The following is a 228465-nucleotide window of genomic DNA, read 5'->3' on the forward strand; positions in this document are numbered from 1 at the left end:
ATGACAGTAGACGAAGCCAACCACGCCAATACTGTCGGAAGTTCCTGGCGCAGGGTGCTGAGCCTTCTGGAACAGGACGACCGGGTCACACCCCGCCAGCGCGGTTTCGTCATCCTCGCCCAGGCCCAAGGCCTCATCGGCTCGACGCTTCTGGTAGCCGTTCCCAACGAGCTCACCCGCGAAGTCCTGCAGACGCAGGTCAAGGACGCCCTTGACGACGCATTGCGCAGCGTTTTTTCCGATGACATCCGTTGCGCGATCGACGTCGACACCGATCTGGTGCCCATCCACGAAGAGCCGGAACCCGCCGTCGAACTTTCCGCGATGCCGGACCTTGCCGCGGAGCCGAAGCCCCAGCCGACACCGCCGAGCACCTCGCATGAATTCGGCCGGCTGAACCCGAAGTACATCTTCGACACCTTCGTGATCGGTTCCTCGAACCGCTTTGCCCACGCGGCCGCTGTTGCCGTAGCCGAGGCCCCTGCCAAGGCATACAACCCGCTGTTCATCTACGGCGACTCCGGGCTCGGCAAGACGCACCTTCTTCACGCGATCGGCCATTATGCCCGCCGCCTCTACAGCGGAATCCGCGTACGCTACGTCAACTCCGAAGAGTTCACCAACGACTTCATCAACTCGATCCGCGATGACGAAGGCACCAGCTTCAAGACCACGTATCGAAACGTGGATGTGCTGCTGATCGACGACATCCAGTTCCTGGCGGGCAAAGACCGGACCCAGGAGGAGTTCTTCCACACGTTCAACGCCCTGCATAACGCCAACAAGCAGGTGGTCATTACCTCGGACCAGCCTCCCAAGATGCTGGCGGGCTTCGAAGACCGGATGACCTCCCGTTTCGAGTGGGGCCTGCTGACGGATATCCAGCCGCCTGAACTGGAAACCCGTATTGCCATCCTCCGCAAGAAGGGCCTCAGCGAGGGATTGTCGGCACCGGACGACGCCCTGGAGTACATCGCTTCCAAGATCTCCAGCAACATCCGGGAACTTGAAGGTGCCCTGATCCGCGTTACTGCTTTTGCCAGCCTGAACCGACAGCCGGTGGATGTGGCCCTCGCCGAGATGGTCCTCAAGGACCTCATCACCGACGACGGCGCCCAAGAGATCACGGCGAAGCAGATCCTGGACCAGACCGCTGACTACTTCAAGCTCAGCATGGAAGAGCTTTGCAGCAAGTCCCGTACGCGAACCCTCGTCACTGCGCGACAGATCGCCATGTACTTGTGCCGTGAGCTCACCGACATGTCCTTGCCGAAGATCGGACAGGAGCTTGGCGGACGCGACCACACCACGGTCATCCACGCCGACCGCAAGATCCGTGAGCTGATGGCCGAGCGCCGTGTGATTTACAACCAGGTCACGGAGCTCACAAACCGCATCAAGCAGCAGCAGCGGGACTCCTGAATCCACATCCTGCCGCGCACTACATACCTTATTAACAGGTGCATGTGGATAACCCTGTGGATACTTAAGGGGACAAGCGCGGTTAATGGGCTTAAAACCCTTAAGGCATCTGTGGATCGTCAAAAACCGGCTTGGGAGTTGTCCCCATCCACACCCTGTTTAAAACCCTGTTAACGCACAATCCGTGAACAGGGCTTAACCGCGAAACGACGCGGCGAGATCGGGTTATCCACAGTTTCCACAGCAGTTATTAACACTACGAATCCCAAAAAATTGAAATCCCTCAAATAACAATCTCGTTCTGCGCCCCATCGGCCTGCCACCGACAGACCGATCAACCAGATCATCGGCCAGCCTGCGGCTGTCCACATACGAGGGGTGAGTGCTGCCGGGGATGGGTTAATCGCGGATCTTCCGGCTAAGCTGTCAGCAGCGCTCCCATCCTTGGGTCTGTTTGTAGTTCGCTTGAGTGCGGACCATGCAGGTTCCGGTACCGGACAGCAAAGGTTTGGTGGGTTCCAAGCAGGAATCCGCAGCTACTACTTGGCAGCAGCAATGAAAGGCGGCACCCTTCCGTGAAGTTCAGAGTCGACCGCGACGTCCTGGCAGAAGCCGTTACGTGGACCGCGCGGTCGTTGTCTCCGCGGCCGCCAGTACCTGTGCTTTCCGGCCTCCTCCTCAAAGCCGAGGCCGGAACAGTAAGCCTTTCGAGCTTTGACTACGAGACGTCGGCGCGCCTTGAGATCCCGGCGGATATCGCCACAGAAGGCACCATTCTGGTGTCCGGGCGTCTCTTGGCAGACATTTGCCGCAGCCTGCCTTCGGCCCCCGTGGAAGTTGAGACTGACGGGAGCAAAGTCACCCTCACCTGCCGCCGAAGCAGTTTCCACCTGGCTACAATGCCTGAGGCCGAATACCCGGCTCTTCCGGCATTGCCAGCCATCAGTGGCACCTTGCCAGGTGACGCTTTCGCACAGGCTGTTTCCCAGGTGATCATCGCTGCCAGCAAGGACGACACCCTGCCGATCCTCACCGGCGTGCGCATGGAAATTGAGGATGACATGATCACCCTCCTCGCTACGGACCGCTACCGCCTCGCGATGCGCGAAGTCCCCTGGAAGCCCGTCACTCCGGGCATTTCCACCAGCGCCCTGGTCAAATCCAAGACGCTGAACGAGGTGGCAAAGACCCTTGGTGGCAGTGGTGACATCAACCTTGCCCTCGCTGACGACGACAGCCGCCTGATCGGCTTCGAAAGCGGAGGCCGCACCACCACGTCCTTGCTGGTGGATGGCGACTACCCCAAGATCCGCTCGCTCTTCCCTGACTCCACCCCGATCCACGCAACGGTCCAAACACAGGAACTCGTTGAAGCGGTTCGTCGTGTGTCTCTCGTGGCTGAACGCAACACACCGGTCCGCCTGGCCTTCAGCCAGGGTCTGCTGAACCTCGACGCCGGTACCGGCGAAGACGCCCAGGCGTCCGAGGAACTGGAAGCCCAGCTATCAGGCGAGGACATCACTGTCGCCTTCAATCCGCACTACCTGGTTGAAGGCCTGAGCGTCATCGAGACGAAGTACGTTCGTTTCTCCTTCACCACCGCTCCCAAGCCGGCCATGATCACGGCCCAGGCTGAAGCTGATGGCGAAGACCAGGACGATTACCGCTACCTCGTGATGCCGGTTCGCCTGCCAAACTAGCGATCAGCCACGTATCCACCAGCGCAGAAAAGAGTTCACCCCGTGCACATCGGACTGATCGGCCTCGGAAAAATGGGTTTCAACATGCGGGAACGCATGCGGAACGGCGGTATTGAAGTAACCGGGTTTGACCGGAATCCCGATGTCACGGACGTCGCTTCCGTGGACGAACTCATCGTTGCCCTGCCCTCCCCGAAGCTCGTATGGGTCATGGTTCCATCGGGCGAGATCACAGATGCGGTAATCACCGAACTTGGCGAAAAGCTCAACCCTGGTGATTTGGTGATCGACGGCGGCAACTCACGTTTCACCGAGGACCAGAAGCACGCTGCCGCATTAGCCGAGAAGGGCATCCGCTTCGCGGACTGCGGTGTATCCGGTGGTGTGTGGGGATTGCAGAACGGTTATGGCCTGATGGCTGGAGGCGCTGACGAAGACATCGAGCTGGCGTTGCCCGTCTTCGATGCCCTGCGCCCCGAAGGGGAACGAGCAGATAGCTTCGTCCACGTCGGCGGAGTCGGCGCCGGCCATTACGCCAAAATGGTGCACAACGGTATCGAGTATGGGCTCATGCAGGCCTATGCCGAGGGTTACGAATTACTCGCAGCCAAGGACATCGTGAAGGACCTTCCCGGAACCTTCCGCGCCTGGCAAAAAGGAACGGTCGTGCGCTCCTGGCTGCTTGATCTCATGGTCAAAGCACTCGACGAAGATCCGGGCCTGGCCTCGATCGACGACTACGTGGAAGACTCCGGCGAAGGCCGATGGACTGTGGAAGAGGCAATTGCCAATGCTGTCCCGGCGCCGGCAATCACCGCAGCACTCTTCGCCCGGTTCGCTTCGCGCGAAGACAACTCTCCGGCCATGAAGATGGTTTCAGCGTTGCGCCACCAGTTCGGCGGACACGCCACACGTCCGTCCAACTAGGCCGCAGGAGTCCAGCAGACGGCGTGTATCTTGAACATCTTTCGCTGACCGATTTCCGCAGCTACGCCCAGGTTGACCTGAAGCTTGGCCCCGGGGTCACTGTCCTGGTGGGTTCGAACGGGATCGGTAAGACCAACCTCATGGAAGCCATCGGATATTTGGCAACCCTGAGCTCGCACCGCGTCAGCACCGATGCTCCACTCCTTCGCTTCGGCGCGGAACGCGCAATGATCAGGGCCAAGCTGATCCGCGGCGAGCAGTCCACGGTTATTGAGGTGGAAATTAATGCAGGTCGGGCAAACCGCGGCCGGATTAATCGAGGAAACCCAGTCCGCGCAAGGGACATCCTGGGCATCTGCCAGACCGTCCTGTTTGCACCTGAGGATTTGGCGCTGGTCAAGGGCGATCCTTCCAACCGCAGGCGCTTCCTTGATGAGCTCCTGGTCAGCTTGATTCCCCGCCATGCTGCTACCCGCAGCGACTACGACAGAGTGTTGAAGCAACGCAACGCCCTGCTGAAATCCGCGCGGACCGGAAAATTTACCGCAGGCCATGAGGCAACGCTGGATGTTTGGGACCAGCATATGGCCCGCGCTGGTGCCGAACTCCTGCATGCGCGGCTGGAACTTGTGGAACGGCTCCGCCCGCACCTGAACAGTGCTTACGCGCAGCTCACTGACGGTTCAAAAGATGCCGGCGCGGTGTACCGCTCAACCATCCAGGGCGTACTGGACGACGACGGCGGTCCGGCCGATCGCCCAACGGAACCTTCGGCGTCGGGCGAGGACCTCAGGCTGTTGTCGGTGGACGAACTCACCGAGCGCTACGTCCATGCTTTCGCCGCATCCCGCAAGAAGGAACTCGAGCGGGGCATCTCCCTGGTGGGCCCGCACCGGGACGAATTGGAGCTCGTGCTCGGCCAAGCACCTGCCAAGGGCTACGCTTCGCACGGTGAAACGTGGTCAATGTGCTTGTCGCTGCGCCTCGCTTCCTACTACGTCATGCTCGATGATGCCCGCACCGGAGGCACTGCGCCGATCCTCATTCTTGACGATGTCTTTGCCGAACTCGATGTCCAGCGCAGGCGTAAACTGGCAGCAATAGTGGCCGGCGCCGAACAGGTACTGGTCACGGCCGCCGTCGACGCCGATATTCCCGAGGAGCTGGCCGGGCGGCGTATAACCGTTGTTCCGGGAGGCATCGATGGCGAAGGATAGCCCCGACGGACTTCAACCCGGCCGCGATCCGGACGAAATCGATGCTGCCCAAGCCGCGCTGAACCGTATGCGGGAAGCCGCAGCAGCCAGAGGCGAAGTCAGGCAGCGCGCTCCCCGTCCCGGATCCGCGCCTAAACGCAAGGGCCTTCGCGACACCAGGGGTTTTACCCAGTTCCATGGGACCGGACGTGACCCGTTGGGCCTGGGGAAAGTCGTCGGCCGGTTGGTGGCGGAACGTGGGTGGACATCGCCCGTGGCCGTTGGCTCGGTCATGGCCGAATGGGAAACGTTGGTGGGCGCGGACATTTCTGCACACTGCACGCCGGAGAGCTTTACTGACACCACACTTCACGTCCGTTGCGACTCCACGGCATGGGCAACTCAACTGCGATTGCTGAGTACAAGCCTGCTTGAGATGTTCCGGAATGAACTCGGGGAAGGTGTGGTGACCAGCATCCACGTACTCGGTCCGTCTGCGCCAAGTTGGCGCAAGGGTGGGCGCAGCGTCAACGGTCGGGGACCCCGGGACACGTACGGCTGAACGGCGTGCAGGGCGTTTCAACGCCCCCGAGTCGTATAGGCCCCCATCAGGACCACCATAGGGCCGTTTCAGATAGGCCCAGTGGCCTCCCATAGGCATATTCAGCTCTCGGCTGCCCCCGTATTTGCAAGGATTCGCGCATTTCCACGATAGAATTGGCGTAGATCACTGAGCGCCGGTGAAACGTCGTCGGGGTCCTGGAAGCACTTTCATGGCTTCCAGGACCCCCTTCGTCGGAGTAAACGGCGCAATCAGTCACGTGCTCGTTGAAGGCCTCGGTTTGCCGCGGCCTTCAACGGGAACGGCCGTCATCGAATACAGAGGAGTCGAAAGCGCCTGTGGCTAACGACAATGCAGAGACCTTGGCAGTAGAGCCCGACGAGGACACTGTTCCCAAGCCTGACACGCCCGCGGAAACCCCCCGGGAGTACGGTGCCAGCGACATCACTGTCCTGGAGGGCCTTGAAGCGGTACGCAAGCGTCCCGGTATGTACATCGGTTCCACCGGTCCGCGCGGTTTGCACCACTTGGTCTATGAAGTGGTGGATAACTCTGTCGATGAAGCTCTGGCCGGATTCTGCACCCATATTGAAGTCACGCTCCGTGCCGACGGCGGCGTCCAGGTTGTTGACGACGGCCGCGGCATCCCCGTTGACATCCACCCCACCGAGGGCAAGCCCACCGTCGAAGTCGTGATGACCATCCTGCACGCCGGCGGTAAGTTTGGCGGCGGCGGTTACGCGGTTTCCGGTGGTCTTCACGGCGTGGGTATCTCCGTGGTGAATGCGCTGTCCCGCCGCGTGAATACTGAAGTCCGGCGGCAGGGTCACGTATGGCGTATGTCATTCGCCGACGGCGGCAAGCCCCAGGGCGGACTCGTCAAGGGAGAAGAGACGGACCAAACAGGGACTACACAGACGTTCTATCCTGACGGCACCATCTTCGAGAGCACCGAATTCGACTTCGAGACGCTTCGCGCGCGCTTCCAGCAGATGGCCTTCCTCAACAAGGGCCTGCGAATCACCCTGACTGACGAACGTCCCGCCGCCCGGGAGGGTGAAGATGATCTTGATCTCGATGCCGTCGCTACCGAAGGCGAAGTTGCTGCCGAGCACCGCACGGTCGTCTACCAGTACCCGGACGGCCTGCTGGACTACGTCAAGCACCTGAACTCGAGCAAGAAGGTGGAGATCGTCCATGAGGACGTCATCGCTTTCGAAACTGAAGACACTGAGCGGCACATCGCCGTCGAGGTCGCCATGCAGTGGACAACCGCGTACTCCGAAAGCGTCCACACGTACGCGAACACCATCAACACCCATGAGGGTGGAACCCACGAAGAAGGCTTCCGCGCTGCGATGACCTCGCTGATCAACCGCTACGCGCGGGAGAAGAGCATCATCAAGGAAAAAGAGGACAACCTTACCGGTGATGACATCCGTGAAGGTCTGACGGCCGTCATTTCGGTCAAGCTTTCCGAGCCGCAGTTTGAAGGCCAGACCAAGACCAAGCTGGGCAACTCAGAGGTCAAGGGCTTCGTCCAGCGGGTTGTCACGGACCAGCTCGGCGACTGGTTGGAGCGTAACCCCGGTCCCGCCCGCGACGTCATCCGGAAGGCCATTTCCGCTGCCCAGGCACGCATGGCTGCCCGCAAGGCTCGTGACAATGCCCGGCGCAAGAGCCCGCTGGAATCCTTCGGCATGCCCGGCAAGTTGTCCGACTGCTCCTCCAAGGATCCTTCGCGTTGTGAGGTCTACCTGGTGGAGGGTGATTCCGCAGGTGGTTCGGCCAAGCGGGGACGCAACCCGGAAACTCAGGCGATCCTGCCGTTGCGAGGCAAGATCCTCAACGTTGAACGCGCACGCCTGGACAAGGCGCTCGGTAATACCGAAGTCCAGTCCATGATTACAGCCTTCGGCACCGGCATTGGCGAAGACTTCGACATCGCCAAGTTGCGCTATCACAAGATTGTTCTGATGGCAGACGCCGATGTTGACGGCCAGCACATCACCACGCTGTTGATGACGCTGCTGTTCCGCTACATGCGCCCGCTGATCGAGAACGGCTACGTCTACCTTGCGCAACCGCCGCTGTACCGTATCAAGTGGTCCAACGCCGCCCATGACTATGTCTACAGCGATCGCGAACGCGACGACACCATCCGTAAGGGTGCGGCCATGAACAAGCGCCTTCCCAAGGACAACGGAATCCAGCGTTACAAGGGTCTTGGTGAAATGGACTACACCGAGTTGTGGGATACCACCATGGATCCGGATCGCCGCACTCTCTTGCAGGTCACTATGGACGATGCCCTGGCTGCCGATCAGACCTTCTCGGTACTGATGGGCGAGGACGTCGAATCGCGCCGTAACTTCATCCAGCAGAACGCCAAGGACGTCAGGTTCCTGGACATCTAGTGCCTCACAAGGCTGTAGATATTCCAGAGCTGACATATACCTGAAACGGAAAACTTAGATTATGAGTGACGAAACTCCCGAAGTCCCGGCGGAACCCAGCGTCGACGACCTCATCCTTGAAGGCGATGTTCTGACTGACCGCGTGGAGCAGGTGGACCTGCAGACTGAAATGCAGCGCTCCTACCTGGACTACGCCATGGCCGTTATCGTAGGACGCGCCCTCCCGGACGTCCGCGACGGCCTCAAGCCGGTGCACCGCCGCGTTTTGTACGCGATGTTCGACGGCGGCTACCGTCCTGACCGCTCTTTCAACAAGTGCGCCCGCGTTGTGGGTGATGTCATGGGTACCTATCACCCTCATGGTGATATGGCGATCTACGACGCCCTGGTTCGCTTGATCCAGGACTGGACAATGCGCTACCCGCTGGCGCTGGGCCAAGGCAACTTCGGTTCCCCCGGCAACGACGGCGCCGCTGCTCCCCGTTATACCGAAACCAAGATGGCCCAACTGGCCATGGAAATGGTCCGCGACATCGACGAAGAAACCGTCGATTTCCAGGACAACTACGACGGCAAGAACCAGGAACCTACCATCCTGCCGGCGCGTTTCCCGAACCTCCTGGTGAATGGTTCCTCCGGTATCGCCGTGGGTATGGCCACCAACATTCCGCCGCACAACCTGCGCGAGGTTGCAGAGGGCGTGCAGTGGGCCCTGGACAACCCCACGGCTTCACGGGAGGAACTCCTCGAAGCGCTTCTGCTGCGGATCAAGGGACCGGACTTCCCCACGGGTGCCACCATTCTGGGCCACAAGGGCATCGAGGACGCCTACCGCACCGGTCGCGGCTCCATCACCATGCGCGCAGTGGTCAACGTGGAAGAACTACAGGGCCGCACCTGCCTGGTGGTCACCGAACTGCCTTATCAGGCAAACCCGGACAACCTGGCCATCAAGATCGCCGAACTGGTCAAGGATGGCAAGATCCAAGGCATCGCGGACCTCCGCGATGAAACCTCGGGCCGTACTGGCCAGCGCCTCGTGATCGTGCTGAAGCGCGATGCTGTGGCCAAGGTCGTCCTGAACAACCTGTACAAGCACACCCAGCTTCAGGACAACTTCTCAGCGAACATGCTGGCAATCGTCGACGGCGTTCCCCGCACCTTGAGCCTGGACGCCTTTATCCGGCACTGGGTGAACCACCAGATGGATGTCATCGCCCGCCGGACCCGTTACCGTTTGCGCAAGGCTGAGGAAGAAGCGCACATCCTGCGTGCACTCCTGAAGGCACTGGACATGCTGGATGAGGTTATCGCTCTTATTCGTGCATCCAACACCACGGAGGCGGCCCGCGAGGGACTCATGGAGCTCCTGGAGATCGATGAGCTCCAAGCCCGCGCCATCCTGGACATGCAGCTGCGCCGTTTGGCTGCCTTGGAACGCCAGAAGATCCAGGATCGTCACTCCGAACTCGAAGCCATGATCGAGGAGTACAACGCGATTTTGGCTTCGGAAGAGCGTCAGCGCCAGATCATCAGCGAGGAACTCGCTGAGATCGTTGCAAAGCACGGCGATGACCGCCGCACGCACATTCTCATGGGCTTCGACGGGGACATGTCCATGGAGGACCTGATCCCTGAAGAGGAAATGGTCGTCACCATTACTCGCGGTGGTTACGTCAAGCGCACACGCAGCGACAACTACCGCTCCCAGCAGCGTGGCGGAAAGGGCATCAAGGGTGCCCAGTTGCGCGGCGACGACGTCGTGGAGCACTTCTTTGTGACCACCACGCACCACTGGCTGTTGTTCTTCACCAACCTGGGCCGCGTGTACCGTGCCAAGGCTTACGAACTCGCAGAAGCCGGACGCGACGCCAAGGGACAGCACGTAGCAAACCTGTTGGCATTCCAGCCAGACGAACACATCGCACAGGTGCTGGATCTCCGCGATTACCAGCAGGCTCCCTATCTGGTGCTTGCAACCAAGAATGGTTTGGTCAAGAAGACCAGGCTTGAGGACTATGACACCAACCGCACGGCCGGTGTCATCGCCATCAACCTGCGCGACGGTGACGAGCTCGTCTCTGCACAGTTGGTCAGTGAAACTGATGACCTCCTGCTGGTGTCACGCAAGGGCCAGTCCATCCGGTTCACCGCCACGGACGATGCACTTCGTCCCATGGGCCGGGCAACATCCGGTGTGACGGGTATGAAGTTCCGTGAAGATGACGAATTGCTGGCCGCAGATGTGGTCCAGGATGGCTCGTTCGTTTTCATCGTGACCGAGGGCGGCTATGCGAAGCGGACCGCCGTGGATGAGTACCGCCTGCAGGGCCGTGGCGGCCTTGGCATCAAGGTGGCGAAGCTCGCGGAGGATCGTGGTGACCTTGTAGGCGCCTTGATTGTGCAGGAAGAAGATGAAGTCCTGGTGGTCATGGAGGGCGGCAAGGTGGTTCGCTCTGCCGTCAGTGGCGTCCCGGCAAAGGGCCGTGACACCATGGGCGTCATCTTTGCGAAGCCGGACAAGAATGACCGCATTATTGAGGTCGCCCGCAACAGCGAACGCGGTTTGGAAGGCGAAGAGTCCGAGGACGGACAGGACGATGACGTAACGTTGGCTGCAGAAGACGGAGCCACTGAGGCGACCGTCACGTCAGAAACGGAAAACGACGCGGACCCGGATACAGAAACGGGCGCGGAGCTGAACGAAGACAACACCGGAGGTAACGAGTGAGTAATTCCGACTCATATCCCAAGCCGAGCACAGGTGTCCCCGGCGGACTCCGGCAGCCCTCGGGCAGCACGCAGGCAGGAGCGCCTGCAAGGCCCCAGCAACGCCCGGGAGCCGGCGCCGCCGGTGCCGGAGCTCCTGGACAACGCCCGGCCTCGCCTGGACAGCGCCCCGCCTCAGCCGGGCAACGTCCTGCTGGAGCTCCCGGCCAACGGCCCGCACAACCCGGGCAGCGTCCGACTGGTGCGCCCGGTCAGCGCCCCGCGCAGGGTGGGCCGGGACTTGTAAAGCCTGCTCCCAAGGCCAAGGTGCGCCGTGCACGCCTCCTTGTCAGCAAGGTTGACCCGTGGTCGGTACTGAAGATGGCGTTCCTGCTGTCCGTGGCGCTGGGCATCGTCACGGTTGTCGCCGCGATCGTACTGTGGACCGTGTTGGATCTCACAGGTATCTTCAACCAGGTGGACAGCCTGCTGGGAACCTTGGCCGGTTCCGAAGGCAGTGGTTTCGAGCTGAAGAAGATTGCTTCGCTCGGTCAGGTGGCTTCCTTCGCCACGATTATTGCCGTGGTGAACGTAGTTCTGCTGACCGCCCTGTCGATGCTCTCTGCCGTGCTCTATAACATTTCGGCAACGTTGGTTGGCGGCATCGGCGTCACCCTGACGGACGACTAGCAAAAAACCGCGGATTTACGCCGAAAACGGTGAGATTCAGCGGTAAGAATGCCTCGATTTGAGATCGGGCCGGGATGTGCTGTACAGTCATATCTCGGCCCGATGAGGCATCGGGGCGTATAGCTCAGGCGGTTAGAGCGCTTCGCTGATAACGAAGAGGTCCCAGGTTCAAGTCCTGGTACGCCCACGGAACCTAACAGGTTCAGGTAACACTGAACCGGAATGAGGTGCTTGTGAAGAAGTTGCTGGTAGTAGTCGCAGCGGCGGTCGCAGGCGTCCTGGTCTATAAAAAGGCGCAGGAATCCGAAGCCCGGAAGGATCTCTGGAGCAAGTCAACCGACAAGGTCGACTAGCCACGGAGCCCGGTCTGGAACTGGCAAAAGCCAGTCCTGACATGGGGTATGATTGACGGGTTGCTTCTTATGGGGGCATGGCGCAATTGGTAGCGCACCTGCTTTGCAAGCAGGGGGTTCGGGGTTCGAGTCCCCGTGCCTCCACCATAAGAAAAGTCCCGGTCAGAAATGACCGGGACTTTTGCATTTAACCCATTCACACACCTGGGGCTCCCAACTGCGACCTAGTTGGGCGGGACTGTCTTCAGAGCCCGTTCCAGGAAAGCCTTCAGTTCACTATCCCCGAGCACAGGAGTCACCACCCCAAGCTCCAGTGTCGGCTGCGTCTTGGCATCGGCGGCCGCCAACGCGGCCTGGACATTGCGACGTGCTTCGGCCACAGCCGAGGAATCCCCGCGCTTGGCAGCTTCGAGCATGATCAGGGCCTCTTCCACTCCTCGTCCGTAATTGGCCGCCGCGGTTGCCCAATGCGTGGCGTCCGCTGCGAACCCCGGCACTGCCATCTTGGGTAACAGTTCCGGCAACCTCTGCAGCAGCTCAGCTCGGGCCTTCAAGTCGCCCGAAGGCGACCTTCCGGCGTCGTAATTCGACCAGAACTGGTCTATATCCCGCCGGAGCTCCGGAGCGGACGGGGTGAGCTCGTCGTCCTGCCAGTCTTGGTTCAGGTCCACGAAAGCCTTTACGGCCGAGCGGACCTCCGGATCCGGGCCGGAAACCTGTTTCAGGGTTGCGTCCATGGACTTGCCGGGATCGTACGCTGGTCCATTCCATGAGAGATCGGCGTAGTTAAAGATGGCGGGAAAAGACAGATAGGGCTCAATCATCGGATTGGTCACGATTCCGCGGACTGATTTGTACAGCTCTGGGTCGCGACCGATCACTGGTGCCATGAAGAGGTGGTCCTGCGAAAAGTCGTTGACAGGGTAGTTATCCCAAATGACGAGGTCCCGTGGGGAACCTGGGCTCCCGTAGGAGAGCCGGGCAGTCTTGGCTGAGTCGGCGCTGACCCTGTGGGAGACTACGTCTTCACCGGTCCACTGGACCACGATTCCAGGGTTCAATGACCTGCCAAGTTCCCTCTTGTAAGGATTGCTCCCGGAACCGTTGTAAAACGTGGGAACCGTTTGCAGGGGTTCGACGTCCGGCTTTGTCGAAATGAACCGGTCATTTACGTCATTCAGGAATGAAGCCTGCGCCTTGGCCAGATTGGCTTGACCGGCACCGAAGTCCTTGAGGTCTTGTGCGCACTGGACCTTGGTGGCAATGTCGTCAAGCGGAATCACGAACGCACGGACACCGATCGAATACAACGATTCAAGCTTGGTCACTGCAGAGTTGAGATCAGCCTCGGCGGAGTAGCAACTATCGATGCCCGGGGACAGTGCGTAGGTAAAGCGGACGTGGTTGGCGGTGGCGGTATCCACCAGTTCCTTTAGTTCCTTGAGGTCCTCGTCCGAGTACAGTGCCCGCCACTTCTCCCGCAAGAATGGATCATCTTTTGGGGAATAGATGAAGGTGTTCATTTTTTGGCGGCCTGCGAATTTGATGACATCCAAACGTGCCTGATGGGACCACGGCGTGCCGTAAAACCCTTCGATGACGCCACGGGTTTCCATCAGCGGCCAATCACTGATGCGGGCAGACGCCATTGCGCCATCCTTGAGCAATTGGCGCGCGGTCTGCACCGCATGGAAGACGCCGTCGGCATCCGCTCCGGCGAGTACCGCCGCGGGAATCCCCGAAGTTCTTCCGGTAGCTATGGCGTAGCCTTCGGCCCGGTTGACTGCGTCCTGGTTATCCGCATCGCTTTCCTTCCCCAGCTCTTTGAGTGCCGGGCTTACTACCGGATCTGTTGCGGCGCCAAGGAAGACGGCCGAACTGCCGGCCGCGGGGCTGTTCAGGGCAGGCACAGTTTCTGCAGTACCCCCGGCTACTGTCACCAGGTCTTGGAGGGCGCCAATGGATGCTTGGTCCGTGCCAGGGGAAGCCACGATGTAAACGTGGCCGTTCAGAGGGATGGGATCCCCCCTTTCGGACTGGAAATGTTGAGGAACCGGGAAGACATTTGCGACTTCGGTCTTGCCCGTCCCGTGGCCACTGGGCCGTTCCCGGGAAACCACAAGCCAGCCCGTGACGACGAGTGCGACAGCCAGGGCCGCAACTGCGATCAGCAGCAGTACTGATCGTCTCCGTCTAGCTCCACCACGGACGGGTGCTGTGTTCAATCAGGTGTCCCCTTGGGAAAGCCGTCGCCGGCTGTCTGGAATGTTGAATCAAGACAACCACACTGTCCGCGCCGCACATAGAGGGCAGGACGGGTGCCTCACCAAACTAAGGTTGATCCGTGAACCTTCTCATTTCTGCGCTGGGAGTCCTGGGCGTGGCTTCCTCAGGACCACTGATCGCAGGCACTTTGGGTGCCACGTCAGTGACGGCGTTGGCGATCGCCTTCTGGCGGAACGCCATTGGCGCAGTCGTGATGGCCGCACCGGTCGCCATCCGTGAGCCCAAACAGTTTGGGAACATCAACCGGCGCGAATTTGGCTGGTCCACGGTTGCCGCCGTCGCCCTGGCCTTTCACTTCGCTTGCTTCATCACGGCGCTGCAGCTGACCTCCGTGGCTGCAGCCACTGCCTTGGTCTGCCTCCAGTCAGCATGGATCGCGGTCTTCCAGTTGTTCAGGGGCGCGCGCCACCGGTGGCCGGTTCTGGTGGGCTTGGGTATAGCCTTTGGCGGAGTCGTGGCCATTACAGGATTCGACATGGGCTCCTCGCCGCAGGCCCTGCTGGGCGACTTCCTGGCGCTGGCTGGCGGAGCCCTGGCCGGCTTGTACACCTTGGCTGGCGGCAAGGCCCGCCAATCCATGGGAACAGGCACGTACACCACGCTCTGCTATGGAATGTGTGCCGCGATTGTTGCCGTGTTGGCTTTGCTCAGTGGCCAACCGTTGGCAGGATTCGACGCCGGAGGTTGGCTTGGGATTCTCGCCATCACCGTGTGTGCACAGTTGGTAGGGCACACCGCCTTCAACCATCTGCTGGCCACAATGAGCCCCTTGCTGGTTTCCATGATCATCCTGCTGGAAATTCCCGGGGCAGCGATCCTGGCGGCGATCTTCCTGAACGAGACACTGCCCGCGGGGACATACGTCGGCCTTGCGCTCATTCTTATTGGACTCGCGGTGGTGGTCGCGGGGCAACGGCGTGGCAAAGGCGAAGCAGACCGACGGGAGGCCGAGCTGGGAACTGACTGAGCTTCCGCCGTCGGGCTTCTGTTGCCTGGCGTGCGGCTGCGTGGCGTGCCGCTGCCCGGCCTGAAGCTCTATGGCGGGGCCTAGAGGCTGCTGCGTCGAATGCCCTGCGCCGCGTTGGCCGTGTGAATGGCCCGCAGCAGTTTGGCCGGGAAGTAGACCGAGAAGAAGACTACCATGGGCGCTTTCAGGGCCATCTTTTTAACGTTGTGCGCCTTGTACGTCCGGTCGAAGCGGGTGACGTAATAGCGATAGTCCCGCGGAGAGTCCTCAAGTCGGCGGGCCGACATGCCGGAAACCATCTGTGGGCAGTACCGGACGTGGAGATCGTGCTCAGCGAGGTGCAGTGAGAGGTCGATGTCCTCATGCATCTCATCCTTCTCATCGAGGCACGTTTCGTCGCGGATGGTCTCCCATGCGGTACGGCGGAGGGCCATGTTGGAACCGAAGAGGAAATGGTACTGGTGCTTGGCCAATCGCAGCATCAGCTGGCGCATTTTGTCATCAGCTTTGAGCCCAAAGCGGCGCATGGGCATGTCGTAGTAGACAACAGGTCCGGTAGCCGCCTGCACGGACTGGTCCATGAAGGCCTTCTGGACCTGCTCAACCCAGTCAGGTTCGAGGACAGAATCGGCGTCGATGCGCCCAACGATCTCCCCTTTGGCGCTGTTGAGGCCAAAGTTGCGGGTGGGAATCAGCCCCTGCGTGCCGTCCTGCCGTAAAAGGATGATGGGGCTCTCCGGGTATTCCTGCTGCATCTGGCGCACGATCCTGGCGGTGCGGTCAGTGGAGAGATTGTCCACCACGATGATTTCTTCAGCAGGAACAGATTGGTAGATGGCCGCGATGAGGCACTGGCGAATGACGCTTTCCTCGTTATACGCCGGGATGACGATTGAAACCCCCGGAGGCTCGGGGACTTCCTTGAGGGCACCCGCAACGGGTCTATCGGCTGACATCACCTCAAATCTAACACCCGGCAGAGCGTCCCCAGCGGACGGTTTGGTTACAAGCTGGAAAACACTGAAGGGATCCCGGGCTGGCCGGGATCCCTTCAGATGATGTTTCAATGACGGCCTCTATGAACGCAGGCCGATGAGATCTCTAGAGCTGCGGGTCCTTGGAGGGGGACGCAGTGCCGTTGTCCTTTTGGCCGCTTGCCGCAATGTTCCTGACAGCGGTCTTGGCATCCGTAGCGACGTTGGCCGTGGAATCCTTGCCCTTCTCGAACGCATCCTTGGTTGCCTGCTCCACCTCGACAGCGGCATCCTCGGGCGTAATGTCAGACGCTTTGGATTCGGCTGGTGGAGTTGCACCCGTTGTAGCTGCCGTAGCTGATGCTGCAGTGTCTGCGGGAGCCGGCGTAGGGGCAGGGGTTGGATTGACCGGAGCCGGCGTCTTCCAAGGATCCTCCACAGGCTTGGAGGCCTTCCACGCAGCGACACCGGCAGCAACCGCGGCTGCAATAACTGTGACAACCAGCCATCCGCGCTTCTTCGGCTTCTGCTGGACAGCCAGTTGCTGGGAAACAGCCTTGCTGGTTTGGTCCGCCACTGCCTTGATCTGCTTGCTGGTGGCCTGTGCCTGCTCCTGCACGCTGTGAACCACACCTGAGTCCACCAGTTTCTGCGCAACGGCATCCACTTGGGCGGGTGCGTTCTCAAGGACGTGATGAACAGCTACGGAAGCCTGGCCCAACTGCTCGGACAGCTTGGGCAGGTACTCCTCAACTACCTTGTCCCGGGCGAGTCCAAGGGCCGGAGTTGCCTTGTTGAGGGTCTCCTGGATCCTGGGCGTGGCGTCTTCCACGGCGTCATGGATTTTTGGCGCGAGATGCGCCAGCCCATCCTGAAGCCGCGGCGTAACTGTTGCCACGCCGTCGGCGAGGTTGTGCGCCGCCGACTTCAGTCCCTCTTGGATCTTGGGGGAAGCGGTATCAATGCCGTGCTGAATACGGGGAACAGCCCAACTGACAGCTGCTTCCACGCGGGGCGCCGCCCAGTCGCGGGCGTTATCCACACCAGCCGCAACGGAGTGTTCAAGGTCGCGGGCAATACGGTCTGATTTCTTCACAATTACCTCCCGATACACATGCTCGTTTGAAGCTAGCCTACGTGCCTTGAGGAACACCGGCTATTCATCTGCAGGATTCTTCCCGGATTTCACCCAGCGCGGAACCGGCTTTACAGCCATGCCGGCGTTGACCCTGCATGAAAGAATGGGGCCATGACCATCGCAACCGCAAAAGCAACGATCCACACGAGCCTCGGCGACATCAAGGTTGACCTCTTCGGCAACCACGCCCCCAAGACGGTCGCCAACTTCATTGGCCTGGCCACGGGCGAAAAGTCCTGGACGCACCCCGAAACCGGCGAAGACAAGACCGGCACGCCCCTTTACAACGGCACCATCTTCCACCGCATCATCAAGGACTTCATGATCCAGGCCGGCGATCCCCTGGGCCGCGGTGTTGGCGGACCGGGCTACAAGTTCGACGACGAAATCCACCCCGAGCTGACCTTCAACGCTCCCTACAAGCTGGCCATGGCCAACGCCGGTATCCAGATGGGCAAGGGCACCAACGGGTCACAGTTCTTCATCACCACGGTCAACACCGATTGGCTGTTCGGCAAGCACAGCATCTTTGGTGAAGTAGCTGACGAGGAATCCCGCAAGGTTGTTGACGCCATTGAGGGCGTCCGCACCGGCATGGGTGACCGCCCGGTTGAGGACGTCGTCATCAACAGCATCGATATCGAGCAGCTCTAACAACAGGCTGAGTTAGAGCCCATGAGCTACGGAATCCCGTCGGCAGAGCCGTCCGCCACAATTCCGGTGTGCCCGAGGCACCCGGACAGGCCCTCCTACGTGCGGTGCCAGCGCTGCGGGCGCCCCGCGTGCCCCGAGTGCCAGCGGGCGGCCGCCGTCGGGTTCCAATGTGTTGATTGCGTCAACGAACAAAAACGTACGACGCCGACATACCGTTCTCCCTATGGCGGTGCCTTGGCAACCGGCCGGCCTTTGGTGACGTTTACGATCATCGGGTTGTGCGTGCTGGTTTACATCCTTCAATGGATTGTTCCTGGCGACGCGGTATTCCAGAATTTCGCGTTCGCAAATTATGCGGCTGCCAGCGAGCCGTGGCGGATGCTTACGGCGGCTTTCCTTCATTCGCAAGGATTCCTGCTCCACATCGTTCTGAACATGTACACGCTGTGGATTTTCGGACAAGCCCTTGAGCCTTTGCTCGGGCGGATCCGGTTCCTGGCCGTGTACCTGCTCTCCGCCGTTGGCGGATCCGTGGGCTATCTGTTGTTGACTCCCACCTTTCCCGTGGTTGGTGTTGTGGGAGCTTCCGGCGCCATCTTCGGCCTCTTCGGTGCCATGCTCGTGGTGCAGCGTCATCGCGGTGGTGAAACCAAACAACTGTGGATCCTCATTGCCATCAACGGCGCCATTGGCTTCTTTGTCCCCAGCATCGCCTGGCAAGCCCACTTGGGTGGCCTGATCACCGGCGGTCTCGCTGCGGCCGCCATCGCCTATGCCCCGCGTGGCAAGAACCAGGCCCTGCTGCAAGCAGGCGGCCTCATCCTCGTTGCAGGCCTTTTGGCCGTGGTCACGTGGTTCCGCATCACTGCCGGCTAGCTGCCGCGCTTCCTGCAGCCGTGACCGGTTGCCGCAGTATCGTCTTGAGTTTCTCCGATGCAGTACGGCGAGGGTCGCTTAGGTAGATCTCGTGAGCGCTTCCTCGAAGTGATCTTGGGTGAGCCAATCCGGGACCATATTCAGCAGGGTCCAATCCCAGCGTGATTTATCCCTGGCGCTTGTGAAGGTATCCATGTCCTCCGCCCACCAGAGACCTTCCAGCGGCATCACAGTGTAGTCGCGACCCAACTCCTGTTTGCTGAAGAACTTCATCTTGTAAGCAACCGGATAGAGCGCTGCCAGCGCATCTCTGTAGTCCTGGGAGGTGTTCGGATCCCCATGACCGTCGACCATGAGGAACTGCAGGGCTGGAACCGTCGCCACGGAAAACCTGCCATGCGAAGCCTTGTAGGTTTCGATGTGCTTTTTGAAGTCCACTTTCATTGGCAAGTAGTCCCACTCCCCTAGTGTCGGCGTTGATGACGTTATCCACAGCCGTTGTCCACATTGTGCGTAACTTACATACGTGTAGTTAGGTCGTTAGAGTGCTGTAAACCCGGTCAGGGCGGTAGATATCCCCCGAAAGGCATGGGTTCATCCACATCTGTGGATAACTTTGTGCCCGTACCTCACTGATTTGTGGACAACCGGACCATTTGGAAGCGACCTGTGGATAAAGCTGTTAATGATGGCCTGCAGGGGCCTCTATCAACAGGCTTATCAACAATGTTAATAACTTACACGCGTGTAGTTCCCGACCGTCACGGCTCCTTTTAGACCGCTAGCGCGCGGATCCAGCACCGGAAACCCACAAGTTTTCCCCACCTGTGGATAACTTGTGGGTAGGGGGTTGTTGTTAAGTGGGTAACTCCCCAGGCCGTGAAGGTGATTACTGAGGGAGGAAGGCTTGCTTCGAGATGATTTTGCGCTTCGGTGGTCAGCTAAAACGCTGGTGAGTAAATCCAGCAATGCTCCACCGGTGAACTTTCAATGAAGATGCGGCCACTATCCACAGCGGCATGCACAATGGGCATAACTCCTGCCCGTCGATCACGGGTCCAGGATCGGTAATGCGACAGGGGTTTCTGGGGAAAGTACGTGGATGTCCACAGAACTTATCCACGCCTGTGGAAAAAGTTACGCACTTCTGTGGAAAAGAACTGTGGGCGTCCGTGGGAGGGCGAAGCCCTACTTTTGGCCTTCTTCCAGCCAAACGCCGGACGTACCCCGCCTGTGGCTGTCAACCAAGTGGGTATCGATGATCCCTACAGCTTCCATGAGCGCATACATGGTGGTGGGGCCAACGAACGCGAAGCCCTTCTTGCGGAGCGCCTTGGACAAAGCAATGGATTCGGGCGAGGTGGTGGGGATATCTGCGTAGGATCGTGGCGCGGGGGTGGTTTCCGGCTTGAAGGACCACACGAAGTCCACCAATCCGCCCTCTGTCCTCAGAGCCATGGTGGCCTTGGCGTTGGTGATGGCGGCCTGGATCTTCAGGCGGTTCCTGACGATGCCTGCGTCCAGCATGAGCCGCTCGACATCCGCGTCTGTGAAAGCAGCGACGCTTTCAGGGTGGAAATCCAGGAAAGCCTTCCGGAAGGCATCCCGTTTCCGAAGAATGGTTGCCCATGACAAGCCGGCTTGGAAGGCTTCCAAGCTGATGCGCTCATACATTCCTTGCTCGTCCCGGACCGGCATGCCCCACTCGTGATCGTAGTAAGCCTGCATCAGGGGATCCGAGGCAGCCCACAACGGCCGCGCCAAGCCGTCCTGTCCGATGATGATGCCGGTTTCCTCCGTGGTCATGAATGCTCCTCTGCGGCCGTCCCGCGGACGCCAACCCTTGCTCTTGCCTTTAGGGACATTCTGCCCGTTACCTGTGACATTTTTGCCGCTGGGATCCAGTCGCTAGGACAATCCGGTGACACGCATGGTGATATTGATTCGTCCATGCGAGAGCCCACATCCTTCCGGACAGGTTCCGGGGAGGACCTTTGGGATGCCGTGATACGCGAACCTTGATGCTCCGCCGAAAACGAAAAGGTCCCCGGATTGGAGTTTGACGTCCGTATATGGCTTGGTCCGCGTCTGGGTGTTGCCGAAGCGGAAGAGGCACGTCTCCCCGATGCTGAGGGACACTACCGGAGCATCGGAACGTTCATCTTTGTCCTGATGCATCCCCATGGCGGCACCGCGATCGTAGAAGTTCACCAGTGCGGCATCGGGTGTGTAATTGCCAGCGAGTTCGCCGAGGGCCTCGTTGCCTTCCGGCCCCGACGAGTAGGCATCCGATACGGCCTTCCTGCCCAAGCGAACCATCCACTCCGGGAACTCGAGTACGGGCTGGCCATTTACATCCGTAGCTTCCCGGGTGTAGCGGTAGGGCTGCCAATGCCAGCCAAGGCAAACGGTCCGGACAGACATCTGATGCCCTCCCGGCAGCGTGGCCGCACGCAGCGGCACCGGGCCTTTCGTCCATTCGCCAAAGCGTTGCACGATCCACCTTTGCTGCTCCAGGCTCAGCCAGCCGGGCACGTGCACGGCGCCTGGAGCTATAACCCGAGGCGGGGCGTCGTGGGTGTCAGGTTGGATAAGCGTCAACGGAAACAGGGCGTCCCCGCTCATGCGGCAGCCTCAAGCGTGAGGAGCCTTCGCTTCGCTGCCGTTCCGCCGAGGTAACCGCCGAAAGTGCCGTCGGACTTCACCACGCGGTGGCAAGGAACGATGACCGGCAGCGGGTTGGTGGCGCAAGCCGTTCCAACGGCGCGCACAGCTTTGGGGCTGCCGGCGGCCTGGGCCACCTGTGCGTAACTTTCGGTCCTTCCGTAGGCGATCTGCGGCAGATGGTGGAGGACGTTGAGGCGGAACCCGCGTGCGAGCTGGAAATCCAAGGGAAGGTTGAAATCTTTACGGGTGCCGCTGAAATACTCGTCCAATTGGCGGGCAGCGGCCTCAAGCCGAGATGGCGCATGCAGAATGCGGGGACTCACCGTGTTGGCCAGCAACTCCAATACGGCCTCGTGGTTCTCACGCTCAAACGCTACGCGCACCACACCATGCTCCGTAGCCGCCAAAAGCAGCTTGCCCACAGGAGAGTCCACCACCATGTAAGCAATGTCCAGGGAATGGCTTTCCTGTGCAGAGCGGACAAGCCTCGCATGGAGGCTGGCCAGGGCAGGCTCGATTCCGGCGTCGAGGGGTTGAAGTAGTGTGGCAACCGCGGCGCGGTCCGAAAGGGATTCAAGAGTCATCGGATTTCTCCTTTCGCCGATGCTGGGACGGATGATGTAGTCACGGCCGTGGAATGAACCAGGAGGGCTCGTACGGATTCGGGCTCGTCTCGGAGCATGGAACGGAGGGCTTTCACACCGTCGGACCCCGCACGTCGTGCGGCATCTGGTGTCCCGCCGAGAAGTGACGCAATGTCCCTATATGGGAGGCCGGCCAAATAGTGGTAGGCCACTGCCTGGCGTTGTTTAGGTGGCAACTGCCCGACGGCGTTGAGTAGCTCCGCTTGGCTGTCACCCGGAATGCCAATTTTCGAAGGCCGCTCGGGTGGCTCATCGACAGGCAAAGCGCGCCGATTACTGGAACGGATGAGGTCGATGCATTTCCGATGCGCAATAGTGACGAGCCAGGCCTCAAGGTTGGCATCCGCAGGGAGGGCGCCATAAGCCTGCAAAGCCGCAAGAAAGGTTTCGGACCACGCGTCGTCGGCATCGTGAAGGCCCACCACGGCACGGCATACCCGGAGCACAGTGCCGCCATGTTCCTGGACGACTGCTTCGAATGGCCTCTTGGTGTGGGCCGGCTGCCGGCGCTGCATCAGAAGAGCTTGCTCTCTTTCAGGGCGGCAGGCTCTTCGAACTCGAGGAGGAAGCGCTTATTGTGCAATCCACCCGCGTAGCCGGTGAGTTGCCCGTTGCGCCCCACCACTCGGTGGCACGGGATGATGATGCTGATGGGGTTTCGCCCCACTGCGGACCCGACAGCCTGGGCCAGGTGGGGATCGCCCATCTCGAGAGCCAGTTCACCGTAGCTGATGGTTTCCCCAAAGGGAATGTGTTGGAGCCGCTGCCAGACCTTCTCCTGGAAGGCATTGCCCCGGGCCTCAAAGGGAATGTCGAAGTCGGTGCGCTTTCCTTCGAGATACTCCCCGAGTTCGCCCCGCGTCTGCTCGAAGAGTGGTTCCTCGATCCCTGCCGGGACGCCAAAGTAGTCCGGCGGAGGCATGTGCCAATGGCCTTCGTAAAAGATGCCCGTCAAAAACTCCCCACGGGCAGTCAGCGTCAGCTGCCCCAGCGGGGAATCCATGGTGGTGTGCCTGGTGTTCATATCCTGTAGACGTTCGCGGGCACCGAAATGTGAGGTGTGGGATTCCTAGGCGCGCCAGCGCGTGGTCATGAGGAATCCGACGATTGCGATGCCGAACCCAGCCACGATGTTCCACGAAGCCCAGTCCTGAACTGGGAACCGGCCCTCAGTGATATAGAACGTGATGATCCAGATCAGTCCAATGATCATGAGGCCAAACATGACCGGCTTGTACCAAACGGGATTCGGCTTGTACTGCTGCGCGGCGGAAGTCTGCTGGGCCTGACGGGCAGGCCGCTTGCGGGGCTTGGACTCGGGCACGGATCCTCCTTGGCTGTTCGATTGAAACCCGATGCTGCCGGCCTTGGTATCCTGCAGGAAGGAAAAATTCCAGCGGTCAACGGCCACGCGGTGCTCCGGGTTGTTACTAGCTGTCAAGTCTAGCCGCAACCGGGGTAGGCCAGCGCCGCCCACGCCCTATACGAGGAGACCCTGTGGCGGACCAGCAGACGACGGCGGCTGCCGCCGTGCCGTCCGCCCACGGGACGCAGGGAAAGCCTCCCAAGGCCCGGCGCACAGCTTCGGACGTTATCCGGAAAATCAGCCAGGTGCTGGGCGAGTTGCTCATCACCGCAGGCATTGTCCTCCTGCTTTTTGTGGGCTGGGAGCTGTGGTGGACCAACGTGGAGGCCGACGCCAAGCAGACCGAAGCCGTAAAGAGTTTTGCACAGGAATTTGCGGGACCGGTGACACCGGCTGCCAGCCAGGCTACGGATTACGGTCCGCCCGTCGTTGGGACAGCACCTGCCCACGGGAAAACGATCGGGATCATGTACATCCCGCGGTTTGGTCCGGACTACACGCGGCCAATTATCGAGGGAACAGACCAGGATGTCCTGGACACACTGGGCCTGGGGCACTACGGAAACACCAGCATGCCCGGAGCCCTGGGCAATTTTGCCGTCGCAGGACACCGGCAAACGCACGGCGCTGTACTGGATAACATCCACACCCTGGTCCCCGGGGACAAAATCTACGTCCAGACGCCAGACGGCTATTACACCTATGTCTTCCGCAACAACCAGATTGTGTTGCCCAGCCAAACCGACGTCCTGATGCCGGTCCCCACCCAACCCGGAGTCACGCCCCGTGAAAGCATCCTGACCATGACCAGTTGCAACCCGCGCTTCGGATCCCAGGAACGCATCATCGCCTATTCAGTCCTTGAGGGTTGGCAACCGGCCTCAGCGGGACCGCCATCGGAAATCGCCGCCCAAGTAGCCCAAGCCCAAGGAAAGGGGTAACGGATGTACGCCTGGATCTTTCGGAATTTGCCCGGCCCCTTGTGGGTGCGGATACTGACATCGGTGGCGCTTGTGGCCGTAGCCCTCGTCCTGATGGTGGAGTTCCTCTTCCCGTGGTTCTCACAATTCACTTCTTTGACCGACTCAACGATTGGTTTAGTGCAGCAGCCATGAGCTCAACAAAAATCCTCGTCGTGGACAACTACGACAGCTTCGTTTACACCCTGGTGGGCTACCTGCAAGAACTCGGCGCCGAGACAACCGTGGTCCGAAATGACGACGTGACACTCGCAGAAGCAAAAGAGCTTGCCGCAGCCCGTGACGGAGTCCTCATCTCTCCCGGTCCAGGAACGCCGGCAGAAGCCGGTGTTTGCATCGACCTCATCAAGTGGTGCGGCGAGGCCGCCAAGCCTATGTTCGGCGTCTGCCTTGGCCACCAGGCCCTTGCCGAAGCTTATGGCGGCGTGGTCACCCATGCGCCTGAACTGATGCACGGAAAAACCTCCCCGGTGCAGCATGAAGGCAAGAGCGTCTTTGTCGGGCTTCCCTCGCCCGTTACGGCTACGCGCTACCACTCACTCGCTGCGGTTCGTGACTCGATCCCGGACGTCCTGGAGATCACAGCAGAGACGACCAACGGCGTGGTCATGGGCCTGCAGCACAAGACCGCTCCCCTCTGCGGTGTGCAGTTCCACCCGGAATCAGTCCTCACCGAAGGCGGCTACCAGATGCTGGGCAACTGGCTGGAGTCCCTTGGCATGACCGGCGCTGCCGAACGTGCTTCGAAGCTGAGCCCGCTGATCCAGCACTGACGTGTAGCGGCGGCTGAGGGGGACGCGAGCCGTTAGTCCTTCTTGGTGGGCGTCGGCTTGGGGCTTGAGGTATCTGTTGGCGTAGGTGTGGGAGTTGGAGCCGGGGCTTTGGCTACCGTTACCGTGACTGTCTTGCCCTGATCCACTTCGGTATTGAAGGTTTCGCTTTGCGCCGTGACCTTGCCGGGGGTCACCTGGGAATTTTCCTGCTCCACCACGGCCATGACGAGGCCGTTTTCCTTCAACAGCGCTTCGGCTTCCGACTGGGCAAGACCGATCAGTTGGGGCATCAGCACTTTGCCGGAGGAGACCTGCAGCTCAACGTTGGAACCCGCGGCTATGGGCGCCCCGGGGGCTGGACCCGTGGTGATGACGAGTCCGATGGGAACCGTGGGGCTGTGCGTCCTCACGCTGGAGATGTTGCCCGTGATTCCCAGGCGCCGGAGGGTGTCGCGGGCGTCTGACTCGGTGCGGCCCACAATGTCTGCAGGGATAGTTACCGAGCTGGGACCGCTGGAGATGTTGAGGATGACTTCGGCGTTCTGTTCAAGCATGGAGCCCGCACTGGGTGCCGTGCCGATCGCCATGTCCTTGGCAACCTTGTCACTGGCCACACGTGCCGTTTTGGGGACCAGCTTTGCGGAGTAGAGCTCTTGCAGCGCCTGGGACTCCGACATGTTGGTCACCGAGGGAACCGCCACCTTGGCGGGTGTCGCGGGGGGCGCGTTGACGAGGCTGTAGATCCAGAATCCGGCCCCTGCGAGAACAAGGATAGTGAAGATTGCCAGCGTCGCCGCCCAAGTACGACGGCGGGACTTCTGGTGGGCGGACCGCTCCCGTTCGGGTGGGAGGTCCAGGGGAAGGGCTTCCTCCACCGGTTCCGCTATGGGGTCCTGGGTCGCGTCTTTGTAGTGCTCGACATCCAGGAATCCCACGGCTGTGGCGCTCAAGAGCTGGGTGTCCGGGTCTTCGGATGAAATGAGGTCGTTGGGGTCGGTAGGCGCCTCGCTGGTGGGGAGAGCGGGCACGGGGATGCCATTACTCGCGGCCCTGAGTGCCCGCCGGAAGGCAGCCGCATCCTGGAATCGGTCAGTCCGGCTCTTCTGCAGGGCCTTGGCAAGGACGGAATCCAAAGCCTCTGAAACTTCAGGGTTATGGACGCTGGGAAGGTCCGGTGTCTCCCGGACGTGCTGGTAGGCCACTGAAACCGGGCTGTCGCCTACGAATGGTGGCCGGCTGGTAAGCAGTTCATACAGGAGGCAGCCAGCAGAGTAGAGGTCGCTGCGGGCATCAACGGTCTCCCCCCGTGCTTGTTCGGGGGAAAGGTATTGGGCCGTTCCCACCACAGCCTGCGTCTGCGTCATGGTGGCAGCGGAGTCAGCCATGGCGCGGGCGATGCCGAAGTCCATGACCTTGACGTCCCCGGTATCGGCACAGACCATGACGTTGGCCGGCTTGATATCGCGGTGCACAATGCCCGCCCGATGGCTGTACTCCAGCGCCGCGAGGACGCCAAGGGTGTAGCCGATGGAGTCTTCAACACCGAGTTCGTGCGCTTTGATCATGTCCCGCAGGGTCCGTCCTGCGACGAACTCCATCACGATGTATGGGACACGCACGTCCTCACCCGGCCCACCCGGGACTGAGTACTCACCGGTATCGAAGATGGCCACGATGGAAGGGTGGTTCAGTGCCGCGACAGCCTGGGCCTCGCGTTTGAAACGGGCCTGGAACTGGGGATCGCGGGCCAGGTCAGCGCGCAGGACTTTGACTGCAATGGTGCGCCCCAGCAGCGTATCTGACCCACGGTAGACGTCTGCCATGCCACCACGGCCGATCAGGTCACCGAGTTCGTAGCGACCATTGAGGATGCGCTGCGAAGAGACAGGTGTGCTCTCCTCTCGGTGCGCTGGACCGGGCCGTGGCGTAGACATGGCGGCTACTTATTTGCTCGGGCTGCCGGAGCCGCTGGGGCTGGCGCTCGGGGACGTCGGATTGCTCGGTACAAGCGACTTGGACAGGTGGTATGTGACTACGGAACCAGCGGCAACCTTTGTTCCAGGCGCCGGCTCGGACCGTACGAAGGTGCCTGGTTTCTGGCCGACGGCACCATTGACGGGATCGCCCGGGACCCACCGCAGGTTCGCGGCTTCGATCAGTCCCCGGACCTCGTCTTCGCTGAGGCCGACACCGATGCTGGGCACGGACACCATTTCCGGACCCTTGGAGTACTGGACAGTGATAACTTCCCCTGGATCAACAGGACCGGTGGGGTTAAGGTCGGTTACCGTACCCACCGCGGCAGTGTTGAATACTTCCTGCCCGTTTACCTGCAGACCCAATCCAACAAGCTGGCTGCGGACCGTTTCAAAGGGTTGTCCAAGATACTCCTCGGGGATCAGGTTGATCTTCTGGGGAGTGGACTGCGTTGGTGTCGGGGAGGGGGCCTGGGACGTCTGCGTTGGGGTGGCCGATTGCGACGTAGGGCTTGCGCTCCGGCTCGGGCTTGCAGATGTGGACTCGCTCGGACCGGGATTTGGCGAGAAGAAGCCCGACTGTGAAATCAGGAAACCAACCAGTGCGAAGAGCACCAGCAGGATCAGGGCAACGAGTGGCCAAGTCCATGGGCTGCGCTTCTTGCGCTCCGGCTCGACGTCGTCGTAATTGTCGTCATCGCTGTAGATAACTTCTTCTTCGTCGTTCAATTGCCGCTCTGCCTCAAGTGCATTCGCCCGTGACAACGGGTTGTCGGCGGAAGCGCCGGCAGCTCCAAGGGCAGCCCCGGCTGCGCCTCCAACAGCGGCGGTGGCGCCGATCACCGGAAGTGCGGAAGTCGACGTCGTGGAATGCTCCTTGCCAAACGGCGAGGTAACGACGCCGGTGGGGGCCGTAGCGGTATTGACCGGTGCCGTGATGGGTCCAGTAGCGGCTTCGAAGAGAAGCATTCCCGGCACCGCGGCGTGGGCAGTGGTGATATCGCCGTTGCGGATAGCCTCCGCGGCCTCGGCCAGCTTGATGGCGTTGGCCGGACGGTTCTTGGGATCCTTGGCGAGCATCGACATCAGGAGGGCGCGCACCGGAGTTGGCAGCGTCTCCGGAAGCGGAGGCGGAGCGTCGTTGACCTGTGCAAGGGCAATGGCGATCTGCGATTCACCGGAGAACGGACGGTGGCCGGTGAGGCATTCGTAACCGATGACGCCAAGCGAGTAGATGTCAGACGAGCCAGTGGCAGTTTGTCCTGTTGCCTGTTCGGGAGCAAGGTACTGGGCGGTGCCCATGACCTGGCCGGTCTGGGTCAGCGGGACCTGGTCAGCCAGGCGGGCGATACCGAAGTCGGTGACCTTGACGCGGTTATCAGGCGTGATCAACAGGTTGCCCGGCTTGATGTCGCGGTGGACCAGGCCCTGGGCATGTGCCACGGCCAGGGCGCGCGCCGTCTGGGAGATGATCGAAAGCGTCATGTCAGGCGAAAGGACCTGCTCGCGCTCGAGGATGCCGCTCAACGGATGGCCGGGCACCAGTTCCATGACCAGGTAGGCAGAGCCGGCTTCTTCACCGTAATCGAAGACGTTGGCGATACCCACGTGGTTAAGGAGTGCCGTGTGGCGGGCTTCAGCGCGGAAACGCTGGAGGAAGCCTGGGTCCCCGGTGTATTCCTCCTTGAGCACCTTGATGGCAACGATCCTGCCCAGGATCTGGTCCTTGGCCTTCCAGACCTCGCCCATGCCGCCAATCGCAATGCGACTGGTCAGCTGGAACCTGCCGCCGAGTGTGATTCCCGAAGTAGGTCTCACTTATTCAACACCGCCTCAAAAATCTTCTTTGCGTTCGGACTGGTTAGCTTGGCGCCTGTGAGCACATCCACACCTTCCATGACGATGGTGACGGCCACTTGCGGATCGTTCGCCGGGGCGAACCCGGTGAACCAAGAGTTGTTCAAACCGGAATCGCCGAGCTCGGCGGTACCGGTCTTACCGGCTACCTGGACCCCCGGGACGGCAGCGCCGCTGGCGATGCCGTTGGAGACCGCGCTGCTCATCCATTGGGTGATCTGGTTCGCGATGGGTTGGGTGGTGCTTGTACGGAGGGCCTCGGGCTTGAACTCGCTGATTACCCGGAGGTCCGGCGCCCGGACGGTCTTGATCAGATTGGGCTTCATCTGCACACCACCATTGGCAATTGCCGCCGTCATCAGGTTGATCTGCAGCGGAGTTGCCTTGACGTCGCGCTGGCCTACCGAGGATTGGGCAAGCTGTGCCTGGTCCAGATCCTTCGGGAAGACGCTGACGGCCTGCTGGAGCTTGAGCTGCTCGCCGAAGGTGTCTCCGAAGCCGAACTTCTCTGCCTGATCGCGGATCGCGTCCTGGCCGAGGTCCAGCGCGATGCTCGCAAAGGGAGTGTTGCAGGACTGTTCCAAGGCGAACGAGAACGTGGCCGTTTCACGGACGTTGCAGTTACCGCCAGCGTAGTTGGGCAGGCTCGCACTGGATCCAGGCAAAGGCAGGCTGCTGGGGTTCGGCAGTTCGCTGTCCTTGTTGTACTTGCCGGAATTCAAGGCTGCCGCAGTATCCACGAGCTTGAACACTGAGCCCGGAGACAGCAGATTACCCGTGGGCCCGCTGACATTCTGGTTCAAATTGATGCCAGGAATCTGGTTCAGCTGTGCGTAGTTCGCCGCTGCGGCGTTTCTGTCGTGGGTAGCGATCAGGTTGGGATCGTAGGAAGGCTTGGAAACCATGGCCAGGACGGCGCCTGTTTTCGGGTTGGTCACCACGATTGAGCCGCGTTGGCCTTCCGGAATAAGGTCATACGCAAGTTTCTGGATGGCGGGATCCAGCGTCAGCTCCACCGAAGCGCCCTTGGGCTCATTGCCCAGGAACATTTGGCTGACGCGGTCCAGGAACAGTTGGTCGGAATTGCCGGCCAACTGATCGCTGAGGGACTGTTCGAGCCCGGTGGAACCAAAGCCCCTGGAGAAGTATCCAGTGATGCCGGCATATAGTTCGGGCTGCGTGTACTTGCGTTGGAACGCGCAGGATTCGTTTCCCGCGACAGATTCCGCAATTGGCTTGCCGCCTACGATGATCGCCCCACGGTCATTGCAGAACGATGCCAGGATGGCCCGCTGGTTCCAAGGATTGGCGTTGAGATCGTCAGCGCCGATGACCTGGACGTAGCTGATGGCGCCGAAGATCAAGGCGAACATGGCGACGGCAGCCATCCACGAACTTCTAATTGCCTGGTTCATGGGTGCTTCACCGCTTCCGTGGGTGCGCCCGGTGTGGGTACGGCGGCCGACTTGCGGGCGGCCGGGTTGGTGCTGCTTGCAGGAGGTTTGTTGACCATCGGAGTGGTATCTATCGGCCCACGGGCCGTGTTGGAGATCATGAGCAGGAGGCCGACGATTATCCAGTTTGCCAAAAGCGAGGAACCACCAGCGGCCAGGAACGGCGTTGTGAGGCCCGTCAATGGGATGAGCCGGGTGACGCCGCCGATAACCACAAAGCACTGGAGCGCGATTGCGAAGGAGAGCCCGCAGGCCAACAACTTGCCGAACGCATCCCGGGTGCCCAAGGCGGCACGAAAACCGCGGGTAAAGAGCAACAGGTACAGCATCACGACGGCGAACAGGCCAATAAGGCCCAGTTCTTCGCCAATGAGTGCCACGATCATGTCGCTGTTGGCGAAGGGCACCAGGTCCGGCCGGCCTTGGCCGAGGCCCGTGCCCACCAGGCCACCGTCAGCCATGCCGAACAAACCTTGGACGATCTGTCCACTGCCACCGGGGGACCTGCCAAAGACTTCGGGCGTGAAGGCATTGATCCAGCTGTCGATCCGGAAAGCAACGTGCGAGAAGATCTTCGAAGCGATGAAGCCGCCGCCAAGGATCAAGGCCAGCCCGATCACTACCCACGAGATGCGGCTTGTGGCGACGTAGATCATCACAATGAAGAGGCCGAAGAAAAGGACTGACGATCCGAGGTCGCGCTGGAATACGAGGACGCCAATGCTCACCAACCAGGCAGTGATCATGGGACCCAGGTCCTTGAACCGCGGGAACTGCATGGGGCCAATTTTCCGTCCTGCCAGCAGGATGAGGTCCCGGTTGGAGGAAAGATACCCGGCGAAGAATATTGCCAGTGTGATCTTGGCAATTTCACCGGGCTGGAACGTCATAGGGCCGATCCGGATCCACACGCTTGCGCCCAGAACTTCACCGGCAGAGATGCCCGGAACCAGCGGCAAAATCAGAAGGAATGCACTCGCTGCCAAGGAAATGTAGGTAAACCGGCGCAGGATGCGGTGGTCCTTGAGGAACCAAATCACGGCGATGGATACGGCCATGGCAATAAGCGTCCAACGGAGCTGATTATTACCGGTATCGTCCCCAGGCCCATCCATGCGGTGGATCAAAGCGAGGCCGAGCCCGTTCAAGGCAACAACGATCGGAAGTATTACTGGGTCGGCATACTTGGCGCGCAGCCTCAACACGACGTGGAAGGCAAAGGCAGCGACAGCCAAGAGGCTCGACTGGAACCAGAAGTCGCTATCCAGTCCGCTTTCGGAATTGATGCTCACCAAAGCGCTGGCGCCGATGCCAACGGCAAGCGCAAGCACGATGAGCACGAGCTCAACATTGCGGCGCGGCTTGGGTGCGGTCTCAGTCTGGATCATTTTGCCGCCTCACAGGGAGTCGGTACGGGCGAAGGCGTGGGGCTGGCAATGGCCGCTGTACTTGGAATGGGAACACTTGTTGTCGCTGATGGAGTGGGGGAAGCGCTGGTGCTGGGACAGGTTCCTGACGTGCTGCCGTAGTTCTTCAGGTTCTCGACAATACGCTGCGCATCATCAAGGTCTCCGGCAGGAACGGTCTGCCGAACACTCTGTTGACCGTACTCGGGAAGGGACTCAACACGGAGGTCAGTGACAGCCTCAAGCCGGGACAGCTGGATGGGGCCGAGCCGCTGCGAAATGCCGTTGAAGATTGCTACACGGGAATCGTACTCGCCAACGTAATAGCGGGTCTGCGTCCAAGCGTAGCCAAGCCATAGGCCCACAACGACGCCGAGCACAACAACAGCAGCAACGGCGGGCATGAGCCAGCGAATGCGGCGTCTTGCCGGTTCTTCGACTTCCAGTCGGTCCTGCTCGGCTTTGTGGGTCAGGACCGTAGCCGCGCGTCGAGCAACGGTGCGGCCTGCCACCGTCGGGATTGATCCCGTTTCGGCAGCTGTAGCTGCAGCACCCACGAGCTCATGGGGACGGCTGGCGAGCTCTTCGCGAAGGACCTCAGCGGAAAGATGCTCACCCAGGTGGGGGTCAGTAGTGGTGGGCGGCTCTTTGGAGGTTCCGTCGTCGTCAGCAGACTCAGCCTTCTCCGCGGTTGGGTCGCCATTGCTGAAGGATGAACCGGCATCGGCAACCTTGCCGTCATCGGGCGCTGTTGCCTTAAGCTCGCCCGGACTGGCGTTTGCGGGCTTGGTGGCGGAGGGACCTTCAGTCGGCTTATCTGCAGCAGATGATTCCGGCTCGTCCAGCGCGGCAAGCGCCGCGGGAGGAACGACGTCGACGGCGGCCGTGTTGACGTCGTCGTCGGTCTCCTCAACAATCTCCAGCACGACCACGGTGACGTTGTCCGGGGCGCCGGCTTCCAACGTGAGATTAACGAGCGTTTCCGCACATTCCCGAAGATCCTTGGTTTCCCGGAATACCCGCTCCACCACGTGCCCTGCCACATAGTTGAGGCCATCTGAGCAGAGCAACCAGCGTTCGCCCGGCTCGACGTCGAGGGCATCCAAGTCCAGTTCAGGGCTGGCGTCGACGTCACCCAGGACGCGCATCAGAACGTTTTTGTGGGGATGTGTTTCGGCTTCTTCGGGACGGAGCCGGCCTTCATCAATGAGGCGCTGAACAAAGGTGTGATCAATGCTGACTTGCTCGAACTTCTTGTTCCGCAGGCGGTAGGCCCGGGAATCGCCAATGTGGGCGAAATGCAGTTTGCGACCCTCAAGGAGCAGGGCGGTGACGGTGGTGCCCATGCCGGAGAGCTTGGGATTCTGATGCACCAGTTCAGACAGCAGCGAATTGGCGGTCTGGATCTCATCGGCGAGGATCGTGTCGGCGCCGTCCGAGTAATCATCATGATCGAGGTGGATCATGTCCAGCACCGTGGAAGCCGAGGCGACGTCTCCGCCGGCGTGACCGCCCATGCCATCGGCAACGACTGCCAGATGGCGGCCCACATATGCGGAGTCGTCATTCTTGGAGCGGATCCGTCCGACGTCGGATCGCGCGGCGTAGCGCATGATAAGTGGGCGCTCCGCCGGCGTTTCCTTGCCTTCCGGGGTCTCGGGAGAGGCCATGGACTACGGCCTCAATTCAATAACCGTCTTGCCGATTCTCACGGGAACGCCAAGCTCCACCGGCAGGGCACGGGTCAGCTGTTGATCGGCCAGGTAGGTGCCGTTGGTGGACCCGAGGTCCTCAATAAACCAGCGGCTGCCCTGCGGGAACAAGCGTGCATGCCGGCCGGAAGCGTAGTCGTCTTCCAGGACCAGGGTGGCTTCCTGCGCGCGGCCCAACAGGATGGGGCTCGCCGCCAAGGGAAGGGTGGTGCCTTTGAGGGGGCCTTCAGTGACCACCAAGTTGCGCGCATGTTGGATGGCAGGCGCCGGCGAAGAGGCCAGTTCGGGGTGCTTGCGGACCTCGCGTGCAGTGGGGGCTCCGGTCACTGCCTTGCGGCCGATCTGGAAGTCGCGGCGCATGGTGGACACGATGCTGAAGATCAAGACCCACAGCAACAGCAGGAAACCGAAGCGAAGTGCCGTGATGGTCAGTTCGCTGACGTCGTTCACGCGTGGCCACCCAGGGTCTGGGGGAGGAGGCGGAAAATGATCTTTGTACGTCCCATCGTGATGGTTGAGCCGTCAGTGAGCTCCACGCTGCCGTCCACCTTGTGCCCGTTGACGTAACTGCCATTGGTGGATCCAAGGTCAACGGCCCACGTGGTGCCGTTCTGGGTGCGGACCTCAAGGTGCTTCCTGGAAACCCCGGTGTCATCCACCAGGATGTCCGCTTCCGAAGAGCGGCCCAGCACGACCGACTGGGCATTGAGGGAATACCTTTGGCCGCCAATGTCCAGGACAGGCTGGAGTCGGGTGGGCTGCCGGGCGGGTGCAGCTGGAACATTTGGCCGTGGAGCCTGTGGTGCGGGAGCGGCGTCGTCGGAGGATTTCTCGGTCCGGGAAGTTATTTCGAAGTGTCCGGCGCGTTCCTCTTCATTTCGACGGAACGAAATCCTGACCGCGCCCTGGAGCGTGTAGCCCTGGCTGCGAACGTGCTGGATGACAACATCGCACAGTTCCTCTGCCAGCGGAGTCCCCCACTCCTGGGCCCGTCCGAAATCTTCGTCGCTGAGGAGGACATCGAAAACATTGGGGGCGAGAGTACGCCCGGCTGCGATCGTGATGGACTTATTGTCCAGCTCGCGCCGTAGCTTGCTCGCGATTTCCACCGGCTCAACACGTGCCCGCGACCCCGTGGAGAAGACGTTGCGGACGGCCTTTTCAATGCCGCGCTCGACTTTGTCCAGCAAACCCATGGTCCTTCTCCTTTCCTCGCCGCGGCACCCACTGTGCCTGGTTCAATACTCGGTGCTTCGACCCGTCCACGCACACAGCAAAGTGAGCGCCGAACGGCCCTTCCACTTCCCGATACTACTGGGAGTGTCTGGGAATGGCCTTAATCCACAACGCCTTACGACGCGGAAAAGTTCGATTCCGGCCCGTCCTGACGGGGGAGCAAGGGCGTGAAATTTTCGTGCCGTAAAGCAGAAGTTGTGTGGGCTGGGACCTGCCAGCGGCGTTGTCCCCAGCCCCGTGGGGACTCGATTGGTGTTTTCTCTGGGATGTCCGTTATGCTTGATCTCGCTGCTTTTGAAGGAAACGAAGCTGGGAGACCGGTAGAACGTCCTGAAAAAGAAGTTGCGCGCGAGTGGCGGAACGGCAGACGCGCTGGCTTCAGGTGCCAGTATCCGAAAGGGTGTGGGGGTTCAAATCCCCCCTCGCGCACGCAATCGAAAGAGCCCCGGTCTTAGGATCGGGGCTCTTTTGTTTTGCCGGGTGCCTGACTCTCAGCCGCGCGGCGAACCCTTGAACCGGCGTCGCGAATTGCTCAGGTGCAGGCGCATAGCGGCCGAGGCAGCCGCTGGGTCGGCATCGGCGATGGCCGCGTATATAGAGGAGTGCTCGTGGACCACTTGCTCGAAGCGTTCCCGGGATTCCTCCTCGTCACTGGCCAGAAGGCGTGTGCGCGGCATGGTGATCATCGTTTGGCCGAGCGCACTGATGCAGTCCGTATAAAAGGGATTGCCTGAGGCAGCAGCCACGGCCCGGTGGAACTCGAAGTCAGCCTTCATGGAATGCGCCGGGTGGCCGGAACTTGCCGTGAACTGCTCTAAGGCGCCGTGCACAGCCTTTAATTGATGCTCCGTGTGATTCAGGGCGGCCAACGCCGCGGCTTCAGTCTCCACACCGATCCTGAAGTCGAGCATCTGCAGTCGGTCTTCCATGCTCACAACCGGCCTGGTGCCCGGTGCCTGAAGAAGGCCGTCCGATGGCGGGGTCAGTGCGAAGCTGCCCCGCCCACGCTCGGTTTCGACAAGTCCCTCCGCCTGCAAACGGGTCAGGGCGGAGCGGACCACTGTCCGGCTGACGCCGTATTCGCTGATGAGGGTGTTTTCGCTGGGGAGTTTCTCACCTGGCTGGATGACGCCGTCGACGATGCGGTTGCGAAGGTCGGCGGCGAGATCCGCAGTCAGGTTTCGGCTCATGGGTTCAAGATTACGCGCCGAATTCCACGGATTCGGTGGTCCACGCACGAGCCTGCCCGCTCAGCGTCACGCCGAGTCCGGGGCGGTCCGGGACGATCATGCGGCCGTTCTTGGTCTCGAGGCGTTCCTCGAACAATGGATCCAGCCAATCGAAGTGCTCAACCCACGGCTCGCGCGGATAGGCAGCAGCCAGATGGAGGTGGATCTCCATGGCGAAGTGCGGAGCCAGGCCAAGGCCACGTTCGTCGGCAAGGGCTGCAAGGCGCAGGAACTGGGTGATGCCGCCAACGCGCGGTGCATCGGGCTGGATGATGTCGCAACTGTTGGCGTTGATAAGGCCCTTGTGTTCTGCAACGGAGGCCAGCATCTCGCCTGTGGCGATGGGCGTGTCCAAAACATGGGCAAGGTGCGCGTGACCCTCAAAATCGTAGGCGTCCAGTGGTTCTTCGATCCAGATGAGGTTGAATTCCTCAAGTTGGCGACCCATACGCAGGGCAGTAGCCCGGTCCCACTGTTGGTTGGCGTCCACCATGAGCGGTACGTCCCAGCCGATGTGTTCGCGGACGCCGGCCACGCGGCGAAGGTCTTCCTTGGAATCCGGGAGGCCAACTTTGATCTTGATACCGCCGATGCCTTCTTCGATGGACTGCGTTGCGCGTGCCTTAACCTCTTCCAAGGTGGCGTTGAGGAAGCCCCCGGAGGTGTTGTAGGTCTGCACGGAGTCGCGGTAGGAGCCCAGCAGCTTGGCCAGGGGGAGTCCAGCGCGCTTGGCTTTGAGATCGTAAAGTGCGATGTCTATTGCTGCCAGGGCCTGGGTTGCAACGCCTGAGCGGCCCACTGAAGCTCCCGCCCAGAGAAGCTTGGTGTAGATCCTGCCGATGTCGTTGGGGTCCTCGCCAATAATGCCCTCCGCGACCTCCTTCGCGTGGGCGTACTGGGCCGGACCACCAGCGCGCTTTGAATAGCTGAATCCGATGCCGCTGTGGCCCTGCTCCGTAGTGATCTCGGCGAAGAGGAACACGACCTCGGTCATCGGCTTCTGACGGCCCGTGAAGACCTTGGCGTCGCTGATGGGCACGGTGAGGGGCAAACGGGCCGTTGACAGCTTGATGTGTCGAATGAGATCTACGGGGCTCATGGGTTCTCCTAAGGGGCGGGCATCATTGCCTGAAACTTAGGATACAAGTTATTAACTTGTACTACAAGGAATTGCTGGCCGGTATCTACCGCCGCAGCGCCCCGAACCCGCTGATCAGAGCCTCGAGCCCCAGGTTAAAAGCAACGTCCGTTGGCCGCGGGTGCTGCTCCAAGGCAAGCCTGTCCACGGCGGCGGTGAAGTTGGGCACCTGGTCCGCGAGCGAGCCGGCGTCGAAAATGTCTTCCGGCGCAGTGACGTCGTAAGCGGCCCCAAAGACGAAGGCCTCCAAGGCAACAATCGCTGAAATGATCTTCTCTTCCGGGAAGCCGGCGTCGCGGAATCCCGCGGTCACGGCCTCGTACATGGCCAGGGTCTTCGGGGCATTCGCGACAGGCAGCACCGCAATGACGGGGATCAGCGGTGTGTGCTCCGAGAACACGTCCCGGTAGGACCACGCCCAGCGGCGCACAGCCACATCCCACGGTTCCACACCAAAAGCGGACACGTCAACCATCGCGGCCAAGTGGTCCTCTACAAGCAAGAGCACGTCGTCCTTGGATGCTACGTGGTTGTAGAGGGCGGATGGCGCAACGCCGAGTGAGCGTGCCAGGGCTGCCATGGTGAGTCCGTCGTAACCCTTGCTGCTGATTAACTCCAGGGCCGCCGTCGTGATGCCGTTTTGGTCCAGGATGCGTGCCATGGGGCGTCCGGCGCGCCGCCGGGCCTTGCTGGCAGAAGCGGGGGCAACGCCCGGCTCGGGTTCGGGAGCGGCTGTGGGTGCGGGCATCGGAAGCCTTTCTGCTGCCTGTATCTCCAGCATTATTCCATCGGGTCTTCCCAGTCTCTGACTTGGCCGCTATTATCAAATGTAAATGAACGCCATTCATTTATTGGTCAGCCATCACGGACGGCCACGGAGAGGACATCATGCAGAATCTTGATCGCGACGTTGTGATCGTCGGTGCCGGACCGTCAGGGTTGACGGCGGCACGTGAATTGAAGAAGGCCGGACTCAGCGTTGCAGTGCTTGAAGCACGCGACCGCGTGGGTGGCCGAACCTGGACCGACACGATCGACGGCGCCATGCTGGAAATCGGCGGCCAGTGGGTTTCCCCGGACCAGACGGCCCTCGTGGAGCTGCTGGACGAGCTCGGGCTCAAAATGTATTCGCGCTACCGCGACGGCGAGTCCGTTTACATTGGCGCCGACGGCAAACGCGTCCAGTACACGGGCGACACCTTCCCCGTAAATGAGCACACCAAGGCCGAAATGGACAAGCTCGTTGCCATCCTGGACGGGCTCGCCGCGGAGATCGGACCCACCGAGCCCTGGGCGCACCCCAAGGCCCGCGAACTGGACACCATCTCCTTCCACCACTGGCTCCGCCAGAACTCCAACGACGAGGAAGCCTGCAATAACATCGGGCTCTTCATCGCCGGCGGGATGCTCACCAAGCCCGCCCACGCCTTCTCTGCGCTGCAGGCCGTCCTCATGGCCGCTTCCGCAGGCTCCTTCACCCACCTGACGGACGAAGACTTCATCCTGGACAAGCGCGTTATTGGTGGCATGCAGCAGGTTTCGCTGCTCCAGGCAGCCGAGCTGGGTTCCGACGTCGTCCTTAACAGCCCGGTTCGCACCATCAACTGGGACCTCGACCGCGTGACGGTCGAGTCTGAGCAAGCGACGGTGAACGCGCGCTATGTGATCATGGCCGTGCCGCCCAACCTGTACTCGCGCGTTTCCTTCAACCCGCCCCTGCCGCGCCGCCAGCACCAGATGCACCAGCACCAGTCACTGGGCTTGGTCATCAAGGTTCACGCTGTGTACAGCACGCCGTTCTGGCGCGAAGCAGGCCTCTCCGGCACCGGTTTCAGCGCCGGCGCCTTGGTGCAGGAGGTCTACGACAACACCAACCACGGCGATTCCCGCGGTACCTTGGTGGGCTTCATTTCCGATGAAAAGGCCGACGCCGTGTTCGAGCTCAGCGCCGAAGACCGCAAGAAGGCCGTCCTTGAGTCGATTGCCGGCTTCCTCGGCGACAAGGCCCTGACCCCTGAGGTCTACTACGAATCGGACTGGGGCTCTGAGGAATGGACCCGAGGCGCCTACGCATCCAGCTATGATCTGGGCGGCCTGCACCGCTACGGCAAGGACCAGCACGCGAACGTGGGGCCGATCTACTGGTCCTCGTCCGATCTCGCGGCAGAGGGCTACCAGCACGTGGACGGCGCAGTCCGGATGGGGCAGGCAACCGCAGCCCGCATCGTCGAGGCAAACAAGTTGAGCGCGCTGCCGGTCGGCTAGTACCCACGCCGAGATGGCACTTAACACCCATGTTTCCGCGTGGGATTGGTGTTAAGTGTCACCTCGGCGCGCTTAGTCCGGACTTCGGCGCGGGTTGTCTGGACGTCGGCACGCCTGCCGCTCGCTCCGCTTCAATGAGTGCGTGGGCAAGACGCTCGACGGCGGCCTGGTAGTCAGTCCCGGGTGTCACCCGGCAGCGCTCAGCCTCCCGCATAGCTCGGGCAAGTGCAGCCGTCTCGGCCGTTCTGACGTCCGTCATGGCTGGGAAGTCTATGGCCTGCCCGGGATCGAGTTCGTAGCGCTGCCACTGCTGGAGAACGCTCGCGTGGCGGGCGGCAGCTTCCGCAAAACCAGGACGACGCCGGGGCTCAGCTGAGTGGAGACGCTCCACCCTGCGGCTGGTCGCCAGCGTTGCTGCTGCAGTGGCCATCGCGACGAAGACCATGATCAGTCCGGCCGGCGCCCATTCCACTGCGGGAACCACGATGGCCGGAAGAATCACCACCAGGCCCGCGAAGAGATCCCAGAAGATCGTGTCCGGTTCCGGGCCGCGCCCATGCGTGAGTTTTCTGTGGAGGACGAACGTGGTTGCCGCTGTTGCGAGCACCAAGGCTACGCCCCACAGGAGCATCATGGCGGGCATTTGACCACCTCCAGGCGAGTACGCGCTGCTGTGATTTCAGTATGCGCCAGAGTGTTTCCGGGCGACACCTCCCTCCGGACAATTCACCGCTCCGCGGGCGTAGCCTAGGCACCATGAGACTGAAAATGTGCAGCATCCACGTCAAGGACCCCGCTACGGCCCATGCTTTCTATACGGAAACGCTTGGCTTCGAAACCTTGATGGCCATGCCCGAGTACAACCTCTTCATCATCAAGGATCCCGGCGCAGATAACACTTCCGTGGGGCTCCTGCTGGAGCCCAGCGATAATCCGATCGGCGCCGACTACATGAATGCGTTGCATGAGGCTGGGCTGGCGACGATCACCTTTGGTGTGCCCGACGTCCAGGCTGAATATGAGCGTCTGCTGGCCGCCGGTGTGACGTTCCAGGGCGAACCCAGTGAGGATTTCTCCGGGATCAGCGCGGTCTTCGACGACGGGTGCGGGAACTTCGTCCAACTCCACCAGGACTAGTTAAACAGCGGTGGCCCTTAACACCTGTGGCCGGGACCAAAGGGTCCCGGCCACAGTCAAGCTCAAAACTACGCGTGATCACGCTTTGACGTCTTCGGGGCATCGCGCTTGGCCGCTGCGTTGTCCTTGGCTTCCTTGGTGGCTGCCTTCTTCGCAGCTTCGTCCTTGACCCGCTGGGCCTCGGCGCGGACTGCAGCGTGGGTGGCGCGCTCCACAACCAACCACTGGGGCGGAGCTTGCAGCAGCTCGGTGATTTCCGCCGTCGTGAGTGCTTCTTCGACGCCGCCGCGGGCGAGGCCGCTGATGGAGACGTTCAGCTTCTGCGCCACCACAGGGCGCGGGTGCGGGCCGTTGCGGCGGAGCTCGGCGAGCCACTCCGGCGGGTTGGCCTGGAGTTCGGCGAATTCTTCGCGGGAGATGGACGAATCCTGGAACTCCTGGGGTGTCGCTGGCAGGTAGATGCCGAGTTTCTTGGCAACGGTTGCCGGTTTCATGGACTGGGAGTTCGAGGACGTCATGCTTCAAGGGTATCTGGCCGGTACTGTGAGTGTGTGCCAGCCGCTGAAGAATCCACCCAAACAACCGAGCCCCCCACCGAGCTTCGCTTCGCTTATGTTGCGGGTGTGACCCCTGGGAAATGGATCCGGCGATGGGAAGAGCGGATGCCGGACGTCCCGTTGCACGCGTTCATGTCCGACGACGGCGAGCAGCTTTCGGTTTTGCGCGACGGTTCCGCTGACCTTAGCTTTGTTCGGTTGCCCGTGGACAAGGAAGGCCTGAACGTCATTCCCCTCTATGAAGAGCAGCCAGTGGTGGTCGCTCCAAAGGGGCACGAGATCTCAGTGTTCGAAGAAGTAGCGCTGGAGGACCTGTCCGAGGAGAACTTCCTGGATGTGGAAGAAATGGGCGGGCCCGATATGGCCTTGCAGGTGGTGGCTTCGGGAGCGGGATTGGCAATCCTGCCGATGTCAGTCGCCCGGCACCTGAATAACAAACAGACCGTGATGCGTCTTTTAACAGGCGCTCCCGGAACGCAGATTGGACTCGCTTGGCTTGCTGGAACAGATAGCCCGGTGATCGAGGAGTTCATCGGTATTGTGCGCGGCCGGACTGCGCAGAGTTCACGCCAACCGTCCGCCCAGCAGGAGAAGCCGAAGAAGGCGCCCAAGCCGGATCGTCGCGGGGGCGGGGCCAAGAAGCCTGCCGTCGCGCAGCGATATGCGCCGAATCCTGATAAAGGCCGCGGCAAGGGTTCGCGCAAGAAGGGCAAGCGCTAGTTATTCGCCGTGGATCGCGGCCTGCTGTTGCTCTGACCTGTTGAGGTAGGCGAGTAGAAGGTCCCCGGCGCGCTCCAGGTCGCCGGATTCGAGTGCCGAGCAAATCTGCTCGTTTTCCTTGAGCCAGTCGCTGTAGAAGTGCGCGTTCATGGTGGCCTTGTGAAAGTAGAGACGCATCTCAGCGAGTACTTGGGTCATGATCGTGTTCAGCCTCCCGCTTTCGGCAAGGGCAACGATCGCCCCGTGGAAATGCTGGTTGGCACTCCCCAGGCCCTCGTTGTCATTGGCGGCTGCTGCGCGCTTTCCCTCCTCGACGGCGGCCCTGACGGCGGCAATGCGTGCGGGGGAACCGCCGGCACGGATGGAACTGACCTCAATCGCGCGGCGGACAGTATAGACATCGTGGATGTCCCCTACTTCAAGCGTGGCGACGTACACGCCCCGGTTGGGATGACGGACCAGGAGTCGTTCGCTGGCTAGTTCCGCGAAGGCTTCACGGACGGTGTTGCGCGAAACGCCCAGATCCTCGGCGATGGTGGCTTCCGTGAGCTTGGCACCTGGCACGAGGAAGCCCTCGGCCAGCTGGTAGCGCAGTTCCTCGGCGACCCTCTCGGCAACCGAAGGCACCCGAAGGCGCATACGGGCGCCGGCGCTGTCGATGCCAGTTCTTTCGCTGAATTCCTGATCTGCACTGGCCATGACACCAAAATTACACGATTGCCAAAAATTAGGATCGCTGGATTGTTGAACAATCCGGTAATCTGTTGCATCCTTGATGTAACGCACATCACGAGGCAGGAATCACATCATGGCAATCATCGACCTGAACAGCGACGTCGGAGAGTCCTTCGGACGTTGGACGCTGGGCGACGACGCAGCCATGTTCGAATCCGTTTCCAGTGCCAACGTTGCGTGCGGATTCCACGCTGGCGACCCCAGCGTGATCCGCAGCACCTGCAAGAAGGCGGTTGAGGCCGGCGTCGTGATCGGCGCCCATGTCGGGTACCGGGATCTTGCAGGATTCGGCCGCCGCTTCCTGGACATTGATCCCATGGAACTGGCAGACGATGTGGTTTACCAGATCGGCGCCCTGCAAGCGCTGGCGGCCGCGACGGGTGCGAGCGTCCAATACGTGAAGCCCCACGGCGGTCTCTACAACGCGATCGTCACGCACACCGAGCAGGCAAAGGCCGTGGTTGAGGCTGTGAAATCAGTCGATCCCAACCTTCCGATCCTCGGTCTCCCCGGTTCCGAAGTCCTCCGTCTTGCAGATGCAGCTGGACTTCGTGGAGTTTCCGAAGCTTTCGCGGACCGCGCCTACAACCCGGACGGAACCCTCGTCCCACGCACCCAGCCAGGCGCCGTCCTTCACGATCCCGCCGAAGTGGCGGAGCACGTTGTGCGGATGGCCACCGAACAGTCTGTCAGGACCATCGATGGTTCCATCCTGAAGATCCGCGCGGAGAGCATCTGCGTGCATGGTGACTCACCAGGAGCCGTCGCGATGGCTACCGCGGTGAAGTCCGCTCTCGACGACGCCGGCGTCAGCATCGGCTCGTTCCTCTAAATCACCAAGCTTGAGCACAACCCCCTCATCCCCCCGGAGGAAACCATGACCAGCACCAACGCAGCCAAGGCCGTGACAAGGAAGCCACCGGCTGGCGCCCTCAAGGCTTACGTAGCCAGCCTCACCGGCACATCGCTTGAGTATTACGACTTTGCGATCTACTCTGTGGCTTCGGCCCTGGTGTTCCCGAAGATCTTCTTCCCCGGCAACGATGAGTTCGTTGCACTACTGCTCTCCTTCTCAGCCTTTGCCGTGGGCTACTTGGCCCGTCCAATCGGTGGCGTCATTTTTGGCCGCTTGGGCGACAAGATTGGCCGCAAGTACGTCCTGGTATTCACGCTCGTACTTATCGGACTCGCGACCGTCCTCATCGGTGCGCTGCCCGATTACTCAGTGATCGGCGTGGCCGCACCCACCATCCTGGTTCTTCTTCGCCTCGCCCAGGGCATCGGCGTCGGCGGCGAATGGGGCGGAGCGGTTCTGCTGTCCAGCGAATTCGGCGACCCCAACAAGCGTGGCTTCTGGTCCTCCGCTGCACAGATCGGCCCGCCCGCAGGCAACCTGATGGCCAACGGCGTGCTCGCCATCCTTGCTGCTTCGTTGAGTAACGAGGCCTTCCTCTCTTGGGGCTGGCGCGTCGCCTTCCTGGCCTCCGCACTCCTGGTGGGCTTTGGTCTGATCATCCGCCTCAAGCTCGAAGAAACCCCCGTCTTCAAGGCGATCCAGGCCCACGGCGAACGACCCAAGGCACCCATCAAGGAGGTCTTCACCACCGAACCCAAGGCCTTGGTTTCGGCAGCGCTGTCCCGGGTCTGCCCAGACGTTCTCTACGCGCTGTTCACGGTGTTTGTTGCGGTGTACGCCACCAAGCAGCTTGGCATGACCACGGGCAATGTCCTGGCAGCCATCCTCATCGGTTCCGCGTTCCAGCTGTTCCTCATTCCGTTGGCCGGCGCCCTTACCGATCGCTTCAACCGCCGCCTTGTCTACGGCGTCACGGCCGCCGCTACGGCCGTCTATATTCCCCTGTTCTTCCTCATGATCCAGGGCAAGTCCGTGGTCATGCTGACCATCGGCACGGTGATCGGCTTGGCGCTCCACGCCTTCATGTATGGCCCGCAGGCCGCCTTCATCACTGAGCAGTTCCCCGCGCGCCTGCGCTACGCCGGCAGCTCGTTGGCTTACACACTCGCGGGCGTGATTGGTGGAGCCGTTGCGCCCATCATCTTCACGGCTCTCTATGGTGCGGCCTCCGGTGGCTGGTATTTGATCGCGGGGTACCTCGTCCTGACAGCAGTTGTCACGATCGTGGGCATGGTCCTGGGCCGGGATCCGAAGCCCGAAGAAGACGTTCGCCTGCTTCAGGGGTCGGCCGCCTAATTGGCGGCGAAGCGGATGATGGAGACCGTGATGCAAACGACCACCGCGAAGCAATCGGCTACAGCGAAGCAATTGGCTACAGCGAAAAGGGTCCGCTCCGTGCGACCCGTCGGCACCCGTGCCGTCCTTGCGGAGCTGGATGGGCTGCAGGACGTACTGGCCCTGCAGGATATGCTCTACAAGTCTCCACTCCCGGGCCAGGTAGACGTCCTGGCAGCAGCCGAAACAGTGATGGTCGTTGGCGAATCCGCTGCGGCAACGCGCGCCATCGGCGCCCGTTTGCTCGAACTGGAACTCACCGCGACCGAGGTTACTGACTCCGGGCTGGTGGTCATCGATACCGTGTACGACGGCGATGACCTCGCCGATGTCGCGGAGCTCACCGGGCTGAGCGTGGAGGGCGTCATTGCAGCCCACACAGGCCAGATCTGGACTGTTGCATTCGCAGGCTTCGCTCCCGGATTCGGCTACATGGTGGGCGAGAACGAAGTCCTCACGGTTCCCCGCCGCTCCTCGCCGCGCACCGCAGTTCCCGCTGGATCCGTGGCCCTCGGCGGTCAGTACTCGGCTGTCTATCCCCGGCGTTCTCCCGGCGGTTGGCAGCTGATTGGCCGAACGGGAGCCCGAATGTGGGACCTTGACCGTCCCCAACCGGCCCTGGTTCGGCCCGGTGACAGAGTGCAGTACCGCGCTGTTCGGGAGGTTGTCACAGCCGGTGCCGAGCATCAAGCTGAACCCGACGCTGATCACCACACGGACTCCGGCCTACGGATACTCAACCCCGGCGCTCAGAGCATCATCGAGGATCTGGGCCGCAGAGGCTACGGGGCCTTGGGGGTTTCGGCGGCCGGTGCCTTGGACCGGGCATCGCTCCGCCGGGCCAACCGTCTTGTCGGCAACACTTCCTCGGCCGCAGCCATCGAGACCGTCAATGGCGGGCTGACCGTGGAAGCGGTTGGGGATCAGGTGATTGCCGTGACAGGTGCACCTACCACCCTGACCGTCCAGTCGCCGTCGTCGACTGATTCCGAGGAGTCTGACGACGCCCAGGACGCAGTGCGCAGCGTCGCGATGGCTGCTCCATTCGCCTTGCTCCATGGTGAAGTACTTACCCTCGGACCGCCCGAGGCCGGGTTCCGGAACTACGTCGCAATCCGCGGCGGCATCGCGGTTCCCGAAGTCCTGGGGAGTCGTTCGGCCGATACGATGTCCGGGATCGGACCCGCCCCACTGGTGATTGGGCAGGAGCTCCCGACGGGCGATGCCACGGATTCAACGGCCGTTGGAAGCCCGGAGTTGCAACCGGAATTTCCGGGTACCGGTGTGACTGTGCTCGAGGTGGTTCCGGGACCCCGTGCTGATTGGTTCGATCAATCGGCCATCGAGTCCCTAACAAGCCAGGAATGGCTGGTCACACCACAATCCAACCGCGTCGGCATGCGATTGGACGGTACTCCTCTCCAGCGCGCCCGCGAGGGTGAACTTCCCAGTGAGGGGACTATGGCTGGTGCCCTCCAGATCCCGCCCGCCGGCCTCCCCGTTTTGTTCTTGGCCGACCATCCCATTACCGGTGGTTACCCCGTAATCGGCGTGGTTCGCGACGAACACCTTGACCTTGCCGGGCAAGTGCCTATTGGCGGACGGATCCGGTTCCGGATGGTCCCCGATTCCCCCGACTTCACAAAGACCCCAGAGAAGTGAGTATTTGATGCGAAAGGTCCTGATTGCGAACCGCGGAGAGATCGCCGTTCGCGTCGCCCGAGCCTGCGATGACGCCGGCATTTCGTCCGTGGCCGTCTACGCGGACATCGACGCCGACGCCATGCACGTAGGTGCTGCGGATGAAGCCTATAGCCTGGGCGGAAACAGCCCTGCTGAGACCTACCTGAACGTTGGGAAGCTGCTCGCCGTTGCGGAACAGTCGGGGGCTGACGCCGTCCATCCCGGCTATGGCTTCCTCTCGGAAAACGCCGACTTTGCGCAAGCAGTCCTCGACGCCGGACTCGAGTGGATCGGTCCCTCGCCTGAGTCGATCCGACAGTTGGGCAACAAGATCACGGCCCGCGAGATCGCCATCCGTGCTGGTGCGCCTCTTGTGGCCGGCAGTGATGGGCCGGTTGCCACTGCCGCCGAAGCCCGGGCCTTTGCCGAGGAACACGGACTTCCGGTCGCTATCAAGGCTGCCTTCGGCGGGGGTGGTCGGGGGCTCAAGGTGGTCCGCGAACTCGCCGAAGTGGAGGAGGCTTTCGATTCCGCAGTGCGTGAAGCCATCACAGCATTCGGGCGCGGTGAATGCTTCGTGGAACAGTACCTGGACAGGCCGCGGCACGTGGAGGCGCAGGTCATCGCCGATACCCATGGCAACGTCGTTGTGGTGGGTACGCGCGACTGCTCCCTCCAACGCCGTCACCAGAAGCTCGTGGAAGAGGCACCTGCACCTTTCCTCAGCGATTCCCAGCAGCAACAAATCTATGACGCCGCCAAAGCGATCGTCCGCGAGGCCGGCTACTACGGCGCCGGGACTGTTGAATTCCTGGTCTCCGCAGATGGGGCCGTGGCCTTCCTTGAGGTAAACACGCGCCTGCAGGTGGAGCACCCGATAACCGAGGAAACGGCTGGGATTGACCTCGTTCAGGAGCAGTTCCGTATTGCGGCCGGTCTGCCCTTGAGCATTACAGAGGATCCTCTAGCCCGCGGCCATTCGTTTGAGTTCCGCATCAACGCTGAGGACGTTGGCCGCGGATTCCTGCCCTCCCCGGGCGCAGTGGCATCGTTCCAAGCGCCCACGGGTCCCGGCATTCGTTTGGACACCGGCGTGCGGGCGGGCTCGTTTATTGCACCGCAGTTTGATTCGCTCTTGGCCAAATTGATTGTTACTGGTGCCGACCGCCAGCAAGCGCTGCGGCGTGCACGCCGTGCACTTGCCGAAATGGAGATCACCGGACTGCCCACCGTGTTGCCGTTCCACCGCGCTGTAGTGGAGTCCGATGACTTTACATCCGTAGCCGGGCTGCGCGTTCACACCCGATGGATCGAGACAGACTTCGCAGACCAGATCCCCGTTGATTCCGAATACAACGTGGTTGCCCCGAGTGGGGTGCGGCGCACCATCACCGTTGATGTCGACGGCAAGCGGCTGGCCGTGGGACTTCCGGCTGATCTTCTGGATGGTTGGGCGCGGTCAGGGCAGGGGCTCCCCTCAGGTTCGGTTGTCACTGGGCTACCGAGTGATTACCTGGAAGGACCTGATTCAGGGGGAGAATCGCCAGCGGAGTCAGCTCTGGTCTCCACCATGGCCGGCACAGTGGTGAAGTGGCTCGTGGAGCCCGGGACCGAAGTCTTGGCAGGTGACCCCTTGCTGGTGGTGGAGGCCATGAAGATGGAAACGCAGGTGGCAGCACACCGTGCAGGTACGCTCTCTGAGGTGCTCTCGGCACCCGGCGGTGTGGTGACCGCGGGAGCCGTGCTGGCCCACATTCAGTAGTAGCTACTAGTCTGTGGCCAACCCGCTATTCCGTGGCTGGGCAGCAACGGAATAGCGGCTTGGCAACGTGATGGGCGCGAATGGTTCTAGGCGTGCGTCGCCGCAGAGATGCCCAGCACACTTTCCAGCAGGTCATTCCGGAACTTGCCCGAAGGGTCCTTGGTGACGGCGAGGCTGCAGAAGTCCTCGAAGCGCGGATAGAGAGCGGCGAAGTCGTACAGGCTTGGCGTGAAGAGCTTGCCCCAGTGCGGCCTCGCGCCGAAGGGACGCAGTGCTTCCTCCAGTTCCGGCAGTACCGCTTCCACCTGGGCTTGCAGTGGCTTCCACGTGAAGTGAAGGGCGACGCTTTGCTGCCGATAGAACGGGCTGAGCCAGAACTCATCAGCGGCTACTGTCCGGATTTCGGAGATGAACAGCAGGGGTGCCAGCTTGTCCGCCAGCTCTCGGACAGCTTCAAGCGCTGCGGGTGCGTGCTCCAATGGCAGCAGGAATTCGCTCTGCAGCTCCTCACCGTTGCTTGGTGTGAATTCGTGGCGGAAATGCGGCAGGCGGTCCAGCCATTTGCCGGGCTCGTCCAGCTGCCCCGTGCAGTTCTCCGCAGACATGTCCGGCAAAGGATGCATCGCCGTCGTGGCTGCGGTTGCTCCGAACAGGTCCGGCAACGGAGCTTCGGTGTCCAGCGCCTTGAGCCAGACCTGCGGGATGGACTCGCCGGTGTAATTGGTGAAGAAGCTGACGCTGTACGCGGCAGATGCGATGTTTGCGAAGTCAGACAGGGCCCGCTCCCATGGAAGTCCCGTGAGCACACGCTGCCGCATCTGATAGCTCGGCCGGACGGCCAATTCCAGTCCTGTGACGATCCCAAGGGCGCCGAGTCCCACAACGCTGGCGAGGAACTCGTCGTCGTCCGGCGTAAGCGTCACTAGCTCGCCGTTTGCACGCACCAGATTAATGCTTTCGACGGCGCCAGCCAGGGAGGGATTGCCGACACCACTGCCGTGCGTCCCGGTTTGGATGGCTCCCGCTACCGAGATGTGGGGGAGCGAGGCGAGGTTGTGGATGGCATAACCCTGTTCCTCAACTGCCCGGCATAGTGCGCCATAGCTGATGCCGCCGCTGACCTTGACGGTGCCCTTTGAGGGATCAAGTGAGATTTCCTGGGGCAAGGCATCCAGGAGAAGGTGGATGCCATCGGTGTCTGCGACGTTGTTGAACGAGTGGCGGGAACCGAGGGCCTTGATCCGCGACGCGTTGGCAACAAGCTCCCGCAGCTGGTCCACGGACGTGGGCCTCTGGACTTCGGCGGACGAGTACTCGAGGTTTCCTGCCCAGTTCTTCATTGCATGATCTTCCCACTTGGTAACTTATCGGCTCCCGCAATTGTTAACGTTCACAACTAATTGCGTCAAGAGGCGTCCAACTGGTTGAAGCAGTCTTAGCTGGAGCCTTGGGACGCTAGTCCTTCAGTGGTCGGCGAGCCAGCCAGGCCGCGACAATCGCGCCGGAGATGTTGTGCCACAGGGAGAAGACGGCAGAGGGCAGCGCAGCCAGCGGACTGAAGTGCGCCGTGGCAAGGGTCGCGGCCAGACCGGAGTTCTGCATGCCCACTTCGAAGGCCAGGGCGCGGCGGGCCTTGTCATCCAGACGACCGAGCTTCCCAGCCAGGTAGCCCAGGCCCAGCCCAAAGCCATTGTGGAGGACGACGGCCAGGAACACGATGGCGCCGGCTGCGACGATCTTGCTGGCGCTGCCAGCCACGACGATCGCCACGATCAGTGAAATCACGACGGCGGACGCCCACGGAAGTGCCGGAAGCACCTTGGCGACGAGCTTGGACAGGAAGAGTCGAGCGAGCAGGCCTGCGATGACCGGAAGCAACACGGTCTTCACGATATCCAGCACCATGGCGCCAGCATCAATGTGCAGGAACGAACCGGCCAGCAGGAGCGTAAGTGCAGGCGTGACGATGGGAGCGATCAACGTGGAAACCGAGGCAACAGCGACCGACAAGGCCACGTCACCCTTGGCCAGGAAGGCCATCACGTTGGACGCCGTACCGGACGGTGCGCAGCCCACAAGAATCAGGCCGACAGCGAGCTCGGGCGGTAGTTGAAGCAAGACAGCGATCAACCAGCCTGCCCCAGGCATGATCACGTAGTGCGCCACGATGCCGAGTGCCACAGCCCACGGCCGTCGCGCCACAGAAGCGAAGTCAGGCGGCGTAAGCGTGAGGCCCATGCAGAACATGATGACGCCCAGCAGATAGGGAACAGCGACGCCCATGGGCTTGAACGCTTCCGGAAGGAGGAACCCGAGGACGCCAGCCACCACAACCAGGAGCGGGAAAACCGTCACGGCTATCCGCGCGATCTTGGCCTCTGCGGCGAGGGCCGCGTTGACGGGCGCAGGGGACGAAGTTTCGGTCTGGGAATTCGTTGCCTCAAGCATTTATCCATGCTCACATTGGTCCGCGGGCATGACCGAGTTCGTTACTTCGAGTACGGCATATATGTCAGATGACCGTTGTTTCGCACCCAACTAAGTAGCAGTTAAGCCCGTTTTGAGGGCTCATAACGGGCTTACCTGCTACTTAGCTGGGATTAGCCGTTCAGCTTCCCCGCGAGCCGCTCACGCATGTGGATACTGGCTTCGTTGAGCCCGATGAACTCCACCTCACGCCCGTGGTTGCGGTACTTCTCAGTGACGGAGTCCAGCACAGCAATAGTGGATGCATCCCAAAGGTGCGAGTTATGGAGATCGATGACCACGCGATCTATTCCTTCCGAGGAATCCTTTGCATAGTCGAACTGTGTGTACAGATCATTTGACGACGCGAAGAAGAGCTCGCCATCCACCGTGTACGTTGCCACCGTCTCACCGTTGAGCTCCAGTTCGGTCCGCTCTACGGTGGCGAAGTGGGCTACACGCCGCGCAAACAGCACCATCGCGGTCAAAACGCCGACGCCGACACCCACCGCCAGGTTATGTGTTGCCACAACAGCGGCCACAGTGATCAGCATGACGGCGGTCTCTGACTTGGGTAGCCGCTTCAAGGTGGACGGCCGAACAGAGTGCCAGTTGAAGGTGATCAGGGAAACGAAGATCATCACGGCAACAAGCGCCGCCATGGGAATCATGCCCACAACGTCCCCAAGGACTACCACCAGGATCAGCAGGAACACGCCCGCCAAGAACGTTGAGAGCCGGCTCCGTGCGCCCGATCCCTTGACGTTGATCATGGTCTGTCCGATCACGGCACAGCCACCCAAGCCCCCGAGGAATCCTGTGACAATGTTGGCCACCCCCTGACCCCAGGAGACCCGTGTCTTGTTGGACCGCGTGTCCGTGATGTCGTCCACGAGCTTGGCTGTCAGGAGTGATTCCAGCAGGCCAACGAGGGCCATGGACAATGCGAAGGGCGCAATGATCTGGAACGTCTCCAGGTTCAGCGGGACATTCGGCAGGAAGAACCCCGGCAGGCTGTGGGGGAGCTCGCCTTTGTCACTGACCGTGGGAACATCGATATGCCCCAGAACGGTAACCAGGGTAATGACCACGATCGCCACGAGCGGCGCAGGAATGGCCGTGGTCAGGCGGGGTAGCCCAAAGACCATGGCGAGTCCCACGGCAACAATTGGATAGACCATCCATGGGACATTGAAGAGCTCGGGCATCTGGGAGATGAACACCAAAATTGCCAGTGCGTTCACGAAGCCGATCATCACCGACCGCGGAATGAAGCGCATGAGTCGCGTGACACCGAGGACAGCCAGGATGATCTGGAAGACACCTGCCAGGATGATCGTGGCGATCAGGTAGTCGAGTCCGTGCTCCTTCATCACGGGAGCGATGACCAATGCCACAGCCCCTGTCGCTGCAGAGATCATGGCTGGACGACCACCCACGAGAGCAGTCACCACGCCCATGGTGAAGGAAGCGAACAGACCAATCCGGGGATCCACCCCCGCGATCACCGAAAAAGCAATGGCCTCCGGAATGAGCGCCAGTGCAACTACCAGTCCAGCCAGGGATTCCGTCAGCAGGCGGCGGGGCGAGCGGAAAGTCACCCGCAGTGACATGAGTTGCTCGGGAGTCATGGCGTCCTTACAGTGCAGTCTGGCGGTAACGCTCAATCTGCTTTAGACGCCGCTGGAGGCTGTCGCGCCGCGGGTGCGGGACGACGTCGGACGCCTCAGCGGTGAGGTCAATATGTTCGGTTCCGTACTGCCACAGCAGGAGGTCATCCAGGAGGCGGTCGGGGCCCGGGGAGTAGCGGTGATCCAGGGCTTTGCGGACCTCTGTGATCCGGTTGGCACTCAAGAGCCCCGCGAGTTCCACGGTTTTGGTGAGTCCGTGGGCCGCAAGGAGTTCGGCAGCCCACCCCCAGTCGTCATCAACTTTACGGTCAACGTGGGGAAGGAGCGTACGCCAGACGTCCCGAACCCGGTTGGGAGTCAGCGGGGAAGCACCCTCGCCGTGCAGGTCCCAATAGCTTCTGACCTCTTCGTAGCGCTCGTGGAGGTCAGCGAAGGCGCTCTCCACGGTTTCCAGCATGGCCGCAGTGGCGGTGAACTGGCGATCGAAATGCGGAGTCCAGGCGCGCGGATCCTCCGCCTTGAAGCGGATATCATGCTCGATCTCGCTCCAGGCGTGCGCAAAAACCGTGCGGATCTGGCACTCGAAGAAGTAGCTGCCGTTGGCCGGCATGTCCGGGTTGAAGACGTGCTGATACTCCTTGACGGCCTCGTTCTGGATGGTGCGCAGGATGAGGTGCCGGCTGGAGTATCCGTAAGTACCCGATTCGATGGAACCGATGTCCTTCTCGCGGTCTCCGCGGCAATCGAAGAGCTGGCGCTGGCGCTTGATGATGTTGGCTACGGCTGCGTTCTCGGCGGGCAGTTTGGTGATGACGCGGATGCCGACCATGTCATTCAAGGTGCGGAAAGGGTCCGGGAATTTGAGGACCCGCGGGCCGCCCGGCTCCAAAGGATCATCAGTCCGTGAGATTTTTTCGCGGAACGACTCCACTGTCTTGGTTCGTCCGGTGACAAACAGGGGAGTGACCTCGGCGTCGTTGAGCATGTCCCTGAGGGTGAGCAGCACATCCCGTGTGACCCGCTTCAGGGCAGGGCGAACGCGCTCATAGAGCGCCACGTTCGCATCCACTGCATCGCGCTGGTCCTGGTCCAGGCTGTCCCAATTGCTTGCCATGCCCCCAGCTTACGGGGCGGGTCCGACACTGGCGCGGGCCACCCGCCGTCGGGGTGCCCTAGCCAAAGTTGCGGGACGTCACGATAGGCTCGGTACAAAGGAGGGCGCAATGTTGCGGCACAAGTACAGCTACGGCGAACACCCCAGTCAATGGGGCGAACTCTTCATACCTGAACCGAACAACGGAAACCATCGCGGCGCGTCAGCCGTCGCGGGTGGCGTCGCGGTTGTGATCCACGGCGGCTACTGGCGCTCGCAGTACGGCGCCGAGCTCGGCGAGCCCTTGGCCCGGGACCTCGCGGCGCATGGAATAACGGCCTGGAACCTTGAATACCGGCGGGCCGGCAACGGCGGTGGTTGGCCCCATACGTTCGAAGACATTCTGGCCGGCATTGACCATCTCGCCGAAATCGCCGGACAGCACGAGCTCCACCTTGGCAAGGTAGTCGCTTTGGGGCACTCGGCCGGAGGTCACTTGGCTGTGTGGGCGGCCGGACGGCAGCGCCTCTCGGCCATCGGAACGCCCGACGCCGACCGCCAACTCGTGCGTGGATCTGAAGATAACGCCGTGCACCTGACCGGCGTTGTCAGCCAGTCCGGCCTACTGAACCTGGCCGCGGCCGAAAAGCTGAACCTCAGTAACGGTGCCGTCTGCAACCTAATGGGTGGCGATTCAGCTAGATACCCCAAAAGGCATAAATACGCAGATCCCATGAGTTCACTGCCCATTGATGTTCCAGTTTTCGCCGTCCATGCCACCGACGACGAAGACGTTCCAGCCAGCCAGTCCGAGGCCTATGTCGCAGCGGCAACCGCAGCCGGCAGCGCAGCGCAATTGCTGCGTGTCCCCGGGGATCACTTCGATCTCATCGATCCAAAGGCCGTGGCCTACAAGAAATGCCGCGAATTGGTACAACGCCTGCTCTCCTGAACCACTGGTAGCGCCCGCCCTTCCTCTGGCAGAGTGGTCCCATGCTGACTGTGATTGGCGAGGCCTTGGTTGACGTTGTGCAGCGCCCCAGCGGAATCGAGGCGCACGTTGGCGGAAGCCCACTCAACGTCGCCGTTGGCTTGGCGCGCTTGGATCATCCCGTGCAGTTCATTGGGCGGTTTGGCCAGGACGCGTACGGTGATTCCGTCGCGGCGCATCTCCGGTCCAGTTCCGTGATGGTCCCTCTTCCGCCCGACGGCAAACCCACCAGCGTAGCCACGGCAGTGATCGACGATGACGGCGCCGCCACCTACACCTTCGATCTCACCTGGGATTTGCCGGGCCTCGGGGGGCGGTTGCCGCTCATGCTGCAAGGGGCCACTTTGCTGCATACGGGTTCGATAGCCACCGCTTTGGAGCCTGGTGCCGCGGACGTGCTTGCCGCCGTCGAGCATGCCCACCCGAGCAGCACTATCAGCTTCGATCCCAACTGCCGTCCCAGCATCATTACTGACCGCGAGTACGCACGGAGGCAGGCCGAACGCTTCGTAGTGCTCTCCGACGTGGTGAAGGCTTCTGACGAAGATCTCGAATGGCTGTATCCGGGAGCTGATCCGCTGGAGTCGGCACGCCGCTGGTTGTCTCTGGGCGGCACGGAAGGACCTGCATTGGTGGTGGTCACGCGGGGTGCGCGGGGCCCGTGGGGAATCACAGCCATCGGCGAGACCCAGGTCCCCGCACCTTCCGTGACGGTGGTGGATACCGTTGGTGCCGGCGATTCGTTCATGGCGGGGCTGCTGTCAGCGATAGTTGATCGCGGGCTTGACGGTGCGCAAAACCGCGGAGCACTCCGAGCCATGCCGGCTGAGACCCTTGCCGCCATCATGGACCACGCGACGCGTGCTGCCGCAGTCACGGTGTCACGGGCTGGCGCCAATCCGCCGACGCGGGCCGAGCTGAACCATAGGGCTGTTGCAAGCTAAAACTGTTGCCGGCGAAGTCCGGCCAAGAGGAGGTGCGCCATGAAAGACCACGATCCTTATACTGGGACGCCCGCGCCGGAATTACAGGTTGCGAGCGAGTCATTCAGCGGCGGCGATACTCTCGGTCCCGATCAACGGAGCGGGATTCTGGGTGCGGGCGGCCAAGACATTTCTCCTCAGCTGAGCTGGAGCGGAGCTCCGGAAGGAACAAGGAGTTTCGCGGTCACTATGTGGGACCCGGATGCTCCCGGTCCCGGGGGCTACTGGCATTGGGCGGTACTTAATATTCCTCCTGAAGTATCAAGCCTTCCGGCCGGCGCGGGTGGCCCAAACGGTCACGCGTTGCCCGCCGGCGCGTTCCAGTTAAAGAACGACGGCGGCCGCACCGGCTACCTTGGGGCGGCCCCGCCCAGAGGGCATGGACCGCATCGGTACATAGTGGCCGTACATGCGCTGGACGTGGAGGACCTGGGCATCGAAAAGGATTCCGAAGCACGCATACTTGCTTCAGCCCTTCCTTCGCACACCTTGGCGCGCGGAACCATCACGGGTATGTTCGAGCGTTAGTGGCGGCCTTTGGGTTCTCAACAGCCACGTAGACTGACATGATGCGGCTCGTAGCAAGTGATATTGACGGCACCATTCTCGGTCATGACGGCAAGATCAGTGATCGGACCGTCAAGGCCTTCAAAGCATGCCGGGATGCCGGGGTGGAGCTTGTGTTCGTCACGGGCCGCCCGCCGCGGTGGTTGTACCCGCTCCAGGAGCAGCTCGGCCACAGCGGAATCGTGATCTGTTCCAACGGCGCAGTGGTGTGGGATCTCGAAACGGAGAAGCCCATTTCTTCTTGCACCTTGGATATCAAATCCATTTTCGAAGCGCGCCGAATCATCAAGTCCCTGCGGCCGGATGCGTTGTTCGCAGTGGAAACTCTGACTGGTTTCCAACTGGAGCCGGGCTTTCTCGAGAATGAAACCAGTGAGCTCCTCGCGGAGTTCACTCCCGCACCGCTGGATCAGACGCTAACGGCGGATGACGCCGTCGTGAAGTTCCTGGCGATAACCCGTAAGGGCACCCCGGACGAATTCCTTGCCGAAGTTCAGCCCGCTGTTGCCCATCTGGTCAGCACCACGCACTCGGCGCCGCGCACGGCGATGCTTGAGATGTCCGTGCCCGGCATCAACAAGGCCGTCACCCTCGCCAAGTACGCCGAGTCGCTGGGTATCGAGGCCGCCGACGTTGTGGCATTCGGGGATATGCCCAACGACATCGAGATGCTCCGCTGGGCCGGCCACGGCTACGCCATGGCAAGCGGCCACCCGGAAGCCATCCTCGCTGCGGGGCAGCAGGCACCGCACTTCGACGACGACGGCGTGGCCCAGATCCTCGAGGCGAAATTGACGGAGCAAACGGTCTAACCCCGTCCCACACGGGGGATCCAGCAGCTCACCGACTCTCGGTAGCTGATGAATTCTGCACCAAAACGCTCTTCGAGATCGGCTTCCTCCAGCGGCCGCACGGCATAGTTCCACAGCAGTGAGCCGAGAACCGCGTAGGCAACAACAAGCCAAGACCCGAGAATGAGGCCGACCGCGGCACCTTGGGTAATGCCCGCAACAGCCATGGGGTTACGAATCCAGCGGTACGGTCCCGGCGATGACCAAGCGGTTCGGCATGGCTGAGGGCAAGGGCGTGCCAGCTCCGAGCCAGGACATCGTCACGGCGGAGGCGACGCCCAGCGCGCTTGCGAGCATCAGAAGCAGCGCTCCGGCCGGGGCTGCCATTGGCGGAAATGGCAGGGACACTTCCCATCGCTGTTCGAGGAACGTCAGGGCCGAGGGGATCACATCCAGGAAGAATCCCCAGAAGAGGATCATTTGGCCGATCGTTGCTCCCACGTTTGTTGTCGTACGACGGCCAGCGGCTGAACGGAAAGCGAAGGGCCCTTGGATGATCCAAGCCGTGGGAATCCCGCCCAGGACGACGATGCTGAGGGCGGCCAGGGAACAAACGGCGGCGGCAATCATCATCAAAACGCCCAAACCTGCTTCAGTTGTCACCGTGGCGTAGACCCCGAGGGCGGCCGCTACAATTCCTGTCCAAGCAGTGGCGACAATGGCGGCGGCCCTCACGCCCATTGCTCCAAGGGCGGAGGCAATGACGAAAAGGGGAATGTCAAAGGCAGCAACGGCGACGGGCTCAAGGCTACCTAGTGTGGCTTCCCGCACCAAGGGCGACAGGAAGACGGCGATCCACCACGAAAGACCGGCGGCTGCCTGCACCGCAAAATAGGCTCGGCACAGCGACTGCAAGCTCGATCTTGTACCTTGAAGTTTCACGGATGACGGACGCCGCTACCTGCCAGCACTGCTCGGTAGCCCTCCACGTATGAGGAGAAGGCGAACTCGAAGCCAGTCCCGCGCAGCCTTTGGTTGGAGCAGCGTTTGTCGCCAGGGCCGGCGGGGGCGTCTTCCAACGCCGTCGGTGGTTCAGGGCTACCCATTTCCAAGGCAAGAAACCGCATGACGTCACCCATCTCGGCCGCATGGTCGTCTACACCTACGTAGACCGGATCCGGGTCCTGATCCATGGTGGTGAGGTGGACGATCATGGCCGCGGCGTCGTCCCTGTGCACACGGTTGGTGTGCCGGGGGCGTGCTGGAATCACGGCTTGCCCTGACCGGACTTGGTCGATCAGTCGGGTTCGCCCCGGACCGTAAATGCCGCCGAGCCGCAGGATGATGGGTTGGGTTCTGGTACCCCGGGTGCGGGCAAGGAACAGATGTTCAGCCTCCACCAGCACTTTGCCGCTGAAACGCGTGGGCTCGGTGGGTGTGGTTTCGTCCACCGCCCCTCCGTCGGAGTCCATATATACGGCTGTGGAGGAGACGAATAGCATGCGGGCCGGTTCGACAGAATCGCGTTCCAAGGCGTCCAGAACATTTTGCAAGCCTTTTATATACGCTGTCCGGTATGCCTCCTCGGTGGAGGAATCGGCGGCTACAGCGACCACAACAATGTTCACATCTCCTGGGACGACTGGGACTTCACGTGAGAGGTCCGCGCGCATGCCCCGAATCCCCGCGGGGAGCTTTTCCGGAGAACGGCGGAGACCGATCACCTCATGGCCCAGCGCTGCGAAACGCAGTCCGGCTTCGGTTCCAAGGTCGCCGCACCCGGCAATCAACACAGTCATGCAACTAGTTTGGCAGCCGTGACGTGCGCAAAGCTGTCACCAACTTCCCAGTCTCCATACAACCCGCGTTCAACTTGCGCCCGTAGGCTTTCAGCCACAGACCCGTTTAGCTTGTTGGATGTAGGGGAATCATGGCCAAGCGCAGGATCAACGACTTCAACACCGCTCCGTTGCGGCGGATCGAACCGGATCACCACTGGAGGTCGCTTCGCGAGGGGGACCGCGTGAGTGTGGCACTAACTCCGGGGTACGAATCGGCTGGCATAGTGGACGCCGTTACCGGTGATGCAACGGCAGTTTGGGTGGAGCTCGACGGCGGTCGCGGACGCACGCTCGTGCACATCAGCGATGACGTGGCGGTGGTCCCCCTGGAGAAGGCGATGGTCACAGAGGAGTCGTAGGCGCCTATGCGCCATGGGCTACGCTTCGGATGTGACGCTGCCATATTTCCTCCGCAAGGACGGCACTGTGGGCCCACTGGCGTTGGCTCATCGCGGATTCTCCATGAATGGCTTGGAGAACTCCATGGTTGCTTTCCGTGCCGCCATTGAGCTGGGCACCCTGCACCTTGAAACGGACGTTCACACCACCTCAGATGGCGTCCTGCTCGTTTTCCACGACTCTTCCTTGGAGCGGGTCACGGATTCCTCCGGGAGGATCGCTGAACTAGAGGCAGCCGAGGTAGCTAAGGCCCGCATCGGCGGAGTGGAACCAGTGCCGACTTTCGACGAACTTGTGGCAGCTTTCCCCGATGCCAGGCTGAACCTGGACGTGAAGGACTGGAATTCCGTAAAACCGATGGCCGAGGCTATCGAGAAGCACGGCATCCATCGCCGGGTGTTGGTTACGAGTTTCTCTGACCGGCGTCGTCGTGCTGTCTTGAAACTCCTCAGCCAGCGTACGGCTTCTTCGGCTGGCAGCACCCTGACAGCGCTTTTCGTACTTCTTGGACCCGTGCTGCCGGCGGGCTTGGCCCGCAAGGTGCTGAGCGGCGTCGATGCTTTCCAAGTGCCGGCCCGCTACGGTCGATTCCCCGTGGTGACTCCGCGTTTTGTTCGTCGTGCCCATCGCTTGGGCATCCAAGTTCACGTCTGGACTATCAACGAGCCCGCTGAAATGGTGCGTCTATTGGACCTGGGCGTGGACGGCATTGTGTCCGACCGGCTGGACCTGCTGAAGGACGTCCTGGTGCGCCGCGGGCAGTGGGTCTAGCCCCATTTTGTTCCCACCGAGATGGCATTTAATACCGATTCCGCTTCGGAACATGGGGTTCAAATGCCATCTCGGTGGGAACTTACTCAGTACCCTTTCTATTTTGGGTAGGCTCGGATTAGGGTCGAAGTATCCGTACTCTTCGTTGGCACATGGCTCGCCAACCACGTGCCGGCATCGGAAGGAAGGAAAATCTGACATGGCTTCGGAATCTCACACCACCACGGATCACGACGAGATTCGCAAGTGGGTTGAAAGCAACGACGGTAAACCGGCCAGCGTCAAAAAGACCGGCGACAAGAACGACGTGGGTATCCTGCGTATCGATTTCCCCGGCGGAGCTGGCGAAGATTCGCTGGAACACATCAGTTGGGACGAATGGTTCGACAAGTTCGAGGAGAGCAAGCTGGCTTTCCTCTACCAAGCAAAAAAGGCCAGCGGCGAGGACAGCACCTTCTTTAAGTTGGTGAGCCGTTAGTCGCGACCAGAACGTAAGTCGAGTACATCGGAAGGATGATTACCGTGGCTGAGCGAGGAAACTCAAAGCACGGATCGCATCTGGATGACCAGATGCAGCACGAAACCGAGGGAATGATCAGGGGGAACAAGCCAACCCATGTGGAAGAGGGTCGGGAGACCGAGCCCTTCCCTGATGAAACAGATGCGCGAGAAGTCCGGGAGGCCTTAAACCCAAATACCGCTTCCGGCACCGCTGCCGACGCCGCGGCGGAGGAGGGGGGAGGGTCCAGTGAGTGAAGCACTGAAAAAGTACGCGGATCTTTACCGGCAGCCTGGACCATGGTGCTTGGCCTACCTCGAGGCGAGTACCGGAACAGTGGACAGCCTGGAAGCCGCGGACGTCCAACCCGACAATGTGCGGGATGCGTTGGCGGGTCAGGGAGCGTCCAAGGAAGATCTGGCCGCCATGGAATCCGCCATCCAACCCGCCGAGGGACTGCCCGCCCCGGTTAGCCGCTTTGTGTTGGTGCGGGATGGGCAGGTGATGGTTAACGAGCTGTTGCCCGGGCCACTCTCGGGGCCCGAAAGAATTTCCATGGACTCCATTCCCGACCTGCTGCCTTTGATGAAGCACCAGCCGGACGAGTTCCCATATGTCGTGGCGGAAGTCAGCCGCGATGAGGGCGAAATCCGACTGCATCGGGCCGGCAGGCCGACTGTTGAGGAGAGCCAGCACGTCCAGGGCTCGGACGAGAATCTCAAAAAAGTTCCCAGCGGCGGTTGGTCACAGGGCCGGTATCAACATCACACTGAGGAGATTTGGCGGCGCAATGCCGATCAGGTGGTGAATGAAATCGACAAGGTTGTGAGGGAAAAACGAGCCCGCCTGCTGGTCCTTGCCGGTGACATCAGGGCGCGGCAACTCGTTGCCGATCAACTGTCCGAGGCGAGCAAGGCCATCCTGCGCATGGTGGATGCCCATACCCTGGCCCCTGGTTCCGACCGTCAAAAGTTCGACGACGAGGTTAATTCCTTGGTTGCCCAGCAGTGGGCAGAGGAACAACAGCAGCTGATGGAGCGCTTGGCCGAGCAGGAAGGGCAGGCCAACCCCGAGTCGGCTACTGGAAACGGGGCTGTGGTTCACGCCCTCCAGCAAGCCCAGGTGGATGTGCTGATCCTCGATGATCAAGCGCTCTCCGAACACACCCTGCTTGCGCTGGGTGCTGAACCGTGGATCGCCAGCTCTGAGGACGAAGCGTTGGGAGCTGAAGTTCTAGGAAAGGTCCCTGCACCCGCGGCTATGGTGCGTGCTGCGGCTCTAACGGATGCCCGCGTTCAGCTGGTCCCCTCCGCTGCCTTGCCTGACGGCGTCCATGTGGCAGCCCTGCTCCGGTGGCCCACTGGACCGGAACGGCCGGGAGCGGCGTAATCCATTCCACAAGAAAGGCCAGGGCGCTGCGCCTTGGCCTTTCCTTTGGGCGATTCTTTTCTATTCGTTGTGGGCTTCGATGGCTGCCTTACGGACCTGGCAAGCGCGGATCCGGTCGAGATCGAACTTGTCCCTGCGATCGAAAGTGAAGATGCCGTTCTTTTCCTGGAAGACGTCCGTCAGCTGCGTATAGCAGTAACCGAACATGTCCGGGTTATCCAGGAGCACGCCACATAGTGCGTCGAAGCGAGCATAGAACTCCTCCTCGGTGCTGACGCGCTGCCCGTAACCCCACGACGTCGATACATCAGTTCCGAGGCCCGCTTCTGCTGACGCTTGGCGCGCCTCCGTTTCGTTCCACCAAATGCCGCCGAATTCGGACACGAAATACGGCTGGCCGGCGTAAGGAACGGAGTATTCCTCACCCTGCGGGTTCAGGTTTACAAAGGGCTTCCCGTCCGAAAGGCCCTGCTGCTCGATCCGGAACTTCTCCGGATTCTGCTCGTAGGAATGGGAATCGTAAATGTCTGTTTCGCGGATGCGGTGGGAGTACCCCGATGCATCGATGACAGGTCGGGTGGGGTCGGCCAGTTTGGTGGCAAGGAACATGGCCTGCGTGACGTCATCCAATACCGTCAGTCGATCGTGCAGGACCTGGTGTGTTTCGTTCAGCGGGCACCATCCGATGATCGAGGGATGGTTGAAGTCGCGCTGCAACACCTCAAGCCATTGGGCTATGAAACTCGCTGTCGGCTTCTGGTTGTGGCCAACGGTTCCTCCTCCGGACACGCCCCAGTCGCCGAACTCGCCCCAGACCAAGTAGCCGAGTCTGTCTGCGTGATAGAGAAAACGCTCTTCGAAGACTTTTTGGTGGAGTCGTGCACCGTTGAATCCTGCCGCCATGGCCAGCTCGATGTCCTTGACCAACGCAGCGTCATCCGGCGAGGTCATCAGCGACTCCGGCCAATAGCCCTGATCAAGAACGAGCCTCTGGAACACTGCTTTGCCATTGAGGCGGACCACCTTGCCGTCCAAGGCAACGGAGCGAACGGCTGCGTAGCTGCTCACGTGGTCAACCACAGTCCCCGCAGCGTCCCGCAAGGTCAGCTCAAGGTCATAAAGGAAGGGATCCTCAATGCACCAAGGGCGCAGGGATTCAGCGGGAATGGTCAGCCGCAATGTTGGCGTGAGGTCCAAGTCGGCTTTGGCCGTGGCTTCCACCCTCACATCGCCCTTATCGCTGAGGACAGCGGTCACCGTGTGCCCCGTGCGGTTCTGGCTGATCGGAACTTCAATCGTGATGCTTGAGTCGGCCAGGTTGGGAGTCATTCGGAGGCGTTTGATGTGGACCTCGGGGACTGCCTCCATCCAAACCGTCTGCCAAATTCCAGTGGTGCGGGTGTACTGGCAATGAGTGTTGTTGTACCAGGTTGCCTGCTTGCCCCGGGCCTGCATTTCGTGCCGTGAATCGCGGGCCCGGACAACGATGACCGCTTCCGTGCCGGGCTCGGCCACTCCGCCAAGATCGGCGGTGAAGGGGGAGAAACCACCCCTGTGGCGGGCCACTTCAATGCCGTTGACCCAGACAGTCGCGTCGTGATCCACGGCGCCGAAGTGCAGGATGACGTTCTGGTCGGCCCACTCGTGGGGAATGGTCACCGTACGTCGGTACCAAACAGCTTCCATGAAATCCACGTGCTCAATTCCGGAAAGGGACGATTCCGGGGCGAACGGCACCAGAATCTCACCGGTGAGCTCGCGCTTGGCGAGTCCGCGCTCCAAACCTGAGTCGCCGGCGTCGATCTCAAAACCCCAGATTCCGTTGAGGTTCATCCAGTTGTCGCGGACAAGTTGTGGACGGGGATGCTCGGGCTTGGGAAGTGCCGGCATCATGTTGGGCTCTGTCAAAGCATCTCCTTCGGAAGGGGAAGGGTTCAATTTCCAGTCAAGCGCATCGCCGGAAAATGTGCATCTACCGGCCCGCCTGCTCGGCGCACGGCACTAAATTGTCTGTGTCCGCATTGTCTGTGGTCGCCGCATCGGAATCGTGACGTGAGATGGTGTTTGTACACCAGCCGCTGCGCGAGGAGATTGACGTGACGAGTTTCCGCTTGGCCATCATTGATGATTACCAGCAGGTCGCCAGCGACTACGCCCCTTGGGATTCACTGCTCGACGACGGCGTGAAGGTCAGCGTTTTCAGCGCACCCTTTGTTTCGGAAGAGCAAGCTGTGGCAGCCTTGGCGCCGTTCGACATCATTGTGGCGATGCGCGAGCGGACGCGCTTCCCTCGTCGCATGCTTGAGTCATTGACCAACCTGAAACTGCTCGTGACCACGGGCATGGCCAATGCTGCGATTGACCTTGAGGCAGCGTCGGAGCGTGGCATCCTGGTGTGCGGAACGGGCGGTTCACCGGCAGCGGCACCGGAGATGACCTGGGCGTTGCTGCTCGCTTTTGCCCGCAACCTGGTTGTGGAGGAAAACTCGCTGCGGGCAGGCGACTGGCAGACCGCCGTCGGGTTTGAACTCGAAGGCAAGACGCTCGGAATCGTCGGCCTCGGCAAGATAGGGAAGCGGATCGCGGGCTACGCGAAAGCCTTCGGCATGGATGTGCTCGCTTGGAGCCAGAACCTTACGGCAGAGGCGGCCGAGGAGGCTGGTGCTCGAAAGGTCACCAAGGAGGAGCTGTTCCGGGAATCCGACGTGGTGACGTTGCACCTACGCCTGTCCGATCGGACCGAGGGCATAGTCGGTTCGGAAGAATTGAGGCTTCTGGGGCCCGAAGGCGTGCTCGTAAACACCGCACGGGGGCCACTGGTAGATGAGGCAGCGTTGATTCGTGCATTGCAAGAGGGCTGGATTCGTGGCGCTGCCATGGACGTCTTTGATGAGGAGCCCCTGCCGGCTGGGCATGCTTTGCTTCATTCATCGCGAACCGTGCTCTCCCCACATATCGGCTACGTGACACACGAAAGCTACCGCCAGTTCTATGGCGGTGCCTTCGAGGACGTTAAGGCCTGGCTTGAGGGCGCGCCCATTCGGGCGCTGAACGACTGACGCCATCTTCGTAATGGGCAACCGCTTTCCCGGCAAAAGCTGGCAAGATGGACCCATGCGTATCCTCATCGCCCCGGACAAATTCAAGGGATCCCTGACCGCCGCGGAAGCCGCATCAGCCATGGCCGAGGGCGCCTTACGCGTCTATCCAGACGCCATAACTACCCAATTTCCGGTAGCTGACGGTGGCGAAGGCACACTCGACGCCGCCATCGCCGCTGGTTACGAAGAGCGGAACCACGCCGTTGTGGGTCCAATTCTCAAGCCGGTGGGAGCTTCCTGGGCCATCCGCAAAGATTCCTTCGGCGGTGCCACGGCCGTCATCGAAACCGCCCAGGCTTCCGGTTTGGCCTTCATGGAACCCACCCCCGAGAATTCGTTGCGCGCCCACAGCTACGGCTGCGGACAGCTCATAGCCGCTGCGCTTGACGCCGGCGCCACCGAGATTGTGTTGGGACTTGGCGGTTCCGCAATGTCCGACGCCGGTAGCGGCGCCTTGCGTGCGCTGGGGCTCAAGCCCGTGGACGCTGCCGGAAATGTGGTGCCGCTTGGCGGAGGTTTCCTTGCCGACGTCGTAGCCCTGGACATCTCCGAGTTGGATCCGCGGCTTTCGCGCGCCAAGTTCCGGATCGCCGTCGACGTCCAAAACCCGCTGTTCGGCCCGGATGGCGCCGCGTATGTTTTCGGCCCCCAGAAGGGGGCAGACGAAGACGCTGTTGAAAAGCTCGACGCCGGCCTCCGTAACTGGGCCTCGCTCCTTCGGGAAGCCACGGGCCGGGACGTCAACGTTCCGGGAGCCGGAGCGGCAGGCGGGTTCCCGGCGTCGTTCCTTGCCTTTACCGACTCCGCGCTTGAAGGCGGCTTCGCGCTGGTCGCCGGGCTGACCGGCTTGGCTTCGCACCTTAGCGAGGCGGACCTCGTGATTACGGGCGAGGGTTCCATGGATGAGCAGTCGCTCACCGGTAAAGCGCCCATCGCCTTGGCCGATGCCGCAAGTGTGCACGGAATACCCGTGGTCGCTGTGGCAGGCCGAATTACGGTGACACCTGAGGATCTGGCCAAACACGGGATCGTAGCTGCGGCCCAGTTGTTGGACGTCGCCCAGCGAAAGGACGGTGTTCCCGACGTCGCCGACGCCGTTGCCAATGCAGCCAAGTACGTTGCGTGGGCTACAAGTCAGGTGCTGGAGGGGGCGTAGCTTCTTCTGGGCTACTGCCTGTAGTCTTCGACCTCGCTGATGGGGCGCGGTTCGGCGTCGTCGGGATTTTCACCAGCGTGCTTCTTGGCCCGCCGCTGGCGGAGCAAGTCCCAGCACTGGTCGAGTTGAGCCTCAAGCTGGGCCAAGCGGGCGCGGCTGCCGTCGCCGTCGACGTCGTCCTCAATTCCGCCCCCGACCGCTGCATCCCGCAAGCGGTGCTCCTCTTCCACGAGTGACTGAATCCGTTCCAGAAGATCCTGCTCGTCCATGGTTCGCTCTCCTTGGTTCACTGGATAGTTGCTTATACGAACGTAGTCTGGCTGGCCGGATGCGTCTACGGGTGGCCGACGGCATACTGGGGACATGAAATTCACTACGACCATCGTCGGCGATGGCAACAAGGCTGGCATTGAGGTTCCCGAGGATATTGTTAGTGCGCTCGATGCCGGCAAGCGGCCCCCAGTAGTTGTAACCATCAACGGCCAGAGCTATCGCAGCAGCATCGCGGTGATGGGTGGGAAGTACATGGTGGGTGTCAGCTCCGCGAACAGGGACCTGACTGGGGCGTCCGCAGGCGACACCGTGGACGTGAATCTGGAAGTGGACACCCAACCGCGTGTAATCGAGGTTCCGGACGACCTCGCTGCGGCCCTTGAGGCGGAGCCCGAGGCGAAAGCCTTCTACGGGACGTTGAATTACAGTGCCCAGCGCCGATACGCGGAACCGATTGGGGACGCCAAAACGGAAGAGACCCGGGCTCGGCGGATCGCGAAGGCTGTCGCTGATTTGAAGGCGGGGAAGAAGTAGGGATCTGGCTGCCGCTCCCGCGCGAGGTGCGTGCCGCCGTCGTGCGCCCGGCAGCTAGGCTGGACTTTTTGATCATTGGGGGACAACACCGTGGTTTATTACCGAGAGCGTGACCGGCGGGATGACGCCGTGTACGCCGAGCACAAGGATGCTGTTGCGCGAGGCGAGAAGCGGGTACTGCGCAGGACCAGTACTGGCGAGCTTCACAGCTACCCTTCGGACGAGATCGGCTTTACACCCGGGCGGGGTCAGACGCAGGTCAGCACCTGGTGGGGGATGGCGATTCTGGCCGCCTTTGGGTTCGCGGGATTTCTTGGTGCGTTCGCGATGTTCCTGGCACCCGTGTGGCATGGAGAAGGGCCTGGATGGGGTGCGCTATGGCTTATGGCCTTTGCGGCATTTATCGCTTGGTACGGCTTCAGCCTAAGCAGGGATGAGTACCGGGCAACCCGGCGCCGCAAGGAACGGGGCTCACCCAAGCCAGGTACAGGGAGCGTGGATGTGGATCTGTTGGAACTGGGTAGCCAAAAGTGAAAATCTTCCGAGTTCTGCCCTCGTCCCGGGCGCTTCAGTCCTGGCGTCGGCTGTAAGTGCTCACCACGTTGCCTTTGCTCGTGGCGTACTGATCCTCCAGAACGAGGCGGCTCAATGGGTCGCCGTCCTCGAAGAGCCGCCGCCCGCTGCCGGCCACCACGGGGTGGGTCATGAGGGTCAGTTCATCGAGGACGCCCGCGAACAGCAGTTGGCGCACCACGGAGATGCTGCCGCAGACTGCGATCTCTCCACCGTCACGCCCTTTCAGGTCAGTGACGAACTGCTCCAGGGGCCTGTCGATGAGGTGCGAGTTTTCCCATTCGAGGGTCTCGGACAGGCTGCGGGATGCGACGAACTTCTCCACGGGGTTGATGAACGCCGCAAAATCTTCGTCTTGCGAAGCATTCGGCCAATATCCGGCCCACTCCTGGTAGCTGACGCGGCCTAGAACTACCGTGTCCACAGTGTTGATCATCTTGGTCAGTCCCTTGCCCAGCTCGTCGTCGAAGCTGTCGAACTGGAACTTGAACGGGTCCTGAACTACGCCATCCACGGAGTGGAACAAGCCGGCGGTAACTTTGCGCATACGTGCCTCCATAGGGTTCTCAGGCATCACGCTATGTTGTGGTGGCGTGCTTGTGAAGCTTATTGGGCGGTGTGGCTCACTGCCAACAGCCCCAAACGCAAGTGCCGCCGTCGTGAGTATATAGACCCACGTCTGAAACCAAACGCGAACGCCACATGTCGGCTTTACTAAGACGTTAGTCCTCAGGTCGGCAATCGATGATGAACTCCATCAGCGGGGTCGCGTTGGCGTCCAGGAAGAGAGTGATCAGGTGCTGGTTAAACTCGAGCCGACGACTGAAGGGAATCGAGATTGCGTCGTGGCCTGAACTCAACAAAATCCCATTCATCATGAGCCGGGACGTTCGTTTGTTCCCGTCGAAGTAAAACTGGTGGCGGGTGCCGAAGCAGAAGTACGCAACGGCTCGTTCAGCAGCGTCCTCGATGGTTTCAAGGTGAGCAAGGCCCAATTCGTACTCGACACGGAGCGCTTCCCCGCTGTCCTCACAGCCAGTCGACTTGAACGTGCCGTATTCGCCCAGGTTGACTGTGCCGCCACCGCGGACTGATCCTTCGCCTCGGAAATGCCCTGCCTCGATGGCTTCGTGCGGAGCCACCAGACCGTGGATTCGGTCGGACACACTCTTGTGGGGCTTGAACGTTCCATCCTGCACCAGGTCATGGAGCATTCTGGTCGAATCAGCCAGTGCGAGCACCTGCTTCTCGTCGTCCAATCTATGTCCGCCCACGGTGACCCCTTCGAGCAGCGTCTGAACTTCGGGAAGCGTATATGGATTTCCTTCTAAAGCCGCTGCGTCCCAGACATGTCCGGCCAGATGGTTCTGGAAACGCGCAAGGGCTCTCGACACTTCCATGGTGGGCATCGCTCGCCAAGGCACCGCGCTGGAATCCCATGTGAATCCAAGGTCCGCGAGTCGGCCAGCGGATGTCGCATTCGGCGGGCTTGGGGGCGGCTCGGCAAGCCGCTGCGATGGGCGCTTCTTGTACCGGCTTGATCCGATTCCCCAACTGCCCTCAGTCATTTGCTTCCTCCCAGTCCCGTGTCAGTTCCTCGGCCTGCTCCCGTGTCTCGGGCATGCCGTAGCAGTCCAAAATGACTTGGATAGGGTCCACCCACACAATGCCTTCATCGTTCCAGGCGCCAGCTTGGCTGCTTTCATCCAAAGGTAAGAGAATCACATCTTGTGCAGTAGCTCCGGGCTGACGGATGACGTTTCCGATCCGTCTGGGTTCCTCGACATAGAGAATGGTTGGCCCGTGCGTTTGGTGCGCTCCGATACGGGCAGCTGCCGGCGCGCCGCTGACCGCCCAGCCTTTTCGGGTGGCGGCTGCCGCAGAGCAGATTCGCAGGAGGCCCCAGTCGGAACTTGCTGTCACGGCTCCTGGCCGGCACCGTGGTGGTGCGGCGATGCCAGCCTCCCTCGCAAGCGACCGGGGCCGCGCTGATCCGTCCCGGCTCGCCCAGCGTTTCAGGGTGGAGCTTGTTTCAGCGTCGGCGGGAGGGGTAAATGCGTCGTCGAGAATTGCCCTGGCGGATTTCAGCGCGTGAGGCACGCAAAGTGGTTCCAGGCGGGGAATGAACTGAAGGCCCACGGCTGCCAGTATCCTGGTCGCCATTCCGATGGTCGGATCGACGTCGCCCTTCTCGATCCGGGTGATGGTGGAGGGGGAAACTCCGGCTCTCCGGGCTAATTCGGTACGGGTCAGCGACGAATCGTGGATGGCTTCTCGGACAAGGTGTTGCATATATGGAATTATGACCTTCGTCTTGCATAAATGCAATGGATTCTGCAGATCCTGCATATATGCAAGGTCGTGGAGGCCAGCGAACGATGGTTCCCGCCCAACGCAAGTGCCGCCGTCGTACTTTTGTGAAGTACGACGGCGGCACCCGCCTTTTGTCCGTCTGTCCGCCGACCCGCTAAGCGGTCTGGCCGGCGTGCTGGCCTTCGGAGATTTCCTCTACTACCTTGCTGTTGAACGCCGGGAGGTCGTCCGGATTCCGGCTGGTGACAAGGCCTTGGTCTACGACGACTTCTTCATCGGTCCAGTTGGCGCCCGCGTTCTTCAGGTCGGTTTGGAGCGTGTGATACGAGGTGACGTTGCGGCCCTTGATGACGCCCGCGTCGATCAGGATCCACGGTCCGTGGCAGATCGAAGCCACCGGCTTGTGCTGCTCGAAGAAGGCGCGCGTAAAGTTCTGCGCATCCTTGTCCACGCGGAGATGATCGGCGTTTACCACGCCGCCGGGCAGTACCAGGGCGTCAAAATCCGATGCGTTGGCGTCGGCTACTGCGAGATCGACGTCGAAGGTGTCACCCTTCTCCACGCCGTTGAATCCCTGCAGCTTTCCCTTTGAAAGTGCCACCAGCGTTGGCTGGCCGCCGGCGTCCTTGACGGCTTGCCACGGGCTGGTGAGTTCGACCTGCTCCACGCCGTCCGTCAACAGAAATGCGACCTTCTTGCCTGTGATGGTGTGTTCTGACATTGTTCCTCCTCCATTGCGCGGCGGCTTCGTTTGCCTTGCCTGCGGGCGTAAGCCACCACTGTGAGAGTTGTTTGTCTGACCTGTTCAAGCCTAGGGAAGGTCATTTTAGTAAGCAAGCTGAGTATTAATTTGCGGTTCGATGTGTTGAGGCTGGCGCCCCCTTTGAAGCACTCTGCGAAGTGCTTGAATGCCAGCCGGGGGACTTGTTGCGGTGGGAGGCTGAAGCCGCTTAGCTTCATCTGCCCAGCAGGTAGCCTCTGTACCAGCAGCTGGCTTCTTCCGTGAAGAGGAATGGTCCGGGTTCGGCTCCGGAGGCCGTCCATGCGGCGGACGTGTTGTAGTGATGGTGCTTGCCAAGCATGTGGACCTGGTGGGGTCGGTACCCTTCCTGCCTGAGCTGGCCGACGGCGTCGGTAACTGATGATGAGCCCTCGATGGCGAGGGGAACAATGTGCTGGTCGATGCTGGAGATGAGCCTGGAGAGTGTTACCGGTTCCGGGTGGGCGGCATGGAAGGCGCCGGATACAGGTGACGTAGTTGTGGCGAGACCTGCCACGATCGAGCCGAGGTGGTTCACGTCGATAATTGACAATTGCTGATCGCCGTCTTCGATCATGGTGCCCAAGGATTTGAGCATGCGGATAGTACCCGGGATGAACCAGCGGTCACCCACGCCGTACACAAGATTGGGGCGGACTGTTACTCCGCCAGCGGCAAGGACGGCTTGGTCGGCGGCCGCCCTGCTCTCGCTCACTGCTGACTCAGGGTGGTAAGGCAATTCCCACGGGTAGGCTTCCTGATGGGGGCCGGTACCGTAGACGGCAGTGGTGCTGACTTGAACGAGTCGGCCGATGCCCATGGCTTTGCAGGCGCGGATCACGGCCAGCGTGCCGTCGAAATTTGTCTGCCAGGCAAGAGCGGGATCCGAGCCTACGTAAGAGGCCGCATTGATGACAACATCCGCATTCCGGACTGCAGCCAGCAGCGATGCGGGCTCCTTCAGGTCTCCGCTTAGAATGATCATCCCGGAGGCGGACGGGATCGTGGCGGGGCCCCTTGCTAGTATCGAGACAAGAGTATCGGTACGTGCCTTGAGGGCCCGCAGGATGCGGCTCCCAATAAAGCCAGTTGCGCCGATCACCAGGACCCTTAAGGGGTTTGTGGGTTCAGCGCTGGCCGCAGGCAGGTTCTGTGGGGCCTCTTCCACCGCAATTTGACTAGAGCTGAGGTTCACAGTTGGTCCTTCAAAATCGTGCAAAAGCCACTCGTGAGGCGATAATTGCCGGTGCGGCGAAGGTCTTCGAGGAACATGGTTACGGGACCGCCAGTATTTCCCTTGTGGCTGAGGCAGCCCAGGTGACAAAGGGTGCCCTTTATTTCCATTTCAAGTCCAAGGACGATTTGGCGCGCGCAGTGCTGGAGGCGCAGCACGGCGTCGTGGTTAAAGCGGGGGAGGACATCCTTGCCGGGGGAGGTTCGTCGCTTTCCATGATGATCCGCTTGTGCGCGTCTTTCGGGTCGCAGCTGGCAACGGAGCCGGTTGTCAGGGCCGGCATCCGCCTGACGCTCGAAGCATCCGCTTTCGGCCAGCAGGTCCGCGACCCGTATGAGGATTGGACGGTCACTATGACCACCCTCGCGGAACAGGGAGTCCGGACAGGTGAACTTCGTGCTTCCTTGGATCCGGCCGCGTTGGGACACTACATCGTCGCTTCTTTCACAGGGGTCCAGTTGGTATCCAACGTCTTGACGGGCCGCGCGGACGTCATGCCCAGGATCCGGCAGATGTGGGAGATCCTGCTTCCGGGCATTATGCATGAAGATTCCACGGAAGATCCGGAAGCGCTTGCTGCACTTGTTTCAAAACCGCTGCGCCGACGTCGACAGGCCGCTTCCGTCTGAAGCAAGCAGTGGTTCGCATGAGGATTTTGCCTTCCGATTGGGCGCTGACCAGTGCGTGGATATCACCAGCGTCGTCAGTGAGTGACTCAATAACGATCTCCGTTTCCGCGTCCAGTTCGGCCACTGAAATAAAAGTGGACTGGAACCAGTCGAAATCCAGTGCCGGCTCCCCTGTTGCGAGGCGAAGAGCCTGCCGGACCGCTTCTATCAGCAGCACCCCGGGGACATGGTCCAGGGGATGGTCAAACAGAATGGGGTTGGAGAGATCTACGCGTAGCGGCCACCTAACGCCTCCTCCGTCGGAGCCCAGCACGACATTCCAGGAGGAGGCGTGCCCAACCAGGTCTGCAGCGACGGGTTCATGTGGCGAGGGCACTGCGCCAGGAACGCGGCCCTTCCTGTACCGGCCATAGACTGCCGGGTCCACGATCCTGGCGGACGCCTCGCCCGTGGCAATGAATAAGTCTCCTGCGTGGAAATCGGCCGTGATGTCGAAAGCCCCGGGACCCTGTTGGCTGGGCTTCACACCTGAAATTCGGGCATTGATCGTCACATCTGCTGGAACTGAGGGATCCAGCCGTGCGTCAGAGGAGAGCGCCAGTGCCATCCTGGGCATCAAGAACTGATGGCCGAGTGGTACGCCCAGCCCGGCATGTGCAATCAGGACTGTGAGCTGCCGCAGCGTTTCCACGATCATCGCTGAATCGGTGCTGCCATCACGTGCTCCATAGAAGACGTGCCACCGCGGCCACTGTGCGAACACCGTGAACTCTGTGTCCGAGCATCGTTCCAGGCCCAAGAGGAAAACCTCCGAGACGGCGCGTCGATGGACGAGCTCCCGCCCCACGCGGGCACTGATGACTGCTTCTGTCTCCGGATACGCAGCTGTGATCGTGTCTGTCATATTCCCCCCAATATGGCCGAACGCTTAGAAGCATACCGGTCGTACGTTTTATTTTGTCAACTCCATGGATTTGCGTCACTGACCGCTGAAGCGGTTCTTATTTCGCGCCTACCTGTACCGGCAGCTATAAAACCGGACGTCCGTCTTGTTTTAATCTGATTGAGTCTCTAGGCTCCTCGGTGGGGGCGGATCTGACCGGACCCGATAGGAACATGTCTAAGGAGAAAATCATGGAAACGACAACACGTGTGTCACGCCGGTCGATCGCCATCGCCGGTGCAGTGGGTGCTGCCGGCCTCGCACTGGCCAGCATTAGCGTGATGTACATCGCCGGTATGTTTGGTCTCTCCACGGCCTTCGCATCGCAGATCGTCACCGCCGTCGAGGTTGGTGGTATTGCCTTGGCCATCGTCATGGGTCTGCTCTCCGGCGGTATTGCCACCGCGGTAATCGCTACGGCACGTTGGGCAATTTCCGCTCTGGGCAAGAGGGCAGCCGTCGCTTAAGCGACAGCTCACGGAAATGAGTATGAGCGTCAGGAACAGTGAAAGACCCCTGCTTTATACCGTCATGGCACTGTCCCTGGCGCTCATGCTGGGCGGATTCTTCATCGGTTTCCAAACCAATCTGCCCGCTGGCCTCCTCCAGGGGCCCGCGTCCGGAACAGCAGGCGCACCATGGTGGTCGGTGTTTGGGCGGATCCTCCTGGTGAATCTGCCTGCCCTCTGCCTGGCCTTTTCCGGAGTGGTCACCGGCGGCATTTCCACATTGATTGCCTGGCCACTGACCTCAATCTATATCGGTGCCACCATGCGCACGGCAACGGCACAGCTTGGCCCGGGCGAGGTGATCGGGACCATTTGGGTGTACGCCCCGGCCGAATTCGCAGCATTGCTCATAGCGGCTGGGGCCGGGCTCATGCCCGCTGCAGCTGCTGCCCGCGCGGCCCTGTCTGATCACGGAAACCTCAGACCGATGCATCAGTACTTACATGCTGTTCCGGTGGCTTTGAAGACTTTTTGCGTGGCTGCCGTGATTCTGGTGGCCGCTGCTGCCATCGAATCAGCCCTCATTACCAGCAAAGGACTTGCCACGTGAGCACCGTCGACCAAGCCGGACGAGAAACCGGACAAGGAAGAGCCCGGGACCAGCCCCGGGGAGATCAGGCCTGGGACCATGGGGCCTCGGAGTATGAAGCCAACGACGATAAGGCTCCGCTGGCTCCCCGGCCCCGCCGCAGTACTTCGCCGCTGCTCTGGACGGGTGCTGTTGGCGCCCTGCTGGTGTTGCTGCTGCTCAGGAGCCAGCAGCTTCACAGCACCGTCGCGGCCAAGGTCGCGGAGACCGGTGCGGCAAAGGAACTGACCGATCCAGCGATGGCGGAGTTGTCGGTGAATATCGGCTTCTATCTCGGCGTGGTCATTTCAGGCGTCCTTGCTGCGGTGTACTTCTCGCTGGCTTCGGTAGCAGAGAGCACCTTCTTTCCGGGTTTCAGTAAGGGACGGGGCAGGTTCCGGGTGGGTGTTCTGGGGACCGTGGCCATTGTGTCCTTGCTCAGTGTCCAGCTAATGAGTTTGCTGTTGACCGTGGCGTCGCCGAAGGATCATTGGCTGACGTTCGCATACGTCGGGCTCGTGGGTTTGGGCGTCCCCTGGATGTTCCGGCAGCAGTGGAACACAACCCGGCGTCCTGCTGTGCTGTTCGCTGCTTCCTTGGCCATCGCGGCCGTTTCACTTGCACTCTAAAGACAGAAAAGGCTCAAGTCTCATGTACTCACCCTTTGTCCGCAAGATCGTCACCGGGCTCGCCCTGGCTGGTGTCCTGCTCTCCGGGGTCTTCGCACTCCTCGGTGTGCCTCCGAGCCCGGGCTTCGTATGGGTTTCCGCTGCCATCGGCGTGGCCAGCCTACTGGCGGCATTGGTGCTGCCCTTGAGCCCAAAGCGTGATACGGGACTGTTCGTCATGGCTGGAATCGCAGGAGGCGTGTTTTTCGGTGCCTCCGGGTTCGGGTTCCCCCAGAACATCCCGCTGTGGATCTGGGTAATCTGCTGCATCGGCGCCGCCACACTCGCCATCGTGACAGACGCGGACTCCGCCCAGAGCAAATCCGTGAACCGTCTCTAAGGGATGGGAAGCCAAACAGCAGCACTGAAGTTCGCCGGCGTCAGGATGCTCTCTGTCCTGGGCTGGCGTGTATCCATCAGGTCTTTGGCGACTCTGGGCATTGTGGCGTGGACTAGCCTGAGTTTGACCGTCCTTGCCTGCTCTTTGCTGGTGATGCGGCTGATCCACGACGCGCTCACCGCGGCGCCAACAATGAGCAGCGGGCACTCCGGACTCACAGCAGTAGTAATCCTGGCCCTTGCAGTATGCCTGTATTTGGCGCTCGGCTCTTGGGCGAGGGAAGGGCTCAGCTCGCGTCGCTTCGCTGTCCGTTTCAGCGCTAATCGTGGCCTCTACCGTGCTGCAGACGTGAGGATGGACCATGTTTTCCTCGCAGAAGCGGGACCGCGTGCCGCACTGCTCTTCGGCCCATCAGCTGCCGTATGCGGTGCAGCAATCATGGTCACGCATGAAGTTGGCGGCGACGTGCCATCGTGGTTCGGGGTTCTATGGGTTGCGCCCTTCCTTGTCGTCGGATCCTGGCTGGCAATCAGTGGCAGGCTTGCAGCCGTGGATCCTCCTCGAGCTACCCTTGCCAGGAGGATTGTCCTGGCTGGATTTGCTTGCCTTGCTGCCGGAATTCCAGGTGTTGCGATCGGAAGATTTGGAAGCAACTTGCTCGAATCGGGGCGGTTGCCTACCTTGGGCCTGCCTCCCGGTCCTGAGGCCGGGACGTCCGGCTTGGAGCTGGGGTTATGGGCCGTCCCCGTCACTTTGGGACTCGCAGCCCTGTGTTTTGGGTCCGCAACACACAGCCTGCGCTCCATGAGGAGGAACCCGTTCCCGGTCACGGCGGAAGTGTCCGGAACCACCGCGCAGCCTTCGGCAAGTATCTCGAACCCGGTCCGGCTTTTCGGCAGGTTTCTGGCAGTGAACATCATGAAGGACAAATCCTTTTCCGTGCTGTTCGGAATTGCGCTGTGCCTGCTGCTGCTTGCCTCCACAGTGCTTGGTCTGCGCATTGGCGGGCTCGGGCCCGAATACTTTGAGGCTGTGCCCGGCATAGCTGCGGTGGCTTCACTGATCGTCTTTATGGTCACACTGTTCGGTTCCGAACTCATTTCAAAGGCCAACAACCCCGCCGGGCTGCTCCCGCAGTTGCGCTACGCCTGGGAATCAGGCGTCTCGGCTGGCTCACTTGCCTCCGCCGTCATCCTCACCCAATCCTTGCCGCTGTTGATTCTCGCAGCGCCTTCAGTCGGGCTGATCGCCTGGGCATTGACCGGCGAATTTCCCGCTGCCGTGGTCTCGATTCCTTGGGCCATCGCGATGGCTGGGATCATCGGCAACACTGCCAGCCGTGTCCGGGTAACCCAGGCTGACGGTTCCATGGAGACCTCGTTGGCTGCCGCGTTCATCGCCGTGGTTCTGGCCATTCCCGTCGTTGCCCTGTGCCTGCCCGGCGCTCTCTTTCCTTCCATCGCCGCAGGCGTTTATGCGGCACTACTTACAGGAGGTGCCCACCAGTGCCTGAAGCACAGAATCCTTTCCCGACGATAGCCCTGGATCAGGTCTTCGCCGGTTACACACCGGAACGGCCGGTCTTTGAGGATGCCTCGTTCACACTCACCGGTCCCGCCCTGGTCCACGTGAAGGGAAGCAACGGTTCCGGAAAATCGACGCTCGTGGAACTCGTCAGCGGTTACCTCAGGCCGTGGCAAGGGAAGGTAATCGTGTCGGGGCTCAGTGCCTCTGATCCCAACAGCCGGGACAAACGGAGGATATGCCGCTCGGAACCGTCATTGTTCGCGCCCATGACAGCCAAAGACCACATTCGCTTTGCCTGCATTGCCCGGGATAGCGATCCAGGGCCGGAACTGGACCGCGCCATCCGCCTGGGCATGGGCGAATGGCTGGACGAGAACGCGGGAAACCTCTCCACCGGCAACACCCGCAAGCTCTGGTATTTGATGAACACGGTGGGAAATTTCGATACGGTCATGCTGGATGAACCTTTCAACGGCGTGGACGCTCATGGCGCCCATGCAATGGCTGCCGAAATACGTTCCTGGGTCAAAACCAAACTCGTTGTGATCATCACCCACTCCCTGCAGGATCTACTTCCCGAGGCCAAGTCTGTCTCGCTCGAGGAGCTTGTCAGCGGCCATCGCGGTGCAGGAGCCCGCAAGTGAAAACGATCGTTGATGGCGTCGGTGCCCGCTACGGTGACAAGCAGGTCCTGGACAGCATCTCCTTTACGCTGAATTCCGGTGAAATCGTAGGACTCGTCGGCCCTAACGGACACGGGAAGACCACCCTGATGAAGCGGATGCTAGACCTGATGCCAGGCACAGGCAAAGCAACTTTCGACGGCACGCCCTACGGGCGTTTACCCGCGCCGCAACGGAGCGTCGGAGCGCTCCTTGGCGCGGAGGCGTTTCATCCGCACCGCACTGCCCTGAACCATCTGCGGATGATTGGCGCTCCCGCGGGGATAACACACCGCCAGGCGCAAAAGGCTTTGACCAGAGTCGGGCTCGGAGACCATGCCAAAGCGTGCCCGTCGTCGTATTCGATGGGTATGAAGCAGCGCCTCGCGCTCGCTGCTGCCCTGATGTGCGGATCCGAACTGCTGATACTGGACGAACCCACAAATGGTTTGGACATGGATGGGGTCATCTGGTTCAGAGCTACCCTGCGCTCGCTTGCAGCCGAAGGACGGAGCATTCTGTTGTCCACGCACATTCTGGACGAACTCGAAAAAGTCGCGGACAGAGTCTTGATCCTCCATACGGGAAAGCTGCGGGCCGACTGCCGCATGGACGAAGTCCGCACGCTGACCCTAAAACCCGCAGTCGTGACCACGGTTGAACGTGCCCCTGCCCTTGCCATGATCCTCAGGGAGGCACATGGAGCGACCGTTACTGAAGCGGGAGACACCTTGACGATCGTTGGCCTAAGTGCGTCCGACGTCGGCGCCTTGGCCCACAGCCTCGGCCACGCCATATTCGAGCTGGGGACTACCAAACCCACTCTGGAGGACAGTTACGCTTCCATCGTGGGCGTGGGTACCCATCCTCTTCCGGAGCGGGCAGCATGAAGGCCGCCATGCGTTACGAATGGGTCCGGTTGACCACCACCAAGGGATTCCTGGTCCTCAGCGCAATGGCGTTCGCGGGCGCCGTCGTCGTCAGCTGGGCCATGACCATGATGATGGTTGCAGCCGCCCCGGAGATGACTGATGCGGCGGCTATCGAGGCAGCAGCAGTCGCTGCGACCCGTACCCCATTTCTTCTCCTGGCCGCGGGGCTTCTCGGGGCCTTCTCCTTCGCGCAGGAAAAGCGCCACGGCACGCTCATTCACGCACTCCTGGCCGTTCCAAACAGGAGAACCCTCTACACGGCCAAGATCTGCATCACAATGCTGATTACCACCCTATGGGCTGTGGTGACGGTACCTATCGCAGTGGCAGTATCCAATCTCGTTCTGAACACAGGCCACCCTTTCCAGAGTGACCCTCGGGTCCTGCTCGGGTTCGTTGCCCTGGCCAACCTGTGGGCGTTGACCGGAATCGCGGCCGGCATACTGCTGTCCAGAACAGGAGCCATCATCTTCCTTATCGCTGGCTCAACAATGATCGAACCGCTCCTTGGACAGTTGCTGGCCCGGATCGACATCCTCGGAACATCAGGGGCGGCATACCTTCCGTTTACCGCCGGTGCCGCGCTGATCAGCTTCGAGGAGCCAGGGTTCGCGGCCGTCCTCGCCGAAACTGCCCCACGGCTTCCGGCCTTGGCAGGCGCAGTGGTGTTCCTCGCCTACATCATGGCGGCCCAGGCATTCGCGTTCAGGCGTGTCCTCAGGGCTCCGCACTAGGAGAGTGCTGAATAAGCCGGCTGGAGGCGCTGGGAGAGTGCTGAATAAGCCGGCTGGAGGCGCTGGCGGAACGCCACGAATCGGTCCCAACTACGCGCGGGCCGCCGTCATTGAGCGGCAGTCGCGGCAATAAATGGCAATCAAACACCAAATCCGTGCTGTTCTGCCAAAAGTATAGCCAAAAGGCTATACTTTTGGCATGACCAAGGTCAGTGAGCTACGCGAGATCGCAATGGACAAGGGTGGTTTCATCGTTGCCCGTGACGCGGCCGATGTTGGAATGGACCCGAGGGAACTTCCTCAGATGGCCTACAAGGGGAGGCTGGTCCACGAGCTCCACGGCATCTATCGCTTTCCCGATCTTCCTACGGACGACACTACCGAGCTTAGATTGGCTCTCATCTGGGCGGGTCCGGAGGCCGCTCTGGACAGCGAGACAGTATTGGCATTTCTTGAGCTCTGTGATGTTAATCCACGGGCCGTTCACGTAGTGGTCCCTCCGGGCGTTCGAGTCCGTAAGCAGGGCAAACCAATATTCCAGCTTCGTAAAGGCCGCGTCACTATCGATTACTACCAAGGTTTACCGATAACAAGCGTCTCGCAGGCCATAAAGCGTGCCGCGGAGAGCGGGATGCGTCTCGACCTTGCGCGGCAAGCCGTCGACACAGCGGCGCGGCGTGAGCTTCTGACAACGAGCGCAGCGGGACAGTTGATGGCCGATCTGAACGAGAAGGGGCGACGATGAAATACGAAGACCTGGCCGCGAAGAAGAAGCCATCCACGACTGCAACTTCGCTGAAGGCGGGAATCCGTAACGACAATACGGAAGAGCCCGAACAGACGACTATGTGGACCGTCTGTGGCAGTGTCTTAGTAGCCGCCCTTCAACGCTCGAAGGGTGAAGACGGACACCCGAAGATCCGGCTAAAGGGTGGAGCCTACCTAGAGTGGTCGACGCATCCGAACTCCAGGTCGACGAAGGACACTGATACCTTCTACATGGAGAGTGAGGCAGTTGGAGACAGGCAACTCCTTCGGGCTACTTCCCCTTCTTCCCGCCCCGCTTAGCCGCCGCGTTCATCGCCGACTTCACCGCTGGCGGGAGTCCCGCCGTCTCGGTTTCCGGCTCAGCGACGGTCCCGCGCCAGCGAGCCAGTCCCTTCATACCGTGGTAAATCACCAGCGCGGCGGCAGACCCCAAAGCAATGCCGGTGAACTTCAGCTCGCCAATGGTCCATGTGTAATCAGCGATACCGATGATCAGGGCAACAGCAGCCGTGGTCAGGTTGATCGGGTTGGAGAAGTTGACCTTGTTCTGCACCCAGATCTTCACGCCCAGCACACCGATCATGCCGTACAGCATGGTCGCCGCGCCGCCGAGGACGCCGGGCGGTACAGTTGCGATCAGTTCGCCGAATTTCGGCGAGAAGCTCAGCAGGATGGCGAAGATACCGGCCACCCAGTAGGCCGCCGTCGAGTAGACCTTGGTAGCGGCCATGACGCCAATGTTTTCCGCGTACGTCGTGGTACCGGAACCGCCGCCGAAGCCGGCAAGTACGGTCGCGACACCATCGGCCATCAGCGCGCGTCCGGAGACGCCGTCGAGGTTTTGACCGGTCATCGCGGCCACCGACTTCACGTGCCCCACATTTTCAGCGACCAGCACCAGCACCACCGGCACGAACAGCCCCACAACTCCGATGTGGAACTCGGGCGTTTGGAACAGCGGCAGGCCCACCCAGGAGGCGGCGTCCATCTTTTCGTAGTTGACCTCGCCGCGCATCATCGCCACGAGATAGCCCACCACAACGCCCACCAGAATGCTCAGCCGCCCCAGGATTCCGCGGAACAGGACGCTGACCAGGATGATCGTGACCAGGGTGACCAGGGCGGTGACCGGAGCGAGGTCGAAGTTGTTCTTCGCGGCCGGGGCCAGGTTGAGGCCGATCAGCGCGACAATCGCGCCCGTGACGATCGGCGGCATGAGCCGGTTGATCCATTCAGCGCCAAACTTCTGGACCACGGCACCAACAAGGGCCAGCACGACGCCGGCAAGCACCACGCCGCCCAAAGCGCCGCTAACGCCGTACTGCTGCTGGGACGCCAGAATCGGAGCGATGAACGCGAAGCTCGAACCCAGGTAGCTGGGCACGCGGCCCTTGGTGATGACGAGGAAAAGCAGCGTGCCGATGCCCGAGAAGAGCAAGGTGGTGGCGGGCGGCATGCCGGTGATGATGGGGACCAGGAACGTCGCGCCGAACATGGCGACGACGTGCTGCATGCCGATGCCGATAGTGAGGGGCCAAGCCAGCCGCTCGTCGGGCGAGACCACGTGGCCCGGGCGGATCGACTTCCCGTTGCCGTGGAGCTTCCATTTGGTGCCGAGCATGCTCATGGCGGGCCTTCCTCAGAAGAATGTTGGGATTCGCTGCAACATTACCGCCATTCTGGGGCCCGTTCTACGCGCCTCGCGCGTCGTTTGGCGCACAAAACGGGCCTCGCAACGGAGATCCCGCAGGAGGACTGTGCCGAACGTCACGGTCCGTCATGGGAAGAGGACATGTGAAGTTGAAGTTGCAACCATGGAAAGCAGAAGCGCCTGGCCATCCCGAAGGCCCGGGCACAGCGAAAGGTTCACGAATGACGATCGCCCACGAAGAAGCAGTCATTGACGCCGCAGCAGTCGACGCCATTTTTGCCGAAGCCCGTACAGCCAACAGCTTCGCCGGTGAGGTCACCGACGAGCAAGCCCGCGCCATCTACGAGCTCACCAAGTTCGGCCCCACCGCCTTCAACTCCCAGCCGCTTCGCGTGACCTACGTCCGCTCGGAGGAGGCCCGCGCCAAGCTGGTTGACGCGCTCTCCAAGGGCAACCAGGCCAAGACTGCCTCTGCTCCGCTGGTCGCCATCCTGTCTTACGACACCGACTGGCACGGCCAGTGGGACAAGTTCCTCCCCGCCTACGGCGCACCCAAGGCAATGTACGACGCCGACCCCGCCTTCGCCGCAACCACGGGCAACAACAACGCCCACCTGCAGGCCGGCTACTTCATTCTGGCTGTACGCTCGCTCGGCTTCGCTGCCGGCCCGATGACCGGCGCTGACTTCGCCGCAATCGACGCCGAATTCTTCCCGGCGGCGGACCAGAAGAGCTTCCTCATCGTCAACATCGGCCAGCCCGGCCCGGACGCCTGGGGCGAAGCCAAGCCGAAGTTCGCTTACGAAGAGGTTGTCCGCACCGTCTAGTCTTTCCTGCTGTTCCGCCGATGCTCTCGTACGTGATGTGCGAGAGCATCGGCGTTTAAGGGCCAGGATGTGAGAGAAGATCCGGGGGTTTGGATGTTCTCTCACATCCTGCGGCTATTTCGGCATCCCTCTCGCGGATCCCGTCAGTTCTGACTCGCTGAGTGGCAAACTATGCCTATGCGGAACCTCATCTGGGTGGCATTTACAGAGCCCGTTCGGCCAGGGCTGGTATTTCCGCGCAGCGACTGGCCCCTTCACATCACGTTGTTAAGGTTCGACGTCGGAACTGACCTCAGTGCCGACGTCGCCGATGTCCTCGCGGACCTGGCCGAAGCGCCGGTCCAGGGAGCCCTCGGCACGCAACTGACCATTGGCGATGAAGCGGGCTTCGGCCACATGGGGTCGATTCCCGTGAGCCTGGTGGAACAAAACCCGTTGCTCCAAGGCCTGCACGAGGAACTCTTCGACGCCGTGGTCAGCGTGGGCGGGCGCATTGCGACACCCAACTACGTCCTCGAACGCTATCGACCCCACATCTCCCACCACGACGGCAAGCGCCCAAAGCCGGGAGACGTCGTCGTGCTTGATCAGGTGGCGCTGGTGGACATGGCGCCGGAAGGCAACCACACCATCCGGCGCATCCTCAGGCTCTGGACGCAGGATGCGGCAGAGGCTGCGGATACGCAAACCGCCTGAACCTAAGCGATAACCCCATCCACCAAAGCCTTGGCTTCCTCCTGCACCTTGGCCAGGTGCTCGGCACCCTTGAAGGACTCGGCGTAGATCTTGTAAACGTCCTCGGTGCCGGAAGGGCGGGCCGCGAACCAGGCGTTCTCGGTGACAACCTTCAGGCCGCCGATCGAAGCACCGTTGCCGGGGGCTTCCGTGAGCTTGGCCGTGATGTCTTCGCCCGCCAATGAAGTAGCCGTGACGTCCGCGGCGGAGAGCTTGCCCAGCTTGGCCTTCTGCTCGCGGGAAGCCGCGGCATCGATTCGGGCGTAGACGGGCGCGCCGAACTGGTCCGTGAGTCCCTTGTACAACTGCGACGGGGATTTACCCGTGACAGCCGTGATTTCCGAGGCCAACAGGGCCAAGAGGATGCCGTCCTTGTCCGTGGTCCAGACGCTGCCGTCGCGCTTGTTAAAGGAGGCGCCTGCCGATTCCTCGCCACCGAAAGCACCCTCGCCGGACAGCAGGCCAGGCACGAACCACTTGAAGCCAACCGGAACCTCGACCAGCTTGCGGCCGAGGCCTGCAGCGACGCGGTCGATGATCGAGGACGAAACCAGCGTCTTGCCCACCACAGACGCGGGATTCCAGCCACTGCGGTTGCGGTACAAGTAGTCGATCGCGACGGCGAGGTAATGGTTCGGGTTCATGAGTCCACCATCCGGCGTGACGATGCCGTGGCGGTCGGCGTCGGCGTCGTTACCCGTGGCGACGTCGTAGGCGGCGGTACGGTCCGCGCCCAGAGACATGCGCTTGATGAGCGAGGCCATAGCCGACGGCGAGGAGCAGTCCATGCGGATCTTCTCGTCCCAGTCCAGCGTCATGAAAGCCCACTGCGGGTCGACGGTGGGGTTCACGACGGTCAGGTTGAGCTGGTGGCGCTCACCGATCTCGCCCCAGTAGTCAACGGAAGCGCCGCCCATGGGATCGGCGCCGATGCGGACACCGGCGTTGCGGATCGCGTCCAGATCCAGGACGGAAGGGAGATCGTCAACGTAGCTGCTGAGGAAGTCGAACTTTCCAGTGGTGTCAGCATTCAAAGCATCGTTCAACGGAATGCGCTTGACGCCCCGGAGGCCGTTCTCAAGAAGCTGGTTGGCGCGTTCGGCGATCCAACCCGTGGCGTCGGTGTCGGCCGGTCCGCCGTGCGGGGGGTTGTACTTGAAGCCACCGTCGCCAGGCGGGTTGTGGCTGGGCGTGACAACAATGCCGTCAGCCTGGGGTGTCCCCGGCGCAGCTTCGCGGTTGTACTTGAGGATGGCGTGGCTCAGTGCAGGTGTAGGGGTGTAGCCGTGGCGCGCATCCACGAGTACTGTGACGCCGTTGGCCGCGAGGACCTCCAGCGCGGAGTTCTGCGCGGGCTCGCTCAGGGCGTGGGTGTCGCGTCCGATGAACAGCGGCCCGGTGATGCCCTGACGGCCGCGGTATTCAACGATTGCCTGCGTGATCGCGAGGATGTGCGGCTCGTTAAACGACGACTTCAGGCTGGATCCGCGGTGGCCCGACGTTCCAAACGCCACGCGTTGCGCGGGATCGCCCAAATCCGGGGTGACGTCGAAGTACGCGTCCAGCAGGGCTGTGATGTCAACAAGGTCTTGGGGAAGGGCAACTGTGCCCGCTCGGCTAGCCATGTCGTCCAGCATGCCAGACCACCACGCCCCCTGACAGGAAATGTCCCGGGATCCGGCCCCTGTGACGCAGAATGGCGGCGATGTGGCGGCGGATGAGTCAAAGATTTACCTCGCGTTTACGAGCGGCGGCTTTAGTGGGAGGATTCCGCCCTGTCGCCAGCCCTGACACCGTGTGACGCCTGCCCTGGCACTGCGCGGAACCGGAAAAGCGCGTTGCCTTATGCGGCGCACCCGGCGGCGGTAGGGTGGGAAACAAAGACTTAGCGAGGGGGATTCCCATGTCAGATCAACCATCCAAGGGCAACGAGGACAAACCGGCGGGCTACGAACCGCCGCAGTACATCCCGCCCGCCGAATTCAGCCCGCCGGAGCAGAGCTCAGAGACGCAGCCGCTTCCGCCGTACGACCAAGGCGCATACACGCAGAACGCCCAAGGCAAGGACGATTTCTACACTCAGCCGCTCCCGCCCACGAGCCAGAGCCAGAGCAGTGCTGGCCAGAGCAGTGCCAGCCAGGGCCCGTACACACCCGGTGATTACAGCCAGCCGAGTCCCTCTCCCTACGGGCAGCCGCCGAGCCCTTATAGCCAGAGCCAGTACAACCAGGGCCAGTTCAACCAGGCCCCGTACCAGCAGCAGCCCTACGGCCAGCAGAACCCGTACGGCCAGCCCGCGTATTACGCCATGCCCACGCAGCCCAAGGGCCTAAGCATTGCGAGCATGTGCTGCGGCATTGCCACTTTCATTGGCTTCGGGTTCTTCATCCTGCCGCAGATAGCAGCCGTGATCCTGGGCCACCTTGCCCTCAACCGCGAGCCCGCCAGCAAGGGCATGGCGATTGCCGGCCTGATCATGGGATACGTGGGCGTGGCGATCACGGTGGTCGTCTTGATCTTCTTCTTCGCGGCGATCGGGGCCTCGAGCGGCAGGTACAACTACTAACGCGTACGACGGCGACCCTTACGCCAGGTGGGAATCCCACAGAACGTAAGGGTCGCCGTCGTTATTTAGCAGGGCGGGTCGGTCACCTGGCGTGAGCGACGCCCGAATTCCTAAGCGACACCCGAATGTGTGAGCGACGCAGCAACGGACCAGCGCTGCCTGGATGTAGGCGGCGCTGGTCCGTTTGCGTGTCGTCAGGCGGCGTTGGTCCGGCGGAGGCCGAAAACAAGCTACCGAACCCCGCCCATCAGCTTCTTGATGGCCGGTGATCCAGTAGCGAGGGCCACAGCCAACACCACAGCCACGCCGCCAATGCCCAGGAAGTACGGGAGTTCGTCGTCGGGGTTGTAAAGGCCGGCAAGGATGCCTGCCAAAGTGGTGCCCAGGGAGACGGACAGGAAGAACAGCGCCACCATCTGGGTATGGAAAGCCTGCGGGGCGAGCTTGGTGCTCACGGACAGGCCAATGGGGGAGAGGAAGAGCTCCGCCAGCGTGAACAGGAACAGGATTCCCACCAGTGCCAGCAGCGGGGTCTTGCCCTCGCCGGCCAGAGGGATGAAGCAGAGGAAAGCGACGCCCATGATGAGCAGACCCGCCGAGAATTTCAGCGGGGAGCTCGGCTGCTTGGAACCCAGCTTGGTCCACAGGGCAGCCATGACGCCGGCGAAGATGATGATGAACACCGGGTTGATGGACTGGACCCATGCTGCGGGCATTTCCCAGCCGAACAGGTTGCGGTCCAGTTTCTCCTCGGAGTACACGGCAATGAACGTGAACTGCTGCTGGAAGAGTGCCCAGAATGCGGCCGATGCGATGTACAGCGGGATGAAGGCAACTACGCGTTTACGCTCCACACCGCTAACGAGCGGGCTGCGGAAGATCAGGAAAAGGTAGATCACCGAGGCGCCGATGGCGGCATAAGCCATGCTGCGTGCCAGGTTGTCGGCGTTAACGGTGCCCGTGCCGAGCAGTACGCCGATCACGATCAGGATGCCGAGGAAGATCAGCCCGTACCGGGTGCGGTCAGCAGCCGGCAGCGGGTTGGGAACGCGGTGCGCTTCGGCGGGGAGCTTGTTGCGGGCCAGTGAGTAGATGAGAAGGCCGATCGCCATGCCCACTGCCGCTGCGCCGAAGCCCCAGTGGAAGCCGTTGCTCTCCTGCAGCCAGCCGGTGACCAGCGGGCCGATGAGTCCGCCGATGTTGATACCCATGTAGAAGATGGAGAAACCGGCGTCGCGGCGTTCGTCCTTCTCCCCGTACAGGCTGCCGACCAGCGCCGTCGCGTTGGCTTTCAGGCCGCCGGATCCGATACCCACCAGCACCAGGCCTGCGATCAGTCCGGGAATGCCGGGCAGGAGGGCCAATGCGATGTGGCCGGCCATGATCATGAGGGCTGAGCCGAAGAGGACCTTTTCGGAACCGAAGATACGGTCAGCAAGCCAGGCGCCGAGGATGGTGGACAGGTAAACGCCGCCACCATATGCGCCCACCAAGCCGGCGGCGAGGCCCTTGTCTATGGACAGCCCGCCTTGGTCGGCGGTGAAGTACATGTAGTAAAGCAGGATGCCCTGCATGCCGTAGAAGGAGAATCGCTCCCACATCTCCACGGAGAAGAGGCTGGCCAGCATCTTTGGGTGGCCGAAAAATGACGTATCGCCCGATGGTTTTTGGGGCGTAGCCGTGGTTAGAGGTGTGCTCATTTCCTCCATGCTGGCATTGACTGCGGGCATTGTCACATCGAAAGGTGCCCATGGCAACCACTTTCCATATGGTAGACAACCGCACAATCCCGCTTACTGAAAGGCCTCCAGAACGGCCGCGAGCTGGAGAAGCTGCAGCTCAGAGCCCTGTTTCCCGATCACCTGAATGCCCATCGGCAGGCCACTTGCTGTCACATGGACGGGGATGCTGATCGCCGGCAATCCGCACACGTTGACCATGGAAGACCATGGCGCGTACTCGCACTGTCTTCTGTAGTCCTCGTCCGCATCACCGGCCCATTCGCTGGGCCACGGCTCGCTGCTGTGGCCGCCGCCCGTGAACCAGCCGATCGGGCGCGGTGTCTGCGCCAGCGTGGGCATAAGGATGACGTCCCACTCCGCGTATTGCGCGATCGTGTCGTGCTCGAACTGCCGGAGGAAACTCAGGGCTTCATTGACCTTCAACGCGCTGCGCTGCTGCGCACGACGACGGAACGTCCGGGTGAGCGGGGTCAGGAGCGCCTCGCGCTGGGGTGCGATTCGCGCACTGCCGACGCCGGCAGTCCAAGCTGCGGTGAACGCCTCGGGGTAGCGGTTGTCGTAGCGGATCTCCGCTTCCGCAACACGGTGCCCTGCCTCCTCAAGCAGCTTGATCCCCCGCGCCAGGGCGTCCAATGCTTCCTGTTCCACCTCGAAAGGGAAAACGCCGGCCCACGGGCTATCCAGGCTCACGCCTACATTGAGCGGCGTTGGGGCGTGGTCAACGTTGGCGAGATAACCGCCGTCGGGCGCTTGTTCGCGGGGGACCAGCGCATCCATCAGCAGGGCAGCGTCCGCGGCCGTACGCGCCAGCGGTCCGGCGACCACCAATTTAGCTGCATCGCCCGCGCTCGCTCCGGACGGCACCAGGCCGCGCCCGGGCTTGAGTCCCACCAGTCCACAGGCACCGGCCGGAATCCGGATGGAACCGCCGCCGTCGGTCCCGGGAGCGAACGGAACCATGCCCGCTGCCACGGCCGCAGCGCTTCCGCCCGACGACCCGCCTGAACTTCGGCTTAAGGAATGGGGATTGCGCGACGGCGGTGCGATGCGGTTTTCGCTGTACGCGGTGAGTCCGAACTCCGGAACTTGCGTCTTGCCCAGCGAGATGCCGCCCTGGCCTTTCAAAGTGGCAGCGAGGGCGCCATCCTCGGGCGCAGGTTTGTGCTCCAACGCGGCACTGCCGTGCGTAGTGGGAATGCCGGCCACGTCAGTGAGGTCTTTAAAGGCCAGGGGCACGCCATGCAGCAGCGGCAACTCGGAAAGGCGGCCCTCGCGGCGCAGTTTCGCATGGAGATTATCTGCCCTGCTGGCGTCGGCCATCGCTTGCTCTGCGGTAACAGTAATGAAGGCACCCAAGTGCCTGTTGCGTGCCTCGATGACGGACAGGAAATGGGTGGTCGCCTCCCTCGCCGACAGCTCGCCGGATGCGAGGAAATCGCGAAGCTCCACAGCGGTGAGGGCTTCCGGGGAAAGATCAACCAAGGAAACGAGACTCCAACCGTTCCTCCACAGCGATGGCGTCCACACTCTCGCCAGCACCTGCAGTAACCCGGAATGCAGCCTTGTTCTTGACTTCGGACACCACTTCCACAAGTTCGGTGCCCCGGTAAACCAGCCCCACGCCGTCGTCGGTGCAATGCGCCTCGCCCAGCGTGCCGTTGGCCACGAGCTTGTGGATGGCAGGAGCGCGGCGGGGCTCGGAATCGTAGTGGACGCCGTTGGCGTAAGGAAGGAAGCCAAGCGCGTTGGTCACCGGCTGCAATTCAGGCCCGAAGGAGTCCGTCACGCCGCTCTTGAACCAACAAATGGAACCCGCGGAAACTCCGGCCAGGACCACCCCGCTTTCCCAAGCCTTCCGCAAAATTCCATCCAGGCCGTGTGCCCGCCACACGGCAAGCAGGTTGACCACCGAACCACCGTGGACCCACACCACGTCCTGCTGCAGAAGATGCGCTTCGGGGTCCTCGATATTGGGCATGGTGAAGAGGTTCAGATGAGCGAAATCAAACCCGGCGATGCGGGCCGCCTGATCCATCTCAGCCGCCCACCAGCGTTGGTCACCTGATGCCGTACCAATGTGGGTCACGCGCGGTGCGCGGCCGTTTACCCCCGACAACTCGACGGCGTAGTGCATGAGGTGGTCGAACTCGATGCGGGTCCGGCTGCCTGGCTTGTAACCGCCGGATGTTGCGAGGATGGTGGGTTGGCCAGCCGCCATGGTCCTGCTCCTAACAGCCGATTCAAGGGAGTCCTTGCGTCCCAGTCTTAGTGCCGTAACCGCGGCGCGCAAGCGACGTCCCGCTTCGCGGCCGCTGCGACTAGGCTGGATGATGACCTGAATCGATGGGAAGGAACCGCCATGAGCGACTTCGAAACCGTACCTGTGGGCGATATTCCGGCTGATGCCAGCATCCTGGACGTTCGTGAGGACTATGAATGGGTTGCCGGACACGTTGAAGGTGCACGGCATATCCCCATGGACCAACTGCCAAACCGCCTGGATGAACTGGATCCGGACGACGACCTTTTCGTCATCTGCCGTACCGGTGGCCGTTCGTTCCGCGTCGTCCAGTGGCTCGTGGGACAAGGCTACTCAGCAGTGAACGTAGCCGGGGGGATGGATATGTGGTTCGAAGCCGGCAGGCCGATGGTGTCGGACAACGGCCTCAAGCCAGTGGTTCTCTAACCTCCGGCTCAGCCTTTCCCACGCATATAACCAGCAAGGAATACTCCATGTCAGCACCGACCTACACGTTCCTGGGCCCTGAGGGAACGTTCACTGAGACCGCCCTCATGCAGGTCCCCGGCGCCGCTGATGCCTTCCGCATTCCTTGCACCAACGTGAACACGGCGCTCGAACGGGTGCGCAATGGCGAGGCCGACGCCGCCATGGTTCCCATCGAAAACTCGGTGGAGGGTGGCGTGACCGCGACGTTGGACGCCATTGCCACGGGGCCCGAACTCCGGATCATCCGTGAGGCGCTCGTTCCTATTACCTTCGTGCTCGTGGCGAGGCCCGGCGTCGTGCTTTCGAGTATTAAGCGCATTTCCACCCATGGCCACGCGTGGGCTCAATGCCGCCTGTGGGTGGATGAAAACATTCCGAACGCGGACTATGTCCCCGGTTCTTCTACCGCCGCATCAGCCATGGGCCTCCTTGAGGGAGATGCGCACTACGACGCCGCTATTTGCGCGCCGCTGATCGCGTCTGAGCAACCCGGACTCAACGTTCTGGCCGAAAACATTGGCGACAACCCGGACGCAGTCACCCGCTTTATCCTGGTGAGCCGGCCGGGTACCTTGCCTGAACGCACGGGTGCCGACAAGACCACCGTTGTTGTCCCGCTGCCGGAGGACCACCCAGGTGCGCTCATGGAGATCCTTGACCAGTTCGCTTCGCGAGGGGTCAACCTGAGCCGTATCGAATCACGTCCCACCGGCCAGTACCTGGGTCACTACTTCTTCAGCATCGATGCCGACGGTCATGCGTCTGATTCCCGCGTTGCTGATGCCCTGGCGGGTCTGCACAGGATCAGCCCGGCAACCCGTTTCCTGGGCTCATATGCTCGTGCCGATAAGCAAGCTGCGGTGGTTGCCCCACATACTTCGGACGCCGCCTTTGCCTCCGCTCATGCGTGGGTCCAATCGATTCTGAAGGGCTAGGTTGCGCTGGGTCTGGCGCTAAATAATTGAACCTTCAACCCCTTTCGCGGTGATGCAAGTGTGCGTATGCTTGCCTGATCCATAAACGATGGATGAATGCCCAAAAGAAGGGAGCGGTCATGTCTGTCCACCGAGATGACAAAGACGGCCAGGGCATGATCGTCAATCCCAAGCCCTCCGGCGAGAACAAGGACGACTGGGACGGCGACGAAGCTGACCGCGCGGATCGACTCCGTTTTGAAGAAGAACAAGCGATGATCCGTGAGCAGGCCGAGGCCCGGGCTGCCGCGAAGGCGGCGGCCGAAGCAGCCGCAGCAAATGCGGCCCAACCCGAGAAGGGCGCAGTCTAGAGGGTTTGAGCCTTCGGTACCCGCACCAACAGCGAACCCGGCTGGACCTGAACGGTGACCTCCGTGGCCTCGCCCGCGGGGTCGCCGTCGAGTTGGGTCGCCATAGGTTCCTGGCTGCGAATGGTGACCTTGCCGGAGCGATAGAAATTCATCACCGGCAGATTCCGCTTGTGCTTGAACAGGATCTTTGCGTACATGGCAATCCATCCGAAGGCACTGCGGGGGCTGATGACGACGATGTCCAGCATGCCGTCGTCGATCATGGCTTCCGGAATGAAATCAATACCTCCCGGAATGAGGCCACAGTTGGCGAAAAGCACGCTGCGGATTTTCCGGGCCTGTTCCGGCTGGTCATCCATGGTGATGGTGACTCGCTTGCGGCGGCCGGGCAGATGCCGGACCCCAGCCTCGGTGTAGGCCAGCCAACCCACGGTTTTCTTCAGGTCTTCCTTGGTATCGCCAACAACCTCGGCATCCAGGCCCATGCCGGCGATCACCAGGAACGTGTGGGTGGATGATTCTCCCGTGATGTCGTTGTCTATGGCCATGCTGGCGGTGTCGATAAAACGCTGATGGCCAAAGAGGGCGATCTGGATGCAGTCGGCGATGTCGTTGACGTCCAGTTCGACATTTCGAGCCAGAAGGTTGCCGGTACCCAGCGGAATGAGGCCCATCGCCACGCCCTTATGCGCCAGCGACTCAGCCACGACACGCACTGTGCCGTCGCCGCCGCACGCAAGAACGACGTCGGCCCCGTACTCCAGCGCTTGGCGCGACTGCCCGTAACCGGGGTCCTCCAGGGTGGTCTCGAAGAACTGGGGGCTGTCCCAACCGGCGAGCTCGCAGGCGTCGATGATTGCTTGGCGGGCCTCGATCGACTTGTTTTTCACCGGGTTGAGGATCACCGCAACCTTCTGATGCCCAGGCTCCGGCTTGTGCGTGTCCTCCCGAACCGCGCTCCTGATGTGACGGGCTCTCAACCGGCGCACACCCCACCAACTGGAGACGGCAAACGCCACGCCCCCAGCGAGAATCACGTACAGGATCCAGTCGCTCATGGTGCTCCAACACTATCGCCCTGCGTAGTCCTGATTTCACTGCGTTATTTCACTGCGTTCTTTTCGGCGCTTGCACGGCTCTGGGTCCGCACGGGAAATCAGCGGCCCATTCGATACTCTTGTCTGGTGATCGACGTAAAAGACCTCAGCGAAAATCCGGACAAGTTCCGTGCCAGCCAGCGCGCCCGTGGCGCCGACGAGTCCGTTGTGGACGCGATCATCTCCGCAGACTCCGATCGCCGCGCAGCGCTGATCCGCCACGAAACCCTCCGTGCCGAGCAGAACGCCTTCGGCAAGAGGGTTGCCCAGGCAAAGGGTGAGGAAAAGCAGGCTCTGCTGGCCGAGGTCAAGGAACTGGCCAACTCGGTGAAGGCTGCTTCCGCTGAAGCCGCTGCTGCCCAGGCCAAACAGGAAGAGTTGCTCCGCGGCATCCCCAACCTGATCGTGGATGGTGTTCCTGAGGGCGGCGAGGACGATTACGTTGTGGTCAAGACCGTGGGTACCCCGCGCGAATTCACGGATTTCGAGCCGAAGGACCATTTGGAAATCGGCGAACTGATCGGCGCGATCGACATGGAACGCGGCGCCAAGGTTTCCGGTGCGCGCTTCTACTTCCTTCGCGGTGTTGGCGCCCGGTTGGAAATGGCCCTTCTGCAGATGGCCATGGACCAGGCGATCGAGGCCGGCTTCGTCCCCATGATTACCCCTACTTTGGTGCGTCCCGAGACCATGCAGGGCACCGGTTTTGATGTAAAGCACGACGCCGAGATCTACCGTCTCGCTGAAGACGACCTTTACCTTGTGGGAACCTCCGAGGTGGCCCTCGCGGGCTACCACGCAGACGAGATCCTGGACCTCTCGGCCGGCCCCATTCGCTACGCCGGCCAGAGCTCCTGCTACCGCCGCGAGGCCGGTTCGCACGGCAAGGACACCCGGGGCATCATTCGCGTGCACCAGTTCAACAAGGTGGAGATGTTCATCTACACCACGGTTGAAGAAGCAGCCGCGGAGCACGAACGTCTGCTCGCCTGGGAAGAGGAAATGCTGGCCAAGTGCGAGCTTCCCTACCGCGTGATCGACACGGCTGCAGGTGACCTCGGCATGTCCGCGGCCCGCAAGTTCGACTGCGAAGCCTGGGTTCCTACGCAGAACGCCTACCGCGAGCTCACGTCCACCTCCAACTGCACCACGTTCCAGGCCCGCCGCCTCAACATCCGCGAACGCGTGATCAACGAGGAAGGCGTTGCCAAGGGCACTCGCGCCGTCGCAACCCTGAACGGCACCCTGGCCACCACCCGCTGGATCGTTGCCCTGCTGGAGCACCACCAGAACCCGGACGGCTCGGTCAACGTTCCCAAGGCGCTGCAGAAGTACATTGGCGGGCTTGAGGTTCTGCCGGTCCTGTAGTTCTCTCCGCGGAAGACCCCGCCCAACGGACCATTCACCCTCGCGCGCGCCGGTGAATGGTCCGTAGGGCGGGGTTTCTTGTCCTGGAAAGTCCGGCTGCTTCGAGCTTTGCAAGCAGCTTCTCCGGCCTGATGGCCGTGGCCCAGTCCCAGCGCACTACGTGGAAGCCCATGGCACGGAGTCGGTCCTCGCGTTTCTTCTCCTTGGGCACGGTTTCACGTGCAGTCCCCCCATTGAGGTATTCGTCATTGAGGTACTTTGCATCTCCGTCGAACTCGCCAATAATCTTGAGTTCCCGCCAGTAGAAGTCCGTCCGGGCAACGAATCCCAAGGCGTCATGGAATTCGGCCTGAAGCTCGGGGGCTGGAAAACCAAGTAGATGCATCTGCGCACGGCTCAGGGACTCGCCAGCTGATCCCGAGCGAGCGTCGGCGAAGTCAAGGACTGAGCTGACCCAGAGTCTCTTGGCGGCGGATGCCAGGCTCTCTCCTGCAAGATGCAGGTTTTCAACGCTGGCGGCCGAAGCTCCGAACCTTTTTTGGCTGATGGCGTGATCCGCTAGAACCACCGCCCGTGCGAAGGGAAGCCGGGCCATTACGTCAGCCGCTGTTGAATTAAGGTCCGTAACGGTCAGCCCGTTCAGGTGTACTGGACTCTCTTGATAGGCATGGCGATAGATGCCGTAACTCCGGGTGCGCTCCAGTCCTGTGCTGCCAGACTTCGTGCCTCCGGAGGCCTGAGTAGTCGGTCGCTTGGAACCCGCGTGGCTGGATGACGAATTGGCCAAATGGATGTGCGCCGGGATTCCGACAACCTGCATCCCCCAGAGTACGGCCGCCGTCTCGTAGCAAAAGTGTGCAGAAGGTAGTTCCAGAGCGACTGCCCTGATGGTCGCGGAGTAGCGTTCCCAAGGCTGTAGGGACATCCACCGGCTCTTGTCCATATAGACTCCCTTGCGCACTCTGACCAGCTCACCCTTCGTAAATCGCCTGCTGAGCGAACGAATATCTTCCGTGTTGGCTCTCTGTTGCGTGAACACCAGGAACTCGGGTGTTTCTTTCATGGAAACAACTTTCGATGGCGGAGGGAGCCGGCGGGTACGACAGGTGGGGCTATGTGGAAAAGCTCATCGCGTTTCACCCACCAGCGGACAATTCACCTCCGCGCGCGAAGGTGAATTGTCCGGTGGAGGGTGTCTGGTGCGGGCGGGGGGTGAGGGGCGGAGTGTTCACGCGGCGTTAATCCGGTGCTGTGTCCTCGGTCCTAGTGCGGTGTCAGAGGTGTCTGCTCTACTGGAACCATGACTATTTTGACTGACACTCCAGTTGCTGGCATCGATGACCAGCCAAATGACAACAACAAACTCATGATCGCATTGGACGTTGACGGTACGCTCGTGGACCACGACGGCCACATGTCTCCCGGGGTTAGGGCGGCTGCACAAGAGGTGGTGGCAAGCGGGCACGACGTCATGATCGCCACCGGCCGGTCGCTGAATGCCACCCTGCCCATCATCGAGCAAATCGGCTTGGAACGTGGCTATGCGGTGTGCTGCAACGGCGGCGTGACGCTCCGGCTGGATCCCACCCTTGAATCCGGCTACGAGATCATCCACAAGGCAACCTTCGATCCCGCTCCGGCGCTGAAGGCCCTGCGCGAACGCCTGCCCAACGCGAAGTACGCGCTGGAGGATGAAGACGGGAACTTCCTCTCCACGGAGCGTTTCCAGGACGCCAGCTTCGGCGTCGAGGCAATCGGCGTGGACTTCCAGACCATGCTGGAGGCCACGGCGGTACGCGTGGTGGTCTTCAGCAGCGACAACACCTCGGACGACTTCAACCACGCCATCCGTCACATCGGCCTTTCCGGCGTGACGTACTCGGTGGGCTGGACGGCATGGCTGGACATTGCCGCGGAGGGCGTCACCAAGGCCAGCGCGCTTGAGGCCTTGCGGCAGAGGATCGGCACGGAGCAGGCCAACACGGTGGCGGTGGGCGATGGCCGCAACGACATCGAGATGCTCACATGGGCAGGCAGGGGAGTGGCGATGGGCCAGGCTCCCGAGGAAGTAATCGCCGTTGCGGATGAGGTCACCGCGTCAGTATTCGACGACGGCGCCGCCCTGGTTCTGCGCAGCCTGCTGTAGCAGCCGGACCCCTTAGTCCACCCGCCCGCGCCAGGCACCGGTTTCGCGGCCGCGGTCCTCGATGAAGTCCTTGAATTTGTCCAGGTCCGCGGCCACCTGCATCTCGTCGGCGGAGAGCGCGGCGCCGGCCTTCTCCACGAATCCTTCAGGCTCCCATTCCAGGGTCACGTTGACGCCGCAGTGCTCGGGTCCGAGGTTGTCGAAGCGGACTGTGCCGGCGTTGCGGGGTGCGTCGATGCTTTCCCACGCAATGACGGTATCCGGAACTTGTTGGGTAATGCGGGCATCATATTCGCGCCGGACTCCGCCGACCTTGGTTGAGAAGTGGAGTGTTGAATCGTTGATCTGGCGGACGTTTTCCACGCCGCTCATGAACTCGGGAAACTTTTCGAACTGGGTCCACTGGTTGTAGGCGACCGAAACCGGTACCTCTACCTCGATGGCTTTCGTGACGGTTTGCATGAGAGACACCTCGATTTGGATTGTTGTGGTTTAGGTGAGGGCTTTAAGTGAAATGGGTCTGGACGGGGCCACCGCCGGCTGAGTCGACGATTGCCTGTGCAACGTCCCGGAGCTTGACGTTGCGGTTACTTGAGGCCTTTTTGATGAGCTCAACGGCTTCAGCCTGGCTGCACCTGTTTTGGGCGATGATGATGCCTGTGGCAACGTCGATGACCGTCCGGGATGCCATGGCCGCACGAAGGTTGGCGGCGGTCTGGCTGTGCTGTGCAATCAGCACTGCCAGTTGAAGGCCCTTGGATGCCTGCTGCACATAATCAGTGGCGCGTTGAACGGCGGCCTGGTCAAAGCCGTTGGGGCGTTCGGAGTAGAGGTTCAAGCCTGCCCGTGCGGTGTCATCCGTGAGCGGGAAAGGCACAGCGAGGACAGAATGAACACCATTCGCCAGAGCCAGATCGTTGTACTCAGGCCACGTGTTGTCTTTGTCAAAGTCCGGAATATGAACTTGGGTGCCTACCCGGCAGCAATGGATGCAGGGACCGTCGGCGAACTGGTACTGGAGTTCGTCCAGCATCTGCGCTCGTTCGCTGCTGCTGGCCACTGTGGCCGTGGCCCGATGCCGAAGCATGGTGATTCCGCAAAAGACTTCATTGTCAGGTTTGGTGAACATCGCCGCTGAGTGGCGTGCGAGTTCGGTCAGGAAGGCCTCCACGTCGGGTGTATCCAGAAGCAGGTCCTGGATTTCCGCAGCTACGAGATGCGGTTCGGTGAGTTGTTGGTTTTCCACGTGGATCTCCGATCCTGGACGAGGCTACTCTTCGAGCGTAGTCCTGAATACCCGTTGAAAGCTAATAGTAAGTGTGCTTCTCTTTTTAAGGAGTCTTGCCGTGGGCTCACTCACTCCGAGCAGGTCTAAGGATTGAAGCCAGATGCGACAAACCCGACCACACGACGTCCAAACCCGGCCTCCTGCGCCGGAGAGCACCATCCGTCAAAGCTTCCAAGACGGTTTGGTTTTGGACCATCTCAATCTCGCAAAGTCCATTGCCGCCAGGTATTCCGCCCACACGCACGACATCGACGACGTCAGGCAGGTTGCGTACATGGGCCTAATAAAGGCGGCCCGGGGATTCGATGAAACCAAGGGTGTCAGCTTCCCCGCCTACGCCGCCCCGACCATTGCGGGCGAGGTCAAAAGGTATCTCCGCGATCACTGCTGGGTAGTGCGGCCACCGAGGCCCATCCAGGATGTGCGGCGCCAAGTCCTCGCCAGGACAGAGGAACTGACCCAAGCCCTCCAAAGAACCCCGACGCCGGAAGAAGTGGCGGCGGACCTTCGACTGGAGCCCTGCCAAGTCAGGGAAGCGTTGATGGCCGGCACCAGCAAGCGTCCGGATTCCCTCGACGCACCTGCTGCAGAGGGCCGCGACGGACTGCAAGGATGCCTTTCCGCTTTCGGATGCCCTACGGATCGGCTGGAGGACGTGCTCGCCCTGCGCAATGCCATCCGGGACCTGAGCGCTGAGGACAGGCACCTTCTTTATCGCCGCTACTACCGGGAGGAAACGCAGTCCACCATCGCGGAGGCTCTGGGCATGTCCCAAATGCAGGTCTCGCGGCGGCTTTCCAAGATCCTGGTGTCCCTGCAGACACAGTTACTGGATGAGGAAGCGCATCTCGAAGATGGAACTGCGCCGTAGGAACAGCGACCTAATAAACACAATAAGCAAACAACAACCAGCAGGGCTCAGCAGCCCAACCCGTCCACGGCATCCAACACGTCATGGACGGTCACGGCAAGGAGCGCGGGATCAGGATCGGCGGCGAAAACGTCGCCACGGCGGAGTTCGACGGCGGTAAGCACCACGTGCGGTCCCGGCGGCGGACCCCATTCTTCGGCAGGAGCGGGGCCGAACAGGACCACGGAGGGCCGGGCATAGGCGGACGCCAGGTGGGCGGCGCCGGTGTCCGCGGAAACGACGAGCCGAGCATCCGCAATGGTTGCTGCGAACTCTGCGAGGCCCTGCCGCCCAGCCAGGACGCCGCCGTCGAGGTTTGCTCCTTTAAGTTTTGCCAAGGCGGCAGTCTCCACCGCCCGCTCGCGCTCCGACGTGCCCCCGGTCAGGACGACGTCGTGCCCGGCGCGGGAGAGTTCGACGGCAACTTCGGCGAATCGCTCGATCGGCCAGAGCCTGCTGCCGTAGGCGGCACCCACATGGATAACGGTTGCGCCGGGTCGGGGTGACGGAATGTTTGGTTTGTTGAGTCGGTAGTCCAGCGGATCGGCGTCGATGCCGTACCAGTTGAGGAGCCTGGCCCAGCGCTCGCGCTCAGGGATTCCGGTTGTCCAAACCGGTCCGTCGAGGCCGGGAGCTTGGTAGGCGAGCACCCGCTTCGCGCGAAGTTCGTTGATTCGTTGGCGGCTTTCGGGTCCGTTCCCGTGCAGGTTGACGGCGACGTCCACGACGCCTGGGGGGATGCTCAGTGGATCGTCGAGGCCCGGCGTGGGCAGGTGGTCGATGCCGCCCACCAGTTCCAGGGCCTCCGAAATCCAGGCCGGCGCCGCATACAGAATGCGGTGCTCGGGGAACGCCCGGCGGAGGCCGCGGAGCGCTGGAACGGCAACCAGGAGGTCCCCGAGTTTCAGGGCGCGCAGGGCGAGCAGCAGGGGTTGTCCGTTCTTTTCGGCTATGTCCATGGTGACCTCCCGCTAGGAGTCTAACGGCCAAGGCCAGCGCCGGCGCCGCAGGGAAACTTCTCGCCGCCATGCTGTTTAGTGTCAGGAGAACTGGGGAACGTTGCGGGTATGGGAGGAACTGGAACGTTGAAAGCGGTCCTGTTTGACCGCGATGGAACGCTCGTCGTTGACGTGCCATATAACGGTGACCCGCAAATGGTGCGGCCCATGGAAAGTGCCCATTTGGCGCTGGCGCGCGTACGCCGGGCGGGACTGGCAACAGGCGTGCTGAGCAACCAGTCGGGCATTGGCCGTGGCTTGCTGACCTTGAATCAGGTCCAAGCCGTGAACCAGCGGGTGGATGAGCTCCTGGGCCCCTTCGACGTGTGGGAAATCTGTCCGCACGGGCCAGCTGATGGTTGTACCTGCCGTAAGCCTGCGCCGGGAATGATTCTCGCCGCCTGCAGCACACTGGGGCTGCACCCGTCCCAGGTTGCCTTTGTTGGGGACATCGGTGCCGACGTGGAAGCAGCGACGGCGGCCGGCTCGCAGTCGGTACTGGTGCCCACTCACGTGACCCGGTCCGAGGAAATTGAGGCGGCAGGGGTGGTCGCGGAGAACTTGTTGACCGCCGTCGAGCTGTTGCTCGATGCCGCGACAACCGGGACAACCGGGACGACCGCGACAACCGCAACCACCGCGACAGGAGGGGCATCGCCGAAACCCGACGCCAGGCAGGACGCACCTGTATGAGCCGCGTCCTGGTAGCCCGACTGGACAGCATGGGCGATGTGCTCCTTGCTGGACCCGCCCTCCGTGCCGTGGCGAACGGAAGCAGGCCGGACGGCAGCCGACGCAACGACGTCGTCCTCCTCTGCGGGCCCGAGGGCGCCGGCGCTGCGGAGATGCTCCCCGGAGTCACCCAGGTCCACACGTGGCCGTGCCCATGGATCGTCAACCCGGGGCCAGCCGTGACGGCTGAGCTGACCAATGGCCTGATTGAGTTCGTGCGCAGCTCCAGGATTGAGGAAGCTGTGATCCTCACGTCCTTCCACCAGTCCCCGCTTCCGTTGGCACTGTTGCTGCGGCTGGCAGGCGTCAAGCGCATCACGGGCGCCTCCACTGACTACGCCGGCTCCCTCCTGGACGTCCGGTTGAAACCGGGCGAAGACTTTCCCGAGGACCAGCCTGAAGTGGTGCGTGCTTTGGGGATCGCACAGGCAGCGGGTTTCCAACTTCCGCGAGGCGATGACGGCAAGCTGCACATCAACCCGCTGGACGAACCCGAGGAGCTGGTGGACGAACTCACCCAAAAGGGCCCGTACATCGTGGTCCACCCCGGTGCAGCCGCTCCGGCGAGGGCGTGGCCCGCACTCCACCACGCAGCCACCGTGGAACTCCTTGAAGCGTATGGGCACCGCGTGGTGGTCACGGGAGGGCCTGGCGAAACGTCGCTGACGGCAACCGTTGCAGGACCCTCGGCACACAATCTCGGCGGCCGGACAGACTTGCGCACGCTGGCAAAGGTACTCGCGGGGGCCGCCGTCGTCGTCACCGGCAACACGGGTCCCGCCCATCTGGCCGCAGCGGTTGGCACACCGGTGGTATGCCTGTTTTCCCCCGTGGTTCCAGCTATTCGTTGGGCGCCCTACGGCGTTCCGATGGAACTGCTTGGCGATCAGGAAGCAGCCTGCAGGAACACGCGGGCACGCGTCTGCCCAGTGCCGGGCCACCCGTGCCTGAGCTCAGTTACCCCTGAACAAGTCCTGGAGGCGGTGGAACGGCTGTTGGGGGGAGTCTCCTCCCTCAGCACCCGAAGAAAGGTGTGGAAACCATGAGGATTCTGGTCTGGCACATCCACGGAGGATGGATGGAGGCCTTCGTCAGGGGCCCGCACGAATACCTCCTTCCTGTCGAGCCCGACGGCGGCGCCTGGGGTTTGGGGCGAGGCGGCCGTGAGTGGCCGGTCGCCGCGCAGGAAATTGACCTCGATACCGTTGATCCGGACAGCGTGGACGTTGTGGTCCTGCAACGTCCGGAGGAGATTGCCGCCGTGGCCCGAAAGCTTGGCCGCAGGCCAGGCGTGGACCTGCCCGCCGTCTACCTTGAGCACAACACTCCCAAAGGCGACGTTCCATTCACGCTCCATCCCTTGGCAGATCAGCACACTATCCCCGTGGCCCATGTGACGCACTTCAACCAACTCTTCTGGGACACCGGATCCACGCCAACAGTTGTGATCGAGCACGGCATCCCCGATCCCGGCCGGCTTTATACCGGTGAACGCGAAGAGATGGGAGTGGTGGTCAACGAACCCGTCCGTCGCGGCCGGGTGACGGGCACAGACCTCCTTCCTGGCTTCGCCGGAGTGGGGCCGTTGAGGGTGTTCGGAATGGGGACGGAGGCCTTGCCGGAAGCGCTGAACCTGAAGGGGTTCGGCCTGAGTGAGGAGCGCCTGCGGATCTCAGGTGATGTACCCGCGCCACGGCTGCATCAGGAACTCGCCCGCTGCCGGCTCTACCTGCATCCCCTTCGCTGGACATCGCTCGGGTTGGCCTTGCTCGAAGCCATGCACCTGGGTATGCCCGTCCTGGCGCTGGCAACCACGGAGGCGACGCGCGCCATCCCTCCGGGAGCCGGCCTTGTTTCGAACAGCCTGGACGAACTGCAACGGTTCGCGCGGCGCCTGTTGGATGAGCCCGATGACGCCTACGCGATGGGGATGGTGGCCCGGGCTGCGGCCTTGGAAAGCTATGGGCTCGGGAAATTTCATCAAGCCTGGGATGAACTCCTGGCCGATCTCCCCACGGCCCGCCCCTCACCTACCGATACCCGTCTTCCTGAAAAGCAGATTCCCGAAAAGCAGATTCCCGAAAAGCAGGTCCCCAATAACCAGCTCCCCGACACGGAACGCCGCCCGCAACCCGGCCCGGAGTCCATCAGCCATGACACAGAGAGGACGCACCCATGAAAATCTCCATGGTTTCCGAACATGCCAGTCCATTGGCCGCACTGGGAGGCGTGGACGCCGGGGGGCAAAACGTCCACGTGGCGGCCCTTTCATCAAGCCTGGCCAGCCGTGGCCACCAGGTCACCGTGTACACGCGGCGGGATGATCCGGATCTGCCTGCAAAGGTGCAGGTTGCGCCGGGACTCACCGTGGTACACGTCGACGCCGGTCCGGCCCGCCACATCCCCAAGGACGAGCTGCTTCCGTTCATGGGCGAACTGGCTGATGGGATCTGCCGGGACTGGGCGGGCTTGGTCCCGGACGTAGTCCACGCGCATTTCTGGATGTCCGGACTGGCCGCGATCCAGGCTTCCAGGCGTGCCGGTGCAGCTGAGCCGATCGCAGTAGTTCAGACCTTCCACGCACTGGGTTCGGTCAAGCGCAGGCACCAAGGTTCAGCAGACACCAGCCCACCCGCGCGTGCCTGGCTTGAGCCGTGGGTAGGGCGCACCGCGGACTGGGTAATCGCCACCTGCCCCGACGAGGTTTTTGAGCTCAAAGCGCTGGGCATAGGCCGGTCAAGGATTTCCATCGCGCCCTGCGGCGTGGACCTGAACCTCTTCCCAGGCACAGGAGAACCAGAAAACAGGTCCCGCACACACCGCATCCTCAGTGTTGGCCGCCTGGTTCCCAGGAAGGGCGTGGACCTGGTGATCCAAGCCCTGCCTCTCCTGGCCGACGCTGGCTTCGACGACGTCGAGCTCCTGATCGTCGGGGGCTCCGGCGACGCCCTGAACCTCGAAGAGGACCCGGAAGCCCAGCGACTACGCGCGCTGACCAAAGAACTTGGCGTGGAGGACAAAGTGACCATGCGGGGCCAGGTCCCCCGCGACGCAATGCCCGGAATTTTCCGCAGCGCCGACGCCGTGGTCTGCACGCCATGGTACGAACCGTTCGGCATTGTTCCCCTCGAGGCCATGGCCTGCGGCGTGCCCGTTGTGGCCGCTGCTGTTGGCGGACTCCGGGAGACCGTCGTCGACCAGAAAACCGGACTGCACGTACCGCCGCGGGACCCCGAAGCAATTGCCGACGCCGTGGGGCGGCTCCTCGCGGACCCCGCCTTGCGTGCCGAAATGGGTCGGGCCGGAAACCGGCGTGCCCGCTCCCGCTACTCCTGGGACCGGATCGCCGCTGACACCGAGAAAGCGTACCGGTCCGTCTTGGCCGCAGGGCTGTCCCGGCAGGCTGGGGAAGGCCTGGAACCACTGGAAGGAACAGCACTGTGACTACAGAATCGACAGTTCCCAAGAGGATCACGCCCAACACGCAGCCTGTCCCGGATACCGTGCCCGTGGGCTGGAGCGGGTCTGCCCACACAGTCGCACGTGGACCACAGATCGCAGCAGAGGTTGCCGCGCATCTGGACAACGTACTTCCAGCGCTTGAGTCCCTGCGCTCGCAAGCCGCCCGCCTCTCCGAATGGGGAACAGAACTCGCCCACCGGCTCCTGTCCGGACAACGGCTGCTGGCCGCCGGTAATGGGGGATCGGCGGCCGAAGCCCAGCATCTCACCGCCGAACTCGTGGGCAGGTTCGATGCCGAACGCGCGCCCTTCTCGGCGATTTCCCTGCACGCCGAAACCTCTGCCCTCACGGCACTGTCCAACGACTACGGCTACGAGGAAGTCTTCGCCCGCCAGGTCAGAGCACACGGCCGCGCAGGGGACGTCCTCATCCTGCTCTCCACCAGCGGACGCAGCCCCAACCTCCTTAACGCCGTGCGCGCGGCAAGCGAACGTGGCATCACCACCTGGGCGCTGACGGGCGCGGGCCCCAACCCGCTGGCCGACGCCTGCGATCAAGCCATCACAGTGGACGCCATCGCAGCCAACGCCCAGGAAGGCCACCTCATTGCCGTCCACGCGGTGTGCCGTGCCTTCGATGCCGAAGTCGCGAGGCGGACTGCGCCCGGCACGATCGGAGACGGAGCGCAGCCATGAAAGTGACAGTGGTAGGTGACCTCCTCCTGGACGTTGACATTAACGGCACCGCCACGCGGCTCAGCCCCGACGCGCCCGTACCCGTGGTGGAGGTCGCCCATGTCCGGCGTCGGGCAGGCGGCGCGGGTCTCGTGGCTACCCTCCTTGCACGCGACGGTCACGACGTCGCCCTGGTCACCGCGCTATCGGACGACGACGGCGCCAGCCACCTCAGGCGGACCCTGACCGGCGTCGCCGTACTCGCCGGAGCCCCGCTCGCCCCAACGCCCACCAAGACCCGCGTGCGTATTGGCACCCACCCCATGGTCCGGTTCGATGAAGGGTGCGCACCTGCTCCTTCCCCATCATGCACCGGGGAGATGCTTGCCGCGATTGCCTCAGCGGAAGCGGTTATCGTCGCCGACTACGGCCGCGGAATCACCGCCAACACAGACATCCGCACTGCGCTCGCCTATGCTGCGCAGCGCGTCCCCGTGGTGTGGGATCCGCACCCTGCCGGTTCCGAGCCTGTGCCGGGTGTCGCCGTCGTGACGCCCAACCTCGCAGAGGCCCGGGCCGCTGCCAAATCCGCAGGGCGGGATCCATCCACGACTGATGCGCGGGACGCGGGGAAACATTTGCTGGATCGCTGGCGCAGCAATGCCGTCCTGGTCACGACCGGCGAAGACGGTGCGGTTTTGGTGGAAGCTGCGGGGCCGGGCAAGATCATCCCCGCTCCGAAAACAGTCGTGGACGATCCTTGTGGTGCCGGGGATCGCTTGGCCGGGAGCCTTGCCGTGTATTTGGGTCTGGGACTCGCGCTGCCTGCTGCTGCGGCCAGGGCTGTTGAGGATGCCTCTGCATTCCTCGCCAAGGGTGGCGCCTCCTCCCTGGCCATGGATACGAGCAACGCTGCAACCGGAGGCGACGGGCCAGCCAGCCAGCCTGTAAGCGCAAAGGCGAGTCCCGTCGTCGAGCTTTTTGGCCGCTTTCCGGGCCTGGAACCCGGAATTCAACTCGCGCGGACAGTCCGCGCGAAGGGCGGGACCGTCGTGGCGACCGGCGGCTGCTTCGACCTCCTCCATGCCGGTCACGCCAGGACGTTGGCCGCAGCCCGCAGTATGGGCGATTGCCTCATCGTTTGCCTGAATTCCGATGATTCTGTGCGGCGTCTCAAGGGCATGCACCGGCCGATCGTCAGCATGGAGGACCGGGCAGAGCTCTTGCTCGCGTTGTCCTGCGTTGATGCCGTGGTGGTTTTCGATGAGGACACCCCCGAAGCCTGCCTGGACCAGCTAAGGCCGGATATTTGGGTCAAAGGCGGAGATTACGAACCCGATGAATTGCCGGAAGCCAGCCTCGTGGCTGCGTGGGGAGGGCGTTGCGTTACGGTGCCCTTCCATCCGGCCCGCTCCACCAGCGGCCTGGCTGAAGCACTGGCCAAAGTCAGCTGACCGTACCTGCCAACAAAGAATCGACCACCGAAAGGAACCGTATGAACACGCAAATTTCCGGCCGCGTCATCGTCACCGGAGGCGGCTCCGGCCTCGGCGCTGCAATCGTCGATGCCATCCGCGACGCCGGAGGCACTCCCTTCGTCTTCGACCGTAATATCAGCAACGTCTCCGGCGCGAAAGCCCTTGAAGTGGACGTTTCCAACCGTGAATCAGTGGAAGCGGCTGTAAAGGAGGCAGCCGAAAGCCTCGGCGGCCTGGACGGAGTCGTGACCGCCGCGGGCATCGACCGCTGCGGCAAACTGGCCGACGTTCCCGCAGCCGAGTGGGAAAAGGTGATTGGAGTGAATCTTCTGGGCACGGTTTCCGTTGTCCGTGCGGCATTGCCCTACTTGAAGGAATCCCGGGGCCGGGCCATCACCATCGCCTCCACCCTCGGCTTACGGGCTCTGCCGGACGCGACGGCGTACTGCGCCTCCAAGTTCGGCGTCATAGGATTCAGCCGGGCATTGGCCGCTGAAACCGGGGGAGTCATTGGTGTCACCACCATCATCCCGGGAGGCATGAAGACACACTTCTTTGATGACCGCGACGAACAATACAAGCCGCAGGACGACTCCAAGCTCAACGATCCCGCGAATGTAGCGCAAGCCGTTGTGTTCGCGTTGTCGCAGCCGTTCGGCAGCGAGGTCCGCGAGCTTCTTATTTGCCCCGCAGAAGAAGGCTCGTGGCCATAAGGTCATGCACGTCCTGAACAACGTCGGCCACGGCGATGCCCCTGATCAGGGTGTCGTCGTGGCCGCAGTGCTGCGCGGACCAGCCCACCTGGGTCACGTCCGCCCCACACACCGGGCACTCGGTCACCCACGACATATGGATACGGTGCAGGCTCCGGCCTCGGGGCCCTGCGTTGAAGACGTTGCCTACCCAGAAGATCCCGACGGTCGGTGTTCCAAGGGCTTGCGCCAAATGCCGGGGACCACTGTCGCTGGCAAGCATTACGGTGGCGGCGTCCAAGAGCGCCGCGAGTTCGCCGATTTCCAGTTCGCCGGCAACTGAGCGCACTGCGTCTTTGTCCACGGCTGTCAGTCGGCTGGCCGCGAGTTCTGCCACTTCCTGGGCAAGCGCCTTTTCGGAGCGGTCGCCCACTACCAACACCTGCGCACCTTCCTGGGCGATGGTCGCCGCAGCTTCAGCAAAGAACGACGCCGGCCATCGCCGCCGCGGATCGGTGGCACCTGGGTGGACCACCAGGAGGGGACCCCGTTGGGGATTAAGCAGACTTTGGACGCTTTGTTGGTATTCGGGCAGGGGCCGTAAGGGTGGAGAAATGATGGTTGGGACGCCCGCCAGGCCTGCTACCTCAAGCCATCGGTCAGGCTCGTTTTGGTAGTAGATGTATTCGAGATTCCGCTCCAGGGGCTCTGCGTCCTTGGTTCGGGTGCCCACGGTGTGTCGCGCCCCCAGACGGAGCAGGAAAGGGTTGGAGTACCGGCCGCCGCCATGCATTTGCAGCGCGAGGTCGAACTTGCGGGCGCGCATGGCCGAGAAGAATTCCTCCTGGGCAAGTCTGTCTTCGGTGTCGTCGTTTTGATCGCCGTCATTTGGGCCGCCGTCTTTGCGGTCGCGGTCGCGGACGCCTTTGGCGAACGGGAGGATTTCGACGTCGTCAATGGGCCCATCTGTCCCGGCCGCCAACGCTGCGTGGATCGGCGTGCCCAGGAGCGTGATCGCGGCTTCAGGATAGGCCGCTTTCAGGGCATAGAGCGCAGGGTATGCGTAGATCACATCGCCCAGGCCGCCACCCCTGAGGACAGCGATCCGTTCCACGCCCGGGAACTTCTCCAGCACCGGGCCAACGCCTGAATTCGGTTGAACGACCATCTGGACTTCCCTTCGTCAAAGGTGGTGGAAAACTACCGAACCCGGCGTGTGAACCGCGGGCTGTTGGGTACCTGAGGGGAGCAGGACATGCCGCCTCTACCGGAAGGTACCCAATGGCACGCCTATCCAATCAAGAAGGTTTGGCCGAATGGCTGCCCCGCCGCTTGGCCGAGGAACGCCCGGTTGTGACAGTCGTCGGCGACGCCATCCTGGACGGTTGGTGGGATGGGCTGATTGAGCGCTTTTGCCGCGAAGCTCCCGCCCCAGTGGTCCAGGTCAAGCGCCGCGACTTCGCCCCCGGGGGAGCCGCCAATACTGCCATGAACCTGGCGGCCCTTGGCGCGGGCGTCAGGTTTGTCTCCCTGGTCGGCCAGGATACTGCGGGTCAGGAGCTCCTTGGGAGACTCGCGGCTGCCGGCATCGACATATCAGGCGTGGTGCAGCATCCCGGCATGATCACCACCACCAAGTTCCGAATAAGCAGCGCCGGCCAGGTGATGCTTCGCCTGGATGACGCCGCCACTGACGTTCCCCCGGAGGGCCTCCAGGAGTTGGCGGCCGCCATTCCGGGAGCACTGGCGGGTTCCAACGCCGTGGTGCTCTGTGACTATGGGGCCGGTGCCTTGGTGGGGCCGGTGCGTAAAGCTTTGCTGGATGCGCTCGGACCCGTACGTAATCCCCAGACTGCTTCTCACCCTGGCTCCAGGCACATGCAGGGCACCCTGCTAGTGGTCGATGCCCACCATCCTGCCCGGTGGGCCGATCTCAAGCCGGATCTCGCCACCCCGAACGCGCAGGAAGCTGCCGGGCTGCTCGGAACAGAACTTCCCGGTGGCGCTGCACGCTGCCCCTTCGTGGAGGCCCACGCGGACCAGCTCCTTCGCGCCTCAGGTGCGGGCGCCGTCGTCGTGACTTTGGACCGTGACGGGACACTGACGCTGCGTTCCAGCGATCCGGACGCAGGCGGTGACGAAAAGAACGGATCCCTCGCCAACCACCGGACCTGGGCCAGGCCGGAAGCCGAGAAGCAGGCTTCCGGTGCCGGGGATACATTTGTAGCCGCGTTGACCTTGGCGCGCGCGGCCGGGCTGCCCCTGACTACGAGTGTTGACCTTGCCCAGGCCGCGGCTGATGTGGTGGTCCACCGGCCCGGCACGTCCATCTGCACCACCGAGGAACTTGCCCGACACCTCGGCGGGTTCGCCGATACTGCGTTGACTGCTGATGAATTGGCCAGGCAGGTGGACGCGCACCGCAGGGAGGGCCGGAGGATCGTGCTGACCAATGGGTGCTTCGACGTCCTGCATCGCGGCCACACCCGCTACCTGAACCAGGCCAAGCAACTGGGCGATGTCCTGGTGGTGGCACTTAACAGCGATTCCTCGGTGCGGCAGCTCAAGGGGCAGGACCGGCCCGTGAATCCCGAGGCGGACCGTGCCGCCGTGATCGCCGCGCTCAGTTGCGTGGACCACGTCACGGTGTTCGATACCCCAACACCCATCCCGCTCATCGAGATGCTGCAGCCCGATGTGTACGCCAAAGGTGGCGACTACACGCCGGAAATGCTGGCCGAGACCGCGGCTGTGGAGCGCTATGGCGGCACGGTGACGATTTTGGATTATGTCCCGGAACACTCCACGACGGCGGTACTGGAGCGTATTCGCTCCACAGGAGAGAACCCGCATGCCTGAATGGCCTTGCAGGAACGCGAAGGGAGAGTTTCATGCGCATAGTCATCACGGGAGCCAGCGGTAACGCAGGTACGGCGTTGCTGAAGCGGTTGCAGGCTGCGCGCTCGGAAGAGGGCGCGGCCCTTGACCTCGTGGGGATAGCCCGGCGCGAACCCGACAAAAACGCGGCCCCTTACAACGCGGTGGAATGGCACAAGCTGGACGTTGGCGACTATAGGGACCGGGAAGCACTGGAGAAAGCTTTCGCAGGTGCCGACGCCGTGGTGCATTTGGCCTGGCAGATCCAGCCAAATCACGATCGCGAACTTCTGCGCCGGACCAACGTGGCAGGAACAGCCCACGTATTGGGCGCGGCCAGGAAGGCCGGCCTGAAGCACGTCGTCTGTGCCTCATCGGTTGGTGCCTATTCGCCCGCCCCCAAGGATCAACGGACCAAGGAAGGGTGGCCGGCCGGCGGTATCAGGCGATCCCATTACAGCGTGGACAAGGCTGCGCAAGAGCGGCTTCTGGATGGTTTTGCCAAAGAAAATCCGGATATCGTGGTGGCTCGACTACGCCCGGCACTGATCTTCAGCGCCGAAGCAGGCAGTGAAGTGGGTCGCTACTTCCTGGGGAGCGTTCTCCCGCGACTCATTCCCCGTAAGCCATGGCTGCCCATTCTCCCCATTCCCAACGAGCTGATTTTTCAGGCCGTTCACGCCGACGACGTCGGCGATGCGTACTGGCGCGTGCTGGAACGTCGCGCAGAAGGAGTGTTCAACATCGCCGCAGAGCCCGTGCTGGACCCCAACGCCCTCGCCTGGATCCTCAACGCCCGGCGGCAGTTGCCGTTACCGCTCCCGGTGCTGCGCGCCGTCGTCGAGGTCAGTTGGCGCTTGCGCTTGCAGGTAACCGACGGCGGCTGGGTGGACATGGCGGCCGGCGCACCCATTATGGACACAAGCCGCGCCCACAGCCTCCTGGGCTGGATGCCGCATCGCTCATCGCTGGAGGCGCTGACCGAAGTGCTGGATGGCCTCACTGCCGGCAAGGGGCGGAAAGCCTCGCCACCGTTGACGCCACGCTAGTTTTTGGTGTGTATGGACCTAAGCCGCAGGGGATACCACCGTGATGATGCGGCGCAAACTCATGGCCACTGACGCCGCAGCGTTCACTGACGCCTGGCCAGCTGCAGCTTCTGTGACCGCATCCCCGAGTTCCGAGATGCTGTCCTTCGCCTCCGCTAAATGGCTTTTCAATTCCTCGTCATCCTCGCCCCGCCACTGATCAATCACCCGGGACACGGCCTCCAGCGCCTCGGACAGGTTGGCCAGGACGCTGTCCGGGATGACTGTCCCCGCATCCTCTTCCCAGATCACGCTGGCCAGGACATCCGTGATGTCCTGGACGTGGAAGGTCAGCCGTTCCACTATCCGCAATCCAGCCAGATCGCTCGGTAGGCGGCCAGCACGACGCCGGCTCCTGGGGTTCGCTTTTGCGCTCAGTTCCGCTTCATGAACGGCAGTCCGCACGGCAGCGGCGGTTGCTGACAGCTCGCCGCTGCGGCTGGCCCAGGCTTCATGGTTGGGCGGCCAGGACTCCTCCATCGCGCGTGCCATGTCCTTCAACTGTTGGGACAAAGCGCGTTGGTGACCGGCCAGGGCGGGGTCGATTCCTTCGAGGTGCAACGGCGGAAACACCAGCCAGTTCACAGCGAAGCCAACGGCAACGCCCATGGCCATCTGCAGGACGTAGGCAAACGAGAAGCCCTCCGCGTTGGAATCCCCAAGGACAAGGACGAACAAGGCCGCCATGGGGACCCATTCGGAGGCGGTGCCCAGCCGGGGGAGGCCGCCGATGATCACGCCCAACCCCACCACCAGGGCGACGGCCAACGCCGTCGGCGCTGCCACGGTGGTCACGGCGAAAGCCATGCCAATCCCCAACGCAAGGCCCATGAGGCTCTGCAAGCCGTGCCTTGCGGAGTCCGCCACCGTGGGATGCATGCTGACGAGCGCGCCGAGTGGTGCGTAGTAAGGGTAGGACGCGGCAGGGCCCGGCATGAAGGGCGCGAGATACCAGGCCAATCCCGCTGCCGCGGCAGTTTTGGCTGCAAACAGGAGTCGGTGACGGGTGACAGTTTTTCGAAGCGCGGAAATCAGCCGCCGCCTGGAGGGCTTGTGGCTCATTGGTCCAACGTAGACGGGTCTTGCTGCGCGTGTCGAGCTGGGATTTCGTTTCAGAATCTGGCGATTGAATCCCCGGCAAGCGGGTACACACCCATTGATAGTAACGATACTTACTATCCCGGCTGCTGTCCGCAGCCTGCCAACTGTGGAAAGAGAGCGACAATGACTGAGAGCCAATCGCCGCAGGACGGAAGCTTCGCGGCGCCACGGACTGGGGTCCCCGCCGGGACCGAGCCTTACTCGGGAAGTTACCTGGACTCACCGGTCGAAACCGATACCACCGGCATGGAAACAGATGCCGGCGCGGGAACCACCGGATACGGAAGTACCACTGGAGGATCCGGAACCACGTCCGGCACAGGAACCGTCGAATCGGCCAAGCAGGAAGCCGCCGAAGTCGCCGGCACAGCGCGCGATGCTGCTGGCGGTGTGGTCGAAACAGCCAAGTCCGAAGCCGGAAACGTGGCCCAAGAGGTCAAGATGAACGCCCGGCAATTGCTGACGCAAACCAAGGGCGAGCTGACCGAACAGGCCGCCACCCAACAACAGAGGATTGCGGAGGGTTTGCGGTCCATTTCCGACGAACTACACACCATGGCCAATTCGACCCAGGACGGCGGAGTCGCCACGGACCTGGTGCAGCAAGCGGCCCAGCGCTCCTCCTCGGTTGCCCACTGGTTGGAGAACCGGGATCCCGGTTCACTTCTGGACGAGGTAAAGAGCTTTGCCCGGCGTAAGCCCGGCACGTTCTTGCTGTTGGCTGCCGGTGCTGGCGTCCTCGCCGGACGTTTGGGCCGGGGAATGGCGGACAATTCGCCCATGACGGGAACGGCCACCTCGGATACCACCCCGCGTGCCCAGTACTACCCGACCCAAGGTGGCGCTGTGTCGCCTCCGGTCGTTGATCTGCCCGGGCCCCAGACGACCACCGCTGGATACGGAACGACGGGTGCTGGAACTGGTGCTGGATACGGAACCGGTGCCGGAACAGACGTCGGATATGGCGCGGGTGCTGGAACTGACGCCGGATACGGCGCGGGTGCTGGAACTGACGCCGGATACGGCGCGGGCACCACGGGTGGCCTTGAAGGATCAACCATGCCCTACCCGGAAACCGACGCCGGTGGAGTTAAGGCGCAAGGAGATCCACTTGTGGGTCCCGACGATCCCAGCGATCCCGATGATCCCGTATATGGAGGTCCCCGATGAGTAGTCCTGCCGACCTTCCTCCCACCGAAGCCCATATGAAAGCCGAATCCGTACCTCTCGGCGAACTGCTGAGTGACCTGACGCGCGACGTCTCCACCTTGATGCGGCAGGAAGTTGAGCTGGCCAAGGTAGAGCTCAAGGAATCGGCCACCAAGGCCGGAAAGGGCGCCGGGATGATGGCCGGAGCCGCTTGGGCCGGGCATCTGACCATGCTGTTCCTTTCCCTGGCGCTTTGGTGGGCCTTGGGTCAGCTCATCGGCCTGGGATGGTCCGCAGTTGTTGTGGCGGTCATTTGGGGCATAGTCGCAGCAGTGCTGGCCTCGATGGGTCGCAAGGAGTTGAACACCATCAAGGGCATGCCGCGCACCACCGAGACAGTCAAGGAAATACCTCCAACCTTCAAACCGAATACTGAGGAGACACGATGACGCAGAACCCCGACGCCCTGCGCGCCGACATCGAACAAACTCGCAGGCGGCTCAGTACCAACGTTGACGCCGTTGCCGACAAGGTCACGCCCTCGCACATCGTCAACCGGAGGGTAGACAGGATCAAGACGGCCGTGTTTGGCGCCCGCGACGATGTTCAGGACAGGGCGGGCCATGTTGCCCACCAGGCCCAGGACACTGTTTCCGGTGTGGTCTCTGACATTGGTGATGCACCACAGGTGATCACACGAAAGGCCCAAGGTAACCCCATTGCTGCCGGCTTGATCGCCTTCGGCGCCGGTTTGCTGGTTTCGGCTCTCATTCCGCCGTCCGACAAGGAGCGCGAGGCTGCGCAGGCAGTGAAGGAAGCAGCCCAGCCCCTGACCGAGGAACTGGGCCACGCAGCCCAGGAGATGGCCGAGCACCTCAAGGAGCCGGCACAGGACGCAGTCCAGAACGTCAAAGACAGCGCCACTGAAGCAGCTGCCAACGTTAAGGACGAAGGCCAGGCCGCTGCTGCAGATGTTCAGGACCGCGCCGCCATGGCCAAGGAGAACCTCGGCAACCAGTAATCGCGTTACTCACCCAACTGAGTCGCAGTTGAGGCCGTTTTGAGTGGTCAGAACGGCCTTAACTGCGACTCACTTGGGTTCGCGGCCGCGGTTGGGTGCGAGCGGCGGGGGTTGGGGGCTCGTTAACGCACTTCGAGGATCATTTGCAGCAGGCGGGCTGCGGCGGGTCGGGCAGCATGTTCTTCCACCCACTGCGCGCGGGCAAGTGCTTTGCTGACGGCCTGCGTCGTGATGCCGAGTTCCTGGGCAACAGCCTTTTGTTGGCCGCGGACTCCAGGAGTGAGAAGGTCCAGGACCCGCCACTCGGCCGCGCTTCGGTGCTGCACGATGTGTCCGAGGAGCCGTAGCACTGCTTCGGCTTCTGCTGCCAAAGCCGTGAAGGGACCATCCACGGCAACGGGGACCCGTTCCTTCCCGTTGCGGAGGCGGTCGACAGCCCGCCGGGCATAGACAAGGCCGTGCCCGGAAGCGTCTTTGACAAGGTTGGGAAGGGGCTCGTTGATGGGCCCAACGCCGATTCCCACGTACCACTGACCGGTGCGGAGGGCGATCAGTGCTGTGTCAACAGCTTGGTGGCCGGACTCGACGATGCCCTGCACCTCATCCTCAACCGAACGGTCGAAGTCGAGCCGTGCCGGAATATGCCGCAGGTCCTTGAGGAGCTCGGGCACGAGGTCGCCATCCCGGCGGCTGTCGCGTTGGTTGATGGTCAGAGTGAACATAGTGGATCACATGCTACCGGCTGGTAGCCGCTCTGCAAGGGCTTATTTTTCTTATTTCTTTAGCTGCTGCGCGGCGACCACTTTGGGGTCCGGGACCGGCTGCCGGCCCTGTGCCACGCCGGATCGTCGGTCAAGAGCGGCGAACTTGGGATCCCACGTATCGTCCGAGCTCCCGCTGAACGCCGCAAGAATCAGCATCACCACGAAGAATGGGAAGAAGGACCAGCAGATGGCACGCCAACCGCCCAACCAGGCACCCGCCGTCGTGCCGTCCTTGATCCGTACCGAGCGCATGCCCGCGGCAGCATCTCCCACACTGCCCGCTGTACCCCAGATCATGCCGTAAACGAACAAGCCAACGAACCAGAGAACAATGTAGAGCGTCAGCCAGAAGCCGTCATTGAAGGCCAGGAGCGAGCCACTGTTCATCATGGCATTGCGTGCAACGGCCACGATCGTGGCCAGGACGCCGTACCCGGCAAGAAACACGATTGCGTCAAGAACGCGGCCCCAGAAGTGGGCTCCTCCGGACGCTTTTACGAAGTAGGCTCCAGTCTCGGGATGGCGGCGTACAGGGCGGCCGTTGACGGCATCAACCAAGCCAGTAGCGGTTTGGGACTTCGAATTGCTCATGGGTCAGGCCAGCCCAGCCAACCCGCCGAGGACGCGGGCAAGGGTGGATGCGGACGTCTCCTTCAACTCAAGGGAGACAGATTCGCCTTCTACGCTGGGAGTTACGCGGGGAGTAAGGACGTGCACGCTGGTGGGACCGGTGTACACGGTGATAGTCGGAAACTCGTTCGTGTCAGTGTTGAAGACCACCACGTTGCTGGCCGCCTGGGTATCGGCAAGGGCCGTTGCAGCATATTCTTCGAACGCAGCCTCCGTATAAACAGTGGGATCGGTGTCGCGGTGGGCGGCCGTGTTCGGGTCAACAAATTCAGTAAGGCGCGGAGCCAACTGATCACGGGTGACAACAGTGAAGCCGTGCAGCCCGCCTTCGTCCACTTCCTCCAGCAGCACGCCGTCGTCGTGGATGTAGCCGTAGAGCCAGCGCTTGCCGGTGGAAACGGTCCGTTCAACGGAGACCACGCTGCTGCCACTGCGGCGCAGCGTCAGGGCACCGGTGATTTCCTCAATTGCATGCAGGCGGGTGGGCTCGGTCTCGCCTTCAAAGACCACGGGGTAGACGAGTTCCTTGGCGAGCAGTCCGCGCAAGGCCACCGCGCACATCAGCTCCTTGCTGGCATCCTGTGCCGTGAGCCACGGAAGGGCCACGATTTGCTCGTGCTGGACGCCGTCCAAGGCAACAACCTCTTCATCGGTCAAGGTCGTCAGGGCCTTGCCTGTGGCGCTGGCCGACGCCAGAACCTTCGCTGCAGCCTGTACATCCCGCTCGGTCCAATTCATGGTGCTCGTGGTCATCCGAATATCCCTCCGACAAAGTTTCCGACTGACTTGGCGGCATTACCGACCCCGTCTGCCACCTTACTGCCTACATCCTTGGCGAAATTTCCTACTTCCCGGGCGCCGTCGGCGATGTAACTGCCGGGGTTCCGGGCGAAGTTGCTGATGGAATCCCAGTTGTCCGCCACCAGGTTGCCCAAGGCCCAGGCGCCGGCGACGATGCCCGCACCGATCACGATCGGGGCGCCAATGGGCCCCAGCAAGGCTGCACCACCAGCGGTCATCAGCATGATGCTGCCCACCCCGCCTACTACGGACAGGCCGCCGGCTACCCGGTCTCCAGTACCGCGCCAGCCGTCGTGCTCGGGACTGATCATGTCGCTGATGCCGCCAACGATGTTTAGCGGCGCTGCCAAGGCTCCGGCGATTCGGAGGCCCTTGGAGAACTTGGTGGCGTCCTGGAAAGCCTGGCTGTAAGGAATGTTCGCTTTGAGGTCGGTGATGACGTCAGTGACCTTCTCGCCGCTGCGCAGGGCGCTCAGGGCATCCCGCAGGACTGTACCGCCAGCCCGCCAATTGGTGAGTACCTCGCGGGTCTTGACCCATTCGGCATGGCCGAGCTTGCCGTATTTGTAAGCAGTCCAGAGCTGCGCGCCGAGTTCCTTGACACCCGTTGCCGTGTCGTAGACATCTGCAAGGACGCCCACAGATGTACCCGAGCCGTCATTGTAGCTGGCAAATTCCTGCTGGTTGGCGTTCTTCTTGAGTTGGCTCGCGTTGTCCCTGAGCATGTTGGCGGCCTTCACCAGGCTTTGCCTGTGCTGGCTGTTCCAATCGCTCTTGAAGACTGTGGCGTCGCGCCCCTGCCACGCCGTTGCGGAGTTGATGGCGTTGGACAGCTGCGCGCTCTGCAGATTGATGGCATCGGCAGCTTTGCCCATGACGCCGGCCAGACTGCGAAGCTGCGCAATGTCCGCGCCGTAGAACCCAGCCATGTGGAACCCCCTGTTACATGCGTCGTAAAGTCTTGTCCCAGCCTAGGGGGACTCCGAAGCTGCCGCGATGGGGAGAGATACCCATGTGGACAACGCGGGGTCAGTTATGGCCCATGTGGGGGTCCACAAAGGGCCAGAAGTGACCCCGCGTTGCTTAAAGCACGACGGCGGGTGGTGCTGTTCACAGGGAACAGCGCCACCCGCCGTCGTAAGTGTTGCTAGTGGCCTTCGGCCGAGAAGCGCTTGATGGAAGCTTCCAGCTCGGCTTCGGCAGCGGCGCGATCGCCCCAGCCCTCAGCCTTGACCCACTTGCCGGGCTCCAGGTCCTTGTAACGGGTAAAGAAGTGCTCGATTTCCTTGATGAGGAATTCGCTGACGTCGCTGACTTCCTGGATGTGGTCGAAGCGTGCATCCACCGGAACGCAGAGGACCTTGGCGTCTCCGCCGCCGTCGTCGGTCATGTTGAAAACGCCGATGGGGCGGGACTCAACAATGACGCCCGGGTGGAGGTCGAAGTCCTGCAGGAGCACCAGTGCGTCCAGCGGGTCGCCGTCTTCGCCCAGGGTGTTCTCGAAGAAACCGTAGTGCGTGGGGTACTGCATGGAGGTGAAGAGGACGCGGTCCAGGCGGACGCGGCCGGTTTCGTGGTCAACTTCGTACTTGACGCGCGATCCCTTGGGGATCTCGATGGTCACGTCGTGCTTCATGGCGTGCTCCTTGACGGGTGGGGGTGGGGCGCGGCATGCAAAAGTGCAGCCAGCGCCGCCGACTACTATTGAGGATATAGCGAGAGGCCCGGGTTTCTTGAACCGGCGGGGACATTTTCAGGACTGACAGGACCAAGCAACTGCATGAAGGGCGTTAAAAACGGGGGTGCCCGGAAGTGGGTGTCCACGGCGTGGGGGCGCTTGAAATGGCCGATGCTGTTGACGTTGGTTCTGCTGTGCCTCGGGGCGATCGTGGTGGTCGGCATGCTGCCAGGACTCCTCAGCGCACCCAAGCCCTCCCCTTCCGCGCCGCCATGGCAGCAGGAACCTGACCGCCTGTCCGAGGCCAACGGCGTGCTTCCCCTGGACGCAGATGCGCCCGTGCCAGTACCGGCTGAGCTCTCGCGACTTGTGAATGACGCCCTGAAACCTTCCGGTGCCGGTAGCATTACGGGCATTGTCATGGACGCCTCCACAGGCACGGTCCTGTTCGACCGCGATGCCAACGCCAACCGTATCCCGGCGTCGAACATGAAGCTGTTGACCGCCGTCGCCGCTTTGAAGGCGCTCCGTCCCGAATCCCGCTTTACCACCCGCGTGCTGTCCGGTTCTGATGCGTCAACAGTGGTGCTGACCGGGGGAGGGGACGTGCTGCTCGGCGGAGGTGCCTCGGATCCAGCTGCCGTGATGGGCCGGGCCGGGCTTGCAACCCTGGCCGCCGATACCGCCGCTTCTCTGGCTACGGCGGGGGTCAAGGGGCCGGTGACCGTGCAGGTGGATGATTCGCTGTTCAGCGGAGCGCCCCTCAATCCTGCGTGGAGCTTGGACGACGTCGCGGCTGGCGAGACCGCCCCTTTGTTTTCCCTTGCCCTGAATTCCGGGCGCTACTCATCCGCGGTTACCACTGGGCTGCGTCCACAGGATTCGGCCGTCACCACCGCCCAGGCTTTCGCCGAACAGTTGGTGGCTGCCGGCGTCCAGGTGAGTCCCGGCGTCGAGCGTGGCAGGGGCGTCCCCGCCAAGGTGCTGGCCGCCGCCGAGTCCGCCACTGTGAGCGAGCAAGTGGACCTCATGCTGGAGACCTCGGACAACTTCCTGGCGGAGGCGCTCGGACGGATGACCGCCATTGCATCAGGTCAGGAAGCGACGTACGACGGCGCCACTTCAGCCGTGCGGCAGCGGCTGGGGGAGTTGGGAATCGCCACAGGTTCAATGCAGTTGGCGGACGTTTCGGGACTGGCCCTGGAGAACCAGGTCACTGCGCGCCAGTTTGCCGAGGTAGTGCGCGCCATCACCAGCGGACCGGACCTGAGCCTGAGGACGGCCTTGGACGGATTCCCGGTGGCGGGCCTTACGGGCACCTTGGACGACAGGTATGTGGACCCGAGTACAGCCCAGGGCGCAGGCCTTGTCCGCGCCAAAACCGGCACGCTCAACACCGTCATTGCGCTGAGCGGGTACGTAGTGGACGCTGATGGACGCCTGCTGGTGTTCTCGTTCATCGGCAATGGCTTGGAACCGGGTGCGGCTGGAAACAAGGAGGCGATGGACCGCTCTGCGTCGGTGCTTGCCTCATGTGGGTGCCGCCAGCCCGGTTAGGGAACAGCAAACCCCGTCGCTCCGCGCGGAGCGAACTTAAGGGTCGGTTGTCAGAGTCATGTGGTGTGATGGACCGTATGGTGTCATCTGCCCGAGATTCGTCAGCAGGGGCCCCGTCCCTGATCAATTGGGACCTGGCCGCCTCCACGGCTGCCCGGCTTACCCCTCCCGGTCCCGCGCTGAGCGCCGGGGAGATCGGCAAGGCGGTGGATAACCTGCGCTTCAACGCCGATATCTCCGTCCCGCATGTCCATGACATCACCGGCCTTGAAGCGGCGCGGGACCTGCGGGATTCGCACGTCCTCGTCGTGGACCGAGCCTCCTGGTCCAAGGCCAACACCCAGAGCTTCTCCGTCATGCTCCAGCCTGTTCTGGAGAAAATGCTGGAGTCCCGCAGCAGCCTGTCCCTGTCACCTGCTGCCGCTGCCGCCAGTGGGGCCATCACGGGCAGCCAGCTCGGCGCCATCCTTGCTTTCCTGTCCAGTAAAGTCCTGGGCCAATACGATCCCTTCGCGGCCTTGGCCCCGGACGCCAACGTTCCTGCGGGCGGCCGGCTGCTCCTTGTTGCACCCAACATCATCTCTGTTGAACGCGAACTCAACGTTCACCCGGACGACTTCAGGCTCTGGGTATGCCTCCACGAGCAAACCCACCGCGTTCAGTTCGCCGCAGCGCCGTGGCTGCGGGACCACATGCTCGCCGAAATCGAAAAGCTCAGCGGTCATCTCCTGGGCAACATGGATTCCCTGGTTGAACGGGCAGCCGCCGTAGCCAAGTCCCTGAAGGACCGCGCTGCATCAGGGAACGTGCCAAGCCGGGGCGCCATTCTGGACCTGCTGCAGGATCCTGAGGAGAAGGCTTCCCTATCCCACATCACTGCCGTCATGAGCCTCCTCGAAGGTCACGCCAATGTGGTGATGGATGCGGTCGATTCCAGCATCGTCCCGTCCGTGAAGACGATTCGCCAGCGGTTCAATGATCGCGGCAAGGACCGCGGCATGATCGAGAAGTTCATCCGCAATCTCCTCGGTCTCGACGCCAAAATGCGCCAATACACAGACGGCGCAAAGTTCGTGCGCGAGGTTGTCGAGGTGGGTGGCATGGAAGGCTTCAACCGGGTATGGAACTCGGCCGAAAACCTCCCCACCGAGGAAGAGATCCACAATTCCAGGATGTGGCTCGAGCGGATGGGGCTTTGAGCGCACCCGTATTTGATGGCCCCTCAAACAGTGACTCGGACAACACGTCCAAAAGCAGAGTGACAGGCAAGGGCCGACGCCGGCCCGGCCGTTTAGCGCCCGTCGTCGGCAAGGCACGCAAGCAGTTGCAGAACGCCTTGGCCGCTGCGGGTTACCCGGAACGTGTTCTCGTAGCCTGCAGCGGAGGACCGGATTCGCTTGCGCTCGCAGCAGTAGCTGGATACTTCGCCCGGCGCGGACACGTGGATGGACATCCCCTGTCCGTGGCCGGCGTGGTTGTTGACCACCAACTTCAGGCTGGCTCGGCAGAGGTAGCTTCCCGGACCGCAGCTGTCTTGCGGGAACTGGGCCTCTCACCTGTGGAAGTGCATACGGTGGAGGTTGCCGCGACTGGATTCGGGCCCGAAGCTGCCGCCCGCGATGCCCGGCACGCAGCACTCGATGCCGCTGCAGCTGACCTTGGTTGCGATCGAATCCTGCTCGGGCACACCTTGGACGATCAAGCCGAACAGGTGCTCCTGGGCCTGGCCCGTGGCTCGGGTACGCGCTCTTTGGCCGGCATGAGGCCGGCCCGGGGACGCCTGCTAAGGCCCTTCCTGGGCCTAAGGCGGGAAGAGACCCTGGAAATCTGCGAGGTCGAGGAACTGCAGCCGTGGCATGATCCGAGCAACAGTGACTCTGCTTTCGCGCGCTCGCGAACCCGCGTCGAGGTAATGCCCGTCCTCGAAGAAAAGCTGGGTCCAGGCGTTGCCGAATCTTTGGCACGGACAGCCGCAATCCTGCAGCAGGACGCCGATTTCCTGGAGGATCTCGCAAACGAGACGTATCTCTCGCTGGTGCAGCGAACCGACGACGGCGCGTGGTTGCCGGAGGACGCCGTCCGCGGACTTCCCGCGGCGCTGAGGTTCCGCGTCATCGCGAAGGCGGCTGCCGACGTCGGGGGCCAACAACCCGGGTACGGACGGCTCCAAGCCGCGGAAGCACTGCTTCGCCGCCAGGGTTCGGCCGGCCCTGTGGAACTTCCGGGCCACGTCAGTGTCTACCGCTTGTCCCTCAGCGATTTGGAGCAGGAACGGGCTGTCTCCGGCGGTCCCGGGTCCGCTGCTCCGGCCACCGGCGGTCCCCGCGAGGCCGCACGCTGTGGGAAGCTAGTATTCCGGCATCAGAAATCGCCCCAACAGTAGCCGCACCCGAGCATCAAAACAGGAGCCATTGGTGGATTCAAACGACGTCCAGGCAGATCTCAAGCACGTTCTTTACACCAAAGAGCAAATCCAAACGCGCATCGCTGAACTGGCGGCGCAGATCGACAAGGACTACGAAGGCCGCGAACTGCTGATCGTCGGTGTCCTCAAGGGTGCCGTGATGGTCATGGCGGACCTGGCGCGTGCCCTGCACAGCCACGTCAGCATGGACTGGATGGCAGTTTCTTCCTACGGTTCCGGCACCCAATCCTCCGGTGTTGTACGGATCCTCAAGGACCTCGATACCGACCTCATGGGCAAGGACGTGCTGATCGTCGAGGACATCATCGACTCCGGCCTGACACTGTCATGGCTCAAGTCCAACCTCGAATCCCGAGGTACGGCCAGCGTTGAGATCTGCACCGCTTTCCGTAAGCCGACCGCCGCCAAGGTGGAGATCGACGTCAAATACGTCGGCTACGACATCCCCAACGAGTTCGTTGTGGGCTATGGCCTGGATTACGCCGAGAAGTACCGCAACCTGGACTTCGTGGGCACGCTGGCTCCGCACGTTTACGAGTAACACACGCCCTTTCACGGGATCACAGGGACGTGGGGACCGGTTGACGAACAAAAGCATTGGCATCAAGGACGTAGCTGTTGCCGCCGGCGTGTCTGTCACCACTGTTTCCCACGTCCTGAATGACGTCGCCTACGCCCGCATCAGCCTGGAAACACGGGAGAAGGTCAAAGCCACGGCGGAACGCCTGGGCTATGGCCCAAACCGGCTGGCCCAGGCCCTGCGAACGCAACGGACCGGGATGCTGGGACTCGTCAGCGAGGAAATCGCCACCACACCACACGCAGGGCGAATCATCCTGGGTGCGGATGAGGCCGCCAGGGCGCGGGGCTACAACCTGATGATCATCAACACCTCAGGTGCGGCAAGTGACGAGTCCCGGCAGGCCGACGTCGAGGCCCTCCTGGAGAGGCGCGTGGATGGCATTCTGTACGCCACCATGTACCACCGCGAGGTCACCTTGCCGGAAAACCTGAGTTCAGTTCCCGCAGTGCTTGTGGACTCCGAGAGCGTGGCAGGGAGCGTCGCTTCGGTAGTGCCCGACGAAGAGGGCGGGGCGAGAGTAGCCGTTCAGAGCCTCCTGGATGCCGGCCACCGCCGGATCGGTTTCCTGAACAACACCGACGACGTCCCGGCTACACGGGACCGCTTGCGTGGTTTCCGGAACGCCTTGAACGAAGCAGGGCTCGACGGCGCCGCCGCACCTGTGGAGTCAGAACTCTCGGAGGTGATGGGCGGCTATGTTGCCGCCTTGCGGATGTTCAAGCGAAAGGACCGGCCCACGGGCCTGTTCTGCTACAACGACCGTATGGCCATGGGCGCCTACCGGGCAGCGGCCGAGGTAGGAATCAGCATTCCCAACGAACTGTCCGTGGTGGGTTTCGATGACCAGGAGCTCATCGCCGCCAACCTCTATCCTGGCCTGACAACAGTGGCGCTGCCCCACTACGAGATGGGCGCCTGGGCTACTGAACGCCTGATCGATGCCATCGAGGGCAAAGCGGACCTCGCCGTCCTGTCAGCTAAACCGACGATTCTGGAGTGTCCCCTGGTGGCCCGCGAATCCATCACGAATCCCCATCCAGGGCTGTCCTAGAGCGACGCAGGCGAGTATCCTGTGTACGCCCAGAGGGAACTTTTGAGCATTCCAGTGCGTGAATAACTGGGAACGGTGTATAGCTAGAAACTGAAGCAGCACCATTCGCGCGCAGAAGTTGCGCCTCGCAGCACTACCAGGAGGGACGGGGCAAAACCCCGATCAGATGAAAGCTAAGAGTTTCTTCAAGGGCCCGGGCATCTGGATTGTTGTCGTCGTCGGCTTGCTCCTGGTGGCATTCGCAACGCTGGCTCCGGGCGGTTCCACACGTATTGACACCAAGGACGGCCTCGAGCTCCTCGCGCAAAGCGGCAAGGTGGAGCAGGCCAAGATTTTCGACGCCGAGAACCGCGTTGACTTGGTACTGAAAGACAACCTGAATATTGATGGCCAGGACAAGGGCAAGAACGTCCAGTTCTTCTACGTCACGGACCGTGGCCCGGACGTCGTCAAGGCTGTCACCAGCGCCAACCCGGACAAGGGCTTCACCGACCAGCCGGTCGAGAACAACTGGTTCTCCGGTCTGTTCTCCCTGCTCATCCCCGTGCTGTTGCTCGGTGTGCTGTTCTGGTTCCTGCTTTCCCGCATGCAGGGCGGCGGCTCCAAGGTGATGCAGTTCGGCAAGTCCAAGGCCAAGCTGGTCAACAAGGACATGCCGCAGGTGACCTTCTCTGACGTTGCCGGTGCTGACGAAGCCGTCGAAGAGCTCCAGGAAATCAAGGAATTCCTCCAGGAGCCGGCAAAGTTCCAGGCCGTTGGCGCCAAGATCCCCAAGGGTGTGCTGCTGTACGGCCCTCCAGGCACTGGTAAGACGCTGCTGGCCCGCGCAGTTGCGGGGGAGGCAGGCGTTCCCTTCTTCTCCATCTCCGGCTCGGACTTCGTTGAAATGTTCGTCGGCGTTGGTGCTTCCCGTGTTCGCGACCTTTTCGAACAGGCCAAAGCAAGCTCCCCTGCCATCATCTTCGTTGATGAAATCGACGCCGTTGGTCGTCACCGTGGTGCCGGTATCGGCGGCGGCAACGACGAGCGCGAGCAGACCTTGAACCAACTCCTCGTTGAGATGGACGGCTTCGACGTCAAGACCAACGTCATCCTCATCGCGGCTACCAACCGTCCGGACGTGCTGGACCCCGCGCTGCTGCGCCCGGGCCGTTTTGACCGCCAGATCACCGTGGAAGCCCCGGATATGATCGGCCGCGAACAGATCCTCAACGTCCACGCCAAAGGCAAGCCGATGGCCCCGGGCATCGACCTCAGGGGTGTTGCCAAGAAGACTCCCGGCTACACGGGTGCGGACCTGGCCAACGTCCTGAACGAAGCTGCGCTGCTGACTGCGCGTTCAAACGCCAACCTGATTGATGACCGTGCCCTGGACGAGGCAATCGACCGCGTCATGGCAGGCCCGCAGAAGCGCAGCCGCGTCATGAAGGAACTCGAGCGCAAGATCACCGCGTACCACGAAGGTGGTCACGCACTGGTTGCTGCCGCGCTGCGCAACTCCGCTCCGGTCACCAAGATCACCATCCTTCCCCGTGGCCGTGCCCTTGGGTACACCATGGTGATTCCTGAGGACGACAAGTACTCGGTTACCCGTAACGAGTTGCTGGACCAGATGGCGTACGCCATGGGTGGTCGCGTTGCCGAGGAAATCGTGTTCCATGACCCGTCCACCGGCGCGTCCAACGACATCGAAAAGGCCACGTCAACGGCCCGGAAGATGGTCACCCAATACGGGATGAGCGAACGCGTTGGTGCTGTGAAGCTGGGCCAGGGTGGCGGCGAGCCGTTCCTTGGCCGGGACGCCGCGCAGGAGCGCAACTTCTCGGACCAGATCGCCTACGTTGTGGACGAGGAAGTGCGTCGCCTGATCGACCAGGCGCACGACGAGGCATACGCCATCCTCACAGAAAACCGCGAAGTCCTCGATCGGCTGGCACTGGAACTCCTTGAGCGCGAAACCCTCAACCAGGCCGAGATCGCCGAGATCTTCCACGACATCCGCAAGCGCGATTTCCGTGAGATCTGGCTGTCCAAAGAGTCCCGCCCTGTTCAGTCGATTCCGCCCGTAGAGTCGCGCGCAGAGAAGGCTGAGCGCGAGGCCCAGGAAGAGGCCAAGAAGGCTCGCCTGGATGAACCGCTTGATGCCGTAGCCCCGCATGCCCAGGGCGTCAGCAGCCAGGAGTCATTCCAGTCACCGGGACCCGACGGCGGCAACGACTCCCCGCTTCACGGCTAAGCTTTCTGCTGTGACTCATTTCGACGACGACGACCTCGCCGCCGACCACGGCTCAGCCGCGGACGGCAAGCGGGGCCACAAAGTAGACCGCCCGCGCATTGAAGCGGCAGTACGTGAAATCCTGCTGGCGATTGGTGAAGACCCTGATCGCGGGGGCCTGCATGACACGCCCAAGCGTGTTGCCAAGGCCTATGCGGAGGTCTTCGCGGGCCTCCACCAGCACCCGGCAGATGTCCTCTCCACCACGTTTGACCTTGACCATGAAGAGCTTGTCCTTGTGAAGGACATTCCCTTCTACTCCACGTGTGAACACCACCTGGTGCCGTTCCACGGGGTGGCTCATGTCGGTTATATTCCGTCACATGAGGGCAAGGTGACGGGCCTGAGCAAGCTGGCCCGTTTGGTGGACATTTATGCGCGCCGGCCCCAGGTGCAGGAGCGGCTCACCACCCAGATCGTTGAGGCACTGGTCAAGCACCTCAACCCGCGTGGGGCGATAGTCGTCATCGAATGCGAACACATGTGCATGTCCATGCGCGGCATCCGCAAGCCCGGCGCCAAGACTGTCACCAGTGCGGTGCGCGGTCAGCTCCATGACCCGGCCACCCGCGCCGAGGCCATGAGCCTCATACTCGGAAGGTAAGCAATATATGGATTCCCTCGCTGCAGCACCCGGAACCGGCCCGGCCACAAGCCCACTGCCGATTCTCCGCAAGCCGCGGCCCGCGGCCAGGTTTGAGGACCTGCCAACGGACCGCACGCTCGTTATGGGAATTCTCAACGTCACACCGGATTCCTTTAGCGACGGCGGCACCCACCGCACGCCGGACACCGCCATCGCGCTCGGGCTGCGTATGTTCTACGCCGGCGCGGACATCATCGACGTCGGTGGCGAGTCCACGCGCTCCGGCGCCGAACCCGTTTCTCCTGAAGAAGAACAACGCCGGGTCCTCCCGGTGATCCAGGCGCTGGTGAAGGCTGGCGCACTCGTCAGTATCGACACGATGCACACGTCAACTGCGGCCGCTGCCGTGGAAGCCGGCGCGGCGATCATCAACGACGTCTCCGGCCTGACCATCGAGCCGGACATGCCCGAGCTCGTCGCACGCACCAAGGTCCCGTACATCCTCACGCATCGTCGTGGCGATGCCCGCACTATGGACAGCCTCACGGAGTACAACAACGTGACGGAAGACGTTGTGGCTGAGCTCAGCGGTGTCCGCGACAAACTTTACGCGGCAGGCGTCGCTCCGGAGCAGATCATCGTTGACCCCGGGATTGGCTTCTCCAAGAACGAGAACCAGAACTGGGAAATCCTTAAGAACCTGGACAAGCTGTTCTCACTCGGCCACAAGGTCATGGTGGCTGCATCACGCAAGCGGTTCCTCGGCTCGCTCCTCACTGTTGCCGGCAAGTCTGCCGCACCGCTGGAACGCGACGCCGCCACCGCAGCTATCACTGCTTTGAGCGCTGCGAAGGGTGCTTGGGCTGTTCGCGTCCACGACGTCGGTCCGAGCCTTGACGCCGTCAAGGTTGCTGCTCGAATCGCCCGCTGACCGGAGGACCTTGTGGACAGGATCACGCTGACCGGTGTCACCGCCGTCGGCCATCACGGAGTGTTCGATTTCGAGCGCCGGGACGGCCAGCCGTTCGTCGTGGACGCCGTCCTTCATACTGACTTCAGCAAGGCTGCGGAGACGGATGACCTCCAGTACACCGCGCACTACGGCGAGGTGGCTGAGCTCATCACCTCGCATATTGAGGGCGAGCCGCTGAACCTGATTGAGGGGTTGGCAGTGAGGATCGCCGATGGCATCCTCGCCAATTACAACGTGGCCGCAGTGGATGTCACCGTCCATAAGCCGAAAGCGCCCATTGAGGTTCCGTTTGGCGATGTCACTGTGAGTGTCCACAGGGAGCGATCATGAACTCCGGATACACCAAAGCGATCCTGGCCCTCGGCAGCAACCTCGGCGAGCGGAACGACACCCTCTCCACCGCCGTCGCCGATCTCGTGGACCCGCCGGACATAAGGCTCCTTGGAGTGTCTCCGGTGGTCCAGACAAAAGCAGTCGGCGGCCCGGAAGGGCAACCCGATTTCCTGAACATGGTCATGGCAGTTGAGACAACGCTCAGTCCACTTGAGTTGTTGCGGCACTGCCACGACGTCGAGCAGAAGCACCACCGCACCCGTGAAGTGCGTTGGGGTCCGCGAACACTGGACGTAGACATCATCGTTTTCGGTGACGTGGTCAGTGACGACCCCGTCCTGACCCTGCCTCATCCGAGGGCGGCCGAACGCGCCTTTGTCCTGTACCCATGGTCGCTGCTGGAGCCGAACGCCCAACTGAACGGGCAAAGCGTTGCAGAGTTGGCGGCCGCAGCTGAGGACATGCCCGACATCCGTCGGTTCGACGGCTACGGCGATATCGCAGGTGTTCCGGCGACGGGAGCGGTGGAGTAGAAGTGAAGCCCATGCGCCCCGCGGTCCTGGTCATCATCGCCATCATCGCTGCCGCCATCGGTTGGCTGGCCACGGCGGCAACAAACCGCTTCAGCATGCCCACTCCCGTGCTTCCGGTTTCCGCACTGGTCACCATGGGCGTCATCGCAGTACTCACCCTGATCATGGGAATCCGGGTGCTGCGGTGGCGTAACGGCAAGAAGAAGAACCTGCTCAACCCGATCCTTGCCGCCCGGACGCTGATCCTTGCCCAAGCCTGCGCATATGCCGGGACGCTCCTCCTGGGCTGGCACGCCGGCATCTCCTTTGACCTTCTCCGAATCGGGACCTTGCGCAGTGGTGAAGGCATCCTCTGGAACGCCGTCCTGATGGGCGGTGGTGGCGTGGTGATGGTGGTCGTCGGCCTGGTGGTCGAGAGATTCTGCCGGATCCCACCGGAAGACCTCGAAGGTGGCACCCCTGGACCGGAAACCCGCCGCGGGGAAGCAAAAGGCGAAGGCGAGTATGCGTACCGAGGCGATTGACCCTCCCGGCGTCCAGTGGCTGCGGGTCTCCCCGAAGTACGTCACGGTCCGCTTGGTGGAGTGGGCCATTGGAAACCTGGTGATGGTGGCGATCCTTAGCCTCCCTCTCGTGTTTGTGCAGCTGGGTTGGTGGCGCTGGCCTCCGCTGTGGCTCGCCATCACAGTACCCGCGGTGATGCTTGTCCTGGCGTTGTGGCGGCTCGTGCTGATTCCGCGCCAGGTCCGTGCAATCGGTTACGCGGAGCGCGATGACGATCTCCTCATTCGCCGTGGCATCTTTTTCCAACGCACCATGGTGGTCCCGTACGGCCGGATGCAGTACGTGGATGTGACTGTTGGTCCGGTGGAACGCGGCCTTGGTCTTTGCACCTTGAAACTTCACACGGCTTCAGCTGGAACCAGCGCTTACCTGCCTGGACTTCCTGCCGAGGAAGGCGCACGGCTGCGTGAACAGCTCTCGGCACGTGGAGAAGCCAGGCTGGCCGGGCTGTGAGCACGGGGGGTAGCGCCACCGTGGGCCTCCCGGCTAAAGCGGACGACGGCGATTGGCGGCGCGTGCATCCAGCGTCACCGTTCGTACGCGGCTGGGTGGCGCTGGCCGCCGTCGGATACTTTTTCGGTCGCGACGCCTTTGAACGCGTACTTCAGGGCCGCGACATCCTGGATCCCAACCTCAACGGACGGGTTCCCTGGCTGTTGGCCGGTGGCGGCATTGTGCTTCTCCTGACGGTGGGCGGATTCATCCTGAGCTGGTACTTCACGCGCTACCAGGTGGCCGAGGGCTATGTCCGGGTCAACACAGGATTCGTGTTCAGGCAGCAGCGGCAGGCTCGGTTGGACCGGGTCCAGGCGATCGACATCGTGCAGCCCCTTTTGGCGAGGATCTTTGGCCTCGCTGAGCTCAAGTTTGAAGTCGCCGACGCCGGCGAGTCGGCCGTGCGGCTCGCTTACCTTCCGCTGGCCCAGGCCAAACAGTTACGCGCCACTATCCTTGCCCGTGCCGCCGGAGTGGTGAGCGGCCCGGAAACTGCGCAAGAAATCCCCGAAGCGCCGGAGCACGTTGTCTTGTCCGTGCCGCCTTCCCGGCTTATTGGCTCGCTCCTGCTGAGCGAGCAGACCGTCGGGATCCTGCTCGGCGCCGCCGCATCCATAGCCATCTCCGTGTACACCGAAAACAGCGCCATCTTCCTGGCGCTGATCCCGGCCGTGCTGGGCATTGGTGCTGCTTATTGGAACTCATTCAACAAGGGCTACAACTTCACCGCGGCGATTTCCCCTGATGGGATCCGGCTACGCTACGGGCTCCTGGACACGCAAGCCCAGACCCTGCCCCCGGGCCGAATCCAGGCACTGAAGGTCAGGCAGCCGCCCATCTGGAGGATCTTCGGCTGGTACCGCATGCAAGTTAACGTGGCCGGCTACGGTGGCGCGGCAGGCAATGAGAACGCTGCGCGGACCACTTTGCTGCCAGTGGGCTTGAAGCCGGATGTCATGCGGATGCTGTCCCTCGTGCTGCCGGACCCGGGTGTTGAGGATCCGGAACGGGTGTTCACTTCCGCGCTGGAAGGGTTGGCTGGGCCTACCTCCACGGATGGTTTCGTCACTACTCCGCGCCGGGCCTGGCTCCTGGCACCACTGGGCTGGCGGCGCAATGGTTTCCTGGCCACGCGAACGGCATTGTTGATTCGATCCGGCCGATGGTGGCGCACCCTGGTTCTGGTTCCCCATCAGCGCACACAGTCCATGGCCTTGCAGCAAGGTCCGCTGGCGCGGCGTTTCGGGGTGGCTGATCTTGTCCTCCACACCACGGCGGGACCTGTTGTGCCGCGCCTCTATCAGGCTGACGTGGAGCAGGCTGTGCAGCTGTTCGACCAGCAGGCCGCCCGTGCCCGCGAGGCGAGAAGGCGGCAGACCAGCGAGCAATGGCTCGCCGAGGTAAGCGGCCAGACTCTACCACAATCAGAACCTGAATCACTACCGCAAGCACCAACCCAGGAGGACCCTCAGCATGGTTAGGCCAGGAAGACTCGGAGTCGGCATCATCGGCGCCGGAAAGGTGGGTGCCGTCCTGGGTGCCGCTTTGCGCGCGGCCGAGCACGCCGTCGTCGGGGTTTCCGCCGTTTCCGAAGCGAGCCGCGAGCGGGCAGAGACGCTGCTGCCGGGAGTCCCGATCCTTGGGATCCAGGACATTGTGGAGCGGTCGGAACTGGTGCTGCTGGCCGTTCCCGACGATGCCCTCGGCGAACTTGTTGAGGGACTCGCGAAGCTTGGTGCCTGGCAACCGGGCCAGTTGGTGGCGCATACATCCGGCCGTTTCGGCGTCGGGATCCTGCAACCGATCCGCAGCGCGGGTGCCATTCCGCTTGCCATGCATCCTGCCATGACTTTCACCGGCATGAGCCTGGACCTGACCCGCCTCATGGATTGCACCTTCGGAGTCACAGCCGACGCCGCCATGTTGCCGATTGCCCAGGCCCTGGTAGTGGAGATGGGTGCCGAGCCGGTAGCGATCGCCGAGGCAGACCGCACCCTGTACCACGCGGCCCTCGCGCACAGCTCCAACCACATGGTGACGCTTGTTGCGCAGGCATCCCAGTTGCTGCGGGAAATCGGCGTCGAATCCCCGGAGACCATGCTGGGTCCATTGCTGCGGGCCACACTCGAGAACGCTCTCGCGTCCGGGGAGTCTGCATTGACCGGTCCAGTCGCGCGCGGCGATGTAGGCACCGTTGCTGCGCACGCCCAGGCGCTGAAAGAATACGACGGCGGTGCGGGCGGGGACGTGCTTGCGGCCTACCAGGCCATGGCCCGGGCAACGGCCCGGCGTGCCGGAAACCGCGGACTGCTGCGCCCTGAACAACTGACTGACATTGGCGAGGCCTTGGGAACAGAGCCCACGGCGCCGGAAGGAATCTGAACAGCATGGCCATCAAACTCGTAACCACCGCGGCCGAACTGCGTGCTGAAAGCGCCCGGCTCCTGGCTTCCAAGGGAGGAAGTTCCCAAGGCCTGGTGCCGACCATGGGCGCGCTGCACTCCGGCCATGCAGCGCTGGCGTGGACCGCAGTGGCTGAGAACGACGTCGTGGTAGCCACCATTTTCGTGAATCCGCTCCAGTTCGGCGACGCCGTGGATCTCGACCGCTATCCCCGTACCCTTGAGGCCGATATGGCCCTCCTCGATGCCGAAGGAGTGGACCTTGTCTTCGCACCCTCCGTGGACGAGGTGTACCCGGGTGGCCAGCCGCTGGTTCGCGTCACGGCCGGCCCGCTCGGCGGGAAATGGGAAGGCGCTTCACGACCCGGGCACTTCGACGGTGCCCTGACCGTGGTGGCCAAGTTGCTGCACTACGGACTTCCCGGCGGTGCAGCTGCGGACGGTTCGACGCCGACCTACCGTGCCTACTTTGGCCAGAAGGACGCCCAGCAGCTTGCCCTCGTGAAGAGGATGGTCGTGGACCTGAACTTCCCCGTGGAGATCGTGCCGGTGCCAATCGTCCGCAGTGACGACGGGTTGGCTCTTTCAAGCCGTAACCGCTTCCTCTCGGACGAAGAACGCGACGCAGCGCTGGTGCTCTCACGGGCTCTGCGCCTCATCGAGTCCCGCGCGAACGCACATGAACCACTGGACCTGGATTCCGCCGTCGCCCTTGTTGAATCCCAGCCACTGGTGGAACTGGACTATTTCGACGTCGTGGATCCCACCACTCTTGAGCCGCTGGCCGAGAACTGCAAGGAGACTCCGTTCCGCGGCGAAGGGCTGGCAATCGTTGCCGCAAAGGTGGGTCCTGTGCGGTTGATAGACAACGTTCCGCTTAATTCCTGAGGTTGAATACCTAACGTTTGGATTTTCTGCTGACGGGAATCTCTTGGGCGTCTAGACTGTTCCTGTCTTCACCGGCATTGATCGCCGGAATCCAAGCCCAAACCTGAGGAATCCTCATGTCTACCGACGTCACGTCCGACGCCAACAGCGAGCCCGGTTCCGGCGCGTCCGCAAGTGCTGCCTCCACAGAGGAAGCGCTCACGCAGGCTCCTGTCTCAGCGAAGATGTCCCGTGAATCCGTCACGGTCATTGTCACCTTGTTGGTCGCCACGTTTGTGGTGATCCTCAACGAGACCATCATGAACGTGGCGCTCCAGCGGCTGATGACCGATCTGAAGGTGGATGCGCCCACGGTCCAGTGGCTCGCCACCGGGTTCATGCTGACCATGGCGGTCGTCATTCCGACCACCGGATTCATCCTGCAGCGATTGACCACGCGGGGCTCGTTCATGCTCGCCATGGGACTCTTCAGCGGCGGAACTCTGCTGGCCGCCCTGGCGCCCGGGTTTCCCGTGCTGCTCCTGGCACGCATCGTCCAGGCCGGCGGCACGGCCATCATGCTGCCATTGCTGATGACCACCATTCTCACGCTTGTACCGATGTCCCGGCGCGGAGCCGTTATGGGCAACGTCAGCATCGCCATCTCAGTCGCTCCCGCCATGGGTCCCACCGTTTCAGGCATCATCCTGGACCACTTCTCGTGGCGCTTCATGTTCGTGTTCGTGCTCCCCGTAGCGCTGGCTGCCTTGGCGATTGGCGCCAAGTTCCTCACCAATGTGGGGGAGCGCGGGAAGACTGGCTTGGACTTCACTTCAGTGGTCCTCACCGTTCCTGCTTTCGGTGGCTTGGTCTACGGCCTCAGCCAGATCGGTGGCGCCAACGCCGGGGTGGTCCCGATCATCGCACTCGTGGTTGGAGTCGTGTGCCTGGCGCTGTTCGTCTTCCGCCAACTCAAATTGCAGAAGACCGATTCGCCGCTGCTGGATCTCCGGGCCTTCAACTTCCGAATGTTCACAGTGTCCACACTGCTGATGGTCGTAGCGATGATGGCCCTGTTCGGTGGCGTCATCCTGCTCCCGCTGTACCTGCAGAACACCCTGCACCTCCAGCCGATGGAAACCGGCCTGGCGCTCTTGCCCGGCGGTCTGGCCATGGGTCTGCTGGGTCCTGTAATCGGGCGGATCTTCGACAAAGTGGGTCCCCTGCCCCTGACCGTATCCGGTTCGGTCCTCATGGTCCTGACGCTCTGGCAGTTCTCGCGCCTGGACCAGGCCAGTGCTCTGGGATGGGTGATTGCGCTGCACGTGACGCTGAGCCTCGGCCTGGCATTGCTCTTCACCCCTGCCTTCACCACCGGCTTGAACCCGCTGCCTCCGCACCTGTACTCCCACGGATCGGCCATCATGAGCACAGCCCAGCAAGTTGCCGGCGCCGCTGGCACTGCGCTGCTCGTGTCCATCTTCGCCGTAGTGTCCGCATCCTCCGGCCTGGTAGCCGGGATGCAGGCAGCCTTCCTGGCGGCAACCATCATTGCCGGCGCCGCAGTGGTGCTCGGTGCGATGATGCGCAAAACCGAGGGCGCAGGCCACGGCGGTCACTGAGTCTTCGTGCCGTTTGGCTGGGCCCGGCTGTTCGGCTGGGTCCGGCTGTTCGGCTGGGTCCGGCTGTTCGGCTGGGCCCGGCCGATAGGCGGGCATCCTCTGCGCGCTCGCTCGTGCCTCGCTTGGACGCGCGCTGCCGGATGCCCGCCAAACAGCCTCTTGCCCTTATCAACGTTCTCTCACATCCTGACCCGTTTTGCCCGACGTTCTCTCAGGTCCTGACGCGTTTTGCCCGATGTTCTCTCAGGTCCTGATGCGCTTGGACCGACGTTCTTTCAGGTCCTGACCCGTTTTGCCCGATGTTCTCTCAGGTCCTGACGTGTTTGGACCGACGTTCTCTCAGGTCCTGACGTGTTTCGCCCGATGTGCTCTCAGGTGCTGATGCGCTTGGGCCGGTTGCTGCTGAGCTCAGTGCCTATTTGGCTTGCCAAGTACGAGCTGCTGACTAGGCTCGACGGCGGATCCTGGGTGCCGCTTCAAAGCGCGGCTATTGCCACCATTTCTTTGTGTGACGGGGTTCACGGATACTGGTTCTTCGGATATTGAGACGTTTCTGGGCTGTTTCCCCAGTGTTTACGGCGTTTTAAGCGGTGTCTGGGTGGATTTGTTCGGACGGTATGGCGCGTGTAAAGTTATCTGAGTCGCCGCCGCTGATGCGGAAATAAAGGTGACGAAATCCCCTTCAAATTGCCGGATTCCGGTGGTGCTTTTTGCGCCTCTGATCTGGTTGGGGAAGCTGAGGACGGTTTGCTTCATGCGACCGAATCGGGTAACTTTGCAAAGTTGCTCCGGAGCGATCCTGTGGCCCTGTTAGGGGTGCGGGTGGTGCCGGTTAGTGTCTGTTGTTTGAGAACTCAATAGTGTGCCAAGTTTGTTGATGCCGATTGTTTTATTGATTGGTTGAAATTATGGCCAGGCCGTTGCGCACCCCCGTGTGTGGTGGTCTGGTTTTCAGCTGGTTTCGAATTTTGTGCAGCCGCGCTGGCCGTTATTTCCGGTGGGTGTGGTTGTGTCTGTTATTTTTCAACGGAGAGTTTGATCCTGGCTCAGGATGAACGCTGGCGGCGTGCTTAACACATGCAAGTCGAACGATGATCCCAGCTTGCTGGGGGATTAGTGGCGAACGGGTGAGTAACACGTGAGTAACCTGCCCTTGACTCTGGGATAAGCCTGGGAAACTGGGTCTAATACCGGATACGACTCCTCATCGCATGGTGGGGGGTGGAAAGCTTTTGTGGTTTTGGATGGACTCGCGGCCTATCAGCTTGTTGGTGGGGTAATGGCCTACCAAGGCGACGACGGGTAGCCGGCCTGAGAGGGTGACCGGCCACACTGGGACTGAGACACGGCCCAGACTCCTACGGGAGGCAGCAGTGGGGAATATTGCACAATGGGCGAAAGCCTGATGCAGCGACGCCGCGTGAGGGATGACGGCCTTCGGGTTGTAAACCTCTTTCAGTAGGGAAGAAGCGAAAGTGACGGTACCTGCAGAAGAAGCGCCGGCTAACTACGTGCCAGCAGCCGCGGTAATACGTAGGGCGCAAGCGTTATCCGGAATTATTGGGCGTAAAGAGCTCGTAGGCGGTTTGTCGCGTCTGCTGTGAAAGACCGGGGCTCAACTCCGGTTCTGCAGTGGGTACGGGCAGACTAGAGTGCAGTAGGGGAGACTGGAATTCCTGGTGTAGCGGTGAAATGCGCAGATATCAGGAGGAACACCGATGGCGAAGGCAGGTCTCTGGGCTGTAACTGACGCTGAGGAGCGAAAGCATGGGGAGCGAACAGGATTAGATACCCTGGTAGTCCATGCCGTAAACGTTGGGCACTAGGTGTGGGGGACATTCCACGTTTTCCGCGCCGTAGCTAACGCATTAAGTGCCCCGCCTGGGGAGTACGGCCGCAAGGCTAAAACTCAAAGGAATTGACGGGGGCCCGCACAAGCGGCGGAGCATGCGGATTAATTCGATGCAACGCGAAGAACCTTACCAAGGCTTGACATGAACCGGAAAGACCTGGAAACAGGTGCCCCGCTTGCGGTCGGTTTACAGGTGGTGCATGGTTGTCGTCAGCTCGTGTCGTGAGATGTTGGGTTAAGTCCCGCAACGAGCGCAACCCTCGTTCTATGTTGCCAGCGCGTGATGGCGGGGACTCATAGGAGACTGCCGGGGTCAACTCGGAGGAAGGTGGGGACGACGTCAAATCATCATGCCCCTTATGTCTTGGGCTTCACGCATGCTACAATGGCCGGTACAAAGGGTTGCGATACTGTGAGGTGGAGCTAATCCCAAAAAGCCGGTCTCAGTTCGGATTGGGGTCTGCAACTCGACCCCATGAAGTCGGAGTCGCTAGTAATCGCAGATCAGCAACGCTGCGGTGAATACGTTCCCGGGCCTTGTACACACCGCCCGTCAAGTCACGAAAGTTGGTAACACCCGAAGCCGGTGGCCTAACCCTTGTGGGGGGAGCCGTCGAAGGTGGGACCGGCGATTGGGACTAAGTCGTAACAAGGTAGCCGTACCGGAAGGTGCGGCTGGATCACCTCCTTTCTAAGGAGCTGCTAACAACTTCTTGCCGTGCCTGCATGGGTGCGGAATGTGGTTGTCAGTGTTGCCCATTGCGCAGGCGTCTGTTCTGCGGTGGGTGCTCATGGGTGGAAACATCAACGAATCAAACTTCTTTGGCATGGCCTTTACCGGTTGTGTCCTGGTGCCAGTACGGCAACCCGTGCCCCTTTTGGGGGTGTGGTGTTGTGTGGAACGCTGCCGGGGCGTGGGTGGTATGGGGTTGTGTTTGGCGCACTGTTGGGTCCTGAGGCAACAGGACCTTTTTGCAGCAATGCAGGGGGGCATCTTCTGGTGTTTCTTTTGTTCCTGCTTCCGGCGTCCCGGTCACTGTTATCAGCCCCTGCCCCCGCGTTTTGTGGGTGTGTGGGTTGTGGTGGGTGGGGTGTGGTTGACGGGGTTGTTGTTTGAGAACTACATAGTGGACGCGAGCATCTAGAACATGCGCTGTGCCGGCTCTTTTGGGGGTTGGTGGGTGTGTGTTCTTACAGCAATTTCTTATGAATGAACCTGGCCCTTGTGGTCGTGGTTCTCTCGAGTAAGTTTTTGATCTTTGTGTGGTCAAGTTTTTAAGGGCACACGGTGGATGCCTTGGCATTAGGAGCCGAAGAAGGACGTAGGAATCTGCGATAAGCCTGGGGGAGTTGATAACCGAGCGTTGATCCCAGGATGTCCGAATGGGGAAACCCCGCACAACGCTGTCAAAAGTGATTGTGTGACCCGCATCTGAACACATAGGGTGCGTGGGGGGAACGCGGGGAAGTGAAACATCTCAGTACCCGCAGGAAGAGAAAACAAGAGTGATTCCGTTAGTAGTGGCGAGCGAACGCGGATCAGGCTAAACCGTTTCCATGTGTGATAGCCGGCGGGCGTTGCATGGGCGGGGTTGTGGGACTTTCCGTACTGGTTCTGCCGGACTGGTGGGGTGTGTAGTGCAGGCATAGGTGAACGGTCTTGAAAGGCCGGCCAGAGAGGGTGTGAGCCCCGTAACCGTAATGTTGTGTACCGCCTGGAGAGGATCCCAAGTAGCACGGGGCCCGAGAAATCCCGTGCGAATCTGTCAGGACCACCTGATAAGCCTAAATACTTCCTAATGACCGATAGCGGACCAGTACCGTGAGGGAAAGGTGAAAAGTACCCCGGGAGGGGAGTGAAACAGTACCTGAAACCGTGTGCTTACAATCCGTCGGAGCCAGTCTGATTCTGGTGACGGCGTGCCTTTTGAAGAATGAGCCTGCGAGTTAGTGTTACGTCGCGAGGTTAACCCGTGTGGGGTAGCCGTAGCGAAAGCGAGTCTGAACAGGGCGAGTGTAGTGGCGTGATCTAGACCCGAAGCGGAGTGATCTACCCATGGCCAGGTTGAAGCGACGGTAAGACGTCGTGGAGGACCGAACCCACTTCAGTTGAAAATGGAGGGGATGAGCTGTGGGTAGGGGTGAAAGGCCAATCAAACTCCGTGATAGCTGGTTCTCCCCGAAATGCATTTAGGTGCAGCGTTGCGTGTTTCTTGCCGGAGGTAGAGCTACTGGATGGCCGATGGGCCCTACAAGGTTACTGACGTCAGCCAAACTCCGAATGCCGGTAAGTGAGAGCGCAGCAGTGAGACTGTGGGGGATAAGCTTCATAGTCGAGAGGGAAACAGCCCAGACCACCAACTAAGGCCCCTAAGCGTGTGCTAAGTGGGAAAGGATGTGGAGTTGCGAAGACAACCAGGAGGTTGGCTTAGAAGCAGCCATCCTTGAAAGAGTGCGTAATAGCTCACTGGTCAAGTGATTCCGCGCCGACAATGTAGCGGGGCTCAAGTACACCGCCGAAGTTGTGGATTTCACACAGTGCCCTAGCCTTCGTGGTTCAGGGGTGTGGAGTGGTAGGGGAGCGTCGTGTGGGCAGTGAAGTCGCGGTGGAAACCAGCGGTGGAGCCTACACGAGTGAGAATGCAGGCATGAGTAGCGAAAGACGGGTGAGAAACCCGTCCGCCGAATGATCAAGGGTTCCAGGGTCAAGCTAATCTGCCCTGGGTAAGTCGGGACCTAAGGCGAGGCCGACAGGCGTAGTCGATGGACAACGGGTTGATATTCCCGTACCGGCGAAAAACCGCCCATGCCAAGCGGGGGATACTAACCGCCCGGAGCCTGCCCTATCACCCTTGTGGTGTGTGGGTTTTGGCCGAGCGCGGGATCTGATCCCGGGAGGTAAGCGTATTAACAGGTGTGACGCAGGAAGGTAGCCGGGCCGGGCGATGGTTGCCCCGGTCCAAGGATGTAGGGTCAGGGATAGGCAAATCCGTTCCTGTGTGTTTCGAGCACGATCCTGAGATCTGATGGGACCCCCGCATGGGGGGATCCGGTGATCCTATGCTGCCTAGAAAAGCATCGACGCGAGGTTTTAGCCGCCCGTACCCCAAACCGACACAGGTGATCAGGTAGAGAATACCAAGGCGATCGAGAGAATTATGGTTAAGGAACTCGGCAAAATGCCCCCGTAACTTCGGGAGAAGGGGGGCCTGCCCCGTGATACAGACTTGCTCTGTGGAGCGGGTGTGGGCCGCAGAGACCAGGGGGAAGCGACTGTTTACTAAAAACACAGGTCCGTGCGAAGTCGCAAGACGATGTATACGGACTGACTCCTGCCCGGTGCTGGAAGGTTAAGAGGACCGGTTAGCCCGTAAGGGCGAAGCTGAGAATTTAAGCCCCAGTAAACGGCGGTGGTAACTATAACCATCCTAAGGTAGCGAAATTCCTTGTCGGGTAAGTTCCGACCTGCACGAATGGAGTAACGACTTCCCCGCTGTCTCAACCATAAACTCGGCGAAATTGCAGTACGAGTAAAGATGCTCGTTACGCGCAGCAGGACGGAAAGACCCCGAGACCTTTACTATAGTTTGGTATTGGTGTTCGGAGTGGCTTGTGTAGGATAGGTGGGAGACGTTGAAGCCCGGACGCCAGTTCGGGTGGAGTCATCGTTGAAATACCACTCTGGTCACTTTGGACATCTAACTTCGGCCCGTGATCCGGGTCAGGGACAGTGCCTGATGGGTAGTTTAACTGGGGCGGTTGCCTCCTAAAAAGTAACGGAGGCGCCCAAAGGTTCCCTCAGCCTGGTTGGCAATCAGGTGTCGAGTGTAAGTGCACAAGGGAGCTTGACTGTGAGAGAGACATCTCAAGCAGGGACGAAAGTCGGGACTAGTGATCCGGCGGTACATTGTGGAATGGCCGTCGCTCAACGGATAAAAGGTACCTCGGGGATAACAGGCTGATCTTGCCCAAGAGTCCATATCGACGGCATGGTTTGGCACCTCGATGTCGGCTCGTCGCATCCTGGGGCTGGAGTAGGTCCCAAGGGTTGGGCTGTTCGCCCATTAAAGCGGTACGCGAGCTGGGTTTAGAACGTCGTGAGACAGTTCGGTCCCTATCCGCTGCGCGCGCAGGAAATTTGAGAAGGGCTGTCCTTAGTACGAGAGGACCGGGACGGACGAACCTCTGGTGTGTCAGTTGTACTGCCAAGTGCATCGCTGATTAGCTACGTTCGGATGGGATAACCGCTGAAAGCATCTAAGCGGGAAGCTCGCTTCAAGATGAGATTTCCATACACAATTTGTGTGAGAGGCCCCCAGCCAGACCACTGGGTTGATAGGCCGGATGTGGAAGCGAGGACTAAAGACTCGTGAAGCTGACCGGTACTAATAGGCCAACAACTTACACCACACACAAAAGCACACTGCACGCGTCCACTATGTGGTTCCCGAACAACAAAACCCGTTGTCAGGAACAAAAACCACAACTAAATACACAACACCACAGGACCCTCACACCGAGGGAACACACATGTTGTAACCACAAAGCTTCCCACCCCAAAACACCCTCACCGGTGCACACGGGGTTCGGGTAACAAGGTTACGGCGGTCATAGCGTGGGGGAAACGCCCGGTCCCATTCCGAACCCGGAAGCTAAGACCCACAGCGCCGATGGTACTGCACCCGGGAGGGTGTGGGAGAGTAGGACACCGCCGGACAATCATTAACAGGGAAAGCCCCGACCACGACGGTCGGGGCTTCCCCATTTAACCAACAAATGGTGCAAGGCCCAGTTTGACCAGACGCGCGCCCAGGCTCAAGCCAAGACAAAGGCCTCCACTATGGAGGCCTTTCGTCGTTAAACCTGTTCAGGAACCCCAACGGGCTTATGGCTGGCGCCGATGATCAACCACTCGAAGCCTGCCACCAACCTCAGGACCACGCCCTCCCCAGCCGCCGAGCTCAGCGGTAGACGGGATCACGCCGAGACGTCGGCCGTGGAGCCGCGCGATCTGTTGATCCCGAGGTCTTGAACGTCCCACCGCTCGTGCTCCCATGAATGCCGGCCCCGAATGACCGAGGAGCACGACGCCGCGCAACGCTGCCGCCTCACGCAGGAGAGCGCCCCGAGGTGTTCAGGACCGGACGACGAGCAGGGGCCTGCGGGTGCTGCAGCTGACGTTCGACTGTCCCGGCCGTTGATTCAGGAGCACTCGCATTCCCCGGCAATGGTGGGGCTGTGGTTTTGTATCTGTGTCCCGTGGGTGTGCTCACTTCCAGTTCATGTCTGCCGCCGGGGAGTGTTTTTGTGTTCCAGCCGGGGTTTTCTTTGGTGTGGTTGCAGGCTTCGCAGAGTCCCGCGCCGTTGACGAGGCTCGTTTTGCCGCCTCGGTGCCAGGCAAGCACGTGGTCGATGTGGCGGATGGGCGCGTCGCAGTAGGGGGTGCGGCAGGTGTCGTCCCTGGTTTCGATGAAGCGCCGCATTCCGAGTGGGAAGAGTCGGGCTTTGGAGTCGATGGCCAGCAGTTCACCGGAGGAAGGTGCGGTGTAGAGGCGGCGGAGCAAGACTCTAAAGTCCTTGCCCTCGTTGGACTTCGGGCTCACCTTGGACTCTGCGCTCACCTCAGCCTGCCCCGCGGCTCCGGCTCCGGCTCCGGCTCCGTCTTTCGCCTCTGCCCCAGCTGGCTCTCCGGCGATGAGGGTTCTGGCCCATTCGGCGGGGACGATTCCGTAGCCCTGAAGCCGTGCTGGTTCGCTGTCGCCTTGGAAGAGGGTCCGGTCGGTCATGACGAGCTGCACATCAACACCGCTGATGCCGCCGGGGGTGCCGGTGAGGTGTTCGGTCAGGGTGTCGGCCATGACCTGGCCCCGGGTCCGGGTGTCCCCGACCGAACGGGCCGAGTCAGCGTGCCGGGTGAGCGCGGCATACGCGGCGACGCCTTGGGCGACGGGGAGCAGTGCGGTGAGGATGGTCATGGTGTCCGGGGCGGGCCGGAGGCTGACGTGGCGCTCGGACGCGGCGTGGGCGGCGCGTTGGGTCACGGAGCGGGGGTCCCGCCGGTAGGCTGCGGCTCGTGCGGCGGCGATGATGGTTTTGTCTCCGGCGCCGTCGAAGGTTCCGGTGTCGGGGGCGAGTTCCTCATCGACGGCTGCCCGGTCTTCGACAGAGAGGCAGGCTGTTTCCTTCACCAACAAAGTGGCTCGCCATTCGTTCAGGTGTCCGGTTTCCAGGGCGGCCATGGTGCGCGGCATTTCTGAGACGAGGGCTTTGGCGAGTCCGAGGAGCCGGGACCCTTTGTTGGGTGATTCGTGCCGGGCCAGGGCGATCTGCGCACCCACACCCTGACCACGCTCAGCGGAGGGCACGCCTCCCGCGGCCTGTTCCCGGCGCTGCGCCAGGTCAAACGCCACCGACGCCCGCGCCTGCAAAGCCGCGATCGCTGACTTCACGTCCTCCAAACCACGAATCTGATCAATCAACTCATTGCTGGCCGCGGCGACGCGGAAAGCGCCCACCCGGACAAGCAGCTCCTCAGCGTCAGAGCGACGGAAGCCGGGGCCGGTGAAATCGCCGCTCCCAGGTACAGGCACAGTGGAAGCCACCCTGGCTGCTTGCAGCTCGCGAAACCTGTCCATGGAAAACACTCTTCCAGCACGGTCGATCCGGCAGCAGGCACCAATTCACCTATGTGGAAAAGCTGAAGGGGGAGGAACCTCGCGCGATCGCTAGTCTGCCGACGTCAGAGTATTCAGGCGCTCGTTGGCTTAGAGGCCTTCGCAGCTGCTTTGGCCGCTTGTTTGCTTGCCCGAACTTTGACCAGTGAGTCTGGATCCACGATGTCCGCGACAGAGAGGTATGAACCTTCCTCGCCGTAGTGCCCAGCCGCTTCCCGCCATCCGTTGGCCTGAAGGCCACATTGCTTTCCGAGGAGAGCAAGGAAGATCTTAGCCTTCTGCTCTCCGAACCCAGGCAAGGCCTTGAGCCGGCGCAATACTTCGGCGCCATCCGGATTGCCACTTGTCCAGATGGCTGCAGCGTCTCCGTTCCAATCCCGGTGCACGGTTTCGGCGAGGGCTTGGACCCTGCCGGCCATGGAGCCTGGGAAGCGATGCACAGCAGGGCGTTCTTTGAATACCTCTACGAAGCCTGCGGCGTCGTAGTCTGCGATCGTGCCTGGATCCAGTGATCCGAGGCGCGCACGGATCTTTTCCGGACCGGCAAACGCCGACTCCATGGTTACCTGTTGATCGAGCAACATTCCGGTCAGCAATGCGAACGCATCGTCACTTAACAGCTGATCGGCGGCGGCATCTCCTGTGATGTGCAGTTCCATGCGTCCCATCCTCCCACCAGTGCGCACGGTCGTCATCGGGAGTGGTCACGTTGGCCAGGTTGATGAACGAGCGGAGTTATGCCCGACGGCGGGGCTGTCGCCAGTTTTTGGGGTGGTGTTCGGGGGGTGTTGGGGTTGTGTTGGGTGGTTGTTGGGGTGGATTTGCGTTGGGGGTGTGGGGCGTGTATTGTTTTCTGAGTCGCCGGGTGCGAAACGGAAAGCCGGAAGGTGTGTACGGTTCGGTAGGCGGCCAAAAATAACTCTTCTTTTCCAATGGCCTTGTTGGGTGCGCTGTTTTTGTGGTGCGCTGTGCGGGGTGATGTTTTGGGGGGTCTGTTGTTTGAGAACTCAATAGTGTGCCAAGTTTGTTGATGCCGATTGTTTTATTGATTGGTTGAAATTATGGCCGGGCCGTTGCGCACCCCCGTGTGTGGTGGTTTGGTTTTCAGCTGGTTTCGAATTTTGTGCAGCCGCGCTGGCCGTTATTTCCGGTGGGTGTGGTTGTGTCTGTTTGATTTGTTTTTCTTCAACGGAGAGTTTGATCCTGGCTCAGGATGAACGCTGGCGGCGTGCTTAACACATGCAAGTCGAACGATGATCCCAGCTTGCTGGGGGATTAGTGGCGAACGGGTGAGTAACACGTGAGTAACCTGCCCTTGACTCTGGGATAAGCCTGGGAAACTGGGTCTAATACCGGATATGACTCCTCATCGCATGGTGGGGGGTGGAAAGCTTTTGTGGTTTTGGATGGACTCGCGGCCTATCAGCTTGTTGGTGGGGTAATGGCCTACCAAGGCGACGACGGGTAGCCGGCCTGAGAGGGTGACCGGCCACACTGGGACTGAGACACGGCCCAGACTCCTACGGGAGGCAGCAGTGGGGAATATTGCACAATGGGCGAAAGCCTGATGCAGCGACGCCGCGTGAGGGATGACGGCCTTCGGGTTGTAAACCTCTTTCAGTAGGGAAGAAGCGAAAGTGACGGTACCTGCAGAAGAAGCGCCGGCTAACTACGTGCCAGCAGCCGCGGTAATACGTAGGGCGCAAGCGTTATCCGGAATTATTGGGCGTAAAGAGCTCGTAGGCGGTTTGTCGCGTCTGCTGTGAAAGACCGGGGCTCAACTCCGGTTCTGCAGTGGGTACGGGCAGACTAGAGTGCAGTAGGGGAGACTGGAATTCCTGGTGTAGCGGTGAAATGCGCAGATATCAGGAGGAACACCGATGGCGAAGGCAGGTCTCTGGGCTGTAACTGACGCTGAGGAGCGAAAGCATGGGGAGCGAACAGGATTAGATACCCTGGTAGTCCATGCCGTAAACGTTGGGCACTAGGTGTGGGGGACATTCCACGTTTTCCGCGCCGTAGCTAACGCATTAAGTGCCCCGCCTGGGGAGTACGGCCGCAAGGCTAAAACTCAAAGGAATTGACGGGGGCCCGCACAAGCGGCGGAGCATGCGGATTAATTCGATGCAACGCGAAGAACCTTACCAAGGCTTGACATGAACCGGAAAGACCTGGAAACAGGTGCCCCGCTTGCGGTCGGTTTACAGGTGGTGCATGGTTGTCGTCAGCTCGTGTCGTGAGATGTTGGGTTAAGTCCCGCAACGAGCGCAACCCTCGTTCTATGTTGCCAGCGCGTGATGGCGGGGACTCATAGGAGACTGCCGGGGTCAACTCGGAGGAAGGTGGGGACGACGTCAAATCATCATGCCCCTTATGTCTTGGGCTTCACGCATGCTACAATGGCCGGTACAAAGGGTTGCGATACTGTGAGGTGGAGCTAATCCCAAAAAGCCGGTCTCAGTTCGGATTGGGGTCTGCAACTCGACCCCATGAAGTCGGAGTCGCTAGTAATCGCAGATCAGCAACGCTGCGGTGAATACGTTCCCGGGCCTTGTACACACCGCCCGTCAAGTCACGAAAGTTGGTAACACCCGAAGCCGGTGGCCTAACCCTTGTGGGGGGAGCCGTCGAAGGTGGGACCGGCGATTGGGACTAAGTCGTAACAAGGTAGCCGTACCGGAAGGTGCGGCTGGATCACCTCCTTTCTAAGGAGCTGCTAACAACTTCTTGCCGTGCCTGCATGGGTGCGGAATGTGGTTGTCAGTGTTGCCCATTGCGCAGGCGTCTGTTCTGCGGTGGGTGCTCATGGGTGGAAACATCAACGAATCAAACTTCTTTGGCATGGCCTTTACCGGTTGTGTCCTGGTGCCAGTACGGCAACCCGTGCCCCTTTTGGGGGTGTGGTGTTGTGTGGAACGCTGCCGGGGCGTGGGTGGTATGGGGTTGTGTTTGGCGCACTGTTGGGTCCTGAGGCAACAGGACCTTTTTGCAGCAATGCAGGGGGGCATCTTCTGGTGTTTCTTTTGTTCCTGCTTCCGGCGTCCCGGTCACTGTTATCAGCCCCTGCCCCCGCGTTTTGTGGGTGTGTGGGTTGTGGTGGGTGGGGTGTGGTTGACGGGGTTGTTGTTTGAGAACTACATAGTGGACGCGAGCATCTAGAACATGCGCTGTGCCGGCTCTTTTGGGGGTTGGTGGGTGTGTGTTCTTACAGCAATTTCTTATGAATGAACCTGGCCCTTGTGGTCGTGGTTCTCTCGAGTAAGTTTTTGATCTTTGTGTGGTCAAGTTTTTAAGGGCACACGGTGGATGCCTTGGCATTAGGAGCCGAAGAAGGACGTAGGAATCTGCGATAAGCCTGGGGGAGTTGATAACCGAGCGTTGATCCCAGGATGTCCGAATGGGGAAACCCCGCACAACGCTGTCAAAAGTGATTGTGTGACCCGCATCTGAACACATAGGGTGCGTGGGGGGAACGCGGGGAAGTGAAACATCTCAGTACCCGCAGGAAGAGAAAACAAGAGTGATTCCGTTAGTAGTGGCGAGCGAACGCGGATCAGGCTAAACCGTTTCCATGTGTGATAGCCGGCGGGCGTTGCATGGGCGGGGTTGTGGGACTTTCCGTACTGGTTCTGCCGGACTGGTGGGGTGTGTAGTGCAGGCATAGGTGAACGGTCTTGAAAGGCCGGCCAGAGAGGGTGTGAGCCCCGTAACCGTAATGTTGTGTACCGCCTGGAGAGGATCCCAAGTAGCACGGGGCCCGAGAAATCCCGTGCGAATCTGTCAGGACCACCTGATAAGCCTAAATACTTCCTAATGACCGATAGCGGACCAGTACCGTGAGGGAAAGGTGAAAAGTACCCCGGGAGGGGAGTGAAACAGTACCTGAAACCGTGTGCTTACAATCCGTCGGAGCCAGTCTGATTCTGGTGACGGCGTGCCTTTTGAAGAATGAGCCTGCGAGTTAGTGTTACGTCGCGAGGTTAACCCGTGTGGGGTAGCCGTAGCGAAAGCGAGTCTGAACAGGGCGAGTGTAGTGGCGTGATCTAGACCCGAAGCGGAGTGATCTACCCATGGCCAGGTTGAAGCGACGGTAAGACGTCGTGGAGGACCGAACCCACTTCAGTTGAAAATGGAGGGGATGAGCTGTGGATAGGGGTGAAAGGCCAATCAAACTCCGTGATAGCTGGTTCTCCCCGAAATGCATTTAGGTGCAGCGTTGCGTGTTTCTTGCCGGAGGTAGAGCTACTGGATGGCCGATGGGCCCTACAAGGTTACTGACGTCAGCCAAACTCCGAATGCCGGTAAGTGAGAGCGCAGCAGTGAGACTGTGGGGGATAAGCTTCATAGTCGAGAGGGAAACAGCCCAGACCACCAACTAAGGCCCCTAAGCGTGTGCTAAGTGGGAAAGGATGTGGAGTTGCGAAGACAACCAGGAGGTTGGCTTAGAAGCAGCCATCCTTGAAAGAGTGCGTAATAGCTCACTGGTCAAGTGATTCCGCGCCGACAATGTAGCGGGGCTCAAGTACACCGCCGAAGTTGTGGATTTCACACAGTGCCCTAGCCTTCGTGGTTCAGGGGTGTGGAGTGGTAGGGGAGCGTCGTGTGGGCAGTGAAGTCGCGGTGGAAACCAGCGGTGGAGCCTACACGAGTGAGAATGCAGGCATGAGTAGCGAAAGACGGGTGAGAAACCCGTCCGCCGAATGATCAAGGGTTCCAGGGTCAAGCTAATCTGCCCTGGGTAAGTCGGGACCTAAGGCGAGGCCGACAGGCGTAGTCGATGGACAACGGGTTGATATTCCCGTACCGGCGAAAAACCGCCCATGCCAAGCGGGGGATACTAACCGCCCGGAGCCTGCCCTATCACCCTTGTGGTGTGTGGGTTTTGGCCGAGCGCGGGATCTGATCCCGGGAGGTAAGCGTATTAACAGGTGTGACGCAGGAAGGTAGCCGGGCCGGGCGATGGTTGCCCCGGTCCAAGGATGTAGGGTCAGGGATAGGCAAATCCGTTCCTGTGTGTTTCGAGCACGATCCTGAGATCTGATGGGACCCCCGCATGGGGGGATCCGGTGATCCTATGCTGCCTAGAAAAGCATCGACGCGAGGTTTTAGCCGCCCGTACCCCAAACCGACACAGGTGATCAGGTAGAGAATACCAAGGCGATCGAGAGAATTATGGTTAAGGAACTCGGCAAAATGCCCCCGTAACTTCGGGAGAAGGGGGGCCTGCCCCGTGATACAGACTTGCTCTGTGGAGCGGGTGTGGGCCGCAGAGACCAGGGGGAAGCGACTGTTTACTAAAAACACAGGTCCGTGCGAAGTCGCAAGACGATGTATACGGACTGACTCCTGCCCGGTGCTGGAAGGTTAAGAGGACCGGTTAGCCCGTAAGGGCGAAGCTGAGAATTTAAGCCCCAGTAAACGGCGGTGGTAACTATAACCATCCTAAGGTAGCGAAATTCCTTGTCGGGTAAGTTCCGACCTGCACGAATGGAGTAACGACTTCCCCGCTGTCTCAACCATAAACTCGGCGAAATTGCAGTACGAGTAAAGATGCTCGTTACGCGCAGCAGGACGGAAAGACCCCGAGACCTTTACTATAGTTTGGTATTGGTGTTCGGAGTGGCTTGTGTAGGATAGGTGGGAGACGTTGAAGCCCGGACGCCAGTTCGGGTGGAGTCATCGTTGAAATACCACTCTGGTCACTTTGGACATCTAACTTCGGCCCGTGATCCGGGTCAGGGACAGTGCCTGATGGGTAGTTTAACTGGGGCGGTTGCCTCCTAAAAAGTAACGGAGGCGCCCAAAGGTTCCCTCAGCCTGGTTGGCAATCAGGTGTCGAGTGTAAGTGCACAAGGGAGCTTGACTGTGAGAGAGACATCTCAAGCAGGGACGAAAGTCGGGACTAGTGATCCGGCGGTACATTGTGGAATGGCCGTCGCTCAACGGATAAAAGGTACCTCGGGGATAACAGGCTGATCTTGCCCAAGAGTCCATATCGACGGCATGGTTTGGCACCTCGATGTCGGCTCGTCGCATCCTGGGGCTGGAGTAGGTCCCAAGGGTTGGGCTGTTCGCCCATTAAAGCGGTACGCGAGCTGGGTTTAGAACGTCGTGAGACAGTTCGGTCCCTATCCGCTGCGCGCGCAGGAAATTTGAGAAGGGCTGTCCTTAGTACGAGAGGACCGGGACGGACGAACCTCTGGTGTGTCAGTTGTACTGCCAAGTGCATCGCTGATTAGCTACGTTCGGATGGGATAACCGCTGAAAGCATCTAAGCGGGAAGCTCGCTTCAAGATGAGATTTCCATACACAATTTGTGTGAGAGGCCCCCAGCCAGACCACTGGGTTGATAGGCCGGATGTGGAAGCGAGGACTAAAGACTCGTGAAGCTGACCGGTACTAATAGGCCAACAACTTACACCACACACAACACTGCACGCGTCCACTATGTGGTTCCCGAACAACAAAACCCGTTGCTTCCAGGAACAAAAACCACAACTAAATACACAACACCACAGGACCCTCAACATCGAGGGAACACACATGTTGTAACCACAAAAGCTTCCCACCCCAAAACACCCTCACCGGTGCACACGGGGTTCGGGTAACAAGGTTACGGCGGTCATAGCGTGGGGGAAACGCCCGGTCCCATTCCGAACCCGGAAGCTAAGACCCACAGCGCCGATGGTACTGCACCCGGGAGGGTGTGGGAGAGTAGGACACCGCCGGACAATCATTAACAGGGAAAGCCCCGACCACGACGGTCGGGGCTTCCCCCATTTAACCAACCAACCAGACACGGCAAGGTGGGAAAGCCCACCCCTGAGGCGAACTCCCCTAGCCCGAGAAGAACTCAGACAACTCTGCGATGAGCTTGTCGGGCGCCTTGTTGGGGCCGTCGTGCCCGAACCCAGGGAGGATGGTGTAGCTGGAGCCGGACAGGACATCGTGGATCTGGCCGCACGCTACACCGAAGTATGCGGGGCTTTTCTCGCCCACCACGATCAGTGTTTCCAAGGGCAGTTCAAGGAACGGCTCGGCGGGCATGTCGGCAGCGATGACTGCCTTGATTTCCCGGACTCCGCACGTCATCAGTTCCCGCATCTGCTTACCCATGGGTGTTCCGGCCGTCAGCTTCGTGGCGAGCGTCAACATGGACAGGGGCATGCGCGCGAAGGCGCCTCCTGTCTCTACTCCCTTGATGAGAACGGCGAGTCCGCGATCGTAGTCTCCTGCCGCCGTCGCGCGTTCATATTCCGGCGTCCAGTCGGCTTTGACGCTGTGGTTGACGGACACGGCGGGATCGTAAACGGCGAGTCGCTCCACGGGTAAGGTTCGCGCCGCATGCAGCGCAACCGCGCCGCCGAAGCTGTGCCCGAAAACGTCTGTGCTGGATGTGTGCTTCATGACCGCGTCGAGATCCCGGATGTCGGCTTCGAGGGTGTAGTCCTCGGGCTGGGGGGATGATTCACCACGACCGCGGCGGTTAAACGTATGTACGGGCCGCCCGAGGGACTCGCTCAGCTTCTGCGCGAAACGTGTGTAGTCAGAGGCCGTCACCATTGAGGCGGGCACGACCACAATACCCGAGCCTGCCGCCGCCAGGTCACCGCCTGTGGTGAGTACTTCGAGGTGTCCGCCGTCCGTTGTGGTGATGATCTCGCGCGTCATGTCTTGAGCCTAACCGAGCCACCTGAACGCAGGCAGCATGCAGGACGTTATGTGGATAACAATCAGCTTTTGAAGTAGTCCGAAATGTCCACGACTAGTTCCTTCACGGCGGCTGGAACGGAACCGTGGAAGCCCTTTGGCGATACTTCAAGGGTGCTTCCTGGAACGGCCGCGTGCAAACGCGCGGCCGTCACTTTGTAGTATTGGGGACTCTTCTTGCCCACCATGAAATGGGTGCCGGGAGGTAGGACGGAGAAGTCGCGCGGAGTTTCCGTGGCTTCGAACGCAGCCTTGAGTTCTCCGACGCCGGAGGGCATGAGTTCACGGAACATTGTGTTGACCTTGGTTCGCGAGACTACAGCCATGAGACCCACCAGTATGGGTTCAGGGACGCGGGCCAGGGCAGTTCCGGGATGCATTCCACGCTTCATACGGGCAAGCGCAAGGTTGATGTTGCCCTTGTTCACCGAGTCCTCGAAGCCGGCCATCCAATCCGTGTCCATGCTCCCGTCGATATTAACTGCGGCGTCGTAAACGGCGAGCCTGTCCGGTTGGTGTCTTGTGCCGGCAAATGCCTGCGCAGCGTTGAGGGCCACCGACCCACCCAGGCTGTGGCCGAGGATGTTCCTGGCAGCGGTGGCATCCATGATGGTGCGAACATCCGCAATTTCCGTGACCATGGAGTAGTTGTGTGGTTGATCGCTGGAGCCGCCGCGGCCCCTGCGATCGTAGACGTCCACGGCCCACCCATCTCCGAGGCCCTTCGCGAGGGCGATGGAGAAGGGACGATAGATCAGGGCCGTGAGGAATGCGCCGCCGATCAGAACCACGCGGCGCTCCCCGGGTGCGTCTTCCGCGCCGTAGCTGTATAACGCGAGTTTGCCGCCGTCGTGCGTTTTGATGGTGCGTTCCCTCACCGGTTTATCCTACGGCGCGCTGGCATTGGGGCTGTGCCTCCTGAAAGGAAGCGGGCGATTCGGGCTGCAAGCCGCCTGCCTGGCCGCAGGGGACCTTCGTGGAACTGCAACGGCACAATAGCGAAGTCGATGACTGGAACCGCTCCAGCAAGGGTGCGTCCGGTTTCGGCGAAGTAGGACGGACTCCAGCCGCCGCTAAGCATGAGTGTCGGAGTCACGAGCGAGGTGAAATCGTGAAGATGCGCGTCGGCATCGAGGACCGCGCGCATTTCCGCGACGGCGGTGGGCAACAGGGAGCGCATCTCCGAACCCAGCCGCGTCTGTGCAGAGAGGATGCTCAGCATCCGCAAGGCGCCCATCGGCAGGTAGGAGATGGGACCGGCAGTTCTCAGACCCTGCACCAGATGGGCCCATGCGTGGTCCAGTTGGCCTGCGGTAATTGCGGCTTCCAATTCCGGACGCCACCGACCATGGAGATTTCCTGATAGCGAGACAGCGGCGTCGTAGGTGACCAAGCGGTTGATCCTGGTGCTGCGCGCCGCCTGGAGCGCCACGAAACCGCCATAACTGTGCGCCACGACGTCCCGTGAATCGGTCTTCCGCATCACCGCCTGAAGGTCGGCGATCTCGGTGTCAGCGGAGTATCCGGGCGGTTGCGGCGCTGAGTGGCCCCGGCCGCGCCGGTTGTAGCAATGAACCGGCCGCCCGAGCATGAGACTCAAGGTCCGCGCGAAGGGCCAGTAAAGGGAGTCGGTCACCAAAGTGCCATGGACAACGACGACGCCGGACGGTTCCGTAGGCGCGTGCGAACCAGGAATCGAGGCTTTCGACGCCGGTCGGAACGTGTGCACCTCAAGCTGCCCGCCGCCGTCGTCCGTTTCAACTGTCCACGTCTCCACAGCCCGAGTCTATGTCCGGACGTAGAGGCCCGTAATCACCGGTAAACTTAAGGACTGTGACTTCCGCAAACACCCCAGCCCTGAACACCTCCGCAGAGCCCATCGACGCCAGCGAGCAGATGCGTATCCGCATGGACAAGCGCGCCAAGCTGATCGAACGTGGCACCGAGGCCTATCCCGTGGGCGTTGAGCGGACGCATTCCTTGAGCGAGATCCGCGAAAAGTATGCGCACCTGGAAGCCGACGAGACCACCGGTGACATCGTAGGCGTCACCGGCCGCGTCGTGTTCGTGCGCAACACCGGCAAACTCTGCTTCGCTACCCTCCAGGAAGGTGGCGTTGACGGCAAGGGCGTTCGTCTCCAGGCAATGCTGAGCCTGGCCAACGTGGGCGAGGAAGCACTGGCCGATTGGAAAGCCCTGGTTGACCTGGGGGACCACGTTTTCATCAAGGGCGAGGTGATTTCCTCCCGCCGCGGCGAGCTCTCCGTCATGGCCGATTCCTGGTCCATGGCCTCCAAGGCCCTGCGCCCGCTCCCGGTCCTGCACGCGGAACTTAACGAAGAAACCCGTGTTCGCCAGCGCTATGTGGACCTCATGGTCCGCGATGAAGCCCGCGAGATGGTCTATAAGCGTGCTGCCATCACTAGGTCTGTCCGCGACACCCTTGACCGCCACGGCTACGTCGAGGTGGAGACCCCCATCCTGCAGCTGGTCCATGGTGGTGCCACGGCCCGTCCGTTCGAGACGCACATGAACGCGTTCGATCAGAAGATGACCCTGCGCATCGCCACGGAACTTTTCCTGAAGCGTGCGGTAGTGGGTGGCATCGACCGCGTCTACGACATGGGCCGCGTGTTCCGGAACGAAGGCGTCGACTCCACGCACAGCCCCGAATTCACCACCCTTGAGTGCTATGAAGCCTGGGCTGACCAGTTCGTCATGGCCGAGCGCATGAAAGAAATCATCCTCAACGTGGCGGACGTGGTTGGCACCCGTACCATCCAGACCGACGCCGGCGAGATTAACCTCGACGGCGAATGGGCTTGGGTTGCGGTGTACCCGGGGCTTTCTGAAGCGGTTGGCGTTGAAGTCACTCCCGACACCACAGTGGAGGAACTGCTGGCCATTGCTGCCAAGCACGAGGTCAAGGTGGACCCGCAGTGGGACGCCGAGAAGATCGTGGTTGAGCTCTTTGGCGAGATTGTGGAGCCCACACTGCTGAATCCGACTTTCGTTTACAACTACCCGCCGTCGGCTCAGCCGCTTGCCCGACCGCATCGCGAAGACGGCCGGCTGATCGAGGCATGGGACCTGATTATCGGTGGCATGGAGCGCGGCACGGCCTTCTCTGAACTCATTGACCCCGTTATCCAGCGAGAACGGCTCACGGAGCAGTCACGCCGTTCTGCGGCTGGCGACGTTGAGGCCATGCAACTCGACGAAGACTTCCTTCGCGCCCTTGAATACGGTGCCCCGCCCATGGGTGGTATCGGGCTGGGCATTGATCGCCTTGTCATGCTGTTCACCGGTGCAGGTATCCGCGAAACCATTCTGTTCCCCTTACTGAAGCCCGAAGGACACTGATCATGGAATACATCGCAGTCCTGGCGCCATCGATCGTTGTTGGTTTGATCTTCTGGTTTGCCATGAAGTCCATCTTCAATGCCGACAAATCCGAGCGGCAAGCAGAAGCCCGCGCCCAAGCAGAGGCCAATTTGCGCAATTCCGGCCCTGAGAGTGAAGGTCCGGCAGCTAAATAGGCTGCAAATTGGGTGTCCTTAGCAGGAAACCCAAATGTGCCTTTGACGTGTGTGCTTGGCGTGAACGATAATCAGGAATAGGAACCCTCAAATTTCTGATTATCCAACCCTCCAAAAGAGAGGCTACTCATGGCACAGAAAGTTAAAATCATCCTCGTCGATGACCTGGATGAAGGGTCAGCGGACGAAACTGTCCGTTTCGGGCTGGACGGCGTTAGCTACGAGATGGACTTGTCCACCGCTAACGCAGAATCTTTGCGCAAAGCACTGGAGCCCTACGTAGCCAAGGCCAGGAAGACCTCTTCGGGCCGTGCAACACGTGGCCGTGCGACTGCCACTCGAAACCAGGATTCGGCACAGATCCGTCAATGGGCTCGTGACAACGGTTACACCGTAAACAGCCGCGGACGTATTCAGGCTGAAATTCAGGAAGCGTACCAGAAGGCCAATTCCTGATTCACCCGCCTTCAATGCCCCGGCAGCTTCTGCCGGGGCATTAGGTTTTTAAGCCCGTAGTTTGTTGCCAAGCCTTCCCAGAGGTGCCTGGAACAGGTCTTGGAATATTCCGTGAATCCTTCCGGCGCCTGGAGTGGGGATTATCCGGCCCTTTTGGGACTGGACAAAGCGTGTGGTCAAAACGACTGGCCAAGCCGAGGGGCTCGAGTCCTGCCGCTGCCCTGGACGGCTGACCACGTCCTTCAGGAGGCGTGACCACGTCCTTCACGAGGCCGGCACGGGTATGCGACAGGCGTTCCGCGGGCGGGCATCCCGGCTGCGAGGGGGGTGCCAGGTTTATTCCGCCGGGCGTCATGTTTCCCCTGTGGCGAACACGCTCCAAAAGTCGGGCTCCGGCACGTAGCATCAAAGTACGTCGTAGCTAGGAGTGTGGCGAAATGTTTGAGAGATTTACGGACCGTGCCCGTCGCGTGGTTGTCCTTGCCCAAGAAGAGGCACGGATGCTCAATCACAATTACATTGGTACCGAGCACATCCTCTTGGGTCTGATCCACGAGGGTGAAGGCGTTGCCGCCAAGGCGCTTGAATCCCTGAGCATTTCGCTCGATGGCGTCCGCGAACAGGTGCAGGAGATCATCGGCCAGGGTCAGCAGGCTCCATCCGGGCACATCCCCTTCACCCCGCGCGCCAAGAAGGTGCTTGAGCTTTCGCTCCGCGAAGCACTGCAGCTCGGCCACAATTACATTGGTACCGAGCACATCCTGCTCGGTCTCATCCGCGAGGGCGAAGGCGTTGCTGCCCAGGTACTGGTCAAGCTTGGTGCGGACCTCAACAGGGTCCGTCAGCAGGTCATCCAGCTGCTTTCCGGCTACCAGGGCAAGGAAACCGCGGGTTCGGGTTCCAGCCAGGGCCAGCCGGAGGGAACTCCCGCAGGTTCGGTGGTACTGGACCAGTTCGGACGCAACCTCACCCAGGCTGCCCGCGAGAACAAGCTCGATCCCGTGATCGGCCGCGAGCAGGAGATGGAACGCGTCATGCAGGTCCTCTCCCGCCGTACCAAGAACAACCCAGTGCTCATCGGTGAGCCCGGCGTCGGTAAGACTGCCGTCGTCGAAGGCCTCGCCCAGGCGATTGTCCGCGGCGACGTCCCGGAAACCATCAAGGACAAGCAGCTGTACACGCTTGACCTTGGTTCACTGGTTGCCGGCTCACGCTACCGTGGCGACTTCGAAGAGCGCCTGAAGAAGGTCCTCAAGGAGATCCGCACACGCGGCGACATCATCCTCTTCATTGACGAGATCCACACCCTCGTTGGTGCAGGTGCTGCTGAGGGCGCGATCGATGCTGCATCCATCCTGAAGCCGATGCTTGCCCGTGGTGAACTCCAGACCATTGGTGCCACCACGTTGGATGAGTACCGCAAGCACATTGAGAAGGACGCTGCCCTTGAGCGCCGCTTCCAGCCGATCCAGGTCAAGGAGCCTTCCGTCGCTCACGCGATCGAGATCCTGAAGGGCCTGCGGGACCGCTACGAGGCACACCACCGCGTAACGATTACCGACGGCGCCCTCGCCTCAGCAGCGCAGCTGGCCGAACGCTACATTTCGGACCGCTTCCTGCCGGACAAGGCGATCGACCTCATCGATGAAGCCGGTGCACGCCTGCGTATCCGCCGCATGACCGCTCCGCCGGAGCTCAAGGCCATGGACGAGCGCATTGCCGACGTCAAGATGGAGAAGGAATCCGCCATCGACGCCCAGGACTTTGAGGGTGCCGCTTCGCTGCGCGACAAAGAGCAGAAGCTCATTGCCGAACGCGCTGAGAAGGAACGCAACTGGAAGTCCGGCGGCATGGATGACATCTCAGAGGTTGATGAAGACCTGATCGCCGAGGTTCTTGCGAACTCCACCGGCATCCCCGTCTTCAAGCTCACCGAGGAAGAGTCCTCGCGGCTCCTCAAGATGGAAGACGAACTGCACAAGCGCGTCGTTGGCCAGGACGAGGCCATCAGGGCCCTGTCCCAGGCTATCCGCCGTACACGTGCAGGCCTGAAGGACCCCAAGCGTCCCGGTGGCTCTTTCATCTTCGCCGGGCCTACGGGTGTCGGCAAGACCGAGCTCGCAAAGGCCCTTGCCGAGTTCCTGTTCGGTGAAGAGGATGCCCTCATCACGCTGGACATGTCCGAGTACTCCGAGAAGCACACGGTTTCGCGGCTCTTCGGTGCACCTCCGGGCTATGTTGGCTACGAAGAAGGCGGCCAGCTCACCGAGAAGGTTCGTCGCCGTCCGTTCTCCGTGGTCCTGTTCGACGAAGTTGAGAAGGCCCACGCGGACCTCTTCAACTCGCTCCTGCAGATCCTGGAAGATGGCCGACTGACCGACTCCCAGGGCCGCGTGGTGGACTTCAAGAACACTGTGATCATCATGACCACCAACCTGGGTACCCGCGATATCTCCAAGAGCGTCGCTACGGGCTTCCAGTCCGGCACGGATACCCAGACCGGTTACAACCGGATGCGTGCCCGGGTCACGGAGGAGCTCAAGCAGCACTTCCGCCCCGAGTTCCTCAACCGTGTTGACGACGTTGTGGTGTTCCCGCAGCTCACCCAGGACGAGATCATCGAGATCGTGGACATGTTCGTTACCCGCCTGGAGCGTCGCCTCAAGGACAAGGACATGGGCATCGAGCTCACCACGGCAGCAAAGGTTCTTCTTGCCACCCGTGGCTACGATCCCGCAATGGGTGCCCGGCCGCTGCGCCGTACCATCCAGCGCGAGATCGAGGACCAGCTCTCCGAGAAGATCCTCTTCGGCGAATTGCACTCCGGTGACATCGTGGTGGTGGATGTGGACGGCGAAGGCGACGACGCCAAGTTCACGTTTGCAGGCAACGCCAAGCCGCGGATCCCGGAGATCGCTCCGACCGCGTAAGGCAGGCCCCACAAAGCACAAGCACCACAAAGCAAAGCCCCATCCGCTCCGAAACGAACGGGTGGGGCTTTCGCGTCAGGTGAGGTCTTGTTGGCGGTGCCGGAGGCATTTGCGTAGCTTGCGTCAAAGCGACGAAGGAGCAGCAAGCGGCAAATGGCGCCGGTACCGCCAGTATCACGCCATATCTGAAAGTACTGTTTCACTCTGAGTGAACCACCCTGTGATCGGCGACACAATACGTGTTGAATCGGAGCATGGATTCGACTCACAGCCCAAGCCCAGGCACGCCACCTGAAACTCCTTTTCACCACATCGACCACTACCTCTCCATTCCCAGAGTCAGTGGTCTCACCCTCAGCCCGGACGGCAAGCGCCTGGTCACTACCGTTTCAACCCTGAATGGCAAGGGCACCGAGTATGTCACCGCACTCTGGGAGATCGACCCCACCGGCCAAAGCCATGCCCGGCGGATCACCCGGAGTTCCAAAGGCGAGGCCGGTGCCGCCTTTGCCGCCAACGGTGATCTCTACTTCACGTCTTCCCGCCCCGACCCCGAGAGCGCAGATCCCGAGGCCGATCCGGTGAACGCACTGTGGCTGCTCCCTGCCAGTGGGGGAGAAGCTCGGGTTGTGCACACTCGGGCCGGCGGGATCAGTTCCGTCATGGCGGCAAAGAGTGCGGATGCCGTCTTCGTCAACGCCGAGGTTCTGGCAGGTTCCAGCAATGAGGAGAACGACGAAGAACGCCGCAAGACCCGCAAAGACAACAAAGTGTCCGCCATTCTGCACAGTGGCTACCCGATCCGCTATTGGGACGCGGACCTGGGTCCTGCCGAGCCGCGCTTGTTTGCAGTGGAACCGGGCGAGGAGAAGGAAGCCGGCAAACCAACCACCGTTGACATTCCGGCTCCGCTTAAGTTGCGCAACCTGACGCCCGGCGTCGGAGGTTCGCTGCGGGAAGCCAAAACTGTGGTGAGTCCGGACGGCAAGACCATTTACACGAGCCTCACCAAAGCCCTTGCCAAGGCCGACAGCCGTGAGGTGCTTGCCGCCGTCGACGTCGCCACTGGGGCTGTGAAGGTACTTCTGGACCGCGAGGGAATGAGCTACTTCCCTGGGCCCGTCAGCCCGGACAACCGCACGTTGGTTGTGGAGAGCGAAAGTGACACCACGCCCACCCAGGCTCCGCAGATCAAGCTGCACCTGCTGGACGTATCGGGCAGCGAAACGACTGACCTGGAGCCGCTCGCACACCAATGGGACCGCTGGCCTACTGCCTTGGAGTGGCTCCCGCAAGGCAATGCCATCCTGGTGAAAGCGGACGACGACGGCGCGTCGCCGCTTTTCCGGATCGACGTCGCCGATGGAGCGGTAACACGGGTGACGAAAGACGCTGCGGCGTATTCCGACGTCGTGGTTTCGCCGGACGGGACCACAGCGTACGCACTGCGGAGCTCCTACGAGTTCCCCGCTGAAGCTGTGCGGATCGACCTCGCTTCCGGAGATGTGGTGAGGTTGCAGGCACCCGCGGAACGGCCAAGGTACAAGGGGCACCTCGAACGCGTGGAAACGACGGCGGAGGACGGCTCGCGCGTGCCGGCTTACCTGGCGCTCCCGGAAGGTGCATCCGCAGACCGCCCGGCTCCCCTCCTGCTGTGGATCCACGGTGGACCGCTGGGCTCATGGAACGCCTGGACCTGGCGTTGGAACCCCTGGCTGCTGGTCGCCAAGGGCTATGCCGTACTGCTGCCCGACCCCGCCCTCTCCACCGGTTACGGCCAGGAGTTCATTCAGCGCGGCTGGGGTGAATGGGGCAAGAAGCCCTTCTCGGACCTTATGGCTATCACAGATGCCGTAGTCGAGCGGGCGGACATCGACGAGTCACGGACAGCGGCTATGGGCGGGTCCTTCGGAGGCTACATGGCCAACTGGGTGGCAGGCCAGACGGACCGCTTCAAGGCGATCGTGACCCACGCCAGTTTGTGGGCCCTGGACCAGTTCGGCCCCACCACCGACGCCGCGCAGTACTGGCTGAAGGAAATGACGGTTGAGATGGCGATGGAGAACTCGCCCCACCTCAACGTACGCAACATCAAGACGCCCATGCTGGTGATCCACGGAGACAAGGATTATCGCGTACCGATCGGCGAGGGCCTGCGGCTTTGGTACGAACTGTTGTCCTCATCGCAGCTGCCCGCAGACGACAACGGCCAGAGCCCGCACCGCTTCCTCTACTTCCCCGACGAAAACCACTGGATCCTCCAGCCGCAGCACGCGAAGGTTTGGTACGGAGTCGTGGAGCACTTCCTGGCACAGCAGGTGCTGGGCGAGGACGTGGCGCTGCCGGAGGAGTTGGGGATCTAGTCCGTTGCTGGGTCTGGCGTGAGTCCGGCGCTGGACCTGCGCCATTTGCCGCGTGCTCGCTCGTGCCTCGCTTAGACGCACGCTACGCAAATAGCCCAGGACCAGCGCCTCGCGGCGGCCCTCCGGTACTAAATGGTGACCATGGCGTCCGTCAGCGCCGCCCGGCTCAGCCCCGGCGTAGGTCATGCGCGGTCGGGCTCCTCTTTGTCTCGTTAGGATGGGGGAGTGAATTCGACCTTTAGCCTTCGTCCTGCCCGTACTAGTGATGTGGCGGCGATCAAGAGGCTGGTTGCCCCTCTCGCGGAGCAGCGGATTTTGATGGCCAAGGAAACTGTGGCGTACTACGAGAGCCTCCAGGAATTCCGGATTGCCGAATCCCATGACGGCGACGTGATCGGCTGCGGGGCCCTGCACGTTATGTGGGAGGACCTGGCCGAGATCCGCACCCTTGCCGCTGCGGACACGTGGCGGGGGCGGGGCGTGGGGCACGTGCTGGTGGAGGATCTCGTCGAAAAAGCCAAGGAGCTCGGCGTCAGCCGTGTGTTCTGCTTGACGTTTGAGGTGGACTTCTTCAAACGTCACGGCTTTGAGGTCATGGAGGACCAATCGGCCGTGGACCCGCAGGTGTACTCGGAGCTGCTGCGCTCGCATGACGAGGGCGTTGCCGAATTCCTTGATCTGGCGCGGGTAAAACCGAATACGCTGGGCAATACCCGGATGATCAAGCACCTCTAAGAGGACCCTCAACAAGGGCTGTCGGGTCGCAGTTCAACCCTGCCCGGATTATGCGTGATTTAAAACCCCTTCTCTTATCTAAAGTTGATGGATAAACTGATCGAGGCTTGCTGGGGAGCTTCCGCCATTCGTTCAATCGAGAGAAGATCATGCAGTCCCACGCGTCGTTTTCAGGTAATTCAAGCGTTTCAGAACTCCAACTCAGCGTGCGCGGTCCCGTGTTCACGCCTGCCGATCCCGGCTTCGCAGCCGAGGTAGCGGCCTTCAACCTCTCCACTCAACACCAGCCGGATGTTGCCTTCGGCGCCCTCGACGCAGAGGACGTTTCGGCGGCTATCAAATGGGCGGCGGAACGGGGAATGCCCGTAGCCGTTCAGTCCACGGGGCATGGCGCAACAAACGCGATAGAAGGCGGGCTGCTCATCAGTACCCGCCGCATGCTTGAGCTCAGCATCGACCCCCTTGAGAAGACTGCCCGGGTCGGGGCCGGTGTTCGTTGGAAGGCCGTGGTTGACCTTGCTGCGACCTTCGGTTTGATGGGCCTTTGTGGTTCAACCAGTGACGTGGGCGTGGTGGGATACACGCTGGGCGGGGGCCTGCCAATCCTGGGCCGTAAGTACGGCTTTGCCTCGGATCATGTCATCGCCTTCGAGCTGGTCACAGCCGACGGCACCCAACAAAGGGTGACCAAGGACGAGAACGCTGAGCTGTTCTTCCTCCTGCGAGGCGGCAAGGGCAATCTGGGCATTGTGACGGCCATGGAATTCCACCTCTTCCCAGCCGCCGATCTCTATGCAGGCGGTGTTTACTTCGACGGCGGGCACGCCCCGGAAGTCCTGGGGGCGTTTAGGGAATGGGTGCCATCGCTACCTGCGGAGGCATCGGCGTCGTTGGCGTTTTTGCGCCTTCCGGAGATGGAGATGATTCCGGAGCCGTTACGGGGAAAGTTTGTGATCCACCTGCGCTACGCCTACCAAGGCGACCTGGCTGCAGCGGCGGAGCTGCTGGAGCCCATGCGCCGAAGCGCCCCGTTCATGATGGACGCCACCGGCCCTTTGGAAGCAAGCCAATTCGACACGATCCACCAGGATCCGGACCAGCCAGTCCCCGTTCGCGAGCGTGGCTTCCTGCTTGATCGTTTGGACGAAGAGGCGGCCGAGGCAATCCTGCGGCACTTCGGTCCAGGCGTCGATAGCCCAGTGTTGTTGGCAGAACTCCGGCTGCTGGGCGGCGCCCTCGCCAAGAGCGCGGAGGGCGAGGATATTGTGGGCGGTCGTGATGCGGCGTTCAGCTTCTACATGGTTGCCATTGCTATGCCTCCTGTTGTCGAGATGCTGCCGGCAGTTTTCGAGGCCGTGCATACAGACCTTCGACCTGCTGCCAACGCCGGCACATTTGTGAACCTCCATGGCCACTTTGTGGATGCCGAGGACAGGGAGCGGCCTTGGGGCCCCAGCGCACGGGAGCGGCTTAAGAAGGCGAAGGCGGAGCTGGATCCGAAGAACATGTTCAGCTTTGGGCATGTAGTGGGTCTTCCTGCCACGGAACAGCCGGTTGTTATGGATCAGACCGCGCTGCTCGAAGACGTGGTCACGGCCGGCGGCGACGCCGTGCTGAACAGTTAAGGAGCGGACCGTGCAAGATCGTGTCACGTTTCCGGACTTTTCAGCTTTCCAGATAGACATCCCCCACGGGTCCTGGCCGAACGAATCTTTCTGGCCGGGGACGGCCCACTCAAACCCGGACCTGTATTCCGCATTTTGGCTCGACTTCCATGCCCGGAGTGAGGCGGACTTCAGTCCTCCAGGCACCACCGCGCAGCCCGGGCACCACGAAGATTAAGCGTGTCATTCCGGCAGGGACAGGTCTTTGGGCCCTCCCTGCCGGCCTTTAACGGGCGTTGGCGGCTTCTGCACGCGACGAGGCCTACCCTGTGCCCGGGCCCGGTAGTAGGGTCAGAGCACCAGCCACAGCACGCCCAGGAGCATCCCATGAAAAAGCTCATCAATGATCCACGCGCCGTGGTGGACGAGTCCGTCGAAGGTTTCGGCATGGCCCATGCCGACATCGTGGACGTCCATCCCGAGCCCAAGTACGTCATCCGGAAAGGCGCACCTGTAGCGGGCAAGGTTGCCCTGGTATCCGGCGGGGGCAGCGGCCATGAGCCACTGCACGCCGGGTTCGTCGGCCTCGGCATGCTCGACGCCGCGGTGCCCGGCGCCGTCTTCACCTCGCCCACGCCCGACCAGATCATACCGGCGACAGTCGCTGTCGACTCAGGTGCCGGCGTCGTGCATATCGTCAAGAACTACACAGGCGACGTCCTGAACTTTGAGACTGCGGCGGAGATGGCACAAGCCGAGGGCGTGCACGTACGTTCGGTGCTGGTAAACGACGACGTTGCTGTGGAGGACTCGCTGTACACGGCGGGCCGCCGTGGAGTGGGCGGGACTGTGCTCGTGGAGAAGATTGCGGGTGCTGCCGCTGAGCGTGGGGACGGTCTTGAAGCTGTTGCCGCCATCGCGGAGCGGGTCGCCGCCAATGTGCGGACCATGGGAGTCGCTCTCTCTGGCTGCACGGTTCCGCACGCAGGTACGCCGAGCTTCGAGCTGGCGGAGGACGAGATCGAGATCGGCATCGGAATCCATGGCGAGCCCGGACGCCACAGGATCGCCATGGAAAGCGCTGACGCGATCACCGACCGTCTGCTGGAGCCCGTGCTTGAGGATCTCTCCCTCTCCTCCGGCGACAGGGTGCTGCTGTTCGTGAACGGCATGGGCGGCACGCCGCAGAGTGAGCTCTACATCGTCTATCGCCGGGCCGCCCAGGTACTCGCAGAGCGCGGCGCAACAGTGGAGCGCTCGCTGGTAGGGAACTACGTGACGTCCCTCGAAATGCAAGGTTGCTCGGTGTCCGTGCTACGCCTCGACGACGAATTGACGAGTTTGTGGGATGCCCCGGTTCATACGGCTGCCCTGCGTTGGGGAGCGTGAGCATGGGGCTGGGCGTTGAATGGGCACTGGACTGGCTGAAGCTGTCCGCGAAGGCCATGGCAGAACATCGAAGGGAACTGATAGAGCTGGACCGGCCAATTGGCGATTCGGACCACGGCGAGAACATGGACAGAGGATTCCAGGCGGTTCTGCAGAAGCTGGACGAGACGCCGCCGGAAACTGCGGGAGCTGCCCTTAAGGCGGCTGCGATGGCGCTGATGTCCAAGGTGGGCGGAGCTGCCGGGCCCCTTTACGGCACCGCATATCTTCGGGCGGCCACATCCCTCGGTGATTCCACCGACATTGATGCAGAGGCGCTGGCTTCCGCGCTCGCCGCTGCCCGCGACGGCGTGGTGGCGCGCGGCAAAGCCGAGACCGGTGACAAGACCATGATTGACGCATGGACGCCGGCAGTGGAGGCAGCGCAGAACGCCGCGTCCAACGGCGGTGATGTACTCGCCGTCCTGGAAGCTGCTGCCGAGGCAGCCGAAGTGGGGGCTGTGGCTACCGATCCGCTGGTGGCTCGCAAGGGCCGGGCAAGCTACCTTGGGGAGCGAAGCGCGGGGCATCGCGATCCAGGAGCGGCCTCCACGGCACTGCTCTTGCGCGCCGCGGCAGCAGCAGCGGCCGGCTCCGCAGGAAACACGGGAACCGACGCCGTATGACAGTTGGGATCGTGGTTGTCTCGCACAGCAGCAAGATCGCTGAAGGTGCAGTGGAACTCGCCGCACAGATGGCGCCCGACGTCGAACTCGTCGCCGCCGGGGGCACTGACGACGCACGGATTGGCACCAGCCTCGAGAAGGTGTTGGCCGCCGTCGAGCAGTCGCTGATTGATGCGGGAGGCGATGGCGTGGTGGTGCTGACGGATCTGGGCTCAGCAGTAATGACAGCTGAGTCTGCGATCGAATTCGCCAGTGATCCTGACGCCATACTGCTTGCCGATGCGCCTTTGGTTGAAGGGCTCGTGGCCGCGGCTGTAGCGGCGCAGGGCGGGGCCGGCGTCGAGGAGGTGCGTAAGGCTGCCGAGGCCGTTGGATTCAGGGCTTCCACCGATACTGAAGCCTCGGCCGGTACTGACACGCCCGCAAGTACTGACGCGCCGGATGCTGCCGGCGACTTCGAGCTAATTAATCCCATGGGCATCCACGCGCGGCCTGCCGCGAAGATAGCCGGTGGCCTGTCCGGCCTTGACGCTGAGGTGACTATCAACGACGTCGACGGGACGTCCATGATGGCGCTCATGACACTCGCGGCCGGGCAGGGTGCAACCCTGCGCGTGGAGGCCCGTGGAAAGGACGCTGCGAAGGCTGTTCAGTATGTCGGGCGGTTGGTGCGCGAGGGATTTGGGGAGATGTGATCACGACGTCTTCATGGGCAAATATTGCTAAGTACCCTGATTAGTGATGTTGTAGAGGTACAGGTTCACAACAAGGAAGAGGTGCGGGCATGGGTGCTGACGACAAGATGGAGAACGCTGGCGAGAAGATTTCAGGCAAGGCTAAAGAAGCTGCCGGAAAGCTTACCGACAACGAGCGCCTGGAAGCCGAAGGCAAGGGCGAGCAGGTCAAGAGTGACCTCAAGGGTGCTGGCGAAAAGGTAAAGGACGCCTTCAAGAAGGACTAGGAATTCGGGCGGGGCCGTTGCAGTTGCAGCGGCCCCGCCTTCCTATTGTGTTTTGACAGGCATAACACCGCACGATCAGATGGAGGATTCTTTCGTGAATTTGCTGGTGAAATTGTTCGGCCTGGCAGTCAGCCTTGGAGCTGGCGTGCTGGCAAACAAGACGCTTGAAGGACTCTGGGAGAAAAAGACAGGAAAACCTGCCCCCAAGGACGGAACTGATCTGAACGATTCCTTGCCGGGAGTGCTGGTGTTCGCTGTGGTCTCGGCGGGCGTCGGGGCGGTGGTTCACGTTCTCACCCAAAGGGGCACCAAGAGCGCGCTGGCCCGTATGAAGAAAACGGCAGACGAGGTTTAGGAAAATGGCAATAGCCCGATACCCGAGTGTAGTTATCGATTGTCCGGATGCGCCCGCCCTCGCCGCCTTTTATGGGGAACTGCTGGGCTGGGACGTGAAGGGCGAAACCGATTGGTTCGAGATCCGTCCCAGCGATGGGAACAATTGCATCGCTTTCCAGCAGGTCGAGTCATATCACGCGCCGGAATGGCCGGGGCAGAAAGTTCCTCAACAAATGCATCTTGATCTAATGGTGGAGGACTTGGACAAGGGCGAGGAAGTGGCTCTTTCGCTCGGTGCAAGCAAGGCGGAGCACCAGCCGGGGACCACCTTCAGGGTGTTCCTTGATCCGGCCGGCCATCCGTTCTGCCTGTGCCTTTCTTAACCCTGCTGGGCCGCCCACTCCTCGACGCGACGGTTGCTTTCCTCTTCGGAGAGATCTTCCACGCGGGTCATGATGGACCAGCGCACGCCGAAAGGATCCCGGATACTGGCATATCGATCCCCTGACACGAAGGTGGTCAGGGGTTCGCGGATGGTGGCGCCGGCTTGTTCCGCTCGCTGCACAAGTGCGTCTGCGTCCGGGCAGTAGAAGCCCAGGGAGTAGCAGTCATCATCGCCATCGGGTGCCGGGACCAAGTGGTATTCCGGGTTGGGCTCGCCCAGCTGAAGGTGGCCATTCCCGAGGTCGAGTTCGGCATGGACCACAACTCCGCCCATCTCGGTGGCGCCAACAACCCGTGCCCCGAAAACGTCTCGGTAGAACGCGATCGCATTCTTGGCATCGGGTACGGCGAGGAAGGGCGTCAGGCTGGTCAGCCCGTTGGGTATTCCGTGGGTAGTGTACTTGCCGTGGGCGGCCGTGGTTGGCTCAGTGCTTGTAGTATCTGTCATGTCCACGACGCTACCGGCCGGGCTGCTGGCGGCGCTTGGAAATTCGCGACAGACTTTGTTGGGGAGGGCTCTTATGGATAGTTCGTTCAAGGGCATTCTGTACCCGGCGCGGCTTCCCACCTTCAACCGTTTAGCGGCGCCGGAGTCTGTTGCGGAGCTGGTCCAGTGGTTCTGGATTCCCGAATGGGACATTGAGCCAGGCCGCACCTCCCGTCAGCATCTGATCGCCTACCCCGCATCCAATCTCGTTGTGCAGTTGGACGATGTGGTCTTTTCCGGTCCAACAACCCGTGCCGCCTATCGCGACTTGACTGGCCAGGGTTGGGCAGTGGGAGCGCTGCTGCGCCCGGCCGCGGTTCCGGTGTTCGCCGATGATCCGGGCAGCTTGCGTGATGCCGAAGTGGCGCTGCCGTTGGAGGATCTCCACCGTTCTGTCGCACGGGCCATGAACGCCCCCGACGGCGGCACTCGCCGCGACCAGGCAGTGGATGCCTTTGTGTCGTGGCTCGGTTCCCTGGACTACGTTCCTTCCCAAGAAGCCTTGTTGGCGAACCGGATGATGGACACTGTTGCCTCGGACCCGGAGGTGGCCCGGATTGAGGATGTGGCGGCCCGGCTGGCTGTCTCTGGGCGGACGCTCCAGCGAATTGCGAGGAAATACATCGGCCTCAGCCCCTCAGTGCTGATCCGTCGCCGTCGCCTGCAGGACGCCGCCGAGAGGGCTCGTTTGGACCCATCCGCTGATCTTGCGGACATCGCTGCCGGGCTTGGCTACGCCGACCACGCACACCTGACGAACGACTTCCAGAAGTACCTGGGGTTCACGCCGAGCACGTACCGGCGTGCTGTTGGCAGTTAGTCGTCGCCCGATCCTGGCTCGCTCAAATGCCGGTTGAACTGGGCTCCCGCGGCATCCGGCATGACGTTGCTGCCGAGCCCCATGATGCGTGATTTCAGGGAGCCGCCCAGCACGTTACCTTCACCTTTCATCATCGCTTTGAAGCCTTGCCCGGCAACCTGCGCCGGATCGTCCTTCTCCTCGGTCCCTACCTTCGTGTCCATCAGCTCTGCCCGTTCAAAGAACGGAGTCTCCGTGGGGCCCGGCAGCAGGGTGGTTACAGTGACCCCTGTGTGCCGCAGTTCATTCCTCAGCGCTTGTCCAAAGGACTGAACGAAGGCCTTTGATGCGCCATAGACGGCCTGGAAGGGTGCTGGCCCCCGGGCAATGATTGAGGAGGTGAACAGTATCCTTCCTTGACCGCGTTCCACCATGTCCGCCGCGATCCACTTGGCGAGGGCGACTGTTGAGGTCACGTTCAGATCGATAATCCTGATTTCCTGTTCAAGGTCCGTCTCCACAAAGGGACCTCCCACACCGATCCCGGCGTTGAGGGCCACGGCGTCAAGTGGTCTTCCGAGAGCTGCAACCGCGGAGCGCAACTGCTCCACACCCTGCCTGCTGGCGAGGTCGATCTGTTCCGCCGTTACGGCACCGCCGAGATTGGCCAGGCGTTGTGCCGCTCCGTGGATCCCGTCATTTTCAGCGACGATAATCGTGTCGAATCCGTTGCTGAGGAACTGCCGCGCAAGCTCGTACCCGATGCCGGTGGATGCTCCCGTGACAAGGGCCAGTTGCCTCTCATTGGTGTTCATCGGTCATCCCTTTCGGTTCGCTATGGCGGGAGATTCCAGCGCGAAGCGCGTCCGGAGAAAGTCTGTAACTGACAGGTTACTTAGTATTTTCGCATCCGGCACCAAGAGGGACAAAGCTGCTGACTACACAGAAACGGGCACCGGTGGTTCCGTAGCCTCTTTGCTGGCTTCCGGCGTCGTGGTTTCCCCGCGGAAGGCGGCGAGCATCGCCTCGCGATCGAATTGCCCCTCCCACTTGGACACCACGAACGTGGCAACGCAGTTGCCAAGCAGGTTGACCACGACGCGCATGGAATCCATCAACCTGTCGGCTCCGAGGAGTAGTGCCACGCCCGCTACGGGGAAGATTCCCAGGGCCCCGGCCGTGGCGGAGAGGGCCAGGAAGGCCGAGCCGGGAACGCCTGCCATGCCCTTGGAGGTCAGCATGAGGATTCCGAGGGCAGCCAGCTGTTGGCCCAAGTCGAGGTTGTGGCCGAAGGCTTGGGCAAGGAACAGCAACGAGATGGAAAGGTAGAGAGCAGCGCCGTCGAGGTTGAAAGAGTATCCCGTGGGAACCACCAGCCCAGTGGTTGCGCGGGAACAGCCAGCGTTGCTCAGCTTGGTCATGATTCGCGGCAGTACTGATTCCGTGGATGCCGTGCCCAGTGCCAGGAGGAACTCTTCGCGGGAGTACTTGATGAACTGCCACAGCGGGACGCGTGGGTAAACCCAGGCCACAATGAACAGCAAGCCGATAAAGACCAGTGCCGAGCCGTAGCATGCCGCCACCAGCAGGGCGTAGGTGCTCAACGAACTCAGCCCGTACTGGCCGATGATGAATGCCATTGCCCCGAAGGCGCCTACCGGGGCAACCCTCATCACCCAGGACATGATCTTGAAGAAGAGTTCCAGGGTGGTCTCCATGAGGTCGATGACGGGCTTGCACTTCTCCCGTCCCACCACCACGATGGCCGCCCCGAAGAAGACGGCGAAACAGAGGACCTGCAACAGCGTGTTGGATGCGAACGCTCCAACCACGCTGGTCGGAATGATGCCCAGCAGGAACTGCCCTGCGTCCTTGGGCGGGGCCGTGGTGGTCTTGGCGTTGACTGCTTCCGCTGACAGGGAAGCCGGATCAATGTTCAACCCTGCCCCCGGCTGGACGATGTTGGCCACGAGCAGCCCGAACGCCAGCGCGAAAAGTGTGGCGGCGGTGAAGTAGACGAGGGCTTTGACTCCCACGCGGCCAACAGACTTCACGTCGCCTACCGCCGAGATTCCAGTGACGATCACCAGGAATATCAGTGGCGCAATGATCATCTTGATGAGTTGGATAAAGCCGTCGCCAAGAGGGCGAAGCGCAGATCCGATGCCCGGCCAGAAGTAGCCGATGGCGACCCCCAGCACCACGGCCACCAGGATCTGGAAGAACAGGGATTTATAGAGTGGCTTCTTTGCCGCTGGCCTCACAGCAACAGCGAGTGCGGGAGTCTTCAAGGTGGCGCCTATCTGTGCGGGGCCATGAAGGGTCACGGCCGGGGTCACAGATGACGCTATGAGGGGCGTGTTTCGGAACTGCTAATTCCAATGCCCCCTTGTGTTTAATATCGGAAGCAAGATTCCATGATGCGAAAACTCTAAAGAAGTTGAAGTGGTTGGCAGCCTTCGGCGAGCACCTCCGCAGGCTTTGGCGTCGGCTTATGGAATGCATCAAGAAACAACCGGTAGGAGACGATGCCCGCATTTGCGGACCCGGTGGAGCAGCAGCATCGGTAGGCGTGCGTCATCCACGGGCCGGGCAGGAGCGCTCGAAGCCACGAGTCGCATTCGGTCAACGAGAGGGAGGCTTGGACTCCACTATCCCTGCGATGAGCAGCAACGGACACCGTGACGCAGGTCCCAGCCGGGGCTGGGCCGGGGGCGAACCATCCCCACTCCACAGTCTCCACGACGATCGTCACGTTGATGTTCTCGTTCTCGATCGATGGCGTGGGACCCAGTCGGTGATGCCGACGGCCGCTATGGATTGGCTCGCCCTGTGAAGATCGGCTTACTTCCTGGCGTAGTTCGTTCAGTTCGGCGGCATGTTTACTGCGGATCCTCGCACTGAGATCCATGATCAGGGTTTCCTCTGCTGCGGCAGGCGCTTCGGTGTCGACGGAAGGTCGGGGTGGCGCAACAGAAAACGTGTCACGAAGGGGCTGCTCAGACCGGTGCACAACACCTCCAGGACTCGACCATCAGCGCACGGGTGAGACGAGAATACCGGTCTAAAAATCAAATCGCCAGAGGAAGCCGCGTGAGGCATTGGCTACTATTTTGCATGGCTTCGGCCACGGCAGGCGCCTCTACCGCGACCTCAGTACACTCCTCATGGCGCTGGAGCTCATGCAGCAAAGACGCTCCTGCAGCGAAACTGCATCTCAGGTCCGTGCCCGGGGCCCCGGGCCGGAAGCCGCAGCCCGCCGTCGTGCATGTCCGCACGGGCACTGCGCGACTCAATGCGCTACCTTAGGCGACGCCGTTGGACTGCACCTTGTTAGGTTGGGGCCGAATGGCCACCCGGGAGCTTGCGATACGGTCGGTGAGGGCCGCAGCGGAGTCTTTGACGAGGCGCACGAGCTCGGATTCGGTGCCCAAATTGAAGCGACTCTCGGGGATCGTGATGCCGATATCACCGACGACGATGGTGCCCGAGAGCCCGAACACCGGGGCCGCGACGGAGATCGCACCCTCGATCCGCTCTCCGTGCGAGATGGCATAGCCATCCCGGCGGATTTCATCGAGTCGATCGCTGAGCTTGCCTGGGTCGACGCGGGTGCGTGCAGTCAATGCAGGGAGTGGGCCGTGGACGATCTCGTGCCGGGTCTCATCAGGTAGGAAGGCGAGTATCGCGAGCCCACTGGCGCCTGCGTGCAGAGGCAGCCAAGTATGCATCGGCAAAACGTAGCGCAGGGGGTGCGGGGATTCCACTGTGTGGGTGAACATCATCTGCTGGCGCTGTTCGTTGTAGACGCCGAAGAACGAAGACTCGCCTGTGCGCTCGGTGAGCTGACCGAGGATGTCCGTAGCCGCCTCCTCGAGCGGGAGACGGGCAGTCGTGGCCCAGGCAAGCCGCAGGAACTCGAGTCCGAGCCGATATGCGCCGTCGCGGGTGCGGCCAACCATCCCAAGCTTCTCCAGGTCGCCGAGCAGCCGATGGGCCGTACTCGCGCTGACACCCATGAGGGAGGCCAGCTCGCGAACGCCATAGGAGTCCTCGCCGGTGTCGACCATGAGGGTCAGCAGTTCGATCCCTCGCGCCAGCGGATGCCGTTGCCTGTCCGGCGACTGCTCCGAACCAGCAGTCGTTTCGTTTGTACTCATTGACCCTCCCGACTCACCGACGACGAAGTGCGAAGTCGTTCTGGATGAGTCTATTCAACAGGACACGCCTTCGGATGAAGAATTGCAGCATTGGGCGCGTGTGTGTCAGGGATGGGCAGACGCTTCCGCCTCTTGGGCTGGTTGTTCGGTTTCGGCGACCACCTCGATGACTGCGCCGCGCTGGTTCATGGGTATCGATTTCTTGATGGCCATGATGGCAGCCAATGCGGCTGCACCCGTGATGACGATGAAAATGATGCCGGCGTTCCATGAAGAAATAGTCGGTGCCGTGGTGCCGGGTACCGTGCTCGACGCCAACACGACACCGATGATCGCTGTGCCGATCGCACTGAAGAGGGTCCGACCCACAGTAAAGATCAGGCCGACGGCTTCGCTGGTGTCGCGGGCGGAAACGTTCTCCACGATGACGATGGGAATGCTGATCGTGAGGAACACTGTTCCGACCGAGCCAATCACGACTGCGACGATCGCAAGCGGGAGATTATGGGTCGAGAAGAAGAAACCGGAGTAGCCCAGGATTCCCAGGCCCGCACCCGAAGCGAGTATCACCTTTCCCCCGAGCCTTCCGGCGACCCGACCTGCGACGGGTGACAGGATGAATGCGATCGCCCCGGAGATCAGCCCATACAGGCCGGCTTGGGTCGGAGTCAGGCCGAGCCCGACAGGCAAATTCGCCGGGCTTTGCTGCAGGATGGGCGTGAGGAGACCGGGCGCCGTAAGGATGCCGAGCGATACAAAAGCGGTCACGATGAGAACAAGAACCAATGAACGCTCGCGGAACAGCCGCAGGTTGAACATCGGCTTCTTGATTCGCAGTTCCCAGATGATCCAGAACGTGAACAGCAGCGCGCCGACAACAATGAGGCCGACGACCAACGGGGTGGCGCCCTGAGTGCGCGACGTTGTGAATCCGTACAGGATTGCGGCAATTGCCGGGGCCATCAAGACACCGCCCAGCACATCCACTCGGCCGCGTTCGGCCACAGCGCCCACGGACCTGGGAAGTGCAAGTGCGACAAGGATCGCCACGACCGCCAGGATGGCCGAGGCGATGAACATGCTGCGCCAACCGCCCGCGGCGAGAAGGATGCCGGCAGCGACGCCTCCTATTGATCCGCCAATCAGGCCCATGCCCGATGTCAGGCTGATGAGCACCGACACTCGGGAAGGCGGCGCAACCTCGCGGGCGACGCCGATGAGCAGCGGAAAGAGACCCGCGCTGGTTCCCTGCAGCGCACGACCGATCAGCACTCCCTCGAGGTTGCCCATGATCACGCTGATGATGGGACCTGCAGCGGATATGAGCATCAGAATGATGAGGACCTTCTTCCGGCCATAAATATCGCCGAGCCGCCCCGCGATAGCCGCAGTGCCCGCGCCGACGAGCAGGAAAATGGTGACCACCCAGGAGATCGCTGATGCATCGGCATCGAAGGTAGCCATCAGGGTGGGGATGGCCACGTACATCATGGTCACTTCGAATATCGGGGTGAGTTCGATGACCATGAAGATCGCAACGATCAAGGCGAAGGGCCTGACCGCAATTGACCGTGTGGGATCGGTCGACAACATTTCATTCCTAACTACGTTGTTAGAGAGGGTGTTCGTTTTAGCGAAACGACAGTTTCGTTGTGTGGTCTTTCTCATGGTTTCACCGCCAAAGTGCTCTGTCAAGAGCCTGCGATTCGCTCGCCGAGGAGCTGCGGCGCGACTGTCACCGCGCCACTAGGCGAAGAGGCTGGTTGGATACTTCCTTGAGCAGGCGATCCACCGAGGGCCGGATCCGTACTAAAGGTTCGATGGCTGGAACTGCGTATAGAAAGTTGGCCTCCATGGCCGCTAGTGCGGCTTCTGCTACATCCAATGGGTCGATGGCCGTAACGGATGGAATGGAACTTTTTGCTGAGGACCCCCCGGCATTCTTAATTCCAGCGGTTGCAAGTGCCGCGCTCATGGGGGTGCGGACAATACCTGGGCAGAGGACGGTTGCGCTGACACCCGGCGCTGATGCCTCCAATTCCGCACGCAGCGTTTCCGTGAGTGCGACAACCGCATGTTTGGTGACGACGTAATCGGCAATGCCTGGAACGATGGACAGTCCCGACATGGAGGCAGTGTTCAGCACATGGCCATGCTTCTTTTCGACCAAGTGGGGCACGAATGCCCGGATCCCATGGATGACACTCCATAGGTTCAGGGAAAGGAGCCTTTGCCAAGCCTCCGCGCCGATCTCCCATGACGGGCGCTGATCATTGGCTGCCCCGACGTTGTTGCATACGAGGTCAAATGTTCCGAAGTGCTCAAGTGTTGCCCGTGCCAGGCTCTCGACCGATTCGGCATCGGTTACGTCGGTGGGGACGGCGAGGATTTCAGTACCCAGTGCTTTCAGGTCATTGCGGGTTGCCTCCAATCCGTCGGAGTCGATGTCGGCAATCGCGAGCTTGAGCCCGCGTGAAGCCAACGACAGCGCGAGCGATCTCCCAATTCCGCTTCCCGCCGCAGTTACTACGGCCACATCGCCTGGCTTGAAACTGGTCATATCGTCGACCTTTCTGTGCTGTTGTCTGTTCGGGAACGCGAGTTCTGTTACGGCCCGAACTGTTATTTGGGCCAGCGACAGGTGCTGCTCCAACGGCGGGCCGGATGTGGTTCATTACCCGGTGAATGCGCCACCGTTGACACCCATCGTTTGCCCCGTGATGAATGAGGCCTCGTCCGAGCAGAGAAAGGCGCAGGAAGCTGCGATGTCCGTGCCCGTGCCGATGCGCCCGACGGGAAGGCTTTGCCCCAGGACATCGCTGGGGGGAAGTTTCCCTGCCGCCTGCTTCTTGCGAACGCTCGGCGTGTCGATGGCAGAGGGCGCGATGGTGTTGACGGTGAGGCCTGAGGACGCGTATTCGAGAGCCAAGGTCTTCGTCAATGCGATCACGCCGCCCTTCGACGCGGAATAGGACGCCATGGTGGGGGCTCCGACCTGGGCGGCCATGGAAGAGATCAGGACCACCCTGCCCCATTTGGCATCCACCATGTCTTTGATGACGGACTGGATGCAGTTGAACGTTCCGGTCAGGTTTATGGCTAGAATGCGGTTCCAGGATTCTGCGGTGATATCGGCAAAAGGCTCCTGGACGGCGACGGCCGCACTGCAGATCAACACTCCTATGGCGCCGAGTTCATCCCGGATGTTCTCGATGGCATTGTCGACTTGGGCTCGATCGCTAACGTCAACCTGGTAGCCCAGGGCCCGGGCTCCAGCCGCGGATAGCTCCTTGGCCACGAGCTTGGCGCCCTCGCCGTCCACATCCAGGACTGCGACGGCGTAACCCTCATCAGCCAGTCGCGTGGAAACTTCGCGGCCGATGCCGGATGCTCCTCCGCTGACGACCGCGACTCGCCTTACCGCCCCGCCCTGGCCAGCCCGCTCGGCCGGTCGGGCTAACTGCTGCTTTGAAGTAACCATGGTTCTCTCCTGTGATTCAGATCTGTGATGCGGTTCGTCCATGAACGCGAGTGGCTGTCTGCTTTCTCAGTGAAGTCTTCGAGACGCAGACCATGCCGCAGGTCCTAGGGGAGGATGGGGTTTCCTTCAGCTACGAAGGGCACGAAAACCATGCTGCTGAGATCGAGGTCCGGGCTCATGCCGAGACCAGCCCCGAAGAGCAGGTCCCGGGCGGAGGAGGCCGACCCCTCAACTTCGTAGATCGTTGCGTACTGGTGGGAAACCGAAGCGGGCTCTTCGGAGGCTGTGCGGTAGCGCTGTGCGGCGATAAAACCGGGAAGTTCAAGCACCTGAGGTATGTGTGTGTCCCAGTACCATGTGCGGAACACGTCGTCCCGTTCTTCCACGGGATTAACGAGCGCCAGTAACATCTCGCGCGGGGGCAGCAGTTCTTCAGTCATTTCAGTCTCCATTTCGGGCGGAACGGTCGTCAGCTAGCGCTGATGCTTTCGCGTATGGTCGACAGCGCACCGTTGTAGTCCCCGGTTGCGGTCATCTCACCCAGGATTTCGTGCAGCTTGGCGCGACCTCCCGGGTTGAGCAGGAACTTTCGCACTTTGCCCTCGACGTTCGCGCCGTAGTAGTGGCTGTGCTCTGCCGAGAAGATGGATTTGGGCGCCAGTGTCTCGATCATGGTCATCCACGTTTCCTGCTGTTCGGCGGTCGGTTCGAAGCGTTCATAGCCGTGTCCGCGTGCGTGGATAAGCGTGCCGATGATCCAGTCGATCTGATCCTGCGAGTACCGCGGGTAGTTGCCTCCGCCGGCGCCGTGCGGCCCGCCGGGGAAGAAGAAGTTTGGCAGCTGGTGGGCGCTGAACCCGCCGAAGTCCGTGGGCCCCTCTTCCCAGTCCGTGCTGAGGTCCAGGCCGTCGAGGCCCTTGATGCCCATGCGTGTGAGCGCACCGGTGCCGAAGTCGAAGCCTGTTGCGAAGACGATGATGTCATACTCGCGGTGTCCCTCGGTCGTTTCGATACCCGTCGTGTCGATCCGCGCGATCGGCGTCTCCCTGAGCGCGATCAGCGAGGCCGCCGGATTGTTGAATGACTCGTAGTAGTTGGTGACGAACGGAGGGCGCTTCGCGCCAAACAGATGGTCCTTCGGGATCAGCCTTTCGGCCGTAACTGGATCCTTGACGATGCTGCGGACCTTGTTGGCGAGGAAGTCGCAGAATTCGAGGTTGACGTCGCGGTTGGTAGTCATGTCGTAGTAGTTGGAAGTTAGCTTGGCGAAGCCCGGGCTGTTCCAGATCTTCTCGTAGAAGGCCTGCCGTTCTTCGAATGAGTCGGCGGTGGAGAACTTGCCGGCGGGCTCGTGCAGGAAGCCGGTTGGGTTTGCCGCGGACCCGAGTTTCGCGGCGATCCCGTCGAAGTTCTTGCGGAGCCACGTGGTGCGCTCGTCGCTGATGACCCCGTTGTTCAGTGGGGTGGTCCAGGTTGGCGTGCGCTGATAGAGGTCCACGGTCTCAACCAAGTCGACGATCGCGGGAAGAATCTGGGCTCCGCTCGGTCCGTTGCCGATGATGGCGACGCGCTTGCCCGTGAAATCGACCGGCGTATGCGGCCACGCGCCGGTGTGGTAGGCCTGGCCCCTGAAGTCCTCAAGGCCCTTCAAGTCTGGGTAGTTCGGCACGGAGAGGCCGCCGGTCGCCGAGATGACCCAGCGTGCCCGGACAGTTTCGCCCTTCTCAGTGGTCACCGTCCATGTGGTCTCTGCCTCGCTCCACAGTGCCGATACGACCCTCTGGCCGGTCCGGATGTGCCCGCGGAGGTCGAAATGGTCCACCACGAAGTTGAGGTAGCGCTCGATTTCGGGCTGGGTGGCGAACTCTTCCTCCCAGCGCCACTTCTCGAAGAGCTCTTTGGAATGGATGTATCCGTACGTGTAGCTCTCGGAATCGAAGCGCGCGGACGGGTAGCGGTTCCAGTACCAGACGCCGCCGACGCCGTCACCCGCTTCCAGCGTCTGGGCCGAGAACCCGGCCTCAAGCGCACGCTGCAGCGCGTAGATGCCCACGACGCCAGCCCCGATTACAAGTACTTCGACGTCGATGTCGCTGCTGGTCTGTTCTGCCATTGACTTCACTCCTACTCGGGCGGCGCCACCATGGCCTCCGCAGGATGTAATTCAAGCACTGGTGCTCAATTAATGCAATGGAGGCTCTAAATTCGCGTAAGTTTAGACAAAGTTGCCATTGCCATATTTGAGCGGGCGTGATGAAATTTGTTGACTCATACTTCAAAGGAGAACCATGAACGCCACCCCTGACCTACGATTCGACGGACGTGTTGCCATAGTTACAGGAGCTGGCCGCGGCCTTGGCCGCGCCCACGCCCTGCTGCTCGCCGAGCGCGGTGCCAGGGTCGTCGTGAATGACCTCGGAGGGTCGAAGGAGGGCGAAGGCAACGACGCCGGGCCCGCGAACGAGACCGCAGCGGAAATCGTCGCGGCGGGTGGCATCGCCGTAGCCGACACGAACGACGTAGGCAGTGAAGCAGGTTGCCATGCGCTCGTCGAGACCGCGATCCGTGAGTTCGGCCGCATCGACATCGTCGTGAACAACGCGGGTATCTCGCGCTGGGCGACCTTCCCGGAAGCTGACGCCACAAACCTTGAGCTCACGCTCGACGTGCATCTGCGCGGCACCTGGCACACGACCCGGGCAGCCTGGCCCTACATGGAGGAGCAAGGCTATGGGCGGGTCATCACCACAACATCAACCGGAATGCTGGGTCTGCCGGACAACCTTGCCTATGCCACCGCGAAGGGGGCCCTCATAGGTTTCACCCGCAGCCTGGCTTTGGCAGCAGCCCCGAAGGGTATCCTCGTCAACTGCGTCGCACCGAACTCGGTGACCAGACCGAGCCTTTCGGCCGACAAACCGAATATCGTCACCGCCAATGAAGCGGATTCAGCCCGCCTCCAGGCGATGCAGACCGACCTCGTCTCGCCAATGGTGGCCTACCTCGCCCACGAGTCGTGCGAGGTGAACGGCGAGATCCTCGTTGCCGGCGCCAAGCGTTTCGCCCGCTGGTTCATGGGGTTCACGCCGGGCTGGCTCGACGAAAGCGACGGAGTTCCCACCATCGAAGACGTCGTGTCCCACTGGGACGAGATCAACGACCGGGATGGCTACTACATACCTACGGGCACCTACGATTGGGGCTCAAAGTTTATGGCGCACCTGGCCTGAGTTTAAACACCAAAATCGGGGCCGGCATTTCCATGCTGGCCCCGATTTCTATGTATCGGAGTCACGCTCCGCGAGCGGCGCTGAAAGCCCTGCACTCAGGAAGGTAATGAGGTCGGAGATGAGTGCTTCGATCCCTGCCGGAAGGTGTTCCCGTTTGCGCTGGGCGGTATGGTATCGAGCCAGCGCATGTACAGCGCTGGTCAACGTAACCCACCATCGCTCGTCCAGGACCGATTCCGGAATCCCGGGGACGAGCTTGCCGAGCAGAGTGCGCAACGTGACAACCGCGGCGCCGACACGCACCCCAACGAGCCCTTCATAGCCCCCTTCTTCGGTGATGTAGAGGGAGAGGAAGGGGAGGTAGTGGTTGTCCGGCTGGAAGTGAATTGCGAGCGGGCGCACGAAGGCGCTGACCACGTCGGATACGGTGGGAGTTGTTTCGCTCAACATGAGGCCGGCGACCATTTCGGTACGGCTTACTTCACTCTCCCCGCCGCGGTATTCCATAATCGCCTTCACGATTTCGTCGCGCTCGCCGAAGTGGTATTGCACGGCTGCGTGGTTGCGCTGGCCGGCGGCTTTGCCGATGTCACGCAGTGGCACCGCCGAGATGCCGTGTTGTGCGAAAAGCCGCTCTGCCTCTGTGATGATCCGTTGGCGTGTTGCCTGTCCCCGTACATTTTTCCGCTCGCCGGATGACCTGGAGGCAACTGAAGTTTGAGACATGCCTATGAGTCTAGTGAGACGCGAACCTTGAGCGGAGCCATGTCGGTCCCCGCGGGGTAAACGCCGCCGAACAGTTCGACACCGCTTTCCAAGAGATGGACATCGTTCATCGTCCAGGTCAGGTCCACGTCGTTGTGCTCAGGCTCTTCCGTGCCGGTCGCAGCAATGAGGGTGGTGGTGCCGTCAACATCGGTGCGGGCGGACAGAACTCCGCCCTCGGGTCCGGCGACAAGTTCGGGATCGGCGATGAGGACGTCGAGGAAACCGTGATGCGCCTCAAATCGCACGGAACCTGCGAAAGACAGGCGCCATTGCCCTTCCTTTTGCGCCGCGCGGCGCAGCGGGAACGTGATGGCGCCGTCCGTGGTGACGGCGGCGCCACCCTCCACCGTGTACGAGCCGCGGGCAATGACGGTGACATAGCGCAGCAATGAATCGCGGACCGCCCATGTGAGCAATCCGCGATTCACGGCGTCGTGCAATTCCGTCATTTGCCCAGCTCGGGGGAGTGGCTGTCAGGGAAGCCCTCCATGCCGGCCTCGAGTTCGAGGCCCATGGTCCGGAACACCATGCAGTGGAAATCGTAGGTACCCACTGTGAACAACAGATCGATCAGTTGCTGGCGGTTGAACCGCTCTTCGAGCGCCCGCCAGGTCTCGTCGCTCACGTTCTTGTCGCGGCACATCTCGTCGATCGCACGTACGAGCACGGAGTCATCCTCGGACCACAGGGCCGCATCGGGTCCCTCGGCCAACGCGGCGATTTCATCGTCCGTGAGGCAGCCCGCGGCCCTGCTCATGCGCACGTGCTGCGCCCACTCGTACTCGCCGTAGCCAAGCCAAGTAGTGCGAATGATGGTGATCTCTCGAATACGGTCGCCAAGGCTCGAGTTCCGAAGGTGGTTCGAGTACGGCATCCACCCGCGCATCAGCTCAGGATGCCACGCATAGATACCGAGGATGTTCGATTTCGGCCTGGTGTCGGGGGTGAGCTGCGGGGCGGCTTGGCCACCGGCGCCGTGCGTGGCGAGCACGCTCAATGCGTTATCAACCTCGGCATCCCAGTCTTCGGTTGGGCGGGGGGAAATTCGGGGTTGGGTTAGCTGTGTCATCTCTGTCCTCCTGTTTTCATGCGATGAAAGATCCGCCATTGACGCTGATGGTCTGGCCAGTCACGTACGAGGCGTCATCGGAGGCCAAGTAAGAGACAGCGGCGGCGATGTCCGCGCCGGTACCCATGCGGCCCACAGGGATGTATTTCGCCATGTCAGCGACTGATGGCATGGTGCCGGCTGCCCGCTTCCTCTCCACGCTCGGGGTGTCGATCGACGACGGAACCACCGTATTAACCGTCACTCCGGACTTGGCAAATTCCACTGCCAACGCTTTGGTCAACGCCAGCTGACCGCCCTTGGATGCGGCGTAGTGCGCCATTCGCGGTGCACCGCGCTGGGCGCTCGACGACGAAATCAGCACGACACGGCCTTTGCCTGCCTCGAGCAGGTCCGGCATGCCGGATTGCACGAGGTTGAAGGTACCCGTGAGGTTGATATGCAGGGTCTGGTTCCACTGCTCAAGCGTCATGTCAAGGAATGGCTGCTGCGGCGCAACGGCTGCGTTGGCCACGATCACCGACAGTGGGCCGAGATCGGCCCGGATAGCGGCAAGTGCAGCGTCTACTTGTTCACGGTCGCTCACGTCGGCCTGGTATCCGCGGGCGATGCCCCCCGTCTCTTCGATCCCGGCAGCGGCCTTCTCGGCCGCACCCTCGGTGCGCGTGAGGATAGCGACCGCGAAGCCGTCCTTCGCAAGCCTCTCTGCGATCGACAGACCAATGCCTGCCGCTCCTCCTGAGATGACTGCGACGCGCCCTGCCCCGCTCATTGGATCTCCTTGCGGATGAAGCGCGTGCTTTTCTTTGTGGTCATGGTTTGTCCCTATTCCTTGCCTGGCGGACTGCTGAGGCGAGGCGGGCGTGCCGCCACGCCTTCCTGTGATGCTCCGCATGCGCTACTGTTTTCTACAACTGAACAGACGTTCCGTTCTCGGGAGATTTTAGAATCGCATGTCCCGAAGATGGATGTCAAGCCACTGCAAGTGGCCATAAAACGGGATGGTGAGCGATGGGTAGTGCGGCAGGAAACAGCGATCGAGAGGCCGTCGACGGGCTACGCCGCAGGCACCCTTTGGCCCGCGGCATTGAATTGCTCACGCTCATGACTGACAGTGACCACGATGTCCACGGAGTGCGGGAATTGGCGGGCCGTCTTGAGGTAAGTCCAAGCACCGCGCATCGCCTCATCGCAGATCTTGAAAAGCTGGGGCTTGTCAGCCGCACGGCCAATGGTTCGTATCGGCTGGGTCTTGAATACCTGCGTCTTGCGTGGACGACGACGGAACGGTATCCGATCCAGGAGGTGTCGAGGGATACTCTGCAGGAGCTCACGGAGCAGAGTGGCGAGTCATCATTCTTCGCCGTCTTTGGCGAGCAGCGGCTGAAGATGATGTTTGCGCTCGTGGTGGAGTCGTCGCACCCCCTGCGCTACACACTGCCCCTGCGCCAGCAACTCCCGCTCCACGCCGGTGCGAGCGGTTTGGCGATCCTCGCGTTTCTGCCGGCGCAGATCCAAGCCAGCGTTGCGCATGGCAGGCTGCACCCGGCCACCGATCGCACACTGGTTCGGTCGGAGAGCCTCCTCGACAGGCTGGCCATTATCAGGAGTGACGGGTACGCGATTACCCACGGTGAGCGTATTGAGGGGGCCATCGCAATCGCTTCGCCGGTCTTCGGGCCATCGGGCACTGTGGTCGGTTCGGCGGGGATCTCCCTTCCCGAGGCGCGCTTCAACGCCGCGCATACGTCGTCGCTCGCGGGCCTGGTCAAGCAGTCCGCGCGCCAGATCACCGACTACCTCACTGGCGCTCGGGATCCACGCACCGGCATCGCGCGGAAGTAGTCAAGGCGTCCTTGACATGGGTTCGGAGCTAAGCTCATACTGATCCTGTTGCGTTGAAAGAATCAACTGTTCGATTCAACGAAAAGCTAACGTACGAGAAGTATCGCGAGGCCAATCCAAACCCCCTCGCGATCCCTGACTACACCGAGGATCAACGATGACCCAAGCAAGCGCCGACCGCCACGTAGTCATTGTGGGCGCGTCCTTGGCCGGAACACGCGCGGCCGAGGGCCTGCGCAATCTTGGCCACACCGGCCGCATCACGCTGATCGGGGCCGAGTCCGAGTTGCCGTACGACCGCCCGCCCCTGTCGAAAGACCTGCTCACGTCCGATTGGTCCGATGAGTCTGTCGAGTCGTTTCGCCTGGCCACCAAAGCCAGCCTCGAAGGTGCCGGCATCGAGCTCGAGCTGGGTGTCGCCGCAGCCGGGCTGGACGTCGCCAAACGCAGCGTAATTCTGGCCGATGGCACAATCATCAGCTACGACCTCGTTGTCATCGCGACAGGTGCAGCCGCCAGGCCTTCGCCTTGGCGCCCCGGGACCGGTGTTTATCAACTCAGAACGCTTGAAGACTCGCGAGCCATTGCCGCCCGCTTGAAGCTCGGCGAGCCCGTCGTCGTGGTCGGCGGCGGTTTCATCGGCACAGAGATCGCTGCGGCCGCGGTCGGCTTTGGCTGCGACGTCACAGTGGTGGACCCCGTTTCCGAGCCGATGGCGCGTATCGTCGGTCCTGAGATCGCCCGCAGCCTCGTCGAACTGCATCACCGGCACGGGGCCCAAACCCGGTTCGGCGTCGGCGTCGCCGACATCCAGGGCAAGGACGGTGAACTTACAGTCATCCTCGACGACGGCACTCGCCTTGAGACCTCGACGGCGGTAGTAGGCATCGGCTCGATCGCATCGACCGAATGGCTCGCGAGTTCCGGTCTCACGCTCGACAACGGCGTAGTAACGGACGGCTTCCTCCGCGCCGTAGGAGTCGATGACGTCTATGCGATCGGCGACGTGGCGCGCTGGCCCCACCCCGGCCGCGGCGTGCAGGTTCGTGCCGAGCACTGGACCAATGCCAGCGACCAGGCGCGTTATGTTGCCACCGCCATCACCCAAGGGGTCGATGAGCCCTATGACTCCACGGATTACGTGTGGTCGCACCAGTACGACTGGAAGGTCCACACCATCGGCTGGCGTCACCCCGGGGGCAGCTCCACTATCGTCGGCGACCTCGCCAAAGGAGGGAAAACCGCGGTGATTCACAGCGACGCGAATGGAGACGTCTGTGGTGCGGTCACCGTGAACTGGCCACGCGGGCTCAACCTGGCCCGCAGGCTCTTCGCCAGCGGGGAGTCCGCAGAGACAATCGTCGAAAAACTTGGGCAGCTGGCCTGACGGCCGCGCTGTCAGTGTGTAGAGAGGAAACGAACCATGGTCTATGTGATTGCTGACGCCTGCGTCGACATTCAGGACAAGAGCTGCATGCAGGAGTGCCCTGCCGACTGCATCTTCGAGGGGGGACGGATGACCTACATCAACCCCGACCTCTGCATTGACTGCGGGGCCTGCATGACGGCCTGTCCCGTGGATGCCGTGTTCTACGAGGCCGAACTTCCGGCCGACAAGGAGGACTACCTAGGAATCAACGAGCGCTTCTTCGAAGAGGTAGAGACGCCGAAGAGCGGCCGGAAGGCCGGCAAGATCGACTATGACGTCGACGTTATTGCCGCTCTTCCGCCGCGAACAGGAGCCTGAACATGACTGCCCTGCGCGTCGCCGTCGTCGGTTCCGGCCCGTCGGGGGCCTATTGCGCCCAACTGCTGACCGAAGAGTCCGGGTCGCCGGTTGAGGTGGACGTCTTCGAGCGCCTGCCGGCACCGTTCGGCCTGGTTCGCTACGGTGTCGCACCCGACCACCCCCGCGTCAAGTCGATAACCACCTCGTTCGCCGAAGTGTTCGACGAGACCCCGGGTATACGCTTCCTCGGCAACGTGCAGGTGGGCACAGATATTACGCTCGATGAGCTCCGCGCGAATTACGACGCCGTAGTGTTCGCGAGCGGGGCGCAGGTTGACCGGAACCTCGGCATCCAGGGCGAGGACCTGGCTGGTGTGCACGGGGTCCGCGAATTCGTGTCGTGGTACCAAGGCCACCCCGACACCAAGACCGATGCCTTCGCCCTCAACGGAAAGCGTGCGGTCATCATTGGCATGGGCAATGTCGCACTCGACGCAGCACGCATGCTTGCCCACACCCCAGAAGCACTCCGGGCTACAGACGTGCCCGAGCACATCGTTGACGCCTTCGCAGCGAGCACATACCGCGAGATCGTGGTGATCGGCCGCCGTGGCCCCGCGTTCGCGAAGTTCACGAACAAGGAGTTCATCGAGCTGCTGGAGGTCGATAGCTGCGACGTCGTCATCGATCCCGCCGACCTCGAGCTCGACGCCCAGCAACAGGCACACGCCGACGCCGACCCGGCAGCAAGGCGGTTGCTCGCCACGTTCGCGAAGGCAGCCGAACGCGGCGTTCTCGGGCGTAACACAGCCATCCGCTTCCTTTTCGACTGCACACCCGTCGAACTGATCGGCGAGGAATCCGCGTTGGCCATCCGCCTGGCAAAGACCAGCGACCCCAACATCACGGAAATCCTGGAAACCGACCTCGTCCTCCGCTCGGTCGGATATCGGGGCGCAGCGATCGACGGCCTGCCCTTTGACGAGAAGTCCGGCACCATTGCGCACCTCGACTCGCGCGTCGCCGACGGCCGGAATGTATTGCCAGGCGTGTATGTAGCCGGCTGGATCAAGCGAGGCCCCTCGGGTGTCGTTGGCACGAACCGCCGCTGCGCGTCCGAGACTGTGACCTCGATCCTCGCAGACGTCGCCGCACCGGGCTGGACATCCACGGCGACCCCAGCTGCCGTCGTCGACGAGCTGTTGCGCTCGCGCGGCGTGGACGTTGTCGATTGGACCGCATGGCAGTCTCTCGAGCAGGCCGAGTTCGCGGCGGGTGAGGCGGTGGGTCGCGAACGCGTCAAGCTGCACGACCGCGCCGAGATGCTCCGCGCCGCAGGCGTCGGGGTTGGGGTCGACTGAGGGAGCAACGCAAGATATGGATAGCTTCTCTTCAGGCCTCGCCGCTGCGGTGCGCGAGGCCGTGGGGCGGGTGAGCGATCCCGAATTGCGTCGCCCCTTGGCCGAACTCGGCATGATTAAGGGCGTCGAGGTCACGGGCGGTGTCGCCGTCATCGGCATCGTGCTGACCATCTCGACGTGCCCCGCCGCTGCCCGCATTGAGCGGGACGTGCGGGCGGCGGCCACCGCCGTCGGCGGCGTCAAAGAGGTGGTCATCAACGTCGGTGTCATGACCGCGGAGGAGCGCAATGCTCTCACGGCCAAGCTGCGGGAGGGACGGGGCCAATCAAGTATGCCTTTCACCGCAGAATCGCTCACGCGCGTTATCGCGGTATCCAGCGGCAAGGGCGGCGTGGGTAAGTCCACCGTCACCACGAATCTCGCCGCGGCCATGGCTGCGCGGGGGCTGAGCGTCGGGATCATCGACGCCGACGTACACGGATTCTCAGTCCCGGGACTCCTTGGACTCTTCGACAATCAAGGCAAGATCATCAGGCCCACCCGCATAGACAATCTTGTACTGCCGCCTGTTGCGCACGGTATCAAGGCCGTATCGATCGGCATGTTCCTCCCGGAGGGTGCCGAGGACACTGCTGTGTCATGGCGGGGTCCCATGCTGCACCGCACGCTCGAGCAGTTCCTCACCGATGTCTACTTTGGGGACCTCGACGTGCTGCTGATCGACTTGCCGCCCGGAACCGGCGACATCGCAATCTCCCTGGGGCAGATCCTGCCACACGCGGAAGTGCTCGTCGTTACGACGCCGCAGCCAGCGGCCTCTGGTGTTGCGGTCCGGAGCGGCATGCTGGCACGCGAGTTCGACCAGCGCGTCATCGGGGTGGTCGAAACAATGTCGCCCATGCGGTTCGCCGACGGCAGCGCCTTTGAGCCGTTCGGTGTTGGCGGCGGGGCGGCAGTCGCGGCGAGGCTCTCCGCCCTTGGCGGTAACGTGCCTCTGCTCGCCTCAATCCCCTTCAGCAATGGGCTGCGCGCCGGCGGTGATACCGGAGTGCCTGTAGCCGCAGCCGACCCCGAAGATCCCGCGGCCCGGGCGTTCACTGATCTCGCCGAAAGGCTGGTTGTGAGCCCGCGCGGACTGTCCGGACGCAGGCTCCCGCTCTCTCCGGTCACTGCTTAGTTGAGATCGAAAGGGGTTTAACTGTTCCGCAGCCTATTCATGGGACCTCCTGGCTGAAAGGGCTTTATGGCGGGTGGAGAAGACACGGCGTAGTGTCATGTTCAACGACGAACCTTGGGACCGGCACTCATATCCGGCAACCGCTTGTCGGGTTAATTCGCTGCAGGGGCAGGAATGGCTGGATGGAATGCTGATACGGCGGCCGGACCGCTGGGAGCCGGGACTGTCACCTTGGTTGAGGGATCCTCCTTCTGCATCTCCCTGCCAAACGGAAACATGCATCCCGAATTACCCCACGGTGTCTTCTTTCAGGACACGCGCATTCTGTCTGGCTGGAGTCTCACCGTCAACGGCCAGCCGCTTGAGCCGCTGGCGGCGGAGACCAAGGAACCCTACCGTGCGCAATTTGTGAGCCGCGTTCCCCGAACAGATGGATATGCGGACAGCACGCTGATTGTGGAGCGCCTACGCGAAGTGGGTGCCGGCATCCAGGAACAAGTCACTGTTCGGAACTACTCAGCGCAAGCTGCTGAATGCCTTATCTCCGTGAGGACTGAAGCGGATTTCGCCGACCTCTTCGAGGTTAAGGAGGCCCGGATCCAGCGCCGCTGGGACGAAACACGGCAAGCTGACGGTGATTCCTTGATCATCCAGGCTATTTGGCAAGACGTCCGGAAGGCCATTCTTGTCCGGGCCCCGGGGGCCAATGTAGGGCACGACGGCCTTGAGTATCGCATATCCATCGCCCCGCATGGCCTTTGGAGCGCGATCCTGACCGTAGTCCCCGTTATCGAGGGCGCTGGCCCCGCGACGCCATTCGTGCATCATGACGGGAACGGACTGTCCCCGCGGGACCGGCGCCACCAAGAATGGGTGGCCAAAATTCCTGTGGTAAAGATGGGAAACCGATCCATCGAACGGACTTTGCAGCGAAGTTACGACGACTTGGGCGCCCTTCGCATCGAAGACCCGAACTATCCGGAGCGCGTCGTAGTGGCTGCGGGGGCGCCGTGGTTTATGACGCTGTTCGGCCGTGACTCGTTGTGGGCTTCGGAAATGTCGTTGCCCGTGGACCCGTCCTTGGCGCTGGGCACCTTGCAGACACTGGCTGACCGCCAGGGCACCGAAGTGGATCCGATAAGCGAGGAGGAACCGGGCAAGATCCTGCACGAAGTCAGGCTCGATGTCTCCAGCGGGCTATCTTTGGGTGGCAAATCCATCTACTACGGCAGTGTGGACGCCACTCCGCTGTTCGTGATTGTGCTTGCCTCTGTTAGCCGCTGGGGATTCGCAGCGGAAACCATTTCGGCACTGCTGCCCCACGCCGACCGAGCGCTGGAGTGGATCCAGGATTACGGTGACAAGGACGGCGACGGGTTCGTCGAGTATGAACGTCTCAACGATCACGGGCTGATCAATCAGGGCTGGAAAGACTCCTGGGACGGGATCAACTTCGCGGACGGCACGATGGCGGAGGGCCCGATCGCACTGTGCGAGGTCCAGGCTTACGTCTATGCCGCGTATATAGCGCGCGCATGGATGGCGAGTGAAGCAGGCGACGCGACTCTGGCGGCCCGGCTCATTGATCGCGCCGCGCGATTGAAGAAGCAGTTCAACGAGCAGTTCTGGATGCCTGAGCGCGGTTACTACGCCATCGCCCTGGATGGTAAGAAACGCCAAGTGGATGCCTGTGCGTCCAACATGGGCCACTGCCTATGGCCCGGCATAGTCGATGACGACAAGGCACCGCTCGTGGCTGAGCGCCTGATGTCCCCGGAAATGTTCAGCGGCTGGGGGGTGCGAACGCTGGCCACCGATATGGGCGCATACAACCCCGCCAGTTACCACAACGGCTCGGTGTGGCCGCATGATAATGCGATCATCGCGGCTGGCTTGGTGCGTTACGGCTTCGTCGCCGAGGCGCAGCGGATCGCCACGGCACTGCTCGAGGCGGCCGAGTTTTCGGACGGCCGGCTACCGGAGTTGTTCTGCGGCTTTACCCGGGACGAGGTGGTGGCCAAGCCGGTTCCGTACCCCACCGCCTGCTCACCGCAGGCCTGGGCGGCCACCACCCCAATCCGGCTGGTCACGAGTCTGATGCGGTATGACGCCCATGTTTCCCGCGGTAGCTTGTGGATGGATCCCGTATTCCCGGAGTCCTTCGGCGACCTGCACATCACCAATGCCCCCTTGGCTGGGGGCCGGATCACCATCGACGTTGCCGGTTCAACGGCATCTGTCCGTGGTCTGCCCGAAGGGATGACTTTCCATCAAGGGCGCCGTCCGTGGCTGGCCGAACTCATGGAAGAAGCCAAGCCGCCCCTGGACACTTAGCACCGGGACCCTTGGGATTCACGAGTTGTCTCTCTCCGCCGCACGAATCACGCCGTCGGCCAGCAACTCGGCAACTTCTGCACTCGACATCCCAAGCTCACCAGTGAGGATGCCCAGCGTGTCCGCCCCGAGAGCCGGCGGGTAGACCGGTTCGACGTCGACCGTGTCCACAAAGCGGATCGGTGTTGCGACATTCTCGAACGACGTGGCGCCTTTCCTTAGGGTAAGCAGTGAACCATCCTGGGCCTCGCGCGCGTCCTCCAGGGCCTCGAGCACGTTCTTCACCGGCGCGACGGGCACCGATGCGTCTGCCAAAAGCTTCACCCATTCCGCCGCTGGCCTCTCGGCGAAGCGCCCTTCAAGGATCTCCCACAGGGCTTCTTTGTTCTGCAGCCGGCTTGCGGCGTCGATGAAGCGACCATCGCTGACCAGTTCGTTGACCCCGAGCACCTGGCACAGGCCTTCCCACATGCGAGGGGTATTGGCCGTGACCACGAACTCACGGCCATCGCCTCCGCGGAATGAGCGGTACGTGGCGATGGAGTCGTGGCCCGCACCCTGCGGCTGCGGTGCGGTGTTGTTAATGGAGGTATACAGGGCTTGGTAGGACAGCATCGCCAGCTGGCCTCGCAGCATGGAGACATCGATAATGCGACCTCGACCCGTCTCATCCCGCGCTCGAAGGGCAGCCAGGATGCCGATCACGGAGTACAGTCCGGCCACAACGTCACCGGCGGGGATTCCGAGTCGCGCGGCCGGAGCGTTCGCGTGGCCGGTGAGGCTCATAACCCCGCTAAGTGCCTGCACCACCATGTCGTATGCCGGTCGGTCGCGTAGCGGACCCTCTTGGCCGAAGCCGCTGATGGACGCCCAGATGAGCGAGGGCTGGGCTTCGACAATGGCCGAGGGTTCCAAACCCAGCCGGGCGGTCACTCCGGGGCGGAAGTTCTCGATGACCACGTCAGCGCCCGCGATCAGGCGCCTCATGATCTCGATACCTCGAGGAGCCTTAAGATCGATCGCGACGCTGCGCTTGTTGCGGTTGTTCGCCAGGTAGTAGGCGCTCACGTCGTCGATCTCGGGACCCGCGATGGCGCGGCTTGAATCGCCACTGAGCGATTCAACCTTGATGACGTCTGCGCCGAGGTCCCCAAGCAGTTGCGTTGCCGAAGGGCCTGAGAGGAAGGTCGTGAGATCGAGGACACGAATCCCTTCCAATGGTGGGCGCTGGATCCCGGTCATGCCGCCTCGAAGATGTGTATGGTGCAGGCGCCGTGGTCGAGACCGGCGGTGCCGCCACCTGTGACGTGGGTCATCGCCCAGCGGGCGTCATCGATCTGCCGTGCACCCGCCTGATCGGTGAGCTGCCAGAATGCCTCGGCGATTTGCGCTACACCGCTGGCGCCAACGGGATGGCCCTTTGCCAGCAGGCCACCACTGGGGTTCACCACGACGTCGCCGCCGAAGGTGGTCTTGCCATCGCGAAGAAGGTCGACCGCGTGTCCAGGCTCGGCGAGGCCGAGGGCCTCATAGTAGATAAGTTCAGCAATCGAGAAGGCATCGTGCAGTTCGATCATGTCGAGGTCCTTGGGCCCGATGCCGGCCAACGCATACGCATCGCGGGCGGAGTCGTACGTAATTTCGGGCTTGGTCATGTCTCGGAAGCCTTCGGCCACGTGGCCGGAATGCAGCACTGAGGCGGCCACGCGGATGGCGGGTTTGGACTCGAACCGCTTGCGTGCGCGTTCGGAGGCAAGAATGACGACGGCGGCACCGTCACCTGTGGGGCAGCACATGGGCAGTGTTAGCGGGTCCGCAATGGGGCGCGCGTTGAGTACCTCTTCGACCGTGATCTCCTTGCGGAACTGCGCGAAGGGGTTCAGTGCGCCGTGTTTGCGGGCTTTTACGCTCACCAGCGCGAGGTCCTCAGGTGTCGCCTCAGTGTCGTGCAGGTAGCGGGTGGCGCGCATGGCGTAGACCGCAGGCATGATGATGCCCTGTTTAACTTCGCGATCCTCTGGAGAAAGAGGAAGCGTACCGCCGCCGAACTGTGTCAGTTTCTCGACGCCGATGACGACGGCGACATCGATGAGGCCCTGCGAGATGGCTTGCCAGGCTTCATGCACGGCAGTGGCGCCGCTGGAGCAGGCATTGTCGACGTTGACTGTCGGGACAGTGCCGAGCCCGATCTCTTTGCAGATGCGCTGCCCGGTCATCATGCCACCGTAGGAGTGGCCGACATAAACGGCGTCGACGTCCGACTTTTCAATTCCGGCGTTCCGGATCGCATCGATGAGTGGGGAGACCGCGAGGCCGACGTACGACGACGTGCGGTACTTCCCGAACGGGATCATCGCCGCCGAAATCACAAATACGTTGTCACCCATGTTAAACCTCTCGCTTATCGCTGGCCGCAGGCGCGAAGAACCAGTCGTCTTTGACATCAAGCTCAACTCGCATGTCGGGGCGCAGCGGAATGTCGCCCTCATGGATGTCGGCCAGGGTGCGTACGCCATTGTCCAGGTCGACGTAGCCAAGGGGACGAATGCCTTCGGCGCCGACGTGTATGCGGGTGAAGGAATAGAGCACGCCGGTGCTCGGCAGGGCCACGCGGCTAACGTCGCGGCTGATGCAGGAACTGCAGACCACGCGGCTGCCGATCATCGTGCAGCCACATGCGTTGCACTGGCTGCCGACCAGGCGCTGCCCTTCGGGAAAATTACCGATCAGGCTATCGGTCTCCATGTCCGCAATGGGCTGTGAGGCTGGAGCCTCGATAGTCGCTGTCATTGCGCGCCTTCCTTGTTGGCTTCGGCCGCCAAGGCGATGGCCCGCGTGGGGCAAACATTGATGGCCATCTGGATCTTGTCTTCGGGGTCACCGAGTTCATCGGTGACGATTGCGATGCTGAGATCGTCGAGGTCGAAGGTATTCGGGGCGTAGAACGTACACTGCCCCGAACCCATGCAACGGTCGCGGTCCACGGTGAGGTTTTCAGACATCATGCTCCCTTCGACGTGTACTCAAGGTAGAGCTGGTTGTGGCCGCGGAACTTGTAGCTGCGGATCAGATCCCACTCGCGGGCGCTTTTTGAACCGTGGTGCTCCTCGCTGATCCATATGCGCTCGGTGCGTTCGAGGAAGCGCTGGATCGAGAAGACCGCTTCGGCACGTGCCAGCGGGGCGCCCGGGCATGTGTGGATGCCACGACCGAAGGCGAGGTGCTGCCTGGCGTTCGCTCGTTGGATGTCGAACTCGGCCGGATTATCGAAGAGGCGGGGATCGCGGCCCGAAGCGCCGTGCAGCAACATGACGACGGTGCCGGGGGCAAGGTCGAGGCCGCCGATGCTGGTGGCCACTTTGGTGAGCCGGAAAGAGCCCTTGATGGGCGCTTCGATCCGAAGTGTTTCCTCGATGAACTTCGGAATGAGCGAGGGTTCACGGCGCAGCAGGTCCTGCAGGTCCCCGTCTTCGGCAATACGCTGCAGGGCGATGCCCATCAGCTGCACGGTGGTCTCCTGGCCGGCGGCAAACATGTTGGACGCGATCCGGGCGACCTCAAGGGGCTCGGGCAGGGAACCGTCGGGGAAGGTGGCCAGCGCCATGCCGGTGATCACGTCGTCCTTCGGATCATTGCGGCGCTCCTCGATCTTCGCGACGAAGTAGTCGTAGAGCCGCTCAATGCTGCTGTGATGGTTGGCTTGGAGCTCAAGGTTGCCAAGCACGGGACCCGGAGCAGAGGCGAGCAGCTCAAGGAGCATCGGGTGGTCCTCCTCGGGCACACCGAGCAGGTCCGCGACGGCCAGGATGGTGTAGCCCTTGGCGTAGTCCCAGATGAAGTCGCAGTGGCCTCGCTGGATGATCCGGTCCAGGAAGTGGTCTGCGGTGCGCTTGAGGAAGTCCTCGTTTTCCTTGAGTCGCTTCGGCGTTATGAGGCCCATCAGGAGCGTGCGATGGTCTGTGTGAACCGGCGGATCGAAAGTGACGATCTGGTCATTGTTCGGGAAGTACTCCCGGTGCTTCTCCAGAAGATCACTCAGGTCATCACCAACGAGTTCGACGGGGATGTCGAGAACCGGGCCGCCCGTGCGGTTGATCGAAGAGTAAACCTCGGGCTGGTGGTACACCTGCAGTGCTTCTTCATATCCCGTGACGATCACTACGCCGTACTTTGTCTCCCGCCACACCGGATGGTTGGCAAGCATGTGGTCGAAGTACGGCTCTGCCGTCTTCGCTGTTTCCGGATCGGTGAAGAAGTCAATCCTGGTGGGATCGATATCGACGGTGGTCATATGAGTCCCTTTCCCTTTCGGCTCATGCGATTGTTTTATTCAACAGAACAGATGTCCTGTTAGGCGCTTTTCAAAGCATGGATCTCGTGTGGTGCAATGTCAAGCCCACTTCTCGCGGAAGCGGCAAAACCCAAAGGAAGGCGCGGTCCTTGACACCGAATGGTGAGTCATGCCACATTTAGTCGAGATTCGTTGAAAGGTTCATCTGTTCCGTTGAAGGAACAAGACGTTGAAGCCAGTCTTTACGAATAAATCCACGACGAAGGAGTCGGCGAGTGCAGCCAGGTCTCTTGATGCATCATCAATCCACTAATTTGAGGCGGAAGCAGGAGTCATGCCGTTAAATATCTTGCAGCGTTTGGGATACGGCCTCCTTGTGATTGTCCTGGTCACGGTGGGCACCACTCTGCTGCTCAGCTTTGCTCCAGGCTCCGTCGCTGAGGTCATCCTTGGCGAAGGCGCCACCCCGGAGAACATCGTCAGGCTGAAGGCGCAGCTCGGGCTTGACCTGCCGATGTGGCAGCAGTACCTCAATTGGTTGGTGCATGCTTTCCAAGGTGACCTGGGCGCATCCCCCATCACACACGTCCCGGTGATGACGGCAATCGTTCAACGGCTGCCGGTCACCTTGGAAATCGCCTTTCTGGGCCTGGCAATCGCGCTGATCATCGCTATCATTTTGGGCGTTATCTCGGCGGCCATGCCGGGCAGCGCGGTGGACCGGGGCATCAATGTCCTGACGTCGGTGTTTATCTCTGTTCCGCCCTTCGTCTCAGGACCGCTGCTCATCTTCATCTTCGCGGTGGGCATGCATGCCTTCCCATCGGTTGGGTGGTCACCCTTGGAAGCCGGGCTCGGGGCGAACCTTAGAAACGCATTCCTTCCCGCACTCTCGGTGGCTTTCATGGAGATTGCCTCGTTCCAGCGGGTGCTGCGTACTGACCTCGTCAGCACGCTCCGGGAGGACTACGTGGCGGCGGCACGCGCAAAGGGTATGGGCAAGGCCTATGTGATGTTCCGTCACGCGTTTCGCCCGTCCTCGTTCTCGCTGCTAACCGTTGCCGGCATCAATCTCGCCCGGCTCATCGGTGGAACGATCGTTGTCGAGACGCTGTTCGGCCTCCCCGGGCTTGGGCAGCTTGTCTCCAACGCGATCATGCAGCGCGATGTGATCACTGTTCAGGGCGTGGTGACGTTCGTCGCCGTCGTGTTCGTCATCGTGAACATGCTCGTCGACATCAGCTACGGCCTCATCGACCCGCGGGTCCGGAAGGCTGAGCGGGCCACGAAGAAGAAGACCACGGCTGCATCGAGGATCCCAAGGAAGGCCCTGCAGGCATGAGTATTACGACCACGACCAAGTCCACGGTGAAGGCACCAAACACCACACGCCCGAGCTCCGGCGGCAGGGGAGTCCCTTACCTCCCACCGGTAAAGACGCAGAGGTCGGTGACCGTTTGGTTGGCCTACTTCTGGCTCGCGCTCATCATCCTGCTGGCAACCTTCGCCTGGGCCCTCCCTCTCGCGCCCTACGATGCCCCCGTAGGGAGCCCGCGTACGCCGCCGAAGTTAGGCGATCTCAATCTTCTCTTCGGCACGGACAAGGCGGGCCGTTCTATCCTTGCCCGCACCATCTGGGGCGCCCAGATCTCGCTTGTGGTCGGCACCGTCGCAGGTCTTTCGGGGGCATTCCTCGGGACAGTCCTGGGCTTGATCGCCGGATATTACCGCAAGAAGGTGGACTGGGTCATTACCTTGGTCGCCGACGTTCTGCTTGCGTTCCCTGTGCTGATCCTTCTCCTCGCCATCACAGCGATCTTCTCGCCGAGCATCCCGACCCTTGTCATAGGGCTGACAGTGGCAAGCATTCCAACCTTCATGCGCCTCGCCAGGGCGAGCACGATGTCCTGGGCGAGCCGCGAGTTCGTTCGTGCCGCCAAGAACATGGGGGCGGGAGACTTCCGCATCATCATTCGGGAAATTCTTCCAAACCTGTTGCCGACGCTTTCTTCCTTCCTGCCCATCGTGGTCGCCGGACTCATCGTGGCGGAGGGATCACTCAGTTTCCTTGGCCTCGGTGTGCCCCCACCCACGCCCAGCTGGGGAGGAATGATCAACGGAGCCAGCGAAGTGCTGCAACGAGCCCCGCACATTGTCTTCGTCCCCGCGATCGCGCTTTTCCTGACGGTGTTTTCACTGAACCAAGTGGGCGACCACCTGCGGGGCAAGTTCGATCGCAGCATGCAGGGCTAAGCCACCGACCAGACGATCCGCTCCACCCGAATTCCGAATCCCCAGAAAAATCAGAAAGGCCATCGTGATTTCAATGAAGAAGTCCACAACGGCAGCCGCCCTCGTGGTGGCCGCTGCAATTGCCCTCAGCGGCTGCGCAAGCGGAGGGGCGTCGTCAGACCCGGCCCCCGCCGCTAACCCAATTTCGGGCGGCATCGCCCGCGTCGTGGAGGCCGGAACGCCCACTAGCCTCGACCCGGCGTTGCTCCAGAACACCGGCCCCCGCATGCCCGTCACAGGCAATTCCCTCTACGGCCAGCTTGTCACGGACGACCCCGTGACTGGCGAGATCAAGATGGGACTCCTCAAAGAGTTCGCCACCAGCGACGGCGGAAAGACGTTCACGGTTCGTGTTCGCGAAGGCGTCAAGTTCTCCGACGGGACACCATTCACCGCGGAAGCAGTCAAGTTCGGCTGGGACCGCATCAAGGTCCCCACGACCGGCTCTTCGGTCATTGCTACAGGGGCGTTGGTCGACAATATCAAGATAGTGGACGAGCTGACGGCCACGGTCACCATGGCGAAGCCGACGCCCCACTTCCCCAGCGCGGTACTTTTCACCCAGATGAATTGGATCGGCTCACCAACTGCCCTCCAGGCAGGTGCCGAGGCGTTCAACGCGAAGCCTGTTGGCGCCGGGCCCTTCGTGCTCGAAAAGTGGACGCAGGGCGATGTGCTGAAGCTCAAAAAGAACCAAAACTACTACGTTCCTGATCTTCCCCACCTCGACGGCCTTGAAGTTCGCGGCATCGCCGATCCCTCCCTTGCCTACAACGCTCTGGCGAGCGGTCAGGCGGACGTCGTCATGACCATCTCGCAGGAGAAGGCGGCCAATGCGGTCGACGCCGGAAACGTCGCAACTCCTTACGTCCTCGGCGGCGGCAATGCTCTCATCATGAACACTTCGAAGGCACCTTTCGATGACGTTCGTGCTCGCCAGGCGGTCTCATACGCACTGGACCTCGACAAGCTGAGCGAGGCGGTTTACGGCGGATTCGGCGAACTGCCCAAGACACTGTTCAAGGCGGATTCACCCCTCTTTGCCGACGTGCCGGTCCACACATATGACCGCGAGAAGGCCCAGAAGTTGTTCAATGAGCTCGCTGCTGAAGGGAAGCCGCTGACGTTCAGCATGGCATTGTTCCCCGGAGGCTCGGCCATGTTTGAGGCGATTCAATCCCAGCTGAGTCAATACCAGAACGTCAAGGTCACAGCCAACCAGCGCGATCAGTCCGAACAGGGTTCGCTTCCCGTGAAGGGCGACTTCCAGATGCTCTCCTCGGCGATTGTTTTCAATGATCCGGATCCGCGTATCTGGCTCGCCCTGCACGGGGAAGCCGGCAGCTCGAATTACAGCCGGCTCAACGACGCCCAGATGAACACCGCCTTGAACGCCGGGCGGGACGGAAAGACCATCGAGGAGCGCGCGGACGCCTACAAGAAGGTCGCTGAGAGGTTCCAGGAGCTCGTTCCCATGATCCTTACGAATGTCTCGTACTTCGGCTCCATCGAGAGCAGCAAGGTCAACGGAATCACCATGTACGGGATGGGCTCGCTCGCCCCGGACACGCTCTGGCTTCAGCCCTGAGAAAGGTGGTGCTGCGCGAGGAAATCGCGCAGCACCACGCACTCTCGTTCCAAATCAATGAAGGAAGGCGCAACACATGAGCGGCGAAGAAATGCTGCTGGAGATCCGGGATCTTCATGCATACATCGGCTCTCCCCGGGGCATTGTCAAGGCTGTTGATGGTGTCAGCTTCAACCTGCGGCGTGGTGAGGCCTTGGGCATCGTTGGCGAATCAGGCTCGGGAAAGTCCATCACGGCACGCGCGGTCATGGGCCTGATGCCCGCACGATCTGCCCGCACTGGAGAAGTGTTGTTCGAAGGGCGCGACCTGCTTTCACTCGGACGCAAGGAGTTGCAGGAGATCTGGGGCAACAAGATCGCGATGGTTTTCCAAGACCCCGGACGCTCCCTGAATCCGGTGGTACGTATTGAGCGGCAGCTCACCGAGGGCATGCGGAGGCATCTGGGAATCTCGAAGTCCGCGGCACACAGCCGGGCGCTCGACCTCCTCAAGGAAGTCGGCGTGCCCGACCCCGAACGCCGCCTGAGGGCCTACCCCCACGAGCTGTCCGGCGGCATGCGCCAAAGGGTGATGCTCGCCGTCGCCCTTGCCTGTGAACCGGACCTGCTCATCGCCGATGAGCCGACCACCGCGCTCGACGTGACAATCCAGCGCCAGGTGCTCGACCTCCTTCGCCGTATCCAGATTGAACGCAAGATGTCGCTGATGCTGATTTCCCATGACCTGCACGTCGTGGCGGGCAATACCGACCGCGTCGCCGTAATGTACGCCGGACGCCTCGCCGAGGTCGGAGCGAGCCGGGAAGTGTTCGACGACCCCCAGCACCAGTACACGAACGCTCTGCTTGCAGCGACACCCACCATCGATCATGAGCGGCACACTCCACTGAATGTCATTCCCGGTTCGCTTCCGTCCCCGACGGACCCGCCCAGCGGCTGCCGGTTCGCGCCACGTTGCTCCGCAGCCACGGCCGAGTGCGGCGAGGCGCAGCCGCCAATTACGAATATAGGACGGGATCATGCAGTTGCGTGCTTCCACCCTGTGACCACGAATGCAAAGGAAGGTGAGCTCGTTGGCCGGTAGCGGTAGCGCGCATTTACGCGGAGACGAGGCGGTCCTCTCCGTCCAGGATCTCGACGTCGAATACCACACGTCGCGAGGAAGCTTCAAAGCAGTGGCAGGAGTGAGCTTCGACCTGCTGAAGGGCGAGTCCCTCGGCATCGTCGGAGAGTCCGGCTGCGGCAAGTCCACCACTGGGCGCGCCGTGCTGCGGCTCGACCCTATCGCGGGTGGAAACATCCGGTACAGGGAGGAATCGATCGAGTCGGCTTCACCGCAGCGGCTGCGCGAGCTCCGACGGGACATGCAGATGATCTTCCAGGACCCGATCAGTTCCTTGAACCCGAGGCGCCAAGTCAAGGATCTGGTGATGGAGGGGCTTGCGATTCAAGGCGTTCCCCAGAAGGAACGCGACGAGCAAGCCCCCGGAATGCTGGCCCAAGTAGGGCTTCCTAGTGAGCGCTTCGCCGAAATGATGCCGCGGCAGCTGTCGGGGGGACAAGCCCAGCGAGTGGCGATCGGCCGTGCCCTGGCCGTCCGCCCGGGGCTGCTCATCTGCGACGAACCGGTCTCGGCCCTCGATGTATCGGTTCAAGCCCAGATCCTGAACCTTCTCGAAGACCTGAAAACGAAATACGATCTCACGATCGTGTTCATCGCCCACGACCTCGGCGTCGTACGGAGCTTCAGCGACAAAGTGCTGGTGATGTACCTCGGCAAGACCTGCGAGTTCGGAGATTCCGTGGAGGTGTACGACAGGCCGGCACACCCCTACACCCGCGCGCTTCTGGACTCCGTTCCCTCCCCTGATGCAGAGGGTGGCTTCGCCGGTCCCTCCCTGAAGGGCGACATCCCGTCGCCACTCAACCCGCCATCGGGTTGCCGCTTCCGTGCCCGATGCCCGGCTGCCCAGGAACGCTGCGCAGTGGAAGAACCGGAGATGCGCGAAGTGCGGCCGGGCCAGTATGCCGCCTGCCACTTCCCGCTCGATTAGCAGGCGGTGCGAACGCACGAGCAAATCCTATCTAGGTAAACCCGGGCACGTCCCCGGGAGAAATGGAGTCATACATGTCTGAAGAACTTGCACCAGACCCTCTCGCACCGTGGGTTCGGGAAATCGCGGTCAAGCACGACGCAGCCCGCCACTTAGAGGGCGTGCAATGCCGGGGCTCGGTGGCACTCATTGACCAGGCGGCCCGGCTACGCGGCGCTGGAGAGGTGATGCTCGGAAAGGCGATTTCCCTTGAAAAGGAGATCGAGACCCGACCCGAGCGTCTCACGGCCAGTCGGGAAGCGGCAGAAACTGAGAAAGCGCAATGGCAGAAACTGGGCTTGTCCGAAATGCCCCACGGGCATGGCGGCGTCGAACTTGAGGTGCAGATCGGCATCCACGGCCGCTCCGCCCACGGAGGCGACGTCATCAAATACGATGCGCACGGTGTCCACAACACCCACCTCGACGGGCTTGCCCACATCGGCGCCGATGCCACCTGGCATGGCCCGATACCCGCACGGTCCTCTGAGACCGATGAAGACACGATGGTTAACTGGGCACAGCACGGCATTGCCACGCGAGGGGTATTGCTCGACATCCCCACCATACGCGGCGCGGAGTGGGTCACGGCTGAGGAGCCCGTCACTGCGGCCGAGCTCGACGCGGCACTTGAAGCTACCGGGGTCGACTTGGAACCTGGCGACGCGCTGATCATCTATCAGGGCCGGGACAAATACGAGGCCGCCGGCAACGTCTACCCGAGCGGGGCCGCGGCCGTAAAGCGGCCCGGTATTGGTGAGGACGGCGCGAAGTGGATCGCCGCGAAGGACCCGGGCCTCGTCCTGTGGGACTTCCATGACGCCCGGAACACCCCGACGGGAGCGCTGGAAGTACACAGTCTCATCTGGGCCATCGGTCTCTGCCTCGTGGACAACTGCCTGCTTGGCCCCGCCGTGGCCGCGCTCAAGGAAGCAGGCACTTTCACGGGACTGATCGTCGCCGCACCGCCCGCTATCCACCGGTCTACAGGTGTTCTCATCAACCCGCTTCTCCTGTACTAGGAGCCCAAGCCAGACAGAATTTTGCCGACACCAGTGATGAAAGCGGCTTCCGGTTGCTCCATGCGCGGAGCGACCGGAAGCCGCGGATCACGTATTCAGCGGGCTTTCGGAACGGAGAGCGCCATGCTCAAAAACCTGATGTGCAAACTGAACCTGGGCCACGCGTGGCACGTTGAACACAACGAGGACGGCAGCCGCTACAGGCCCTGCACCCGCTGCGGAAAATACGACGACGGCGGCGATCCAGGTGGCGGTCGATGGGCCGTTCCTGACATCGGCTGTGGGGCCCGCTTACCCCTGCCTCAGCCCAGTCGCATTGAGCACCAGATTGGCGGTGATGAACCGACCACACTGCTCACCAAACGGGTAGTCTGCCTTCGGCGTGAACGTCAGCGTCCGCACAGGCAATGCGGTTCCGGATGGAGAGGTGCCGGATACGGTCGCTTCAAGCGGACTTTCTGAGAGGGTGGGCAGTCCCAGGAAGCCCGTCATCGTGCCATCTGGCGAGGACGTCGCGGAGCACACGCCTTCCGGGGAGCAGCCTTGGTCCACGGCGATTGAGCCGGGATGCAAAACCACGTCCGCCTCAGTGCATGTCCCGTCCTGACACGCCTTCATCCGCAATGAAGCAACTGTGTCAACGTAGTCGGCAGCGACCGTGATCGATACGCCAGACGCCTGCGCGATCGCCGGGCAAGGTACCGGCTCAGCGAAGCAGCTGGGAAGAAGTGCCGAGGTACCCATTAGCGTGAATGCCAAACCAATCTTGCCCATGCTTCAGGGTAGGACTGGACCCGGCAGGAGGCGCCGCAACAAAGGAAATCGGCACCCCATCGTTACGGCCCACCCTGGCCTGTTGCCGAACCGACACCGCGCGTGACCGCGGCTTAGGCCGGAAGCCGCAAACCGCCGTCGTGGATTTCCGCCAACCCGTCGGTAACCAGCCCGTCGAGTGCCCGTTCCAGCTGCTCGGGGGCTGAGTTGAGCCGGTGCAGTGCTGCCAGCGGAATCCCGACGCCGGACGGCGCAAACCCGAGGTCCGCCGGGGCCTGTTCGAACATCTCGCGCGGAACCGGGACAGCAGCTTCGCGGAGGACGGCCATCACGGCTCCCCGGACTTGCCGGTCCGTGCCATGCCAGGATTGGCCCTTTGGCGTGTACGACGGCGGTGGCTCACCTGCAGCGAGCCAGGCGCAACTCGAGCGCACGGGACACTCGGCGCACTTGGGAGTGCGGGCTGTGCACACCACGGCACCCAGTTCCATGACGGAGGCGTTCCAGCGCACGGACAGTGGCCGTTCTTCGGGCAGCAGAGTGTCGGCCAAGCGCATCTCGGCCGCGGTGAGCGCCGGAGCGGGCAGGGCGTGCCCGGAGATGAGGCGCGCATGGACGCGACGGATGTTGGTGTCCACCACTGTTTCGCGGCGACCAAAAGCAAAGGCGGCGACGGCGGCGGCCGTGTAATTGCCGACGCCCGGCAGGGTCAGGAGCTCGGGATAGGTGTCCGGAACGTCTCCATTGTGCTCGTCGCGGATGGCGACGGCGGCTGCGTGTAGTCGCAGGGCCCTGCGGGGATAGCCGAGCCGGCCCCAGTGGCGAACAGCCTCACCGGAAGGCTCATCGGCCAGGAGGGCGGGGGTTGGCCAGCGTTCCATCCAGTCCCGCCAAACGGGGAGAACCCGGACCACAGGAGTTTGTTGGAGCATGACTTCGCTGACCAGAATGCCCCAAGGGCTGCAATCAGGCTCGCGCCACGGAAGGTCCCTGGCGGTCTCGGCGAACCACTGGTCCAAGGACTGGTGGAGTCCGGCGAGTTGGTCGGAACCGGGAAGTGCCATGCGTCAGATCTCCCGGACTGTTGAAGTTTAGGCTGGCGTCGGAGCGCCGGAATTCTGCCCTCTACTGTAGTTGAAACCAGGACGACGACGCTTCTGCGGTGCACGTCACACTGAGCGGGTTTGCCGTCCGGCGGCGTGGTGGTGGCCTGCTGCGGAGTGGGCCCGCCTAGCCTAGAAACATGGCCAATCAGGGTAGGAACCAGTCTTCCGCGCGCACATCAGCGCAGGCGAAGGGTTCTGCCCGTAATTCAGGCGGTCCCGGCCGCCCTGGCTCCCCAGCCCAGAAGCGGCGTCCGAGCGCCGCCGTGTACCGCCGTCGTCGGCAGTTTGTCTTTGGTGCGCTGCTGCTGGTCATCGCCCTCCTGGTGGCTGGAGCCATGGCAATCAACGGTGCGCTTGCAAGTAAGTCCGGGCCGCAGGCGGTCAACACGGCGGAGCCCTCCCAGATGCCTACTCAAGGGAATGCGCCCACAGCAGGCACTGCCTCCCCGTCCGCAACGCCCACACCTGTATGCGACCTGAGCTTGGTAACAGTGGCTGCTGCTACGGACAAGCCAGCCTACGGGACTGAGGAAATGCCACTGCTCACCATGACCATTACCAACGGCGGGACGACGCCGTGTGACGTCAACGTGGGCACATCGCAAATGGAGTACGTGGTGATGAGCGGCTCGGACCGGATCTTTTCCTCCAAGGATTGTCAGGCCGGAAGTGAAGACCTGGTCAAGACCATCCAGCCGGGCAAGAGCGAAATCGCCAATTTCCCCTGGCAACGCAACCGGACTCTTGAAGGCTGCGCCGCGATCAACGCAAAACCCGGCGCTGGGGGCGCCTACTACACGTTCGAGGCGCGGTTGGGGAACAAGTCCAGCACCAAGGCCGTCTTCCAGCTGAACTAACCTTCGGCAGACGGTGATTTGATAAGTGCCCGACGGCGGCACACGGCTTTAGAGGAACCTGTCCAGCAAGCTTGCCTCGGCCATGCGGCTCAAACCTTCACGGACCGTGCGTGCGCGCTGGTCGCCGATGCCATCCACAGTCATGAGGTCGTCAATGGTGGCTGCCATGAGATTCTGCAAGCCGCCAAAATAGTCCACCAGGCGATCGGCGACGGCCTTCGGGACGGACTTGAGCCCGGACAGGAGGCGGTAGCCGCGCGGCTGGACCACTGCGTCCAACTGTTCCACACCACCAGCGAAGCCGATGATGTGGGCGATGCGGCTGAGGTCGATCAATTCGGTGGGGCCGAGGTTGAGGAGCGCCTGGACGGCTTCATCGATGTCCTCCGGGGTGGCGTCCGGGTCCGAGTAGTCGCGGATGATGACGTCGCTGCCGGGGCCGCGGCCCATGGTCAGTTCCTCCACCTGCAGTGATAGCAAGCGGCCATCCTCGCCGAGCTCCAGGACGTATTGCGCAATCTCCTCGGAAATCCGCCTGACCATCTCCTGGCGCTGCAAGGTGACGGCCACATCCCTGACTGTGACCAACGCTTCGATCTCAAGGGCTGAAAGCGAGCTGGTGACCTGGTCCAGCCTGGCGCTGTAACGCTCCAGCGTTGCGAGCGCCTGATTGGCCCGGGCGAGGACCTTCTCCGAACCCTCCAGGACGTGGCGCAGGCCGTTCACGTACAGCGCGATGATCTGCATCGACTGGCTGACAGAGATGACGGGAACGCCCGTCTGGATGGCGACCCGCTCCGCGGTGCGGTGCCGGGTTCCCGACTCCTGCGTTTCAATGCTGGAATCCGGAACGAGCTGCACTGCGGCACGGACTATGTTGCTGGCGTCCTTGTCGCAGATGATGGCGCCGTCCATCTTGGCCAGTTCACGCAGGCGCGTGGGCGAGAAGTCGATTCCGATATCGAATCCGCCCGAACAGATGGAGTCGATGGTGCGGTCATAGCCCAGCACAATCAAGGCGCCGGTGCGTCCACGGAGGATGCGCTCCAAGCCGTCCCGCAAGGGAGTTCCGGGTGCGACTCTGGCCAGAGTCGCCTTGAGCGACTCTTCCGGGCTCCGGGCCATAGGGTTTCCCTTCGAAGGTGCAAGCCATGGCTCACAGACAAGCTGAATCCGGCATCCGCGGGCACTTCGAAAAATGCCCTGATGACGACTAGCACCATGATATGGCTTCCGGACACCGTTAACCGCACCAGCAAGCCCCAAAGTGGGTCATTTCGTTATGTACGAAGACGGCCGGAAGGTGCCTTTTCGGGCGTTCTTGGCAACGCCTGTTTGGGGCTTTTGCGTGGTTGACGTGGGCCGATATAACAAATTGGTGTAGATATTCTAGTAATCCACCTGCCGCTTCAACTTATTACCCAGCCACAGCATCGCCAGGCTCACCAAAAGGAAGCCAACGGAAATCGCAAGGGCAAAGACAACAACGCCACCCCAGCCGCCTGCCCGGGTGGGGTCGATGAACCAGTAGGGGTACCAGTTCACCAAGGCACCCCGGATCAGGCTGTAGACGAGGTAACCGATGGGATAAAGCAGCCAGTACCAAATGTGGCGGGTGGTTAGGGTTGCCCGTGGCGGCTGGAAGAGCCAATCCACCACCATGACCACAGGGATCAGGTAGTGGACCACGAAGTTGACCCACGGAAGAAGTGAGCCCAGGTCCTCGCCGGCAAGCAAAGCTCCGAATACCAGTCCAACCACGGCCATGGCGATGGTCGCCGTGCCGCGGGTGGCGTCGTCGATCTCGCTGGGTTGTTTGCGGATGAGGACCCTGTAGCCGCTGATGAGCAGCACCAGTGCCGCGAAGATGTTGGAGAGGTTGGTGAAGTAGCTGAAGAAGTTCCAGACGTCATAGCCCATGCCCAAATGAACCGTCAGCTGCATTCCCACCGCCACCACGGTCAAAAGGCCAAAGAAAAAGCGTCCCCCAATAAGCACAGTTCTTTTGGTCATGGCCCAATCCTTGCCGAAACGCAGCCCGGCGATGCCCCGACACCCCGCGAGGACGGCCTTTGTGCGCTACGTGATCAGCAGCTCCAACGCCTCGGCCAGATGCCCCACTTCCCGCACAGAGAAGCCCTCCGGGATAACGCCGGCACCCGCCGGGCTGGCAGGAACAATGGCGTGCGTGAAACCGAGGCGGTGTGCCTCCTGGATGCGTTGGTTGATTCCGGGCACAGGCCGGACCTCGCCTGCCAGCCCAACTTCACCGAAGGCAATGAGCCGTTGGGGGAGTGCCTTGCGGGATTTGGCTGACGCGACGGCCAACGCCACGGCGAGATCGGTGGCCGGTTCCGTCAGCTTTACACCGCCAACAGTGGCCACGTAGGAATCGTCCTTGTGCAGCATGCATCCGGCGCGCTGCTGAAGCACTGCGAGCAACATGGCAACCCTGGAGCTCTCCAGCCCGCTCGTAGCCCGCCGGGGTTGGGCATTGGCGCTCTCGGCGAGCAGCGACTGGACCTCCGCGAGCAACGGGCGGCGGCCCTCCATGGTGACCGTGATGCAGGTGCCTGAGACAGGTTCACGGGTCCGCGAAACGAACAGCCCGCTGGGATCGGCCAACCCCTCGATGCCGGCCTCATTGAGATCAAAGCATCCGACGTCGTCGGTAGCCCCGTAGCGGTTTTTCACAGCCCGGAGCAGCCTTAGCCGAGAATGGCGCTCGCCTTCGAACTGGCACACGACGTCAACGAGGTGTTCCAGCAAGCGCGGCCCTGCGATGGTACCTTCTTTGGTTACGTGGCCCACCAGCAACGTGGTCATGTTCCGCCGTTTGGCCGCGGAGATGATCGATGCAGCTACTTCCCGCACCTGGGAGACGCCACCGGCGCTGCCCTCGACGTCGGCACTGCTGAGCGTCTGCACAGAGTCCACGATCAGCAGCTTCGGCTCAAGCTTCTCCGCCTGGCCCAGTGCTTGCCCAAGATCGGTCTCGGCGGACAGATACAACGTATGCGCGACAGCATCGATCCGCTCCGCGCGCAGCTTCACCTGGGCTGCGGATTCCTCGCCCGTGATGTACAGGACGTCCTGCCCGGTGCGGGCAAATTTCGCGGCAACGTCCAGCAGCAGCGTGGACTTCCCGACGCCGGGTTCCCCAGCCAGCAGTATGACGGCACCGGGGACGAGCCCCCCTCCAAGGACACGGTCCAGCTCGTCCACACCCGTGGGCAGGAATGCCGCTGTGGTCCCATCCACCTCAGCGATACGGCGGGCGGGCTCCAAAACGGTAGTGGCCGCCGTCGTACGCGCAACCGTGGCGCCGTACTCTTCAACGGTTCCCCACGCCTGGCACTCACCGCAGCGGCCCACCCACTTGATGGCCGTCCACCCGCATTCGGCGCATTTGTAAGCGGGTGTCTTGGATGCGCGCGAGGTCTTGGAAGCCATGGGTTCAAGGTTAGTCGGGGGGACTGACAGTATTAGCCGCCGAGGTGGCATTTAATGACAGTGTCAGGCCGTGGGATTGGCATTAAAGGCCATCTCGGCGAGAGTCACAGAGCCGGCAGCACGTCCCGGGCCTCGTCCGATTCCAACCCGCTCGCCTCCAAAAGGTCCACCATGAGCGGCCGGAACAGCATCACCACGGTTTCGCCCTCAAGCTTCTGGACGTCGAGCATTTTGGGGTGCAGGCGCGAGGCGATGTCGGTCAGCTCATTGCGGGCGTGACGCAGATGGACACGACGGGTTCCCTCGCTCTGCTCCGCCAGGCCAATGGTCAGTTCATCGATCGCGGCCGCAGTTTCCTGCAGGACCTCGGAGATGCTTTCAATTGCTTCGTCGGATAACGCGGCATGGTTGATGGCGCTGGTGAGCCTGCGGGCAAAAACGCGGCTGTTACGGAGTGCAAGGTCGATGTACTCCAGCGAATGCTCCAAACTGGCAAGCTCGTCGCGGTGCCTGCGATGGGCCGGAGCCAGAGTCGCGACCTCGCCCGAGGCCCGCAGCGTCTGCCGCATCCTGTCCACCAGTGGTTGGCAGTTACGGCCGCGAATCAGTGCGTGCCAAGCGATGGTGGAGTCGCTTTCGACCATGGCCTTGGCACACTCGCGCAGCACCTCGGCGAGTTCGTGAAGGATCTTCTGGACATCCTTCCGCGGCTCCCGGCGCGGATCCTTCGGCACCAAAATAGTCACCAGCAGGGCGAACACGCCACCCACAACTGCATCCAGGCTCCGCGTGAACGGCCCGCCGGCCGGCGCTGGCAGCAGCACCACCAGCAGCGACTGGAGCCCCAGTTGGGTGGTGAAAATGGTCCCGCTGTCCAGGAACCTTGCCAGCAGGATAGAGAAAAGAAGCACGACGGCGGCCTGCAGGATCCCAGCGCCCAGCCAGTGGAGCAGGAGGTCACCCACCACGATGCCGAGCGTGCAGCCCAGTCCAACCTCAATAACACGACGCAGGCGCGGATCACGGGAGAAGCCGAGCGCTATCAACGAAGACGTGGCCGCAAACAATGGCCCTTGGTGGCCCAGGACGTATTCCGCGAAAGCGTAGGCACCCACGGCACACACGGTCATTTGAACGGCCGGAGTCAGGGAGTTCCGGCTACGGACCAAGCCCGTCCGGACTCTGGCACGCAGGAACCTCTTGCTTGCAGAAAATCCCTTCGCGGCAGCCATGTCCTCCAGTCTATTTGCCGAACCCCGGCATCCATGACGAGTAGGACGCCGGGCAGGGCCCCACTCAAGGTGGCGCGCGCCACATAACCCAATGGTCCGCCGTCGTTCACTTTGCGTTCACCTTCCACGTCAGATCCCGTTACCTGCGCTCCATACCTTCAGTAAAGGAACAAAAGGTCCTCAGCTCGCGCACGCCGAAATCTCCGTCGGCCCGCATCGAAGAATCCCTGGAAGGGGCACATCCAAGTGAAGGCAACTCACTTCGGCCGCAACGCGGCAATCGCGGTCATCGCAGCCGGCGCACTCGCGCTCACTGCTTGCGGTTCAGACAACGCAACGAACACCCCGGCCAGCACTCAGTCGGCAGCCGGCATGAAGGTGACCGGCACCCTCACCGGCGTTGGCTCATCTGCGCAGGGCGCAGCAATGGACGCCTGGAAGTCTGGCTTCGCCGCCGCAAACCAGGGCGCAACCGTGCAGTACTCCCCGGACGGTTCCGGAGCAGGCCGCAAGGCCATCATCGATGGCTCGGCACAGTTCGCCGGCTCGGACGCCTACCTGAAGGACGAGGAGCTCGCGAGCTCCAAGGCCAAGTGCGGCCCCGAAGGCGCCATCAACATCCCGGTGTACACCTCCCCGATCGCCGTGGCCTTCAACGTTCCCGGCGTCATGGACCTGAAGCTCGACGCCGCTACGGTCGCCAAAATCTTCCGCGGCGAAATCGCCAACTGGAATGACCCCGCAATCGCGGCCCTGAACGCTGGCGTTACCCTGCCGGACCTCAAGGTCACCCCCGTGAACCGCTCTGACGATTCCGGAACCACCACCAACTTCACCGACTACCTCGCAGCTGCTGCTCCCGAGGTCTGGACGGACAAGGCTGCAGGCATCTGGCCGGCAACCCTGAAGGGCGAGAACGCCAAGGGCACCTCCGGCGTCGTCAAGACCGTTACGGACACCCCGGGCGCCGTGACCTACGCCGATGACTCCGCTGTCTCCGGCAAGCTGGGCACCGCCTCCATCAAGGTCGGCGAGGACTTCGTCAAGATCTCCGCTGACGCCGCTTCCAAGGCTGTCGAAGCAGGCAAGCCCGTTGAAGGCCGCGCCACCAATGACGTCGCCATCAAGCTGGACCGCAAGACCACTGTCTCCGGCGCCTACCCGGTGGTGCTCGTTTCGTACCACGTCGTGTGCACCACGTACGAGACCAAGGCAGTTGCTGACCTGGTCAAGGCCTTCGAAAGCTACGTAGTTTCCGACGAAGGCCAGAAGACCGCTGCTGACGCTGCCAAGTCCGCACCGCTTTCCAAGTCGCTGCAGGACAAGGCCAAGGCCGCCATCGAAACCATCAAGGCCAAGGCCTAAGGTTTCCGGCGGGTTTGACTGAACCCGGCTAAACACTGAAGTTCCCTGTCCCGCGCGGAGTGGCTGTAAAGCCGTTTGCGCGGGGTAGGGAACTTAGCCATGTAAGACCAGTTCACTCCAGACTGAAGGATCGTGAAGTGACCACCAACTCCCTGACAACCTCCCAAGGCGCAGGACGCGCCGGGGACAAGGTTTTCTCCGGGGCCGCCATGGCCGCAGGGTGCCTGATTCTCGCGGTTCTCTTCGGAGTCGCCCTGTTCCTTGTGGTGCAGGCAATTCCTGCGCTCGTCGCACCGCCCGCTGACATCCAGGGCGGCAACGGCTTCTTCGCCTACATCGGCCCGATCGTGGTGGGCACGCTCATCGCCGCCGTGATCGCGCTCGTCATCGCAACCCCCGTGGCAATCGGGGTAGCCCTGTTCATCTCGCACTACGCCCCGCGCCGGTTGGCTTCGGGGCTTGGCTACGTTGTGGACCTGCTGGCCGCCATCCCCTCCGTTGTCTACGGTGCCTGGGGCGCGGCGTTCCTGGCCAAGGAAATCTCCCCGGCCTACGACTGGCTCGCCAACAACCTGGGCTGGATCCCGATCTTCCAAGGCCCGGCATCCGCCACGGGCAAGACCATTCTGACCGCAGGCATTGTCCTGTCCGTCATGGTCCTGCCCATCATCACCTCCCTGTCCCGCGAAATCTTCCTGCAGACCCCCAAGCTGCACGAGGAAGCAGCGCTCGCATTGGGAGCTACCCGCTGGGAAATGATCCGCATGGCCGTACTTCCCTTTGGTCGTCCGGGCATCGTGAGCGCAATCATGCTTGGCCTGGGCCGTGCCCTCGGCGAGACCATGGCGGTTGCACTGGTGCTGTCCTCTGGAGTCTTGACTGCGAGCCTTATCCAGTCCGGCAACCAGACCATCGCGGCCGAAATCGCGCTGAACTTCCCCGAAGCCAGCGGGCTCAAGGTCAATACGTTGATCGCCGCAGGCCTGGTGCTGTTCGTCATAACCCTTGGCGTGAACATGATTGCCCGCTGGATCATCACCAAGCACAAAGAATTCTCGGGAGCCAACTAAATGACCGCCACCGTAGTCCGCAAGCGCTCGGCGCTCACCAAGGGCCAACTGCCCAAGTTCGCTCCCTACATCGTCCTGGCCGTCGCCCTGATCGTGGGCGCAGCCATTCTGGCCCTTATCGGTTTCAATGCTTTCGGTTGGGGCCTGGTCTCCGCGATCCTGTTCACCATCGGCTTGGTCACCTGGAGCGGCGCCGTTGAAGGTGCCCGAAAGGCCAAGGACAAGCTGGCCACGTGCTTGATCGTCGGGGCCTTCCTGATTGCCCTCCTGCCGCTGATCTCCGTCATCTGGACCGTGCTGATCAACGGCATTCCCGGCCTGGTAACCCCCGGATTCCTTGGTACGTCCATGAACGGCGTCACCGGTGCCTTCGACAACAAGGCAGCGGAGGAAGGCGGCAAGGTTCTCGGCGGCATTTACCACGCGCTGTTGGGCACTCTCCAGATCACGCTCCTGGCCACAGTCATCTCTGTGCCAGTGGGTCTGCTCAGCGCAATCTACTTGGTGGAATACGGCAACGACCGTCCCTTGGCCCGTGCCATCACGTTCTTCGTGGATGTCATGACCGGCATCCCCTCCATCGTGGCCGGCCTCTTCGCGGCAGCGTTCTTCTTCGCGGTTGTTGGCCCGGGCACCAAGACTGGTGCGGTAGCCGCCGTCGCGCTTTCCGTTCTGATGATTCCTGTAGTGGTCCGCTCCAGCGAGGAAATGCTGAAGATCGTCCCGAACGAGCTTCGCGAGGCGTCGTATGCGCTAGGAGTGCGTAAATGGCGCACCATCACCAAAGTGGTCATCCCGACGGCGATCTCCGGCATCGCGTCCGGCGTCACCTTGGCGATCGCCCGGGTTATCGGCGAGACCGCTCCGATCCTAGTCACCGCAGGCTTCGCGACCACCATCAACAACAACGTGTTTGGCGGTTGGATGGCCTCGCTGCCCACGTTCATCTACACCCAGATCCTGAACCCGACGTCGCCGTCCAACCCCGGTCCCTCAGACCAGCGGGCATGGGGCGCCGCGTTGGTGCTGATCATCCTGGTGATGCTCCTGAACCTCGGAGCCCGCCTCATTGCCCGTCTGTTCGCACCGAAGACGGGTCGGTAGCCTCTTCTTAGGCGCCGCTTCAAACTTCCAGAAACCCCCAAGGAATAAGGAACACCATGTCCAAGCGCATCGACGTCAAAGACTTGAATGTCTACTACGGCAGCTTCCTGGCTGTCGAGGACGTCAACATCAACATTGAAGCCAAGTCCGTCACGGCCTTCATTGGCCCGTCGGGCTGTGGCAAGTCCACCTTCCTCCGGACGCTGAACCGCATGCACGAGGTCCTTCCCGGCGCACGCGTCGAGGGCGAGGTCCTGCTGGACGGCGACAACTTGTACGACCCCGGCGTTGACCCCGTTACCGTTCGAACTCAGGTTGGCATGGTCTTCCAGCGCCCCAACCCGTTCCCCACGATGTCAATCCGGGACAACGTACTGGCTGGCGTGAAGCTGAACAACAAGAAGATCTCCAAGGGTGAAGCCGATGCCCTCGTGGAGAAGTCCTTGGTTGGTGCCAACCTCTGGAACGAGGTCAAGGACCGCCTGGACAAGCCCGGTTCCGGCCTTTCCGGCGGCCAGCAGCAGCGCCTCTGCATCGCACGCGCAATTGCGGTTGAACCCCAGGTGATCCTCATGGATGAGCCCTGCTCCGCCTTGGACCCCATCTCCACGCTGGCCGTCGAGGACCTCATCAATGAGCTCAAGGACCAGTACACCGTGGTGATCGTGACCCACAACATGCAGCAGGCCGCCCGTGTGTCGGACAAGACCGCGTTCTTCAACATCGCCGGCACCGGCAAGCCCGGCAAGCTCATCGAGTTCGCAGACACCACCAGCATCTTCAACAACCCCGCCCAGAAGGCCACGGAAGACTACGTCTCCGGCCGCTTCGGATAAGGGGTCTTGCAGGCTCCGGCTTTCTTGGGGGAGCCGGTCATGAACGACGGCGGCCGTCGCCTTGGGGGTACGGCCGCCGTCCCTTTTTTGTACCCAAGTAGGTCGCAGCAGAGCCCGCCCCGGAAAGATGAGCCCCGGCGTCGGGCGTTAAGTTTTGGCCAGGGGCGAGAACGCCAACTCAAGGACGAAAGCCATGGCGGCCGTTGCGAGCGGGGTGGCCACCCAGAACAGGAGAATCCTGCGCACAAGCCGCCTGTTCGTGGTGGCGAAGCGTTGGTGGGTGCCCGCACCCAGCACGGACGCGGTCAGCGTGTGCGTTGTGGACAGCGGTAGCTGCAGGCCGATGGCGCCAATGAAGAGCATCACGGACGTCACCGTTTGCGCCACGAACCCTCGAAGAGGGTCCACGCGGATCAACTTGTGGCCAAGAGTGTGTGAGATCCTCCAGCCTCCAAACATGGTGCCCGCTGTCAGCATGATCGCCGTCAGAAGGAGGATCCAGAGCGGCAACTCGCCCCCACTGGACAATCCCGCCGCCACCAGCGCCAGCAGGAGAACGGCCCCGGTGCGCTGCCCATCCTGGAGTCCATGGCCAAACGCCACAGCAGCAGCAGAGACAGCTTGCGCCCGGCGGAAACGCCTGTTGATGACATTCGGCTGCGCATAGCGTGCTGCCCAAGTCACTGGCCACACGAGCAAGTACGCGGCCACGAAAGCGATCAAAGGGGACAGAACCAAAGGCAAAGCGACTTGGGTCAGGAGGACGTTGTCCACGCCGTTGATGGAGTTCCCGCCCACCAGCCCGCTCGCAGCCCCCGCGCCTATCAGCCCGCCCACAAGTGAGTGGGTGGAGGACAAAGGGATGCCCCGCCACCACGCGTACACGCCCCAGATGATGGAGGCGGCGAGGGCAGACGTCAGCATCGAGAGCCCGCCAATCCCGTTGGGCAGGGAGATCCAGGACTGCGTAAATGCGAGCACAAAGCTGCCGCTGAGCATAGCGCCGATGAAGTTGAAAACAGCTGCCAGAAGTACTGCCACGGACGGCGTGAGGGCGCGTGTCCTCGTGGATAGCGCCACGGCATTCGAGACGTCACGGAAGCCGTTGAGGAACGCGAACCCTGAAGCCAAACCCACCACGAGGATCAGGAATGCAACGATCACGTCATGATTCCTTGACGATGATGCTGCCTACCTGCGTGGCGATCTTCCGCATATCCTTGGTGACTTCCACCAACTGGTTGGCGATGTCCCGGTGCCGCGCATACTGCGTGGATTTCATGTCTTTCAGCATCTCGGCCACCCACGTGCGATGGGTTCGCTCGGCACGTTTCGCCAGCCTGAGGATCTCAATCCAGTAGTCCTCAAGTTCGTCAAGGTCCTCGAGTTTCCGCATGGCATCAACTGTCAGCTCGGCTTGGCGGCTGATGATCTCCAGTTGGTCGGCCGCGCGCTTGGGCAGCCGCTCCAGTTTGTAGAGGGCAACTAACTCGCCTGCGGCGTCGAGTTTCTCCATGGCCTCGTTGAGGTGGCGGGACAGGGCGTACATGTCCTCGCGGGGGAGCGGGTTCACGAAGCTGGTGCGCATGTGCGTCAGGAGCGCAAAGTGCAGGTCCAGGGATTTCGACTCGTGTTCGTGAAGTTCCTCAGTCAGGCGTTCGTGCTGACTGGCCTGCGCACCAAGGATCTCGGACAGCGTTCCGGTGGCGGCCACAATGACGCCGGCCATCTGCGCGAGCAGTACGAGCCCGGCAGGTTCCTGGGGGAAAAGGCGCAGCTTCATTTCGCTTCCGGGGTGGGGACGGATGGGCTGCGGGTAGCTTGACTTGACGCTTCCCGCTTCGGCCCCAACTTTACCGGTACGACGACGGCCACCGCTAAGTCTGAGGGTTGTGGTCGCGGCTGGATTCGGGGTTGCTGGCCCGGATCCGGGCTTGGGCATAAAAATGGTGCCGAACCGGATACGCCTCTCGGCGGTAGGCCGCTCGAAGCGGCTATAAGTTGAAGCCCGGGGGTTTCGCGGTTCGGCACCAGTTTCAGTGTTCTACGTCGGTGGGGCTAAGTCAACATTGACAGGCTGGGTCCGACGTGGGTAAATTCGGGGGTTTTTGGCCCTTAATCCAGCTCTCCCAATCGCCACGCATTGGCGGCGTGTTCGAGGTCCTCGGCCGTCTTTACCAGCTGGTGCGAGTTGCGTGTGAGCTTGCTTGCATGGCTTTCATTGCTGTGCTCCGCCCCGTCCGCCAGGGTCGCCTGACCGAGCGCCACAACGCGGCAGAATGCGGCAGAACGTTCCAGGGCGACGTCGAAATCGCCATCGAACGCGCCGGACAATATGGCGTCCGCCATGGTCTTCATTTCATCTGCTCCGGGCGGTTCCGCCGCCCCTGCAACCACGTTGGATACCTGGGCGGTGTCGCGGCCCGCCCTGAAGTAGACGGAGATGCGCTCGGGGTTCTGGATGGTTGCCGCGCGGAGGGCGTAGAGCCGCCACAACGCGCCGGGAAGGGAACGGGCGGGGCTTTCGGCCCACATCTCAGCGATGGCTTCGAGGCCCTGCTCGTCGGCCAGCTTCACCAGGCGACGGGTGACCTTGGGGTCGTCGCTGTCACGGCCACGTTTTACGAGCGCCTGGGCGGCCAGGTGGGCAGCCTCAGACACGCGGGCGGGATCTGCCCCACCAGCGAACGGTTCGAAATCGATGGGCGCGAAGGGCTTGGGCTTGTGGTGCCTGTTCGCTCCGCCGTACGCACGTGATCCTGGCTGTTCGCTCATGAGTTCACCGTACTCCTGTGCCCTGATGGGGTCGAGTAACGGTTTCTTGGGGTGTTCGCGTGCTGGGCGCGTGCCTTCCCCACCTACTTTGCCGCCGTAGGTGGGCCGACACGCCGCTGCCGCCGCGCGCCGTCGTCGGCTGTTCGCTCAAAAGAGGTGACGACGCCGCGTGGCCGGGCGGGTTCCTCGACAGGCTTGACGTTGAGGTACAGTATTCATGGCTGTTTGAACAGCTGGAGGGGCCTTTAGCTCAGTTGGTAGAGCATCGGACTTTTAATCCGTGGGTCGTGGGTTCGATCCCCACAGGGCCCACCCTTTCTGCAGGCCGGAGACGTTGAGTCTCCGGCCTGTTTTTGTTTCCCGTGGTGGATCGCGCTGTCCGGACCCCTGCCAACGGACAAATCACCGCCGCGCGCAGGGGTGAATTGTCCTTTGAGCGGTGTTCCCCGGAAAAACTTCTTGACTCGCACACCCCGCTCCCACCAACATAGTTTCTATAACGTTGTAAATTGACTCATCCACAGCAAGCAGACAAGGACGCCCCTTGGGAAATCAAGAGACCCCCACCGCCAAAATCACCATCGATCCCGCATTCGTCGTCGGTCCAGTCAGGCGGAAGACGTTCGGCGCCTTCGTCGAGCACCTGGGCCGATGCGTCTACACGGGCATCTTCGAACCCGAACACCCCAACGCCGACGAGGACGGGTTCCGCACCGACGTCCTGGAACTCACCAAGGAGTTGGGCGTCTCCACGGTCCGCTATCCCGGCGGTAACTTCGTCTCCGGCTACCGCTGGGAGGACGGAGTTGGCCCACTGGATCAGCGTCCAACGAGGCTTGACCTTGCCTGGCACTCGAGCGACCCCAACCTGGTGGGCGTGGACGAGTTTGCGAAGTGGTCCGCGAAGGCAGGTGTTGAGCCCATGATGGCGGTCAACCTGGGCACTCGCGGGACGCAGGAAGCGCTGGACATCCTGGAATACTGCAACATCAACGGCGGCACCGCGCTATCCGAACAGCGCAAGGCGAATGGCGCCGTCGAGCCCCACAACATCACTATGTGGTGCCTGGGGAACGAGATGGACGGCCCCTGGCAGATCGGCCACAAAACGGCTGGCGAGTATGCAAGGGTCGCCGCGGAAACTGCCAGGGCAATGCGCATGGTCAACCCGGACCTGGAGTTGGTGGCCTGCGGAAGCTCGAGCCCCAATATGTCCACATTCGGGGAGTGGGAGCGCGTTGTCCTCAACGAGACCTACGAGCTGGTGGACCTGATCTCCGCGCACCAGTACTTCGAGGACTTCGGGGACCTTCAGGAGCACCTGTCTGCCGGGCATCGGATGGAGGCCTTCATACGTGACCTCGTTTCACACATCGATCATGTGAAGTCTGCAACCAAATCGGAAAAGCAGATCAACATTTCCTTCGATGAATGGAATGTGTGGCACGGTTCCCGCGTCGAGTCCAAGGCTCCCACGGGCGACGACTGGCCTGTTGCGCCGGTTCTGCTTGAGGATCGCTACACGGTGGCGGACGCCGTGGTGGTGGGTGACCTGCTCATTACGCTGCTTCGCAACACGGACCGTGTCCACTCCGCGAGCCTTGCGCAGCTGGTCAACGTCATTGCACCGATCATGACCGAGCCCGGTGGCCGCTCCTGGAAGCAGACCACGTTCCACCCGTTCGCGCTCACGTCCCAGCATGCCTCGGGTACTGTGCTGAACCTCGCCGTCGAGTCGCCGAAGCTGGACAGCGAAAAGACGGCGGGCTTCAGTTCACTGTCAGCCGTGGCTACCTACGACGCCGAAGCCAAGGAGGTTGTGGTTTTCGCCGTGAACCGTTCGGCGACGGACGCACTCACGCTCGACGCCGCCGTCGGGGGTCTTGGCGCTGCACGGGTCATCGAAGCAGTGACCTACACGAACAAGGACCCGTACTGGCAGGCAACCGCGGATGATTCGACATCCGTCCTGCCTGCAGAGAACGTCAGTGTAACGCTCGACGGCGGCCGGCTCACCGCCGCGCTTCCGGCCGTGAGCTGGAGCATGATCCGGTTGTCGCTGGAATCCTAGGCGATTGCCTGCGAGCCGTCCTGGAAGATCGGATACAACGAAATCGGTGTGACCGTCGCTTCTGACGGAGCGCCCTGGGCCGGCTCCGGCGCCTGCGTTACGGGCGTCGGAGCCGGTTGCTCGGCAGCGACGATTTCCATGGATTCCATGTCCAGAAGTCGTCGGCTCCCGGTTTCTGCATCCTGGAGCCAGAACAGATCGGTACCTGCGACTGTCTTGAGCACCGTGCCCCGGTGGTAAAGGCGGCCGTTGTGCCACGCCTCTATGTATTCGCCCGGGCTGAGAGCGTGTGGCTCCTCCTTACTGCTCGGCAAGGTGCCAAAGGCCTGAGCCAAGCTTGCCTGCGTCTTCAACGCCTGGAAAAGATCCCTGTTTGCAGTGCTCATGTTTGCTCCCCCTCAGCCAGTTTGCTGTCGTTTTGGGCCGATCGGCCTCGTAACTACAGCCTTCCGCATTCATGTTGCCGGGGCGTTGCAGATGGATGAGCGCTGTGTGACGGCTAGGAGGGATCGGCTTCGTCGCCGGGAATGTTAGGCCCGGAACCGGACTCGGAGTCGGCGGAACCCCGCTCGGCGTCACCAGAACCAGGTTCGGAACCGTTCGAATCCGAGGAAGGAAGCTCGTCAGCATATGGTGCGTGGGGACCGGCTTGGCTGTTCAGGAGCTCGTTCGCTGCCATGGCCAGGAGGTCCCTTTCCAGTTCCGGAACGGACAGCATTCCCTGCAAGTACGCCTCCACTTCATATTCACCCACGGACCCGCCGATGCTGAAGTACTGCAGCCACAGAGTGCCCGTGTTGATCCGCGCCGCGGAGAGGGCTTCCAGGAGCCTTCGGCGTTGCTCGGGTTCTTTACGTTCGAAGCCCATATCCCGCGGCCTTAGTTGTGGTCTGCCGGGATCCCGGCTACAAGCTCGGCGCTGACTTCCTGCAAGGTCCTGCTCTTGTCGCGGGCGTCCCCTATCAATTGCTGCAGGGCCCGTTCATGAGTGATTTTGTGCCGTTCCATCAAAATCCCGCAGGCCCGGTTGACCACATCGCGGCTGTGCAGGGCGGCCTGCAGGCCCTCACTGATGCGCTTGGGTGTCTCGGTGCTTTGAATGTGGGAGAGAAGGGTCGCAGCAGGAGAGGAAAACAGGCCCATAAGGGAGGCCGTGTTGTTGTCATAGACAAAGGCCTGGGAAGCGTAGACCTTCATAGCGCCAATGCTGTGCCCGTTTGCGATAAGAGGCGCGCTGACTACCGATTTGATGGGAAGAGAGCTGACAGCAGTGCGCCATTCCGGCCACCGCGGGTCCGTGCCCAAATCCTCGATCAGCACAGGTTCTTCCGAAGCCCACGCCGTCAGGCAAGGACCTTGGCCCAACTCATATTGCAGGAAGTCTGCCTGCTCCACGATGCTGTCCGTGAATCCGGTGCTGGTCCTCCGTGCCTGCGAATCGAGGATGGAGACCCCTGCACCGAGCGTGCCGGGTACGGATTCCTTGATGGCCTGGGAGAGGCTCTGAACGGCTTGGTCAACCTTTTCCTCGGTCAACAAGAGGCCCAGAATCCGGCCGATGGCGCCCGAAAGCTCATCCAGAGGAAGCTGCTTCTTGGTCATGATCTTCTTCCCGGCCGTTCAGGTCGGCTGGCCGACTGAAACAATCTTTGAAATCGCTGGACTCCCGTGTTCTAAATCCCAGCCTAATGGGTTTCGGACCAGAAAAACCGCATGTAGACAGGTTGCTTGCTATTCCTCGAAAGCTGCGGAGATCTTTCGGTCGCCGGCAATATGGGCGATGATCCCTTGGGCCACTACGCGAAGTTTGATGTTGCGGTGGCTGGACGCGCTGACGAGGATTTGGAAAGCCGCGTCCCGGCTGCAGCGGTTCTGCGCCATGATGATTCCGACGGCGGTGTCGATGATCGTGCGGGATTCCAGAGCGGCGGTGAGGTTCTCGCGGGCGTCCCGAAGCTGGGCGATCTTCAAGGCCAGATGGAGGGCTTTGGCGCCGGTGGCCGTGACACGCTCTGCCGACAAAATATCCTCGTGGGAAAAACCGTGAGTGCGAGTGGAATAGAGATTCACCACGGCCTCCGCGGTGCTGTTCAATTCCATGGGAAAGGCCAGGATAGAACCCACATTGGTGGCCGCAGCAGCCCGCATGTACTCGGGCCAGCGATCTTCGTCGTGGACGTCCGGGACGTGGGTGATAGTGCGTGTGCGAAGGGCAGAAAGGCAAGGGCCATCGCGGAAGCTGTTCTGGATCTCGTCCAACTTCCTGGCAAGGGTATCGCTATCGGCCACGGCCACCGGTTTCTTCTGCCGGATGACGGTGACTCCGCAGGCAATCGTGTTGCCGTTCCGGGTGAGCTTCTTTGCGATCAATGCGGCGAGGTCCTGGAGGAATTCACGGATATCGGCATTCTCCACCAAGAGATCCTGCAGATGTTCCACGAAGTCCGTCAGATCCACGTGATCTTCAACGGGACCGGGGAAAGGGAGAGGGCTGTTAACGTACCGTGATGGCTGGGTTTCAGTCATTGTCTTTCCTTACTATTCCTCGGCCCTGCTGGCCGGCCGGTTCTGTCCGGCCGTCTGCGGTGAGTTCCCTGAAGGCAGTATCTACGAGTTCCATCTGGCCTGGGGCAAGGACCAGAAGTCCGTTGAGGTAGGCGTCCAGCACCAGCTCATCGGCGTCCCCTCCAATGCCGAAATAGTAGGTCCATAGACTGTTCAGGCTTACGTTTCCGGTTCGGAATCTGTCGGTGGCTTGCTGGCGCTGGTCAAGTTTTCCATGGCGTTCCGGTGTCCCCCAAGGTTCGGCATTCATAGAGCCTACCTACCCTCCTTATCTTCGTGGACTGCCCGCTTCAGAATGTCTTCTGCAATTTCATGGAGCCGCTTATCACTGTTGCGGGACGCCAATTGTATGAGCCTGATGGCGGAATCCCGGCTGCAACGGTTCTGCACCATGATCAGGGAAATAGCCGCATCCACTATGGCCCGCGACTCCAAGGCGGAACGCAAGTGCACAGGGTATGGATCCGGGGTGTGCAGGCGCAGTGCCAGTCGCAGAATCCTCGACAAGGATTCCGCGTGCTTCTGTATGGATGCCACGGTCTCTGGATCGAACGTGCCTGCTTCGGTGGAATAGCAGTTCAGCGCGGCACGTGAGTCATCGTCCGTCGTAATCGGCACCGCCAGCATGGTGGTGATGCCTTCCTGCGAAACAGCGTCGGCGTAATGGTGCCAGCGGACGTCGGCCTGAAGGTCCTCAACCAAAACGGTGTGCTGCTCCCGGAGCGCGGTAAGGCATGGGCCGTCGTCGAACTCGTACTGCTTTTCATCCAGGCGCTGAGCAGCCTCCGTGCTGCTCGCCACGGTGGCAGGGCCTCCATCCCGCTCTACGGTGATAGCACAGAGCATGGGGACGTCCCCGCCCAACAACGAAGCCGAAATGGTGGTCAAACCCAGAAGGAATTCGGTGAAGCCGGGGCTCTCCAACAGCAGATCCTGCAACTGTTCCGCTGTGGGCACTACATCGTTCTGGGCCATTCGGCCTCATTCCAGGCAATGCCAGAGCGATTGACTCCGGCTGGCGGCAGTGCGCTCGAGTTCGCGCACAGCCCGGATAGTTAACTCCGGACCTTTTTGCCACACCCGAAATCTTCTACTACCGACACTACGCCTGCGCCATGCAGCGCAACAGTGGCACCTGATCTGCAACGATGTACCCAGCGCCCCGGCGAACGGATCCGGGGCAGAGGGATTGAAGGAGCACATTGATGGCCGTCACCATGAACGACGTCGCACGGGCCGCCGGGGTCTCCTTGAAGACGGTTTCCAACGTCATCAACAACTACGAGTTCATCCGGCCAGCTACGAAGCAGCGCGTCTTGGATGCGATCGAAGAACTCGGATACGAAACCAACCTGACCGCGCGCAGCCTCCGTTCCGGCAAGACCAGCATGCTCGGTCTGGTGCTGAGCGACCTCTCGGTTCCGTACTACGCCGAACTCGCGTCGGACATCATGAAGGCGGCGTGGGCCCGCGGCTACCGGGTCCTTGTTGAGCAGTCCGGCAACGAAGCCGACCACGAAAAATCTGCGCTTCAAGGCCAGTTCCGCAGCCTCACGGACGGACTCCTCTTCATCCCGCTGGCAATGGATGCCGAGCAAATCATCCAGGCCGCCGGCAAGAAACCGCTGGTCCTCCTGGGCGAATTCGTGCAGGACCCGCGGCTGGACATGGTCCTCATCCAAAATCACGAGGCAGCGGCAGCCGTCACCGCGCACCTGCTTGCGGGAGGCCGCCGTCGCATAGCCGTTTTGGGCGCGCACGACGGCGACACAACAGGCAGTAACGGCCTGCGCCTTAACGGCTACAGAGCTGCGCTCGCTGCCGCCGGCGTGGAGTATGACCCAGCCCTCGTGATCGACTGCGAGTGGCGGCGCGACGGCGGTGCGGACGCGATCGCGCGGCTGCTGGACAGCGGTGTTGGTTTCGATGCCGTGTTCGGTTTGAACGACGTCGTTGCCTTGGGGGCGCTGCACGAGCTTCTGGTCCGAGGCAAACGGGTCCCGGACGAAATAGCGGTGGCGGGGTTCGACGACATCGACGAAGCGCGGTTCGCGTCGCCGTCGTTGACCACGGTGGAGCCTGGCCGTGCGGAAATTGCGGAGCGCGCCGTCGAGCTCCTCATCAACAGGATTGAAAGCAAGGGTTCCCCGGACAAGGTGGAGCAGCCGGAAGCGGCGTTCTCGCTGCGCGTCAGGCAGTCCGCGCCGTAGGGCGTTACTGTTCTAAGAATGAACCACGCAGTCCCGGACGGAATTCTCACGCCAGCCATCATGATCGACGTCGATGTCCTCGACCGAAATATCCAACGCATGGCTTCAAGCATGCTCAGCCGGGGACTGAGGCTCCGCCCGCACGTGAAGACACACAAGACCCTGGAGATCGCCGCCAAGCAGCTCGCGGCTGGGGCAGTTGGGCTCACGGTTGCGACGATCGGGGAGGCCGAGGTCTTTGCGGCCGGGGGTGCCACGGATATTTTCATCGCCTATCCGCTGTGGATAGAGGCGCATCATGCGGAGCGGCTGCGGAAGCTTGCCAGGACGTGCAGCATCGCGGTCGGCACGGATTCGGCGGAAAGCGCGACGGCGATGGGCCGCCAGTTGGGCGCCGATGCCAGAAGTATTGATGTCCTGATCGAAGTGGACAGCGGGCATCACCGCAGCGGGGTTCTCCCCGGAGAAGTGGTGGAGATTGCGCGCGCGGCCGCAGCAAGCGGGCTGAACATTGCGGGCGTCTTCACATTCCCCGGACACAGTTACAAGCCCGGAATGCCAAGGGACGCAGCGGGTAACGAGAATGAGGCCCTTGGCCGTGCTTCCGCCGCACTGGAGCACGCCGGCTTTGAGGTCCGCACCATCAGCGGCGGTTCCACCCCCACCGCGCTGCTCGACGCCGAAACGCTGGCCACCGAGTTGCGCCCCGGCGTCTATGTTTTCGGTGATGCCCAACAGCTTGAACTCGAACGCTGCACGTGGAACGACATCGCGCTGACTGTCGCTGCGACTGTAGTCAGCCGCCACGAGTCCGACGGCGGGAATGTCCGGCGGGTGGTTGTGGACGCGGGCAGCAAGATCCTGGGCAGTGACCGTCCGGACTGGGCCACCGGATACGGGCGCCTGCCCGAATACCGGGAGGCCCGGATTACAGCGCTCTCTGAACACCACGCCACCGTTGTTTGGCCGGACTCTGAGGAACTGCCGGCACTGGGCACGCGGCTCAGGCTGATCCCGAACCACGTTTGCCTGGCCATGAACCTCGTGGACGAGGTCACTGTGGTTCGTGAGGGCGCCGTGGTGGACACGTGGAAGGTCGCCGCCCGCGGCCGGAACAACTAGTGCTTCATCGGGCTTAAGTACTGTGACGGCGGGTAGAAACTCACCCGCCGCCACAGCAACTGCCGTTCCCTTAGCTGATGGGAGTAGGCGGTTGTTCGCCCTTGAGCACGGCGAGCGTGTTGTCCGCGGCGAGTACTGCCATGGCCGTGCGTGTTTCCACCGTGGCGGAGCCGAGGTGCGGCACGAGCGTCACGTTTTCCAGGTCCAGCAACCACGGATGCACCTTGGGCTCCTGTTCGAAGACATCCAGGCCTGCGCCCGCAATCTGTCCTTCGCGAAGGGCCAAGGCGAGTGCGGCTTCGTCGATGATGGGTCCGCGTGCGGTGTTGACGAGGTAGGCGGACTTCTTCATCGTTGCGAGTTGCTCGGCGCCAATCAGGTGATGCGTGGCCGGTCCGTACGGACAGTGCAGCGACACGACGTCGGAAATGGTCAGTAATTCATCAAGTTCCACTCGCCGTGCACCGAGTTCCGCAGCGATGGCGGGGTCGATTTCGCTGCGGGACTGGTAGACGATCTCCATTCCGAAGGCCTTGGCCCGGCGTGCGGTGGCTTGGCCGATTCCACCCATGCCGACGATGCCCAGGGTCTTGCCCTGGAGGCTGCTGCCGAGCAGGAAGAACATTCCCCATTTCCAGGCCTGGCCGGAACGGATGAGCCGTTCCCCCTCGCCGAGCCGGCGCGTGGCCATAAGGATCAGGCCGAACGCGATGTCGGCTGTGGCCTCAGTGAGCACCCCAGGGGTGTTGGTGGCGATGATCCCGCGTTCGGTGCAGGCGGGGACGTCGATGTTGTCATAGCCAACGGCGACGTTCGCGACCACCTTGAGCTGCGGGCCCGCGGCGTCGAGCAGTTCGACGTCAATGCGTTCGGTCAGCAGGCTCACTATGGCATCGGCTCCTGCCACCCGCCGCAGAAGTTCCTGGCGGCTGATGGAGTCCGAGCCCTCCCAAGCATCCACCTCATGTTGGGCGCGGAGCTTCTGGAGCGCGGGTTCCGGCACGCGTCCGGTGACGACGATGCGGCTCATGCTGTCTCGATCCATTCACGCAGGCGGGCCAGGCCATCGCGGATGTCCGGCACTTCGATGCCCGAGTACGCGAGCCGGATGTACTGCCGCTCCTCGCCGGGCAGGCGCCGGCCGAAGTGCTCACGCGTGCAGAAGGAAACCCCGGTCTTGTAGAGGGCGTCGGAAGCGAAGTCGCCCACTGCTGTGTAACCCAGGCGCTGCATGGCCTCTGTGACGTCGGGGAACAGGTAGAACGTGGACTGCGGAACTGCCACGCTCATTCCCGGGATGGCATTGACGATCCCGCAGGCGGTATCCCGGCGTTCCTTCAGGATGTCCAGCATCTGCTGTACCGGTTCCTGGGGGCCGCGAAGGGCTTCGATGCCGGCCCACTGCACATAGTGAGTGGTGCACGATTCATCGTTGGTGTTCAGAGTGCTGAGCACTTTTGCGATTTCAAGCGGGGCAACGGCACACCCGAGCCGCGAGCCCGTCATGGCGAACTTCTTGCTGAACGTGTAGAGGATGACAGTGCGCTCTGCCATGCCGGGAAGTGACGCGATCGAGCTCGAGGCTCCTTCGTAGCGCGTCTCGAAATAGGCCTCGTCTGAGAGTACCCAGAGGTCGTGCTCCTGTGCGATCTGTGCGATTGCCTCGCGTTCGGACGCCGTCGATTCGGCAGAGATGGGGTTCTGCAGATCGTTGTAGATGATCGCGGCCGTGTTCGGGGTGATTGATGCCCGGACCTGGTCCAGATCGATCGCGAACCCGTCACTTGTAGGCACATAGCGGTAAGGCACAGCGGTGCCGCCCAGGTATTCGATCTGGGATTCGTAGATCGGGAATCCGGGATTGGGGTAGAGCACCTCCTGGCCAGGGTTCATGACGGCCTGCAGGAACTTGGTGATAACGGGCTTACCGCCGGTCATTACCACCACGTTGTCGGGGGAGAATTCCATTCCGCGCCGTGCGCCGAGGTCTTCGGCGAGGGCTTCCCGAAGCTGGGGGATACCGGCGCCGGGGCAGTAGCCCGTGTAGCCATCGGCGATTGCCTTGTTCATCGCCTCAACGATGTGAGGGGCAGTTGGGATATTGATGTCGCCAAGGTGGAAGGGGTACACCAGGTTCCCTTTGGCTTTCCAAGCGGCAGCGGCCTGCGCCACGCTGAACGCAGTTTCGGTGCCCAGGCGTTCGAGCCGGTGTGCGAGTTTCTGCATGTGCTGTTTAACTCCTCATCGAGCTGATCACGGGTTTTCACGTGAAGTACTCAACTAGTATATTAGTGATGTATTAGACTGTCTATGGATAGGCGGTCATTAAAACAGCGCCCGCAGAGTCTCCCCACAGACCCACTGATCTGCCACACTCAACCCCATGCAGTCGTTGTTCGACGGACTCCTTCACGCCAGCCCACTGGTGGTGATGTGCATCGTGTTCGCGTTGGTCTTCGCCGAGGATGCATTGTTTATCGGCTTCGTGATCCCAGGCGAAACCGCCGCGGTAGTCGGAGGAGTCTTCGCCAGCCGGGGTTCTCTTCCCCTGTGGGGCATGATCCTGGTGGTCATCTCCGCAGCCATCCTGGGTGACACTGTGGGTTACGAGATCGGCAAGCACTTGGGTCCGTGGGTCATGGGGTTGAAAATCCTGGACAAGAGACGGGCTCAGCTGCAAAAAGCCGAGGATTTCCTTGCCCGCCGTGGCGGTCTCGCCGTGTTCCTGGGCCGCTTCACAGCCTTTTTTCGTGCAGTCATGCCCGCGCTCGCAGGGCTCAGCCGAATGCCATACCGCCGCTTCGCCATCTGGAACTTCACAGGCGGCATCTTTTGGGGCGGCCTGTTCGTGACCTTGGGATTCATCGCCGGGAACTCGTACGAAGAACTAGCCCGCACAGTGGGGCGCGGTGCCGCTTTGGTGGTGGCCGCCGTCGTGGTCGTCATCCTGGTCGTCTGGCAGATCCGAAAGCATCGAGCGGCGGCCAAGCCCACAGCCGACTGAGACCCTCTGGAAACGTGGCTGAAACTTCCAGTCCTTACGCTGATCACAAACTGTCCGTACGTGTGCACCCTAGTAGCTGCTTTGAGGAGAATCGATGCATCTTTTGCCCCGTGAGCAGGAAAAACTCATGATCGTGGTGGCTGCCGACCTGGCCAGACGAAGGCAGGCGCGAGGATTGAAGCTGAACTATCCCGAAGCCATCGCGATCATCAGCTACGAGCTCATCGAGGGCGCCCGGGACGGCAAATCCGTTGCAGAGCTCATGAGCTACGGGACCACATTGCTGCGCCGCGAAGACGTGATGGAAGGCGTGCCGGAGATGATCCACGACGTCCAGATCGAGGCCACGTTCCCCGACGGCACCAAGCTTGTCACTGTCCACGACCCCATTCGATAGGAGCCCCCATGATCCCCGGTGAATACAGGCTCCGCCCCGAGCCCATCGCCTGCAACAGCGGCCGTGAGGCGATCGCCGTCGAGGTTGTCAATCGAGGTGACCGGCCAGTCCAGATTGGCTCGCACTACCACTTCGCGGAGGCCAACCGCGCCCTGGAATTTGACCGTGAAGCCGCTTATGGCCGGCGTCTGGACATCCCCGCCGGCACCGCAGCCCGTTTCGAACCGGGCGACAAGAAGACCGTCCAGCTGGTGGAGTTGACAGGTTCCCGCGAAGTTTTCGGCTTGAGCAACGCTGTCAATGGAAAGCTCGACGGCGGTGCCCGCGTTGGCGGGACCGCTCGTCCGGGCGTGGCTATGGAAGGAGACGCCAAATGAGCTTCGAGCTTCCCCGCCGGCAATATGCCGAGCTGTACGGCCCAACGACAGGTGACGCCATCCGGCTGGCAGACACCGAACTCTTCCTCGAAATCGAGAACGATTACACCGTCTACGGTGAGGAAGTGGTGTTCGGGGGCGGCAAAGTAATCCGCGACGGCATGGGCCAAAACGGCCAGGCGACGCGCTCCGAGGACATCCCTGACACGGTCATCACCAACGTCATCGTCCTGGACTACACAGGCATCTACAAAGCCGATGTCGCCCTCAAGGACGGCCACATTTTCAAGATCGGCAAAGCCGGCAACCCTCAGGTCATGGATGGCGTGGACATCGTGATCGGTGCCAGCACGGAGATCATCGCCGGCGAACGGAAAATCCTCACGGCTGGCGGCATCGACACCCACATCCACTTCATTTCCCCCGAACAGGTTCCCACTGCACTCTGCAGCGGCGTCACCACGATGGCCGGCGGCGGCACTGGACCGGCGGAAGGAACCAAGGCCACCACCATCACGCCCGGATCCTGGCATATCTCGCGGATGCTCCAGGCCGCGGAAGGGCTCCCCATCAACATCGGCTTGTTCGGCAAGGGCCACGCGTCCGCCGTCGAGCCCCTCGCAGAGCAGATCCGCGCGGGTGCCGTCGGGCTCAAAGTCCACGAGGACTGGGGTTCCACCACATCCTCCATCGATATGTCCCTGCGCGTGGCTGACGAATACGACGTCCAGGTAGCCATCCACACCGACACCCTCAACGAGTGCGGTTTCGTGGAAGACACCATCAAGGCGATCGACGGGCGGGTCATTCACACCTTCCACACCGAGGGCGCTGGCGGTGGCCACGCGCCGGACATCATCAAGATTGCCGGGCTGCCCAATGTACTTCCGGCCTCCACGAACCCCACGTTGCCGTACACAAAGAACACCATCGAAGAGCACCTGGACATGCTCATGGTCTGCCACCACCTCAACCCGGACATCCCGGAAGACGTGGCCTTCGCGGACTCCCGCATCCGTGCCGAAACCATCGCAGCCGAGGATGTCCTTCACGATCTCGGCGTCTTCGCCATCACGTCCTCGGACTCGCAGGCAATGGGCCGCGTAGGCGAGGTGATCATCCGGACCTGGCAGGTGGCCGATGCCATGAAGCGGCAACGCGGGGTTCTTCAGGATCCGTCTGGCGCTGTGCATGGTTCTGCCGGATCCGACAACTTCCGGCTCAAACGCTACATAGCCAAATACACCATCAACCCCGCCATCGCTCAGGGCATGGCGGACGTCATCGGCTCCGTGGAAGAAGGGAAATTCGCGGACCTGGTGCTGTGGGACCCCGCGTTCTTCGGAGTTAAGCCCGAGCTCGTCATCAAAGGCGGACAAATCGCCTACGCACTCATGGGCGACTCCAACGCCTCCATTCCCACACCGCAGCCTCGCACCATGAGGCCCATGTTCGCCACCTACGGGCGAGCCCTCCAACAGACGTCCATCACGTTCCTCTCCAAAGCCGCGATCGACGCCGGAGTGCCGGCCGAACTGGGACTCGAACGCATCATCCGGCCCGTCACCGGCATCAGGAACCTGCGCAAAGCCGACCTGAAATTCAACGGCGAAACCCCGGACATCGTCGTCGACCCCGAAACCTACAAAGTGACAGTGGACGGCGTCGAAGCCACCTGCGAACCCTCCGACGTGCTGCCCATGGCGCAGCGCTACCACCTCTTCTAAACACCATCCCGGAGACCAAATGATTATCGAAAAAATCCTCGGCAACCTCCACGAACAGCCCGACGCCTATGCCGCCCACCACAAAGAAAAAGTCGTCCTCCCCAGCGCCCTGCTCGTCAAACGCATCCAACGCGTCACCACCGACCACGGCAAAGAACTCGGCATCCGACTCCCCACCGGATCCGGCGACCTGCGCGACGGCGACATCCTCGCCGCCGACGACACCAACCTCATCATCATCTCCGTGCTGCCCACCGACGTCCTCGTGATTGCTCCGCGCAGCATCCACGAAATGGGTGTCGTGGCACACTCGCTCGGCAACCGGCATCTGCAGGCGCAGTTCTTTGACTCTTCATCCGAGTACGGCGCTGGGGTCATGGTTTGTCAGTATGACCACACTGTGGAGGACTATCTGAAGAGCGTCGGCGTCCCCTACGACAGGCAAGAGCGGGTCATGCCGGTGCCTTTTCGCCATGCTGAGCATTCGCACTAAACCAGTGCGCCGACTGAGGTTGGGTGCGCGCGCTTGCGCTTCGCTGGGAAGGGGGCCGTGCCCGCTTCGCGATGCCCGCCACGCCGCGGCCCCCTTCCCAGCTCCGCTCCAGCGCGCGGTCCGCACCTCTGGCGGTGCGCTTTGAGTGCGGGATATCAGCTGGCTCTTCAGCAATTGACGGACTCTGCGTTGCCTACAGGGGCGTTTGCTCATTCTTTGGGGTTTGAGAGCTACATACATCGTGAGTTGGTTCGTGATGAGGGGTCGTTTGGGCGGTGGCTGGGGGTTTTTGTGGGGCAGCAGTTGACTTATTCGGATGGGTTGGCTTTGCGGTTCTTGTATGAGGGGGTGGATGTTGGTTTGTTGGATTCTGTTCTTTCTGGGCAGTTGTTGGCTCGGGAGGTTCGGGAGGCTTCCTTGAAGATGGGTGGGCGGCTTTTGGAGATTGGCGGGGAGGTGTTTCCTTCGGCGGAGTTGGAGGCGTATCGGGCGTTGGTTCGGCGGGGGGAGTGTGGGGGGCACCAGCCGTTGGCTTTTGGGGTGATTGCGCAGTCTTTGGGGGTTCCTTTTAAGGAGGCGCTTTCTGCGTATTTGTTTGCCACGGTTACTTCCCTGACGCAGAACGCCGTGCGCGCCATTCCGCTCGGGCAGAACGCCGGGCAACGGATACTTCGGCACGCGCACGACGCCGTTGCTACCGCCGTCGAGGTTGTAGCACAACTGTG

Annotated in this window: 216 protein-coding genes, 4 tRNA genes, 6 rRNA genes and 2 pseudogenes (1 of these 228 only partly in view); 133 read left to right on the plus strand and 95 right to left on the minus strand. The window is 61.8% G+C overall.

Going from position 1 to position 228465, the window contains the following annotated elements:
- From dnaA to VUN82_00055, 11 genes are all read left to right on the plus strand, one after another.
- Complete coding sequence (dnaA, locus tag VUN82_00005) at window positions 1-1422, plus strand: chromosomal replication initiator protein DnaA (protein XAS72285.1); 1422 nt, start codon at window positions 1-3, stop codon at window positions 1420-1422.
- Window positions 1423-1997: 575 nt separating this feature from the next.
- On the plus strand, window positions 1998-3122 hold the full coding sequence (gene dnaN, locus VUN82_00010) for a DNA polymerase III subunit beta (protein ID XAS72286.1): 1125 nt from the start codon (window positions 1998-2000) through the stop codon (window positions 3120-3122).
- A 42-nt stretch (window positions 3123-3164) separates the two neighbouring features.
- A complete protein-coding gene (gene gnd, locus VUN82_00015; protein XAS72287.1) occupies window positions 3165-4049 on the plus strand; it encodes a decarboxylating 6-phosphogluconate dehydrogenase in 885 nt (294 codons plus the stop codon).
- Between the two features lie 23 nt (window positions 4050-4072).
- A complete protein-coding gene (gene recF / locus VUN82_00020) occupies window positions 4073-5266 on the plus strand; it encodes a DNA replication/repair protein RecF (protein ID XAS72288.1) in 1194 nt (397 codons plus the stop codon).
- Entirely contained in the window at window positions 5253-5807 is a 555-nt protein-coding gene (locus tag VUN82_00025; GenBank protein ID XAS72289.1) for a DciA family protein, read from the plus strand. The genes recF and VUN82_00025 overlap by 14 nt, the downstream gene beginning before the upstream one ends.
- Window positions 5808-6145: 338 nt before the next feature.
- Window positions 6146-8224 carry a DNA topoisomerase (ATP-hydrolyzing) subunit B gene (gene gyrB, locus VUN82_00030; protein ID XAS72290.1) on the plus strand — a complete coding sequence of 693 codons (2079 nt, stop codon included), beginning with the start codon at window positions 6146-6148 and terminating at the stop codon, window positions 8222-8224.
- Window positions 8225-8285: 61 nt separating this feature from the next.
- The gene (gene gyrA / locus VUN82_00035; protein ID XAS72291.1) at window positions 8286-10955 is read left to right on the plus strand and encodes a DNA gyrase subunit A; all 2670 of its coding nucleotides are present in this window, start codon (window positions 8286-8288) and stop codon (window positions 10953-10955) included.
- Window positions 10952-11623: a DUF3566 domain-containing protein gene (locus tag VUN82_00040; protein XAS72292.1), complete on the plus strand. Its 672-nt coding sequence runs from the start codon at window positions 10952-10954 to the stop codon at window positions 11621-11623. Before gyrA ends, VUN82_00040 begins: the two co-directional genes overlap by 4 nt.
- 113 nt (window positions 11624-11736) lie before the next feature.
- Window positions 11737-11810 (plus strand) — tRNA-Ile (locus VUN82_00045).
- A gap of 46 nt (window positions 11811-11856) precedes the next feature.
- Complete coding sequence (locus tag VUN82_00050) at window positions 11857-11976, plus strand: DLW-39 family protein (protein ID XAS72293.1); 120 nt, start codon at window positions 11857-11859, stop codon at window positions 11974-11976.
- A 71-nt stretch (window positions 11977-12047) separates the two neighbouring features.
- Window positions 12048-12123 (plus strand) — tRNA-Ala (locus VUN82_00055).
- 77 nt (window positions 12124-12200) lie between these two features.
- Here VUN82_00055 and VUN82_00060 read toward each other — a convergent pair.
- The gene (locus VUN82_00060; protein XAS72294.1) at window positions 12201-14201 is read right to left on the minus strand and encodes a beta-N-acetylglucosaminidase domain-containing protein; all 2001 of its coding nucleotides are present in this window, start codon (window positions 14199-14201) and stop codon (window positions 12201-12203) included.
- Between the two features lie 119 nt (window positions 14202-14320).
- Here VUN82_00060 and VUN82_00065 point away from each other — a divergent pair, with 119 nt between their 5' ends.
- On the plus strand, window positions 14321-15229 hold the full coding sequence (locus VUN82_00065) for a DMT family transporter (GenBank protein ID XAS72295.1): 909 nt from the start codon (window positions 14321-14323) through the stop codon (window positions 15227-15229).
- A gap of 80 nt (window positions 15230-15309) precedes the next feature.
- Here VUN82_00065 and VUN82_00070 read toward each other — a convergent pair whose 3' ends face one another.
- Window positions 15310-16185: a glycosyltransferase family 2 protein gene (locus tag VUN82_00070; protein XAS72296.1), complete on the minus strand. Its 876-nt coding sequence runs from the start codon at window positions 16183-16185 to the stop codon at window positions 15310-15312.
- Window positions 16186-16330: 145 nt separating this feature from the next.
- On the minus strand, window positions 16331-17299 hold the full coding sequence (locus tag VUN82_00075; GenBank protein XAS72297.1) for a hypothetical protein: 969 nt from the start codon (window positions 17297-17299) through the stop codon (window positions 16331-16333).
- Between the two features lie 153 nt (window positions 17300-17452).
- On the opposite strand from VUN82_00075, the gene VUN82_00080 reads away from it, so the two are divergent.
- A complete protein-coding gene (locus VUN82_00080; GenBank protein XAS72298.1) occupies window positions 17453-17995 on the plus strand; it encodes a peptidylprolyl isomerase in 543 nt (180 codons plus the stop codon).
- A gap of 21 nt (window positions 17996-18016) precedes the next feature.
- Window positions 18017-18871 carry a rhomboid family intramembrane serine protease gene (locus tag VUN82_00085; GenBank protein XAS72299.1) on the plus strand — a complete coding sequence of 285 codons (855 nt, stop codon included), beginning with the start codon at window positions 18017-18019 and terminating at the stop codon, window positions 18869-18871.
- Here the strand turns inward: VUN82_00085 and VUN82_00090 are convergent.
- From VUN82_00090 to VUN82_00120, 7 genes and pseudogenes are all read right to left on the minus strand, one after another.
- Window positions 18858-19315 (minus strand): annotated as a pseudogene (locus VUN82_00090) (hypothetical protein). The gene VUN82_00085 and the pseudogene VUN82_00090 sit on opposite strands and share 14 nt — an antisense overlap.
- Before the next feature lie 744 nt (window positions 19316-20059).
- On the minus strand, window positions 20060-20677 hold the full coding sequence (locus VUN82_00095; protein ID XAS72300.1) for a DNA-3-methyladenine glycosylase I: 618 nt from the start codon (window positions 20675-20677) through the stop codon (window positions 20060-20062).
- A 102-nt stretch (window positions 20678-20779) separates the two neighbouring features.
- Window positions 20780-21496, minus strand: coding sequence for an alpha-ketoglutarate-dependent dioxygenase AlkB (locus VUN82_00100; GenBank protein XAS72301.1), 717 nt, complete (start codon window positions 21494-21496; stop codon window positions 20780-20782).
- On the minus strand, window positions 21493-22122 hold the full coding sequence (locus tag VUN82_00105) for a methylated-DNA--[protein]-cysteine S-methyltransferase (GenBank protein ID XAS72302.1): 630 nt from the start codon (window positions 22120-22122) through the stop codon (window positions 21493-21495). The genes VUN82_00100 and VUN82_00105 overlap by 4 nt, the downstream gene beginning before the upstream one ends.
- Window positions 22119-22697: an RNA polymerase sigma factor gene (locus VUN82_00110; GenBank protein XAS72303.1), complete on the minus strand. Its 579-nt coding sequence runs from the start codon at window positions 22695-22697 to the stop codon at window positions 22119-22121. Before VUN82_00110 ends, VUN82_00105 begins: the two co-directional genes overlap by 4 nt.
- On the minus strand, window positions 22697-23206 hold the full coding sequence (locus VUN82_00115) for a methylated-DNA--[protein]-cysteine S-methyltransferase (protein ID XAS72304.1): 510 nt from the start codon (window positions 23204-23206) through the stop codon (window positions 22697-22699). The genes VUN82_00110 and VUN82_00115 overlap by 1 nt, the downstream gene beginning before the upstream one ends.
- A 45-nt stretch (window positions 23207-23251) precedes the next feature.
- Window positions 23252-23506: a cell division protein CrgA gene (locus tag VUN82_00120; GenBank protein XAS72305.1), complete on the minus strand. Its 255-nt coding sequence runs from the start codon at window positions 23504-23506 to the stop codon at window positions 23252-23254.
- 158 nt (window positions 23507-23664) lie between these two features.
- Between VUN82_00120 and VUN82_00125 the strand changes: the two genes are divergently transcribed.
- On the plus strand, window positions 23665-24489 hold the full coding sequence (locus VUN82_00125; GenBank protein ID XAS74790.1) for a class E sortase: 825 nt from the start codon (window positions 23665-23667) through the stop codon (window positions 24487-24489).
- Window positions 24490-24659: 170 nt separating this feature from the next.
- A complete protein-coding gene (locus VUN82_00130) occupies window positions 24660-25301 on the plus strand; it encodes an aminodeoxychorismate/anthranilate synthase component II (protein XAS72306.1) in 642 nt (213 codons plus the stop codon).
- 32 nt (window positions 25302-25333) lie between these two features.
- Here the strand turns inward: VUN82_00130 and pknB are convergent, their stop codons facing one another.
- The 7 genes from pknB to VUN82_00165 are packed head-to-tail and all read right to left on the minus strand — an operon-like array spanning window position 25334 to window position 34902.
- Complete coding sequence (gene pknB, locus VUN82_00135) at window positions 25334-27235, minus strand: Stk1 family PASTA domain-containing Ser/Thr kinase (protein XAS72307.1); 1902 nt, start codon at window positions 27233-27235, stop codon at window positions 25334-25336.
- 9 nt (window positions 27236-27244) lie between these two features.
- Window positions 27245-29095: a protein kinase gene (locus VUN82_00140; GenBank protein XAS72308.1), complete on the minus strand. Its 1851-nt coding sequence runs from the start codon at window positions 29093-29095 to the stop codon at window positions 27245-27247.
- Window positions 29092-30549 carry a penicillin-binding protein 2 gene (locus VUN82_00145; GenBank protein ID XAS72309.1) on the minus strand — a complete coding sequence of 486 codons (1458 nt, stop codon included), beginning with the start codon at window positions 30547-30549 and terminating at the stop codon, window positions 29092-29094. Before VUN82_00145 ends, VUN82_00140 begins: the two co-directional genes overlap by 4 nt.
- A complete protein-coding gene (locus VUN82_00150; protein XAS72310.1) occupies window positions 30546-31976 on the minus strand; it encodes an FtsW/RodA/SpoVE family cell cycle protein in 1431 nt (476 codons plus the stop codon). The genes VUN82_00145 and VUN82_00150 overlap by 4 nt, the downstream gene beginning before the upstream one ends.
- The gene (locus VUN82_00155; GenBank protein ID XAS72311.1) at window positions 31973-33664 is read right to left on the minus strand and encodes a protein phosphatase 2C domain-containing protein; all 1692 of its coding nucleotides are present in this window, start codon (window positions 33662-33664) and stop codon (window positions 31973-31975) included. Before VUN82_00155 ends, VUN82_00150 begins: the two co-directional genes overlap by 4 nt.
- 3 nt (window positions 33665-33667) lie before the next feature.
- Window positions 33668-34156, minus strand: a complete 489-nt coding sequence (locus VUN82_00160) for an FHA domain-containing protein (protein XAS72312.1) — start codon at window positions 34154-34156, stop codon at window positions 33668-33670.
- On the minus strand, window positions 34153-34902 hold the full coding sequence (locus VUN82_00165) for a DUF3662 and FHA domain-containing protein (protein XAS72313.1): 750 nt from the start codon (window positions 34900-34902) through the stop codon (window positions 34153-34155). The genes VUN82_00160 and VUN82_00165 overlap by 4 nt, the downstream gene beginning before the upstream one ends.
- A 386-nt stretch (window positions 34903-35288) precedes the next feature.
- On the opposite strand from VUN82_00165, the gene VUN82_00170 reads away from it, so the two are divergent.
- Window positions 35289-35371 (plus strand) — tRNA-Leu (locus VUN82_00170).
- 62 nt (window positions 35372-35433) lie between these two features.
- On the opposite strand, the gene VUN82_00175 is transcribed toward VUN82_00170, so the two are convergent.
- From VUN82_00175 to VUN82_00185, 3 genes are all read right to left on the minus strand, one after another.
- Window positions 35434-36132, minus strand: coding sequence for an FCD domain-containing protein (locus VUN82_00175; protein XAS72314.1), 699 nt, complete (start codon window positions 36130-36132; stop codon window positions 35434-35436).
- Between the two features lie 10 nt (window positions 36133-36142).
- Complete coding sequence (locus tag VUN82_00180) at window positions 36143-37270, minus strand: mandelate racemase/muconate lactonizing enzyme family protein (protein XAS72315.1); 1128 nt, start codon at window positions 37268-37270, stop codon at window positions 36143-36145.
- Between the two features lie 85 nt (window positions 37271-37355).
- Window positions 37356-38090, minus strand: a complete 735-nt coding sequence (locus tag VUN82_00185; protein XAS72316.1) for a TetR/AcrR family transcriptional regulator — start codon at window positions 38088-38090, stop codon at window positions 37356-37358.
- A 107-nt stretch (window positions 38091-38197) separates the two neighbouring features.
- On the opposite strand from VUN82_00185, the gene VUN82_00190 reads away from it, so the two are divergent.
- Entirely contained in the window at window positions 38198-39574 is a 1377-nt protein-coding gene (locus VUN82_00190; protein XAS72317.1) for an NAD(P)/FAD-dependent oxidoreductase, read from the plus strand.
- A gap of 58 nt (window positions 39575-39632) precedes the next feature.
- Here VUN82_00190 and VUN82_00195 read toward each other — a convergent pair whose 3' ends face one another.
- The gene (locus VUN82_00195) at window positions 39633-40217 is read right to left on the minus strand and encodes a hypothetical protein (GenBank protein ID XAS72318.1); all 585 of its coding nucleotides are present in this window, start codon (window positions 40215-40217) and stop codon (window positions 39633-39635) included.
- Between the two features lie 113 nt (window positions 40218-40330).
- On the opposite strand from VUN82_00195, the gene VUN82_00200 reads away from it, so the two are divergent.
- The gene (locus tag VUN82_00200; GenBank protein XAS72319.1) at window positions 40331-40711 is read left to right on the plus strand and encodes a VOC family protein; all 381 of its coding nucleotides are present in this window, start codon (window positions 40331-40333) and stop codon (window positions 40709-40711) included.
- 68 nt (window positions 40712-40779) lie between these two features.
- Here the strand turns inward: VUN82_00200 and VUN82_00205 are convergent, their stop codons facing one another.
- Entirely contained in the window at window positions 40780-41229 is a 450-nt protein-coding gene (locus tag VUN82_00205; protein XAS72320.1) for a DUF5997 family protein, read from the minus strand.
- Between the two features lie 33 nt (window positions 41230-41262).
- Between VUN82_00205 and VUN82_00210 the strand changes: the two genes are divergently transcribed.
- Entirely contained in the window at window positions 41263-41988 is a 726-nt protein-coding gene (locus VUN82_00210) for a LysR family transcriptional regulator substrate-binding protein (GenBank protein ID XAS72321.1), read from the plus strand.
- Here VUN82_00210 and VUN82_00215 read toward each other — a convergent pair whose 3' ends face one another.
- Entirely contained in the window at window positions 41989-42687 is a 699-nt protein-coding gene (locus VUN82_00215; protein ID XAS72322.1) for a GntR family transcriptional regulator, read from the minus strand. It lies immediately after the preceding gene.
- A 109-nt stretch (window positions 42688-42796) separates the two neighbouring features.
- Here VUN82_00215 and VUN82_00220 point away from each other — a divergent pair, with 109 nt between their 5' ends.
- The 4 genes from VUN82_00220 to VUN82_00235 are packed head-to-tail and all read left to right on the plus strand — an operon-like array spanning window position 42797 to window position 48419.
- A complete protein-coding gene (locus VUN82_00220; protein ID XAS72323.1) occupies window positions 42797-43555 on the plus strand; it encodes a 5-oxoprolinase subunit PxpA in 759 nt (252 codons plus the stop codon).
- Between the two features lie 45 nt (window positions 43556-43600).
- A complete protein-coding gene (locus VUN82_00225) occupies window positions 43601-44935 on the plus strand; it encodes an MFS transporter (protein XAS72324.1) in 1335 nt (444 codons plus the stop codon).
- A gap of 30 nt (window positions 44936-44965) precedes the next feature.
- Window positions 44966-46636 (plus strand): 5-oxoprolinase/urea amidolyase family protein, encoded by a 1671-nt coding sequence (locus VUN82_00230; GenBank protein XAS72325.1) that lies wholly within the window; start codon window positions 44966-44968, stop codon window positions 46634-46636.
- Between the two features lie 7 nt (window positions 46637-46643).
- Complete coding sequence (locus tag VUN82_00235) at window positions 46644-48419, plus strand: biotin carboxylase N-terminal domain-containing protein (protein XAS72326.1); 1776 nt, start codon at window positions 46644-46646, stop codon at window positions 48417-48419.
- A gap of 86 nt (window positions 48420-48505) precedes the next feature.
- On the opposite strand, the gene VUN82_00240 is transcribed toward VUN82_00235, so the two are convergent.
- The 4 genes from VUN82_00240 to VUN82_00255 form a co-directional block, all read right to left on the minus strand.
- Window positions 48506-49759 (minus strand): D-arabinono-1,4-lactone oxidase, encoded by a 1254-nt coding sequence (locus tag VUN82_00240; protein ID XAS72327.1) that lies wholly within the window; start codon window positions 49757-49759, stop codon window positions 48506-48508.
- Between the two features lie 115 nt (window positions 49760-49874).
- Complete coding sequence (locus tag VUN82_00245; protein XAS72328.1) at window positions 49875-50867, minus strand: bile acid:sodium symporter family protein; 993 nt, start codon at window positions 50865-50867, stop codon at window positions 49875-49877.
- 152 nt (window positions 50868-51019) lie between these two features.
- Window positions 51020-52516: a SulP family inorganic anion transporter gene (locus tag VUN82_00250; GenBank protein XAS72329.1), complete on the minus strand. Its 1497-nt coding sequence runs from the start codon at window positions 52514-52516 to the stop codon at window positions 51020-51022.
- Between the two features lie 7 nt (window positions 52517-52523).
- A complete protein-coding gene (locus tag VUN82_00255) occupies window positions 52524-53630 on the minus strand; it encodes a RelA/SpoT domain-containing protein (protein ID XAS72330.1) in 1107 nt (368 codons plus the stop codon).
- Window positions 53631-53739: 109 nt separating this feature from the next.
- Between VUN82_00255 and VUN82_00260 the strand changes: the two genes are divergently transcribed.
- The 4 genes from VUN82_00260 to VUN82_00275 are packed head-to-tail and all read left to right on the plus strand — an operon-like array spanning window position 53740 to window position 56962.
- The gene (locus VUN82_00260; GenBank protein ID XAS72331.1) at window positions 53740-54561 is read left to right on the plus strand and encodes an alpha/beta hydrolase; all 822 of its coding nucleotides are present in this window, start codon (window positions 53740-53742) and stop codon (window positions 54559-54561) included.
- Window positions 54562-54602: 41 nt separating this feature from the next.
- On the plus strand, window positions 54603-55544 hold the full coding sequence (locus tag VUN82_00265) for a carbohydrate kinase (protein ID XAS72332.1): 942 nt from the start codon (window positions 54603-54605) through the stop codon (window positions 55542-55544).
- A 39-nt stretch (window positions 55545-55583) separates the two neighbouring features.
- On the plus strand, window positions 55584-56111 hold the full coding sequence (locus tag VUN82_00270; GenBank protein ID XAS72333.1) for a YbhB/YbcL family Raf kinase inhibitor-like protein: 528 nt from the start codon (window positions 55584-55586) through the stop codon (window positions 56109-56111).
- 41 nt (window positions 56112-56152) lie between these two features.
- Entirely contained in the window at window positions 56153-56962 is an 810-nt protein-coding gene (locus tag VUN82_00275; GenBank protein XAS74791.1) for an HAD family hydrolase, read from the plus strand.
- Here VUN82_00275 and VUN82_00280 read toward each other — a convergent pair.
- Window positions 56959-57826: pseudogene (locus tag VUN82_00280) on the minus strand (isoprenylcysteine carboxylmethyltransferase family protein). The gene VUN82_00275 and the pseudogene VUN82_00280 sit on opposite strands and share 4 nt — an antisense overlap.
- A gap of 53 nt (window positions 57827-57879) precedes the next feature.
- Complete coding sequence (locus VUN82_00285; protein XAS72334.1) at window positions 57880-58740, minus strand: NAD-dependent epimerase/dehydratase family protein; 861 nt, start codon at window positions 58738-58740, stop codon at window positions 57880-57882.
- Window positions 58741-58871: 131 nt separating this feature from the next.
- Between VUN82_00285 and VUN82_00290 the strand changes: the two genes are divergently transcribed.
- The 5 genes from VUN82_00290 to VUN82_00310 all read left to right on the plus strand — a co-directional run bounded on the left by VUN82_00290 (window position 58872) and on the right by VUN82_00310 (window position 61840).
- Window positions 58872-59141 carry a hypothetical protein gene (locus tag VUN82_00290; protein XAS72335.1) on the plus strand — a complete coding sequence of 90 codons (270 nt, stop codon included), beginning with the start codon at window positions 58872-58874 and terminating at the stop codon, window positions 59139-59141.
- A gap of 13 nt (window positions 59142-59154) precedes the next feature.
- Entirely contained in the window at window positions 59155-59952 is a 798-nt protein-coding gene (locus VUN82_00295; GenBank protein XAS72336.1) for a glycerophosphodiester phosphodiesterase, read from the plus strand.
- Window positions 59953-60151: 199 nt separating this feature from the next.
- Complete coding sequence (locus VUN82_00300) at window positions 60152-60430, plus strand: hypothetical protein (GenBank protein XAS72337.1); 279 nt, start codon at window positions 60152-60154, stop codon at window positions 60428-60430.
- Between the two features lie 44 nt (window positions 60431-60474).
- On the plus strand, window positions 60475-60708 hold the full coding sequence (locus tag VUN82_00305; protein ID XAS72338.1) for a hypothetical protein: 234 nt from the start codon (window positions 60475-60477) through the stop codon (window positions 60706-60708).
- A complete protein-coding gene (locus VUN82_00310) occupies window positions 60701-61840 on the plus strand; it encodes a Vms1/Ankzf1 family peptidyl-tRNA hydrolase (protein ID XAS72339.1) in 1140 nt (379 codons plus the stop codon). The genes VUN82_00305 and VUN82_00310 overlap by 8 nt, the downstream gene beginning before the upstream one ends.
- A 60-nt stretch (window positions 61841-61900) precedes the next feature.
- On the opposite strand, the gene VUN82_00315 is transcribed toward VUN82_00310, so the two are convergent.
- Window positions 61901-63733 carry a sugar-binding domain-containing protein gene (locus tag VUN82_00315; protein XAS74792.1) on the minus strand — a complete coding sequence of 611 codons (1833 nt, stop codon included), beginning with the start codon at window positions 63731-63733 and terminating at the stop codon, window positions 61901-61903.
- Window positions 63734-63936: 203 nt separating this feature from the next.
- On the opposite strand from VUN82_00315, the gene VUN82_00320 reads away from it, so the two are divergent.
- Both VUN82_00320 and VUN82_00325 read left to right on the plus strand, forming a co-directional pair.
- Window positions 63937-64899 (plus strand): D-2-hydroxyacid dehydrogenase family protein, encoded by a 963-nt coding sequence (locus VUN82_00320; protein XAS72340.1) that lies wholly within the window; start codon window positions 63937-63939, stop codon window positions 64897-64899.
- Window positions 64900-64954: 55 nt separating this feature from the next.
- Window positions 64955-66097 carry a glycerate kinase gene (locus tag VUN82_00325; GenBank protein ID XAS72341.1) on the plus strand — a complete coding sequence of 381 codons (1143 nt, stop codon included), beginning with the start codon at window positions 64955-64957 and terminating at the stop codon, window positions 66095-66097.
- Between the two features lie 11 nt (window positions 66098-66108).
- Here the strand turns inward: VUN82_00325 and VUN82_00330 are convergent, their stop codons facing one another.
- Entirely contained in the window at window positions 66109-66366 is a 258-nt protein-coding gene (locus tag VUN82_00330) for a DUF2630 family protein (GenBank protein ID XAS72342.1), read from the minus strand.
- Window positions 66367-66460: 94 nt separating this feature from the next.
- Between VUN82_00330 and VUN82_00335 the strand changes: the two genes are divergently transcribed.
- Window positions 66461-66904 (plus strand): YdeI/OmpD-associated family protein, encoded by a 444-nt coding sequence (locus tag VUN82_00335; GenBank protein XAS72343.1) that lies wholly within the window; start codon window positions 66461-66463, stop codon window positions 66902-66904.
- 90 nt (window positions 66905-66994) lie between these two features.
- Window positions 66995-67438, plus strand: a complete 444-nt coding sequence (locus VUN82_00340; GenBank protein ID XAS72344.1) for a hypothetical protein — start codon at window positions 66995-66997, stop codon at window positions 67436-67438.
- Window positions 67439-67472: 34 nt separating this feature from the next.
- On the opposite strand, the gene VUN82_00345 is transcribed toward VUN82_00340, so the two are convergent.
- The 4 genes from VUN82_00345 to VUN82_00360 all read right to left on the minus strand — a co-directional run bounded on the left by VUN82_00345 (window position 67473) and on the right by VUN82_00360 (window position 70511).
- Complete coding sequence (locus VUN82_00345) at window positions 67473-68024, minus strand: dihydrofolate reductase family protein (GenBank protein ID XAS74793.1); 552 nt, start codon at window positions 68022-68024, stop codon at window positions 67473-67475.
- A gap of 175 nt (window positions 68025-68199) precedes the next feature.
- Window positions 68200-69045 carry a hypothetical protein gene (locus VUN82_00350; GenBank protein ID XAS72345.1) on the minus strand — a complete coding sequence of 282 codons (846 nt, stop codon included), beginning with the start codon at window positions 69043-69045 and terminating at the stop codon, window positions 68200-68202.
- On the minus strand, window positions 69038-69769 hold the full coding sequence (locus tag VUN82_00355; protein ID XAS72346.1) for a helix-turn-helix transcriptional regulator: 732 nt from the start codon (window positions 69767-69769) through the stop codon (window positions 69038-69040). The genes VUN82_00350 and VUN82_00355 overlap by 8 nt, the downstream gene beginning before the upstream one ends.
- A 175-nt stretch (window positions 69770-69944) precedes the next feature.
- Window positions 69945-70511 carry a type 1 glutamine amidotransferase domain-containing protein gene (locus VUN82_00360; protein XAS72347.1) on the minus strand — a complete coding sequence of 189 codons (567 nt, stop codon included), beginning with the start codon at window positions 70509-70511 and terminating at the stop codon, window positions 69945-69947.
- Window positions 70512-70690: 179 nt separating this feature from the next.
- On the opposite strand from VUN82_00360, the gene VUN82_00365 reads away from it, so the two are divergent.
- Window positions 70691-70744 (plus strand): hypothetical protein, encoded by a 54-nt coding sequence (locus tag VUN82_00365; GenBank protein XAS74794.1) that lies wholly within the window; start codon window positions 70691-70693, stop codon window positions 70742-70744.
- A 2-nt stretch (window positions 70745-70746) separates the two neighbouring features.
- On the opposite strand, the gene VUN82_00370 is transcribed toward VUN82_00365, so the two are convergent.
- Window positions 70747-71745 carry an NAD(P)-dependent oxidoreductase gene (locus tag VUN82_00370; protein ID XAS72348.1) on the minus strand — a complete coding sequence of 333 codons (999 nt, stop codon included), beginning with the start codon at window positions 71743-71745 and terminating at the stop codon, window positions 70747-70749.
- A 2-nt stretch (window positions 71746-71747) separates the two neighbouring features.
- Here VUN82_00370 and VUN82_00375 point away from each other — a divergent pair, with 2 nt between their 5' ends.
- Window positions 71748-72413 carry a ScbR family autoregulator-binding transcription factor gene (locus VUN82_00375; protein XAS72349.1) on the plus strand — a complete coding sequence of 222 codons (666 nt, stop codon included), beginning with the start codon at window positions 71748-71750 and terminating at the stop codon, window positions 72411-72413.
- Here VUN82_00375 and VUN82_00380 read toward each other — a convergent pair.
- Complete coding sequence (locus VUN82_00380; GenBank protein XAS72350.1) at window positions 72322-73317, minus strand: ScbA/BarX family gamma-butyrolactone biosynthesis protein; 996 nt, start codon at window positions 73315-73317, stop codon at window positions 72322-72324. The two genes, VUN82_00375 and VUN82_00380, sit on opposite strands and share 92 nt — an antisense overlap.
- Before the next feature lie 230 nt (window positions 73318-73547).
- Here VUN82_00380 and VUN82_00385 point away from each other — a divergent pair, with 230 nt between their 5' ends.
- The 9 genes from VUN82_00385 to VUN82_00425 all read left to right on the plus strand — a co-directional run bounded on the left by VUN82_00385 (window position 73548) and on the right by VUN82_00425 (window position 80041).
- Window positions 73548-73823, plus strand: a complete 276-nt coding sequence (locus tag VUN82_00385) for an uberolysin/carnocyclin family circular bacteriocin (protein ID XAS72351.1) — start codon at window positions 73548-73550, stop codon at window positions 73821-73823.
- A gap of 22 nt (window positions 73824-73845) precedes the next feature.
- Window positions 73846-74415 (plus strand): hypothetical protein, encoded by a 570-nt coding sequence (locus tag VUN82_00390; protein XAS72352.1) that lies wholly within the window; start codon window positions 73846-73848, stop codon window positions 74413-74415.
- On the plus strand, window positions 74412-75062 hold the full coding sequence (locus tag VUN82_00395; protein ID XAS72353.1) for a hypothetical protein: 651 nt from the start codon (window positions 74412-74414) through the stop codon (window positions 75060-75062). The genes VUN82_00390 and VUN82_00395 overlap by 4 nt, the downstream gene beginning before the upstream one ends.
- A 22-nt stretch (window positions 75063-75084) precedes the next feature.
- Complete coding sequence (locus tag VUN82_00400; protein XAS72354.1) at window positions 75085-75441, plus strand: hypothetical protein; 357 nt, start codon at window positions 75085-75087, stop codon at window positions 75439-75441.
- A gap of 3 nt (window positions 75442-75444) precedes the next feature.
- Window positions 75445-76980 carry a hypothetical protein gene (locus VUN82_00405; GenBank protein XAS72355.1) on the plus strand — a complete coding sequence of 512 codons (1536 nt, stop codon included), beginning with the start codon at window positions 75445-75447 and terminating at the stop codon, window positions 76978-76980.
- Window positions 76947-77612: an ATP-binding cassette domain-containing protein gene (locus tag VUN82_00410; protein ID XAS72356.1), complete on the plus strand. Its 666-nt coding sequence runs from the start codon at window positions 76947-76949 to the stop codon at window positions 77610-77612. Before VUN82_00405 ends, VUN82_00410 begins: the two co-directional genes overlap by 34 nt.
- On the plus strand, window positions 77609-78520 hold the full coding sequence (locus VUN82_00415; protein XAS72357.1) for an ATP-binding cassette domain-containing protein: 912 nt from the start codon (window positions 77609-77611) through the stop codon (window positions 78518-78520). Before VUN82_00410 ends, VUN82_00415 begins: the two co-directional genes overlap by 4 nt.
- Window positions 78517-79296, plus strand: a complete 780-nt coding sequence (locus VUN82_00420) for an ABC transporter permease (protein ID XAS72358.1) — start codon at window positions 78517-78519, stop codon at window positions 79294-79296. Before VUN82_00415 ends, VUN82_00420 begins: the two co-directional genes overlap by 4 nt.
- Window positions 79297-79495: 199 nt before the next feature.
- On the plus strand, window positions 79496-80041 hold the full coding sequence (locus tag VUN82_00425) for a hypothetical protein (GenBank protein ID XAS72359.1): 546 nt from the start codon (window positions 79496-79498) through the stop codon (window positions 80039-80041).
- 294 nt (window positions 80042-80335) lie between these two features.
- Here the strand turns inward: VUN82_00425 and VUN82_00430 are convergent, their stop codons facing one another.
- A complete protein-coding gene (locus VUN82_00430; GenBank protein ID XAS72360.1) occupies window positions 80336-81691 on the minus strand; it encodes a solute carrier family 23 protein in 1356 nt (451 codons plus the stop codon).
- Window positions 81692-81936: 245 nt separating this feature from the next.
- On the opposite strand from VUN82_00430, the gene VUN82_00435 reads away from it, so the two are divergent.
- Both VUN82_00435 and VUN82_00440 read left to right on the plus strand, forming a co-directional pair.
- On the plus strand, window positions 81937-82542 hold the full coding sequence (locus VUN82_00435) for a malonic semialdehyde reductase (protein XAS72361.1): 606 nt from the start codon (window positions 81937-81939) through the stop codon (window positions 82540-82542).
- 177 nt (window positions 82543-82719) lie between these two features.
- Window positions 82720-83238 (plus strand): 2'-5' RNA ligase family protein, encoded by a 519-nt coding sequence (locus VUN82_00440; GenBank protein ID XAS72362.1) that lies wholly within the window; start codon window positions 82720-82722, stop codon window positions 83236-83238.
- Window positions 83239-83240: 2 nt separating this feature from the next.
- Here VUN82_00440 and pgm read toward each other — a convergent pair whose 3' ends face one another.
- A complete protein-coding gene (pgm, locus tag VUN82_00445; GenBank protein XAS72363.1) occupies window positions 83241-84902 on the minus strand; it encodes a phosphoglucomutase (alpha-D-glucose-1,6-bisphosphate-dependent) in 1662 nt (553 codons plus the stop codon).
- 278 nt (window positions 84903-85180) lie between these two features.
- On the opposite strand from pgm, the gene VUN82_00450 reads away from it, so the two are divergent.
- Entirely contained in the window at window positions 85181-85843 is a 663-nt protein-coding gene (locus VUN82_00450; protein XAS72364.1) for a DUF4190 domain-containing protein, read from the plus strand.
- A 230-nt stretch (window positions 85844-86073) separates the two neighbouring features.
- Here VUN82_00450 and VUN82_00455 read toward each other — a convergent pair whose 3' ends face one another.
- The 3 genes from VUN82_00455 to VUN82_00465 all read right to left on the minus strand — a co-directional run bounded on the left by VUN82_00455 (window position 86074) and on the right by VUN82_00465 (window position 89803).
- Entirely contained in the window at window positions 86074-87573 is a 1500-nt protein-coding gene (locus tag VUN82_00455) for an oligopeptide:H+ symporter (GenBank protein ID XAS72365.1), read from the minus strand.
- Window positions 87574-87636: 63 nt separating this feature from the next.
- Entirely contained in the window at window positions 87637-89067 is a 1431-nt protein-coding gene (locus VUN82_00460; GenBank protein ID XAS72366.1) for an amidase, read from the minus strand.
- Complete coding sequence (locus VUN82_00465; protein ID XAS72367.1) at window positions 89060-89803, minus strand: peptidase E; 744 nt, start codon at window positions 89801-89803, stop codon at window positions 89060-89062. Before VUN82_00465 ends, VUN82_00460 begins: the two co-directional genes overlap by 8 nt.
- Before the next feature lie 141 nt (window positions 89804-89944).
- Between VUN82_00465 and VUN82_00470 the strand changes: the two genes are divergently transcribed.
- The 3 genes from VUN82_00470 (at window position 89945) to VUN82_00480 (ending at window position 91598) form a co-directional block, all read left to right on the plus strand.
- A complete protein-coding gene (locus VUN82_00470; protein ID XAS72368.1) occupies window positions 89945-90271 on the plus strand; it encodes a rhodanese-like domain-containing protein in 327 nt (108 codons plus the stop codon).
- A gap of 47 nt (window positions 90272-90318) precedes the next feature.
- A complete protein-coding gene (pheA, locus tag VUN82_00475; protein ID XAS72369.1) occupies window positions 90319-91248 on the plus strand; it encodes a prephenate dehydratase in 930 nt (309 codons plus the stop codon).
- Between the two features lie 119 nt (window positions 91249-91367).
- Entirely contained in the window at window positions 91368-91598 is a 231-nt protein-coding gene (locus VUN82_00480; protein ID XAS72370.1) for a hypothetical protein, read from the plus strand.
- Here the strand turns inward: VUN82_00480 and VUN82_00485 are convergent.
- Window positions 91595-92656 (minus strand): diacylglycerol kinase family protein, encoded by a 1062-nt coding sequence (locus VUN82_00485; protein XAS72371.1) that lies wholly within the window; start codon window positions 92654-92656, stop codon window positions 91595-91597. The two genes, VUN82_00480 and VUN82_00485, sit on opposite strands and share 4 nt — an antisense overlap.
- Before the next feature lie 126 nt (window positions 92657-92782).
- On the opposite strand from VUN82_00485, the gene serS reads away from it, so the two are divergent.
- Window positions 92783-94063: a serine--tRNA ligase gene (gene serS, locus VUN82_00490; GenBank protein XAS72372.1), complete on the plus strand. Its 1281-nt coding sequence runs from the start codon at window positions 92783-92785 to the stop codon at window positions 94061-94063.
- Between the two features lie 34 nt (window positions 94064-94097).
- On the opposite strand, the gene VUN82_00495 is transcribed toward serS, so the two are convergent.
- The gene (locus VUN82_00495) at window positions 94098-95126 is read right to left on the minus strand and encodes a hypothetical protein (protein ID XAS72373.1); all 1029 of its coding nucleotides are present in this window, start codon (window positions 95124-95126) and stop codon (window positions 94098-94100) included.
- A gap of 237 nt (window positions 95127-95363) precedes the next feature.
- On the opposite strand from VUN82_00495, the gene VUN82_00500 reads away from it, so the two are divergent.
- Window positions 95364-96209, plus strand: coding sequence for an HAD family hydrolase (locus VUN82_00500; protein XAS72374.1), 846 nt, complete (start codon window positions 95364-95366; stop codon window positions 96207-96209).
- Between the two features lie 12 nt (window positions 96210-96221).
- Here VUN82_00500 and VUN82_00505 read toward each other — a convergent pair whose 3' ends face one another.
- The gene (locus tag VUN82_00505) at window positions 96222-96671 is read right to left on the minus strand and encodes an SRPBCC family protein (protein ID XAS72375.1); all 450 of its coding nucleotides are present in this window, start codon (window positions 96669-96671) and stop codon (window positions 96222-96224) included.
- A 43-nt stretch (window positions 96672-96714) separates the two neighbouring features.
- A complete protein-coding gene (locus VUN82_00510) occupies window positions 96715-97455 on the minus strand; it encodes a GAF and ANTAR domain-containing protein (GenBank protein ID XAS72376.1) in 741 nt (246 codons plus the stop codon).
- A 142-nt stretch (window positions 97456-97597) separates the two neighbouring features.
- Between VUN82_00510 and VUN82_00515 the strand changes: the two genes are divergently transcribed.
- Window positions 97598-98368 carry a sigma-70 family RNA polymerase sigma factor gene (locus VUN82_00515; GenBank protein ID XAS72377.1) on the plus strand — a complete coding sequence of 257 codons (771 nt, stop codon included), beginning with the start codon at window positions 97598-97600 and terminating at the stop codon, window positions 98366-98368.
- A gap of 47 nt (window positions 98369-98415) precedes the next feature.
- Here VUN82_00515 and VUN82_00520 read toward each other — a convergent pair whose 3' ends face one another.
- On the minus strand, window positions 98416-99366 hold the full coding sequence (locus VUN82_00520) for a glycosyltransferase family 9 protein (protein ID XAS72378.1): 951 nt from the start codon (window positions 99364-99366) through the stop codon (window positions 98416-98418).
- Between the two features lie 108 nt (window positions 99367-99474).
- Between VUN82_00520 and VUN82_00525 the strand changes: the two genes are divergently transcribed.
- From VUN82_00525 to VUN82_00555, 7 genes are all read left to right on the plus strand, one after another.
- Window positions 99475-100098: an HAD-IIIA family hydrolase gene (locus VUN82_00525; protein XAS72379.1), complete on the plus strand. Its 624-nt coding sequence runs from the start codon at window positions 99475-99477 to the stop codon at window positions 100096-100098.
- Window positions 100095-101183, plus strand: a complete 1089-nt coding sequence (locus tag VUN82_00530) for a glycosyltransferase family 9 protein (GenBank protein XAS72380.1) — start codon at window positions 100095-100097, stop codon at window positions 101181-101183. Before VUN82_00525 ends, VUN82_00530 begins: the two co-directional genes overlap by 4 nt.
- Window positions 101180-102316, plus strand: a complete 1137-nt coding sequence (locus tag VUN82_00535; protein ID XAS72381.1) for a glycosyltransferase — start codon at window positions 101180-101182, stop codon at window positions 102314-102316. Before VUN82_00530 ends, VUN82_00535 begins: the two co-directional genes overlap by 4 nt.
- A complete protein-coding gene (locus VUN82_00540) occupies window positions 102313-103581 on the plus strand; it encodes a glycosyltransferase (protein ID XAS72382.1) in 1269 nt (422 codons plus the stop codon). Before VUN82_00535 ends, VUN82_00540 begins: the two co-directional genes overlap by 4 nt.
- 110 nt (window positions 103582-103691) lie before the next feature.
- Window positions 103692-104294, plus strand: coding sequence for an SIS domain-containing protein (locus tag VUN82_00545; protein XAS74795.1), 603 nt, complete (start codon window positions 103692-103694; stop codon window positions 104292-104294).
- On the plus strand, window positions 104291-105727 hold the full coding sequence (locus tag VUN82_00550) for a PfkB family carbohydrate kinase (GenBank protein ID XAS72383.1): 1437 nt from the start codon (window positions 104291-104293) through the stop codon (window positions 105725-105727). Before VUN82_00545 ends, VUN82_00550 begins: the two co-directional genes overlap by 4 nt.
- 41 nt (window positions 105728-105768) lie before the next feature.
- A complete protein-coding gene (locus VUN82_00555; GenBank protein XAS72384.1) occupies window positions 105769-106464 on the plus strand; it encodes an SDR family oxidoreductase in 696 nt (231 codons plus the stop codon).
- On the opposite strand, the gene VUN82_00560 is transcribed toward VUN82_00555, so the two are convergent.
- Window positions 106430-107611 (minus strand): glycosyltransferase family 9 protein, encoded by a 1182-nt coding sequence (locus tag VUN82_00560; protein ID XAS72385.1) that lies wholly within the window; start codon window positions 107609-107611, stop codon window positions 106430-106432. The two genes, VUN82_00555 and VUN82_00560, sit on opposite strands and share 35 nt — an antisense overlap.
- 113 nt (window positions 107612-107724) lie before the next feature.
- Between VUN82_00560 and rfaE2 the strand changes: the two genes are divergently transcribed.
- The gene (gene rfaE2 / locus VUN82_00565) at window positions 107725-109302 is read left to right on the plus strand and encodes a D-glycero-beta-D-manno-heptose 1-phosphate adenylyltransferase (protein ID XAS72386.1); all 1578 of its coding nucleotides are present in this window, start codon (window positions 107725-107727) and stop codon (window positions 109300-109302) included.
- A 32-nt stretch (window positions 109303-109334) separates the two neighbouring features.
- A complete protein-coding gene (locus VUN82_00570; GenBank protein ID XAS72387.1) occupies window positions 109335-110369 on the plus strand; it encodes an NAD-dependent epimerase/dehydratase family protein in 1035 nt (344 codons plus the stop codon).
- Window positions 110370-110387: 18 nt separating this feature from the next.
- Here VUN82_00570 and VUN82_00575 read toward each other — a convergent pair whose 3' ends face one another.
- Complete coding sequence (locus VUN82_00575) at window positions 110388-111470, minus strand: aromatic acid exporter family protein (GenBank protein XAS72388.1); 1083 nt, start codon at window positions 111468-111470, stop codon at window positions 110388-110390.
- A gap of 162 nt (window positions 111471-111632) precedes the next feature.
- Between VUN82_00575 and VUN82_00580 the strand changes: the two genes are divergently transcribed.
- From VUN82_00580 to VUN82_00590, 3 genes are read left to right on the plus strand one after another with little or no spacing between them, the layout of a single operon-like run.
- Window positions 111633-112679 (plus strand): hypothetical protein, encoded by a 1047-nt coding sequence (locus VUN82_00580; protein ID XAS72389.1) that lies wholly within the window; start codon window positions 111633-111635, stop codon window positions 112677-112679.
- The gene (locus VUN82_00585; protein ID XAS72390.1) at window positions 112676-113107 is read left to right on the plus strand and encodes a phage holin family protein; all 432 of its coding nucleotides are present in this window, start codon (window positions 112676-112678) and stop codon (window positions 113105-113107) included. The genes VUN82_00580 and VUN82_00585 overlap by 4 nt, the downstream gene beginning before the upstream one ends.
- Window positions 113104-113679 carry a DUF3618 domain-containing protein gene (locus VUN82_00590; GenBank protein ID XAS72391.1) on the plus strand — a complete coding sequence of 192 codons (576 nt, stop codon included), beginning with the start codon at window positions 113104-113106 and terminating at the stop codon, window positions 113677-113679. The genes VUN82_00585 and VUN82_00590 overlap by 4 nt, the downstream gene beginning before the upstream one ends.
- A 122-nt stretch (window positions 113680-113801) precedes the next feature.
- Here the strand turns inward: VUN82_00590 and VUN82_00595 are convergent, their stop codons facing one another.
- The 5 genes from VUN82_00595 to VUN82_00615 all read right to left on the minus strand — a co-directional run bounded on the left by VUN82_00595 (window position 113802) and on the right by VUN82_00615 (window position 117510).
- Window positions 113802-114401, minus strand: a complete 600-nt coding sequence (locus VUN82_00595) for a hypothetical protein (protein XAS72392.1) — start codon at window positions 114399-114401, stop codon at window positions 113802-113804.
- Between the two features lie 51 nt (window positions 114402-114452).
- Window positions 114453-115034: a hypothetical protein gene (locus tag VUN82_00600; protein ID XAS72393.1), complete on the minus strand. Its 582-nt coding sequence runs from the start codon at window positions 115032-115034 to the stop codon at window positions 114453-114455.
- Between the two features lie 3 nt (window positions 115035-115037).
- Window positions 115038-115826 carry a hypothetical protein gene (locus VUN82_00605; GenBank protein ID XAS72394.1) on the minus strand — a complete coding sequence of 263 codons (789 nt, stop codon included), beginning with the start codon at window positions 115824-115826 and terminating at the stop codon, window positions 115038-115040.
- On the minus strand, window positions 115823-116803 hold the full coding sequence (locus VUN82_00610) for a hypothetical protein (protein ID XAS72395.1): 981 nt from the start codon (window positions 116801-116803) through the stop codon (window positions 115823-115825). The genes VUN82_00605 and VUN82_00610 overlap by 4 nt, the downstream gene beginning before the upstream one ends.
- A gap of 218 nt (window positions 116804-117021) precedes the next feature.
- Window positions 117022-117510: an inorganic diphosphatase gene (locus tag VUN82_00615; GenBank protein XAS72396.1), complete on the minus strand. Its 489-nt coding sequence runs from the start codon at window positions 117508-117510 to the stop codon at window positions 117022-117024.
- Window positions 117511-117654: 144 nt separating this feature from the next.
- Between VUN82_00615 and dacB the strand changes: the two genes are divergently transcribed.
- From dacB to rrf (VUN82_00710), 19 genes are all read left to right on the plus strand, one after another.
- Window positions 117655-119109 (plus strand): D-alanyl-D-alanine carboxypeptidase/D-alanyl-D-alanine-endopeptidase, encoded by a 1455-nt coding sequence (gene dacB / locus VUN82_00620; protein XAS72397.1) that lies wholly within the window; start codon window positions 117655-117657, stop codon window positions 119107-119109.
- Between the two features lie 77 nt (window positions 119110-119186).
- Complete coding sequence (locus VUN82_00625; GenBank protein XAS74796.1) at window positions 119187-120308, plus strand: zinc-dependent metalloprotease; 1122 nt, start codon at window positions 119187-119189, stop codon at window positions 120306-120308.
- Between the two features lie 125 nt (window positions 120309-120433).
- Window positions 120434-121492 carry a tRNA lysidine(34) synthetase TilS gene (gene tilS / locus VUN82_00630; protein XAS74797.1) on the plus strand — a complete coding sequence of 353 codons (1059 nt, stop codon included), beginning with the start codon at window positions 120434-120436 and terminating at the stop codon, window positions 121490-121492.
- 31 nt (window positions 121493-121523) lie between these two features.
- On the plus strand, window positions 121524-122075 hold the full coding sequence (gene hpt / locus VUN82_00635) for a hypoxanthine phosphoribosyltransferase (GenBank protein XAS72398.1): 552 nt from the start codon (window positions 121524-121526) through the stop codon (window positions 122073-122075).
- A 40-nt stretch (window positions 122076-122115) separates the two neighbouring features.
- Window positions 122116-123168, plus strand: a complete 1053-nt coding sequence (locus tag VUN82_00640; GenBank protein ID XAS72399.1) for a LacI family DNA-binding transcriptional regulator — start codon at window positions 122116-122118, stop codon at window positions 123166-123168.
- Window positions 123169-123334: 166 nt separating this feature from the next.
- On the plus strand, window positions 123335-125404 hold the full coding sequence (ftsH, locus tag VUN82_00645; GenBank protein ID XAS72400.1) for an ATP-dependent zinc metalloprotease FtsH: 2070 nt from the start codon (window positions 123335-123337) through the stop codon (window positions 125402-125404).
- Window positions 125405-125414: 10 nt separating this feature from the next.
- Window positions 125415-126047, plus strand: a complete 633-nt coding sequence (gene folE, locus VUN82_00650) for a GTP cyclohydrolase I FolE (protein ID XAS72401.1) — start codon at window positions 125415-125417, stop codon at window positions 126045-126047.
- A 7-nt stretch (window positions 126048-126054) separates the two neighbouring features.
- On the plus strand, window positions 126055-126960 hold the full coding sequence (gene folP, locus VUN82_00655) for a dihydropteroate synthase (GenBank protein ID XAS72402.1): 906 nt from the start codon (window positions 126055-126057) through the stop codon (window positions 126958-126960).
- A gap of 12 nt (window positions 126961-126972) precedes the next feature.
- Window positions 126973-127332 carry a dihydroneopterin aldolase gene (gene folB / locus VUN82_00660; GenBank protein XAS72403.1) on the plus strand — a complete coding sequence of 120 codons (360 nt, stop codon included), beginning with the start codon at window positions 126973-126975 and terminating at the stop codon, window positions 127330-127332.
- The gene (gene folK, locus VUN82_00665) at window positions 127329-127868 is read left to right on the plus strand and encodes a 2-amino-4-hydroxy-6-hydroxymethyldihydropteridine diphosphokinase (protein ID XAS72404.1); all 540 of its coding nucleotides are present in this window, start codon (window positions 127329-127331) and stop codon (window positions 127866-127868) included. Before folB ends, folK begins: the two co-directional genes overlap by 4 nt.
- 2 nt (window positions 127869-127870) lie before the next feature.
- Window positions 127871-128392 carry a DUF3180 domain-containing protein gene (locus tag VUN82_00670; protein XAS72405.1) on the plus strand — a complete coding sequence of 174 codons (522 nt, stop codon included), beginning with the start codon at window positions 127871-127873 and terminating at the stop codon, window positions 128390-128392.
- Window positions 128373-128885, plus strand: a complete 513-nt coding sequence (locus VUN82_00675) for a PH domain-containing protein (GenBank protein ID XAS72406.1) — start codon at window positions 128373-128375, stop codon at window positions 128883-128885. Before VUN82_00670 ends, VUN82_00675 begins: the two co-directional genes overlap by 20 nt.
- Window positions 128882-130408 carry a PH domain-containing protein gene (locus VUN82_00680; protein ID XAS72407.1) on the plus strand — a complete coding sequence of 509 codons (1527 nt, stop codon included), beginning with the start codon at window positions 128882-128884 and terminating at the stop codon, window positions 130406-130408. Before VUN82_00675 ends, VUN82_00680 begins: the two co-directional genes overlap by 4 nt.
- Window positions 130401-131309, plus strand: coding sequence for a DUF2520 domain-containing protein (locus VUN82_00685; protein XAS72408.1), 909 nt, complete (start codon window positions 130401-130403; stop codon window positions 131307-131309). The genes VUN82_00680 and VUN82_00685 overlap by 8 nt, the downstream gene beginning before the upstream one ends.
- A gap of 5 nt (window positions 131310-131314) precedes the next feature.
- Window positions 131315-132217, plus strand: a complete 903-nt coding sequence (gene panC, locus VUN82_00690; GenBank protein XAS72409.1) for a pantoate--beta-alanine ligase — start codon at window positions 131315-131317, stop codon at window positions 132215-132217.
- Window positions 132218-132333: 116 nt separating this feature from the next.
- Window positions 132334-133818 carry a DHA2 family efflux MFS transporter permease subunit gene (locus VUN82_00695; GenBank protein ID XAS72410.1) on the plus strand — a complete coding sequence of 495 codons (1485 nt, stop codon included), beginning with the start codon at window positions 132334-132336 and terminating at the stop codon, window positions 133816-133818.
- A 1023-nt stretch (window positions 133819-134841) separates the two neighbouring features.
- A 16S ribosomal RNA gene (locus VUN82_00700) occupies window positions 134842-136361 on the plus strand.
- A gap of 574 nt (window positions 136362-136935) precedes the next feature.
- A 23S ribosomal RNA gene (locus tag VUN82_00705) occupies window positions 136936-140080 on the plus strand.
- A 190-nt stretch (window positions 140081-140270) separates the two neighbouring features.
- Window positions 140271-140387, plus strand: a 5S ribosomal RNA gene (gene rrf, locus VUN82_00710).
- The 16S, 23S and 5S rRNA genes sit together here, the layout of an rRNA operon.
- A gap of 391 nt (window positions 140388-140778) precedes the next feature.
- On the opposite strand, the gene VUN82_00715 is transcribed toward rrf (VUN82_00710), so the two are convergent.
- On the minus strand, window positions 140779-142305 hold the full coding sequence (locus tag VUN82_00715; protein XAS72411.1) for a DUF222 domain-containing protein: 1527 nt from the start codon (window positions 142303-142305) through the stop codon (window positions 140779-140781).
- A 113-nt stretch (window positions 142306-142418) separates the two neighbouring features.
- Complete coding sequence (locus VUN82_00720) at window positions 142419-143012, minus strand: HhH-GPD-type base excision DNA repair protein (GenBank protein ID XAS72412.1); 594 nt, start codon at window positions 143010-143012, stop codon at window positions 142419-142421.
- Window positions 143013-143529: 517 nt separating this feature from the next.
- On the opposite strand from VUN82_00720, the gene VUN82_00725 reads away from it, so the two are divergent.
- From VUN82_00725 to rrf (VUN82_00735), 3 genes are all read left to right on the plus strand, one after another.
- A 16S ribosomal RNA gene (locus tag VUN82_00725) occupies window positions 143530-145049 on the plus strand.
- A 574-nt stretch (window positions 145050-145623) separates the two neighbouring features.
- Window positions 145624-148768, plus strand: a 23S ribosomal RNA gene (locus VUN82_00730).
- A 190-nt stretch (window positions 148769-148958) separates the two neighbouring features.
- Window positions 148959-149075 (plus strand): 5S ribosomal RNA (gene rrf, locus VUN82_00735).
- A gap of 106 nt (window positions 149076-149181) precedes the next feature.
- On the opposite strand, the gene VUN82_00740 is transcribed toward rrf (VUN82_00735), so the two are convergent.
- The 3 genes from VUN82_00740 to VUN82_00750 all read right to left on the minus strand — a co-directional run bounded on the left by VUN82_00740 (window position 149182) and on the right by VUN82_00750 (window position 151831).
- Entirely contained in the window at window positions 149182-150015 is an 834-nt protein-coding gene (locus VUN82_00740; protein XAS72413.1) for an alpha/beta hydrolase, read from the minus strand.
- 62 nt (window positions 150016-150077) lie between these two features.
- The gene (locus VUN82_00745; protein XAS72414.1) at window positions 150078-150932 is read right to left on the minus strand and encodes an alpha/beta hydrolase; all 855 of its coding nucleotides are present in this window, start codon (window positions 150930-150932) and stop codon (window positions 150078-150080) included.
- Window positions 150929-151831: an alpha/beta hydrolase gene (locus VUN82_00750; protein XAS72415.1), complete on the minus strand. Its 903-nt coding sequence runs from the start codon at window positions 151829-151831 to the stop codon at window positions 150929-150931. Before VUN82_00750 ends, VUN82_00745 begins: the two co-directional genes overlap by 4 nt.
- A gap of 56 nt (window positions 151832-151887) precedes the next feature.
- Here VUN82_00750 and lysS point away from each other — a divergent pair, with 56 nt between their 5' ends.
- The 13 genes from lysS (at window position 151888) to VUN82_00815 (ending at window position 165415) form a co-directional block, all read left to right on the plus strand.
- Window positions 151888-153417 carry a lysine--tRNA ligase gene (gene lysS / locus VUN82_00755; GenBank protein ID XAS72416.1) on the plus strand — a complete coding sequence of 510 codons (1530 nt, stop codon included), beginning with the start codon at window positions 151888-151890 and terminating at the stop codon, window positions 153415-153417.
- 2 nt (window positions 153418-153419) lie between these two features.
- On the plus strand, window positions 153420-153593 hold the full coding sequence (locus tag VUN82_00760; protein XAS72417.1) for a hypothetical protein: 174 nt from the start codon (window positions 153420-153422) through the stop codon (window positions 153591-153593).
- Between the two features lie 129 nt (window positions 153594-153722).
- Entirely contained in the window at window positions 153723-154049 is a 327-nt protein-coding gene (locus VUN82_00765; protein XAS72418.1) for an Lsr2 family protein, read from the plus strand.
- Between the two features lie 437 nt (window positions 154050-154486).
- Window positions 154487-156979: an ATP-dependent Clp protease ATP-binding subunit gene (locus tag VUN82_00770; GenBank protein ID XAS72419.1), complete on the plus strand. Its 2493-nt coding sequence runs from the start codon at window positions 154487-154489 to the stop codon at window positions 156977-156979.
- A 254-nt stretch (window positions 156980-157233) separates the two neighbouring features.
- Entirely contained in the window at window positions 157234-159342 is a 2109-nt protein-coding gene (locus tag VUN82_00775; GenBank protein XAS72420.1) for an alpha/beta fold hydrolase, read from the plus strand.
- Between the two features lie 225 nt (window positions 159343-159567).
- Window positions 159568-160077 carry an amino-acid N-acetyltransferase gene (locus VUN82_00780; protein XAS72421.1) on the plus strand — a complete coding sequence of 170 codons (510 nt, stop codon included), beginning with the start codon at window positions 159568-159570 and terminating at the stop codon, window positions 160075-160077.
- A 149-nt stretch (window positions 160078-160226) separates the two neighbouring features.
- A complete protein-coding gene (locus VUN82_00785) occupies window positions 160227-161702 on the plus strand; it encodes an FAD-binding oxidoreductase (protein XAS72422.1) in 1476 nt (491 codons plus the stop codon).
- A 366-nt stretch (window positions 161703-162068) separates the two neighbouring features.
- On the plus strand, window positions 162069-163070 hold the full coding sequence (gene dhaK / locus VUN82_00790; protein XAS72423.1) for a dihydroxyacetone kinase subunit DhaK: 1002 nt from the start codon (window positions 162069-162071) through the stop codon (window positions 163068-163070).
- A gap of 2 nt (window positions 163071-163072) precedes the next feature.
- Complete coding sequence (gene dhaL, locus VUN82_00795) at window positions 163073-163735, plus strand: dihydroxyacetone kinase subunit DhaL (protein XAS72424.1); 663 nt, start codon at window positions 163073-163075, stop codon at window positions 163733-163735.
- Window positions 163732-164430 (plus strand): dihydroxyacetone kinase phosphoryl donor subunit DhaM, encoded by a 699-nt coding sequence (gene dhaM, locus VUN82_00800; protein ID XAS72425.1) that lies wholly within the window; start codon window positions 163732-163734, stop codon window positions 164428-164430. The genes dhaL and dhaM overlap by 4 nt, the downstream gene beginning before the upstream one ends.
- Before the next feature lie 89 nt (window positions 164431-164519).
- The gene (locus VUN82_00805; protein ID XAS72426.1) at window positions 164520-164696 is read left to right on the plus strand and encodes a CsbD family protein; all 177 of its coding nucleotides are present in this window, start codon (window positions 164520-164522) and stop codon (window positions 164694-164696) included.
- 94 nt (window positions 164697-164790) lie between these two features.
- Entirely contained in the window at window positions 164791-165051 is a 261-nt protein-coding gene (locus VUN82_00810; protein ID XAS72427.1) for a DUF4235 domain-containing protein, read from the plus strand.
- Window positions 165052-165055: 4 nt separating this feature from the next.
- Complete coding sequence (locus tag VUN82_00815) at window positions 165056-165415, plus strand: VOC family protein (protein ID XAS72428.1); 360 nt, start codon at window positions 165056-165058, stop codon at window positions 165413-165415.
- On the opposite strand, the gene VUN82_00820 is transcribed toward VUN82_00815, so the two are convergent.
- Entirely contained in the window at window positions 165412-165924 is a 513-nt protein-coding gene (locus VUN82_00820) for a VOC family protein (GenBank protein XAS72429.1), read from the minus strand. The two genes, VUN82_00815 and VUN82_00820, sit on opposite strands and share 4 nt — an antisense overlap.
- A 73-nt stretch (window positions 165925-165997) precedes the next feature.
- Between VUN82_00820 and VUN82_00825 the strand changes: the two genes are divergently transcribed.
- Complete coding sequence (locus tag VUN82_00825; GenBank protein ID XAS72430.1) at window positions 165998-166783, plus strand: helix-turn-helix domain-containing protein; 786 nt, start codon at window positions 165998-166000, stop codon at window positions 166781-166783.
- On the opposite strand, the gene VUN82_00830 is transcribed toward VUN82_00825, so the two are convergent.
- From VUN82_00830 to VUN82_00870, 9 genes are all read right to left on the minus strand, one after another.
- Entirely contained in the window at window positions 166780-167577 is a 798-nt protein-coding gene (locus VUN82_00830) for an SDR family NAD(P)-dependent oxidoreductase (protein XAS72431.1), read from the minus strand. The genes VUN82_00825 and VUN82_00830 overlap by 4 nt on opposite strands.
- 123 nt (window positions 167578-167700) lie before the next feature.
- Complete coding sequence (locus tag VUN82_00835) at window positions 167701-169053, minus strand: cation:dicarboxylase symporter family transporter (GenBank protein ID XAS72432.1); 1353 nt, start codon at window positions 169051-169053, stop codon at window positions 167701-167703.
- Window positions 169054-169193: 140 nt separating this feature from the next.
- A complete protein-coding gene (locus tag VUN82_00840; protein XAS72433.1) occupies window positions 169194-169673 on the minus strand; it encodes a hypothetical protein in 480 nt (159 codons plus the stop codon).
- Window positions 169674-170067: 394 nt separating this feature from the next.
- Entirely contained in the window at window positions 170068-170922 is an 855-nt protein-coding gene (locus VUN82_00845; GenBank protein XAS72434.1) for an IclR family transcriptional regulator, read from the minus strand.
- Window positions 170923-171027: 105 nt separating this feature from the next.
- The gene (locus VUN82_00850; GenBank protein ID XAS72435.1) at window positions 171028-172515 is read right to left on the minus strand and encodes an MFS transporter; all 1488 of its coding nucleotides are present in this window, start codon (window positions 172513-172515) and stop codon (window positions 171028-171030) included.
- Window positions 172516-172657: 142 nt separating this feature from the next.
- Entirely contained in the window at window positions 172658-173482 is an 825-nt protein-coding gene (locus VUN82_00855) for an SDR family NAD(P)-dependent oxidoreductase (GenBank protein XAS72436.1), read from the minus strand.
- 114 nt (window positions 173483-173596) lie between these two features.
- Window positions 173597-174403: an SDR family NAD(P)-dependent oxidoreductase gene (locus VUN82_00860; GenBank protein ID XAS72437.1), complete on the minus strand. Its 807-nt coding sequence runs from the start codon at window positions 174401-174403 to the stop codon at window positions 173597-173599.
- A 104-nt stretch (window positions 174404-174507) separates the two neighbouring features.
- A complete protein-coding gene (locus VUN82_00865) occupies window positions 174508-174843 on the minus strand; it encodes a hypothetical protein (GenBank protein XAS72438.1) in 336 nt (111 codons plus the stop codon).
- A 29-nt stretch (window positions 174844-174872) separates the two neighbouring features.
- Complete coding sequence (locus tag VUN82_00870) at window positions 174873-176516, minus strand: NAD(P)/FAD-dependent oxidoreductase (protein XAS72439.1); 1644 nt, start codon at window positions 176514-176516, stop codon at window positions 174873-174875.
- Between the two features lie 175 nt (window positions 176517-176691).
- Between VUN82_00870 and VUN82_00875 the strand changes: the two genes are divergently transcribed.
- A complete protein-coding gene (locus VUN82_00875; protein XAS72440.1) occupies window positions 176692-177633 on the plus strand; it encodes an SDR family NAD(P)-dependent oxidoreductase in 942 nt (313 codons plus the stop codon).
- Window positions 177634-177681: 48 nt separating this feature from the next.
- Here VUN82_00875 and VUN82_00880 read toward each other — a convergent pair whose 3' ends face one another.
- The 4 genes from VUN82_00880 to VUN82_00895 are packed head-to-tail and all read right to left on the minus strand — an operon-like array spanning window position 177682 to window position 180242.
- Window positions 177682-178359 carry a TetR/AcrR family transcriptional regulator gene (locus tag VUN82_00880; protein XAS72441.1) on the minus strand — a complete coding sequence of 226 codons (678 nt, stop codon included), beginning with the start codon at window positions 178357-178359 and terminating at the stop codon, window positions 177682-177684.
- Window positions 178360-178361: 2 nt separating this feature from the next.
- Window positions 178362-178850, minus strand: coding sequence for an HtaA domain-containing protein (locus VUN82_00885; GenBank protein XAS72442.1), 489 nt, complete (start codon window positions 178848-178850; stop codon window positions 178362-178364).
- Complete coding sequence (locus VUN82_00890; GenBank protein ID XAS72443.1) at window positions 178847-179470, minus strand: carboxymuconolactone decarboxylase family protein; 624 nt, start codon at window positions 179468-179470, stop codon at window positions 178847-178849. The genes VUN82_00885 and VUN82_00890 overlap by 4 nt, the downstream gene beginning before the upstream one ends.
- Window positions 179471-179486: 16 nt before the next feature.
- A complete protein-coding gene (locus VUN82_00895) occupies window positions 179487-180242 on the minus strand; it encodes an SDR family NAD(P)-dependent oxidoreductase (GenBank protein XAS72444.1) in 756 nt (251 codons plus the stop codon).
- Window positions 180243-180481: 239 nt separating this feature from the next.
- On the opposite strand from VUN82_00895, the gene VUN82_00900 reads away from it, so the two are divergent.
- The 6 genes from VUN82_00900 to VUN82_00925 all read left to right on the plus strand — a co-directional run bounded on the left by VUN82_00900 (window position 180482) and on the right by VUN82_00925 (window position 187916).
- Entirely contained in the window at window positions 180482-181315 is an 834-nt protein-coding gene (locus VUN82_00900; GenBank protein XAS72445.1) for an IclR family transcriptional regulator, read from the plus strand.
- Window positions 181316-181472: 157 nt separating this feature from the next.
- Window positions 181473-182702, plus strand: a complete 1230-nt coding sequence (locus tag VUN82_00905; GenBank protein ID XAS72446.1) for an FAD-dependent oxidoreductase — start codon at window positions 181473-181475, stop codon at window positions 182700-182702.
- Between the two features lie 36 nt (window positions 182703-182738).
- Window positions 182739-183062, plus strand: a complete 324-nt coding sequence (gene fdxA / locus VUN82_00910) for a ferredoxin (GenBank protein ID XAS72447.1) — start codon at window positions 182739-182741, stop codon at window positions 183060-183062.
- 2 nt (window positions 183063-183064) lie between these two features.
- A complete protein-coding gene (locus tag VUN82_00915) occupies window positions 183065-184405 on the plus strand; it encodes an FAD-dependent oxidoreductase (GenBank protein XAS72448.1) in 1341 nt (446 codons plus the stop codon).
- 16 nt (window positions 184406-184421) lie between these two features.
- Window positions 184422-185582 carry a P-loop NTPase gene (locus VUN82_00920; GenBank protein XAS72449.1) on the plus strand — a complete coding sequence of 387 codons (1161 nt, stop codon included), beginning with the start codon at window positions 184422-184424 and terminating at the stop codon, window positions 185580-185582.
- Between the two features lie 174 nt (window positions 185583-185756).
- Window positions 185757-187916 carry a glycogen debranching N-terminal domain-containing protein gene (locus VUN82_00925; GenBank protein XAS72450.1) on the plus strand — a complete coding sequence of 720 codons (2160 nt, stop codon included), beginning with the start codon at window positions 185757-185759 and terminating at the stop codon, window positions 187914-187916.
- Between the two features lie 18 nt (window positions 187917-187934).
- On the opposite strand, the gene VUN82_00930 is transcribed toward VUN82_00925, so the two are convergent.
- The 5 genes from VUN82_00930 to VUN82_00950 are packed head-to-tail and all read right to left on the minus strand — an operon-like array spanning window position 187935 to window position 192207.
- Window positions 187935-189158, minus strand: a complete 1224-nt coding sequence (locus tag VUN82_00930) for a CoA transferase (protein XAS72451.1) — start codon at window positions 189156-189158, stop codon at window positions 187935-187937.
- The gene (locus tag VUN82_00935) at window positions 189155-190303 is read right to left on the minus strand and encodes a thiolase family protein (GenBank protein XAS72452.1); all 1149 of its coding nucleotides are present in this window, start codon (window positions 190301-190303) and stop codon (window positions 189155-189157) included. Before VUN82_00935 ends, VUN82_00930 begins: the two co-directional genes overlap by 4 nt.
- 1 nt (window position 190304) lies before the next feature.
- The gene (locus VUN82_00940; GenBank protein XAS72453.1) at window positions 190305-190706 is read right to left on the minus strand and encodes an OB-fold domain-containing protein; all 402 of its coding nucleotides are present in this window, start codon (window positions 190704-190706) and stop codon (window positions 190305-190307) included.
- On the minus strand, window positions 190703-190921 hold the full coding sequence (locus VUN82_00945) for a ferredoxin (protein ID XAS72454.1): 219 nt from the start codon (window positions 190919-190921) through the stop codon (window positions 190703-190705). The genes VUN82_00940 and VUN82_00945 overlap by 4 nt, the downstream gene beginning before the upstream one ends.
- Window positions 190918-192207, minus strand: a complete 1290-nt coding sequence (locus tag VUN82_00950; protein ID XAS72455.1) for a cytochrome P450 — start codon at window positions 192205-192207, stop codon at window positions 190918-190920. The genes VUN82_00945 and VUN82_00950 overlap by 4 nt, the downstream gene beginning before the upstream one ends.
- A gap of 334 nt (window positions 192208-192541) precedes the next feature.
- On the opposite strand from VUN82_00950, the gene VUN82_00955 reads away from it, so the two are divergent.
- The 6 genes from VUN82_00955 to VUN82_00980 all read left to right on the plus strand — a co-directional run bounded on the left by VUN82_00955 (window position 192542) and on the right by VUN82_00980 (window position 199202).
- Complete coding sequence (locus VUN82_00955; protein ID XAS72456.1) at window positions 192542-193549, plus strand: ABC transporter permease; 1008 nt, start codon at window positions 192542-192544, stop codon at window positions 193547-193549.
- Complete coding sequence (locus VUN82_00960) at window positions 193546-194460, plus strand: ABC transporter permease (GenBank protein XAS72457.1); 915 nt, start codon at window positions 193546-193548, stop codon at window positions 194458-194460. Before VUN82_00955 ends, VUN82_00960 begins: the two co-directional genes overlap by 4 nt.
- Window positions 194461-194533: 73 nt before the next feature.
- Window positions 194534-196087 (plus strand): ABC transporter substrate-binding protein, encoded by a 1554-nt coding sequence (locus tag VUN82_00965; protein XAS72458.1) that lies wholly within the window; start codon window positions 194534-194536, stop codon window positions 196085-196087.
- A gap of 76 nt (window positions 196088-196163) precedes the next feature.
- The gene (locus VUN82_00970; protein XAS72459.1) at window positions 196164-197171 is read left to right on the plus strand and encodes an ABC transporter ATP-binding protein; all 1008 of its coding nucleotides are present in this window, start codon (window positions 196164-196166) and stop codon (window positions 197169-197171) included.
- Entirely contained in the window at window positions 197152-198141 is a 990-nt protein-coding gene (locus tag VUN82_00975; GenBank protein XAS72460.1) for an ABC transporter ATP-binding protein, read from the plus strand. Before VUN82_00970 ends, VUN82_00975 begins: the two co-directional genes overlap by 20 nt.
- Before the next feature lie 74 nt (window positions 198142-198215).
- Window positions 198216-199202 (plus strand): cyclase family protein, encoded by a 987-nt coding sequence (locus tag VUN82_00980; GenBank protein ID XAS72461.1) that lies wholly within the window; start codon window positions 198216-198218, stop codon window positions 199200-199202.
- A 291-nt stretch (window positions 199203-199493) separates the two neighbouring features.
- On the opposite strand, the gene VUN82_00985 is transcribed toward VUN82_00980, so the two are convergent.
- Both VUN82_00985 and VUN82_00990 read right to left on the minus strand, forming a co-directional pair.
- A complete protein-coding gene (locus tag VUN82_00985) occupies window positions 199494-199976 on the minus strand; it encodes a hypothetical protein (protein XAS72462.1) in 483 nt (160 codons plus the stop codon).
- 113 nt (window positions 199977-200089) lie between these two features.
- Window positions 200090-201040, minus strand: coding sequence for an A/G-specific adenine glycosylase (locus tag VUN82_00990; protein ID XAS72463.1), 951 nt, complete (start codon window positions 201038-201040; stop codon window positions 200090-200092).
- A gap of 179 nt (window positions 201041-201219) precedes the next feature.
- Between VUN82_00990 and VUN82_00995 the strand changes: the two genes are divergently transcribed.
- Entirely contained in the window at window positions 201220-201939 is a 720-nt protein-coding gene (locus tag VUN82_00995) for a hypothetical protein (GenBank protein ID XAS72464.1), read from the plus strand.
- A gap of 48 nt (window positions 201940-201987) precedes the next feature.
- On the opposite strand, the gene disA is transcribed toward VUN82_00995, so the two are convergent.
- The 4 genes from disA to VUN82_01015 form a co-directional block, all read right to left on the minus strand.
- Window positions 201988-203064: a DNA integrity scanning diadenylate cyclase DisA gene (gene disA, locus VUN82_01000; protein ID XAS72465.1), complete on the minus strand. Its 1077-nt coding sequence runs from the start codon at window positions 203062-203064 to the stop codon at window positions 201988-201990.
- Between the two features lie 264 nt (window positions 203065-203328).
- The gene (locus VUN82_01005; protein XAS72466.1) at window positions 203329-203952 is read right to left on the minus strand and encodes a Pr6Pr family membrane protein; all 624 of its coding nucleotides are present in this window, start codon (window positions 203950-203952) and stop codon (window positions 203329-203331) included.
- 66 nt (window positions 203953-204018) lie between these two features.
- Window positions 204019-205392, minus strand: a complete 1374-nt coding sequence (gene radA, locus VUN82_01010; GenBank protein ID XAS72467.1) for a DNA repair protein RadA — start codon at window positions 205390-205392, stop codon at window positions 204019-204021.
- Between the two features lie 104 nt (window positions 205393-205496).
- Window positions 205497-206624, minus strand: coding sequence for an FUSC family protein (locus VUN82_01015; protein XAS72468.1), 1128 nt, complete (start codon window positions 206622-206624; stop codon window positions 205497-205499).
- A 246-nt stretch (window positions 206625-206870) separates the two neighbouring features.
- Here VUN82_01015 and pstS point away from each other — a divergent pair, with 246 nt between their 5' ends.
- The 4 genes from pstS to pstB all read left to right on the plus strand — a co-directional run bounded on the left by pstS (window position 206871) and on the right by pstB (window position 210999).
- Window positions 206871-207989: a phosphate ABC transporter substrate-binding protein PstS gene (gene pstS / locus VUN82_01020; GenBank protein ID XAS72469.1), complete on the plus strand. Its 1119-nt coding sequence runs from the start codon at window positions 206871-206873 to the stop codon at window positions 207987-207989.
- A 137-nt stretch (window positions 207990-208126) separates the two neighbouring features.
- Window positions 208127-209059: a phosphate ABC transporter permease subunit PstC gene (pstC, locus tag VUN82_01025; protein XAS72470.1), complete on the plus strand. Its 933-nt coding sequence runs from the start codon at window positions 208127-208129 to the stop codon at window positions 209057-209059.
- A complete protein-coding gene (gene pstA, locus VUN82_01030; protein ID XAS72471.1) occupies window positions 209060-210163 on the plus strand; it encodes a phosphate ABC transporter permease PstA in 1104 nt (367 codons plus the stop codon).
- Window positions 210164-210219: 56 nt separating this feature from the next.
- Window positions 210220-210999 carry a phosphate ABC transporter ATP-binding protein PstB gene (gene pstB / locus VUN82_01035; protein ID XAS72472.1) on the plus strand — a complete coding sequence of 260 codons (780 nt, stop codon included), beginning with the start codon at window positions 210220-210222 and terminating at the stop codon, window positions 210997-210999.
- Window positions 211000-211146: 147 nt separating this feature from the next.
- Here the strand turns inward: pstB and VUN82_01040 are convergent, their stop codons facing one another.
- The 3 genes from VUN82_01040 to VUN82_01050 form a co-directional block, all read right to left on the minus strand.
- Window positions 211147-212163: an anion permease gene (locus VUN82_01040; protein ID XAS72473.1), complete on the minus strand. Its 1017-nt coding sequence runs from the start codon at window positions 212161-212163 to the stop codon at window positions 211147-211149.
- Between the two features lies 1 nt (window position 212164).
- Window positions 212165-212782 carry a nuclease PIN gene (locus VUN82_01045; protein ID XAS72474.1) on the minus strand — a complete coding sequence of 206 codons (618 nt, stop codon included), beginning with the start codon at window positions 212780-212782 and terminating at the stop codon, window positions 212165-212167.
- A gap of 332 nt (window positions 212783-213114) precedes the next feature.
- Window positions 213115-213774 (minus strand): hypothetical protein, encoded by a 660-nt coding sequence (locus tag VUN82_01050; protein ID XAS72475.1) that lies wholly within the window; start codon window positions 213772-213774, stop codon window positions 213115-213117.
- Window positions 213775-214013: 239 nt separating this feature from the next.
- On the opposite strand from VUN82_01050, the gene VUN82_01055 reads away from it, so the two are divergent.
- Window positions 214014-214086, plus strand: a tRNA-Lys gene (locus VUN82_01055).
- 232 nt (window positions 214087-214318) lie between these two features.
- Window positions 214319-215845, plus strand: coding sequence for an alpha-N-arabinofuranosidase (locus tag VUN82_01060; protein XAS72476.1), 1527 nt, complete (start codon window positions 214319-214321; stop codon window positions 215843-215845).
- Here VUN82_01060 and VUN82_01065 read toward each other — a convergent pair.
- The 6 genes from VUN82_01065 to VUN82_01090 form a co-directional block, all read right to left on the minus strand.
- The gene (locus tag VUN82_01065) at window positions 215842-216231 is read right to left on the minus strand and encodes a hypothetical protein (GenBank protein ID XAS72477.1); all 390 of its coding nucleotides are present in this window, start codon (window positions 216229-216231) and stop codon (window positions 215842-215844) included. The genes VUN82_01060 and VUN82_01065 overlap by 4 nt on opposite strands.
- A gap of 113 nt (window positions 216232-216344) precedes the next feature.
- Window positions 216345-216713, minus strand: coding sequence for a hypothetical protein (locus VUN82_01070; protein XAS72478.1), 369 nt, complete (start codon window positions 216711-216713; stop codon window positions 216345-216347).
- 11 nt (window positions 216714-216724) lie between these two features.
- Window positions 216725-217447, minus strand: a complete 723-nt coding sequence (locus VUN82_01075) for a GAF and ANTAR domain-containing protein (GenBank protein XAS72479.1) — start codon at window positions 217445-217447, stop codon at window positions 216725-216727.
- A gap of 129 nt (window positions 217448-217576) precedes the next feature.
- The gene (locus tag VUN82_01080) at window positions 217577-218371 is read right to left on the minus strand and encodes a GAF and ANTAR domain-containing protein (GenBank protein XAS72480.1); all 795 of its coding nucleotides are present in this window, start codon (window positions 218369-218371) and stop codon (window positions 217577-217579) included.
- Entirely contained in the window at window positions 218364-218660 is a 297-nt protein-coding gene (locus VUN82_01085) for a hypothetical protein (protein ID XAS72481.1), read from the minus strand. Before VUN82_01085 ends, VUN82_01080 begins: the two co-directional genes overlap by 8 nt.
- A gap of 5 nt (window positions 218661-218665) precedes the next feature.
- The gene (locus tag VUN82_01090; GenBank protein ID XAS72482.1) at window positions 218666-219385 is read right to left on the minus strand and encodes a GAF and ANTAR domain-containing protein; all 720 of its coding nucleotides are present in this window, start codon (window positions 219383-219385) and stop codon (window positions 218666-218668) included.
- 230 nt (window positions 219386-219615) lie between these two features.
- Here VUN82_01090 and VUN82_01095 point away from each other — a divergent pair, with 230 nt between their 5' ends.
- Together VUN82_01095 and VUN82_01100 are read left to right on the plus strand one after the other, a co-directional pair.
- Window positions 219616-220620, plus strand: a complete 1005-nt coding sequence (locus VUN82_01095) for a LacI family DNA-binding transcriptional regulator (protein ID XAS72483.1) — start codon at window positions 219616-219618, stop codon at window positions 220618-220620.
- 18 nt (window positions 220621-220638) lie between these two features.
- Window positions 220639-221742, plus strand: a complete 1104-nt coding sequence (locus VUN82_01100) for a D-TA family PLP-dependent enzyme (GenBank protein ID XAS72484.1) — start codon at window positions 220639-220641, stop codon at window positions 221740-221742.
- Window positions 221743-221812: 70 nt separating this feature from the next.
- Here VUN82_01100 and VUN82_01105 read toward each other — a convergent pair whose 3' ends face one another.
- Together VUN82_01105 and VUN82_01110 are read right to left on the minus strand one after the other, a co-directional pair.
- Window positions 221813-222772: a D-glycerate dehydrogenase gene (locus tag VUN82_01105; GenBank protein ID XAS72485.1), complete on the minus strand. Its 960-nt coding sequence runs from the start codon at window positions 222770-222772 to the stop codon at window positions 221813-221815.
- A complete protein-coding gene (locus VUN82_01110) occupies window positions 222769-223968 on the minus strand; it encodes an aminotransferase class I/II-fold pyridoxal phosphate-dependent enzyme (protein XAS72486.1) in 1200 nt (399 codons plus the stop codon). Before VUN82_01110 ends, VUN82_01105 begins: the two co-directional genes overlap by 4 nt.
- Before the next feature lie 157 nt (window positions 223969-224125).
- On the opposite strand from VUN82_01110, the gene VUN82_01115 reads away from it, so the two are divergent.
- The 6 genes from VUN82_01115 to VUN82_01140 form a co-directional block, all read left to right on the plus strand.
- Window positions 224126-224746 (plus strand): DedA family protein, encoded by a 621-nt coding sequence (locus tag VUN82_01115; protein XAS72487.1) that lies wholly within the window; start codon window positions 224126-224128, stop codon window positions 224744-224746.
- Between the two features lie 94 nt (window positions 224747-224840).
- Window positions 224841-225143 carry an urease subunit gamma gene (locus VUN82_01120; GenBank protein ID XAS72488.1) on the plus strand — a complete coding sequence of 101 codons (303 nt, stop codon included), beginning with the start codon at window positions 224841-224843 and terminating at the stop codon, window positions 225141-225143.
- 8 nt (window positions 225144-225151) lie between these two features.
- Window positions 225152-225520 (plus strand): urease subunit beta, encoded by a 369-nt coding sequence (locus VUN82_01125; GenBank protein ID XAS72489.1) that lies wholly within the window; start codon window positions 225152-225154, stop codon window positions 225518-225520.
- The gene (gene ureC / locus VUN82_01130) at window positions 225517-227247 is read left to right on the plus strand and encodes an urease subunit alpha (GenBank protein ID XAS72490.1); all 1731 of its coding nucleotides are present in this window, start codon (window positions 225517-225519) and stop codon (window positions 227245-227247) included. The genes VUN82_01125 and ureC overlap by 4 nt, the downstream gene beginning before the upstream one ends.
- Before the next feature lie 19 nt (window positions 227248-227266).
- Window positions 227267-227740 carry an urease accessory protein UreE gene (gene ureE, locus VUN82_01135; protein XAS72491.1) on the plus strand — a complete coding sequence of 158 codons (474 nt, stop codon included), beginning with the start codon at window positions 227267-227269 and terminating at the stop codon, window positions 227738-227740.
- Between the two features lie 141 nt (window positions 227741-227881).
- On the plus strand, window positions 227882-228465 hold the 5' portion of the coding sequence (locus VUN82_01140; protein ID XAS72492.1) for an urease accessory protein UreF. The gene runs 88 nt beyond the window's last position; only the first 584 of its 672 coding nucleotides appear in the window; its start codon is at window positions 227882-227884; its stop codon lies off the right edge, out of view.

Source organism: Micrococcaceae bacterium Sec5.1 (assembly GCA_039636795.1).
GTDB lineage: Bacteria > Actinomycetota > Actinomycetes > Actinomycetales > Micrococcaceae > Arthrobacter.

What these genes read in the sequence shown, in the direction of transcription:
- VUN82_00355 (XAS72346.1), bottom strand. Translation starts at nt 69,769, where the DNA reads ATGCAACACCTTGTCCGAGAAGCCATCCACGATTCGTCGCTGACCCGT.
- VUN82_00880 (XAS72441.1), bottom strand. Translation starts at nt 178,359, where the DNA reads ATGTCTCAAACTTCAGTTGCCTCCAGGTCATCCGGCGAGCGGAAAAAT.
- VUN82_00185 (XAS72316.1), bottom strand. Translation starts at nt 38,090, where the DNA reads ATGCTGGAGATACAGGCAGCAGAAAGGCTTCCGATGCCCGCACCCACA.
- VUN82_01125 (XAS72489.1), top strand. Translation starts at nt 225,152, where the DNA reads ATGATCCCCGGTGAATACAGGCTCCGCCCCGAGCCCATCGCCTGCAAC.
- VUN82_00590 (XAS72391.1), top strand. Translation starts at nt 113,104, where the DNA reads ATGACGCAGAACCCCGACGCCCTGCGCGCCGACATCGAACAAACTCGC.
- VUN82_00270 (XAS72333.1), top strand. Translation starts at nt 55,584, where the DNA reads ATGAAAGACCACGATCCTTATACTGGGACGCCCGCGCCGGAATTACAG.
- VUN82_00080 (XAS72298.1), top strand. Translation starts at nt 17,453, where the DNA reads ATGACCATCGCAACCGCAAAAGCAACGATCCACACGAGCCTCGGCGAC.
- VUN82_00615 (XAS72396.1), bottom strand. Translation starts at nt 117,510, where the DNA reads ATGAAGCACGACGTGACCATCGAGATCCCCAAGGGATCGCGCGTCAAG.
- VUN82_00360 (XAS72347.1), bottom strand. Translation starts at nt 70,511, where the DNA reads ATGTCAGAACACACCATCACAGGCAAGAAGGTCGCATTTCTGTTGACG.
- VUN82_00860 (XAS72437.1), bottom strand. Translation starts at nt 174,403, where the DNA reads ATGGTTACTTCAAAGCAGCAGTTAGCCCGACCGGCCGAGCGGGCTGGC.
- VUN82_00595 (XAS72392.1), bottom strand. Translation starts at nt 114,401, where the DNA reads ATGTTCACTCTGACCATCAACCAACGCGACAGCCGCCGGGATGGCGAC.
- VUN82_00825 (XAS72430.1), top strand. Translation starts at nt 165,998, where the DNA reads ATGGATAGTTCGTTCAAGGGCATTCTGTACCCGGCGCGGCTTCCCACC.
- VUN82_01085 (XAS72481.1), bottom strand. Translation starts at nt 218,660, where the DNA reads ATGAATGCCGAACCTTGGGGGACACCGGAACGCCATGGAAAACTTGAC.
- VUN82_00195 (XAS72318.1), bottom strand. Translation starts at nt 40,217, where the DNA reads ATGCCCGCCATGATGCTCCTGTGGGGCGTAGCCTTGGTGCTCGCAACA.
- VUN82_00440 (XAS72362.1), top strand. Translation starts at nt 82,720, where the DNA reads ATGCGGAACCTCATCTGGGTGGCATTTACAGAGCCCGTTCGGCCAGGG.
- VUN82_00945 (XAS72454.1), bottom strand. Translation starts at nt 190,921, where the DNA reads ATGATGTCTGAAAACCTCACCGTGGACCGCGACCGTTGCATGGGTTCG.
- VUN82_00085 (XAS72299.1), top strand. Translation starts at nt 18,017, where the DNA reads ATGAGCTACGGAATCCCGTCGGCAGAGCCGTCCGCCACAATTCCGGTG.
- VUN82_00950 (XAS72455.1), bottom strand. Translation starts at nt 192,207, where the DNA reads ATGACCACCGTCGATATCGATCCCACCAGGATTGACTTCTTCACCGAT.
- VUN82_00455 (XAS72365.1), bottom strand. Translation starts at nt 87,573, where the DNA reads ATGCCCGCAGTCAATGCCAGCATGGAGGAAATGAGCACACCTCTAACC.
- VUN82_00250 (XAS72329.1), bottom strand. Translation starts at nt 52,516, where the DNA reads ATGACTCCCGAGCAACTCATGTCACTGCGGGTGACTTTCCGCTCGCCC.
- pknB (XAS72307.1), bottom strand. Translation starts at nt 27,235, where the DNA reads ATGTCTACGCCACGGCCCGGTCCAGCGCACCGAGAGGAGAGCACACCT.
- pstB (XAS72472.1), top strand. Translation starts at nt 210,220, where the DNA reads ATGTCCAAGCGCATCGACGTCAAAGACTTGAATGTCTACTACGGCAGC.
- VUN82_01070 (XAS72478.1), bottom strand. Translation starts at nt 216,713, where the DNA reads ATGGGCTTCGAACGTAAAGAACCCGAGCAACGCCGAAGGCTCCTGGAA.
- rfaE2 (XAS72386.1), top strand. Translation starts at nt 107,725, where the DNA reads ATGGCACGCCTATCCAATCAAGAAGGTTTGGCCGAATGGCTGCCCCGC.
- VUN82_00255 (XAS72330.1), bottom strand. Translation starts at nt 53,630, where the DNA reads ATGGCAAGCAATTGGGACAGCCTGGACCAGGACCAGCGCGATGCAGTG.
- VUN82_00190 (XAS72317.1), top strand. Translation starts at nt 38,198, where the DNA reads ATGCAGAATCTTGATCGCGACGTTGTGATCGTCGGTGCCGGACCGTCA.
- VUN82_00905 (XAS72446.1), top strand. Translation starts at nt 181,473, where the DNA reads ATGACCCAAGCAAGCGCCGACCGCCACGTAGTCATTGTGGGCGCGTCC.
- VUN82_00165 (XAS72313.1), bottom strand. Translation starts at nt 34,902, where the DNA reads ATGGGTTTGCTGGACAAAGTCGAGCGCGGCATTGAAAAGGCCGTCCGC.
- VUN82_00500 (XAS72374.1), top strand. Translation starts at nt 95,364, where the DNA reads ATGACTATTTTGACTGACACTCCAGTTGCTGGCATCGATGACCAGCCA.
- VUN82_00180 (XAS72315.1), bottom strand. Translation starts at nt 37,270, where the DNA reads ATGAGCCCCGTAGATCTCATTCGACACATCAAGCTGTCAACGGCCCGT.
- VUN82_00830 (XAS72431.1), bottom strand. Translation starts at nt 167,577, where the DNA reads ATGAACACCAATGAGAGGCAACTGGCCCTTGTCACGGGAGCATCCACC.
- VUN82_00970 (XAS72459.1), top strand. Translation starts at nt 196,164, where the DNA reads ATGAGCGGCGAAGAAATGCTGCTGGAGATCCGGGATCTTCATGCATAC.
- VUN82_00915 (XAS72448.1), top strand. Translation starts at nt 183,065, where the DNA reads ATGACTGCCCTGCGCGTCGCCGTCGTCGGTTCCGGCCCGTCGGGGGCC.
- VUN82_01005 (XAS72466.1), bottom strand. Translation starts at nt 203,952, where the DNA reads ATGACCAAAAGAACTGTGCTTATTGGGGGACGCTTTTTCTTTGGCCTT.
- VUN82_00850 (XAS72435.1), bottom strand. Translation starts at nt 172,515, where the DNA reads ATGTTGTCGACCGATCCCACACGGTCAATTGCGGTCAGGCCCTTCGCC.
- VUN82_00485 (XAS72371.1), bottom strand. Translation starts at nt 92,656, where the DNA reads ATGAGCGACTGGATCCTGTACGTGATTCTCGCTGGGGGCGTGGCGTTT.
- panC (XAS72409.1), top strand. Translation starts at nt 131,315, where the DNA reads ATGGCCATCAAACTCGTAACCACCGCGGCCGAACTGCGTGCTGAAAGC.
- VUN82_00470 (XAS72368.1), top strand. Translation starts at nt 89,945, where the DNA reads ATGAGCGACTTCGAAACCGTACCTGTGGGCGATATTCCGGCTGATGCC.
- VUN82_00525 (XAS72379.1), top strand. Translation starts at nt 99,475, where the DNA reads ATGGGAGGAACTGGAACGTTGAAAGCGGTCCTGTTTGACCGCGATGGA.
- dhaK (XAS72423.1), top strand. Translation starts at nt 162,069, where the DNA reads ATGAAAAAGCTCATCAATGATCCACGCGCCGTGGTGGACGAGTCCGTC.
- VUN82_00960 (XAS72457.1), top strand. Translation starts at nt 193,546, where the DNA reads ATGAGTATTACGACCACGACCAAGTCCACGGTGAAGGCACCAAACACC.
- VUN82_00675 (XAS72406.1), top strand. Translation starts at nt 128,373, where the DNA reads ATGCGTACCGAGGCGATTGACCCTCCCGGCGTCCAGTGGCTGCGGGTC.
- VUN82_00785 (XAS72422.1), top strand. Translation starts at nt 160,227, where the DNA reads ATGCAGTCCCACGCGTCGTTTTCAGGTAATTCAAGCGTTTCAGAACTC.
- VUN82_00520 (XAS72378.1), bottom strand. Translation starts at nt 99,366, where the DNA reads ATGGACATAGCCGAAAAGAACGGACAACCCCTGCTGCTCGCCCTGCGC.
- VUN82_00215 (XAS72322.1), bottom strand. Translation starts at nt 42,687, where the DNA reads ATGGCCAGTGCAGATCAGGAATTCAGCGAAAGAACTGGCATCGACAGC.
- VUN82_00715 (XAS72411.1), bottom strand. Translation starts at nt 142,305, where the DNA reads ATGGACAGGTTTCGCGAGCTGCAAGCAGCCAGGGTGGCTTCCACTGTG.
- VUN82_00775 (XAS72420.1), top strand. Translation starts at nt 157,234, where the DNA reads ATGGATTCGACTCACAGCCCAAGCCCAGGCACGCCACCTGAAACTCCT.
- VUN82_00290 (XAS72335.1), top strand. Translation starts at nt 58,872, where the DNA reads ATGGCCAAGCGCAGGATCAACGACTTCAACACCGCTCCGTTGCGGCGG.
- VUN82_00920 (XAS72449.1), top strand. Translation starts at nt 184,422, where the DNA reads ATGGATAGCTTCTCTTCAGGCCTCGCCGCTGCGGTGCGCGAGGCCGTG.
- dhaM (XAS72425.1), top strand. Translation starts at nt 163,732, where the DNA reads ATGACAGTTGGGATCGTGGTTGTCTCGCACAGCAGCAAGATCGCTGAA.
- VUN82_00895 (XAS72444.1), bottom strand. Translation starts at nt 180,242, where the DNA reads ATGAGCGGGGCAGGGCGCGTCGCAGTCATCTCAGGAGGAGCGGCAGGC.
- VUN82_00335 (XAS72343.1), top strand. Translation starts at nt 66,461, where the DNA reads ATGAAATTCACTACGACCATCGTCGGCGATGGCAACAAGGCTGGCATT.
- VUN82_00505 (XAS72375.1), bottom strand. Translation starts at nt 96,671, where the DNA reads ATGCAAACCGTCACGAAAGCCATCGAGGTAGAGGTACCGGTTTCGGTC.
- folP (XAS72402.1), top strand. Translation starts at nt 126,055, where the DNA reads ATGGATTCCCTCGCTGCAGCACCCGGAACCGGCCCGGCCACAAGCCCA.
- VUN82_00845 (XAS72434.1), bottom strand. Translation starts at nt 170,922, where the DNA reads ATGAGTACAAACGAAACGACTGCTGGTTCGGAGCAGTCGCCGGACAGG.
- VUN82_00345 (XAS74793.1), bottom strand. Translation starts at nt 68,024, where the DNA reads ATGCGCAAAGTTACCGCCGGCTTGTTCCACTCCGTGGATGGCGTAGTT.
- VUN82_00870 (XAS72439.1), bottom strand. Translation starts at nt 176,516, where the DNA reads ATGGCAGAACAGACCAGCAGCGACATCGACGTCGAAGTACTTGTAATC.
- pheA (XAS72369.1), top strand. Translation starts at nt 90,319, where the DNA reads ATGTCAGCACCGACCTACACGTTCCTGGGCCCTGAGGGAACGTTCACT.
- VUN82_00400 (XAS72354.1), top strand. Translation starts at nt 75,085, where the DNA reads ATGTACTCACCCTTTGTCCGCAAGATCGTCACCGGGCTCGCCCTGGCT.
- VUN82_00770 (XAS72419.1), top strand. Translation starts at nt 154,487, where the DNA reads ATGTTTGAGAGATTTACGGACCGTGCCCGTCGCGTGGTTGTCCTTGCC.
- VUN82_00965 (XAS72458.1), top strand. Translation starts at nt 194,534, where the DNA reads ATGAAGAAGTCCACAACGGCAGCCGCCCTCGTGGTGGCCGCTGCAATT.
- VUN82_00450 (XAS72364.1), top strand. Translation starts at nt 85,181, where the DNA reads ATGTCAGATCAACCATCCAAGGGCAACGAGGACAAACCGGCGGGCTAC.
- VUN82_00300 (XAS72337.1), top strand. Translation starts at nt 60,152, where the DNA reads ATGGCTTCGGAATCTCACACCACCACGGATCACGACGAGATTCGCAAG.
- dacB (XAS72397.1), top strand. Translation starts at nt 117,655, where the DNA reads ATGAAGGGCGTTAAAAACGGGGGTGCCCGGAAGTGGGTGTCCACGGCG.
- VUN82_00100 (XAS72301.1), bottom strand. Translation starts at nt 21,496, where the DNA reads ATGAGCGGGGACGCCCTGTTTCCGTTGACGCTTATCCAACCTGACACC.
- VUN82_00025 (XAS72289.1), top strand. Translation starts at nt 5,253, where the DNA reads ATGGCGAAGGATAGCCCCGACGGACTTCAACCCGGCCGCGATCCGGAC.
- VUN82_00535 (XAS72381.1), top strand. Translation starts at nt 101,180, where the DNA reads ATGAGGATTCTGGTCTGGCACATCCACGGAGGATGGATGGAGGCCTTC.
- VUN82_00570 (XAS72387.1), top strand. Translation starts at nt 109,335, where the DNA reads ATGCGCATAGTCATCACGGGAGCCAGCGGTAACGCAGGTACGGCGTTG.
- VUN82_01050 (XAS72475.1), bottom strand. Translation starts at nt 213,774, where the DNA reads ATGAGCGAACAGCCAGGATCACGTGCGTACGGCGGAGCGAACAGGCAC.
- VUN82_01065 (XAS72477.1), bottom strand. Translation starts at nt 216,231, where the DNA reads ATGAGCACTGCAAACAGGGATCTTTTCCAGGCGTTGAAGACGCAGGCA.
- VUN82_00405 (XAS72355.1), top strand. Translation starts at nt 75,445, where the DNA reads ATGGGAAGCCAAACAGCAGCACTGAAGTTCGCCGGCGTCAGGATGCTC.
- VUN82_00315 (XAS74792.1), bottom strand. Translation starts at nt 63,733, where the DNA reads ATGATGCCGGCACTTCCCAAGCCCGAGCATCCCCGTCCACAACTTGTC.
- VUN82_00900 (XAS72445.1), top strand. Translation starts at nt 180,482, where the DNA reads ATGGGTAGTGCGGCAGGAAACAGCGATCGAGAGGCCGTCGACGGGCTA.
- VUN82_00105 (XAS72302.1), bottom strand. Translation starts at nt 22,122, where the DNA reads ATGACTCTTGAATCCCTTTCGGACCGCGCCGCGGTTGCCACACTACTT.
- VUN82_00585 (XAS72390.1), top strand. Translation starts at nt 112,676, where the DNA reads ATGAGTAGTCCTGCCGACCTTCCTCCCACCGAAGCCCATATGAAAGCC.
- VUN82_00435 (XAS72361.1), top strand. Translation starts at nt 81,937, where the DNA reads ATGACGATCGCCCACGAAGAAGCAGTCATTGACGCCGCAGCAGTCGAC.
- VUN82_00575 (XAS72388.1), bottom strand. Translation starts at nt 111,470, where the DNA reads ATGAGCCACAAGCCCTCCAGGCGGCGGCTGATTTCCGCGCTTCGAAAA.
- VUN82_00285 (XAS72334.1), bottom strand. Translation starts at nt 58,740, where the DNA reads ATGACTGTGTTGATTGCCGGGTGCGGCGACCTTGGAACCGAAGCCGGA.
- VUN82_00580 (XAS72389.1), top strand. Translation starts at nt 111,633, where the DNA reads ATGACTGAGAGCCAATCGCCGCAGGACGGAAGCTTCGCGGCGCCACGG.
- VUN82_00220 (XAS72323.1), top strand. Translation starts at nt 42,797, where the DNA reads ATGGCAATCATCGACCTGAACAGCGACGTCGGAGAGTCCTTCGGACGT.
- VUN82_00995 (XAS72464.1), top strand. Translation starts at nt 201,220, where the DNA reads ATGGCCAATCAGGGTAGGAACCAGTCTTCCGCGCGCACATCAGCGCAG.
- VUN82_00935 (XAS72452.1), bottom strand. Translation starts at nt 190,303, where the DNA reads ATGGGTGACAACGTATTTGTGATTTCGGCGGCGATGATCCCGTTCGGG.
- VUN82_00875 (XAS72440.1), top strand. Translation starts at nt 176,692, where the DNA reads ATGAACGCCACCCCTGACCTACGATTCGACGGACGTGTTGCCATAGTT.
- VUN82_00805 (XAS72426.1), top strand. Translation starts at nt 164,520, where the DNA reads ATGGGTGCTGACGACAAGATGGAGAACGCTGGCGAGAAGATTTCAGGC.
- VUN82_00955 (XAS72456.1), top strand. Translation starts at nt 192,542, where the DNA reads ATGCCGTTAAATATCTTGCAGCGTTTGGGATACGGCCTCCTTGTGATT.
- VUN82_00555 (XAS72384.1), top strand. Translation starts at nt 105,769, where the DNA reads ATGAACACGCAAATTTCCGGCCGCGTCATCGTCACCGGAGGCGGCTCC.
- VUN82_00980 (XAS72461.1), top strand. Translation starts at nt 198,216, where the DNA reads ATGTCTGAAGAACTTGCACCAGACCCTCTCGCACCGTGGGTTCGGGAA.
- VUN82_00115 (XAS72304.1), bottom strand. Translation starts at nt 23,206, where the DNA reads ATGAACACCAGGCACACCACCATGGATTCCCCGCTGGGGCAGCTGACG.
- VUN82_00890 (XAS72443.1), bottom strand. Translation starts at nt 179,470, where the DNA reads ATGACACAGCTAACCCAACCCCGAATTTCCCCCCGCCCAACCGAAGAC.
- VUN82_00610 (XAS72395.1), bottom strand. Translation starts at nt 116,803, where the DNA reads ATGGCTGGGTTCTACGGCGCGGACATTGCGCAGCTTCGCAGTCTGGCC.
- VUN82_01115 (XAS72487.1), top strand. Translation starts at nt 224,126, where the DNA reads ATGCAGTCGTTGTTCGACGGACTCCTTCACGCCAGCCCACTGGTGGTG.
- VUN82_01110 (XAS72486.1), bottom strand. Translation starts at nt 223,968, where the DNA reads ATGCAGAAACTCGCACACCGGCTCGAACGCCTGGGCACCGAAACTGCG.
- VUN82_00235 (XAS72326.1), top strand. Translation starts at nt 46,644, where the DNA reads ATGCGAAAGGTCCTGATTGCGAACCGCGGAGAGATCGCCGTTCGCGTC.
- VUN82_00940 (XAS72453.1), bottom strand. Translation starts at nt 190,706, where the DNA reads ATGACAGCGACTATCGAGGCTCCAGCCTCACAGCCCATTGCGGACATG.
- VUN82_01095 (XAS72483.1), top strand. Translation starts at nt 219,616, where the DNA reads ATGGCCGTCACCATGAACGACGTCGCACGGGCCGCCGGGGTCTCCTTG.
- VUN82_00260 (XAS72331.1), top strand. Translation starts at nt 53,740, where the DNA reads ATGTTGCGGCACAAGTACAGCTACGGCGAACACCCCAGTCAATGGGGC.
- VUN82_00530 (XAS72380.1), top strand. Translation starts at nt 100,095, where the DNA reads ATGAGCCGCGTCCTGGTAGCCCGACTGGACAGCATGGGCGATGTGCTC.
- VUN82_00245 (XAS72328.1), bottom strand. Translation starts at nt 50,867, where the DNA reads ATGCTTGAGGCAACGAATTCCCAGACCGAAACTTCGTCCCCTGCGCCC.
- VUN82_00350 (XAS72345.1), bottom strand. Translation starts at nt 69,045, where the DNA reads ATGACTGAGGGCAGTTGGGGAATCGGATCAAGCCGGTACAAGAAGCGC.
- VUN82_01080 (XAS72480.1), bottom strand. Translation starts at nt 218,371, where the DNA reads ATGACTGAAACCCAGCCATCACGGTACGTTAACAGCCCTCTCCCTTTC.
- VUN82_00855 (XAS72436.1), bottom strand. Translation starts at nt 173,482, where the DNA reads ATGACCAGTTTCAAGCCAGGCGATGTGGCCGTAGTAACTGCGGCGGGA.
- VUN82_00885 (XAS72442.1), bottom strand. Translation starts at nt 178,850, where the DNA reads ATGACGGAATTGCACGACGCCGTGAATCGCGGATTGCTCACATGGGCG.
- VUN82_00550 (XAS72383.1), top strand. Translation starts at nt 104,291, where the DNA reads ATGAAAGTGACAGTGGTAGGTGACCTCCTCCTGGACGTTGACATTAAC.
- VUN82_01105 (XAS72485.1), bottom strand. Translation starts at nt 222,772, where the DNA reads ATGAGCCGCATCGTCGTCACCGGACGCGTGCCGGAACCCGCGCTCCAG.
- VUN82_01120 (XAS72488.1), top strand. Translation starts at nt 224,841, where the DNA reads ATGCATCTTTTGCCCCGTGAGCAGGAAAAACTCATGATCGTGGTGGCT.
- VUN82_00820 (XAS72429.1), bottom strand. Translation starts at nt 165,924, where the DNA reads ATGACAGATACTACAAGCACTGAGCCAACCACGGCCGCCCACGGCAAG.
- VUN82_00145 (XAS72309.1), bottom strand. Translation starts at nt 30,549, where the DNA reads ATGAACCAGGCAATTAGAAGTTCGTGGATGGCTGCCGTCGCCATGTTC.
- gyrA (XAS72291.1), top strand. Translation starts at nt 8,286, where the DNA reads ATGAGTGACGAAACTCCCGAAGTCCCGGCGGAACCCAGCGTCGACGAC.
- VUN82_00925 (XAS72450.1), top strand. Translation starts at nt 185,757, where the DNA reads ATGGCTGGATGGAATGCTGATACGGCGGCCGGACCGCTGGGAGCCGGG.
- VUN82_01100 (XAS72484.1), top strand. Translation starts at nt 220,639, where the DNA reads ATGAACCACGCAGTCCCGGACGGAATTCTCACGCCAGCCATCATGATC.
- VUN82_00205 (XAS72320.1), bottom strand. Translation starts at nt 41,229, where the DNA reads ATGACGTCCTCGAACTCCCAGTCCATGAAACCGGCAACCGTTGCCAAG.
- pstA (XAS72471.1), top strand. Translation starts at nt 209,060, where the DNA reads ATGACCGCCACCGTAGTCCGCAAGCGCTCGGCGCTCACCAAGGGCCAA.
- VUN82_00515 (XAS72377.1), top strand. Translation starts at nt 97,598, where the DNA reads ATGCGACAAACCCGACCACACGACGTCCAAACCCGGCCTCCTGCGCCG.
- dhaL (XAS72424.1), top strand. Translation starts at nt 163,073, where the DNA reads ATGGGGCTGGGCGTTGAATGGGCACTGGACTGGCTGAAGCTGTCCGCG.
- VUN82_00225 (XAS72324.1), top strand. Translation starts at nt 43,601, where the DNA reads ATGACCAGCACCAACGCAGCCAAGGCCGTGACAAGGAAGCCACCGGCT.
- VUN82_00175 (XAS72314.1), bottom strand. Translation starts at nt 36,132, where the DNA reads ATGAGCCGAAACCTGACTGCGGATCTCGCCGCCGACCTTCGCAACCGC.
- VUN82_00200 (XAS72319.1), top strand. Translation starts at nt 40,331, where the DNA reads ATGAGACTGAAAATGTGCAGCATCCACGTCAAGGACCCCGCTACGGCC.
- VUN82_01075 (XAS72479.1), bottom strand. Translation starts at nt 217,447, where the DNA reads ATGACCAAGAAGCAGCTTCCTCTGGATGAGCTTTCGGGCGCCATCGGC.
- VUN82_01090 (XAS72482.1), bottom strand. Translation starts at nt 219,385, where the DNA reads ATGGCCCAGAACGATGTAGTGCCCACAGCGGAACAGTTGCAGGATCTG.
- VUN82_00840 (XAS72433.1), bottom strand. Translation starts at nt 169,673, where the DNA reads ATGGATCTCAGTGCGAGGATCCGCAGTAAACATGCCGCCGAACTGAAC.
- VUN82_00760 (XAS72417.1), top strand. Translation starts at nt 153,420, where the DNA reads ATGGAATACATCGCAGTCCTGGCGCCATCGATCGTTGTTGGTTTGATC.
- VUN82_00385 (XAS72351.1), top strand. Translation starts at nt 73,548, where the DNA reads ATGGAAACGACAACACGTGTGTCACGCCGGTCGATCGCCATCGCCGGT.
- VUN82_00425 (XAS72359.1), top strand. Translation starts at nt 79,496, where the DNA reads ATGACCAAGGTCAGTGAGCTACGCGAGATCGCAATGGACAAGGGTGGT.
- VUN82_00465 (XAS72367.1), bottom strand. Translation starts at nt 89,803, where the DNA reads ATGGCGGCTGGCCAACCCACCATCCTCGCAACATCCGGCGGTTACAAG.
- VUN82_00815 (XAS72428.1), top strand. Translation starts at nt 165,056, where the DNA reads ATGGCAATAGCCCGATACCCGAGTGTAGTTATCGATTGTCCGGATGCG.
- VUN82_00110 (XAS72303.1), bottom strand. Translation starts at nt 22,697, where the DNA reads ATGCAGCGCCGGCAGCCGGCCCACACCAAGAGGCCATTCGAAGCAGTC.
- pgm (XAS72363.1), bottom strand. Translation starts at nt 84,902, where the DNA reads ATGGCTAGCCGAGCGGGCACAGTTGCCCTTCCCCAAGACCTTGTTGAC.
- VUN82_00295 (XAS72336.1), top strand. Translation starts at nt 59,155, where the DNA reads ATGGGCTACGCTTCGGATGTGACGCTGCCATATTTCCTCCGCAAGGAC.
- VUN82_01015 (XAS72468.1), bottom strand. Translation starts at nt 206,624, where the DNA reads ATGGCTGCCGCGAAGGGATTTTCTGCAAGCAAGAGGTTCCTGCGTGCC.
- VUN82_00430 (XAS72360.1), bottom strand. Translation starts at nt 81,691, where the DNA reads ATGAGCATGCTCGGCACCAAATGGAAGCTCCACGGCAACGGGAAGTCG.
- VUN82_00240 (XAS72327.1), bottom strand. Translation starts at nt 49,759, where the DNA reads ATGAAGAACTGGGCAGGAAACCTCGAGTACTCGTCCGCCGAAGTCCAG.
- VUN82_00150 (XAS72310.1), bottom strand. Translation starts at nt 31,976, where the DNA reads ATGATCCAGACTGAGACCGCACCCAAGCCGCGCCGCAATGTTGAGCTC.
- VUN82_00095 (XAS72300.1), bottom strand. Translation starts at nt 20,677, where the DNA reads ATGACCACGGAGGAAACCGGCATCATCATCGGACAGGACGGCTTGGCG.
- VUN82_00420 (XAS72358.1), top strand. Translation starts at nt 78,517, where the DNA reads ATGAAGGCCGCCATGCGTTACGAATGGGTCCGGTTGACCACCACCAAG.
- VUN82_00865 (XAS72438.1), bottom strand. Translation starts at nt 174,843, where the DNA reads ATGACTGAAGAACTGCTGCCCCCGCGCGAGATGTTACTGGCGCTCGTT.
- VUN82_00325 (XAS72341.1), top strand. Translation starts at nt 64,955, where the DNA reads ATGCGTATCCTCATCGCCCCGGACAAATTCAAGGGATCCCTGACCGCC.
- VUN82_00330 (XAS72342.1), bottom strand. Translation starts at nt 66,366, where the DNA reads ATGGACGAGCAGGATCTTCTGGAACGGATTCAGTCACTCGTGGAAGAG.
- VUN82_00625 (XAS74796.1), top strand. Translation starts at nt 119,187, where the DNA reads ATGGTGTCATCTGCCCGAGATTCGTCAGCAGGGGCCCCGTCCCTGATC.
- VUN82_01045 (XAS72474.1), bottom strand. Translation starts at nt 212,782, where the DNA reads ATGAAGCTGCGCCTTTTCCCCCAGGAACCTGCCGGGCTCGTACTGCTC.
- VUN82_00685 (XAS72408.1), top strand. Translation starts at nt 130,401, where the DNA reads ATGGTTAGGCCAGGAAGACTCGGAGTCGGCATCATCGGCGCCGGAAAG.
- VUN82_00600 (XAS72393.1), bottom strand. Translation starts at nt 115,034, where the DNA reads ATGAGCAATTCGAAGTCCCAAACCGCTACTGGCTTGGTTGATGCCGTC.
- VUN82_00495 (XAS72373.1), bottom strand. Translation starts at nt 95,126, where the DNA reads ATGAAAGAAACACCCGAGTTCCTGGTGTTCACGCAACAGAGAGCCAAC.
- folK (XAS72404.1), top strand. Translation starts at nt 127,329, where the DNA reads ATGAACTCCGGATACACCAAAGCGATCCTGGCCCTCGGCAGCAACCTC.
- VUN82_00765 (XAS72418.1), top strand. Translation starts at nt 153,723, where the DNA reads ATGGCACAGAAAGTTAAAATCATCCTCGTCGATGACCTGGATGAAGGG.
- VUN82_00560 (XAS72385.1), bottom strand. Translation starts at nt 107,611, where the DNA reads ATGGTCGTTCAACCGAATTCAGGCGTTGGCCCGGTGCTGGAGAAGTTC.
- ureE (XAS72491.1), top strand. Translation starts at nt 227,267, where the DNA reads ATGATTATCGAAAAAATCCTCGGCAACCTCCACGAACAGCCCGACGCC.
- VUN82_00985 (XAS72462.1), bottom strand. Translation starts at nt 199,976, where the DNA reads ATGGGCAAGATTGGTTTGGCATTCACGCTAATGGGTACCTCGGCACTT.
- ftsH (XAS72400.1), top strand. Translation starts at nt 123,335, where the DNA reads ATGAAAGCTAAGAGTTTCTTCAAGGGCCCGGGCATCTGGATTGTTGTC.
- fdxA (XAS72447.1), top strand. Translation starts at nt 182,739, where the DNA reads ATGGTCTATGTGATTGCTGACGCCTGCGTCGACATTCAGGACAAGAGC.
- VUN82_00605 (XAS72394.1), bottom strand. Translation starts at nt 115,826, where the DNA reads ATGACCACGAGCACCATGAATTGGACCGAGCGGGATGTACAGGCTGCA.
- VUN82_00275 (XAS74791.1), top strand. Translation starts at nt 56,153, where the DNA reads ATGCGGCTCGTAGCAAGTGATATTGACGGCACCATTCTCGGTCATGAC.
- VUN82_00720 (XAS72412.1), bottom strand. Translation starts at nt 143,012, where the DNA reads ATGGGACGCATGGAACTGCACATCACAGGAGATGCCGCCGCCGATCAG.
- VUN82_00390 (XAS72352.1), top strand. Translation starts at nt 73,846, where the DNA reads ATGAGCGTCAGGAACAGTGAAAGACCCCTGCTTTATACCGTCATGGCA.
- dnaA (XAS72285.1), top strand. Translation starts at nt 1, where the DNA reads ATGACAGTAGACGAAGCCAACCACGCCAATACTGTCGGAAGTTCCTGG.
- VUN82_00380 (XAS72350.1), bottom strand. Translation starts at nt 73,317, where the DNA reads ATGACAGACACGATCACAGCTGCGTATCCGGAGACAGAAGCAGTCATC.
- radA (XAS72467.1), bottom strand. Translation starts at nt 205,392, where the DNA reads ATGGCTTCCAAGACCTCGCGCGCATCCAAGACACCCGCTTACAAATGC.
- VUN82_00740 (XAS72413.1), bottom strand. Translation starts at nt 150,015, where the DNA reads ATGACGCGCGAGATCATCACCACAACGGACGGCGGACACCTCGAAGTA.
- VUN82_00540 (XAS72382.1), top strand. Translation starts at nt 102,313, where the DNA reads ATGAAAATCTCCATGGTTTCCGAACATGCCAGTCCATTGGCCGCACTG.
- VUN82_00695 (XAS72410.1), top strand. Translation starts at nt 132,334, where the DNA reads ATGTCTACCGACGTCACGTCCGACGCCAACAGCGAGCCCGGTTCCGGC.
- VUN82_00130 (XAS72306.1), top strand. Translation starts at nt 24,660, where the DNA reads ATGAGCTCAACAAAAATCCTCGTCGTGGACAACTACGACAGCTTCGTT.
- VUN82_00070 (XAS72296.1), bottom strand. Translation starts at nt 16,185, where the DNA reads ATGTCAGCCGATAGACCCGTTGCGGGTGCCCTCAAGGAAGTCCCCGAG.
- VUN82_00265 (XAS72332.1), top strand. Translation starts at nt 54,603, where the DNA reads ATGCTGACTGTGATTGGCGAGGCCTTGGTTGACGTTGTGCAGCGCCCC.
- VUN82_00155 (XAS72311.1), bottom strand. Translation starts at nt 33,664, where the DNA reads ATGGCCTCTCCCGAGACCCCGGAAGGCAAGGAAACGCCGGCGGAGCGC.
- VUN82_00230 (XAS72325.1), top strand. Translation starts at nt 44,966, where the DNA reads ATGCAAACGACCACCGCGAAGCAATCGGCTACAGCGAAGCAATTGGCT.
- disA (XAS72465.1), bottom strand. Translation starts at nt 203,064, where the DNA reads ATGGCCCGGAGCCCGGAAGAGTCGCTCAAGGCGACTCTGGCCAGAGTC.
- VUN82_00480 (XAS72370.1), top strand. Translation starts at nt 91,368, where the DNA reads ATGTCTGTCCACCGAGATGACAAAGACGGCCAGGGCATGATCGTCAAT.
- ureC (XAS72490.1), top strand. Translation starts at nt 225,517, where the DNA reads ATGAGCTTCGAGCTTCCCCGCCGGCAATATGCCGAGCTGTACGGCCCA.
- VUN82_00990 (XAS72463.1), bottom strand. Translation starts at nt 201,040, where the DNA reads ATGGCACTTCCCGGTTCCGACCAACTCGCCGGACTCCACCAGTCCTTG.
- VUN82_00930 (XAS72451.1), bottom strand. Translation starts at nt 189,158, where the DNA reads ATGACCGGGATCCAGCGCCCACCATTGGAAGGGATTCGTGTCCTCGAT.